At 71.2% G+C, this 226,713-nt stretch carries 214 protein-coding genes, 2 tRNA genes and 3 pseudogenes (2 of these 219 cut by a window edge); 106 read left to right on the top strand and 113 right to left on the bottom strand.

Features of this window, described 5'->3' with window-relative positions:
* Both AB0383_RS16050 and AB0383_RS16045 read left to right on the top strand, forming a co-directional pair.
* Positions 1–179: pseudogene (locus AB0383_RS16050) on the top strand (asparaginase); it begins 783 nt to the left of the window's first position.
* A 60-nt stretch (positions 180–239) separates the two neighbouring features.
* The gene (locus AB0383_RS16045; RefSeq protein WP_366187645.1) at positions 240–1,865 is read left to right on the top strand and encodes a CocE/NonD family hydrolase; all 1,626 of its coding nucleotides are present in this window, start codon (positions 240–242) and stop codon (positions 1,863–1,865) included.
* Here AB0383_RS16045 and AB0383_RS16040 read toward each other — a convergent pair.
* Both AB0383_RS16040 and AB0383_RS16035 read right to left on the bottom strand, forming a co-directional pair.
* A complete protein-coding gene (locus AB0383_RS16040) occupies positions 1,855–2,622 on the bottom strand; it encodes a metallophosphoesterase (RefSeq protein WP_364189214.1) in 768 nt (255 codons plus the stop codon). The two genes, AB0383_RS16045 and AB0383_RS16040, sit on opposite strands and share 11 nt — an antisense overlap.
* Positions 2,623–2,626: 4 nt before the next feature.
* Positions 2,627–3,244 (bottom strand): GntR family transcriptional regulator, encoded by a 618-nt coding sequence (locus AB0383_RS16035; RefSeq protein WP_364189213.1) that lies wholly within the window; start codon positions 3,242–3,244, stop codon positions 2,627–2,629.
* Positions 3,245–3,307: 63 nt separating this feature from the next.
* Between AB0383_RS16035 and AB0383_RS16030 the strand changes: the two genes are divergently transcribed.
* Positions 3,308–4,513: an aminotransferase class V-fold PLP-dependent enzyme gene (locus AB0383_RS16030; RefSeq protein WP_366187644.1), complete on the top strand. Its 1,206-nt coding sequence runs from the start codon at positions 3,308–3,310 to the stop codon at positions 4,511–4,513.
* 4 nt (positions 4,514–4,517) lie between these two features.
* Here AB0383_RS16030 and AB0383_RS16025 read toward each other — a convergent pair whose 3' ends face one another.
* Positions 4,518–4,979 carry a MarR family transcriptional regulator gene (locus AB0383_RS16025; protein ID WP_366187643.1) on the bottom strand — a complete coding sequence of 154 codons (462 nt, stop codon included), beginning with the start codon at positions 4,977–4,979 and terminating at the stop codon, positions 4,518–4,520.
* A gap of 80 nt (positions 4,980–5,059) precedes the next feature.
* Here AB0383_RS16025 and AB0383_RS16020 point away from each other — a divergent pair, with 80 nt between their 5' ends.
* Positions 5,060–5,611, top strand: coding sequence for a carboxymuconolactone decarboxylase family protein (locus tag AB0383_RS16020; RefSeq protein WP_366187642.1), 552 nt, complete (start codon positions 5,060–5,062; stop codon positions 5,609–5,611).
* A gap of 189 nt (positions 5,612–5,800) precedes the next feature.
* Here the strand turns inward: AB0383_RS16020 and AB0383_RS16015 are convergent, their stop codons facing one another.
* The 4 genes from AB0383_RS16015 to AB0383_RS16000 all read right to left on the bottom strand — a co-directional run bounded on the left by AB0383_RS16015 (position 5,801) and on the right by AB0383_RS16000 (position 8,431).
* On the bottom strand, positions 5,801–6,898 hold the full coding sequence (locus tag AB0383_RS16015; protein WP_366187641.1) for a hypothetical protein: 1,098 nt from the start codon (positions 6,896–6,898) through the stop codon (positions 5,801–5,803).
* A 441-nt stretch (positions 6,899–7,339) separates the two neighbouring features.
* Positions 7,340–7,411 (bottom strand) — tRNA-Val (locus AB0383_RS16010).
* A gap of 48 nt (positions 7,412–7,459) precedes the next feature.
* Entirely contained in the window at positions 7,460–7,921 is a 462-nt protein-coding gene (locus AB0383_RS16005; RefSeq protein WP_220237891.1) for a peroxiredoxin, read from the bottom strand.
* 75 nt (positions 7,922–7,996) lie between these two features.
* Positions 7,997–8,431: a DUF3052 domain-containing protein gene (locus tag AB0383_RS16000; protein ID WP_220237890.1), complete on the bottom strand. Its 435-nt coding sequence runs from the start codon at positions 8,429–8,431 to the stop codon at positions 7,997–7,999.
* A 430-nt stretch (positions 8,432–8,861) separates the two neighbouring features.
* On the opposite strand from AB0383_RS16000, the gene aceE reads away from it, so the two are divergent.
* The 3 genes from aceE to AB0383_RS15985 all read left to right on the top strand — a co-directional run bounded on the left by aceE (position 8,862) and on the right by AB0383_RS15985 (position 14,841).
* Positions 8,862–11,657, top strand: a complete 2,796-nt coding sequence (gene aceE / locus AB0383_RS15995; RefSeq protein WP_364189200.1) for a pyruvate dehydrogenase (acetyl-transferring), homodimeric type — start codon at positions 8,862–8,864, stop codon at positions 11,655–11,657.
* A 139-nt stretch (positions 11,658–11,796) separates the two neighbouring features.
* On the top strand, positions 11,797–13,008 hold the full coding sequence (locus AB0383_RS15990) for an alpha-hydroxy acid oxidase (RefSeq protein ID WP_366187640.1): 1,212 nt from the start codon (positions 11,797–11,799) through the stop codon (positions 13,006–13,008).
* A 219-nt stretch (positions 13,009–13,227) separates the two neighbouring features.
* Positions 13,228–14,841, top strand: a complete 1,614-nt coding sequence (locus AB0383_RS15985; RefSeq protein ID WP_366187639.1) for an L-lactate permease — start codon at positions 13,228–13,230, stop codon at positions 14,839–14,841.
* On the opposite strand, the gene AB0383_RS15980 is transcribed toward AB0383_RS15985, so the two are convergent.
* From AB0383_RS15980 to AB0383_RS15965, 4 genes and pseudogenes are all read right to left on the bottom strand, one after another.
* Complete coding sequence (locus tag AB0383_RS15980; RefSeq protein ID WP_366187638.1) at positions 14,822–15,460, bottom strand: nicotinamide mononucleotide transporter family protein; 639 nt, start codon at positions 15,458–15,460, stop codon at positions 14,822–14,824. The genes AB0383_RS15985 and AB0383_RS15980 overlap by 20 nt on opposite strands.
* 155 nt (positions 15,461–15,615) lie before the next feature.
* Positions 15,616–16,461 (bottom strand): annotated as a pseudogene (locus tag AB0383_RS15975) (hypothetical protein).
* A 375-nt stretch (positions 16,462–16,836) separates the two neighbouring features.
* Entirely contained in the window at positions 16,837–18,051 is a 1,215-nt protein-coding gene (locus tag AB0383_RS15970) for an ABC transporter permease (protein WP_364189186.1), read from the bottom strand.
* On the bottom strand, positions 18,048–18,974 hold the full coding sequence (locus tag AB0383_RS15965) for an ATP-binding cassette domain-containing protein (RefSeq protein ID WP_364189183.1): 927 nt from the start codon (positions 18,972–18,974) through the stop codon (positions 18,048–18,050). Before AB0383_RS15965 ends, AB0383_RS15970 begins: the two co-directional genes overlap by 4 nt.
* Before the next feature lie 160 nt (positions 18,975–19,134).
* Here AB0383_RS15965 and AB0383_RS15960 point away from each other — a divergent pair, with 160 nt between their 5' ends.
* The 5 genes from AB0383_RS15960 (at position 19,135) to AB0383_RS15940 (ending at position 24,102) form a co-directional block, all read left to right on the top strand.
* Complete coding sequence (locus AB0383_RS15960; RefSeq protein WP_364189180.1) at positions 19,135–20,346, top strand: helix-turn-helix domain-containing protein; 1,212 nt, start codon at positions 19,135–19,137, stop codon at positions 20,344–20,346.
* Positions 20,347–20,566: 220 nt separating this feature from the next.
* Positions 20,567–21,490 carry an ACP S-malonyltransferase gene (locus AB0383_RS15955; protein ID WP_354884121.1) on the top strand — a complete coding sequence of 308 codons (924 nt, stop codon included), beginning with the start codon at positions 20,567–20,569 and terminating at the stop codon, positions 21,488–21,490.
* Positions 21,487–22,470: a beta-ketoacyl-ACP synthase III gene (locus AB0383_RS15950; RefSeq protein WP_364189177.1), complete on the top strand. Its 984-nt coding sequence runs from the start codon at positions 21,487–21,489 to the stop codon at positions 22,468–22,470. Before AB0383_RS15955 ends, AB0383_RS15950 begins: the two co-directional genes overlap by 4 nt.
* Positions 22,471–22,541: 71 nt before the next feature.
* Positions 22,542–22,787, top strand: a complete 246-nt coding sequence (locus tag AB0383_RS15945) for an acyl carrier protein (protein ID WP_004559006.1) — start codon at positions 22,542–22,544, stop codon at positions 22,785–22,787.
* A 64-nt stretch (positions 22,788–22,851) separates the two neighbouring features.
* Positions 22,852–24,102, top strand: a complete 1,251-nt coding sequence (locus AB0383_RS15940; RefSeq protein ID WP_364189174.1) for a beta-ketoacyl-[acyl-carrier-protein] synthase family protein — start codon at positions 22,852–22,854, stop codon at positions 24,100–24,102.
* Between the two features lie 66 nt (positions 24,103–24,168).
* Here AB0383_RS15940 and AB0383_RS15935 read toward each other — a convergent pair whose 3' ends face one another.
* Both AB0383_RS15935 and AB0383_RS15930 read right to left on the bottom strand, forming a co-directional pair.
* Positions 24,169–24,762, bottom strand: coding sequence for a hypothetical protein (locus tag AB0383_RS15935; RefSeq protein ID WP_364189171.1), 594 nt, complete (start codon positions 24,760–24,762; stop codon positions 24,169–24,171).
* Between the two features lie 31 nt (positions 24,763–24,793).
* Positions 24,794–25,297, bottom strand: a complete 504-nt coding sequence (locus AB0383_RS15930; RefSeq protein ID WP_285969400.1) for a DUF3145 domain-containing protein — start codon at positions 25,295–25,297, stop codon at positions 24,794–24,796.
* Between the two features lie 266 nt (positions 25,298–25,563).
* Here AB0383_RS15930 and AB0383_RS15925 point away from each other — a divergent pair, with 266 nt between their 5' ends.
* Complete coding sequence (locus AB0383_RS15925; protein WP_366187637.1) at positions 25,564–27,891, top strand: hypothetical protein; 2,328 nt, start codon at positions 25,564–25,566, stop codon at positions 27,889–27,891.
* A gap of 323 nt (positions 27,892–28,214) precedes the next feature.
* On the opposite strand, the gene AB0383_RS15920 is transcribed toward AB0383_RS15925, so the two are convergent.
* Complete coding sequence (locus AB0383_RS15920) at positions 28,215–29,624, bottom strand: NAD(P)/FAD-dependent oxidoreductase (protein ID WP_366187636.1); 1,410 nt, start codon at positions 29,622–29,624, stop codon at positions 28,215–28,217.
* A gap of 146 nt (positions 29,625–29,770) precedes the next feature.
* Between AB0383_RS15920 and AB0383_RS15915 the strand changes: the two genes are divergently transcribed.
* A complete protein-coding gene (locus tag AB0383_RS15915; RefSeq protein WP_366187635.1) occupies positions 29,771–30,232 on the top strand; it encodes an Lsr2 family protein in 462 nt (153 codons plus the stop codon).
* Positions 30,233–30,235: 3 nt separating this feature from the next.
* Here AB0383_RS15915 and AB0383_RS15910 read toward each other — a convergent pair whose 3' ends face one another.
* Positions 30,236–30,964, bottom strand: coding sequence for a lipoate--protein ligase family protein (locus AB0383_RS15910; protein ID WP_366187634.1), 729 nt, complete (start codon positions 30,962–30,964; stop codon positions 30,236–30,238).
* 93 nt (positions 30,965–31,057) lie between these two features.
* Positions 31,058–31,687, bottom strand: coding sequence for a TetR family transcriptional regulator (locus tag AB0383_RS15905; protein WP_364189232.1), 630 nt, complete (start codon positions 31,685–31,687; stop codon positions 31,058–31,060).
* A gap of 143 nt (positions 31,688–31,830) precedes the next feature.
* On the opposite strand from AB0383_RS15905, the gene AB0383_RS15900 reads away from it, so the two are divergent.
* From AB0383_RS15900 to AB0383_RS15870, 7 genes are all read left to right on the top strand, one after another.
* Positions 31,831–32,916 carry a ferredoxin reductase gene (locus tag AB0383_RS15900; protein WP_366187633.1) on the top strand — a complete coding sequence of 362 codons (1,086 nt, stop codon included), beginning with the start codon at positions 31,831–31,833 and terminating at the stop codon, positions 32,914–32,916.
* A 10-nt stretch (positions 32,917–32,926) separates the two neighbouring features.
* The gene (locus AB0383_RS15895) at positions 32,927–34,042 is read left to right on the top strand and encodes an acyl-CoA desaturase (protein WP_366187632.1); all 1,116 of its coding nucleotides are present in this window, start codon (positions 32,927–32,929) and stop codon (positions 34,040–34,042) included.
* A 10-nt stretch (positions 34,043–34,052) separates the two neighbouring features.
* On the top strand, positions 34,053–34,319 hold the full coding sequence (locus AB0383_RS15890) for a hypothetical protein (protein WP_366187631.1): 267 nt from the start codon (positions 34,053–34,055) through the stop codon (positions 34,317–34,319).
* Between the two features lie 87 nt (positions 34,320–34,406).
* Entirely contained in the window at positions 34,407–35,678 is a 1,272-nt protein-coding gene (locus AB0383_RS15885; protein ID WP_366187630.1) for a sensor domain-containing protein, read from the top strand.
* Positions 35,679–35,698: 20 nt separating this feature from the next.
* On the top strand, positions 35,699–36,343 hold the full coding sequence (locus AB0383_RS15880) for a response regulator transcription factor (protein WP_364189149.1): 645 nt from the start codon (positions 35,699–35,701) through the stop codon (positions 36,341–36,343).
* A 20-nt stretch (positions 36,344–36,363) separates the two neighbouring features.
* On the top strand, positions 36,364–36,774 hold the full coding sequence (locus tag AB0383_RS15875) for a secondary thiamine-phosphate synthase enzyme YjbQ (protein ID WP_366187629.1): 411 nt from the start codon (positions 36,364–36,366) through the stop codon (positions 36,772–36,774).
* Between the two features lie 448 nt (positions 36,775–37,222).
* A complete protein-coding gene (locus AB0383_RS15870) occupies positions 37,223–38,428 on the top strand; it encodes an MFS transporter (RefSeq protein ID WP_366187628.1) in 1,206 nt (401 codons plus the stop codon).
* Between the two features lie 6 nt (positions 38,429–38,434).
* On the opposite strand, the gene AB0383_RS15865 is transcribed toward AB0383_RS15870, so the two are convergent.
* The 3 genes from AB0383_RS15865 to AB0383_RS15855 are packed head-to-tail and all read right to left on the bottom strand — an operon-like array spanning position 38,435 to position 41,051.
* The gene (locus AB0383_RS15865; RefSeq protein ID WP_364174970.1) at positions 38,435–38,926 is read right to left on the bottom strand and encodes a hypothetical protein; all 492 of its coding nucleotides are present in this window, start codon (positions 38,924–38,926) and stop codon (positions 38,435–38,437) included.
* Positions 38,923–40,359, bottom strand: a complete 1,437-nt coding sequence (locus AB0383_RS15860; protein WP_366187627.1) for a HAMP domain-containing sensor histidine kinase — start codon at positions 40,357–40,359, stop codon at positions 38,923–38,925. The genes AB0383_RS15865 and AB0383_RS15860 overlap by 4 nt, the downstream gene beginning before the upstream one ends.
* On the bottom strand, positions 40,356–41,051 hold the full coding sequence (locus tag AB0383_RS15855) for a response regulator transcription factor (RefSeq protein ID WP_366187626.1): 696 nt from the start codon (positions 41,049–41,051) through the stop codon (positions 40,356–40,358). The genes AB0383_RS15860 and AB0383_RS15855 overlap by 4 nt, the downstream gene beginning before the upstream one ends.
* 223 nt (positions 41,052–41,274) lie before the next feature.
* On the opposite strand from AB0383_RS15855, the gene AB0383_RS15850 reads away from it, so the two are divergent.
* Complete coding sequence (locus AB0383_RS15850; RefSeq protein WP_366187625.1) at positions 41,275–41,820, top strand: D-alanyl-D-alanine carboxypeptidase; 546 nt, start codon at positions 41,275–41,277, stop codon at positions 41,818–41,820.
* Here AB0383_RS15850 and AB0383_RS15845 read toward each other — a convergent pair.
* On the bottom strand, positions 41,804–42,295 hold the full coding sequence (locus AB0383_RS15845; RefSeq protein WP_366187624.1) for an emopamil-binding family protein: 492 nt from the start codon (positions 42,293–42,295) through the stop codon (positions 41,804–41,806). The two genes, AB0383_RS15850 and AB0383_RS15845, sit on opposite strands and share 17 nt — an antisense overlap.
* A 53-nt stretch (positions 42,296–42,348) precedes the next feature.
* Between AB0383_RS15845 and AB0383_RS15840 the strand changes: the two genes are divergently transcribed.
* Positions 42,349–43,161, top strand: a complete 813-nt coding sequence (locus AB0383_RS15840; RefSeq protein WP_366187623.1) for a DUF1295 domain-containing protein — start codon at positions 42,349–42,351, stop codon at positions 43,159–43,161.
* A gap of 25 nt (positions 43,162–43,186) precedes the next feature.
* On the opposite strand, the gene AB0383_RS15835 is transcribed toward AB0383_RS15840, so the two are convergent.
* The 5 genes from AB0383_RS15835 to AB0383_RS15815 all read right to left on the bottom strand — a co-directional run bounded on the left by AB0383_RS15835 (position 43,187) and on the right by AB0383_RS15815 (position 47,504).
* The gene (locus tag AB0383_RS15835) at positions 43,187–44,353 is read right to left on the bottom strand and encodes a pentapeptide repeat-containing protein (protein ID WP_366187622.1); all 1,167 of its coding nucleotides are present in this window, start codon (positions 44,351–44,353) and stop codon (positions 43,187–43,189) included.
* 206 nt (positions 44,354–44,559) lie between these two features.
* A complete protein-coding gene (locus tag AB0383_RS15830; RefSeq protein ID WP_366187621.1) occupies positions 44,560–45,042 on the bottom strand; it encodes a hypothetical protein in 483 nt (160 codons plus the stop codon).
* Positions 45,043–45,098: 56 nt separating this feature from the next.
* Positions 45,099–45,623 carry a DUF6069 family protein gene (locus AB0383_RS15825; RefSeq protein WP_364174994.1) on the bottom strand — a complete coding sequence of 175 codons (525 nt, stop codon included), beginning with the start codon at positions 45,621–45,623 and terminating at the stop codon, positions 45,099–45,101.
* A gap of 44 nt (positions 45,624–45,667) precedes the next feature.
* Positions 45,668–46,258, bottom strand: coding sequence for an HdeD family acid-resistance protein (locus AB0383_RS15820; protein ID WP_364174996.1), 591 nt, complete (start codon positions 46,256–46,258; stop codon positions 45,668–45,670).
* Between the two features lie 109 nt (positions 46,259–46,367).
* Positions 46,368–47,504, bottom strand: coding sequence for a cytochrome P450 (locus tag AB0383_RS15815; RefSeq protein WP_366187620.1), 1,137 nt, complete (start codon positions 47,502–47,504; stop codon positions 46,368–46,370).
* Positions 47,505–47,595: 91 nt separating this feature from the next.
* Between AB0383_RS15815 and AB0383_RS15810 the strand changes: the two genes are divergently transcribed.
* Positions 47,596–48,648, top strand: coding sequence for a helix-turn-helix domain-containing protein (locus tag AB0383_RS15810; RefSeq protein WP_364175000.1), 1,053 nt, complete (start codon positions 47,596–47,598; stop codon positions 48,646–48,648).
* Positions 48,649–48,707: 59 nt separating this feature from the next.
* Here AB0383_RS15810 and AB0383_RS15805 read toward each other — a convergent pair whose 3' ends face one another.
* The 4 genes from AB0383_RS15805 to AB0383_RS15790 form a co-directional block, all read right to left on the bottom strand.
* Positions 48,708–52,142: a S8 family serine peptidase gene (locus AB0383_RS15805; RefSeq protein ID WP_366187619.1), complete on the bottom strand. Its 3,435-nt coding sequence runs from the start codon at positions 52,140–52,142 to the stop codon at positions 48,708–48,710.
* 217 nt (positions 52,143–52,359) lie between these two features.
* Entirely contained in the window at positions 52,360–53,580 is a 1,221-nt protein-coding gene (locus AB0383_RS15800) for an MFS transporter (protein ID WP_366187618.1), read from the bottom strand.
* Entirely contained in the window at positions 53,577–54,221 is a 645-nt protein-coding gene (locus tag AB0383_RS15795) for a GntR family transcriptional regulator (protein ID WP_364175008.1), read from the bottom strand. The genes AB0383_RS15800 and AB0383_RS15795 overlap by 4 nt, the downstream gene beginning before the upstream one ends.
* A 55-nt stretch (positions 54,222–54,276) precedes the next feature.
* Positions 54,277–56,607, bottom strand: a complete 2,331-nt coding sequence (locus tag AB0383_RS15790) for a glycoside hydrolase family 2 protein (protein WP_366187617.1) — start codon at positions 56,605–56,607, stop codon at positions 54,277–54,279.
* 265 nt (positions 56,608–56,872) lie between these two features.
* On the opposite strand from AB0383_RS15790, the gene AB0383_RS15785 reads away from it, so the two are divergent.
* The 6 genes from AB0383_RS15785 (at position 56,873) to AB0383_RS15760 (ending at position 65,493) form a co-directional block, all read left to right on the top strand.
* Positions 56,873–60,928 (top strand): carboxypeptidase regulatory-like domain-containing protein, encoded by a 4,056-nt coding sequence (locus tag AB0383_RS15785; protein WP_366187616.1) that lies wholly within the window; start codon positions 56,873–56,875, stop codon positions 60,926–60,928.
* A 95-nt stretch (positions 60,929–61,023) separates the two neighbouring features.
* Positions 61,024–62,187 (top strand): FAD-dependent oxidoreductase, encoded by a 1,164-nt coding sequence (locus AB0383_RS15780; RefSeq protein WP_364175017.1) that lies wholly within the window; start codon positions 61,024–61,026, stop codon positions 62,185–62,187.
* Positions 62,184–62,462 carry a (2Fe-2S)-binding protein gene (locus tag AB0383_RS15775; RefSeq protein ID WP_364175020.1) on the top strand — a complete coding sequence of 93 codons (279 nt, stop codon included), beginning with the start codon at positions 62,184–62,186 and terminating at the stop codon, positions 62,460–62,462. The genes AB0383_RS15780 and AB0383_RS15775 overlap by 4 nt, the downstream gene beginning before the upstream one ends.
* On the top strand, positions 62,446–63,825 hold the full coding sequence (locus AB0383_RS15770; RefSeq protein ID WP_366187615.1) for an FAD/NAD(P)-binding oxidoreductase: 1,380 nt from the start codon (positions 62,446–62,448) through the stop codon (positions 63,823–63,825). Before AB0383_RS15775 ends, AB0383_RS15770 begins: the two co-directional genes overlap by 17 nt.
* Positions 63,818–65,083: an aconitase X catalytic domain-containing protein gene (locus AB0383_RS15765; protein WP_364175025.1), complete on the top strand. Its 1,266-nt coding sequence runs from the start codon at positions 63,818–63,820 to the stop codon at positions 65,081–65,083. The genes AB0383_RS15770 and AB0383_RS15765 overlap by 8 nt, the downstream gene beginning before the upstream one ends.
* Positions 65,071–65,493: a DUF126 domain-containing protein gene (locus AB0383_RS15760; protein WP_364175028.1), complete on the top strand. Its 423-nt coding sequence runs from the start codon at positions 65,071–65,073 to the stop codon at positions 65,491–65,493. The genes AB0383_RS15765 and AB0383_RS15760 overlap by 13 nt, the downstream gene beginning before the upstream one ends.
* A 93-nt stretch (positions 65,494–65,586) precedes the next feature.
* Here AB0383_RS15760 and AB0383_RS15755 read toward each other — a convergent pair whose 3' ends face one another.
* The 4 genes from AB0383_RS15755 to AB0383_RS15740 form a co-directional block, all read right to left on the bottom strand.
* Positions 65,587–66,432 carry a helix-turn-helix transcriptional regulator gene (locus tag AB0383_RS15755; RefSeq protein WP_364175032.1) on the bottom strand — a complete coding sequence of 282 codons (846 nt, stop codon included), beginning with the start codon at positions 66,430–66,432 and terminating at the stop codon, positions 65,587–65,589.
* 10 nt (positions 66,433–66,442) lie between these two features.
* Positions 66,443–67,423 (bottom strand): zinc-binding dehydrogenase, encoded by a 981-nt coding sequence (locus AB0383_RS15750; protein WP_366187614.1) that lies wholly within the window; start codon positions 67,421–67,423, stop codon positions 66,443–66,445.
* Positions 67,424–67,649: 226 nt separating this feature from the next.
* Positions 67,650–68,876, bottom strand: a complete 1,227-nt coding sequence (locus tag AB0383_RS15745) for an amidohydrolase family protein (protein WP_366187613.1) — start codon at positions 68,874–68,876, stop codon at positions 67,650–67,652.
* A 28-nt stretch (positions 68,877–68,904) separates the two neighbouring features.
* The gene (locus tag AB0383_RS15740) at positions 68,905–70,311 is read right to left on the bottom strand and encodes an MFS transporter (protein ID WP_364175040.1); all 1,407 of its coding nucleotides are present in this window, start codon (positions 70,309–70,311) and stop codon (positions 68,905–68,907) included.
* Between the two features lie 137 nt (positions 70,312–70,448).
* Between AB0383_RS15740 and AB0383_RS15735 the strand changes: the two genes are divergently transcribed.
* Genes AB0383_RS15735 through AB0383_RS15720 form a run of 4 tightly spaced genes read left to right on the top strand, consistent with a single transcriptional unit; the run spans position 70,449 to position 73,926 of the window.
* Complete coding sequence (locus AB0383_RS15735) at positions 70,449–71,357, top strand: dihydrodipicolinate synthase family protein (protein WP_364175042.1); 909 nt, start codon at positions 70,449–70,451, stop codon at positions 71,355–71,357.
* A 3-nt stretch (positions 71,358–71,360) separates the two neighbouring features.
* The gene (locus AB0383_RS15730; protein ID WP_366187612.1) at positions 71,361–72,362 is read left to right on the top strand and encodes a proline racemase family protein; all 1,002 of its coding nucleotides are present in this window, start codon (positions 71,361–71,363) and stop codon (positions 72,360–72,362) included.
* Complete coding sequence (locus AB0383_RS15725; RefSeq protein ID WP_364175048.1) at positions 72,359–73,255, top strand: ornithine cyclodeaminase family protein; 897 nt, start codon at positions 72,359–72,361, stop codon at positions 73,253–73,255. The genes AB0383_RS15730 and AB0383_RS15725 overlap by 4 nt, the downstream gene beginning before the upstream one ends.
* Positions 73,252–73,926, top strand: coding sequence for a GntR family transcriptional regulator (locus AB0383_RS15720; RefSeq protein ID WP_360592895.1), 675 nt, complete (start codon positions 73,252–73,254; stop codon positions 73,924–73,926). Before AB0383_RS15725 ends, AB0383_RS15720 begins: the two co-directional genes overlap by 4 nt.
* Before the next feature lie 177 nt (positions 73,927–74,103).
* Here the strand turns inward: AB0383_RS15720 and AB0383_RS15715 are convergent, their stop codons facing one another.
* Positions 74,104–75,000: an oxaloacetate decarboxylase gene (locus tag AB0383_RS15715; protein ID WP_366187611.1), complete on the bottom strand. Its 897-nt coding sequence runs from the start codon at positions 74,998–75,000 to the stop codon at positions 74,104–74,106.
* A gap of 103 nt (positions 75,001–75,103) precedes the next feature.
* Here AB0383_RS15715 and AB0383_RS15710 point away from each other — a divergent pair, with 103 nt between their 5' ends.
* The 4 genes from AB0383_RS15710 (at position 75,104) to AB0383_RS15695 (ending at position 80,504) form a co-directional block, all read left to right on the top strand.
* Positions 75,104–75,769: a GntR family transcriptional regulator gene (locus tag AB0383_RS15710; RefSeq protein WP_364175053.1), complete on the top strand. Its 666-nt coding sequence runs from the start codon at positions 75,104–75,106 to the stop codon at positions 75,767–75,769.
* 143 nt (positions 75,770–75,912) lie between these two features.
* Positions 75,913–78,012: a hydantoinase/oxoprolinase family protein gene (locus AB0383_RS15705; protein ID WP_366187651.1), complete on the top strand. Its 2,100-nt coding sequence runs from the start codon at positions 75,913–75,915 to the stop codon at positions 78,010–78,012.
* A gap of 3 nt (positions 78,013–78,015) precedes the next feature.
* Positions 78,016–79,893, top strand: a complete 1,878-nt coding sequence (locus tag AB0383_RS15700) for a hydantoinase B/oxoprolinase family protein (RefSeq protein ID WP_364175059.1) — start codon at positions 78,016–78,018, stop codon at positions 79,891–79,893.
* Positions 79,890–80,504, top strand: a complete 615-nt coding sequence (locus AB0383_RS15695; RefSeq protein WP_364175062.1) for an isochorismatase family protein — start codon at positions 79,890–79,892, stop codon at positions 80,502–80,504. The genes AB0383_RS15700 and AB0383_RS15695 overlap by 4 nt, the downstream gene beginning before the upstream one ends.
* Before the next feature lie 66 nt (positions 80,505–80,570).
* On the opposite strand, the gene AB0383_RS15690 is transcribed toward AB0383_RS15695, so the two are convergent.
* The 6 genes from AB0383_RS15690 to AB0383_RS15665 form a co-directional block, all read right to left on the bottom strand.
* Positions 80,571–80,765: an antitoxin gene (locus AB0383_RS15690; RefSeq protein WP_364175064.1), complete on the bottom strand. Its 195-nt coding sequence runs from the start codon at positions 80,763–80,765 to the stop codon at positions 80,571–80,573.
* A gap of 114 nt (positions 80,766–80,879) precedes the next feature.
* On the bottom strand, positions 80,880–81,179 hold the full coding sequence (locus AB0383_RS15685; RefSeq protein ID WP_364175067.1) for a putative quinol monooxygenase: 300 nt from the start codon (positions 81,177–81,179) through the stop codon (positions 80,880–80,882).
* Positions 81,180–81,228: 49 nt separating this feature from the next.
* Positions 81,229–81,495 carry a hypothetical protein gene (locus AB0383_RS15680; protein WP_354875167.1) on the bottom strand — a complete coding sequence of 89 codons (267 nt, stop codon included), beginning with the start codon at positions 81,493–81,495 and terminating at the stop codon, positions 81,229–81,231.
* 71 nt (positions 81,496–81,566) lie between these two features.
* Positions 81,567–81,824: a non-oxidative hydroxyarylic acid decarboxylases subunit D gene (locus AB0383_RS15675; RefSeq protein ID WP_366187610.1), complete on the bottom strand. Its 258-nt coding sequence runs from the start codon at positions 81,822–81,824 to the stop codon at positions 81,567–81,569.
* 23 nt (positions 81,825–81,847) lie between these two features.
* Entirely contained in the window at positions 81,848–83,269 is a 1,422-nt protein-coding gene (locus tag AB0383_RS15670) for a non-oxidative hydroxyarylic acid decarboxylases subunit C (RefSeq protein WP_364175073.1), read from the bottom strand.
* Positions 83,239–83,844, bottom strand: coding sequence for a non-oxidative hydroxyarylic acid decarboxylases subunit B (locus AB0383_RS15665; RefSeq protein WP_364175075.1), 606 nt, complete (start codon positions 83,842–83,844; stop codon positions 83,239–83,241). The genes AB0383_RS15670 and AB0383_RS15665 overlap by 31 nt, the downstream gene beginning before the upstream one ends.
* A 78-nt stretch (positions 83,845–83,922) precedes the next feature.
* Here AB0383_RS15665 and AB0383_RS15660 point away from each other — a divergent pair, with 78 nt between their 5' ends.
* Together AB0383_RS15660 and AB0383_RS15655 are read left to right on the top strand one after the other, a co-directional pair.
* Positions 83,923–84,330 carry a MarR family winged helix-turn-helix transcriptional regulator gene (locus AB0383_RS15660; protein WP_366187609.1) on the top strand — a complete coding sequence of 136 codons (408 nt, stop codon included), beginning with the start codon at positions 83,923–83,925 and terminating at the stop codon, positions 84,328–84,330.
* A 45-nt stretch (positions 84,331–84,375) separates the two neighbouring features.
* Positions 84,376–85,470 carry a CaiB/BaiF CoA-transferase family protein gene (locus AB0383_RS15655; RefSeq protein WP_366187608.1) on the top strand — a complete coding sequence of 365 codons (1,095 nt, stop codon included), beginning with the start codon at positions 84,376–84,378 and terminating at the stop codon, positions 85,468–85,470.
* Here AB0383_RS15655 and AB0383_RS15650 read toward each other — a convergent pair.
* Both AB0383_RS15650 and AB0383_RS15645 read right to left on the bottom strand, forming a co-directional pair.
* Positions 85,448–86,674, bottom strand: a complete 1,227-nt coding sequence (locus AB0383_RS15650; RefSeq protein ID WP_366187607.1) for an MFS transporter — start codon at positions 86,672–86,674, stop codon at positions 85,448–85,450. The genes AB0383_RS15655 and AB0383_RS15650 overlap by 23 nt on opposite strands.
* Before the next feature lie 1,097 nt (positions 86,675–87,771).
* Complete coding sequence (locus AB0383_RS15645; RefSeq protein WP_366187606.1) at positions 87,772–88,707, bottom strand: LysR family transcriptional regulator; 936 nt, start codon at positions 88,705–88,707, stop codon at positions 87,772–87,774.
* A 192-nt stretch (positions 88,708–88,899) separates the two neighbouring features.
* Between AB0383_RS15645 and AB0383_RS15640 the strand changes: the two genes are divergently transcribed.
* Together AB0383_RS15640 and AB0383_RS15635 are read left to right on the top strand one after the other, a co-directional pair.
* Positions 88,900–90,144 carry an MFS transporter gene (locus tag AB0383_RS15640; protein ID WP_364175089.1) on the top strand — a complete coding sequence of 415 codons (1,245 nt, stop codon included), beginning with the start codon at positions 88,900–88,902 and terminating at the stop codon, positions 90,142–90,144.
* Between the two features lie 10 nt (positions 90,145–90,154).
* Positions 90,155–90,547, top strand: a complete 393-nt coding sequence (locus tag AB0383_RS15635; RefSeq protein WP_364175092.1) for a PPOX class F420-dependent oxidoreductase — start codon at positions 90,155–90,157, stop codon at positions 90,545–90,547.
* A gap of 3 nt (positions 90,548–90,550) precedes the next feature.
* On the opposite strand, the gene AB0383_RS15630 is transcribed toward AB0383_RS15635, so the two are convergent.
* The 15 genes from AB0383_RS15630 to AB0383_RS15560 form a co-directional block, all read right to left on the bottom strand.
* Positions 90,551–90,970, bottom strand: coding sequence for a cytochrome P450 (locus AB0383_RS15630; RefSeq protein WP_366187605.1), 420 nt, complete (start codon positions 90,968–90,970; stop codon positions 90,551–90,553).
* The gene (locus AB0383_RS15625) at positions 90,937–91,767 is read right to left on the bottom strand and encodes a hypothetical protein (RefSeq protein WP_364175098.1); all 831 of its coding nucleotides are present in this window, start codon (positions 91,765–91,767) and stop codon (positions 90,937–90,939) included. Before AB0383_RS15625 ends, AB0383_RS15630 begins: the two co-directional genes overlap by 34 nt.
* 247 nt (positions 91,768–92,014) lie before the next feature.
* Entirely contained in the window at positions 92,015–93,574 is a 1,560-nt protein-coding gene (locus tag AB0383_RS15620; protein ID WP_364175101.1) for a metallophosphoesterase family protein, read from the bottom strand.
* 172 nt (positions 93,575–93,746) lie between these two features.
* Positions 93,747–94,283 (bottom strand): HD domain-containing protein, encoded by a 537-nt coding sequence (locus tag AB0383_RS15615; protein WP_366187604.1) that lies wholly within the window; start codon positions 94,281–94,283, stop codon positions 93,747–93,749.
* Entirely contained in the window at positions 94,280–95,101 is an 822-nt protein-coding gene (locus AB0383_RS15610; RefSeq protein ID WP_366187603.1) for an inositol monophosphatase family protein, read from the bottom strand. The genes AB0383_RS15615 and AB0383_RS15610 overlap by 4 nt, the downstream gene beginning before the upstream one ends.
* 76 nt (positions 95,102–95,177) lie before the next feature.
* Positions 95,178–96,383: an alpha-D-ribose 1-methylphosphonate 5-triphosphate diphosphatase gene (locus AB0383_RS15605; RefSeq protein WP_366187602.1), complete on the bottom strand. Its 1,206-nt coding sequence runs from the start codon at positions 96,381–96,383 to the stop codon at positions 95,178–95,180.
* A 34-nt stretch (positions 96,384–96,417) separates the two neighbouring features.
* Positions 96,418–97,155: an ATP-binding cassette domain-containing protein gene (locus AB0383_RS15600; RefSeq protein WP_366187601.1), complete on the bottom strand. Its 738-nt coding sequence runs from the start codon at positions 97,153–97,155 to the stop codon at positions 96,418–96,420.
* Positions 97,156–97,160: 5 nt separating this feature from the next.
* A complete protein-coding gene (locus AB0383_RS15595; protein WP_366187600.1) occupies positions 97,161–98,978 on the bottom strand; it encodes an alpha-D-ribose 1-methylphosphonate 5-phosphate C-P-lyase PhnJ in 1,818 nt (605 codons plus the stop codon).
* The gene (locus AB0383_RS15590; protein ID WP_366187599.1) at positions 98,978–100,093 is read right to left on the bottom strand and encodes a carbon-phosphorus lyase complex subunit PhnI; all 1,116 of its coding nucleotides are present in this window, start codon (positions 100,091–100,093) and stop codon (positions 98,978–98,980) included. Before AB0383_RS15590 ends, AB0383_RS15595 begins: the two co-directional genes overlap by 1 nt.
* A complete protein-coding gene (gene phnH / locus AB0383_RS15585; protein ID WP_366187650.1) occupies positions 100,093–100,674 on the bottom strand; it encodes a phosphonate C-P lyase system protein PhnH in 582 nt (193 codons plus the stop codon). Before phnH ends, AB0383_RS15590 begins: the two co-directional genes overlap by 1 nt.
* Positions 100,675–100,679: 5 nt before the next feature.
* Entirely contained in the window at positions 100,680–101,114 is a 435-nt protein-coding gene (phnG, locus tag AB0383_RS15580) for a phosphonate C-P lyase system protein PhnG (protein WP_366187598.1), read from the bottom strand.
* On the bottom strand, positions 101,107–101,856 hold the full coding sequence (locus tag AB0383_RS15575; RefSeq protein WP_255637778.1) for a GntR family transcriptional regulator: 750 nt from the start codon (positions 101,854–101,856) through the stop codon (positions 101,107–101,109). Before AB0383_RS15575 ends, phnG begins: the two co-directional genes overlap by 8 nt.
* A gap of 98 nt (positions 101,857–101,954) precedes the next feature.
* A complete protein-coding gene (gene phnE, locus AB0383_RS15570) occupies positions 101,955–103,601 on the bottom strand; it encodes a phosphonate ABC transporter, permease protein PhnE (protein ID WP_366187597.1) in 1,647 nt (548 codons plus the stop codon).
* Positions 103,598–104,386, bottom strand: a complete 789-nt coding sequence (gene phnC, locus AB0383_RS15565; RefSeq protein WP_366187596.1) for a phosphonate ABC transporter ATP-binding protein — start codon at positions 104,384–104,386, stop codon at positions 103,598–103,600. Before phnC ends, phnE begins: the two co-directional genes overlap by 4 nt.
* The gene (locus tag AB0383_RS15560) at positions 104,383–105,342 is read right to left on the bottom strand and encodes a phosphate/phosphite/phosphonate ABC transporter substrate-binding protein (protein ID WP_366187595.1); all 960 of its coding nucleotides are present in this window, start codon (positions 105,340–105,342) and stop codon (positions 104,383–104,385) included. The genes phnC and AB0383_RS15560 overlap by 4 nt, the downstream gene beginning before the upstream one ends.
* Before the next feature lie 450 nt (positions 105,343–105,792).
* On the opposite strand from AB0383_RS15560, the gene eno reads away from it, so the two are divergent.
* The 3 genes from eno to AB0383_RS15545 all read left to right on the top strand — a co-directional run bounded on the left by eno (position 105,793) and on the right by AB0383_RS15545 (position 108,655).
* Entirely contained in the window at positions 105,793–107,070 is a 1,278-nt protein-coding gene (gene eno, locus AB0383_RS15555) for a phosphopyruvate hydratase (RefSeq protein ID WP_366187594.1), read from the top strand.
* A gap of 97 nt (positions 107,071–107,167) precedes the next feature.
* On the top strand, positions 107,168–107,749 hold the full coding sequence (locus AB0383_RS15550; RefSeq protein ID WP_366187593.1) for a PadR family transcriptional regulator: 582 nt from the start codon (positions 107,168–107,170) through the stop codon (positions 107,747–107,749).
* Between the two features lie 6 nt (positions 107,750–107,755).
* Positions 107,756–108,655, top strand: coding sequence for a LysR family transcriptional regulator (locus tag AB0383_RS15545; protein ID WP_366187592.1), 900 nt, complete (start codon positions 107,756–107,758; stop codon positions 108,653–108,655).
* 15 nt (positions 108,656–108,670) lie between these two features.
* Here AB0383_RS15545 and AB0383_RS15540 read toward each other — a convergent pair whose 3' ends face one another.
* Together AB0383_RS15540 and AB0383_RS15535 are read right to left on the bottom strand one after the other, a co-directional pair.
* The gene (locus AB0383_RS15540) at positions 108,671–109,492 is read right to left on the bottom strand and encodes a serine protease (protein WP_364175140.1); all 822 of its coding nucleotides are present in this window, start codon (positions 109,490–109,492) and stop codon (positions 108,671–108,673) included.
* Positions 109,493–109,641: 149 nt separating this feature from the next.
* A complete protein-coding gene (locus AB0383_RS15535) occupies positions 109,642–110,892 on the bottom strand; it encodes a hypothetical protein (protein ID WP_364175143.1) in 1,251 nt (416 codons plus the stop codon).
* Between the two features lie 286 nt (positions 110,893–111,178).
* On the opposite strand from AB0383_RS15535, the gene AB0383_RS15530 reads away from it, so the two are divergent.
* The 4 genes from AB0383_RS15530 to AB0383_RS15515 are packed head-to-tail and all read left to right on the top strand — an operon-like array spanning position 111,179 to position 116,890.
* Entirely contained in the window at positions 111,179–112,123 is a 945-nt protein-coding gene (locus AB0383_RS15530; protein WP_364175146.1) for an ABC transporter permease, read from the top strand.
* On the top strand, positions 112,123–112,992 hold the full coding sequence (locus AB0383_RS15525) for an ABC transporter permease (RefSeq protein ID WP_364175149.1): 870 nt from the start codon (positions 112,123–112,125) through the stop codon (positions 112,990–112,992). The genes AB0383_RS15530 and AB0383_RS15525 overlap by 1 nt, the downstream gene beginning before the upstream one ends.
* A gap of 5 nt (positions 112,993–112,997) precedes the next feature.
* Positions 112,998–115,061, top strand: a complete 2,064-nt coding sequence (locus tag AB0383_RS15520) for an ABC transporter ATP-binding protein (protein ID WP_366187591.1) — start codon at positions 112,998–113,000, stop codon at positions 115,059–115,061.
* Positions 115,058–116,890 carry an ABC transporter substrate-binding protein gene (locus tag AB0383_RS15515; protein ID WP_366187590.1) on the top strand — a complete coding sequence of 611 codons (1,833 nt, stop codon included), beginning with the start codon at positions 115,058–115,060 and terminating at the stop codon, positions 116,888–116,890. Before AB0383_RS15520 ends, AB0383_RS15515 begins: the two co-directional genes overlap by 4 nt.
* A 79-nt stretch (positions 116,891–116,969) precedes the next feature.
* Here AB0383_RS15515 and AB0383_RS15510 read toward each other — a convergent pair whose 3' ends face one another.
* The gene (locus tag AB0383_RS15510; protein ID WP_364175158.1) at positions 116,970–117,170 is read right to left on the bottom strand and encodes a hypothetical protein; all 201 of its coding nucleotides are present in this window, start codon (positions 117,168–117,170) and stop codon (positions 116,970–116,972) included.
* A gap of 482 nt (positions 117,171–117,652) precedes the next feature.
* Here AB0383_RS15510 and AB0383_RS15505 point away from each other — a divergent pair, with 482 nt between their 5' ends.
* Positions 117,653–118,741 (top strand): MFS transporter, encoded by a 1,089-nt coding sequence (locus tag AB0383_RS15505; protein ID WP_366187589.1) that lies wholly within the window; start codon positions 117,653–117,655, stop codon positions 118,739–118,741.
* Positions 118,742–118,809: 68 nt separating this feature from the next.
* Positions 118,810–119,166 (top strand): YrdB family protein, encoded by a 357-nt coding sequence (locus AB0383_RS15500; protein ID WP_366187588.1) that lies wholly within the window; start codon positions 118,810–118,812, stop codon positions 119,164–119,166.
* Here the strand turns inward: AB0383_RS15500 and AB0383_RS15495 are convergent.
* The 4 genes from AB0383_RS15495 to AB0383_RS15480 form a co-directional block, all read right to left on the bottom strand.
* Positions 119,163–119,549, bottom strand: coding sequence for an Imm1 family immunity protein (locus AB0383_RS15495; RefSeq protein ID WP_366187587.1), 387 nt, complete (start codon positions 119,547–119,549; stop codon positions 119,163–119,165). The genes AB0383_RS15500 and AB0383_RS15495 overlap by 4 nt on opposite strands.
* A 97-nt stretch (positions 119,550–119,646) precedes the next feature.
* Positions 119,647–120,861, bottom strand: a complete 1,215-nt coding sequence (locus tag AB0383_RS15490; RefSeq protein WP_366187586.1) for a DUF6596 domain-containing protein — start codon at positions 120,859–120,861, stop codon at positions 119,647–119,649.
* The gene (locus AB0383_RS15485; protein WP_366187585.1) at positions 120,861–121,256 is read right to left on the bottom strand and encodes a YciI family protein; all 396 of its coding nucleotides are present in this window, start codon (positions 121,254–121,256) and stop codon (positions 120,861–120,863) included. The genes AB0383_RS15490 and AB0383_RS15485 overlap by 1 nt, the downstream gene beginning before the upstream one ends.
* Before the next feature lie 86 nt (positions 121,257–121,342).
* Positions 121,343–121,816 (bottom strand): DUF664 domain-containing protein, encoded by a 474-nt coding sequence (locus AB0383_RS15480; protein ID WP_366187584.1) that lies wholly within the window; start codon positions 121,814–121,816, stop codon positions 121,343–121,345.
* A gap of 653 nt (positions 121,817–122,469) precedes the next feature.
* Between AB0383_RS15480 and AB0383_RS15475 the strand changes: the two genes are divergently transcribed.
* Positions 122,470–122,913: a nuclear transport factor 2 family protein gene (locus tag AB0383_RS15475; RefSeq protein WP_364175177.1), complete on the top strand. Its 444-nt coding sequence runs from the start codon at positions 122,470–122,472 to the stop codon at positions 122,911–122,913.
* 2 nt (positions 122,914–122,915) lie between these two features.
* Here the strand turns inward: AB0383_RS15475 and AB0383_RS15470 are convergent, their stop codons facing one another.
* From AB0383_RS15470 to AB0383_RS15455, 4 genes are read right to left on the bottom strand one after another with little or no spacing between them, the layout of a single operon-like run.
* Positions 122,916–123,908, bottom strand: a complete 993-nt coding sequence (locus AB0383_RS15470) for an LLM class flavin-dependent oxidoreductase (protein WP_364175180.1) — start codon at positions 123,906–123,908, stop codon at positions 122,916–122,918.
* A 48-nt stretch (positions 123,909–123,956) separates the two neighbouring features.
* Positions 123,957–125,201: an MFS transporter gene (locus AB0383_RS15465; RefSeq protein WP_364175183.1), complete on the bottom strand. Its 1,245-nt coding sequence runs from the start codon at positions 125,199–125,201 to the stop codon at positions 123,957–123,959.
* Positions 125,202–125,204: 3 nt separating this feature from the next.
* Complete coding sequence (locus AB0383_RS15460) at positions 125,205–125,981, bottom strand: GntR family transcriptional regulator (RefSeq protein ID WP_366187583.1); 777 nt, start codon at positions 125,979–125,981, stop codon at positions 125,205–125,207.
* Positions 125,982–125,984: 3 nt separating this feature from the next.
* Entirely contained in the window at positions 125,985–126,806 is an 822-nt protein-coding gene (locus AB0383_RS15455; protein ID WP_285968457.1) for a creatininase family protein, read from the bottom strand.
* Positions 126,807–126,908: 102 nt separating this feature from the next.
* Between AB0383_RS15455 and AB0383_RS15450 the strand changes: the two genes are divergently transcribed.
* From AB0383_RS15450 to AB0383_RS15425, 6 genes and pseudogenes are all read left to right on the top strand, one after another.
* Positions 126,909–128,132, top strand: a complete 1,224-nt coding sequence (locus AB0383_RS15450) for an NRAMP family divalent metal transporter (RefSeq protein ID WP_364175190.1) — start codon at positions 126,909–126,911, stop codon at positions 128,130–128,132.
* A gap of 28 nt (positions 128,133–128,160) precedes the next feature.
* The gene (locus tag AB0383_RS15445; protein ID WP_364175717.1) at positions 128,161–128,925 is read left to right on the top strand and encodes a putative hydro-lyase; all 765 of its coding nucleotides are present in this window, start codon (positions 128,161–128,163) and stop codon (positions 128,923–128,925) included.
* 9 nt (positions 128,926–128,934) lie between these two features.
* Positions 128,935–130,134, top strand: a pseudogene (locus AB0383_RS15440) (amidase family protein); the annotation flags it as partial.
* A 304-nt stretch (positions 130,135–130,438) separates the two neighbouring features.
* On the top strand, positions 130,439–132,376 hold the full coding sequence (locus AB0383_RS15435; RefSeq protein ID WP_366187582.1) for a prolyl oligopeptidase family serine peptidase: 1,938 nt from the start codon (positions 130,439–130,441) through the stop codon (positions 132,374–132,376).
* 221 nt (positions 132,377–132,597) lie between these two features.
* Entirely contained in the window at positions 132,598–133,950 is a 1,353-nt protein-coding gene (locus tag AB0383_RS15430; protein WP_364175202.1) for an MFS transporter, read from the top strand.
* Positions 133,947–134,711, top strand: a complete 765-nt coding sequence (locus tag AB0383_RS15425) for an N-acyl homoserine lactonase family protein (protein ID WP_364175205.1) — start codon at positions 133,947–133,949, stop codon at positions 134,709–134,711. The genes AB0383_RS15430 and AB0383_RS15425 overlap by 4 nt, the downstream gene beginning before the upstream one ends.
* Before the next feature lie 5 nt (positions 134,712–134,716).
* Here AB0383_RS15425 and AB0383_RS15420 read toward each other — a convergent pair whose 3' ends face one another.
* Positions 134,717–135,373 (bottom strand): TetR/AcrR family transcriptional regulator, encoded by a 657-nt coding sequence (locus AB0383_RS15420; RefSeq protein WP_285968450.1) that lies wholly within the window; start codon positions 135,371–135,373, stop codon positions 134,717–134,719.
* A gap of 94 nt (positions 135,374–135,467) precedes the next feature.
* Between AB0383_RS15420 and AB0383_RS15415 the strand changes: the two genes are divergently transcribed.
* On the top strand, positions 135,468–136,400 hold the full coding sequence (locus AB0383_RS15415) for a shikimate dehydrogenase (protein ID WP_366187581.1): 933 nt from the start codon (positions 135,468–135,470) through the stop codon (positions 136,398–136,400).
* On the top strand, positions 136,387–138,231 hold the full coding sequence (locus AB0383_RS15410; RefSeq protein ID WP_366187580.1) for a TIM barrel protein: 1,845 nt from the start codon (positions 136,387–136,389) through the stop codon (positions 138,229–138,231). The genes AB0383_RS15415 and AB0383_RS15410 overlap by 14 nt, the downstream gene beginning before the upstream one ends.
* Before the next feature lie 7 nt (positions 138,232–138,238).
* On the opposite strand, the gene AB0383_RS15405 is transcribed toward AB0383_RS15410, so the two are convergent.
* On the bottom strand, positions 138,239–139,411 hold the full coding sequence (locus AB0383_RS15405) for a citrate/2-methylcitrate synthase (protein WP_364175214.1): 1,173 nt from the start codon (positions 139,409–139,411) through the stop codon (positions 138,239–138,241).
* Between the two features lie 194 nt (positions 139,412–139,605).
* Here AB0383_RS15405 and AB0383_RS15400 point away from each other — a divergent pair, with 194 nt between their 5' ends.
* The 7 genes from AB0383_RS15400 (at position 139,606) to AB0383_RS15370 (ending at position 145,985) form a co-directional block, all read left to right on the top strand.
* Complete coding sequence (locus AB0383_RS15400) at positions 139,606–140,676, top strand: isocitrate/isopropylmalate family dehydrogenase (protein WP_364175217.1); 1,071 nt, start codon at positions 139,606–139,608, stop codon at positions 140,674–140,676.
* A gap of 35 nt (positions 140,677–140,711) precedes the next feature.
* On the top strand, positions 140,712–142,043 hold the full coding sequence (locus AB0383_RS15395; protein ID WP_366187579.1) for an MFS transporter: 1,332 nt from the start codon (positions 140,712–140,714) through the stop codon (positions 142,041–142,043).
* Positions 142,040–142,783: an MBL fold metallo-hydrolase gene (locus AB0383_RS15390; protein WP_364175223.1), complete on the top strand. Its 744-nt coding sequence runs from the start codon at positions 142,040–142,042 to the stop codon at positions 142,781–142,783. Before AB0383_RS15395 ends, AB0383_RS15390 begins: the two co-directional genes overlap by 4 nt.
* On the top strand, positions 142,780–143,817 hold the full coding sequence (locus tag AB0383_RS15385; protein WP_366187578.1) for an Ldh family oxidoreductase: 1,038 nt from the start codon (positions 142,780–142,782) through the stop codon (positions 143,815–143,817). Before AB0383_RS15390 ends, AB0383_RS15385 begins: the two co-directional genes overlap by 4 nt.
* A 5-nt stretch (positions 143,818–143,822) precedes the next feature.
* Positions 143,823–144,656 carry an amidohydrolase family protein gene (locus tag AB0383_RS15380; RefSeq protein ID WP_364175228.1) on the top strand — a complete coding sequence of 278 codons (834 nt, stop codon included), beginning with the start codon at positions 143,823–143,825 and terminating at the stop codon, positions 144,654–144,656.
* 94 nt (positions 144,657–144,750) lie between these two features.
* Entirely contained in the window at positions 144,751–145,551 is an 801-nt protein-coding gene (locus AB0383_RS15375) for a thioesterase family protein (protein ID WP_366187577.1), read from the top strand.
* Between the two features lie 113 nt (positions 145,552–145,664).
* A complete protein-coding gene (locus AB0383_RS15370) occupies positions 145,665–145,985 on the top strand; it encodes a hypothetical protein (protein WP_366187576.1) in 321 nt (106 codons plus the stop codon).
* A 3-nt stretch (positions 145,986–145,988) separates the two neighbouring features.
* On the opposite strand, the gene AB0383_RS15365 is transcribed toward AB0383_RS15370, so the two are convergent.
* From AB0383_RS15365 to AB0383_RS15355, 3 genes are read right to left on the bottom strand one after another with little or no spacing between them, the layout of a single operon-like run.
* On the bottom strand, positions 145,989–147,176 hold the full coding sequence (locus AB0383_RS15365; RefSeq protein WP_364175236.1) for an NAD(P)/FAD-dependent oxidoreductase: 1,188 nt from the start codon (positions 147,174–147,176) through the stop codon (positions 145,989–145,991).
* 17 nt (positions 147,177–147,193) lie between these two features.
* Positions 147,194–148,129: an alpha/beta fold hydrolase gene (locus tag AB0383_RS15360; RefSeq protein WP_366187575.1), complete on the bottom strand. Its 936-nt coding sequence runs from the start codon at positions 148,127–148,129 to the stop codon at positions 147,194–147,196.
* Positions 148,130–148,143: 14 nt separating this feature from the next.
* Complete coding sequence (locus tag AB0383_RS15355) at positions 148,144–149,106, bottom strand: ABC transporter substrate-binding protein (RefSeq protein ID WP_364175241.1); 963 nt, start codon at positions 149,104–149,106, stop codon at positions 148,144–148,146.
* Positions 149,107–149,346: 240 nt separating this feature from the next.
* On the opposite strand from AB0383_RS15355, the gene AB0383_RS15350 reads away from it, so the two are divergent.
* From AB0383_RS15350 to AB0383_RS15340, 3 genes are read left to right on the top strand one after another with little or no spacing between them, the layout of a single operon-like run.
* A complete protein-coding gene (locus AB0383_RS15350; protein WP_364175243.1) occupies positions 149,347–150,174 on the top strand; it encodes an ABC transporter ATP-binding protein in 828 nt (275 codons plus the stop codon).
* On the top strand, positions 150,171–150,938 hold the full coding sequence (locus AB0383_RS15345) for an ABC transporter permease subunit (protein WP_366187574.1): 768 nt from the start codon (positions 150,171–150,173) through the stop codon (positions 150,936–150,938). Before AB0383_RS15350 ends, AB0383_RS15345 begins: the two co-directional genes overlap by 4 nt.
* Positions 150,928–151,692 carry an ABC transporter permease subunit gene (locus AB0383_RS15340; RefSeq protein WP_364175249.1) on the top strand — a complete coding sequence of 255 codons (765 nt, stop codon included), beginning with the start codon at positions 150,928–150,930 and terminating at the stop codon, positions 151,690–151,692. The genes AB0383_RS15345 and AB0383_RS15340 overlap by 11 nt, the downstream gene beginning before the upstream one ends.
* An 81-nt stretch (positions 151,693–151,773) precedes the next feature.
* On the opposite strand, the gene AB0383_RS15335 is transcribed toward AB0383_RS15340, so the two are convergent.
* Complete coding sequence (locus tag AB0383_RS15335; RefSeq protein ID WP_366187573.1) at positions 151,774–152,325, bottom strand: MarR family transcriptional regulator; 552 nt, start codon at positions 152,323–152,325, stop codon at positions 151,774–151,776.
* A 91-nt stretch (positions 152,326–152,416) separates the two neighbouring features.
* Entirely contained in the window at positions 152,417–152,953 is a 537-nt protein-coding gene (locus tag AB0383_RS15330) for a MarR family transcriptional regulator (RefSeq protein ID WP_364175252.1), read from the bottom strand.
* A 138-nt stretch (positions 152,954–153,091) separates the two neighbouring features.
* Between AB0383_RS15330 and AB0383_RS15325 the strand changes: the two genes are divergently transcribed.
* Complete coding sequence (locus tag AB0383_RS15325; protein WP_364175255.1) at positions 153,092–153,655, top strand: flavin reductase family protein; 564 nt, start codon at positions 153,092–153,094, stop codon at positions 153,653–153,655.
* Positions 153,652–155,130 (top strand): 4-hydroxyphenylacetate 3-hydroxylase N-terminal domain-containing protein, encoded by a 1,479-nt coding sequence (locus AB0383_RS15320; protein ID WP_366187572.1) that lies wholly within the window; start codon positions 153,652–153,654, stop codon positions 155,128–155,130. Before AB0383_RS15325 ends, AB0383_RS15320 begins: the two co-directional genes overlap by 4 nt.
* Positions 155,131–155,307: 177 nt before the next feature.
* On the opposite strand, the gene AB0383_RS15315 is transcribed toward AB0383_RS15320, so the two are convergent.
* The 5 genes from AB0383_RS15315 to AB0383_RS15295 are packed head-to-tail and all read right to left on the bottom strand — an operon-like array spanning position 155,308 to position 159,451.
* A complete protein-coding gene (locus AB0383_RS15315) occupies positions 155,308–155,655 on the bottom strand; it encodes a cupin domain-containing protein (protein WP_220239106.1) in 348 nt (115 codons plus the stop codon).
* Between the two features lie 28 nt (positions 155,656–155,683).
* Entirely contained in the window at positions 155,684–156,322 is a 639-nt protein-coding gene (locus tag AB0383_RS15310) for a DUF2848 family protein (RefSeq protein WP_364175261.1), read from the bottom strand.
* Positions 156,319–157,128 carry a carbon-nitrogen family hydrolase gene (locus AB0383_RS15305; protein WP_364175264.1) on the bottom strand — a complete coding sequence of 270 codons (810 nt, stop codon included), beginning with the start codon at positions 157,126–157,128 and terminating at the stop codon, positions 156,319–156,321. The genes AB0383_RS15310 and AB0383_RS15305 overlap by 4 nt, the downstream gene beginning before the upstream one ends.
* A complete protein-coding gene (locus tag AB0383_RS15300; RefSeq protein ID WP_364175267.1) occupies positions 157,125–158,060 on the bottom strand; it encodes an ABC transporter substrate-binding protein in 936 nt (311 codons plus the stop codon). Before AB0383_RS15300 ends, AB0383_RS15305 begins: the two co-directional genes overlap by 4 nt.
* A 32-nt stretch (positions 158,061–158,092) precedes the next feature.
* Positions 158,093–159,451, bottom strand: a complete 1,359-nt coding sequence (locus AB0383_RS15295) for an MFS transporter (protein ID WP_364175270.1) — start codon at positions 159,449–159,451, stop codon at positions 158,093–158,095.
* 352 nt (positions 159,452–159,803) lie between these two features.
* Here AB0383_RS15295 and AB0383_RS15290 point away from each other — a divergent pair, with 352 nt between their 5' ends.
* On the top strand, positions 159,804–161,345 hold the full coding sequence (locus AB0383_RS15290) for a UbiD family decarboxylase (protein ID WP_364175273.1): 1,542 nt from the start codon (positions 159,804–159,806) through the stop codon (positions 161,343–161,345).
* A gap of 39 nt (positions 161,346–161,384) precedes the next feature.
* Here the strand turns inward: AB0383_RS15290 and AB0383_RS15285 are convergent, their stop codons facing one another.
* Positions 161,385–161,678, bottom strand: a complete 294-nt coding sequence (locus AB0383_RS15285) for a putative quinol monooxygenase (protein WP_364175276.1) — start codon at positions 161,676–161,678, stop codon at positions 161,385–161,387.
* Here AB0383_RS15285 and AB0383_RS15280 point away from each other — a divergent pair.
* The gene (locus AB0383_RS15280; RefSeq protein ID WP_366187571.1) at positions 161,677–162,774 is read left to right on the top strand and encodes a DUF3037 domain-containing protein; all 1,098 of its coding nucleotides are present in this window, start codon (positions 161,677–161,679) and stop codon (positions 162,772–162,774) included. The genes AB0383_RS15285 and AB0383_RS15280 overlap by 2 nt on opposite strands.
* Positions 162,665–165,952, top strand: coding sequence for an error-prone DNA polymerase (locus AB0383_RS15275; RefSeq protein WP_366187570.1), 3,288 nt, complete (start codon positions 162,665–162,667; stop codon positions 165,950–165,952). Before AB0383_RS15280 ends, AB0383_RS15275 begins: the two co-directional genes overlap by 110 nt.
* Here the strand turns inward: AB0383_RS15275 and AB0383_RS15270 are convergent.
* The 4 genes from AB0383_RS15270 to AB0383_RS15255 all read right to left on the bottom strand — a co-directional run bounded on the left by AB0383_RS15270 (position 165,945) and on the right by AB0383_RS15255 (position 170,425).
* Positions 165,945–167,114: a pyridoxal-phosphate dependent enzyme gene (locus tag AB0383_RS15270; protein ID WP_366187569.1), complete on the bottom strand. Its 1,170-nt coding sequence runs from the start codon at positions 167,112–167,114 to the stop codon at positions 165,945–165,947. The genes AB0383_RS15275 and AB0383_RS15270 overlap by 8 nt on opposite strands.
* A gap of 251 nt (positions 167,115–167,365) precedes the next feature.
* Positions 167,366–168,412: a M20/M25/M40 family metallo-hydrolase gene (locus AB0383_RS15265; RefSeq protein WP_364175287.1), complete on the bottom strand. Its 1,047-nt coding sequence runs from the start codon at positions 168,410–168,412 to the stop codon at positions 167,366–167,368.
* Positions 168,413–168,537: 125 nt separating this feature from the next.
* Positions 168,538–169,203 (bottom strand): nitroreductase, encoded by a 666-nt coding sequence (locus tag AB0383_RS15260; RefSeq protein ID WP_366187568.1) that lies wholly within the window; start codon positions 169,201–169,203, stop codon positions 168,538–168,540.
* Between the two features lie 97 nt (positions 169,204–169,300).
* Positions 169,301–170,425: a cysteine desulfurase family protein gene (locus tag AB0383_RS15255; protein ID WP_366187567.1), complete on the bottom strand. Its 1,125-nt coding sequence runs from the start codon at positions 170,423–170,425 to the stop codon at positions 169,301–169,303.
* 77 nt (positions 170,426–170,502) lie between these two features.
* Here AB0383_RS15255 and AB0383_RS15250 point away from each other — a divergent pair, with 77 nt between their 5' ends.
* Entirely contained in the window at positions 170,503–170,748 is a 246-nt protein-coding gene (locus tag AB0383_RS15250) for a hypothetical protein (RefSeq protein WP_364175296.1), read from the top strand.
* Positions 170,749–170,754: 6 nt separating this feature from the next.
* On the opposite strand, the gene AB0383_RS15245 is transcribed toward AB0383_RS15250, so the two are convergent.
* Positions 170,755–172,146: an MmgE/PrpD family protein gene (locus AB0383_RS15245; protein WP_366187566.1), complete on the bottom strand. Its 1,392-nt coding sequence runs from the start codon at positions 172,144–172,146 to the stop codon at positions 170,755–170,757.
* A gap of 52 nt (positions 172,147–172,198) precedes the next feature.
* A complete protein-coding gene (locus AB0383_RS15240; protein ID WP_366187565.1) occupies positions 172,199–172,930 on the bottom strand; it encodes an FCD domain-containing protein in 732 nt (243 codons plus the stop codon).
* 170 nt (positions 172,931–173,100) lie between these two features.
* Here AB0383_RS15240 and AB0383_RS15235 point away from each other — a divergent pair, with 170 nt between their 5' ends.
* From AB0383_RS15235 to AB0383_RS15205, 7 genes are read left to right on the top strand one after another with little or no spacing between them, the layout of a single operon-like run.
* A complete protein-coding gene (locus tag AB0383_RS15235) occupies positions 173,101–173,625 on the top strand; it encodes a MaoC family dehydratase (protein ID WP_354872803.1) in 525 nt (174 codons plus the stop codon).
* Positions 173,622–174,854 (top strand): CoA transferase, encoded by a 1,233-nt coding sequence (locus AB0383_RS15230; RefSeq protein WP_364175305.1) that lies wholly within the window; start codon positions 173,622–173,624, stop codon positions 174,852–174,854. The genes AB0383_RS15235 and AB0383_RS15230 overlap by 4 nt, the downstream gene beginning before the upstream one ends.
* On the top strand, positions 174,839–176,005 hold the full coding sequence (locus AB0383_RS15225; protein WP_366187564.1) for an acyl-CoA dehydrogenase family protein: 1,167 nt from the start codon (positions 174,839–174,841) through the stop codon (positions 176,003–176,005). The genes AB0383_RS15230 and AB0383_RS15225 overlap by 16 nt, the downstream gene beginning before the upstream one ends.
* Positions 175,999–176,844, top strand: coding sequence for an aldolase/citrate lyase family protein (locus AB0383_RS15220; RefSeq protein WP_366187563.1), 846 nt, complete (start codon positions 175,999–176,001; stop codon positions 176,842–176,844). The genes AB0383_RS15225 and AB0383_RS15220 overlap by 7 nt, the downstream gene beginning before the upstream one ends.
* Entirely contained in the window at positions 176,841–178,952 is a 2,112-nt protein-coding gene (locus AB0383_RS15215) for a hydantoinase/oxoprolinase family protein (RefSeq protein WP_366187562.1), read from the top strand. Before AB0383_RS15220 ends, AB0383_RS15215 begins: the two co-directional genes overlap by 4 nt.
* A complete protein-coding gene (locus AB0383_RS15210) occupies positions 178,949–180,763 on the top strand; it encodes a hydantoinase B/oxoprolinase family protein (RefSeq protein ID WP_366187561.1) in 1,815 nt (604 codons plus the stop codon). Before AB0383_RS15215 ends, AB0383_RS15210 begins: the two co-directional genes overlap by 4 nt.
* Positions 180,764–180,765: 2 nt before the next feature.
* The gene (locus AB0383_RS15205; RefSeq protein WP_366187560.1) at positions 180,766–181,959 is read left to right on the top strand and encodes an amidase; all 1,194 of its coding nucleotides are present in this window, start codon (positions 180,766–180,768) and stop codon (positions 181,957–181,959) included.
* Between the two features lie 180 nt (positions 181,960–182,139).
* Here AB0383_RS15205 and AB0383_RS15200 read toward each other — a convergent pair whose 3' ends face one another.
* Positions 182,140–182,286, bottom strand: a complete 147-nt coding sequence (locus AB0383_RS15200) for a hypothetical protein (protein WP_366187559.1) — start codon at positions 182,284–182,286, stop codon at positions 182,140–182,142.
* A gap of 254 nt (positions 182,287–182,540) precedes the next feature.
* Between AB0383_RS15200 and AB0383_RS15195 the strand changes: the two genes are divergently transcribed.
* The gene (locus AB0383_RS15195; RefSeq protein ID WP_364175324.1) at positions 182,541–182,936 is read left to right on the top strand and encodes a hypothetical protein; all 396 of its coding nucleotides are present in this window, start codon (positions 182,541–182,543) and stop codon (positions 182,934–182,936) included.
* Positions 182,937–183,651: 715 nt separating this feature from the next.
* Here AB0383_RS15195 and AB0383_RS15190 read toward each other — a convergent pair.
* From AB0383_RS15190 to AB0383_RS15180, 3 genes are all read right to left on the bottom strand, one after another.
* On the bottom strand, positions 183,652–185,271 hold the full coding sequence (locus tag AB0383_RS15190; protein WP_366187556.1) for an ATP-binding cassette domain-containing protein: 1,620 nt from the start codon (positions 185,269–185,271) through the stop codon (positions 183,652–183,654).
* 87 nt (positions 185,272–185,358) lie between these two features.
* Positions 185,359–186,879 (bottom strand): catalase, encoded by a 1,521-nt coding sequence (locus AB0383_RS15185; protein WP_366187554.1) that lies wholly within the window; start codon positions 186,877–186,879, stop codon positions 185,359–185,361.
* Between the two features lie 92 nt (positions 186,880–186,971).
* Positions 186,972–187,667: an FCD domain-containing protein gene (locus tag AB0383_RS15180; protein WP_366187552.1), complete on the bottom strand. Its 696-nt coding sequence runs from the start codon at positions 187,665–187,667 to the stop codon at positions 186,972–186,974.
* A gap of 148 nt (positions 187,668–187,815) precedes the next feature.
* On the opposite strand from AB0383_RS15180, the gene AB0383_RS15175 reads away from it, so the two are divergent.
* The 3 genes from AB0383_RS15175 to AB0383_RS15165 are packed head-to-tail and all read left to right on the top strand — an operon-like array spanning position 187,816 to position 190,792.
* Entirely contained in the window at positions 187,816–188,736 is a 921-nt protein-coding gene (locus AB0383_RS15175) for a fumarylacetoacetate hydrolase family protein (RefSeq protein WP_364175333.1), read from the top strand.
* Between the two features lie 24 nt (positions 188,737–188,760).
* On the top strand, positions 188,761–189,522 hold the full coding sequence (locus tag AB0383_RS15170) for an alpha/beta hydrolase (RefSeq protein ID WP_364175336.1): 762 nt from the start codon (positions 188,761–188,763) through the stop codon (positions 189,520–189,522).
* 40 nt (positions 189,523–189,562) lie between these two features.
* Positions 189,563–190,792: an amidohydrolase family protein gene (locus AB0383_RS15165; RefSeq protein WP_364175339.1), complete on the top strand. Its 1,230-nt coding sequence runs from the start codon at positions 189,563–189,565 to the stop codon at positions 190,790–190,792.
* A 48-nt stretch (positions 190,793–190,840) separates the two neighbouring features.
* On the opposite strand, the gene AB0383_RS15160 is transcribed toward AB0383_RS15165, so the two are convergent.
* Both AB0383_RS15160 and AB0383_RS15155 read right to left on the bottom strand, forming a co-directional pair.
* A complete protein-coding gene (locus tag AB0383_RS15160) occupies positions 190,841–191,623 on the bottom strand; it encodes a phenylacetaldoxime dehydratase family protein (RefSeq protein WP_364175342.1) in 783 nt (260 codons plus the stop codon).
* Between the two features lie 373 nt (positions 191,624–191,996).
* Positions 191,997–192,704: an SDR family oxidoreductase gene (locus AB0383_RS15155; RefSeq protein WP_364175345.1), complete on the bottom strand. Its 708-nt coding sequence runs from the start codon at positions 192,702–192,704 to the stop codon at positions 191,997–191,999.
* Positions 192,705–192,786: 82 nt separating this feature from the next.
* Between AB0383_RS15155 and AB0383_RS15150 the strand changes: the two genes are divergently transcribed.
* A complete protein-coding gene (locus tag AB0383_RS15150; protein ID WP_364175348.1) occupies positions 192,787–193,248 on the top strand; it encodes a helix-turn-helix domain-containing protein in 462 nt (153 codons plus the stop codon).
* 4 nt (positions 193,249–193,252) lie between these two features.
* On the opposite strand, the gene AB0383_RS15145 is transcribed toward AB0383_RS15150, so the two are convergent.
* The 4 genes from AB0383_RS15145 to AB0383_RS15130 all read right to left on the bottom strand — a co-directional run bounded on the left by AB0383_RS15145 (position 193,253) and on the right by AB0383_RS15130 (position 196,631).
* Positions 193,253–194,131, bottom strand: coding sequence for an SDR family oxidoreductase (locus tag AB0383_RS15145; RefSeq protein WP_364175351.1), 879 nt, complete (start codon positions 194,129–194,131; stop codon positions 193,253–193,255).
* A 78-nt stretch (positions 194,132–194,209) separates the two neighbouring features.
* The gene (locus AB0383_RS15140) at positions 194,210–194,695 is read right to left on the bottom strand and encodes a hypothetical protein (protein ID WP_364175353.1); all 486 of its coding nucleotides are present in this window, start codon (positions 194,693–194,695) and stop codon (positions 194,210–194,212) included.
* 94 nt (positions 194,696–194,789) lie between these two features.
* Positions 194,790–196,004, bottom strand: coding sequence for an alginate lyase family protein (locus AB0383_RS15135; protein ID WP_364175356.1), 1,215 nt, complete (start codon positions 196,002–196,004; stop codon positions 194,790–194,792).
* Between the two features lie 138 nt (positions 196,005–196,142).
* Positions 196,143–196,631 carry a MarR family winged helix-turn-helix transcriptional regulator gene (locus tag AB0383_RS15130; RefSeq protein ID WP_364175359.1) on the bottom strand — a complete coding sequence of 163 codons (489 nt, stop codon included), beginning with the start codon at positions 196,629–196,631 and terminating at the stop codon, positions 196,143–196,145.
* Between the two features lie 120 nt (positions 196,632–196,751).
* On the opposite strand from AB0383_RS15130, the gene AB0383_RS15125 reads away from it, so the two are divergent.
* Together AB0383_RS15125 and AB0383_RS15120 are read left to right on the top strand one after the other, a co-directional pair.
* Entirely contained in the window at positions 196,752–197,492 is a 741-nt protein-coding gene (locus AB0383_RS15125) for an SDR family oxidoreductase (protein WP_364175362.1), read from the top strand.
* Positions 197,489–198,361: a TIGR03620 family F420-dependent LLM class oxidoreductase gene (locus AB0383_RS15120; RefSeq protein WP_364175365.1), complete on the top strand. Its 873-nt coding sequence runs from the start codon at positions 197,489–197,491 to the stop codon at positions 198,359–198,361. Before AB0383_RS15125 ends, AB0383_RS15120 begins: the two co-directional genes overlap by 4 nt.
* Here AB0383_RS15120 and AB0383_RS15115 read toward each other — a convergent pair.
* Positions 198,346–199,401: an alkene reductase gene (locus tag AB0383_RS15115; RefSeq protein ID WP_364175368.1), complete on the bottom strand. Its 1,056-nt coding sequence runs from the start codon at positions 199,399–199,401 to the stop codon at positions 198,346–198,348. The genes AB0383_RS15120 and AB0383_RS15115 overlap by 16 nt on opposite strands.
* Before the next feature lie 116 nt (positions 199,402–199,517).
* On the opposite strand from AB0383_RS15115, the gene AB0383_RS15110 reads away from it, so the two are divergent.
* The 4 genes from AB0383_RS15110 to AB0383_RS15095 all read left to right on the top strand — a co-directional run bounded on the left by AB0383_RS15110 (position 199,518) and on the right by AB0383_RS15095 (position 203,255).
* Entirely contained in the window at positions 199,518–200,147 is a 630-nt protein-coding gene (locus AB0383_RS15110) for a PAS domain-containing protein (RefSeq protein ID WP_220239138.1), read from the top strand.
* Entirely contained in the window at positions 200,131–201,264 is a 1,134-nt protein-coding gene (locus AB0383_RS15105) for an aminotransferase class I/II-fold pyridoxal phosphate-dependent enzyme (protein ID WP_366187545.1), read from the top strand. The genes AB0383_RS15110 and AB0383_RS15105 overlap by 17 nt, the downstream gene beginning before the upstream one ends.
* Entirely contained in the window at positions 201,261–202,193 is a 933-nt protein-coding gene (locus AB0383_RS15100) for a hypothetical protein (protein ID WP_364175375.1), read from the top strand. The genes AB0383_RS15105 and AB0383_RS15100 overlap by 4 nt, the downstream gene beginning before the upstream one ends.
* Positions 202,194–202,301: 108 nt before the next feature.
* Positions 202,302–203,255, top strand: a complete 954-nt coding sequence (locus AB0383_RS15095; protein WP_364175377.1) for an alpha/beta hydrolase — start codon at positions 202,302–202,304, stop codon at positions 203,253–203,255.
* A gap of 231 nt (positions 203,256–203,486) precedes the next feature.
* Here the strand turns inward: AB0383_RS15095 and AB0383_RS15090 are convergent, their stop codons facing one another.
* The 5 genes from AB0383_RS15090 to AB0383_RS15070 form a co-directional block, all read right to left on the bottom strand.
* Positions 203,487–204,539, bottom strand: coding sequence for a helix-turn-helix domain-containing protein (locus AB0383_RS15090; protein WP_364175380.1), 1,053 nt, complete (start codon positions 204,537–204,539; stop codon positions 203,487–203,489).
* A gap of 455 nt (positions 204,540–204,994) precedes the next feature.
* On the bottom strand, positions 204,995–205,450 hold the full coding sequence (locus tag AB0383_RS15085) for an HNH endonuclease (RefSeq protein ID WP_364175383.1): 456 nt from the start codon (positions 205,448–205,450) through the stop codon (positions 204,995–204,997).
* 35 nt (positions 205,451–205,485) lie between these two features.
* Positions 205,486–205,559 (bottom strand) — tRNA-Cys (locus AB0383_RS15080).
* 438 nt (positions 205,560–205,997) lie between these two features.
* Positions 205,998–206,363, bottom strand: a complete 366-nt coding sequence (locus AB0383_RS15075) for a hypothetical protein (protein WP_364175386.1) — start codon at positions 206,361–206,363, stop codon at positions 205,998–206,000.
* A 114-nt stretch (positions 206,364–206,477) separates the two neighbouring features.
* Positions 206,478–207,332 carry a LysR family transcriptional regulator gene (locus tag AB0383_RS15070; protein ID WP_366187541.1) on the bottom strand — a complete coding sequence of 285 codons (855 nt, stop codon included), beginning with the start codon at positions 207,330–207,332 and terminating at the stop codon, positions 206,478–206,480.
* 69 nt (positions 207,333–207,401) lie between these two features.
* Between AB0383_RS15070 and AB0383_RS15065 the strand changes: the two genes are divergently transcribed.
* Both AB0383_RS15065 and AB0383_RS15060 read left to right on the top strand, forming a co-directional pair.
* Positions 207,402–208,400 (top strand): EamA family transporter, encoded by a 999-nt coding sequence (locus AB0383_RS15065; RefSeq protein ID WP_366187539.1) that lies wholly within the window; start codon positions 207,402–207,404, stop codon positions 208,398–208,400.
* Positions 208,369–209,229: a hypothetical protein gene (locus AB0383_RS15060; protein WP_366187537.1), complete on the top strand. Its 861-nt coding sequence runs from the start codon at positions 208,369–208,371 to the stop codon at positions 209,227–209,229. Before AB0383_RS15065 ends, AB0383_RS15060 begins: the two co-directional genes overlap by 32 nt.
* A 47-nt stretch (positions 209,230–209,276) precedes the next feature.
* Here the strand turns inward: AB0383_RS15060 and AB0383_RS15055 are convergent, their stop codons facing one another.
* Together AB0383_RS15055 and AB0383_RS15050 are read right to left on the bottom strand one after the other, a co-directional pair.
* Positions 209,277–209,693: a Fur family transcriptional regulator gene (locus tag AB0383_RS15055; protein ID WP_366187535.1), complete on the bottom strand. Its 417-nt coding sequence runs from the start codon at positions 209,691–209,693 to the stop codon at positions 209,277–209,279.
* Positions 209,694–209,769: 76 nt separating this feature from the next.
* The gene (locus tag AB0383_RS15050) at positions 209,770–210,570 is read right to left on the bottom strand and encodes an IclR family transcriptional regulator C-terminal domain-containing protein (RefSeq protein WP_364175401.1); all 801 of its coding nucleotides are present in this window, start codon (positions 210,568–210,570) and stop codon (positions 209,770–209,772) included.
* Between the two features lie 392 nt (positions 210,571–210,962).
* Here AB0383_RS15050 and AB0383_RS15045 point away from each other — a divergent pair, with 392 nt between their 5' ends.
* Positions 210,963–211,337 carry a hypothetical protein gene (locus AB0383_RS15045; RefSeq protein ID WP_364175722.1) on the top strand — a complete coding sequence of 125 codons (375 nt, stop codon included), beginning with the start codon at positions 210,963–210,965 and terminating at the stop codon, positions 211,335–211,337.
* 214 nt (positions 211,338–211,551) lie between these two features.
* Here AB0383_RS15045 and AB0383_RS15040 read toward each other — a convergent pair whose 3' ends face one another.
* Positions 211,552–212,019 (bottom strand): hypothetical protein, encoded by a 468-nt coding sequence (locus AB0383_RS15040; RefSeq protein WP_364175404.1) that lies wholly within the window; start codon positions 212,017–212,019, stop codon positions 211,552–211,554.
* 109 nt (positions 212,020–212,128) lie between these two features.
* On the opposite strand from AB0383_RS15040, the gene AB0383_RS15035 reads away from it, so the two are divergent.
* Complete coding sequence (locus tag AB0383_RS15035; protein ID WP_364175406.1) at positions 212,129–212,857, top strand: TetR family transcriptional regulator; 729 nt, start codon at positions 212,129–212,131, stop codon at positions 212,855–212,857.
* Between the two features lie 22 nt (positions 212,858–212,879).
* Here the strand turns inward: AB0383_RS15035 and AB0383_RS15030 are convergent, their stop codons facing one another.
* Positions 212,880–213,494 (bottom strand): hypothetical protein, encoded by a 615-nt coding sequence (locus AB0383_RS15030; protein ID WP_364175408.1) that lies wholly within the window; start codon positions 213,492–213,494, stop codon positions 212,880–212,882.
* Positions 213,495–213,675: 181 nt separating this feature from the next.
* Between AB0383_RS15030 and AB0383_RS15025 the strand changes: the two genes are divergently transcribed.
* Positions 213,676–214,029 (top strand): DUF488 family protein, encoded by a 354-nt coding sequence (locus tag AB0383_RS15025; RefSeq protein WP_364175411.1) that lies wholly within the window; start codon positions 213,676–213,678, stop codon positions 214,027–214,029.
* A gap of 246 nt (positions 214,030–214,275) precedes the next feature.
* Here the strand turns inward: AB0383_RS15025 and AB0383_RS15020 are convergent, their stop codons facing one another.
* From AB0383_RS15020 to AB0383_RS15010, 3 genes are all read right to left on the bottom strand, one after another.
* Entirely contained in the window at positions 214,276–215,901 is a 1,626-nt protein-coding gene (locus AB0383_RS15020; protein WP_364175414.1) for a M4 family metallopeptidase, read from the bottom strand.
* A gap of 214 nt (positions 215,902–216,115) precedes the next feature.
* The gene (locus tag AB0383_RS15015) at positions 216,116–217,138 is read right to left on the bottom strand and encodes a serine hydrolase domain-containing protein (RefSeq protein ID WP_364175417.1); all 1,023 of its coding nucleotides are present in this window, start codon (positions 217,136–217,138) and stop codon (positions 216,116–216,118) included.
* Positions 217,128–217,931 (bottom strand): IclR family transcriptional regulator, encoded by an 804-nt coding sequence (locus AB0383_RS15010; protein WP_364175420.1) that lies wholly within the window; start codon positions 217,929–217,931, stop codon positions 217,128–217,130. Before AB0383_RS15010 ends, AB0383_RS15015 begins: the two co-directional genes overlap by 11 nt.
* Before the next feature lie 82 nt (positions 217,932–218,013).
* On the opposite strand from AB0383_RS15010, the gene AB0383_RS15005 reads away from it, so the two are divergent.
* The 5 genes from AB0383_RS15005 to AB0383_RS14985 are packed head-to-tail and all read left to right on the top strand — an operon-like array spanning position 218,014 to position 223,007.
* Complete coding sequence (locus AB0383_RS15005) at positions 218,014–219,561, top strand: ABC transporter substrate-binding protein (RefSeq protein WP_364175423.1); 1,548 nt, start codon at positions 218,014–218,016, stop codon at positions 219,559–219,561.
* Entirely contained in the window at positions 219,558–220,532 is a 975-nt protein-coding gene (locus AB0383_RS15000) for an ABC transporter permease (protein WP_364175425.1), read from the top strand. Before AB0383_RS15005 ends, AB0383_RS15000 begins: the two co-directional genes overlap by 4 nt.
* A complete protein-coding gene (locus tag AB0383_RS14995) occupies positions 220,529–221,422 on the top strand; it encodes an ABC transporter permease (protein WP_364175428.1) in 894 nt (297 codons plus the stop codon). The genes AB0383_RS15000 and AB0383_RS14995 overlap by 4 nt, the downstream gene beginning before the upstream one ends.
* Positions 221,419–222,210, top strand: coding sequence for an ABC transporter ATP-binding protein (locus AB0383_RS14990; protein WP_364175431.1), 792 nt, complete (start codon positions 221,419–221,421; stop codon positions 222,208–222,210). Before AB0383_RS14995 ends, AB0383_RS14990 begins: the two co-directional genes overlap by 4 nt.
* Entirely contained in the window at positions 222,207–223,007 is an 801-nt protein-coding gene (locus AB0383_RS14985; RefSeq protein WP_364175438.1) for an ATP-binding cassette domain-containing protein, read from the top strand. Before AB0383_RS14990 ends, AB0383_RS14985 begins: the two co-directional genes overlap by 4 nt.
* 16 nt (positions 223,008–223,023) lie before the next feature.
* Here AB0383_RS14985 and AB0383_RS14980 read toward each other — a convergent pair whose 3' ends face one another.
* Entirely contained in the window at positions 223,024–223,953 is a 930-nt protein-coding gene (locus AB0383_RS14980) for an ROK family protein (RefSeq protein WP_366187528.1), read from the bottom strand.
* A gap of 41 nt (positions 223,954–223,994) precedes the next feature.
* On the opposite strand from AB0383_RS14980, the gene AB0383_RS14975 reads away from it, so the two are divergent.
* Positions 223,995–224,744 carry a creatininase family protein gene (locus tag AB0383_RS14975; RefSeq protein WP_366187526.1) on the top strand — a complete coding sequence of 250 codons (750 nt, stop codon included), beginning with the start codon at positions 223,995–223,997 and terminating at the stop codon, positions 224,742–224,744.
* On the top strand, positions 224,741–225,868 hold the full coding sequence (locus tag AB0383_RS14970) for an enolase C-terminal domain-like protein (RefSeq protein WP_366187524.1): 1,128 nt from the start codon (positions 224,741–224,743) through the stop codon (positions 225,866–225,868). Before AB0383_RS14975 ends, AB0383_RS14970 begins: the two co-directional genes overlap by 4 nt.
* Here the strand turns inward: AB0383_RS14970 and AB0383_RS14965 are convergent.
* Positions 225,858–226,442 carry a TetR/AcrR family transcriptional regulator gene (locus AB0383_RS14965; RefSeq protein WP_364175450.1) on the bottom strand — a complete coding sequence of 195 codons (585 nt, stop codon included), beginning with the start codon at positions 226,440–226,442 and terminating at the stop codon, positions 225,858–225,860. The two genes, AB0383_RS14970 and AB0383_RS14965, sit on opposite strands and share 11 nt — an antisense overlap.
* Positions 226,443–226,713, bottom strand: the 3' portion of a protein-coding gene (locus tag AB0383_RS14960; RefSeq protein WP_364175453.1) for an antibiotic biosynthesis monooxygenase family protein. Its footprint extends 26 nt past the window's final position; 271 of the gene's 297 nt are visible here — the last part of the coding sequence; its start codon lies off the right edge, out of view; its stop codon occupies positions 226,443–226,445.

The following is a 226,713-nucleotide window of genomic DNA, read 5'->3' as shown; positions in this document are numbered from 1 at the left end:
CGCTGCCCGACGGCACGGCCGTGGCGCTGAAGATCGCCGACGGCGGCGACCGCGCGCGGCCCGCCGTGCTCGCGGCCGCGCTGGAGCTGTGCGGGGTCGACGCCGGCGTGCTCGAACCGTTCACGAGCCCGGCGCTGCGGGTCACGGGCGAATTCGAGGGCCGTCCGCGCGCTGCGTGACCCCGCTCACGCCAGACGGGTAGCTTCGAAAGCGTCCGGCTTGGTGAAAGGGGTAAACCTGTGCTGCAGCGCATCGCCGACTTCCTGCTCGGTCTCCCGAAGGCCGAGGGCCCGGCCCCCGTCGCCACCAAGGGCTTGCGGATACCCATGCCCGACGGGGTCCACCTCGTTGCCGACCGGTACACGCCGGCCGGCCAGCGCTCGGGACCGGTGGTGCTCGTGCGCACGCCGTACGGGCGCAGCGGGCCGATCGCCGCGCTCTTCGGCAGCGTCTTTGCACGACACGGCCTGCAGACGGTGGTGCAGAGCACGCGCGGCACGTTCGGCTCCGAGGGCGAGTTCCGCCCGTTCCACCTCGAACGCGAAGACGGCATCGCCACCGCCGAGTGGCTGCGGGCGCAGCCGTGGTGCGACGGGCGGCTGGCGACGGCGGGCCTGAGCTACCTCGGGCACACACAGTGGGCGATCGGGCCTTACCTCGACCCGCCGCTCGAGGCGATGGCGCTGGGTGTGACGGCTTCGGAGTTCGTGAGCACGTTCTACCCGGGCGGGGTGCTCGCGGCCGACAACATGGTGTCGTGGTCGGCCATGATCGGCCGGCAGGAGGAGCGGTTCGGAGGGCTGCCGAACCCGGTGCAGACGCGCAGGACGCGCCGCGCGATGACGCACCTGCCGCTGAACGCCGCCGATGTGGCCGCGATCGGCAAGCAGGTGCTGTTCCTGCGCGACGTGACCACCCACGCCGAACCGGACGACGGCTACTGGGCCATGTCCGACCACAGCGCGGAGGTCGCCGGGCTCACCGTGCCCGTCAGCATGGTCACCGGGTGGTACGACCTGTTCATCCAGGGGCAGCTCCGTGACTACCGGACCCTGCAGGACGCCGGGCGCGCGCCGCGGATCACGATCGGGCCGTGGGCCCACGGCGACCCGGCCAGCCTGCGGATCTCCGTGCAGGACCAGGTCGGGTTCCTGCGCGCGCACCTGCTCGACGACCGCGCGCAGCTGCAGCGCTCGCCCGTGCGGCTGTACCTGCAGCAGGCGGCGACCTGGCTCGACTTCGACGCGTGGCCGCCCGAGTCCACGGCCACCGACTCGCACCTGCGGCCGATCGGCGGCCTCGGCGAGGTGGTCGACGGCGAAGCCCGGCCCACCGCGTTCACCTACGACCCCGCCGACCCGACACCCGCGGTCGGCGGGCCGCTGCTGATGGGCGCCAACAAGCAACAGGACAACAACGTGGTCGAGGCCCGCGACGACGTGCTCGTGTTCACCGGCGAACCGCTGATCGCCGACCTCGACGTGATCGGCGAGGTGCGCGCGACCGTGTTCGTGCGCACCGAACTCGGCCACGCCGACGTGTACGTACGGATCTGCGACGTGGACCCCGACGGGCGCTCCCGCAACGTCACCGACGGCATCCTCCGGCTGCGGCCCGGCGCGCCCGAGCCGGACGCCGACGGGATCGTGACGGTGGGGGTTCAGCTCGACCCGACGGCCTATCGGTTCCGCCGCGGCCACCGGCTGCGCGTGCAGGTGGCGGGCGGCGCGTTCCCGCGGTTCGCCCGCAACCACGGCACGGGCGAACCGGTGGCGAGCGCCGTCGACGGCAAGGCGAACCGGTTCGAGATCTTCCACGACGCGGCGCACCCGTCGCGCGTCACGCTGCCCGTCTTCAGCCGCTGAACGGCACCACCCGCTGGTGGGTGGTGAGCCGGCCGTCGTCGTGCAGCACGTGCAGCAGCAGCGACGGCGGCCGCTCGAGGTCGATCGGGCCGCCCTCGGCCCAGGAGCGGTCGGCGCCGGGCTCGACGGGCAGCAGCCCACCGGAGACGACGCCCGGGGCGACGCGCACGGGCACGCCCGCGAACGTGGTGGCGGCGCCGGTGTGGACGTGGCCGCAGAGCAGCGCGAGCACCCGCGGGTGGCGCCGCAGGACCTCGGCGAGGCGGTCTTCGCCGGTCTGGCGGATGGCGTCCACGAGCGGAATGCCGACCTCGACCGGCGGGTGATGGAACGCGACGAACGCGGGACCGTCGTGGGCCGCGAGCGCTTCGTCGAGCCACGCGAGCGTCGCGTCTTCGAGATAACCCGCGCCCTCGCCGGGGATCGTCGAGTCGCACATGGCCACGAGGACGCCGTTCACGTCGGTGGCGACGTTCACCGGGGCGACGCTCGCCGGCTCGCCGAGCAGGACCTCGCGGAAGGCCTCGCGCACGTCGTGGTTGCCGGGGCACGTGAGCACGGGCGCGGGGTGCTTGAGCAGCTCGGTCGCGCGGCGGTATTCCTCGGGCAGGCCGTGGTCGGCGAGGTCGCCCGTCACGAACACGGCCTCGACCGGGCGCGCGAGGGCGCGCAGGTAGTCGAGGACCGCGGTGGTGCGTGCGTCGGCGCGATCGCCGCCGTCGAGGTGGATGTCCGACAGGTGCGCGAAGAACTTCATGCGTTCAGCTCCGTTCGAGGTACCCCAGTGCCTTGACCCAGTTGCGCACGAGCAGCGCCGTCGCGCCGGGCCCGTCGCCGGAACGCAGCGCGTCGGCGATCCCCCGGTGCTCGGCGATGCTCTCGGCGGCCCGCTCGGGGCCGCCGAAGTACACGGATTCGTAGCGTTTGAGCAGGGGTTTGGTCTGCTCGATCAAGCGCAGCAGGTGCGGGTTGCCGCAGCGGGAGAGCAACAGCTCGTGCCAGCGGTCGTCCACAGTGGACAGATCGGCGCCGGCAGGCAGGGCCGCCATCTCGTCGGCGATCGCGTCGAGCGCGTCCGGCAGGAGGGTCAGGTCCAGTGGCGAGGTCCAGCGCAGGGCGAGCGACTCCAGCTCGGCGACCAGCGGGTAGAGCCGCCGGGCCTCCTCCGGGTCGAGCGGCGCGACGAGGAACCCGCGGCCGGGCGCGGCGACGAGCAGCCCGCGGTCGGCGAGCCCGATCAGCGCTTCCCGCAGCGGCGTGCGGCTCACGCCGAGCTCGCGCGCGAGGTGCACCTCGTTGATCCGGGCGTCCAGCCGGCCGTCGAGCACGCGCGCGGTGATCTCCTCGATGAGCTCACCCCGCAGGAGTCTCCTGGTCATCCGCGCAGCATTACACACAAACCGGCATTGCATACACAAGAGCCCTACTGTATTCAGTTTCACATGGTCAGCATCCAGCCCGCCGACGTGGCCCGCGCCCGCGCCGAGACGCCCGGCTGCACCGGCGTCGTCCACTTCAACAACGCCGGTTCGGCGCTCCCCCCGGCCCGCGTCACCGACACGATGGTCGACTACCTGCGAGCCGAAGCGCTGGTCGGCGGCTACGAGGCCGCCGGGGCGGCGGCCGAGCGCACCGGAGCCGTGTACACGTCCGTGGCGAGGCTGATCAACGCCGCACCCGAGGACATCGCGATCACCGACAACGCGACCCGTTCGTGGCAGGCGGTCTTCTACGCGCTGCGCTTCGACCCGGGCGATCGGATCTTGACCTCCCGAGCCGAGTACGCGAGCAACGCGATCGCCTACCTCCAGGTGGCGCGCCGCACCGGGGCGCGCGTGGAGGTGGTCGCCGACGACGAGACCGGCCAGCTCGACGTGGCCGACCTTCGCCGCCTGATCGACGACGACGTGAAGCTCATCGCCGTGAGCCACGTGCCGACGCAGTGCGGCCTGGTGAACCCGGCCGAAGAGATCGGCAAGGTCGCGCGCGAGGCCGGGATCCCGTTCCTGCTCGACGCGTGCCAGTCGGCCGGGCAGCTCGACCTCGACGTCGAGCTCCTGCAGTGCGACGCGCTGTCGGCCACCGGCCGCAAGTACCTGCGCGGGCCGCGCGGCACCGGCTTCCTCTACGTGCACCCGCGCCTGCGCGATCGGCTCGAGCCGGCGACGCTCGACCTGCACTCGGCCAGCTGGGAGTCGCCGGACGAGTTCGTGGTGGACCCGACGGCGAAGCGCTTCGAGGTTTGGGAACGCGACTACGCGGCCGTGCTGGGGCTCGGTGCGGCGGTCGACTACGCGCTCGAATGGGGCCTGCCGGCGATCGAGCACCGCGTGGCCGAGCTGGGCGCGACGCTGCGCGGCCGCCTCGGCGAGCTCGACGGCGTGCGGGTGCACGACGTCGGCGCGCGCAAGTGCGGGCTCGTCGCGTTCAGCCTCGACGGCCTCGGCGCGGAGCAGGTGAAGGTGCGGCTTTCGGCCGCGAAGATCAACACGAGCGTGACCCACGCGACCTCGGCGCAGTTCGACTTCACCGCCCGCAACCTGCCCGACCTCGTCCGCGCGTCGGTGCACTACTACAACACCGAGGGCGAGATCGACCTGCTGACGAGCGAGGTGGCGAAACTGGCCCAGGAGTCGCGCAACGGCTGACTCGCTACCCGGCGAACCAACCTGCGACGTCGAGCCGGAAGCCGCCGCCGGTCACGGTGCGCAGGTCGGCTTCGAGGGCGCGGACGCGGTCGGCGCCGAGTTCGGCCACCCAGTTCGCACGCAAGGTTTCGAAGATGGCGGCGGAGCGGACGAGGGAGTCGATGCCGTGGGGGGTGAGCCGTACGAGTTTGCGGCGGGCGTCCTCGGGGTCTTCGGCGCGCTCGGCGTACCCGAGCTGCTCCAGGCGGTCGACGGTCTTGCCGGCGGCCTGCTTCGAGACGCCGAGCCGCTTGCCCAGCTCCGACGCGGTGGCCCCGCGCGGTCCGATGGCCTGCATCGCGAAGCCGAACGCCGGGCGCACGTCGGGGTGACCCTGGCGAGCGAGCTCGGCGTGCAGGTCGTCGATCAGCGTGCGGAAGCCCGAGAACAGCAGCAACGGCAGCTCGAAGCCGGGCGCGTCAGCCATGCCGCTTGCGAAATTCGACAACCAGGTTTACCTTCTGGAATTCGACAACCACGTTGACGACTTTACCTCAGGAGGGTTCCGTGCCGCACTTCCCCGAGCACACCGCCGAGACCGCGCCACCGGCCGCCCGCCGCGCACTGGCCGCGACCGAAGCCCAGTTCGGCTCACTGCCGGCCGCCGTCGCGCGGCTGGCGACGTCGCCGGAGCTACTGAACGGGTTCCTCAAGCTGAGCGCCCTGTTCGAGACCACCACGCTGTCGCCGCTGGAGCGCGAGACGATGATCCTGGTGGTGTCGACGCGCAACAGCTGCCACTTCTGCGTCGCGATGCACACCGCGAAGCTGGTGCAGCTCGACGCGCCGGCTTCGCTGATCGCGGCGCTTCGCGCGTCGGCGCCCTTGCCCGTGCCTCGGCTGGAGGCGCTGCGCCAGTTCGCTTTGACCACGTTCGCGACGACCGGCGACGTGCCCGCCGCCGACCTCGACGCGTTCCTCGCCGCCGGCTACACCCCGCGGCAGGCGCTCGAGGTGGTGCTGGGCATCGGCGCGTACACACTTTCGACGTTCGCCAACCGGCTCGTGGCCGCTCCCCTGCACCCGAGCCTGGCCGAGCACGCGTGGACCGCCGCCTGACAGCGCCGATCCTCGTCAGCTCTCGTCAGTCCTCATCGGGTCCTCCTCGGTCTCGGAAGATCACCCGTTTGCCGCAGTCTCCGACGTATCCACCGGAGCCCACCGAGCCTCCTACTCCACGTTCACCCGCGACGCGCACCACGCGGCCGGGCCTGTCGAGGGGGCAGGCCCGGCCCCGGTCCGCCGGCCTCAGAACGGCGGCGGCTCCACCGCGGTCCACTCCCGGTAGTGCTTGATCGCCTCGCGGATCGCGTAGGCCGCCGCCAGCACGGCGATGATCCAGCCGGTGACGCCCTGCGGGAGGACGTAGTCGCCGTTCGGGGCGGTGAGGTAGCCGTAGACGTAGTTGCCTGCGAGGTACAGCAGGCCCATCCACGGCTGGGCGCCGCGGGTCATGATGTTCAGGCAAGTGATCGACCCGAGGAGGATGCCGGCGACGCCGATGACGGCGCCGACGACCGAGAGACCGGCGCCGGCGTCGAGGGCGTAGCCGATCGCCACCAGGGCGAGGGCGCCGAGGGAAGCCGGGTGGGACAGGGCGCGCCAGGCGGATCGGCGGGTCGACCAGTTGACCATCATGAGCAGCAGGATCGAGAAGCTCACGACCGCCGGCCCGGCGAGGACGCCAAAGCCGCCGGTGAGGAGCTCGGCCCAGGTGGGGCGGTCGTCGTCGGACAGCAGCCGGGGCACGATCGCGCCTGCGAACAGCGCGGCGTCGACCAGTGTGCCGACCAGCCAGAGCCGGGTCGCTTGGATCGGCCGCGGCGGCTCAGGCTCGACCAGGACCGCGATCCCCGCCGCCTGCAGCGCAAGCAGCTCGTGCCGTTCCCGAAAACGCCACGAGTAGTACCCGGCGGCCGCCAGGAGCACGAGCCCGGCGAACAGCAGGAGAATCGGCCGCGGGAAGTCCACGAGTGCCTGCAGGCGCGCACGTGATTCGGCGTCCCTGAGTTCGCCGGCCACGACCGCGGTGCCGGCCACCGCCCCGAAACCCGCCGCGGCGAGCACCCAGGCGGCCAGCGTGAACGGGAACGCCGGCGAAAACCCCGCCCGGCGCCGCCGCCTGGAGGCTTCGACGTACCCCGCCGACGCGACCTTCCGCCCGGCCCGCAGCGCCACCGCTCCGACCACCGCGATTCCCGCCAGCACCAGCGCGGGCGTCCACTCCACCCTCGACCGGCTCAGTGCTCCGTCAGCGACGACCGCCGTGCCCACCGCGGTGCTGAACAGCAGCGCGAAGAATCCGAACGTCCCGCTGACCCGTCGATATGCACGCTGCGCGTCCACTCGTCCCCCCACCGCAGACCGGCGACCCCCCGATCACGCCGGTCCAGCGTAGGGCCACTCCGCCGCGCCGGTCTCGCCCCGTCCCCGACCGATCACCAACCGTTACTGATCAAACAAAGACGCCCACCGGCGGGGGCGGCTCCGGGAACTCCCCGCACGACCACCGCCGAAAAGTCCGGCACCGCCACGACCACCCCAGCCGACGACCGCCGGAACCCGGGAGACCACCCACCCAAGCCGACCACCGCAGGAATCCGGGGGCAACACCACCCAAGGCGACCACCGTGGGGGTCCGGGGGCGACGAAACGACCCAAGGCGACCACCGTGGGGGTCCGGGGGCGAAGCCCGCCGGGCGGGGTTTGGGGGTTGCACCCCCGAAAGACACCGCGGGACGAGCCGGTTCGCGCATTCCGCGAACACAGCTCACCGCGAGAACCGCGTGGGCGCAGCAGGGTTCGAACCTGCGACCGCTCGGGTGTAAACCGAGTGCTCTTCCGCTGAGCTATGCGCCCGCTGACGGGACCGGCCGGTGAGAAGCCGGGCCCGTCAATCAGGGGAACTCAGGCCAGTTCGGCCACGGCCTTCTTCCACGCCGACTGGTCGCGAGCCTCGCCGGGCTGGTTGACCTCGGCGAAGCGGACGATGCCGTCGGTGTCGATGAGGAACGTGCCGCGCAGGGCCATGCCGGCCTTGTCGTTGAAGACGCCGTAGGCCTGGGCGACCGCGCCGTGCGGCCAGAAGTCCGAGAGCAGCGGGAACTGGTAGTTCTGCTGCTCGGCCCACACCTTCAGCGAGAAGACCGCGTCGACGGAGACGCCCAGGATCTGCACGCCCTGGGTGTCGTAGTCGGCGAACTCGTCACGCAGCTGGCACAGCTCGCCGGTGCAGGTCCCGCTGAACGCGAACGGGAAGAAGACCAGCAGCACCGGCTTGTCGCCCTTGAACGACGACAGCGTGACGGGCTGCTTGTTGTAGTCGTTGAGCGTGAAGTCCGGGGCTGGCGTACCGACCTCGACGGCCATGCGGCGAATCCTCTCCGAAAGCGATCACGAAACCTGCGTCGACAAGCCTATCGTGTCAGCTGCGCAGGCCCCGGTTCACCGCTGTTTCGCCTTTGAGGACTTCGGCGACACCAGGCGGGTCCCGAGCCAGTCGGCTCCCACGCTGATGTTGGCGGTCTGCGACAGACCGACCTGGGGCACGGCTTCGGCGATCTCACTGGGCTCGACGTGCCCGGGCTGACCCGTCTTGGGCGTCAGGACCCAGATCACGCCGTTCTCGTCCAGCGGACCGCGGGCGTCGACCAAGGCGTCGCCCAGGTCGCCGTCGTCTTCGCGCCACCAGAGCAGCACGACGTCGATGACTTCGTCGGCGTCCTCGTCGAGGAGTTCGGCGCCGATCGCCTCCTCGATCGCCGCGCGGACGTCCTCGTCGACGTCCTCGTCCCAGCCGATCTCCTGGACCACCATGTCCGGCTTGATGCCAAGGCTCTCGGCGACGCCGGCAGTGCCTGCGTCTCCCGCGGCGACCACTGCTTCCACTCCTCCAACTACGACGGAGCGCGGTGGTCGGACACACGGGCGAAGCCGCGCCGGCCACCACACTCGGGTACACGGTTGTCGATAGCGAACACTGGCGCGGCGCTACGCGCAACCGTCCACACCGGATCTTTGACAAGTCGTGTCGCAGCGTGGAGGCCCCCGGGGTCTTCGGGAACCCCGGGACAGGTGTCTGTGGGCAGTGTCGCACGACCGCTCCGGCAACCCCCGGAAACCTCTCCTCTAGTGTTGGGGAGAAGAAAACGCGCGCGCGATACACCGCACGCGGGGAGTGGTGCACTCGGGGCGACCCTTGTTACCGGACAGTAAAGGTGACGGGAGCCGGGCCGGGGACGACGATGGGAATCGGCGTGCACTCCCGCCCAGCAGCTACAACGGCTACAACCAGCTACAAGGAGACCCCTTGGCCCCGCAGAACGACGGCGCCTCCGGCAAGGAGACCCCGGCACGCGTACGCGTCATCCGTGACGGACTCGCGGCGCACCTGCCCGACATCGACCCGGAGGAGACCGCCGAGTGGCTGGACTCCTTCGACGAGGCGCTGGCCAGGGGTGGCCAGCAGCGCGCGCGTTACCTGATGCTGCGCATCCTGGAGCGCGCCCGCGAGCGCAACGTCGGCGTGCCCGCGCTCACGTCCACGGACTACGTGAACACCATCCCCACGGAGAACGAGCCGTGGTTCCCCGGCGACGAGGAGATCGAGCGCCGCTACCGCCGCTACATCCGCTGGAACGCCGCGATCATGGTGCACCGCGCGCAGCGGCCGGGCGTCGGCGTCGGCGGCCACATCTCGACCTACGCCTCGTCCGCGGCGCTGTACGAGGTGGGCTTCAACCACTTCTTCCGCGGCAAGGACCACTCCGGCGGCGGTGACCAGGTCTTCTTCCAGGGCCACGCCTCCCCGGGCATGTACGCGCGGGCGTTCCTCGAGGGCCGCCTGTCCGAGCGGCAGCTCGACGGGTTCCGCCAGGAGTACAGCCACGCCGGTGAGGGTGGCGGCCTGCCGTCGTACCCGCACCCGCGGCTGATGCCGGACTTCTGGGAGAACCCCACGGTGTCGATGGGCCTCGGCCCGATGAACGCCATCTACCAGGCCCGGTTCAACCGCTACCTGCGCGACCGCGGCATCAAGGACACCAACGACCAGCACGTCTGGGCGTTCCTCGGCGACGGCGAGATGGACGAGCCGGAATCGCGCGGCCTCATCCACGTGGCCGCCGGCGAGGGCCTCGACAACCTGACCTTCGTGATCAACTGCAACCTGCAGCGGCTCGACGGCCCGGTGCGCGGCAACGGCAAGATCATCCAGGAGCTCGAGTCGTACTTCCGCGGCGCGGGCTGGAACGTGATCAAGGTCATCTGGGGCCGCGAGTGGGACTCGCTGCTGCACGCCGACCGCGACGGCGCGCTGGTCAACCTGATGAACGTGACGCCGGACGGCGACTACCAGACGTACAAGGCGAATGACGGCGCGTACGTGCGCGAGCACTTCTTCGGCCGCGACCCGCGGACGAAGGACCTGGTCAAGGACCTCTCCGACGGCGACATCTGGAACCTCAAGCGCGGTGGCCACGACTACCGCAAGGTGTACGCCGCGTACAAGGCCGCCATGGAGCACCACGGCCAGCCGACGGTGATCCTCGCCCACACCATCAAGGGCTACGGCCTCGGCCCGGCGTTCGAGGGCCGCAACGCCACGCACCAGATGAAGAAGCTCACGCTCGACGACCTCAAGCTGTTCCGCGACGCCCAGCGCATCCCGATCAGCGACGCCGAGCTCGAGCGTGACCCGAAGCTGCCGCCGTACTTCCACCCGGGTCCCGACTCGCCCGAGATCGAGTACATGATCGGCCGCCGCAAGGCGCTGGGCGGGTACCTGCCCGAGCGCCGGCCGAAGCACGCCAAGGCGCTCGTGCTGCCGGGCGACAAGGTCTACGAGGGCATCCGGAAGGGCTCGGGCAAGCAGGAGGTCGCCACCACGATGGCGTTCGTCCGGCTCGTGCGCGAGCTTGCGAAGGACTCGGAGATCGGTAAGCGCGTCGTCCCGATCATCCCGGACGAGGCCCGCACGTTCGGTCTCGACTCGATGTTCCCGACGGCCAAGATCTACAACCCGCACGGCCAGACGTACACGTCGGTCGACGCGAGCCTGATGCTGGCCTACAAGGAGTCCGAGAAGGGCCAGCTGCTGCACGAGGGCATCAACGAGGCCGGTTCCACCGCGTCGTTCACGGCCGTCGGCACCTCGTACGCCACGCACGGCGAGCCGATGATCCCGATCTACATCTTCTACTCGATGTTCGGGTTCCAGCGGACAGGCGACGGCCTGTACGCGGCGGCGGACCAGATGGCGCGCGGTTTCGTGCTCGGCGCCACGGCGGGCCGCACCACGCTGACCGGCGAGGGCCTGCAGCACGCCGACGGGCACTCGCTGCTGCTGTCGGCGACCAACCCGGCGGTCGTGGCCTACGACCCGGCTTACTCGTTCGAGATCGCGCACATCGTCCGCGACGGTCTGCGGCGCATGTACGGCGAGACCGGGCCGCACGGCAACGGCGAGAACGTCTTCTACTACCTGACGATCTACAACGAGCCCTACCAGCAGCCCGCCGAGCCGGAGAACCTCGACGTCGACGGCCTGCTCAAGGGTCTCTACAAGTACGCCGACGCCCCCGCGGGCGACGGCCCGGAGGCGCACATCCTGGTCTCCGGCGTCACGATGCCCGACGCGCTCAAGGCCCAGCAGCTGCTGGCCGAGGAGTGGGGCGTGCGCGCGGCGGTGTGGTCGGCCACGTCGTGGACCGAGCTGCGCCGCGAGGCCGTGGAGATCGACCACGACAACCTGCTCCACCCGGCCGACAGCCCCCGCGTGCCGTACGTGACGCAGGCGCTGTCGGGCGTCAACGGGCCGGTCGTGGCGGTGTCGGACTGGATGCGCGCGGTACCGGACCTGATCCGCCCGTGGGTGCCCACCGACATGCTCACGCTCGGTACCGACGGGTTCGGCTTCTCCGACACCCGCCCGGCCGCCCGGCGCAAGTTCCTCGTGGACGCGCAGTCGATCGTGGTCGGCGCCCTCACGGCGCTCGCCAAGCGCGGCGAGGTGGCGCAGGACAAGGTGACCGAAGCGGTGCGCCGCTACCGCCTCGACGACGTCTCGGCCGCCGGCCCGCAGACGTCGGACTCGGGCAACGCGTAAGCAGTGGTCGCGGCGAGACCCTCCGGGCGCACAATGGCCCGGAGGGTCTTGCTGTTTCGAGACCCCAGCCCACTAAGGTAGACATCGGATGTATCTATGCGTCTGAGAGCTCCCAGCGCTTGAGGAAGGGTGATCGCGCGTGACCCAGCGTCGTCTGCCGCGGCCGAGTGAACTGAAGCAGATCCTGCGGCCGAAGCCGATCGTGCTCAACCCGACCGAGCGGCGCTTGGCCGGCGCGCACACGATCGCCGACCTGCGGATGATCGGGCGCAAGCGCACGCCGCGCGCCGCGTTCGACTACACCGACGGGGCGGCCGAGCTCGAAGACAGCCTGCTGCGCGCCCGGCAGGCCTACCGCCGCGTGGAGTTCCACCCCAACGTGCTGCGCGGGGTGTCCGATGTGGACACCACGCGGACGGTGCTCGGCAAGACTTCGGCGCTGCCGTTCGGCTTCGCGCCCACCGGGTTCACGCGCATGATGCAGCACGAGGGCGAGCGCGCCGTGGGCCGCGTGGCGCAGCGCAACGGCATCCCGATGAGCTTGTCCACCATGGCGACCACCTCCATCGAGGACCTCGCCGCGGCGGCGCCCGACGCGCGCAAGTGGTTCCAGCTCTACGTGTGGCGCGACCACGGCGCGGGCGAAGATCTGATGAATCGCGCGTGGGAGAACGGCTACGACACGCTCCTGCTCACCGTCGACACCCCGGTGGCCGGCGCGCGCATGCGCGACGTGCGCAACGGCCTCACCATCCCGCCGGCGCTCACGCTCAAGACGTTCGCCGACGGCGCGATGCACCCGGCGTGGTGGTTCAACCTGCTCACCACCGAGCCGCTGAACTTCGCGTCGCTGAGCCACTTCGACGGCACCGTGGCCGAGCTACTGGCCCAGCTCTTCGACCCCACGCTCGACTTCGACGACCTCGACTGGGTGCGCCGCACCTGGCCCGGCAAGCTCGTGGTCAAGGGCGTGCAGAACGTGGCCGACGCGCGTGACGTGGTGAAACACGGCGCCGACGGCGTGGTCCTGTCCAACCACGGCGGCCGCCAGCTCGACCGCGCGCCGACGCCGCTGGAGCTGCTGCCCGCGGTCCTCGACGAGCTCCAGGGCACCGCCGAGGTCTGGGTCGACACCGGCATCCTCTCCGGCGGCGACATCGTGGCCGCGATCGCGCGTGGCGCCGACTTCGTGCTCGTCGGCCGCGCGTTCCTCTACGGCCTGATGGCGGGCGGCGAGCGCGGTGTGCAGCGCTGCGTCGACATCCTGCGCACGGAGATGATCCGGACCATGCAGCTGCTGGGCGTGCGCCGCGTCGAGGACCTGCGGCCTTCGCACGTGACCCTGCGCTGATCTTCCGCCGAGCCTGAATCGCCCGATGTGGCGTTCGTTGTGCGCGTTGCACCGAACGCCATATCCGGTGCGCCCAACACACCCAATGCCCCTTTGCGGCATTGGTCCAGACGTGCGACACCGGGTTGACGTACCAGTGGGTCTGTGACGAGTATCTCTGCCACCTCGTGAAAGGCTGTTTCCGCGATCCGGAAACGGCGGTCCCCCCGGGAGGTCGGCGTGTTCGTGCAGGACCTGGCTCCGCTCGGTGGTCTCGGGCTTTCGGCGCTCGTCGCGGTGGTGCCGCTGGCCGTGGTGCTGGTGCTGCTGGGCGTGGTCCGGACCAAGGCCCACCACGCCGCACTGATCGGGCTTGTCGTGGCGCTCGTCGTCGGCATCGCCGTGTACGGGATGCCTGTGGGACAAGCGATTTCCGGCGCACTGCAAGGGGCGGCGTTCGGGCTGTTCCCGATCCTGTGGATCGTGGTCAACGCGCTGTGGATCTACCGGATCACCGTGCACACGGGTCATTTCGACGTGCTGCGCCGCTCGTTCGGGCGGATCTCCGACGACCCGCGGCTGCAGGCGCTGATCATCGCCTTCTGCTTCGGCGCGCTGATGGAGGCGCTGGCCGGCTTCGGCGCGCCCGTGGCGATCAGCGCGGTGATGCTCGTGGCAGTCGGGTTCGGGCCGGGCAAGGCCGCCGTGGTGGCGCTCGTCGCGAACACCGCGCCGGTCGCGTTCGGCGCGATGGGCACGCCCGTGGTCACGCTCGCGCAGGTGACGGGGCTGCCACTGGAGCAGGTGTCGTCGATCGTCGGGCGGCAGACGCCGTTGCTGGCGCTGTTCGTGCCGCTGCTGCTGGTGATCATCGTCGACGGGAAACGCGGCCTGCGTGAGACGTGGATGCCGGCGCTGGTGTGCGGCGTCGCGTTCGGCGTGGTGCAGTTCCTGGCCTCCAACTTCGTTTCGCCACAGCTGGCCGACATCGGTGCGGCCCTGGCCGGCGCCGCCGCGCTCGTGGCGCTGCCGATGACGCGCCGCGCGGTGCCCGCCGAGGTCCGCGCGCAAGTGCTCACAGGCTCTCGCACCGCGACGCTCGACCGGCCGGACGAGCGCGGCGAGGTCGTGCGCGCCTACCTGCCCTACGCGTTGATCATCGTGATCTTCTCGCTCGCGCAGGTGCCGCCGATCAAGAAGCTGCTCGACGCGGCCACGTGGAAGTTCCACTGGCCCGGCCTCGACGTGCACGGCCCGGACGGCAAAGCCGTGTCCGGCAACACGTTCTCGCTGCCGTTCCTCAACACCGGCGGCACGCTCGTGCTCATCGCGGGGCTGCTCACGCTCGTGGTGCTCAAGGTCGCCGCGGGCACGGCCGGACGGGAGTGGCTGGCGACGGTGAAGGAGCTGCGGTTCGCGATCGTCACCGTGACCGGGGTGCTCGCGCTGGCCTATGTGATGAACCTGTCCGGCCAGACGACCACCATCGGCACGTTCATCGCCGCGGCCGGCGCCGGGCTCGCGTTCCTCTCCCCCGTGCTCGGCTGGTTCGGCGTCGCCGTCTCGGGTTCGGACACGTCAGCCAACGCGTTGTTCGGTGCCCTGCAGGTCACGGCCGCGCATCAGACCGGCCTGCGCGCGGACCTGCTGGCCGCGGCGAACAGCTCCGGCGGCGTGCTGGGCAAGATGATCTCGCCGCAGAACCTGACCATCGCGTGCGTCGCGGCCAACCTGCCGGGCGAAGAGGGCAAGCTCTTGCGCAAGGTGCTGCCGTGGAGCGTGGGGCTGCTGCTGGTGATGTGCCTGATCGTGTTCGGGCAGAGCACCCCGGTGCTCAGCTGGATGGTGCCGTGACCGCCCGGTGCGCGGCCACGCGCCTGGCCGAGCGGTTCCAGTTCCACCAGCCGTGCACGACCAGCACCGCGAAGACGAGGTAGATCGCGGCGGAGAAGTACAGGCCCGAGGAGATCTGCAGCGGTACGCCGATCGCGTCGACCACCAGCCACACACCCCAGAACTCGACCAGCCCCGCGCCCTGCGCGCCGAAGGCGACGAGCGTGCCGATGAAGATCGCGGCGTCCGGCCACGGCGCCCACGACGCGTTCAGCGCCTGCAGCACCAACGCCATCGCCACCGTGCCGGCCACGAACGCGCCGAGCATCACCCACCGCTCGGTCGCCCGCGCGGTGCGCACGACCACCCCGTTGACAGGGTCGGTGCGGCGCCGCCACGCCCACCAGCCGTAGAGCGAAATCGCGAGGATGGCGATCTGCCGGCTGGCCAGGCCGCCCAGGTGCGCGGAAACGTAGACGGAGAACAGCAGGATCGTCGCGCCGACCTGCACGGGCCAGGTCCACAGCGTCCGCCGGTCGGCGAGGAACACGACCGCGAGCGCGAGCACCTGCCCCGCGAGCTCCGCGATCGAGATCCACTGGCCGAACACCGTGACACCGTGCTGCAGCAGGAAGTCCACGTCCGCACCCTTTCTCGTCCCCCATATAACTCTGGCGGCAACACCCCGGGCGGGCGCGGGATTCCCCGAGGTGTGAGGCGGGCGACACCGTCCCAGCACGCGGACAGGCCCGGTGCCGTCGGCGATGCACCGGGCCTGTCCGAACCGCGCCGGGATCAGCGATCAACGCGGTTGAACCCGACCGGCGGGGTCGGGGTGTCGTTCCCGGCCTGGTGGCCGTTTCCCGGCTGAACGGGCTGCGTACGGGTCTGCGCGGTCTGCGTGGTCTGGGCCTGGGTCTGAGTGGTCTGGGCCTGCGGCCGGCTACCGACCTGGGGCCGGCCACCACCGTCGCCCGGGCTCAGCTGGCCCTGCAGGTTGGCGAGCCAGCCACCCCAGCGGTCCTGGGCGGGCTTGATGAGACCACCGCCGAAGCCGACCACGATCACGCCGCCGATGGTCGCCAGCACCGTGATGAGCACCGGGCCGGTGATGGCGGTGGCGATGTTGACCTGGCCCAGCGCGGCGATGATGCCGAACGCCATGATCAGCCATTAGGCGACGGTGCCGAGCAGCCGGCCCGCCGGCCGCGTGGACATCGCCGAGTTCACGACGTCGCGCACGACCTTCGCGATGGCGGCGGCCACGACGATGAGCACCAGCGCCACCACGATCCGCGGCAGGAAGGCGATGATGTCGTTGAGCAGCTGGCTGACCGGATTCGACTCACCGAACACGCCGAACGCCAGCTGGAGCGCGATCAGCAGAATGAAGTAGTAGACCAGTTTCACGAGGATGCCGGTGGCGTCGACATTCGCCTGCTTCATCATTCCGGTCAGCCCCGTCTTCTCGACGAGCCGGGAGAATCCGAGCTTTCCGAGCACCAGTGACAGCGCTTTGGACACCGCTTTCGCGATCAGCCAGCCGATCAGCAGGATGATCAGAAAACCGACGAGTTTCGGCACGAACGTGGCCACCAGATTCCAGGCCTGTCCGAGTCCGTCCTTGAGTTGCTCACCCACGCTGGGCTCCCTTCGTCATGGATTCCCGGCTGCGGGCTGTTGCAGCGGGTCGATGATCAGGTACCCAGCCAGCGGGAGTGCGTTGCACCACGATCGAGTGAGACGACTGGCGCGAGAAGATCAATGGCGGCCATACTTGTACTACCGGTGGGGACCGGGGAGACGAGGCCGTCCGGCGCAGCGTAAACCGCAAGCGCCGGGCGGCCTCGAGCATTTGCGGGTATTACCACCGGGCGTATTCAGCGGGTGTTCGCGTCGTCGCCCTGCGAATACGCTTCAGGTTTCGCCGGACCCTTCAGGGCTTTCAGCACCCTTCGAGGTTTCAGCGGCCTTCGGGTTTCACAGGGCGACGACGCACGTTCACCGAACGGACACTCAGGCCGCGCGCAGCGCGTCGCGCAGTTTCACCTTCGCGCCCGTACGCATCACCGCGTTGCGGTAGATCCGCGCGGCCAGCCAGACCAATCCCGGAATCAGCAGCACCACGAGCCCCACCGACACCACGGCTTCCCACACCGGCACCCCGCCCATCGCGAGCCGCATCGGCATGAGCGTCGGCGCGAACACCGGAATGACGGAAAGCACCTCGGCGAACTTGTTCGACGGGTCCGAGGGCAGCACCGAGATGCCCACCACGTAGCCGACGATCACGAGCATCAGCACCGGCGACACGGCACCGCTCACGTCCTCCTGCCGAGACACGAGCGCGCCGAGTGCTGCGAACACGATCGAATACATGAAGAACCCGAGCAGGTACCACACGACCAGCCAGACGACCGTGCCGATGGCCGCGGACACCGAGATGGTGAGCACCCCCGTCCCCAGACCCGCGGCGATGCCGACGACCCCGATCGCGAGCATCTGGATCAACCCGACCGTGCCGATGCCGAGCACCTTGCCCGCCATCAGCTGCCACGGCTTGATGGTGGACAGCAGCAGCTCGACCACGCGCGAGGTCTTCTCCTCGACCACGCCCTGCGCCACGGTCTGGCCGTTGAGCAGGAGTGACATGTAGATGAGAATGCCCGCGATGATGCCGAGCACGAGCTGCTGGCTGTCGTAGTCGTACGGTTTCTCCAGCGGCGGCAGCTCGTCGATGCTCGCGGTCGCGACCGCGGCGTCCACCTTCGCCGGGTCACCGTGCTGCGCGATGATCTCCGAGTTCTGCGCGACGCGGCCGGCGAGCACGGTGAGCACGTTCTTGAGGTTGCCGTCCAGGTCCTTCTCGACCTGCACGTGCACGCGGTCGGCGCCCTGCACCAGCAGCGCGTCGATCGAGCCGTCCTTCAGCTTCGCGATCCCGGCCCGGTCGTCGGCGACGGGCTGCGTGGCGATGTTCTGCCCCACCGACTTCCCGATCGCCGTCAGCGGTGCCGAGAGCGGTGCCGCGGCCGGCACGAAGCCGACGGTCGCGTCGGGCCCGCTGCTGCCGCCGAACAGCTTCAGCACCACGACGCCGACGACGATGAGGATCAGCAGCACGAGCGTGCTGATCCGGTAGGCCTTGGACTTGAGCCGCGTGCTGATCTCGCGCGAGGCCACCAGGCCCACCCCGGACAACGGGCTCATGCGGATGTCGGGCGCGCTCATGCCGCCACCTCCTCCTTGTGGTGGTGCTCGGTCACGACGGACCGGAACAGGTCGGTCAGCGACGGGAGCTTCCGCGTGAACTCGCGCACCGGCCCGGTCGCCAGCGCCGCGCGCAGCACGACCTGGTCGTCGGCACCGTCGGCCAGCTCGAGCTCGGTCACCGAACCGTCGCGGCCCAGCACCGTGACGCCGGGCAGGTTCACGGCCCAGCCGTCGGCCGCCTGCGGCGCGTCGACGAGCAGCCGCACGGCGCCGCCGGCCCGCAGCTGCGAGACTGTGCCCATCGCCTCCATCCGTCCACTCCGGACGATCCCGATGCGGTCGCAGAGGCGCTCCACCAGATCCAGCTGGTGGCTGGAGAACACGACGGGCACGCCGTCGGCCGCCTTCTCCTTGAGCACCTTGCTCATCACGTCGACCGCGACCGGGTCCAGGCCCGAGAACGGTTCGTCCAGCACGAGGATGCGCGGTTCGTGCACCAGCGCGGCCGCGAGCTGCACGCGCTGCTGGTTGCCGAGGCTGAGCTTCTCCACCTCGTCGTCGCGGCGCGAGGCCACGCCGAGCCGTTCGGTCCAGCGCTCGGTCGACGCCTTCGCGTCGGCCGCCGACATGCCGTGCAGCCGCGCGAGGTACGTCAGCTGCTCACCCACCTTCATCTTCGGGTACAAACCACGCTCTTCCGGCATGTACCCGACGTGCCGCCGGGTGTCGTGCGTGATGGGCGAACCAGCGAAGCGGACCTCGCCCGCGTCCGCGCTGAGCACCCCGAGCGCGATGCGCATCGTGGTGGTCTTGCCCGCGCCGTTGCTGCCGACGAAGCCGAACAGCTCACCCGGCCGCACGTCGAAAGTCATCTTCTCCAGTGCCACGACGGTGCCGTAGCGTTTGGAGATCGCGTCGATCTCCAGTCCGGGCTCTGGCATCGGCCCTTTCCCCCTTGTTGTCGGATTTCGGTGACGTACATCACTGGTTACGGATCGTAGAGTTCCCGCTGGACGGTGCCTAGCGCCCCCGGTTGCGTGTCCGCCACCGAAAGTTGCCGATCGAATGTCCAACTAGGATTCCAGCGGAGGATCGGAACGAATGGCAGAGACGACGGGGCGCCGGGTCCCCAAGCACCACGGGCTGTCGGCGAAGACGCTGCGCTCGCTCGACCACGCCTCGGGGCGGCTCGCGAGCGCGAGCGTCGCGGTGATGGAACGCCGGCTGGTGTGGTTCGGGCGGCTGCCCGCCGACCAGCGCGCCAGCGTGCTGCTGATCACGCAGGCGGGCGCGGCGGGATTCGTCGACTGGCTGCGCGACTCGAAGGAAGCACTCAAGCTCACCACCGAGGCGTTCCGCGACGCGCCGGCCGAGCTGTCGCGCTACATCAGCCTGCGCCAGGCCGTGAGCATGGTGCGGCTCGCGATCGAGCAGTTCGAGGAACAGCTGCCGGAGTTCGCCGCGAACGAGGCCGAGCGCGCGGCCCTGATCGAGGGAATCCTGCGCTACGGCAGGGAGATCGCGTTCGCCGCGGCCAACTCCTACGCGGCGGCGGCCGAGGCACGCGGCGCGTGGGACGCGCGGTTGGAAGCGCTGGTCGTCGACGGCATCGTGCGCGGCGACGCCGAGGAGGCGGTGCTCTCGCGCGCGGCCGCGCTCGGCTGGGATCCCGCGTCGGCCGCGACCGTGATCGTGGGCAACCCGCCTTCGGAGGACCCGCCGACGGTGGTGTTCGAGGTCCGCAGCCGCGCCGCCCGCGTCGGCCGGCCCGTGCTGCTGTCGGTGCAGGGCTCACGGCTGGTGATCGTGATCGGCGGCCCGACCGAAGGCGGCGTGAAGGAACGCGAAACGCTCTCGCGGATGTCCGCGGTGTTCGCCGACGGTCCCGTGGTCGCCGGCCCGACCGTGCCGTCGCTCGCCGAGGCGCACCACAGCGCGGCCGAAGCGCTTTCGGGCCTGCGCGCGGTGGTCGGCTGGCCGGGCGCGCCGCGGCCCGTCCGCTCCGACGACCTGCTGCCCGAGCGCGCGCTGTCGGGTGATCCCGAGGCCGAGCGCCTGCTGGTGGAGCTCGTGGCGCGGCCGCTCGAGGAAGCGGGCCCCGCGCTGCAGCGCACCGTGGAGACCTACCTCGAAAGCGGTGGTGTGCTCGAACGCTGCGCGCAGACGTTGTTCGTGCACCCCAACACCGTGCGGTACCGGCTGCGCAAGGCGGCCGAGCTCACCGGCCGCAACCCCACCGAGCCGCGTGACGCGTTCGTGCTCCGGGCCGCGCTCACGGTCGGCAGGCTGGCCCGCTTCCGCGGCCTCTGGTGACCCTTGCGGCGGCCCGGATGACGACTCGGCGTGACGGGCCGGCGCGCGGCACCGGTCCCGTGACAGACTTCACGGCAAGCGATGGTTGAATCCCACAAGGCATCTGGGTTAAGGGCAAGGTTCTATCGCGGGTCTTTGGAGGTTTCCTCCAATAACGCCCCGCGGACTTGGTGACCGGCCGCATCCGAGGGACGCGACCGAGCGTGGTGTCATAGACGGCGTGACAGCAGCAGTCCTCTCCCCCGGCCAGGGCTCACAGGCCCCCGGCATGCTCTCCCCGTGGCTCGAGACCGACGGCGCACGCGCGCGCGTCGAGGAGTGGTCCGCCCGCGCCGGGCTCGACCTCGTCCGCCTCGGCACGGAAGGCGACGCCGAGGAGATCCAGGACACCGCGGTCGCGCAGCCGCTGATCGTCGCGCTCTCGCTGCTCTCGTTCGAGCGCTTGCAGCAGGTGGCGCCGGTGGCCGACGACGCGCCGGTGGCCGGCCACTCCGTGGGCGAGCTCGCCGCCGCCGCGATCGCCGGGGTGCTGACCCCGGCCGACGCCGTGGCGCTGGCCGCGGTGCGCGGTGCCGAGATGGCCAAGGCCTGCGCGCTGGAACCGACGTCGATGGCGGCCGTGATGCTCGGTGATCCCGAGCAGGTCGTCGCGTGGCTCGAGGAGCGCGGGCTGGCCGCGGCCAACCGCAACGGCGCCGGCCAGATCGTCGCTTCGGGCGCGGCCGACGCCATCGAGCGGATCGTCGCCGAACCCCTGGAGGGCACGAAGATCCGTGCGCTCAAGGTCGCGGGAGCCTTCCACACGCCGTACATGGCGCCGGCGGAAGACGCCCTTCGCGAGCACGCCGCCGGCCTCACCCCGGCCGACCCCACGCGCCCGCTGCTGTCGAACGCCGACGGCACCGTGGTCACCAGCGGCACCGAGTACCTGGAGCGGCTTCTCGCGCAGGTCACCCGGCCCGTGCGCTGGGACCTCACGATGGACGGCCTCGTGTCGCTCGGCGTGAGCAGCACCGTCGAACTCGCGCCCGCGGGCACGCTGACCGGCCTGGTCAAGCGGCAGCTCAAGGGCGTCGTCACCACAACCACCGCGCTGAAGACGCCGGCCGAGCTGGCGAAGCTGCGCGAGGAGGACGCCCAGTGACCGACCGTCCCAGCCTGCGCCAGAGCACGGGCCCTGCCAGCACCCGCATCCTCGGCGTCGGCAGCCACCAGCCGGAGAGGGTCGTGACCAACGACGACCTCTCGCAGCTCATGGACACCAACGACCAGTGGATCCGCGAGCGCGTGGGCATCATCGAGCGCCGCTTCGGGAACAAGGACGAACTGCTGGTCGACTTCGCCGTCGCCGCCGGCGAAGCCGCGATGGCCGACGCGGGCGTCGACCCGTCCGAAGTGGACACGGTCATCCTGCCGAACTGCACGATGCCCTCGCAGATCCCCAACGCGGCCGGCCAGGTCGCCGCGCGGCTCGGCATCCCGAGCCCCGGCGCCTTCGACCTCAACGCCGCGTGCGCCGGCTTCTGCTACGGCCTCGGCGTGGCCTCGGACCTGATCCGCGCCGGCTCCGCGAAGAAGGTGCTCGTGATCGGCGCCGAGAAGCTCACCGACGTGGTGGACCCGACCGATCGCGCCAACGCGATCATCTTCGCCGACGGCGCGGGCGCCGCGGTGGTCGGCGGCTCCGACGAGCCGGGCATCGGCCCGGTCGTGTGGGGCAGCGCGGGCGACCTCGTGGACCTGATCTACATGCGCGACGAGAAGTGGATCTACCAGGAGGGCCAGTCGGTCTTCCGCTGGGCGACCACGCAGATCGCGCCGATCGCCCTGCGGGCGCTCGAGGCCGCGGGCCTGCAGCCGTCCGATGTGGACGTGCTGATCCCGCACCAGGCCAACCTGCGCATCGTCGAATCGATCGCGAAGAAGCTGCGCGCCGCCGGCGCGCGCGAGGACATGATCGTGGCCGACGACATCAAGTACTCCGGCAACACCTCGTCGGCGTCGGTCCCGTTGGCGCTGGACCACATGCGCAAGGCGGGCACCGCGAAGCCGGGCGACATCGTGCTGGCGATCGGTTTCGGCGCCGGGCTCTCGTATGCCGGACAGGCCTTCGTCTGCCCCTGATGGATACTTCCCTCGCGGGCGCTGTGCCCGCGAGGTGGACCTGTAGAAGAACCGAGAAGGGAACAACTCCAATGGCTGACAACGCTGAGATCCTCGCCGGCCTCGCCGAGATCGTCGAAGAGGTGGCCGGTGTGGCTCAGGACGACGTCACCGCCGAGAAGTCGTTCGTGGACGACCTGGACATCGACTCGCTGTCGATGGTCGAGATCGCCGTGCAGGCCGAGGACAAGTTCGGCGTCAAGATCCCGGACGACGAGCTCGCCAACCTGAAGACCGTGGGCGACGCCGTGAACTACGTGTCCGCCAACTCTAAGTAAGTCCTCTTCGTACCCGGGCCGGGGAAGCCCCCCGGTCCGGAGCCGAGACCTTGGGGAGACTCCCATGAGCAACATCGACGTCGTGATCACCGGTATGGGGGCGACCACGCCCCTCGGCGGGGACGTCGCGTCCACCTGGGACGGCCTGCTGTCCGGCCGCAGCGGCATCCGCCCGCTGACCGCGGACTGGGTCGAGGAACTCGGCCTGCCCGTGAAGATCGGGGCGACGCTGGCCGTCGATCCGTCCGAGGTCCTGCCGCGGGTCCAGGCCCGCCGGCTGGACCGGTGCGAGCAGGTGGCGATCATCGCCGCCCGCCAGGCCTGGGCCGACGCGGGGTTCGCCGAGCAGACCGACGAGCACACCGACGTCGAGCCGGAACGCCTCGGCGTGTCGATCGGCACCGGCGTCGGTGGCCCGATGACGCTGCTGAGCCAGAACGACCTGTTGCACCAGCAGGGGCTCCGCAAGGTGTCGCCGCTCACCGTGCCGATGCTGATGCCCAACGGGCCGGCGGCACACGTGAGCATCGACCTCAAGGCGCGGGCGGGGGTCCACTCCCCTGCTTCGGCTTGCGCCTCCGGCGCCGAGGGCATCGCCACCGGCTACGAAATGATCCGGTCCGGCCGGGCCGACGTCGTGGTCGCGGGCGGGGCCGAGGCGTGCATCCACCCGATCACCCTCGCGGGCTTCGCCCAGGCGCGCACGGTGTCGACCCGCAACGACGACCCGGCGGCCGCGTCCCGGCCGTTCGACGCCAGCCGCGACGGCTTCGTGCTCGGCGAAGGCTCCGGGGTGGTCGTGCTGGAACGGGCCGACCTCGCCAGGGAGCGCGGCGCGCGGATCTACGCGAAGCTCGCCGGCTACGGCATCACGTCCGACGCCTACCACATCACGGGCAACCACCCGGAAGGCATCGGGCAGATCGCGGCGATGCGGGCGGCCATGAGCATGGCCGGCCTGTCCCCGGCGGACATCGGTCACGTCAACGCGCACGCGACGTCCACTGTGGTCGGTGACATCGGCGAGGCGGCGGCGATCCGCAAGGCCGTGGGCGACCACGCCGTGGTCACCGCTCCGAAGGGCGCGCTCGGCCACCTCGTCGGCGGTGCCGGCGCGGTCGAGGGAATCGCCACGATCCTCGCGCTCTACGAAGGCGTGGTGCCCGCCACGCTGAACCTCACCGACCTCGACCCGAAGGTGCATCTCGACGTGGTGTCGGGCGAGAACCGCAAGGTCGAGCTCACCGCGGCGCTCAGCAACTCGTTCGGCTTCGGCGGCCACAACACCGCCCTGCTGTTCACGCCGGCCGCCTGATCGGTTCCACCGCAACGAATCAGGGCCCCTCCCGACGTGGGAGGGGCCCTGATTCGTTGTGCGGGTTCAGCACTTCTCCTGTTCGGGCAAGGTCCCGGGGGTGACGGTGTCGATCTTGTACCCGCCGCCTTCGAGGATCATCGGCAGCACCAGGCGCCAGCGGATGCAGCCTTCCTTGAGCGCCTCCGGTGCCTCGTTGGACGACTGCGTGCTGGTGAAGCCCACGAGCACCCGCAGCGACGCGCCGGCGCCGGGTTCGATGCGGTACAGCAGGATGCTGCCGTCCTTCGTGGACCTGTAGTCACTTGTCCACTTGGTGCGGGGGTTGTCGTCGATCCGGCCCTTGCTGACCGAGCGTGCCCATTGGTCGTAGTCGTGGTGGTTGATGCCGTCGAAGTAGTCCTGCAGCACGGCTTGCACGGCTTTGCCGTGCGGGTGCCGGGCGGCGTCCTCCGTGACCTTGACGTCACCGGGGCCGGGCAGATCGTCCTTGTCCACCGGCGTCGGCGTCGTGAGGGCGATGGGGTCGGCGGTGTCGACGACCGGGCGGCGGTACAGCTCGCGCGCGAGCAGGCCACCGCCGACGGTGATCGACAACACCACGACGAGGACGGGTACCAGCCACCGCTGGCGGGCGGGTGCGGGCGGACGGGCGGTCACCCCCGAGAGGGTACCCACCCGCCCGCGGGTGTCACCCGACCTGGTGCAGCCACGTGACGGGAGCGCCGTCTCCGGCGTGTCGGTAGGGCTCAAGCGCTTCGTCCCAGCTCGCCGCGAGCAGCTCGTCCAGCTTGTGCGCAAGCGACTCCCCGCCGCGAGTCATGCTCACGAGGGCGCGCAGCTGGTCCTCGCCCACCACGATGTCGCCGTTGGCACTGGTACGGCCGTGCCAGAGGCCCAGTCCGGGCGCGAAACAGAACCGTTCGCCGTCGACGCCGGCGCTGGGTTCCTCGGTGACCTCGAAGCGCAGCATCGGCCACGCCTTGAGCGCCGAGGCCAGCTTGCCCGCGGTTCCGGACGGCGCGCGCCAGCCGCACTCGGCGCGCAGCTGTCCGGGACTGGCGGGCTGCGCCGTCCACTTCAGCTCGACTCGGGCTCCGAGGGTGCCCGAAATAGCCCACTCGACGTGCGGACACACCGCAGACGGCGACGAGTGGACGTACACCACACCTCGGGTGTTGCCACGGGTGCTCACTGCTGACCTCCGCTTGCTCGACGAGGGACGTCTTCCCCTACGACCTCTCGAGCTTCGCTTCGGCTGGTGGGCCTTCCGTGCCGCTTCCCCGATCTGTGTAGCACATTCTGCACCCCAACCGTGCCATTTGGCCACACGAACACCACAAGTCGCACGGGAATCCCCCTTGAGGAGGGAGGCTCGCCGACGCGTCCGCGTGTAGCACGGATCTGCGGGGCAGGCACGCTAGCGTGGGCCGCGAAACGGTCGAGGTGAGGAGGGTTTCGGTGCGACTGGTCCGCCTCGGGCAGCAGCCGTCGCGCGTCGCCGAGGATGTGCGGGCGGCGCTGGCCTCCCTCGGCCGCGGCAGCACCGTGGTCGGTGGCGTGGCCCTGATCGGCGCCCGCCCGGCCGGCGGCGAGCGCGCCGTCGAGGCCGTGGTGGTGCTGCCGAAGGGCGTGCTCATCGTGATCGGCGTCGACCTCCCCGACCCCGCGCTGCGCCTCGAAGCGCCGCTCGGCGGCCCGTGGAAGGCCGACGGCTGGCCGCTGGTCCACGGTGACGACGCCGTCAACCCCGCCACGGAAGCCCTGGACCTCTCGGCCGAGTGCGAACGCCGCATCGCCGAGCTGGCGCCGGGTTCCGGCCCGGTGGGCACGATCGTGGCGGTCGGTCCGTATGTCGAGACGGTCGATCAGCCGCCCGCGGACCTCGCCGGGCCGGTGCGCGTGCTGCACCCGACGCCGACGACGATGCTGGCCGCGACGGTGTCGCTGGCCACGGCGCGGAGTCCGCGGTCGCTGGACCAGGCGCGAGCGTTGATCACGGCGCTGGCCCCGGATGCGCCGGCGATGTCGGACGAGGTGCTGCTGGGTGAGGGGTTCGTCCGGTACACCGATGATCCGCCGGTCCCGGTGCCTGCTCCTGTTCCGGCTGCGGCTCCTGTTACTGCTTCTGGTGTGCCGAAACCCGCACAGCGCATTCGCATCACGTCGGTGCCGCCGCCACCGCCGGTCATCCCGACCACCCGGCCGGTGCCGCACGTCGCCGCGCCTTCACTTCCGGGCGTCCCGGCCGAGGCGCCGGCTTTCCCGGGTGCGTCCACTTCGGTCACTTCCCCGGCCGCGGTTCCCGAACAGGCGGGTCACCTCGCCACCGCACCCACCGAGTCGACGGCGGCACCGGGTTCGTCCACTTCGGCCGCTCCCCCGGCCGCTTCGCCGCTCCCCGCGGAGTCTTCCTCGGTGGCCGTTCCCCCGGCCACCGGGGAAACCACCGGCACCGACCCGGCGATCCACCTCGCCGACGCCCCCACGGAGTCCATCGCCGCACCGACCTTCCCCGGTACGGCGAGTACGGCTGCTTCGGCGGCCGCTGCGGACCCGGCCACCGAGCCTGAGCAGGCGATTCCCCTCGCCGAAGCGCCAACCGAGTCGACTGCCGCGCCGAGGTTCCCCGGCGCGGAGGCGAACGGTCCGTCCACTTCGGGCGGTCGCCGGAGTGGTTCGCTGGAGTCGGCGGTGACGGAGAAGATGACGTCGCCGAAGCAGGGTGGGCCGAAGCAGAGCGGGCAGCGGCCGGCCGGGCCGCGAGCGGTGCCTGCGCCGAGGCCGGTCCCGCCGGGGAATGGCAACGGCAGGCCGACTGGCACGCCGCATGCCACGCCCGGCGGAAAGGCGCCGGTCCCTCCCGGCGGCAACCCGCCTGTCGCTCCGGTTGGTGGCAAATCTTCTGGCTCTGCCGGGGGTAAGGCTCCGGCTGGACAGCCTCCCGTCGCCGCTGGTGGAAAGCTCGGTCCTGCCGGCAAGCCCGCCGTGGTCGGCACCAATGCCGGACCGACTGGCAAGCCGCCGGCACCGGCGGCCCGGCAGGGTGCCGCAGCGACCGCGACGAACGCAGCGAGCCCGCCGAGGGCTGTGTCGTCCGCGCCGTCGGCTTCCGGGTCGGTGGAGGTGCCCGCGGGTGGCGGTGCGCCGCCGCGGGAGAAGGAGCAGTCGCGGACCGTGCGGTGGGTGCCGGTCGCCGCGATCGGGTTGCTGGCGATCCTGCTGGTCACGGCGATCGTCGTGGCGGCGACCGGCGGCGGTGGGGGTGGCGAGGCCGCTCCCGCACCGAGCTCGAGCGCGCGGCCGGTGCCGCCGCCCGCGGCCGTGAGCAGTGCGCCGGCCAGCAGCGCGGCGCCGAGCCTGTCGTTCGAGCCGCGGGCGAGCAGTTCGGACCAGCGGTGCGCGTCGCACGCGTTCGGCGACGTGCAGGCCAGCCTGCAGCAGACGAGCTGCTCCGCCGTCAGCCGCGCCAGCTACACGGCCCTGGTCGACGGGCGCGCCGCCGCGGTGACCATGGCTGTGGTCCGGTTCCCCGACGCCGCCCAGGCCACGCACTTCAAGCAGGTCGCCGACACCCCGGGCGGCGGCGGCATCCTCGACGTCGCCACCGAGACCGGCAAGTGGCCGGGTCCGCCCCCGCAGTTCGACAGCGCCGCCTACACCAGCAAACTCGACGGCACCGGCGTGCGACTGGTGCAGGTCGTGTGGCAGTCCGGTCCGTCCACTCCGGACGACCCCGGCCTCACCCGGGCGGCCCAGGGCGCCCTCGCGCTCGCCATGCCCGCCTGACCGCACTCGGCCCCGACGAGCAGCGCCCGGCACACCACCCCGCCCGAGTGCGGCTGGCCACCGAGATCCGCGGCGCCGTCGCGCCGGCCGTGCCCGCCGACCCGCCACCCGAACTCGCACGCAGCGCCGTCGCACAGCGAACCGCCAACAGACCTCGGCGCGGCCGGGCAGTCCCGTGCGCGACCGCCTGAGCACGGCCGACCGCGGAAACCTGCGCGCGCTCGAGCTCGCCCAGCCGCGGCGCACTGCCGAAACCCGCGGCAGCCTCGAAAACAGCCGGTCCCCAGCAAGAGCCGGGGACCCGCCGCCTCTCAAAGCCCTGCCTACAGGCCGTAAGCCTCCAGCAGCCGCAGCCAGACCTCGCTGATCGTGGGGAACGCGGGGACCGCGTGCCACAGGCGGTCGAGGGGGACTTCGCCCACGACGGCGATCGTGGCGGAGTGCAGCATTTCCGCGACGTCCGGGCCGGCGAAGGTGACGCCCAGGATCACGCCTCGGTCGGTGTCGACGACCATGCGGGCCTTGCCCGTGTAGCCGTCGGCGGAGAGGGCCGAGCCGGCGACCGCGATGTCGATGTCGACGACGCGATCGGCCGAGCCCTCGCGAGCCTCGCTGAGGCCGACGCACGCCACCTCCGGGTCGGTGAAGATGACCTGCGGCACGGCGTGGTGGTCGGCGGTCGCGCTGTAGCGGCTCCACGGCGCGGTGGAGATGTCCTCTCCGCGGCCGCGCGCGGCGATGCTGTCGCCGGCCACGCGGGCGCCGTACTTGCCCTGGTGGGTCAGCAGTGCGCGGCCGGTCACGTCGCCCGCGGCATAGAGCCAGCCACCGTCCACGGCGGACACGCGGCCGCTCTCGTCGACCTCGAGCGGGCCGTCGGTGGGCAGGCCGAGGACGTCGAGCCCGACGTTGCCGGTCGCCGGTACGCGGCCAGTGGCCACCAGCAGCTCGTCGACCACCAGGTCTTCGCCGCCGGTGAGCTTGAGCGACGCGCCGCCGCCGTCCACAGCGGACACCTCGTCGATGCCCGAGCCGGTGTGCGCGATCACGCCGTCGGCGCGCAGGCCCGCGAGAACCAGGTCGCCCGCGAACTCCGGCAGCCGCGGCAGCGGGCGCCTGCCCGTGATGATCAGGTGTACCTGCGCTCCCAGGCGCGCCCACGCCTGCGCCATCTCCACGCCGACGACGCCACCGCCCAGCACGCCGAGCCGCGCGGGCACGGCCGACGACGACGACGCTTCGCGCGAGCCCCAGGGCTTGATCGTGTCGAGGCCGGGGATCGGCGGGTTGCGCGGCACACTGCCGGTGCAGACGATCACGCCGTGGCGCGCGGTGAGCACCTGCCCGTCGGACAGCGTCACCTCCCGTTCACCGGAAATCCGCCCGTGGCCGCGGATCGGCTCGACGCCGACCCCTCGCGCCCAGTCCACCTGGCCGTGGTCCTGACCTTGCGGGTCACCGCGGCCGGTGAACGAGTCCCGGCGGGCGAGCACCTGCGCCGGGTCGAGCGCGTCGCCGACCACCACCCCCGGCATGCGCTTGGCCGCGGCGAGCAGGTTCCCCGGGCGCAGCAACGCCTTGCTGGGGACGCACGCCCAGTACGAGCACTCACCGCCGAACAACTCGTGCTCGATGAGCGCCACCTTGAACCCGCCCATGGCGGCGCGTTCCGCGGCGACTTCACCGACCGGGCCGGCCCCGATCACCACGACGTCGAAAGTCTGTCCTGACATGGGTTCAGCGCACACCACTGCGCGGCTTCACGCAAGCCAGCCGCTACTCTCTTCCGCGAGCTGCAAGAAATCGGCGACACCGGGTCACCGGGTCGTCGCCGTGCCGATTGCACGCACGTCCACGATCGAGCACGGAGGGCTTTCGCATGGCCAAGAACACCGCCGTCCGCGTGTTGGACGACCTCACCGGCGAACCCGCCGCCGAGACTGTGGGCTTCGGCCTCGACGGACTCGACTACGAGATCGACCTGTCCGCCCGCAACGCCGCGGCACTGCGGGAAATCTTCGACCCCTACGTGACGAACGGCCGTCGCACGGGTGGCCGCAAGCAGCGGCCGCGGATGGTGACGGGGGCGAAAGCCGTCGAACCACAGCAAGTTCCGGCGAAGGCCAAGCCCGTCAAGCGCACTGCGGCAGCGGCGAAGACGACGGCCCGCCCGGCCGAGCAGACCGAGCCGGCGCCGAAGACCACGCGGGCCAAGCAGCCGGTGAAAACCCCTGTCGCGGAACCGAAAACCGTGGTGAAGACCACTGAGCCGAAGCCGGTCAAGGCCGTCCGACGTCCGATGAAGAAGATCCCCGCCGTCACGTTCTCCGCCGGCGAGTAGCGCTCACCGGCGCTGGTTGCCGTCGGTGTGCCAGCCGTCGTAGTGGTAGCGCGTGTCCAGCAGCACGCGCTGCCGCTCGAGCTCCGCGTCTGTCGGCGGCCGCGGCACGAGCGGGCCGAGCAGCCCCGCGGCCGCGGCACGCACCACCGACTCCACCTCGCCTTCCGCCGGGTGCACGCCGTGGTCGGCCAGCGAGGCGACCTTGCTGCGGTGCGAGTCGAGCGGCTTCGGGTCCGGCGGCGGCCCGGTGAGGTAGGCACCGACGCGCGCGGCGTCGGTGTCGATCAGCAGCGTCGAGTGCGCCAGCAGCCCGTTTTTGGTCCGGAACACCGCGAACCCGCACAGCTTCGCGTCACCGATGAACAGGCCGCGCTCACCGAGGCGCGGCGGCAGGCCGAGCTTCTCGACGGCCGCCGACATCACCAACCCGAGCATCTCCAGCGGCCGGTCGGCCGGGCCGGGCAGCACGAGCGTGACGTTGAGGTTGCCCGGGTCGTGGAACACCGTGCCGCCACCGCTGGCCCGGCGCAGCACCGGCACGCCGTCGCGCTCGCACTCGGCCACACGCACTTCGCGCGCCACCTTCTGCCCGCGGCCGACGACCACGCTCACCTGGTTGCGCCACAGCCACAGCACCGACGTGGCCGGGCCTTCCCGCAGCAGCGCCTCGTCGAACGCCAGGTTCCCGGCCGGGTCGCTGAACTCCGCACGCACGTCCGACCCGGTTTCCACAGCGCTCCTCCACGACCTCGCCCGCCGAAGATCCGGCGTCCCCGAAGAACAGGCTGGTCGACGAAATCGTAGCTCTCGGGCGCCGGCCCGCGGCTAGGCGGACGGGCGCCAGTGGGGCACGCCCACGAGGATCATCCGCAGGCGCTTGCGGGCCAGCTCCAACGTGCGTTCGTCGGCCTCGCGGTCGCCGTGGCGGACGTCGAGCAGGTCGACGACCGTGGCGAGCATGGCCGTGACGATGAGGTCGGCCAGCGCGTGGAGGTCTTCGGTGGGCCACTCGCGCAGGTGGTCGAAGCGGGCGAGGTCGATGGCCAGATCGCTGGAGAACAGCCGCAGCTCCACGCCGATGGCGCGCGCGACCGGGCCGGTTCCGGCGTAGCGCTCGCGCGTGACGAAGCGGAAGTGGTCCTCGTTGGCTCGCACGTGTTCGTACAGCGTGCGCACGGACGCGTCGATCATGCCGCGGTGGCTCACGGGCTCGGTGCGCGCGGAGCGGATCATGCCGCGCAGCGTGCGCGTGGTCTCCTCGACCAGGGCGACGCCGAACTCGTCCATCGAGGCGAAGTGCCGGTAGAAAGCGGTCGGCACGATGCCCGCGCGCTTGGTGACCTCGCGCAGCGACAGGCTGCCGAACCCGCGGTCGGCCAGCAGCTCCAGTGCCGCGTCGAGCAGCGCCTGGCGGGTGCGCTGCTTGCGCTCCTGCCGGCTCACCGCGGCCGGCATCTCCGCTTCGGACACGTCCGGCAGCGTACTGACGCCTTCGGCATGGTCCACGTCACATCACCTCGCTCCCGCGTTGACAGCCACCCGGGCCGTGCCCCCACACTAGTGAGTGTACAGATGTGCACTCAAATCCGGAGGGCGTGATGACCGCACTGCTCCCGCAGCGCCTGCGCGGGCTCGCCTCGCTCGCCGAGGCCCTGCTCACCCCGCACGGCGCCGACCGCTACCTGGAACTGCTCGACCCGATGCTGGTCCGCCGCGAGATCCGCGGCCGCGTCGTCGACGTGCGGCACCAGACCCCGGACACGGTCACGTTCAGGGTGCGACCGAGCCGCGCGTGGCGGGGCTTCGAGGCCGGGCAGTACGTGCGCCTGACCGTGGAGATCGACGGCGTCCGGCGCACCCGTTGCTACTCGCCGTGCGGGCCGGGCGGCGGCGACCTCGAGTTCACCGTGAAGGCCGACCCGCAGGGCCTGGTGTCGCGCCACCTGCACGCCACCACCCGCGTCGGCACGGTCTTCGGGCTGTCCGCCGCGGACGGCGAGTTCACCCTGCCCTCACCGCGACCTGAGCGGATCGTGCTGGTCAGCGGCGGCAGCGGCATCACGCCGGTGCTCGCGATGGCACATCGGCTCGTCGCCGAGGGGCACCGCGGCGAGGTCGCGTTCCTGCACTACTCCGACACCGCCGACGACGTGCTCTACCGCACCGAGCTGGCCGGGCTCGCCGAGCGTCACCCCGGCTTCCGGGTGGTCCACGCGCACACCCACGGCCGGGGCGGCGACCTGCGCGGGTTCTTCTCGAAGCAGCACCTCGCCCACGCCGCGCCGTGGTTCCGCGACGCCGAGACGTTCCTCTGCGGTCCGAAACCGCTCATGGACTCGGCCCGCGAACTGTTCGAGGCGGAAGACCTCGGTGAACGACTGCACACCGAAGAGTTCACGGCACCGCCGCTGACGTTCGACACAGCGACCGCCGAAGGCACCGTGCGCTTCGCCCGCAGCGGCCGCGAATGCGCCAACTCGGGCAAGCCGCTGCTGGAGCAGGCCGAGGACGCGGGCCTGTCGCCGGAGCACGGGTGCCGCATGGGCATCTGCTTCTCCTGCACCCAGGTGAAGACCGCCGGGCGCGTGCGCAACGCCCGCACCGGCGAGGTCTCCGGCGAAGAGGACGAAGAGATCCAGCTCTGCATCAGCGTCCCGGTCGGGGACGTCGAGATCAACGCCTAGGAGGTACGCCATGACAGGACTTCAGGACCGCCTCACGCCCGAACAGATCGAGGAGTTCGGCCGCGAACTCGACGCGCTGCGCCGGCGCGTCGTCGACGACCTCGGCGAGGCCGACGTCGAGTACATCCGCACGATCATCAAGACCCAGCGCGGGCTGGAGGTCGCCGGGCGCGGGCTGCTGTTCGCCGGATTCCTGCCGCCCGCGTGGGTCGCCGGCGTCGCGGCGCTGTCGCTGGCCAAGATCCTGGACAACATGGAGATCGGCCACAACGTGATGCACGGCCAGTACGACTGGACGCGCATCCCGGAGCTGAGCTCGCAGCGCTTCGAGTGGGACAACGTCGCGCCCGCAGAGAACTGGCGGCATTCCCACAACTACCTGCACCACACGTTCACGAACATCCTCGACAAGGACCGTGACATCGGTTACGGCATCCTGCGGATGGACGCGGCGCAGAAGTGGCACCCGTACTACCTCGGCAACCCCGTGTACGCGACGCTGCTGGCCCTGCTGTTCCAGTGGGGCGTGATGCTGCACGACCTCGAAATCGAGCGGGTTTTCAAGGGCGAGCGCACATGGACCGAGAACGTGCCGGTGCTGCGCAAGATCGTGCGCAAGGCCGCGCGGCAGATCGGCAAGGACTACCTGCTCTTCCCGCTGCTGACCGGTCCCCTGGCGCCGCTGACGCTGGCGGGCAACGCGAGCGCGAACCTCGTGCGCAACCTATGGGCGTTCGCGATCATCTTCTGCGGCCACTTCCCCGCCGACGTGGAGAGCTTCACCCAGGAAGAGACCGACGACGAGTCGCGTGGCCAGTGGTACCTGCGCCAGATCCTGGGGTCGGCCAACATCACCGGCAGCCCCCTGTTCCACATCCTTTCGGGGAACCTTTCGCACCAGATCGAGCACCACCTGTTCCCGGACATCCCGGCGCGCCGCTACCCCCGGATCGCGGCCGAGGTGCGCGAGATCTGCGAGCGCTACGGCCTGCCCTACAACACCGGGCCGCTGCGCAAACAGCTGTGGTCGGTGGCCAAGAAGATCGTGAAGCTGGCGCTTCCCGGAACGCCTCCGGGCGGCCCGGAGGTTACGGTGGACCCCGACCGGCAACTCCGAGCAGCCTGAGGAACCTCACATGGTGGGTCAGTTCGAAAGCGGCAAGGACACGGTGCAGGAGCTCACGGAATCCGCGGCCACCCACATCGGGGCGATCGCGACGATCATCACCGGCGCCGTGCGCGACATCGCGCGCGAAACCGGCAGCTGGCTCACCGACGTGATCGAAATGCGCGAAGCGTCGCAGCGCGCTCGGGAGGACAGCGTCCGTGAGCACGGTGCCCGTGAGCACAGCGCTCCAGAGCACAGCGCTCGCGAAGACGAGCAGCGCCCCCAAGCAGACTGACGCCCTGGGCCGGGCGGGGGAAATCCCCCACCCGGTCCAGGGCGAACCCGGTGGTCGGCCGGCCGGGTGGCGGGCAGACTTCGGGGCATGACTTCTCGGGCCGCGGACGCACGCGCGCCGCGGCGCGGGTGGTGGCCGGGGCCGCTGCGGCAGACGCGGGCGGAAGCGGTGTGGCTGGTGGTGGCCGGGGTGCTGTCGCCGGTCGCACTCGTCGTGGTGCTCGTCGGGCTCGCGATCGGCGTCGCGTTGAGCCCGCTCGGGCTGGGGCTGCTGGTGCTCGCGGGGGTCGTGCGGGGGATGCGGCTGCTCGGGGGCCTGCACCGGCGGCTGGTGGGCGTGTTGCTCGACGCACCGCTGCGCGCGCCGGCGCCGGTGGCGCTGCGGCCCGGGTTGTGGCACTGGCTGGTCGCGCGGCTCGGCGACCGGCACGCGTGGCGCGCGGGCGCGTACCTCGTGCTCCGGGTCCCGATCTCCTTCGCCGGGTTCGCCGTGGCCGGGTCGCTCCTGGTGTTCGGCGTCGCGGGGGCGAGCTACCCGGTGTTGTGGTTCTTCACGCGCGACGTGCTGCCGGTCTACAACATCGTCAGCCGCACGTGGCCGGGCACAGTGCTGTGGGCGGTCGGCGGCGTGATCGCGCTGGCCGCCGTGCCGTGGGTCGTGCACGCGCTGGCGGTCCTCGACCGGCAGCTCGGGCGGCTGCTGCTGTCCGGGCCCGGGTTGCTGCAGCGCCTGCGGTTCCTGGAGGAGACGCGGGCGACGGCGCTCGAAGACGCGGCGCAGCAGTTGCGCCGCATCGAACGCGACCTGCACGACGGGGCTCAGGCTCAGCTCGTCGCGATGGCGATGAAACTGGGGCTGGCGAAGGAAGAGCTGGCCACGGACACCGTCGACCTGGACCAGGTGCGCACGCTCGTCGAGGCCGCGCACGGCAACGCCAAGCAGGCCCTGGTGGAGCTGCGCGACCTCGCCCGCGGCATCCACCCGGCCGCACTGGACAAGGGACTCGACGTGGCACTGTCCACTGTGGCCACTTCCGCCGGGATGGCGGCGACGGTGTCGGTGCGGCTGGGCCACCGGCCGCCGCCGTCACTGGAGGCCGTGGTGTACTTCGCCGCCGCGGAGCTGATGACGAACGTGGCGAAGCACTCCGGAAATCCTTGCACCGTCCGGATCGACAAGCACGACGCCGTGCTGCGGCTGACGGTCACCGACCCCGGCCCCGGCGGCGCGGCAATGGTGCCCGGCGGCGGGCTGGCCGGGATCGTGGAGCGGCTGCGGCCGGTGGACGGCGAGCTGACCGTGACGAGCCCGCCCGGCGGCCCGACCGTGGTCACGGCCGAAGTCCCGCTGCCTCGCTAGGCTGGCGACAAGGGGGACGCATGCGGATCGTGATCGCCGAGGACTCGACCATCCTGCGCCAGGGCCTGGTCGAGCTGTTGGGGCTGCGAGGCCACGACGTCGTCGCGGCGGTGAAGGACGCCGAGGAGCTGCGGGCGGCCGTGCGGGCACACCGGCCCGACGTGTCCGTGGTCGACATTCGCATGCCGCCTTCGCACACCGACGAGGGCCTGCGCGCGGCGATCAAGCTGCGCGAGGAGCTGGCGGGGTGCGCGATCCTGCTGTTCTCGCAGTACGTGGAGACGAAGTACGCCAAGCAACTGCTCGCCGACCAGGCCGGCGCGGTCGGCTACCTGCTCAAGGACCGCGTCGCCGAGGTCTCCGACTTCCTCGACGCGCTGCGCCGGGTCGCGGCCGGCGAGACCGTGCTGGATCCCGAAGTCGTGCGCCAGCTGTTCGCCGCAACCGGCCGGTCGGGGCCGCTGGGAGAACTGACCGCCCGCGAACGCGAGGTGCTCGACCTGATGGCGCAGGGCCGGTCCAACTCCGCCATCGCCGCGGACCTGTTCCTGTCGGCGGGATCGGTCGAGAAGTACGTGACGAGCATCTTCGCCAAGCTCGGCCTGCCGCCGTCGGAAGGCCACAATCGCCGGGTGCTCGCGGTGCTGCGGTACCTCGGCGTGTGAACACACCTACGCTCAACACCATGTACTCAACCGAGCTCGAGGTGTACACAGGAAACACCGCCGTCGTGCACGACCTGACCCACGAGGCCGAGAAGTTCCTGCGCGACGCCGACGCCACCGACGGCCTGCTGCACGTCTGGGTACCGCACGCCACGGCCGGTCTCGCAATCCTCGAGACCGGCGCCGGCAGCGACGACGACCTGCTCGCCGCACTGGAGGACATCCTTCCCCGCGACGCGCGCTGGCGGCACCGCCACGGCAGCCCTGGCCACGGCCGTGACCACGTGCTCCCGGCGCTGGTGCCGCCCTACGCGACGGTTCCGGTGCTGGGCGGGGTGCTCGCGCTGGGCACGTGGCAGTCGATCTGCCTGGTCGACACTAACGTCGACAACCCGGTGCGCAAGGTCCGCTTCAGTTTTGTGTGCGGCTGAGTTGTCTGCCCCGGCTCCGCTGTGTTGTCTGCCCCGGCTCCGCCGGGGCGTGCGAGATCGCCTTTGAGCCGGCTTCCGGATGGGGCGGTCGGATCGGCCGGGGGCCGATCGCACCGCCCCATCCGGAAGCCGGCGCGATCTCGCTGGTGGGTCGCCTCGGCAGGGTGAGTTGGGTGGGAATGTGCAGGTGTGTGTGGGCGAGCGAAGGTGAGTGGGCAGGAGGTCCGCGACCACGGGTGTGGGGGCCGGGGGTGAGCGAGCAGGCGGTGCGCGACCGGGGGCGGGAGGGCGGGGTGAGGGAGTAGGTGGAGCGCGAGCCGGGGTGAGTGGGGAGGGGCGAGTGAGGAGGTTCGATCGCTCGTCGTGATCGTTCGAACAAAAGGATTGTGCGTTGCCGAGGTTGCTGTGCGACCATGCGAGTGCCGAACCCGAGGAGGATGCGCCTGCGATGACCGAATCATCCCTGTCTGCAGGTTTGCCGCGCGCCGCGCGGTTTGCGACGTGGAGCTTCTTCGCGCTCAACGGGTTCGCCGTCGGCATGTGGGTGGTGCACATCCCCGTCGTCGAGCGGGCCACGGGGATTTCGCACACCACGCTCGGCGCGTTGCTGCTGGTTCTCGGCGGTGCGGCCTTCGTCGGGATGCAGGTGTCCGGCCCGCTCGCCGATCGGTTCGGCCATCGCCGCGTGGTGCCGGCGGCCGGTGTGCTGCTGGGCCTGGCGCTCTTCCTGCCCGGGCTGGCCACCAGTTGGTGGGCGCTCGGGCTCTCGCTGGTGGTCTTCGGGTTCTTCAACGGCTCTCTCGACGTGGCCATGAACGCCCAGGCCGTGGTCGTCGAACGCGCCTATCCGCGGCCGATCATGGCGGCGTTCCACGCGATGTGGTCGATCGGCGGCGCGCTCGCGGCCGTGGTCGGGGCGGCGGTGCTGGGCACCGGGATCCCGACGGCGGTCACGCTGAGCGCCACCGGCGCGTTGTGCGTGGTCGCTTCGCTGGCTGCTGGGCGGCTCCTGCTCGACTCCGGGCGCGGCGAGCCCGAAACCGAAACAGGAACCGGCCCCGCGCCGGTCACGCCGAGCCGGACGCCGTCGCGTGTGGTCTGGCTGCTCGGCGCGCTCGCGTTCGCGCTGATGCTCGCCGAGGGCGTCGCGAACGACTGGGCCGCGCTGCACCTGCAGGACGTGCTGGGTACGTCGGCGAGCACCGCCGCGCTCGCGTACGGCTCCTTCGCCGTGGCGATGACCGTCGGCCGCTTCGCCACCGACCGGGTCGCAGCGCTGGCCGGGCCGGTCGCCGTGGTGCGCTACGGCTCGGCGCTCGCCGCCGTCGGCCTCGCCACCGCGTCGCTGTCGCCCTGGGTGCCGCTCGCGCTCGTCGGCTGGGCGATCTTCGGCCTCGGTCTCGCAGGTGGCGTGCCGCAGCTGTTCACCGCGGCCGGCAACCTCGACACGCGGGCGTCGGGTGCGCTGATGGCGCGGGTCGTCGGACTCGGGTATGTCGGGCTGCTCGCCGGCCCCGCTCTCATCGGTGGGCTCACGCGGTGGATGCCGCTGAACGTCGCGTTCGCGGTGCCGTTCGGGCTCTGCGTGGCCGCGGTGGTGGCGGCGCCGGTGATCGCGCCGCGGCAGGTCCGCGAACCGGCCGAAGTCGGCTGACGGCGCTCAGCCGCAGCGTTCGCCGCTGCGGACGTTGCCCCCGCCGACGAGCGTGAACACGCTGTCATCCGGGGCGTCACGCAGGTGCAGTGTGCACACGATCTGCGACACGGCCAAGGAAGACAGCGCCTGCACGTCGGTGGCCAGCTGCACGGTGACCTCCGACGCGGAGATCATCACGGTGGCCGGCAGGGCGGACTGCGGGACCTCGGTGGTGAAGCCGGACGCCTTCTCTGCCGACGTCGGCCCTTGTACCAGCGCGTCGATCAGCGCGGAATCGGTCTGGTCCAGACCGGGGCGCTGGACCCGGGCGACCACGCCGTCGGCCACGAGGTAGATCGAGCTGACCGCCGGCGTGCCCGGCGCGGTGGACCGCGGGCCGCTCGGCGCGGCGTCGCCCGAGATCGCGCCGCTCGGCTGCACGCCGCACGCGGTGGCGGCCAGCGCGACCAGCACGAGCGCCACGTACCCGAACGACCTGGTGGCGCGCCGGATCACGCCTCACCGCCCGGGTTCAGCGGGAGGCGCAGCGTGAAGATCGCACCGCCTTGCGGACGGTTGGCGGCGGTGAGCTCGCCGCCGTGCAGCTTGGCGTTCTCCCACGCGATCGCGAGCCCGAGTCCGCTGCCCTCGGAGCGGCTGCGCGCGGTGTCAGCCTTGTAGAAGCGGTCGAACACGTGGGGGAGCACCTCCTCCTTCAGCCCCGGGCCCTCGTCGGTGACCTCGATCATGAGCGATTCCTCGGCCGCGCTCAACCTCAGCCGGACGGGCGGCGCTCCGTGGCGCAGCGCGTTGCCGACGAGGTTCGCGACGACCACATCGAGCCGGCGCGGGTCGAGCCGCGCGCGGACAGCCGGCGGCAGCTCCGTGGCGACGGCGTCGACCCAGCCGCGGGCGCGCAGGGTGGCGCCGATCGCGTCGGCGACGTCCACCTCGTCGAGCGCGAGCGACGCGGAACCGGAATCGAAGCGCGTGACCTCGATCAGGTCGTTGACCAGCCGGGTGAGATTGTGGGTCTCCTGGCTCACCAGCCGCACCGCGCGCCCGGCGATCTCGGGCAGGCCGGCGACCTCGGCCTCGAGCACCTCGGTGACCGCGGTCATCGCGGCGAGCGGGGTGCGCAGCTCGTGGGACACGTCGGCGACGAACCGCCGCGCGTCGGACTCCATCCGTTCCAGCTCACCGACGTGGTGCTGCAGCGACTCCGCGGTGGTGTTGAACGTCTTGCCGACCTCCGCGAGCTCGTCGGTGCCGTGGATGGTCAGGCGCGTGTCCAGGTCGCCCTCGCCGAGGCGGTGCGCTGCGCGACGCAGTTCGCGCACCGGCCCGAGCACGCTGCGGGCGGCCGCGAGCGCCAGCAGCAGCGCCAGGATCACCGCGCCGGTGCCGGTCAGCCACGCACTGCGGGCCAACGTGGCGATGCTCTCGCTCTCGGCGTCCAAGGGCTGCAGCACGAAGACCTCGATCCCGGACGGATCCGTCTCGTGTGACTTGCTGGTCGTGAGCCGCAGCTGGGTGCCGATCAGCAGCCGGGTTTCGCCGCCGACGGCCACGCGCTGCCAGCCGATCTCGCCCCGCCCGACGATCTCCTTGACCTCGTCCGTGATCACGGACGAGGGCAGATCACCGCCGGAGACGCCGCCTGCGGTCACGAGCGCGTTGCCGGTCCGTCCGGAGATCGCGCCGGCGACGTGGTCGAGCTGGTCCTGGGACGGCTGGTCCACGGGCAGCGGGTAGAGCAGCTGGATGCGGCTGGTCAGCTCCCGCACCGCGTTGTCCTGCGTGTTCGTCAGGATGGTGTTGCGCGCGGTCCGGTACCCGAACCCGGCGACGGCGATGGTCGTGAGCACGCTCAGCAGCACGAACGCGAGCAGCAGCCGCGTGCGCAGGCCCCAGCCGGGCCAGAGCTTGCGGAACGGGGCGCCGGTCACAGGGGCCCGAAGCGGTACCCGAACCCGCGCAGGGTCTGCACGTACACCGGGGCCGCGGCGTCGTCCTCGATCTTCGCGCGCAGCCGCTGCACGCACGCGTCGACGAGCCGCGAGTCACCCAGATAACCCTGGTCCCACACGGATTCCAGCAGCTGCTGGCGGCTGAGCACCCGGCCCGGCGACGCGGACAGCTCCAGCAGCAGCCGCATCTCCGTGGGCGCGAGGCTGACAGGGCGGCCGTGCTTGCTCACGACGAGCCCGTCTCGGTCGATGGTGAGGTCGCCGTGGCGCTCGACCTCGGGTTTCGACGTGCCCGCCTGGCGCTGCTCGCCGCCGGTGCGCCGCAGCACGGCCTTGATCCGGGCCTCGAGCACGCGCGGCTGGGCGGGCTTCACCACGTAGTCGTCGGCCCCGGCCTCGAGCCCGGCGACCACGTCGATGTCGTCGTTGCGCGCGGTGAGCATGATGATCGGCAGGTCACCGCTCGCGCGGATGCGCCGGCACACCTCGAACCCGTCCATCCCGGGCAGCATCAGGTCGAGCACGACTACATCGGCCGGGCCCGCGCTCAGCCGCTTGAGCCCTTCCTCGCCGCTTTCCACCGCGTCGACGGTGTGACCCTGGTAGGTCAGGGCGATCTGCAGGCCGTCTCGCACGGCCTGGTCGTCTTCGATCAACAGCACCCGGGGCATGTCTCCCACTATCGCAGCGCACTTCCGGGCCCGCCCGTCCGGATTCCCCGGACAGTCCACAGCGGACACCTCCCGAGAGGATCCGCGTCCGGTCTCATCGCGGGGTGCGCGGAATGTCATGGTTGCGTAACAGCCTCATCCGTGCGCAGCTGTTACAAAACTGTCGGGGTCCGCGTACACGACTTCGACCGTCGGCGCACACGGGGCCGCGACCGTGGACACCATGACCGAACTGCTCCGCTCCCGTGCCGCGGCCTACGCGACGGCCGCCCGGTTGCTGGCCGTGCTGCTGCTGCCGGTGGCCTTCGTGCGTTCGCCCCACCACGCCCGCCGGCTCGCCTGCCGGTGGGCGCTCGCGCTGCGCTACCCGGCGGAGGACCTGGCCGGCCTCACGGCCGCGGCGCGCGAGGCGTTCGTGGCGGCGCGTACCGACGCGTTCTGGCGCGACGGGCAGCTGATCGGCCTCACCTCCGGCCATCGCGACGCCGCCCGGCAGCACGCGATGTTCACCGCCGAGGTCCGGCGCACGGGTTCCGTGTGGGCGGCCCGCCGGCTCGTGCTGCCGCCCGAGGAGTCGGCCCACGTCGGCGGCTTCGCGCTCGACGTACGGCCCACGGAAGGCGCGCAGTGGCTGGAACGCCACGGCGCGGCCTACCACCTGCACCGCCGCTACGACAACGAGTGGTGGCACTTCGAGTACCACCCCGACACGCTGCCGATCCGCCTGCCGCACCCGGGCGCGGCCGTATTGGTCAGAACCGCCGGGTGAACGGCATCGGCTTGCGCATGCGGATCAGCAGGAGCAGGGGCACGAGCACGTACCAGATGTTGAAGGCCAGGAACTTGACCGGGTTGCCCGTGCGCATCGCCGGGTCGCCGAAGAACTCCACGCCGAACACGACGACGCCGGTGAGCGTCACGATCATCGTCGCGTAGATCACCGCGAAGAGCTGGATCCAGTTCTTGCCGGCGAGCAGGCATACGACGAGCACGACGTAGAACGGCATGTACACGAACGCCGAGAGCCCCGTGACGATCCGCATCCAGCCCGGCGGGTGCATGAAGAGGATGTCGGCGTCGTGGGCGTACCAGTAGTTGGAGTTCACGAAGAAGTTGTCCGACGGGCGCGAGAAATCGACGCCCACGGTCGGCAGCAGGTCGCTGATGAGCGAGGTGATCGTGAACGCGGCGAACACGATCGCGAAGAAGATGTCGATCCCGCGTCGGCGCAGCGGCAGGTTCATAGGATGATCCTAAGCGGGCGGCTCGGGCGGTACTCGGGCAGTAGAGTGCGGGCATGAACGCGTTCCAGGCCTGCCTCTGCGTCTTCGCGGGTGTCTGCGCCCTGTGCTGGGTGCTCTCGGTGATCACGCGCGAGTACTCGTGGGTGGACCGGATCTGGTCCCTGGTGCCCGTGGCGTACGTCGCGATCTTCGCCGCCTTCGCAGGCTTCGCCGACGCGCGCCTCGACGTGATGTTCGTCTTGGTGCTTCTCTGGGGCTTGCGCCTCACCTTCAACTTCGCCCGCAAGGGCGGCTACGCCCGCGGCGGCGAGGACTACCGCTGGGTGGTGCTGCGCGGGAAGATGGCGCCCTGGCAGTTCCAGGTCTTCAACTTCTTCTTCATCACGATCTACCAGAACGCCATTCTGCTGCTGATCACGCTGCCGGCGTGGACGGCCTTGGAGTATCGGTCGCCGTTCGGCGTGGGTGATGTGATCGTGGCGGTGATCTTCGTCGCGTGCCTGGTGGGGGAGACGGTCGCGGATCAGCAGCAGTGGAACTTCCACCAGTGGAAGAAGCGCGAGCAGGCCGCCGGGCGGGTGCCTTCGCCGCGGTTCCTGCAGAGTGGTCTGTTCCGCTTCTCGCGGCACCCGAACTTCTTCTTCGAGCAGGCGCAGTGGTGGCTGATCTTTGTCTTCGGGGCGGTGGCCTTCGGCGGGATCCCCTGGACGATCGCGGGCGCGGTCCTGCTGACACTGCTGTTCGTGGGCTCGACGATCTTCACCGAGACCATCACGCGGGGGCGGTACCCGGAGTACGCGGAATATCAGAAGCGGACTTCGGCTGTCGTGCCGTGGAATCCTCGGAGCCGGGTTCCGGTGGGCTGAGTTTCCTTTCGCTTCGCCGGGGGCGTCAGCTCTCGTCGGCGAACTCGATGTGATCCGCCTGCAACTGCGGCGGCCGGTAGCGCATCCCGTCAAGCTGGGCCCCTTCGAACCTGACGTCGCCGTCGAACGTGGCGTCGACGAACGTGGTGTAGCTGGCGAACGAGACCCCCTCGAACCACGCCCGCTCCCCGAACCTCGCGCGGTCGAAGTACGCGCTCTGCGCGGCCACGTCGTCGTCGAACACCGGCGCGACCAAGAACCCCGCTCGGTTGAAGTTCGCGCTGCGCGCGAAGATGGCGTCGCTGAACCGCACGATGCCGCGGAAGAGGGCTTTGTCGAACCGCGCGTTGTGGGCGAACTGCGCGCTGCGAAATGCCGTGGTGCCCACGAACTCGGTGTCTTCGAAACGAGCTTCGCCGTGGAATTCCGCGTTCTCGAGTCGGGTACTGCCCTTGAACGTGGCCCGGGTGAACCAGGCGTCGCCCGCGAAAGTGGCGCCGTCGAACCGGGTGGTGCCGGTGAAGCGCACCTCGTGGAACCAGGCGTCACCGGCGAACCGCGTGGCGGCGAAGCGGGCATTGTGGAGCTCGCAGCCATTCAGCGGGAAGTCGATGAGCACCGCGCCGGAGAGATCGAGCTCGATGCCGGCCCAGAACCGATCGCCCTCGTCGGCCGGCACGAGGTGCCGCACGAGCAGCCGTTGCGCGGTCAGCCGCACTTCACGTTCTTGCAACTGGTCGCGGTCGGCATCGAGACCGGCGCCGGACCCGGGCAGCTCGTACGGCATGCGCAGGTAGGCACTGATGACATCGGCGATCGTCTGGCGCAGCTGCGCGTTGTCCTGCGCCAGGCGGTCGAGCGCGTACAGCCCGGCGAGCCGGACCGGTGCCTTTTCCGAACCCAGCTGCTCCACGGCTTTCAGGTAGAGCTCGTTGATCCGGCGTTCGGTGGCGTCGTGCCGCGCGGCCCGGTCGGCCTGTTCCCGGAGCCGCAGTTCCGCGCGCTTGGTCGCCAGATCGTGCTCGGCAGTCTGCTGCCGCCTTGCCGCGAGCACCAGCGCCAGAGCGCCGCCGGTGCCGACCACGATCGTCCCGACGGTGCGGATACCGTCGAGCCGAGCGCGATCGGCGTCGGTGCCGTGGCCGTACAACGTGAGCAGGACCCAGCAGGCCACCGTTGCGATCGCCACCATCAGAACGCCGCACAGTGCGATCGTCCGGTTGGACAGCGTCCGGCCCGGGTGCGGTCGAATCCCTGCGCCGGCGAGCGGTTCCGCGGTGGTTGAAGGGATTTCGGCCACGACTTCCATGATCGCAGTTCCCGGAAGCGGGGAAAGGTGCAATCGGGTGGTGAATCCGAACCCCCGGGGGCGCTGTCGCGAGTGTCCTCAGTAGACGCTCACTCCGTGAACGAAACCGCCAAGCCGCCACCGCCCGTTTGCGGGGCGCCCGCCGGGCGGACCGACACCTGCGGCTGCTCCTGTTCAGGAACAGGCATCGTGGTCGGCCGAGGCTTGGAAGGCGACGAAGGCCGCGGCGTAACCGAAGAAGGCGGCGTCCCCGCAACAGTGAATGTCGCCGTCGCCACGCGGCCGTCTGTGCAGGGGAACGTGGCGGTGTACGTGCCGGGGCGGGTGGTGGCGGTGCCGGTGCCCCCGTGGTGGCCCCAGTTACCGCCGAGGGGCCAGGGGATTGGGGCGGCAAAGCCGGGTGAGGTGACGGGGCCGGCCGGGTTGCAGCCGTTGCCCTGGGCGGCATAGGTTTCCACGTGCATTTCCCCGCCCGGTGCCACTTCCGACGGCCACAGGGACCAGCCGACGTCACCTGGTGCCACAAGCGATGCGCTCAGCAGGGCCGCGCCCGTGAGAAATTCCGTGAACATGTCGTCCTCCCCGAGACTGTGTACCGAACACGTTCGGGGAGGACGGGTGGTTGCCGCTAGCGGTCGTAGAAGTTCGACGGTGGTTCGTTCCACTGCTGCGTCGGCGCGTCGGGCCGCGTGGAGCGCTTGCGGCGGTGCAGGGTGCGTGCGTTGGCCGCCATGCTGTTCACCACGATGGCGATCACCAAGCCGATCACGAGGTTGATCGCGGCCGTCGCGTATTTGGCGCTGGGTTCGACCGTCAACGTCAACGGCAGGACCACCGCGATCAGCGTCACGAGCACCATGATCCAGCCGAAGAACTGGCTGGGCGCGGGCGTCGCGACGCTCAGCAGGTGCATGAGGCCCGTGGCGAGCAGGGCGGCAAGAGCGGCGGCGAGCGCATACGCGGCGGTGCTGGCGCTGCCCCACGCGCCCTCGCCTTTGGGGGCGAGCACGGGGACGTCGAAGATGCCGCGGGCGATGAGCAGGCCGACGATGGCGACGAGTGCCGCCACCACCGCCGTGGCGACGCCGCCCGCCCACAGCCGCGCCGCGTCGATGCCGGGCCGGGCGTCCTGGTCGTACGGGTTCTGCGCCATCACGGATCCCTCCGTCAACGAAGCTGTTCCATTCGATTGTCGTCCTAAGCGGGCTCGTTCGCCTGCTCGAGTTTCGCGACGCGCCGCAGGCGGAAGGACAGGACGACGAGCATGATCCCGTACAGCAGCGCATAGATGCCCACGAGCAAGGCGATTCCGTACGCCCCCGCGATCGGGTGGATGAGCACCAGCACGCCCGCGATGACGGACACCGCGCCGGCCACGATGAGGAACGCCTCGCCCGTGATCTGCTTGCGCAGGCGGATCGCGGCGACGATCTCGGCGACGCCCGTGACCACCGCCCACGCCCCGACGAGCGTCGCCAGCACGAGGATGGTCGCGCCGGGCCACACCAGCGCGATCACCCCGGCGGCGAGCCCGAGCAGACCCAGCAACGCGTACGCGAACCGGTGCGCGCCGTCGCCGGGTCGGAACGCCTGCATGAACGCACCCACAGCGTCCACGAGAGCGTAGATACCGAAGACGAGCGCCAGCGCCAGCACGGTGACGCCCGGCCAGATCAGCGCGATCACGCCGAACACCACCGCCAGCACACCGCGCACGAGCACCAGCGGCCACGTCTGCCGCGGGTCCATCACGAGACCACCGACCCCAGCAGAGATGTGTGCGGACATGCTTGCCTCCCGAGCACGATGCTGACCTGGAAAAACGTTAGCAGCGCAGGAAGATCCAAGCACCGCTTCGTTGTTCACCCGATCGGTGACGAAGTGTCCGAAGAGGGCGTCAGAAGCTCACCGGCAGCCCGGCGAGCCGCCACGTGCCGGGGTCGGGCGCGCGCCGCACGTCGCCCAGGCGCAGCGCGGGAAAGCGCTCCAGCAACCCCCGCAACGCCACCTCCGCCTCCACGCGCGCGAGCGCCGCACCGAGGCAGAAGTGCGGGCCGTACGCGAACCCGACGTGCCCGCCCTCGGTGCGGCGCACGTCGAGGCGGTCGGGATCGGTGAACACGCGCGGGTCGCGGTTCGCCGACGCGATCGCGGCCGACACGGGCTCGCCCGCCCGGATCGCCACGCCGTGCAGGGAAAGGTCCTCGGTGGCCTGCCGGGGAATCGTTAGCAGCTGAGGTCCGCACCACCGCATCAGCTCCTCGATCGCCGTCGGCCACAGTCCGGGTTCCGCGCGCAGCACGGCGAGCTGGTCCGGATGGGTGAGCAGGGCCTCGACGGCGTTGGCGACGAAGTTCGCCGGCGTCTGCCCCGCGAGCACCAGCTGCCAGACGAGGGTCACGAGCTCGGGTTCGGTGAGGCCTTCGGTCCCGGCCAGCAGTTCGAGGAACTCGCTCGCCGGCGGCGTGGTCAGGCCGCGCGCGCCGTCGATGATGCCGGGCACCGCGGCGGCGAAGCTCTCGCCCGAGCCGGCGACCACGTTCTGGCCGTAGCTGTGCCAGCGCGGCCGATCCGCCTCGGGCACACCGACGAGCTCGCAGATCACCTCCATCGGCAACGGCTGTGCGAACCCGGTCAGCAGGTCGGCGCCCTCGGCGGGGAGGCCGTCGAGCAGCTCGCCGACGATCGGCTCGATCCGCGGCCGGAAGTCCGCCGCACGGCGCGCCGTGAACGCGGGGGAGACGAGGCCGCGCAGCCGCCGGTGCTCCGCGCCTTCCATCTCCTGCATCGTCCGCAGGTACGCCCGGCAGTGCTCGGGCACGTCGAGTGCCTGGTAGCTGCCCGGGCCGAGCGCGAAGCGCGGGTCGGTGAGCATCGCGCGCGCGTCGGCGAGGCGGGTGAGGACCCACAGCGGGCCAAAGCCGGGGCCGACGAGCTTGGCCACGGGGCCGTGCTCGCGCGCGGCGCCGTAGACGGCGAACGGGTCGCGGTGGACCGCGGGATCGGTCAGGTCGATCTCGGGGACGTCGCTCACGGGCGCTCCTCATTCTGGATGTCTGAATCAGATGGTCTCATCATATGTACCCGAGCGCTATCGTGACCAGCACGGGAGCACGAGGAGGATGATGGCCCGGCTGACCAGGGCGGAGGCACAGGAGCTCAACCGCGCGAAGGTGCTCGCCGCCGCGCGCGACGAGTTCACCGAGCGCGGCTTCCGCGAGACGAAGATCGACGTGATCGCCGAACGCGCCGAGCTCACCCGCGGCGCCGTCTACTCGAACTTCCCCGGCAAACGCGCGTTGTACTTCGCCGTGCTCGCGGAGGAGGCCGAGCGCGTCGCCGCCGAGCCCCCGGCTTCGGACCCCGGCCTCACGACCGCGGAGGCCCTGGGTGCCCTCGCCCGCGCCTGGGTCGCGCGCCTGCCGCTCGCCACCGACCCCGGCCCACGTCTCGGCGTGGACCTCGGGCCGGAGATTCTCGCCGACGAGCTCACCCACCGCCCGTACGCCCAGCTCTTGCGCTTCGAAGCCGTCGTCCTCGGCCTGGCCCTCGAACGGCTCGCACCGGCCGCCGGCCGTCTCGTCCGCGTCGCCGAACTCGCACTGACCACGTTGCACGGCGCCACCGGCCTGGCCGCGGCCGCGCCGGGCTTCGGCGAACCGTTCAACGTAGTGCGCGCGTGCGAAGCCCTGCCCTCCCTTGGGCTGGACGACATGTGGCCCGCGGTCCCACCGATCGTGGCGCACGCGCAGCCGGTGGACGAACCTTGGGTTCCGCCCGCGGCGTTCGACTCACTGCGGTCGCGGCCGGCCGAGCTGTCCGGTGACGGTGTCGTCGCGATCCTCGGCCTGCACCGGCTTTCCGCCGCGGAGGAGGCCGTCCGCGCCGCACCTGCGGACGCTGCCGTGACAGTCGCCGTGGTGACGGGTTCGGCGCCGGAGCTGGCGCCGTTGACGCACCTCGCGTTGGCGGAGCTGCGTGGTCACCTGCGCCGGGCTTTCCCGGCTTCGGCGTGGCCGCGCCTGCAGGTGCTGCGCGACGACGCCGGCGCGGTCGCGTCGGCGGCCGGGGTTTCGGCGGTGAGCGATGCGACCGAAACGGCGGTGCGGATCACTTCGAGCCGGATCGTGCGCCGCGCCGAGGGGTTCGGCGCCTGCCACGCCGCCGCGACGGGCTGAAAGAAAACCGGGCCGCCAGTCCGAAAAGGACTGACGGCCCGGTTGTCCGGAAACGACACTCAGCCGATCTTGTAGCTGTACGGCAGCGTCGCGATCACTTCACCGGTGCCGACCTGCGGCAGACCCGTCACGCCGGTCGGGAGGGTCGGCACGGTCACCAGGTTGAGGTGGCCGGTCACCGACGCGCCGCGCTTGCCCGAAGGCGTGATCGTCACGTTGACGGTCACCGTCTGGCCCGGCTGGACGAGCAGCGGCGTGCCGCCCGTGCCGTTGGGGTCGACGGACTGGTCGTACGGGTCGCCGGTGGACGAGGTCACCGCGGCGTCGAAGCCCGCCGTCTTGATCGACGCCGTGTAGGAGGCGTGGCCGGCCGGGGCGCCCGACGGGCCGAACGGGCCCATCTCCTGGACGCTGGCGAACCAGATGCCCTTCGTGACGTAGCCCTGCTTCTCGCCGATCGTCGCGACGGACACGGTGCTGCCGGCCTGCGCGGCCTTCAGGTCACCGAGCACGTCGATGCCCGCGGCCGAGCCCTGCAGCTCCACCTGAGCCGGCACCGAAGACGACGTCGCGACGGTGAACTTGCTCGTGTCCGGCGGGATCGAGTAGATCGGCGCGTTGGCGCCGACCTCGGGCAGGTCGACGTCGGTCGAGCCCTGGATGGGCTGCGGCTGCAGGGTCTGCTGCGCGTTGGTCCGCGCGTCCACGCCGATCGCGATCGGCTCGACACCCGTGTTGCGCACCGTCACCGGCACCGTGACAGCCTGGCCGGCGGCCAGCTTCTTCGAGGCCGAGTTCGGCAGCGCCGGAGCGCTCACCACGACCTGGTCGAAGCCCACCGTGCCGGTGAACGGCTGCTCGATCTGCTTGCCCGTCACCGGGTTCTGCACCACGACCACGAAGTGCCAGCGGCCCGGCAGCGGGTTCGCGTCCGTGAGCTGCAGCGTGGTGCCCTGCGACAGTTGGGTCGCGGAGCTGAGGAACACGTTGCTGTTCACGTCCGCGAGCTCACCGTTCGGGTCCACGAGCACCCCGTCGATGACGGTGCCCGGGTCCTGCAGCTTCACCGCGACGTCGAGGTCCTTCTTGCCCTTGGGCACGTCGAACTCGTAGCTGAACGTCTGCGCCGGCGAGACCGCCCGCGCGTTGCCGCCCGTGATCGTGCCGCCGAAGGAACCCTTGCCGTTCTTGGTCGGAACCAGCGCGCGCAGCACGGCGGACACGGTGGTCTGGTGGCCGTCGGAGCTGCCGAACGTGATCGAGTAGTCCGCGTCACCGCCCGTCGCCGGGGTCTGCAGCGAGACCTTGACCGGCTTGGTCTGGCCCGGCTTCAGCGTCAGCACGGCCGGGGAGACCTGGCCGTACGGGATCGCCCGCTGAGTGGAGGTGGCGAGCTGGATGTTGCCGGTGTAGCCGGTCGGGCCACCGGCGGAGTACAGCACCGCGGTCCACGTGCCCGCGACCGGGCGCGTGACGTCCACGTTGGCGTAGTTCGCCGTGGCCGCGCCACCCTGCGGGCGGCTGTTGGCCACGAACGTGCCGTCGGGCGCCAGCAGCGACACGCGCACGACCGGGGTCACCGACTGGCCGTTCACGGTCTTCGGGCTGCCCTGCCACGCCATCCGCGCGAGCAGGCGCTGCGCACCGGCCGGCACGGAGAAGGTGACCTTCTTGTACGCCCAGTCCGTGCCGTTGTAGTACGGGAACGTCGGCAGCTTCGTCGAGTCGAACGCGGTGGTCTGCGTCTGCGCCGAAAGCGGAGCGAACGAGCGCGTGCCCGCCGTGACCGTCAGCGGCTTGGCGCCGACGTTGGTCACGTTGACCGTGGCCTTCTGCGTGCTGCCCGGCGCGCCCTCCAGCGTGAGTTGGTCGGCCGACAGGGCGATGTTCGACGAGACACCCGCCGGGGCACCGGAAGTGCCGGGCGCGGTCAGTGCCGCCTCCACAGCCGCGCGCGCGTCGAGCAGACCGGAGCCCTGCTCGTCGGCGGGCAGGCCGAGGTCACGCGTGGTGCCGGTGATGAACTGCTTCACCTGCGCGGGCGTCGGCGACGCACCGTGGTGCGTGCCGCGGTAGGCCTGGATCACCAACGCGGCGACACCCGCGGTCAGCGGGGCCGATTCACTGGTGCCACCGAAGGACTCGAGGTCCGTCGGCTGCGGCACGGTCTTGAAGTCGCGGCATTCGGCATACGCGGGCGCGCAGTCGGCCCAGTTGCCCTCACCCGGGGCGACCAGGTCGATGGTGCGCCCGTTCTGTGTGATGCCCGACGAGGACAGCGCGGAGATGTTGTCGCTCGTCCACTTCCCGTTGGAGAACGGGAAGGCCGCGTAGGTGGTCTGCGCGTAGAGCCGGTTGTCCGAGGTCGCGCCGGCGGAGATCACCAGCGGGTCGGTGGCCGGGCTGCCGATGGTCGACGTGATGCCCGCGTCGCCGCTGGAGGCGGTGACGGTGACGCCCGCGGCCACGGCCTCGTCGTTGAACACCTGGAACAGGTTGCGCGAGCTCGCGTCCGGGTACTGGTTCAGACCCAGCGACTCGTTGATCACGTCGACGTGGTCCACGGTCACCGCGTAGTCGATCGCCTGCAGCACCGCGGAGTTCGTGGCGGTGGAGCCGAACACGTTGAGCCCCACCAGGCTCGCGCCCGGCGAAACACCCTTCACCACGATGTTGCAGCCCGCGGGCAGCGGGTGCTTCTCGTTCACGAACTTCGACAGGTCGTGCACCACCACGCCCTGCGCGGCGATGGACGACGCGTCGCCGAAGGCCTCGGCGCCGGATTCGGTCGTGGCGGGACCGTCGCCGGAGAAGTCCTGGTAGTCGGAGAAGACGTGGGAACCGTCGGGACGGATGAAGTCCGCGTAGTTCGGGTCCATGTTGTCCGCGAGGAACGCGACCTTCACGCCTGAGCCGTCGGCGAGGTCCGCAGCGGCCTTGGACCCGTCGGTGCTGTACGCGTGGATCGAGGTCAGCGCCTCGGGCTCCAGCAACGGCTTCGCCGGGTCGGTCGGGCAGATCGCGTTCGGGTCCTGGTTCTGCGCCGTGCCGCCGCCGGCCTTGGGCGCGCCGGCGTCCGCGTTCTTGCCCGCGGGGTTCGCGTCGGGCAGCGTGACTTTGCTGTCCGGCAGCACCTGCGCCACGGCCGGGTCGGCCGCCAGCTGCGCCGCCTGGTCCGGCGTCACCGTGGCGGAGAACGCGTTGCCCAGCGCGAAGTGCTTGACCTTGGCCGGCGCCGTGCCGGCCAGCTTGGCCAGCACCGACTCCTGCTGCTGGGTCGCCTTGGCCCGCCGGGTGCCCGAAGCCGCCTTGGTGGCGGGCGCGTCGGGCAGCTGGTCCTTGAGGACCACGATCACCGATTGCGGTGCGCTGCTCGCCTGAGCGGTGGGCGCGGCGACGGCGGCCTGACTGCCGAGCTGGGTGACCCCGGCCAGTGCCAGACCGCCTGTCGCGGCTATTACGAGCGCGCGAACGGATCGCGAGGAACGCCGCATGTGCAGCTCCCACTTCCTTCTCGAAGGGTTCGAAAGTTACCGGCCCCGACGAAATCGAGCACAGTCGTGCCGGCCCGATTTCCCATGCCGGAGAACTATTTCGCGCGCCTCGACGATCCACAAGCGACAATAGTGGTGAAGAAATCGACGCAAATGGGACACCATTTCCGGAATGCCCGGAATCGGTGTCCCATTTGTCGGTGAAGCGAATTCCCGTTCAGGTCACGGGAAGGTGACTACGGGAGTTTCGGGCAACGGTGAGTGTCCCCGCGAACGCCACCACGGCGAGGCAGCCGAGCAACATCGGGTAGCTCGCGAACCCGCTGAGCGCCGCGAGCAGCGACGGCAGGAGGAAGCCGATGTAGGCCAGCGCGTAGTAGACCCCGGTCAGCTGGGCGATTTCCTCAGGTCGCGCGAGCCGTTGCAGCTCCAGCAGTCCGGACACCACGACGATGCCGTACGCGGTCCCGAGCACCACGGCCGTGATCAGCGCGAGCCACGGCGAACGCAGATCCGCGGCGACGGCGGCGAGGACCAGACCAGTGCACATCACGGCCATTCCGGTGAGCACCGCGCGGGCGCTGGTGGTCCGGTCCACGCGTTTGGCGATCGGCTGGATCCCGACGCCCGCGCCGATCGCGCACACCGTCAGCAGCGTTGAGTAGGCGAGTGACCACGAACCGAGTTTGTCCTGCACCAGTTGCGGCATGATCGCGTACGCGACGCCGCACGAGCCGAAGATCCACGGCGCCATCGGCAGGATGATCCGGCGGAACCGCGGGTGCCGGGTCGTCACGGGCAGCCGGCTCAGCGCCGGCTTGCGGCTTTCGAGGCCGAGCGTTTCCGGGCTTCGCGGGATGAGCGGCAGGGCGAGCAGTGCCAGTCCGATGTGGACCGCGAAGGGCAGCACCATCGGCCACGGCTCCCACTGCGCGAGCACCCCGGCCGCGCCGGGCCCGATGCCGAGCCCGAGCGTGAGGCACAGGGCCGCTCGCCGGGTGCCGAGGTCGGCCGCCCCGCGCGGGTCGGCGTCGGCGAGTTCCTTGATCCACGTGGAGCCCACGGCCATCGCGGCCGCCACGGCCCCGCCGGTCAGGAACCGGCCCGCGGCGATCCAGCCGGCGCCTTCCGGGCCGAGCGCGATGAGCACGCTCGCGAGCAGCGACAGCACGGTGCCGGCGAGCATCACGGGCCGGCGACCGTAGCGATTGGACAGTCCACCCGAGAGCAGCAAGCCGGGCACCAGCCCGACCACGTACGCGCCCAGCAGCGCGTCGACGGTGAAGGTGGAGTAGCCGGCTTCCTTGTACATCACCAGGAGCGGTGTGAACTGGTTGCCGCCCCAGCCGACCACGAACACCGCCGCGGCGGCGCCGAACCAGGCCGGGCGCGCGGTGGCGGCCTGGGGGAGCGGGGTGCTTTCGGCGGTGGCGGTCATCGGCGGTGCACCAGGTCCAGGTGTGCGCGCAGCGCGGGGCCGAACGCGTCGCCGTCGGCGCGCTCGATGATGCCGAGCAGGTCCTCGTGTTCACGCAGCACCACCGGCAGCACATCCGGGATCGGGCGCAGGGCGTGCACGTTCATCCGGCGCTGCCGGTCGGCGAGCGTGGCGTAGAAGTCGAGCAGCAACGCGTTGCCGCCGGCCGCGACGATGGTGCGGTGGAACAGCTCGTCGGCTTCGGCGAACCCGTGCAGGTCACCGGAGTCCGCATGACCGCGCTGGGTGTCCAGCACCCCGCGCAGCTGCTCCAGCGCGTCCGGGATGAGGTCGGGCCGGCGCACGAGGCGGCGCACGGCCGCGCCCTCCACGGCCTCCCGCGCGTCGAGCACGTCCTCGGCCTCGCCCGGCGGCACGGGCACCACCACGGCACCGCGCTTCGGGATGAGGTTGAGGAACCCCTCGACCTGCAGGCGCAGGAACGCCTCGCGCACGGGCGTGCGGCTCACCCCGAGCCGCTCGGCGATCTCCCCTTCGCTGAACAGGTGCCCACCGGGGAGCTCGCCCGTGAGGACGAGCTCCTTCGTGAGCCGGTACGCGCGGTCGGCAGCGCCGGGCGCGGTGTACTTGGCAGGTGTCACGCCTGCGAAGCTAGCATGCGTCCAAGCTTGTATCTAAGGCCTTGTGACCTGCGGCTCACTCGATCCAGCGCAGCACGGGAGCCGACGTCAGCGCACCCGGCTGGAGCGTCGCCTCGGTCTCGACGGTGAACGTCGCCGACTCGCCGGGCAGCAGCGTCACGAGGGCGAAGTCCACGCTCGCGTCGGCGGCGAGGCGGTCGGGGAACAGGCAGACGTCGCGCATGAGCGTGTCGGCGATGACGGTGACCTCGTAGCCGCCGTCGAAGCCGGTGACGGACTGCGTGAACTCGGCCTGGGGGTAGGTGATGTCCTTGTCCTCGGCGAAGAACCAGAACGCGCGCTCGTCGCCGGCGTCGGCCACGAGGAACTCGCGCGTCGGGTCGCCGGCCGCGAACTCGGGGCCCAGCGCGGTGCCGGGTGCGACCGCGGCCGACGCCAGCTCCTCGCCGGTCACGGACATCCGCCGCACGTCGACCGTCTCCGGGGCGAAGCCGAGCGCGAAGACCGTGAGGCCTCCGGGGCGCGGCTGGATCGTGAGCAGTTCGTCGGCGTAGACCTCGCGCAGCGCGTACCACAGCGGCTTCGGCCGGCCCGCGCCGTCGACCGCGGCCCACGACGTGACGGGCCAGCAGTCGTTGAGCTGCCACACGATCGCGCCCATGCAGCGCGGCGCGTGCGAGCGGTAGTGCTCCACGGCCAGCCGGATCGCGCGGGCCTGGTTGACCTGGTTGAGGAAGTGCCAGTCGTCGAAACTCGTCGGCTCGGCGAAGTGCGGCTCGAGGCCGCGCGCGAGCTTTCCGTTGCCGTCGAAGGCTTTCTGGTGGTGCAGCACGCCGGGGGAGTCGGCAGCCAGTGGCTCGTCGTGCACGGCCTCGGTGAGCGTGCCGTACGTCGGCGGAGCCTGCCAGCCGAACTCGGACACGAACCGCGGCACGGTGTCGCGGTAGCCGAGGTAGTCGCGCTCGTTCCACATGTCCCACACGTGCTGGCAGCCGTAGTCGGGGTCCAGCGCGTCGCGCTCCGGCGAGAGCGCCCACGGGCTGCCCGGCACGTACGGCCGCGTCGGGTCCAGCTCGCCGACGACCGCCGGCAGCAGCTTCTCGTAGAACGTCGCGCCCCACGGCTGGCCGGCCAGGCGCTCCTGCCAGTCCCAGTGGAACCAGCCGAGGTAGTTTTCGTTGTTGCCGCACCACAGCGCCAGCGACGGGTGCGGCGCGAGGCGGGCCACGTTCTCACGCGCCTCGGCCTCGACCTCGTCGGCCAGCACGTCCTCGGGGTACGGCATGCAGGCGAACAGGAAGTCCTGCCACACGAGCACGCCTTCGCGGTCGCACTCGGCGTAGAACTCGTCGCTTTCGAAGATCCCGCCGCCCCACACGCGCAGCAGGTCGATGTTCACGTCCTTCGCCTGCTCGATGCGGCGGGCGTAGCGCTGCGCGTCGACGCGGTGGGGGAAGCAGTCGTCGGGGATCCAGTTGGCGCCGCGGACGAACAGCGGCGTGCCGTTGACCGACAGGGTGAACGCGCCGTCGGTGGTGTCGAGCGCGACCGTGCGGAAGCCGATCTCGCGGGTCCAGGTGTCGAGCACGGTTCCGTCGGCGGCCTCGAGCGTCACCTCCAGCGGGTACAGCGGCTGCTCGCCGAGTGTGCGCGGCCACCACAGTTCAGGCGACGGCACGCGCGCGGTGTCGCCGGCCGCCTCGACGCCGGCCACGCGGATGCGCACGGTGCCTTCGCCCTCGACCTCGGTGTGGACCGTGACCACACCGTCGGTGCCGTCGACCGTGATCACTGGCCGGACGGACGCGAGCCGGCCCGTGGTGACCTCAAGGCGCGCCGGGCGCCAGAGGCCGGCGGTGACGAGCGACGGGCCCCAGTCCCAGCCGAAGTTGCAGGCCATCTTGCGGATGAAGTTCGACGGCTCGCCGTCGTTGGTGCGCGGCAGCGGGTGGGCCTCGGCCCGCGCACGGGCGTAGCGCACGGCGGAGGCGAAGGTGACCGACAGCTCGTTGCCCTCGGGCCGCAGCTCACCGGCCGGGAAGCGGTAGGAGCGGTGCATGTTCTCGGTCTCGCCGAGCACGCGGCCGTTGAGCTCGATCTTGGCGACGGTGTCGAGGCCGTCGAACGCGAGCGCGGCCGCGCCAGGGGCGTCCGGACGGTCGAACCCGGTCTCGTAGCGCCAGTCCGTGAGCCCGATCCACTGCACGAGGTCCTCGTTGCGGTCGAGGTACGGGTCGGGGATCAGGCCGGCGGCGAGCAGGTCGGTGTGCACCGAGCCGGGCACGGTCGCCGGCAGCCCGGCCCGCAGCGTCTCCACGAGCTCGGCGGGCACCTCGCCCAGGTCGCCGGTCGCCCGCACCGTCCACCGCGTCAGGTCCATCCCCATGCCTCGCCGTCCTCTCTCCGGGCCTGTCCGCGCGATCATGCCTTGTCTCGTCGTTGTCCACCGCCACGAGGGACCGCGAACGCGCTGCTCCTTATGGTCTGAACCATTGCTCTCTTCGCCGCGCGGACGTTCCGGACACCGGGAAAACCCTGATCCTGTCTGGGCTTCTGTCCGTTCGGACGTGATCGTTCACGCCGGGAGCGCTGACAGAATCCGCGACGTCGGGTGAGCAGCCGACCGCGATTCGTCAGCGAAACGGACGCGCATGTCGTTCGCCAAAGCGGCACTGAAGATCCTCCTCACGTTCCTCCTGGCGGTGGTCGCGTTCACCGTGGTGCCCGCGCTCGCCCAGGCCGCGCCGGCCGCCGCTGTAGCCCCGGTGGCGCCGGTCGTCGGGCGCAAGGCGTGCCCGGAGCAGCCGAAACCCGGTGAGGTCACGTGCTTCGCGCTGTTCCGCGGCGACGCGCACGGGATGCAGCGCGCCGCGGCGCCGCAGGGCTACGGCCCGGCGGACCTCGCCGGCGCGTACGAGCTCCCGACGGCCACGGGCGGCGACGGGATGACGGTCGCGATCGTCGACGCCTACGACACCCCCGACGCGGAAGCCGAGATGGGCGTGTACCGCGCGCAGTTCGGCCTGCCCCCGTGCACGGTCGCGAACGGCTGCTTCACGCGCGTGGACCAGCGCGGCGGCCAGGACTTCCCGGCCGGGAACACGGGCTGGCAGCAGGAGACGATGCTCGACCTCGACATGGTCTCGGCCGTCTGCCCGCGCTGCCACATCCTGCTCGTCGAGGCCGGCGACTCGCTGGTGCCGAACATGGGCGCCGCGGTGAACCAGGCCGTCGCCATGGGCGCGAAGTTCGTGTCCAACAGCTACGGCGCCGACGAGGACCCGGCCGAGCTCGACCTGGACGAGGCCTACTACGACCACCCCGGCGTCGTGGTCACCGCGAGCTCGGGCGATTACGGCTACGGGCCGCAGTTCCCCGCAGCCTCGCCGCACGTGACGTCGGTCGGCGGCACCTCGCTCTACCGCGACGCGAACGCCCGCGGCTGGCGCGAGACGGTGTGGTCCGGCACCGGCAGCGGCTGTTCCGCGTACGAGCCGAAGCCCCCGGCGCAGACGGATTCCGGCTGTGCCAACCGGACCATCGCCGACGTCTCGGCGGTCGCGGACCTCGCCACCGGTGTCGCGGTCTTCGTGCACGGCGCGTGGGGTCTCGCGGGTGGCACGAGCGCGTCGTCGCCGATCGTCGCGGCGGCCTACGCGCTGGCCGGCACTCCCGCGGCGGGCACTTACCCGAACGCGCTGCCCTACCGCTCCGGCGCGACCTTCAACGACGTCACCGAAGGCGCCAACGGCACGTGCGCCCCGGCGTACCTCTGCACCGCCGGCGCCGGCTTCGACGGACCCACGGGCCTGGGTACGCCGCGCGGCATCTCGGCCTTCACGCCCGGCGCGACCGGCCTCGTCTCCGGCACGGTCCGCGACGCCGCCGGCGCGCCGCTGGCCGGTGCGCAGGTGAAGGCCGGTGACCTCGCCACGACGGTGGACGCCGAGGGCCACTACACGCTGGGCGTGCCCGTGGGCACCTACGCCGTGACCGCGGGCAAGTTCTCCTACCGCGACACCACTGTCGACGACGTGACCGTCGAGGCCGGCAAGACCGCGACCGCGAACTTCACGCTGGCGTCCGTGCCTTCCGTGCAGCTGAGCGGGACCGTGCGCGACGGCAGTGGCCACGGCTGGCCGGTGGCCGCGCATGTCCAGGTCGCCGGGCAGCCGACCACGGCCGTGCAGACGGATCCGCTCACCGGGCGGTACTCGATGACCGTGCCCGAGGACGCGACCTACTCCGTGCAGGTCGACCCGGACTACCCCGGATACCTGCCCGGCTCCGCGTCCGTGCCGGTCGGCGACACCGCCGCCACGCACGACGCCGTCGTGACCGTCGACCCCGTGACCTGCGGCGCGCCCGGCTACGCCAACCGCTTCACCGGCGACACGCAGGACTTCGAGGCGCCCTCGACGTGGCAGGTGGTGAACAACCTCGGTGACGGCGCGGCCACGTGGGCGTTCGACAACCCGGGCGGCCGCGACAACTACACCGGCGGCACCGGCGCGTTCGCCACCGTGGACAGCAACTCGATCGGCGGCGACCAGGACACGTCGCTGGTCAGCCCCGTCGTCGACCTGAGCGGCACGGCCAACCCGACCGTGCGGTTCGCGAGCGACTACCAGGGCACGCAGGGCCAGCAGGGCGCCGTGGACTTCACGACCGACGGCGGCGCCACCTGGACCACCGTTTGGCAGCACGGCAGCGACACCGTGTCCGGGCCGTCGACGCAGGTCGTGCCGCTGCCGGGTGCGGCGGGCAAGAAGACCGTGCAGGTGCGCTTCAACTACCGCGACCAGCTGTTCGGCTTCTGGTGGCAGGTCGACGACGTCCTCATCGGTGACCACGCGTGCGACGTCGTGCCCGGCGGGCTCGTCACCGGCTCGGTGCACGACCACGTGACCGGCGCCGCGCTCGGTGGGGCCTCGGTGGACAGCGTCGACCGGCCCGGCGAGGGCGCGACGACGCAGTCCGACGGCTCGTACTGGTTCTTCTCCAGCGTCACCGGCAGCCACCCGGTCACCGCGTCGGCCACGAACTTCGTGCCGGGCACGCAGAAGACCGTGGTGGCGCCCGACGCCGTGACCCCGGCCGACTTCCTGCTCGACGCCGGCCGGCTCGAGGTGACCAGCGCGGCCGTGAACAAAACGGTGGCGTGGCAAGGGAAGACAACTGCGAACGTCAAGGTGCGCAACACCGGCACGGCACCCGTGGACGTGCGGCTGAATCCGTCGTCCGGCGCGTTCACCCCGGCCGTGGCGCACTCGGCGCCGCTGCAGCGGATCAAGGGCGACTTCAGCACAGGACCGTTGCTGGGGCACGTGAAGCAGGCCGCCCCCGCCGAGACGCTGGCGGCCGGTGACGCGTGGCAGACCGTGGCCGACTATCCGACGAAGATCATGGACAACGGCGTCGCGACTGTGAACGGGAAGGTCTACTCCTTCACGGGCCTCAACGGCGCCGAGCTGACGACCAAGAACTTCGTCTACGACCCGGGCACGCTCGCGTGGACGCCGATCGCCGAGCTCGCGACTCCGCGGGAAACCCCCGCGGTGGTGGCGGTCGGCACGAAGATCTACGTGACCGGCGGCTGGGCCGACGGCAGCATCCCGGTGACGAACACCGACATCTACGACACCGTCACCGACACGTGGACCGCGGGTGCACCGATGCCCACGGCCACCTCCGCGATGGGCGTCGCCGTGGCCGGCGGGCGGATCTACGTGGTCGGCGGCTGCGACGGCGGCAACTGCGGTGTCACGCGGGTGCAGGTCTACGACCCGGCCGTGGACAAGTGGTCGGCCGGCCCGGCGCTGCCCGCGCCGATCGGCTGGACCAACTGCGGCACCATCGCCGGTTCGATCTACTGCGCCGGCGGCGTCAGCGGCCTGGACAACCTGAAGACCGCGTACAAGCTCGACGTCGAGAAGGGCGCGTGGTCGCGCGTCGCCGACCTGCCGGTGCAGATGTGGGGCTCGGCCTCGACCGTCGCGAATGGACAATTGCTGCTCTCGGGCGGCATCGCCGACGGTGAGCTCACCAACGCCGGCTACGCGTACGACCCGGCGTCCAACCAGTGGTCGGCGCTGCCGAACTCGAACGAGACGCTGTTCCGCGGCGGCAGCACCTGCGGCTTCTACCGCATCGGCGGCTCGGCGAACGCGAGCTTCAACCCGACCAGTCACGACCTGCTGCTGCCGGGCTACGGCGAATGCGGGGAGTACGTGTCGATCCCGTGGCTGTCGACCACGCCGTCGGTGACCACGATCGCGCCGGGCAAGACGGCGACGTTCACGGTGACGCTCGACGCGAGCGTCGCGGCGATCACGCAACCGGGCACGTACACGGCGCAGCTGGTCGTCGGGGCGCAGGTCCCGAAGGCGGTGGCCGCGATCCCCGTGTCGTTCACGGTGCAGCCGCCGGCCACGTGGAGCAAGCTGACCGGCACCGTCACCGGCGCGCGCTGCGGCGCGACGGCGGGTCCGCTGGCCGCGGTGACCGTGCAGGTCGACAGCTGGGCGGCGAGCTACACGCTCAAGACCGACGCCGCGGGCCACTACACGCTGTGGCTCGACCGCCGGAACAACCCGCTCACGCTCATCGCGGCCCGCGACGGCTGGCAGCCACAGACGCGCAGCGTCAAACTGGTCAAGGGGCAGGCGGTGACCGCGGACTTCGTCCTCAAGCCGGCCGGCTGCTGAGCTTCGGCGGCGGGGCCGGGGTGACGGCCGGTCCCGCCGCCGGGGTGTGGGGAACCGCACGTCCCGATGTTGTGCAATGTGACATACTACTGGCCATGGTGGCGACGGGAAGGTCCCCCGACGTGGTCGTCGTGGGCGCCGGAGTGGTCGGGGCGGCGTGCGCTTACTACTGCGCGGCCGCGGGCCTGCGCGTCGCGGTGCTCGACCGCGGCGGCGTCGCCGGCGGGACGACCAGCGGTGGCGAGGGCAACATCCTCGTGTCGGACAAGGAACTCGGGCCGGAGCTCGACCTGGCGCTGCTGTCGATCCGGCTGTGGGCCCGGCTGGGCGAGGAGTTCGGGCCCGCTTCCCTGGAGCTGGAACACAAGGGTGGCGTGGTCGTGGCGCAGTCCGCGGACGCCGCCCGGGGCTTGGCGGAGCTGGCGGCCGAGCAACGCGCGCGCGGCGTTTCGGTCGAAGATCTGACACCGGCCGAGGTCGCCGAGCTGGAGCCGAACCTGACGCCGGACGTCGCTTCCGGCGCGTATTACCCGCAGGACAAGCAGGTGCAGCCGATGCTCGCGGCCGCTGCGCTGCTGCGGCAGGCGGGCCGGCTCGGGGCCGAGTTGCACACGGGCGTCGAGGTGCGGTCGTTCCGGCGGCGGGCCGACGGTTCGGTCGGCGGGGTGCGCACGTCCGCGGGCGAGTTCTCCGCGCCGTGGGTGGTGAACGCCGCGGGCACGTGGGGCGGAGACGTCTCGAAGCTCGCGGGCGCCCCGATCCCGGTGCTGCCGCGGCGCGGTTTCGTGCTGGTCACCGAACCGCTGCCGCGCGTGATCCGGCACAAGGTCTACACGGCCGACTACGTCGCCAACGTCTCGAGTGGCGACGCCGGACTGGAAACGTCGGTGGTCGTCGAGGGCACGCAGGCCGGCACGGTGCTCATCGGCGCGAGCCGTGAACGCGTCGGCTTCGACCGGCGGTTCTCGCTGCCCGTGGTGCGCAGGCTGGCGGCCCAGGCGATCGGTGTTTTCCCGTTCCTCGCCGACGTTTCCCTGCTGCGTAGCTACCTCGGCTTCCGGCCCTACTGCCCGGACCACCTCCCGGTGATCGGCGAGGACCCGCGCTTGCCTGGATTGGTGCACGCGTGCGGTCACGAAGGGGCGGGCATCGGTTTGGCCGCGGCGACGGGACACCTGATCGCGCAGGTGGCCACGGGTGCGAAGCCGGAGCTGGACTTGACGCCGTTCCGGGCCGACCGGTTCGAGGAGGTCGCGTGAGCGAGCGCGTGAAGTTTTCCTTCCGGGGCCAGGAGATCGTCGCGGAAGCCGGGCAGAGCGTGGGCGCCGCGTTGATCGCCGCCGGCCACCGGTCCTGGCGGACGACGCGCCGCGAAGGCGCGCCCCGCGGGGTGTTCTGCGGGATCGGCGTGTGTTTCGACTGTCTGGTCGTGGTGAACGGCAAGCCGGGGCGGCGCGCGTGCCTGACCGAGGTGCTGCCGGGCGACGTCGTCGAACCGCAGGAAGGAGCGGGCCGTGGTGAGCTTTCCCGCTGAAGCGGCGGAAATCGCGGTCCTCGGGGCCGGCCCGGCCGGGCTCGCCGCCGCGGTGACGGCCGCGTCGGCCGGCGCGCGAGTGACGCTGGTCGACGCCGGCGCGCGCGTGGGCGGGCAGTTCTGGCGCCACCGCGAAGGCGACGACGGCGTGGGCCACCACGACTGGCCGACGCTCGTGCGGCTGCGCGCGGGACTGTCCCGAGTGGACGTTCGAGCGCGGCACGCGATCTGGCACGTCGAGCGCACGGACGGCGGCTTCACCGTGCACACCGACCGCGGCGAGATTTCCTGCCGCACGGTGATCGTGGCGACGGGCGCGTACGACCGGCAGGTGCCGTTTCCCGGCTGGACGCTGCCGGGCGTCTACACCGCCGGTGGCGTGCAGGCGCTGCTCAAGGGCCACGGCGTGCGCGCGGGGAGCCGGGTCGTGGTGGCGGGGACGGGTCCGTTCCTGCTGCCCGTCGCCGCCGGGCTGGTCGAGGCCGGCGCCGAGGTGGCGGGGGTGTTCGAGGCCGGTTCGCCCGCCGGGTTCGCGCGCTCGCCGCTGGCCGTGCTGGCCAACGCCGGCAAGCTCGCCGAAGGCGCCGGGTACCTGAAAACGTTGCTGCGCCAACGAGTTCCGTACCGCACGCGCACCGCGGTCGTCGCCGCGCGGGGCACGGACGGGGTCGAGAGCGTCACGGTCGCGTCGCTCGATCGGCAGTGGCGGATCGTGGCGGGCAGTGAGCGGACGGTCGGGTGCGACACCGTCGCCGTCGGCTACGGCTTCACGCCCCAGCTGGAGCTCCCGCTGCAGCTGGGCTGCGAAACCCGCCTCGGCGCGGACGGCAGTCTCGTTGCCGTCGCCGACGACCAGCAGCGCGCCACCACGCCCGGTGTCTACCTCGCCGGCGAGGTCTGCGGCGTCGGCGGCTCCGCGCTTGCGCTGGTGGAGGGCGAGCTGGCCGGCCTGCACGCGGCACTCACCACGGTCGGGGCCGAGCCGAACCGGGACACCGTCGCGCGCTTGCTGCGGCAGCGCAAGTCGTTGCGCGCCTTCGCGAACGCGATGCACGCGGCCCACCCCGTGCGGCCCGGGTGGCAGACGTGGCTCGACTCCGAGACGCAGGTCTGCCGGTGCGAAGAGGTGTCCGCCGGCACTGTTCGAAGTGCGGTCAAGGACTTGGGCGCCACGGACGCGCGGACGGTGAAGCTGCTCGCCCGGCCGGGAATGGGCCTGTGCCAGGGCCGCGTCTGCGGCTACGCCACGGCCTGCCTCGTCGCTGCCGAATGCGGCCGTGAACCGACGGCCGCCGACCTCGCCGGGATCGCGGCGCGGCCGATCGCGCAGCCCGTGACGCTCGGGGACCTCGCGCGTGGCTGACCTCGAACTGTCCGAAGAGGACAACGCGATGCTCGCCGGTGAGCACGGCGAGGCGGTGAAACTGTGCCTGCGCATGGTCATCGCGCTCGCGCAGGTCCGGGGCGCCGCGCGGCTGCTGGCGGTCGAGTCCGCCCACGTCGACGGCTGCCTCTACCACGGCCAGGCCGGCCTGGACTTCGTCGAACGGCTCGGAGAGCTCGGCGGCCGCGTCGCCGTGCCGACCACGCTCAACGTCGGCTCCCTCGACCTGCGCCACCCCGACCTCGTGCACGCCGATGCCGAAACGACCGCCAACGCGCGCCGCCTGATGGCGGGTTACACCGCGCTGGGCTGCGAGCCGACGTGGACCTGCGCCCCGTACCAGCTCACGCACCGCCCGGCGTTCGGCACGCACGTGGCGTGGGCGGAGTCCAACGCGATCGTGTTCGCCAACTCCGTGCTCGGCGCCCGCACCGACCGCTACGGCGATTTCCTCGACATCGGCGCCGCCATCACCGGCCGTGTGCCCGACGCGGGCCTGCATCGCGACGCCGACCGTCGCGCGACGATCCGGCTCGACTGCGCGGGCCTTTCCCGGCGGCTGCTCGACGAGGACGCGGCGTGGGGCGTGCTCGGCCACCTCGCGGGTCGCCTCGCGGGCAGTGGGGTGCCGGTGCTGACCGGCGTGCCCGCGACCGTGACGGAGGACCAGCTGAAGGCGTTCGGCGCCGCCGCCGCGTCGAGTGGGGGAGTGGGGCTGTTCCACGTCGTGGGTGTGACGCCGGAGGCGCCGGAGCTCGCGTCCGTCGCGTCGCCGGACCTCGTGACGCACGGGGTGGACGCGGACCAGGTGCGTGCCATCCGCGACGAGCTGACCACGGCCCACGGCACGGACCTCGACGCGTTGTGCCTGGGCACGCCGCACTTCTCGCTCACGGAGTTCGAGCGCCTGGCCGCTCTGCTCGCCGACGGCGGGCCGTTCCACCACGACGTGCGCGCCTACGTGACCACGAGCCGCGCCGTGCTCGCGGAGGCCGATCGGCTCGGTTACGCGGAAACCGTGCGCTCCGCCGGGGCGCGGATCGTCGTCGACACCTGCACCTACATCACGCCGATCCTCGACGCCGGCCTGCGCACGGCGATGACGAACTCCGGCAAATGGGCCTGGTACGCGCCCGGCAACATCGGCGTGGACGTGGCCCTCGGCTCGCTCGCCGAATGCGTCGCGTCGGCGCGGGCCGGCCGGATCGTGCGGGACGAGGCGCTGTGGGCGAGCTGACCGGACGCACCGTGTTCCCTGGCGAAGCCACCGGCAAGCCGCTCGTGCTCGACGCCCCGCTGTCGTTCTGGGGCGGCACCGACCTGGCCGGCCGGATCGTCGACGAACACCACCCCCAGCGCGGCGCCACCCTCACCGGCCGCGTCCTCGTGCTGCCGCGGGCACGTGGCTCCAGCTCTTCGTCGTCGGTCCTGGCCGAGCAGATCCGCAGCGGCACCGCGCCCGCCGCCCTCGTCCTCACCGAACCCGACGCCATCCTCATGCTCGGCGCCTGGGTCGCCGCCGAGCTGTACGACCTGCGGTTGCCGATCGTGGTTCTCACCCGGCCCGACTACGCGCGGCTCGCGGCCTGCCGTGGTGCGGTGGAAGTCAGCGCTGGCCCGGAAACCGCGACGATCCGGCTCGGCTGACAGCTGGGCCGAACGCGTTCACCGAGGGTGGACGCGGCTTGCGCCCGGGCGATCGCAGCGCTGTTCCCGAGGGCGATCACCGTCCGCTCCGGTTCAGGCATCCGCGATGGACGCCGTGCGGAGGTGACGAAGCGCCGCTTCCGACGCCGAGCCCGGGTCCGCTGTGTAGAGCGTGAGGAACTGGTCCGCGTCGTCCAGCACGCCGAGCAGCTCGTAGGCCAGGGTGAACCGGCCCGCCACCGGATGGTTGAAGCTCTTCGCTCCGTAGGTGTGCTGGTGCACGTCGTGGTCGGCCCAGAGGCCGCGGAAGTCCTCGCTCGCGGCCGACAGGTCGCTGACCAGGCCCGCCAGCAGCGGGTCGGCGGGGTGGCGGCCCTGGTAGAGGTGCAGGTGCGCGACCGCCTCGGTCGCGCTGCCCGCCCAGTCCACCAGCACGCTGCGCGCCGCCGGGTCGGTGAAGAGGAACCGCACCATGTTGCGTGACGGTCCGGGCAGGGCTTCCCAGTCCGTGTACAGCGCGCGGGCCGGCCGGTTCGCGGCGAGCACGTCCATCCGGCGGCCGAGGACCATCGCCGGGAGCGGCTCGTGGGCATCGAGGATCCGGTGCACCGACGGCCGCACCCGCTGAGGCGGAACCGAGCGCCGCGCCGGGCGGGTGCTCCCGGGGCGCACCAGCGCGAACAGGTGCGCCCGCTCCGTGGCGTTCAGCCGCAGCGCGCGGGCCACCGCGTCGAGCACCGAATCGGACGGGTTGATCCGGCGGCCGCGCTCCAGCCGCACGTAGTAGTCCACGTTCACCCCGGCCAGCCTCGCGACCTCCTCGCGCCGCAGGCCGGGGACGCGGCGAACGCCGGCACCCGGACCCAGCCCGGCCTCGGCCGGGGTGACCCGGGCGCGGCGCGAGCGCAGGAACTCGCTCAGCTCGTCGTCCCGCTCCATGCGCCCGAGCCTAGAGCGAAGCGAGAACCAGCCGCCCGCTCACCTCCCGGGCGTCGATCCGCCGGTGCGCTTCGCGGGCCTCGGCGAACGGCAGCGTCGTCACCGGCAGGCTGATCTTCCCGTCGGTGAACAGCGGCAGCACCGTCCGCACCGCAGGCACGGCCGGTGAGGTGTCGGCGGCCAGGTAGCCGCCCACGTTGAACCCGACGACGCCGATGTTGCCGCCCCACACCGCGTTCGAGTCGAGCGCTGCGCCGTGCTCGCCGCCCGCGTTGCCGACCGCGAGCAGCCGGCCCATCGGAGCGAGCACGCCGATCGAGGCCCGCCGCAGGTCGCCGCCCACCGGATCGACGATCACGGTGAACCGCTCGTCTCCCAGCGCCTCGGTGAACTCACCGGAGAGGACCACCCGGTCGAACCCGAGCGCGAGCGCCGCGTCGACGTGCTCGGCCCGGCGCACGGTGCCGACCACCTCGTTCGCCCCGAGCAGCCGCGCCACCTCGGGGTAGACCGACGACAGTGCGCCGAGGGCGCCGTGCACCAGCACCTTGCCGCCGACCGGCGGGCGCACCGCCTCGGTGAGGGACAGGTACGCCGTGACCGTGTTCGCGAACCCTGCGACGGCCTGTTCGCGGCTCACACCCGTGCCCGCCAGCGGCACCACCAGGTCGGCGGGCGCGACGGTGACCTCCGCGTATCCGCCCATCCGCGGCAGGGTCAGCGTCGCCACCTCGTCGCCGACGGCGAACCGGTCGACGCCCGGGCCCACGGCGCGCACGGTGCCCGCCACCTCCAGCCCGGGCACCACCGGCGGTCGTGGCGCGTAGTCGTAGTCGGCCAGTTCGCCGCGGCGGATGATCGCATCGACCAGCCCGACGGCCGAGTGGGACACGGTGACACTGAGTTCACCCGGCCCTGGGACGGGCTCGGGGACCTCGGCCGGCTCGAGGACGCCGGGGTCGCCGTACGCGGTGATGAACATGGCCTTCATGGGTGCGTTCCTCCTGGTGTGGCTGCGATCCACGACCGAGGCTAACGACGCGCGAGGCCCGGTCCGGCGTCCAGAGGGGACCTGTCAGGCCCCCTCTGGCCCGGAATTCCACCGCGCGCTCGGCCGGACCTGCTCCCGGCCGGGAGCACGACGATGCGGGACTGCTTCTGGCCCGGCGCGGTGCCGGTGTTCCGGCCCGGTCCGGACCAGACCGGAGCACCGTCGGTCAGCGCCGGACGCGCACCACCCCGTCCTGCACGACGGCCGCGAGCCCGGCCGACGGATTCGCCAGCACGTCGAGGTCCTCCAACGGGTTCGCCCGCGCGAGCAGGACGTCACCCCTGGCGCCGGGCGCGAGCGTGCCGACCGTGCCGACCTGGCGCAGCAGTTCGGCCGCGACCGTGGTGGCCGAGCGCAGCACCGCGGCCGGCTTCTGCACCTTGGCGCGCAACGAGAACTCCTCCGACTGCCGTGCCTGCATCGCGCCCAGCAGGTCGCTGCCGTAGGCGATGCGGACACCGGCGGAGTCGGCGAGCTGCAACGCCTGGTAGCCGTTTTCCGTCACCCGCACGACCTTTTCGTACTGCTCCGCCGTGAAACCGAGCTCCCGGCTCTGTTCCAGCAAGGCCTGGTAGGTGATCAGCGTGGGCACGTAGAACGCGTCGTGCGCAAGGAACAGGTCGATCGACGTCGCGTCGAGGAGGTTCCCGTGTTCGATCGTGCGGACGCCGAGGCGCAGCCCGCGGTTCACGGCGTCGGCAGTGTAGGCGTGGCCCGCCGTGTAGAGGTTCGCCGCGGCCGCCTCCTCGACGATCGCGGTCACCTCCTCGTCGGAGAACTGCAGGGAGTCCACGCGGTCGGTCGGGCTCGCGCAGCCGCCGGACAGCATGATTTTCAGGTGGTACGCGCCGCGGCGGATCTCGTCGCGCGCGGCGCGGCGCACCTCGTCGACGCCGTCGCACACCCGGCCGAGCACCGGGATCGCGTAGTGCTGGTCGTGAACGTCGCGCCCGGCCGGGCGCAGGTCGCCGTGCCCGCCGGTCTGGGAAAGGGCCTTGCCGCCGAAGAAGATCCGCGGACCGGTGAACAGGCCTTCGGCCACGGCGGCGGCGATCCCGAAGTCCGCGCCCCCGACGTCGCGGACGCTCGTGAAGCCGCGCGCCAGCATGTCCTTCAGCAGGTGCGATGCCTGCGCGGCCACGTACGCGGGCGACTCGTCGGCCACCGTGCCGAGCGCCGCGCTCACGGCGTTGACGTGCACGTGGCAGTCGATGAGCCCCGGCACGGCGAACAGCCCCGTGCCGTCCAGCTCGCCGGCCCCGACCGGACCGCCGGGATCGGCTTCGACGGCCGTGATCCGGCCGCAGGTGATCCGGACGACCTGCTCGCCGGTCACCTGCTCGGACTCGGGATCGACGACACTGACATGCCGGACGCTGAGGTCGGCGGACATGCGGGCACCTCCAGAGGTTTCGCGGGGTTCAGCCACGTCCGATCGTCTCCTGCCCGATCGTTTCGAGCGAGCGGCCGGTGGTGCGCTGGCCGAACACGGCCACCACCCCCGCGCCGATCACGAGCAGGATCAGCAGCATGGTGAACACGCCGCCGAACCCGACGTTGCTGTAGGAGAAGCCGATCACGATCGGCGCGATGATGCCGCCGATCCGCCCGACCGCCGACGCGACGCCGAGGCCGGTGGTGCGGATCATCGTCGGGTAGATCTCGGACGTGTAGGAGTACTCGAGCGCCGCGTTGCCGTTCATGAAGAACGACAGCACGATGCCCCAGATCAGGATCTGGGTGCTGTTGCCCGCGAAGGCCAGCCCCAGTGCGCCGAGCGCACCGCCCGCCAGGTAGATCACGATCGTCCACTTGCGCTCGATGCGCTCGCTCACGAACGCGGCCGAGTAGTAGCCGGGGATCTGCGCGAGGTAGATGACGATGGAGAAGAGGAAGCTCTTCGAGATGTCGAAGCCCTGCTTCACCAGCAGCGACGGGATCCAGGTGAAGAAGCCGTAGTAGGTGAAGATGGCGACGAACCAGTAGACCCACGACGTGATCGTGGTCTTGCGCAGCCCGGTCGAGACCAGCGCGCGCAGGTTCGACAGGATCGTGCCCGAGGACACCTGCACTTCTTCGTCCTGTGTGGATGGTTGCGGCGCCGGCAGCGGGCCGACGCGGGCGCTCACCTGTCGCTCGATGTCGGCGACCACGAGCTCGGCCTCGGCGACGCGGCCGTGGACGTGCAGGAACCGTGGTGACTCCGGCAGCGAGCGGCGCCACCACAGCAGCATCACGATCGGCACCGCCGTGAGCACCTGGACCCAGCGCCAGCCGTGGGGTACGTCGCTGACCACGAAGTAGCCGAGCAGGCTCGCGAACACATAGCCGAACGCGAAGAACCCGGCCAGGGAACCGATGTAGCGCCCGCGCACGCGCGAGGGCACGAACTCCGAGAGGTAGGGCGCGATGATCGCGCTCTCCGCGCCGGTGCCCATGCCCGCCACGACGCGCGCGACGAACAGCACCGCGAAGTTCGGCGCGACGGCCGCGACGAGGCTCGCGGCCGCGTAGAGGATGAGCGCGCTGACCATGACCGCGCGCCGGCCGATCTTGTCGCCGAGCACCCCGGCGCCGAACGCGCCGAAGAGGAACCCGATCAACAGGCTGCTGCCCAGGATGCCGGTGGCTCCGCTGGACAGGCCCCATTCGGCGGTGACGGAGGGGAGGATGAAGGCGACGATCGCGCCGTCCATCGCGTCGAAGGTGTAGCCGAGGCCGCCCGCGAAGAGCAGCTTGTAGTGGAACCGGGAGATCGGCAGGCGTTCGAGCCGGGCCGCCAGCACGTGCGACGTGAGCTTCGGGGGCGCGCCGGTCGTCTCTGACATGGATCCTCCCACGATGGGGGACGAGGTCAGGACACTGTACAATGTCACATGACACATGGCACGATGAATTTCCGACCGGTTTTCGGGCTCAGCTCCGGCTCACGGCGCTGAGTAACATCGACTTCGTGGAGGGCTTGATGACGGGGCGCGAAAAGCCGTGGCACGGCGTGCTGGTGGCGGCGGCACTCCCCTTGCGGGAGACCGAACCGGGTGCGCTGACGGTCGATTTCGACGCGTACGCCGAGCACGTCGCGTGGCTGGCCGAGAGCGGTTGTGACGGGGTCACGCCCAACGGTTCGCTGGGGGAGTACCAGACGCTGAGCGTCGAAGAGCGCACGCGCGTGGTCCACACGGCGGTCGAAGCGGCGCCCGAGGGTTTCACGGTGATGCCGGGTGTCGCGGCGTACGGCGCGACGGAAGCGCGGCGCTGGGCCGAGAGCGCGGCGGAGGCGGGCTGCCCCGCGGTGATGCTGCTGCCGCCCAACTCCTACCGGGCCGACGAGCGCGCGGTGGTCGAGCACTACCGCGAGGTCGCGAAGGCGGGCGTGCCGATCGTCGCGTACAACAACCCCTTCGACACCAAGGTCGACCTCGTGCCGGAGCTGCTGGCCGAGCTGCACGCCGAGGGCCTGATCGTGGGCGTGAAGGAGTTCTCGGGCGACGTGCGGCGGCCGTACCGGATCGCCGAGCTGGCACCGGAGCTCGACGTGCTGTGCGGCGCCGACGACGTGCTGCTGGAGCTGGCGATCGCCGGTGCGCCCGGGTGGGTCGCGGGTTACCCCAACGCGTTCCCGAAGGCCACCAGCGAGCTGTGGGCCGCGGCGTCGGCCGGCGACCTGGAGAAGGCCGTGCCGCTCTACCGGCTGCTGCACCCGTTGCTGCGCTGGGATTCGCTCACGGAGTTCGTGCAGGCGATCAAGCTGAGCATGGACATCGCGGGCCGCTACGGCGGGCCGTGCCGCCCGCCGCGGGTGCCGCTCACGCCCGAGCAGGAGAAGGCCGTCCGCCAGGCCACCGAACGAGCGCTCGAGGAAGGGCTTTCCTAGACCATGCGCGCCAAGCGGCTGTTCCACGCGGTCGACTCCCACACCGAGGGGATGCCGACCCGCGTGATCACGGGTGGAGTCGGCGTCGTGCCGGGTGCCACGATGTTCGAGCGACGGCAGTACTTCGTCGAGCACCTCGACCACATCCGGCAGCTGCTGATGAACGAGCCGCGCGGGCATTCGGCGATGAGCGGCGCGATCCTGCAGCCGCCGACGCGTCCGGACGCCGATTGGGGCGTGCTGTTCATCGAGGTGTCGGGCTGCCTGCCGATGTGCGGGCACGGCACCATCGGCGTCGCGACGGTGCTGGTCGAGACGGGCATGGTCGAGGTCGTCGAGCCGGTCACCACGATCCGGCTCGACACCCCGGCCGGGCTCGTCATCGCCGAGGTGGCGGTGCGCGACGGCGCGGCGCGGTCGGTGACGATCCGCAACGTGCCGTCGTTCTCGGTGGGTCTCGACCGCAAGGTGGCCGTGCCGGGGCTCGGTCAGGTGCGCTACGACCTGGCCTTCGGCGGCAACTTCTACGCGATCGTCGAGCTCGAGGAGCTCGGGCTTCCCTTCGATCGCGCGGAAAAGCAGAAGCTGCTCGACGCGGGACTGTCCATCATGGACGCGATCAACTCCCAGGATCTGCCCGTGCACCCGGAGAACCCCGAGATTTCCGGGTGCCACCACGTGTACCTGGCCGCGCCGGGTTCCGACGCGCGGGTTTCGCGCCACGCCATGGCCATCCACCCGGGCTGGTTCGACCGGTCACCGTGCGGCACCGGCACGAGCGCGCGGATGGCGCAGCTGCACGCGCGCGGCGAGCTGGCGCTGCACACCGACTTCCGCAACGAGTCGTTCATCGGCACGCACTTCATCGGCCGGCTGGTGGAGGAGACGATGGTGGGCACGGTGGGCGCCGTCGTCCCGACCATCACCGGTCGCGCGTGGCTGACCGGCACGGCGCAGTATTTCCTCGACCCCGACGACCCGTTCCCGGCAGGGTTCGAACTGTGATCGAGGTGCTGGCCGCGCGGCCGTCGATGTCCGCGGCGATCGCGGCGTTGCGTGCCGCGTTGGCCGACGGTCTCGACCCTTCGGCGGACCCGGCGCGGGCCGTCGTTCCGGTGCCGAGCGGGCAGTTCCTGCTGATGCCGGCGTTCTGGGGTGCGTTCGCCGGGGTGAAGGTGGCGACGGTCGCGCCCGGAAATCCCGCCCGTGACCTGCCGCGGATCCAGGGCGAGTACCTGCTGCTGGACGGGGCGACGTTGACCCCGCTGGCCTTGCTCGACGGGGTCGCGGTGACGTCGGTGCGGACGGCGGCGGTGTCGGCGCTGGCCGTGGACTGCCTGGCGGCGCCGGACGCGTCGCGGCTGGTGGTGTTCGGGACCGGACCGCAGGCGGCGAGCCACCTCGAGGCGCTGCGGGAGGTCCGGCCGGTGCGCGACGTCGTGGTGGTGGGTCGTTCCGCTTCGCGGACCGAGGCTTTCGCGTCGGCCTGGGGCGCCCGGGTCGGCACCGCGGCGGACGTGGCTTCGGCGGACCTGGTGGCGTGCTGCACCACTTCGCCGACGCCGTTGTTCGACGGCGCCCTGGTTCGAGACGGGGCGACGGTGGTGGCGGTCGGTTCGCACGAACCGCACGTGCGTGAGGTCGACTCCTCGTTGGTGGGCCGCGCCACGGTGGTCGTCGAAGCGGTGGACACCGCCCTGCGCGAGGCCGGCGACGTCGTCCTGGCGGTGCAGGAGGGCGCATTGGCGCCGGACGCGCTGGTGCCGCTGTCCGATGTGGTCCGCGGGGCGGCGCTGCCCTGGTCGGGGCCCCGGCTGTTCAAGAGCGTGGGAATGGCGTGGGAGGATCTGGTGGTCGCCGCCACCACCTACGAGGCCGCCCGGGGAGAGTCACGTTGACCAGCCAGGAGCACCTCACGCTGACGCTGCCCACCTTCGGCGTCCAGCGGAACCTGCGCGACCAGATCACGCAGACCCTTCGCGCCGCCGTCATCTCCGGCGAGCTGCGCCCCGGCGTGGTGTACTCGGCGCCCAGCCTCGCCACGCAGTTCGGCGTCTCCGCGACGCCCGTGCGCGAGGCGATGCTCGACCTCGTCAAAGAGGGCTTGATCGACACGGTGCGCAACAAGGGTTTCCGCGTCACCGAACCGTCCGAAAAGGACCTCGACGACCTCAGCGAGCTGCGTGCCCTCATCGAGGTGCCCACCGTCCGCCGCCTCGCCGAGACCGGCGTCGATCCCGCCGTGATCGCCGAGCTGCGCCCGCTGGCCACCGGCATCGAACACGCGGCCGCCGCGCACGACCTCATCGCCCACGTCGCCACGGACATGCAGTTCCACCTGCGCCTGCTCGAACAGGCGGGTAACCCGCACCTCGTCGAGACCGTCCGCTCCCTGCGCTCCCGCTCCCGAATCTACGGCCTTCGCGGCCTCGCCGACCGCGACGAGCTCGTCCCCTCCTCCCACGAACACGCGGAACTCCTGGACCTCATCGAAGCCCGCGACGCGGACGGCGCGGAAGCCTTGATGCGAAGCCACATCCGTCATGTGCGGGGGATCTGGGCCGAGTAGCGCCGGGCTCAGTACCGCCAGGTGATGGCGGCGCCGCAGTTCGGGTAGCCGTGTGGCTCACGGGTTTCGCGCCCGTCGACCGCGAAAACCGGGCCCGGGTCGCCGGGCTCGAGGTGACCGGTACCCACCTGGACACGTTCGACCCCGGCAAGCCTGTTCACCGCACGGAAACCCTGATCACTCTCCGGAAAACCGCTGCTCCAGCTCGTTCACCTCAGGCAGCCCGATCAGCGTCGTGAACTCGTCGAACGTCGGCACGCCCGGCAAGGCGGCCGTGGGGGTGCCGTCGCGGCGGATGACGTCGAGCAGGGAGCGGATGCCGGCCGTCGCGGCGAGCAAAGTGCCGATCGGGTACAGCACCAGGGAAAAGCCGAGGTCCGCGATGCGCGACAGCGGTAGCGGCGGCGTCCGGCCGCCTTCGGCCCAGTTGAACACCAGGGGTGCGACGCCGCGCAGCTCCGTGGCCACGCGCTCGATGCTCTCCTCGCTGGTCGGCGCCTCCACGAACAGCACGTCGGCGCCCGCGTCGGCGTAGGCCTTGGCGCGGCCGACGGCGTCGTCGAGACCGTGGACGGCGGCGGCGTCCGTGCGGGCGATGAGGACGAAGTCCGGGTCGCACCGGGCGGCGGCGGCCGCGGCGATCTTGCCGACCATCTCCTCGCGCGAGATCACGGCCTTGCCCGACATGTGGCCGCACTTCTTCGGCATCACCTGGTCTTCGAGGTGGATCGCCGCGACGCCGGCCTGTTCGTACGCCCGGACGGTGCGCACCACGTTGATCGCGTTGCCGTAGCCGGTGTCGGCGTCCGCGATCACGGGCACGTCGACCGCCGAGACGATGCGCGTCGCGTTGTCGATCATCTCCGCGGCGGAGAGCAGGCCCACGTCCGGGCGCCCGATGAGCGACGCGGTGGTGCCGAAGCCCGTCATGTACACGACGTCGAACCCGGCCTGCTCCACCAGCCGGGCCGAAAGCGCGTCGTACGCCCCGGGCGCGACCAGCGGCGGGCCCGCGGTCAGCAGCTCGCGCAGGCGCTTGCGCGGGGTTCCGGCGGTACCGAGCAGATTTCCCACGGAATTCCTCCTTGTATACATCCACTGCGAAAATACTCCCCATGCCTTGCGGACGACAAGGCGTCGGCCTAGATTGCACACAATCTGAGAGACGGGGTGACGGGTGACACAGGCGGCGACTTCATCGGGACGCGCGGTAGACGCATTGCGCGAGCTGATCCTGAAGGGCGAGTTCCCGGCGGGCGCCCGGCTCGGCGAGGTCGAGCTGGCCGTCCGGCTCGGCGTGAGCCGGACCCCGGTCCGCGAGGCGCTGACCCGCCTCGCGGCCGAAGGACTCGTGGAGCTGGTTCCCAACCGGGGGGCCCGCGTGAGTCAGTGGAGCGTCGAAGAGCTGGAAGGGATCTTCGACCTGCGCACGCAGCTGGAACCCCAGCTCACCGCACTCGCCGCCCCGAACGCGAGCGACGCGGACCTCACGGCGCTCGACGAGCTCGCCGCGCACATGGTCGAGGTCGGTCACCCTGGACCCGGGCAGGACCTCGACGCGCTGGTGCCCCTCAACCGCGAGTTCCACGCCCGGCTCGTGGAGCTCGCCGGGCACCCGGCGCTCGCGGGAGCGCTCGCGACCGCCGTTCACGCGCCGGTCGTGCTGCGCAACTTCCACACCTACGACGAACAGTCCCTGCGGCGCAGCCTCGCGCACCACGTCGAGATCGTCGCCGCCCTGCGCGCCGGCGACCCCGAGTGGGCGCGGGCCGTGATGACCGCCCACATCCGCAACGCGCGCGCGGTCATGATCCGCGCAGCTGAAGATCAGGAGAACCCGTGACTCATCTCCTCAGCCACACCATCACGGCCGGCTCGTCCCGCCAACAGCAACCACAGCGCGAGATCGCGCCGGCGTCTCGATCAGGCGGTGCGATCGGCCCCCGGCCGATCCGACCGCGTGATCGAGACTCCGGCTCAAAAGCGATCTCGCACGCCCCGGCGGAGCCGAGGCCAACAGCACAGACTTACCGGCTGGGTGTCGATGTCGGTGGCACGTTCACCGACGTGCTGCTGGTCGAGGAGACGACCGGCGGCACCTGGCGGGCGAAGACCCCGTCCACCCCCGCCGACCAGTCGGTCGGCGTCCGCAACGGCATCGCGAAGGTGTGCGCCGACGCCGGCATCGCGCTGAGCGAAGTCGCGCAGGTGCTGCACGGCACGACCGTGGCCACCAACGCCATCCTCGAAGGCAAGGGTGCCCGCGTGGGGCTCGTGACCACGCGCGGGTTCCGCCAGGTGCTGCAGATCGCGCGCTCCTACGTCCCGGGCGGGCTCGCCGGCTGGATCATCTGGCCGAAGCCGGAACCGTTGGCGGCGCTGGAGAACACCGTCGAGGTCGACGAGCGCATCGCCAGCGACGGCGCGGTGATCCGCGAGCTCGACGATGCCGACGTCCGGGCCCAGCTGGAGAAGCTGCGCGGCCGCGGCATCCAGGCGCTCGCCGTGTCGCTGATCAACTCCTTCGCTGACTCCGCGCACGAGCGCCGCGTGGCCCGGATCGCCGCAGACGTGCTGCCCGGCGTGCCGGTGTCGCTGTCGTCGGACGTGCTGCCCGAGCTGCGCGAGTACGAGCGCACGGTCACCACCGTCGCCAACGGCTACGTGCAGCCGCAGGTGAAGAAGTACGTCGAGACGCTGGCGAGTGAGCTCGCCGGCAGCGGCGTGGCCGGTGAGCTGGCCATCCTGCGCAGCGACGGTGGCCTCTCGGGGGCCGATGCCGCAGTCGCCGCCCCGGTGACGATGCTGCTGTCCGGCCCCGCCGGCGGCGTGACGGGCGCGGTGTGGGTGGCCGAGCAGTGCGGCCACCGCGACCTCATCACGTTCGACATGGGCGGCACGTCCACCGACGTCGCGCTCGTGCAGGACCTCAACCCGCGCATCGGCCGCGAGACGCATGTCGGTGACCTCACCGTACGGGCGTCCAGTGTGGACGTTCGCACGGTCGGCGCCGGCGGCGGTTCCATCGCCCACGTACCGGAACTGACGAGGGCGCTGCGCGTCGGCCCGCAGTCCGCGGGTGCCGACCCCGGCCCCGCCGCGTACGGCAAGGGCGGCACGGAGCCGACGGTGACCGACGCCAACGTCGTCCTCGGTTACCTGCCCGCACAGCTGGCCGGCGGCGAGATCACGCTCGACGTCGAAGCCGCCCGCACCGCCGTCGCGAAGGTGGCCGACGCGATGGGCCTGCCGAGCGTCGAGGCCGCGGCGGCCGGGATCATCGACATCGTCAACGAGAACATGCTCGGTGGCCTGCGGCTCGTCTCGGTGCAGCAGGGCTTCGACCCGCGCGACTTCGCGCTCGTCGCGTTCGGCGGCGCGGGTCCCTTGCACGCCAACGCCCTCGGCAAGCTGACCGGCGCGTGGCCTGTGATCGTGCCGCCGTCCCCCGGCGTGCTGTGCGCGCTGGGCGACGCGACCACGAGCCTGCGGGATGTGTCGGCCCGCACCGTGCTGCGCCGCTTCGCCGACCTCACCGGCGCCGAGCTCGTGCAGATCCTGCGCGAACTGGGTGACGAGGCCGGTGGCCGGCTCGTGGAGCAGGGGCTCGACCGCGCCGATCAGACGCTCGGTTTCCAGGTCGACGTGCGCTACCACGGCCAGGGCTTCGAGATCCCGGTCGAGGTCGACCCGGCGTCGCTGGACACCCCCGACACCGCGCTCGAACTGCTGGCCAAGCACTTCGACGCCGAGCACGACCGGTTGTTCTCCTTCCTGCTCAACGTGGACCACGAGCTGGTCAACGCCCGCGCCACCGTCACCGGCCCGCGCCCGTCGGTGGCGGCCGTGACGCTGGCCGAGGGCACCGGCGACCCGGCCGCCGCGCTGGTGGACACGCACCCGATCCACGTGTCGGGCAAACAGCTCGACGCGAAGGTCTATGACCGCGCGAAGCTCCTGGCCGGTGACGTCGTCGCCGGGCCCGCGATCGTGACCGAAATGGACTCCACGACCCTCGTGCTGCCCGAGCACGCCGCCACCGTGCACGCGTCGGGCAGCCTGCTGATCACCCCGCTGGAGGGCTGAACCTTGGCTGAGATCATCGAGACCGCCACCGGCGCGATCACCAGGTCCGAAGTGGACCCGGTCACCCTCGACCTCATCGAGAACGGACTGCGCAACGCCCGGTACGAGATGGACGAGGTGCTCTTCCGCACCGCGCTGTCACCCGGCATCCGCGAGCAGCACGACGAGTTCCCGCTCATCGGCGACCCGAGCGGCAAGATGGTGGTCGGCCAGTTCGGACTGTCCATCCCGGACTTCCTCGCCTTCTTCGACGACACCATCGAAGAAGGCGACGTGCTCATGACGTCGGACCCGTACGCGTGCGGCGCGGCGATCAGCCACGCCAACGACTGGCTGATCGTGATGCCGATCTACCACGAGGGCCGGCTCGTCGGCTGGGCGTCGATGTTCGGGCACATGTCCGACGTCGGCGGCAAGACGCCGTCCTCGATGCCCACCGACGCGCGCACGATCTACGAAGAGGGCGTGGTCGTCCCGCCGTTCAAGCTCTACAGCAAGGGAAAGCTGAACGAGGACGCCCTGCGCATCATCCTCAACCAGGTCCGCATGCCGGACTGGAACCGCGCCGACCTCAACGGGCTCGTCGCCGCCTGCCGCACGGCTTCGCGCCGCGTGGTGGAGATGTGCGACCGGTTCGGCACGGCGACCTACCTGTCCGCTTTGGACGCTCTGCTGCAGCGCAACTACGACGCGATGAAGATCCTGCTGCAGACGGTGTTCGAAGACGGCAAGACGATCAGCTTCACCGACTACATCTGCGACGACGGCGTGGGTTTCGGCCCCTACGAACTGAAACTTTCGCTCACCCGCACCGGCGAGAAGGTGCACCTGGACTTCACGGGCAGCTCGCCGCAGGCCGCGGGGCCGATCAACTACTACATCAACGAGAACCTCACCCGGATGTTCTTCGGGATCTACATGATCACCGTGGCCGACCCGCAGATCCTGTGGAACGACGGGTTCTACCCGCTGGTCGACGTGACCATTCCGGACGGATCCTACTGGAAGCCGAAGCACCCGGCTTCGCTCAACGGCCGCAACCACGGCATCGGCCGCGTGTTCGACCTCTTCGGCGGCCTGCTCGGCCAGACGAACCCGGCCCTGCTCAACGCGGCCGGCTTCTCGTCCAGCCCGCACTTCATGTACTCCGGTAACTACTCGAGCGGCGAGCGAAAGGGCGAGTGGTTCCAACTGTACTCGATCGGTTTCGGCGGCATCCCCGGCCGGCCGCTGGGCGACGGGCCCGACGGGCACTCGCTGTGGCCGAGCTTCGTCAACATCCCGTGTGAGTACCTGGAGTCCTACTACCCGCTGCGCATCGAACGCTGGGAGACCGTCGCCGACACCGGTGGCGCGGGCCTGCACCGCGGCGGCAACGGCGTGGACGTGACCTACGTCTTCGAAGAGCCGGGCACGATCGCGATCCACGACGACCGCTGGCTCACCTACCCGTGGGGCGTCAACGGCGGCGCGCCCGGCGCCCGCGGGACCAAGTGGATCGACCGCGCGGATGGCACCAGGGAAGTGCTGCCCAGCAAGTGCCACGACGTCCCGGTGCACACCGGCGACGTGCTTCACTTCGTCACGTGGGGTGGCGGCGGCTGGGGCGACCCGCTGGAGCGCGACCCCGCGCTGGTGGGCCTGGAGGTCGAACGCGGTCTCGTGACGCCGGACGGCGCCCGCGGCTACGGCGTGGTCGTGGCGGCGGACGGCACTGTCGACACCGACGCGACGAACACGTTGCGCGATCAGCTGCGCGCGTCGCGGCCGGCGGAGCTGCCCGTGTTCGACATGGGTCCGCCGATCGAGGAGCTGCTGGCCAACTGCGAGGCGGAGACCGGCCTGCCGGCGCCGCAGCGTCCGGTCTGGTCGGCGTCGTGAGCGGGCCGCACGGGTCCGCGTTCTCCGGCCGGCTCGGCTGGGGAGCGCGGCCCGCGCTGCTCGTGATCGACCTCGTGCGCGCGTACACCGAGGCCGGCGGGCCGTTCGAGCTGCCCAGCCCGGGGCCCGCGATCGAGGCGACCCGCGCGTTGCTCGAAGCCGCGCGCACGGCCGGACACCCGGTCGTGTGGACGTCGGTGGTCTACACGCGCGGCCTCGCCGACGGCGGGTTGTTCGTGCAGAAAGTCCCGGCGCTCAAAGCGTTCGAGGAAGGCGCCGAAGGTGGCTGGGGTGAGATCGGCCCGCTGAAGCCCGAGCCGGGGGAAGTCGTGGTGACCAAGCAGTACGCGTCGGCGTTCTTCGGCACTTCGCTGGCGTCCACTTTGCACGCGTCCGGTGTGGACACTCTGGTCGTCACCGGGGTCTCGACGTCCGGGTGCGTGCGAGCGTCCGCAATGGACGCGCTGAACCACGGGTTCCGGCCCCAAATCGTGCGGCAGGCCTGCGCGGACCGCACGGAAGCCGTGCACGGCAACAACCTGGTGGACCTCGACGCGAAGTACGCCGACGTCGTGGACCTCGACGAAGCGTTGGAAAACCTCAGGAACTAACCACGAGGGGCCTCCCCGGCCGGCTCGGGATACCGGCGGGGAGACCCCTCTTTGGTGCGGCCGCGACTACTTCTGCTGCTCGTCGCCGCCGAAGCGTTCCTTCAGCTTGTCGGCACCCTGGTGGATCTGATCGCCGTGCTTGCCGCCGGTCTTTTCGTCGGCGACGTCGGCGGCCTTGTCGACGCCCTGGTCGACCTTGTCCGGGTGCTGGCCCGCGAACTCCTGCAGCTTCTCCTTGGCCTTGTCGAACATGCCGGCCATCTCTCGCTCCCTTCCGTCGTGCCGAATTCCGGTGGACGTTTCGAGGAGTACCCAGCAGTTCACCGGGTCAGCCTCATTGTCCCCTCATCGGGTGAGGTGGGAACGCGAGGTTTTTCAGTTGAAGCGGCCGGCTCCGTCGATGTAGGACACCTTGTCGACGGTGATCCCGCCCTCGAGCAGCTCGTCGGCCCGCGCGACCAGGCCGCGCAGCGCGTCGTTGCCACTGTGGACCTTCAACGCGTCGAGGTCGGCGAACATCTCGTAGAAGACGAACTCGCCCTCACGCTTGTTCAGCAGGTAGAGCAGGGTGCCCTCTTCCTGCCGAGCCGCGTCGACGAGCCCTCGCAGCAGCTGCTCCACCTCCGCCTCTTTGCCCGCTTTGGGACGGATGTAGGCGATCTGCGCGACTGTCATTCCTGACCTCCAAGACGAGGGTGTTCCCGGCTTCCCCAACTTACTGGGTTCAGGGTGTGACGGTGCTGTGGTGTTGGAAGGGCCATTGCGCCACCGGACGCGCGAGCAGCTCCTCCGGCGGGTCGGGCAGGCGCGGGGGAACGGCGTTCCAGCGCGCGATGACCACGACGCGGTCCTGGCCGCCCAGGTAGACGTCGGCACCGGCGAAGTGCTCCGTGGCCGTGAGTTCCGGCACGGCGGTGGCCTCGACCCACGACAGCAGGTCCTGCTGGCGCCCCGGTGCGGCGCGGACTTCCCACATCAGTGTGTCGCTCATGGCCGAAACTCTACTGTGCCGATCGTTGCCAATCCGACCACAGTCACGGCCGAATGGCTTCGTAGAAGCGGTTACGTGCCGCGTGGGGGTCGGCCTGCTTTTGGCCGGATCAGTAACGGCGGCACCGTGGGCACGTCAGTGGCGGAGGCGATGTCCTGCGCGGTCAGGCGGAACGCTTCGGGGTAGTGCGCACGCTGGGTGCGGCGGGCCGGTTCCGTGCTGCGCCAGGTGTAGCGGCAGCGCGCGCACTGGTGGACGGTCCACACGCCGGCAACGGGGGAGCCGGCGAGCTTCGCGATGTCGGGGTGGTCACAACGGGGGCAGGTCACGGTCGGGGCTCCTTCCAGGGCGGTCATCGTGCGGCCAGCTTGCGCAGTTTGTCCACCCACGCGGCGGTTTCCGGCAGGTCCTTCACCGGCTGGCTGAAGTGGCCGCGCTCGTCCGGGGCGACGGGAGTGGTCGCGTCGATGATCATCTTGTGGGTGATGCCCGCGGGGTCTGCCGCCGGATCGAGGGCCACCACGGGCAGGTTCGGCAGCACCATCACGTCGCCGGCCGGGTTGACCTTCGTGGACACCGCCCACATCACGCGGGGCAGGTCGAACGGGTCCACGTCCTCGTCGACCACGATCACCGTCTTCAGGTACCCGAGGCCGTGCGGGGTGGTCATGGCGCGCATGCCGACGGTTTTCGCGAAGCCGCCGTAGCGCGACTTCGCGGAGATGATCGCCAGCAGGCCGTGGGTGTACATGGCGTTCACCGCCTGCACCTCGGGGAACTCCGCCGTGAGCTGCTGGTGGACCGGCACGCAGGTGTTGGCGGCCATGAGGAAGTCGATCTCGGTCCACGGCATGCCGAGGTAGAGAGACTCGAACACGGGGTGCGTGCGGTAGGAGATCCGGTCGATGCGGATCACGGGCATGCTGCGCCCGCCGGAGTAGTGGCCGGTGAACTCGCCGAACGGGCCCTCCAGCTCGCGGCGCCGGCCGACGATCACGCCCTCCAGTACCACTTCCGCGCCCCACGGCACGTCGAGGCCGGTCAGCGGCGCGGCCGTGACGGGGGCGGGGGCACCACGCAGGGCGCCGGCCAGCTCGTACTCGTTCTGGTCGTAGGCCAGGGGAGTGGCGGCGACGATGGGGATCACCGGGTCGTTGCCCAGCGCGATCGCCACCGGCAGATCCTCGCCCGCGCGCTCGGCCTTGGCCAGCTGCAACGCGATGTCGTGCATCGGCACGGGCTGGATGCCCAGCTCGGCGCGGCCTTTCACCTGCAGGCGGTAGATGCCGACATTCTGCTTGCCGTCGTTGCCGGGGTCCTCGGGATCGCGCGAGACGACGGCGGCCTTGTCCAGGTAGAAGCCGCCGTCGCCGTCGTTGAGGCGGAACAGGGGCAGCACGGAGAACAGATCGACGTCGTCGCCTTCGAGCACGTTTTCCGCCCACGGCGGGTCTTCGCGGCGCTCCACGGGCACCGGGAAGGTCTCCCAGCGGCGGATGAACTCCGCGACCTGGTCCTTCACGCCCGTGGCGGCGGGCAGCCCCAGCGCGAGCGCGTGGTTGGCCCAGGAACCGTGGACGTTGAGGGCGACGCGGGCGTCGGTGAAACCTTCGAGGTTGTCGAAATACAACGCGGGGGCGGCGTCGCCGAGCTTCGGCGCGGCGTTCGCGGCCGCCGCGAGGTCGGGCTCGGGGGAGACCTGCTCGGTCACCCGGACCAGCTGGCCTTCTTTGTCGAGCGTGGTCAGGAACGACCTGAGGTCGTCGTGGGGCATGGGTCCTCCTGCGGGTTCAGCCCGGTCCAGCGGCGGGCCGCGGGCGCGGACAGGCCGAACTGGTCGAGCACGCGCGCGACGACGTGGTCGAGCACGTCGTCGAGCGACTGCGGGTGGTTGTAGAAGGCGGGCATCGGCGGCACCATGACCGCGCCCATGCGGGTGAGCGCGAGCATGTTCTCCAGGTGGATCTCCGAAAGCGGTGTCTCGCGCGGCACCAGCACGAGCTTGCGCCGCTCCTTGAGCACCACGTCGGCGGCGCGGCCCAGCAGGCCGTCGGCGTAGCCGGTGCGGATGCCGGCGAGGGTTTTCATGCTGCACGGCACCACGATCATGCCGTCGGTGCGGAACGAGCCCGACGAGATCGCGGCCGCCTGGTCCTCGGGCGAGTGCACGACGTCGGCCAGTTCGCCGACTTCGCGCGCGGACAGCGAGGTCTCCAGGTGGATGGTGGTGCGGGCCCAGCGGCTCAGCACCAGGTGCGTCTCCACGTCCGGCATCGCGCGCAGCACCTCGAGCAGCCGGATGCCGAACGGGGCACCGGTCGCGCCCGTCATGCCGACGATCAGCCGCACGGCGGCACCTCCTCCTGCGTGTCGTTCACCGAACAAGTTCGTATACGAACCGTTCGCATTCATACTAACATGGCGATCATGACAAGCCGGATGGACGAGTCGGTCTTCCACGCGCTGCGGCGCGCGATGCAGGAGCACGGCGCCCGTTGGCAGGCGACGCTGCCGGGGCTCACGAAGCCGCAGTACGCCGTGCTGGTGGCGATCTCGGAGACGCCGGGGCTCGATCAGGGCGCGGCGGGGCAGCGGGCCGCGACGGACAAGGCGACGCTCGCGAACCTGCTGCTGCGCCTGGAAGAACGCGGGTTGATCACCCGCACGGTGGGCACCGACCGGCGCCGCCGCGAGCTGCGGCTCACGCAGGCGGGGGAGGAGCTGCTCGCCACGGCGACGCCCGTCGTCGATCGGGTGAACGAGTCGATGCTCGCGCCGCTCGACGACGACGAACGGCGCCGGCTCGTGGCGCTGCTCACCAAATTGGCGCTCTGAGGCCCGGTAGGGTCGGGCGATCGGCATCGGAGCTGAGGAGGGCACGTGGCGGGACCGCTGAGCGGACTGAAGGTCGTGGAGCTGGCCGGGATCGGCCCGGGCCCGCACGCGTGCATGGTGCTCGCCGACCTGGGGGCCGACGTCGTGCGCGTGGAGCGTCCCTCGGGCTCGCTCGACCTCACCGGCGGCAAGGCGGACCCGCTGCTGCGCGGCCGGCGTTCCGTGGCGGCCGACCTGAAGACGCCCGAAGGCCGCGACCTCGTGCTGCGGCTGGCCGCGAAGGCCGACGTGCTCGTGGAGGGCCTGCGTCCCGGCGTGACCGAACGCCTCGGCGTCGGCCCGGCCGACTGCCACGCGCTCAACCCGCGGCTGGTCTACGGCCGGATGACCGGCTGGGGCCAGGAGGGCCCGCTGGCGCAGCGCGCCGGGCACGACATCAACTACATCGGGCTCGTCGGCGTGCTCAACGCGATCGGCCGCGCGGGCGAGCGGCCAGTGCCGCCGCTCAACCTCGTGGGCGACTTCGGCGGCGGGTCGATGTTCCTGCTCGTCGGCGTGCTTTCCGCGCTGTGGGAACGGGAGCGCACGGGCCTGGGCCAGGTCGTGGACGCCGCGATGGTCGACGGCACGGGCGTGCTCGCGCTGATGGTGTGGTCGTTGCGCGGCCTCGGCGTGTGGTCCGACGAGCGCGGCGTGAACTTGCTCGACGGCGGCGCGCCCTTCTACGACACCTACGTGTGCGCGGACGGCCGCTACGTCGCCGTCGGCGCGCTGGAGCCGCAGTTCTACGCGGCGCTGCTCGCCGGGCTCGGCCTGGAGTCCGCGGATTTGCCGCCGCAGATGGAGAAAACGAGCTGGCCGACGCTGCGGGCCGAGTTCACCAAGGCGTTCCTCTCGCGCACGCGCGACGAGTGGGCCGAGGTGTTCGGTGGCGTCGACGCGTGTGTCACCCCGGTGCTGGAGCCGGACGAGGTCGCGGCGCACCCGCACATCGCGGCGCGCGCCGGCCTGGTCGAGCTCGACGGGGTGCTGCAGCCCGCTCCCGCGCCGCGGTTTTCGCGGACGGCACCGGATCTGCCGTCTGCGCCGCCGAAGCCGGGCGCCGACACGGAAGCGGTCATCGCCGACTGGGGCGTGTGACGGGCACCGGTTCCTCGCTACGTGGGGCGAGCGTCAGCACGGCCACCGCGACCACCGCGCCGCACGCGCCGACGAAGACGAACACCGCCGGGTAGCCCAGCGACAGGGAGATCTGGCCGACCAGCAGCGGACCGAACGCGTTGGCGAGGCGCCCGGCGCCGTAGCAGAGGCCGGTGGCCGTGGCGCGGATCTCCGCGGGGAACAGCCGCGGCGTGTGGGAGTAGAGGAGCGCGACGAGCGTCTGGTTCAGCGCGGCCACTAGGAAGCCGAAGATCACGATCGCGGCGGGGGTGAACGTCAGTCCATACGCGACACCCGCGCCGGCGAAGAGCAGGCTGAACACCGTGACGGGGCCGCGCAGGCCGAAGCGGTCGGCGACGGGCCAGGCCAGCAGCGCGCCGGGGACCGCGCCGAGGGTGGTCAGCGCGGTGTAGCCGACGCTGTGGGTGAGGGTGAAACCGTGCTCCTGCAACAGGGTCGGCGCGAACGAGGCGAACCCGTAGTAGCTGATGGTGAGGAAGATCCAGACGGTCGCCGGCATGGTGGTGCGGCGGGCGAAGCTGCCGCGGAAGAGCTGGAGTGGTGTCCCTGCTTCGGGAGTGCGCCGCCAGGCCGGTGATTCCGGTAGCCATCCGCTGATCACCAACGGGAAGACGCCGAGCGCGCCGAAGACGAAAACGAGCCGCCAGCTCTGCGGACCCAGCCCGATCACGGCTCTCGCGAAGAACGCCATGGCCGGAATGCCGAGCAGTCCGACGGCGAGCGTGCCGGCCTGGACTCGGCCGCGCTGGTTCGCGGGGATGAGCTCCGCCAGGTAGGTGACCGCGACGACGGTCATCGCGCCGAGCCCGCAGCCGGTGAGGAAGCGGGTGGCCAGCAGGCTGATCGTGTCGAAGGCGCCCGCGGTGGCCAGGGAGCAGACGGAGAACCACAGCACGGAGCCGCGCAGCGCGCGCTTGCGTCCGGTTCGTTCGGCCACCCGGCCGCCGGCCGTGGCGCCGGCGAACATGCCGAGGAACCCCGCCGCCGTCACGACGGAGATCTCGCGCAGCCCGAGGTGCAACGTGTGGTGGACGGCCGGGGCGACGTAGGCGAAGGAGTTGATGTCGGCCAGCTCGAAGGCGAAGCACAGCGCGAGAGTGCCGGCCACTTTCCGGTGGTGGCGCGTCCAGGGGAGGCAGCCGGGCCGGGCGGGCAGCGTCACGCCAGTCCCTTTCGGACATCAGTGCGAAGCGGCCGCGGGTGGTGCCGCTTCGGTTACAGCGGTACCGCCCCGCCGAGGGTGGTGGCGGGGCGGTACCTGATCGGGCGCGGTGGGGTCACCAATCGGCGCCGGAGACCACCTCGGCGGGCGGCGCGGTCTCGGCACCGAGCGCGCACGCCAGGGCGGCGAGCTCGGCGGTCTGGACGGCCGGCGGGTTCACCAGTCGGCCTTGCGGGCGAGGGAAACAGAGTTCGTCACGGGACAGGCTCCTTTGCTCGATCGTCGGAAGGGGCACGAGCGGGGAGAGGGGAAGTCTCGAGGCGGCAGGGTCGGAGGCTCGGATGGGGAGGGCTCGGAGCGGGAGGTGTCGCGAGGCGCGGTTTCGGCGTGGGAGGGCTCGGAGCCGGAGTTCTCGCCGGGCACGGTTTCGCAGCGGCAGGTTCCGGAGCCGGAATCTCCCCAGGGAGATTCCGCATCCGGGAATCCCGGAGCGGGAGGTGGAGACAGCGGAACGGCCACGGCACACGCCCCTGGTGCTGCCCGCGGTCACCGGTCGGCCCCCTCGGCCGGCCGGGTCCGCCACGAGCAGCACCCCGGGCTCGGGCACCGCGCCCAGGCCCCCCACGGCGGCGCTCCGCCACCGTGCCGCCCCGAGACCGAGAACGAGGACGTCGCGAACTCCCTTGCGGAGCCCGCCGTCGGAACGCGGCCCGCCCAGTCTGCGGCCGGGGTGCGCCATTCGTTCTGGCGTCGCGGCCGCATGCGGGTGGCCGATTTCCCGGCGGCGCGGGCCCACCTTCCGAGCTGCCGGCGCGCCCTGGCTGTTGCCGCTGCTTTCGTGCGCGGCGGCCGATGGCGAGTTGTTCGGCGTGCCCGGGCGGGTTGGCAAGCTGCCCCGGAGGTCCGCCCTGCGGCCGGACCGCACAGCCGGCGCCGTCGGACCCGGCAGCCCGCCCAGGCTGCGCAGGGTTGCCGCGGAAGGGGTCGCGCACACCCACGCGGAGGACTCGGGAGTCCTCGGGTGAACGAAGGTGGCGGCCATGATCACGAAGCGTAGGGAGCCGGGTGGTGGTGAACAACTCCATCGCGCGGCGAGATCATTGCGCGCGACGCAACGGTCGGGACATGCGTTTGCCGTGGGCGCGGGCGATGCGCGCGAGGGTTTGCACGCTGTCGGCGACGGTGGAGCTGCGGTGCCATGCCAGGAAGATCGTGCGGCCCGAGAACGACGGGTCGTCGATCGGGATGCGGGTGATGCGGGGGTGCTGGTGATCGTTCATGCCCTCCGGCACCACCGACACCCCGATCCCCGCGCCGACCATGGACTCGACGACGAACAGGTCGTTGCCCTCCACCGTGATCCGCGGGACGAAGCCGGCCCGCGCGCACGCGTTGACCATGTGCGTGCGGCTGCTCGACCCCGGTTCCATGGCGACGAACGGCCGCTCGCTGACCTCTCGCAGCGACACGCGTTCGCGCCCGGCGAGGTCGTCGCCGACGGGGACGGCCAGCAGCAGCGACTCGGTGAACAGCGGCTCCACCACGAGGTCCGACTCGGTCGGCGCCACCGACGAGAAGGCGGCGTCGGCGTCGCCGCGCAGCAGCGTCTCGACGACGCCGGTGGCCGGGCTTTGCGTGCAGCGCAGGCGCAGCTCCGGCCGTTCGGCGAGCAGGTCGGCCAGCACGCAGGGCACGAACCCCAGCCCCAGCGAGTACGTGTGCGCGATCCGCAGGAGCCGTTGCGGCTCGCCGGCGTCGGCGAGCGCCGCGCCGACCGCGTCGGATCGCGCGCGCAGCACGGCGTGCGCCTCGCGCACCAGCACGTGCCCCGCCGGCAGCATCCGCACGCGGCGGCCGTCCTGCTCCACGAGCCGGATCTCCAGCTTCCGCTCCAGCGCGCGGATTCCGCGCTGGACCGTCGCCACGCTCACGCCGAGCTCCGCGGCGGTCTGCCCGAAGTGCTCGGTGTCGGCGAAGCTCAGGAGCAGCTCCAGGTCCGCGAAAGTGACCTTGCCGGCGCGTCCGTCGTCCACCCGTCCGATTATCCGCCCAGGGCCGAGGTGGCGGATGTCGCTGCGAATGTCACCTTTCCGGCCTGGTCGTGCGGGATGTCGTTCCACCAGCCGCGATGGAAGTGCCGGGCGGCGTGAGAGAGGGGTCCGAAAGTACCGCTGCGGCTGCCCCGATGGTCATTTCGGCGGCCCTGCCCCGTTATCGTCATCCGGATGCGGGGGCTGGGGGCGGATTTCCGGAGGCTGTGGTGGGCGTTCACCGCGAGCGAGACGGGCTCGGCCATCGGCTACGGCGCGATCCCCCTCGTGGCGGTGCTGATCCTGCACGCGTCCGCCGCCGAGGTGTCCCTGCTCGCCGCGATCCCCGGCCTCGCCGGCGCGCTGATCTCCCTGCCGATCGGCGGGTTCGTGGAGTTCCGGCGCAAACGGCCGGTGATGATCACCGCCGACGTCGTGCGGTTCGTCGCCCTCGCGAGCGTGCCGGTGGCGATCGGGCTGGGCGTGGTGTCGCTGGCTCAGCTGTACGTGGTCGGTGCCGTGCAGACGGTCGCGCTCGTCGCCTTCACCGCCGCCAGCGGAGCGCACCTTCGGGCACTGGTCACCGCGCGCCAGCGTGCCGAAGCCGCCAGCCGCTTCGAAGCCGCGAGCTGGACGGTGAACTCCGCCGGGCCACCCGTCGGCGGAGTGCTGGTCTCGCTGACCGGCCCGGCCGTGACGATGCTGGTCGACGCCGTCTCCTACCTCGCGTCCGCCCTCGGCGTGCGCTCGCTCCGCAGCCCGGAGCCACCGCCACCCGCGCGCACCACGCCGGCGCACGTCGGCCGTGACCTGCTCGAAGGCTGGCGCTACCTGCTGCACAGGCGCGAACTCGCGCTGCTGTTCGCCAACGCGCTGCTCTTCGGCTCCGCCGTGCTCGCCATCTCGCCGCTGGAGACCGTGTTCATGCTCGACGACCTGGGTTTCCGCCCGTGGCAGTACGGCCTGGTCATCGGCCTGCCCTGCCTGGGCGGCGTCCTGGGCGCCCGTCTCGCACCCCGCCTGGCGGCGCGCTTCGGCACGCGCCGGGTGCTGATCTGGGCCGGAATCGCCCGCACGCCATGGGTGCTGGCCATTCCGTTCGTGGGGCCCGGCCTCGGGGGCGTGCTCGCGTTCCTGGCGATCGACACCCTGCTGCTGCTCGCCGCCGGGGTGTTCAACCCGCTGTTCAGCGCCCACCGCATGACGTTGACGCGCGAGGACATGATGGCGCGAGTCCTCGCCGGCTGGTCCGCCGGCAGCCGCCTGGTCCGGCCGCTGTTCATCGTCGCCGCGGGCCTCCTCGCGAGCGCCACGGACGTCCGGGTCGCGATCGCCGCCGCGGGTGTCCTTTGTGTCCTCAGTGTCCCGTTGCTCCTGGTCCCCGGAACCCGGGAATCCAGCCCGGAACCTGACTCGATTACCCCCGCATCCGGTGGCTAGCGTGAGACCCATGGATCTCCCCGACGGTCTTCTCGCTCTGCTGGAACAGCCGAGCCTCTGCTTCATCGCCACGACCATGCCCGACGGCTCGCCGCAGCTGACGCAGACGTGGGTGGACACCGACGGCAAGCACATCCTCGTCAACACGGTCGAGGGTTTCCGCAAGGTGCGCAACATCGAGCGCGACCCGCGAGTGGCGCTGAACATCGCGGACGCGACGCATCCGTTCCGCTACTTCACCGTCCGCGGGCGCGTGCTGGAGGCGACCACCGAGGGCGCCGCCGAGCACATCGACAAGCTCGCCCTCCGCTACACCGGGCAGCCCTACGCGTGGTACGGCGGGCGCGACCAGGTGCGGCTGATGCTGCGCATCGAGGCCGAGCACATCGGGTCGATGGGCTGAAGCTCACAACAGCCGCACCGGCAAAGACTCGTGCCCGTTGGTGATGAACGACGCCAGCGGGCGCAAGTCCTCGGCGGGAACGGCCAGTGCCAGCTGCGGGAACCGGGCGAACAGCGCAAGCAGCGCGATCTCGGCCTCCATCCGGGCCAGCGGCGCGCCCAGGCAGTAGTGCGCGCCGTGGCCGAAGGCCAGTGACGACTTGTTCGCCCGCGTCACGTCGAAAACCCCGGCGTCGGGCCCGTGGCACGCCTCGTCGCGCCCGGACGGGCCGAACGAGGCCAGGATCGGGTCCCCGGCGTGGATCGTGGTGCCGGCGACGTCGATGTCGGCCAGGGCGTAGCGCAGGGGCAGGTGGGAGACGGGCGACTGCCAGCGCAGGCTTTTGTCGATCACGTCGGACCAGCCGCGGTCGCCGTCGAGCACGAGGGCAGCTGCGCGGGGTGCGTGAGCAGCGCGGCCACGGATTGGTCGAGGAGATTGACCGTGGTTTCGTGCCCGGCCGTGATCACCAGCATCAGCGAATCGAGCAGTTCCGCGTCCGTCAGGGCGGAGCCGTCGTCGTCGCGCGCGGCGATGAGCACGGTGGCCAGGTCGTCGCCGGGCTCGGCGCGGCGGGTCTCGGCGAGGCCGCCCAGCAGTTCGTACAGCCGCGCGACGTTGGCGGTCGCCTCCTCCGCCGTGGCCGACGTCGCGAACAGTCCCGCCACGCCCTCGCGCAACCCCGGCCGTGACTCCTCCGGCACGCCCACGAGCCGGCAGATCACCTCGATCGGCAGCGAGTAGCAGTAGTTCTCGCGCAGGTCGGTGTGCGCGGGCCCGGCGGCGAGACCGTCGAGCAGGTCCGCGGTGAGCTCCTCGACCCGCGGCCGCATGCCCTCGATGCGCCGGGGAGTGAACGCCTGCGACACCAGCGAACGCAGCCGGCGGTGCTCGCTGCCGTAGGCGGTGAACATGTTCTGCACGGAAACCCAGATGTGCAGCGGCCAGTCTTCGGGGATCTCGCCGGCGCGGTAGGCGGGCCAGTGCCGTCGCGGATCCCTTCGACACGGCGGGTCGGTGAGCAGCTGCTTCAACGCCGCGGGGCTCGTGACCACCCACGCCGGCACACCACCCGGCAGCTCGACCGGCGTCAGCGGCCCCCGTTCGCGCAGCCGCGCGCCTTCGCCGTGCACGTCGCGCGCGGCGGGGTCGAGCACGAAGGGGGTCGCGGTGTGGTCCATCGGCGGGTGCTCCTCGCTGGCCGGTGTGTCCACAGAGGACGGTTGTCCTCGCCGGGCACCGGTGCTGGGAACCGTAGCGCGCGACCGACCCGAACCGTCCCCCCGAAAGGGGTCCGATGATCATTCGGGGTGAAGGCCGTCAAGAGGGGTTGACGAGCGCCGAACGCGCGCCCCGAACAGTCCCCGAACGCGGAAAAGGGCGCCATCCCGGCCCACCCGGATGGCGCCCCGCCCTCGGAGATTCCGCTCAGCCGTCGGAGCGGCGGCGGTGCAGCGAGAACTTCTCGAACACCGAAAGCTCGCCGTGCGGCTTGTTCACGTTGTAGTAGGTCACGTGCATGGTCGTCGTGTCGCCGCGGTGGCGGCCCGGGTCCACGGTGAAGGACGCGAAGCCGTAGGGGTGCTCCTCGTCGCGGACCGCGCTCCACACGGCCTGCTCCTCGACGTAGGTCGACACGCGCTTGCCCGTGCCCGGGTCTGCTTTGGCGGAGACGGCGGTGATGACCTTGCCCGTGCCGTCCTTGAAGAAGCTGCCGTTGGTCGTGCCGGAGACCCCGCCGCCGCCGAGGATCATGTGCACGGTGCCGTGCGAGGCGTCGATGTTGTCGGTCGCCGTCGAGACCGGGTTCGGCGTGAGCGTCTCGCTGCCGGAGACGACCCCGTGCACGGCCAGCGAACGCTCGTAGTCGTGCTCGTGCCCGCACAGCACCAGGTCCACGCCGTACTGGTCGAACAGCGGCCCGTACTTCTCGCGCAGGCCGAGGTCGGCACCGTTGGCGTCCGACGTGCTGATCATGACCTGGTGCATCGCGACGACGATCCAGTCGATGTCGTTCGACGCGCGGGCCGCGGCCAGCTCCTTCTTCAGCCACGCGAGCTGGCGGCCGCCGGAGTAGCCGTTGATGTAGACGTCGCCGCCGTCCTGCAGGGCGTTGTCGTCGTTCTGCAGCACGATCACGCGCACCGAGCCGACGGTGAAGCCGTACCACAGGCCGGCCAGCTCGCGGTCGGTCTCGGTGGAGGGCAGCTGGAAGTAGGCCTGGTATGCGCCGAGGCCGATCTCGCCGTTGAGCTTCTCGATCTCGTGGTTGCCCGCGGCGGGCATCCACGGCCGGTAGCGCGCGGAGCGGGTGTTGTTGGTGAAGAAGTTGTTCCACGTGCGCACGCGGTCGACGTCGAGGTTCGCGTAGCAGAGGTCGCCGTTGAGCAGGTGGAACAGCGGCGCGACCGTCTCGATGCCGGTGACGATGTCCTTGGTCGCCGGCGTGGAGTTCGCGTCGAGGCCCACGGCGCCCGCGGCGTTCCAGGTGACCTGCGGCGCCGACTGGTCGCCGAAGCTGGTGAACGTGAAGGCCGAGCGGCCGCTCGGGGCGGTGCGGAAGGTGGCCGCGTCGGGCGTCGCGCCGTCGTGCTGCGCGGCGTAGATGTACTCGGTGCCGGGACGCAGCCGGTCGAGCATCGCGTGGTGCACCCACACGGTGCGGCCGGACGTGCCGTCGACGTACGTGCGCGTGTCGGCCTGCGCCACCGCGCCGAAGCCGCCGTCGAGCGTCCCGTACAGCACGCGCGGCTTGCGCACGGAGGCTTCGGTGATCCACGAGACCACCATCTGGCGCGCAGGGTCACGGCCGAAGGTGAGGTGCAGGCCCTGCACCGGTGTGGTGCCGGAGCCGACCTGCGGCACGAACGCGGCGCTCTGCGGCGCGGCGGCGGCCACTCCGGTGCCCAGCAGGGGCACTGCGGCGCCCGCGCCCAGCAGGCCCAGAGCCCCCCGGCGGCTTACGGTGTGTTTGCTGGTCTCGGACATGACCCTCCTCGGCTTCGGCCAGGAGAACCTAGGCGCGCAGGCCGACGCGGTGATGAACGAGACCTGTCAGCCGCGTGAAGTGTCTCCGAGCGCGGGTGTCCGCTTTGGGCCGGACGGTCCAATCAGGACACCCGCGCACCGGAACTTTTCGGGCATAGGCGGCGAAACCGCGTCAGCGGCTCGCGAGGAACCGGTCGTACGCGGCGACCACGTCGGCGGTCGCCAGCACCGGGCCGTTCGGGTCCTTGGCGTCGTCGTCCCAGCGGCGGACGAGCACGGCCTCCTCGGCGTTCGGGTGGGACGCGAACTCGGCGACCTCCGGGGCCGTCATCGGGCCGCCCTGGACCTTCAGCGACGCGACGGACGCGGGGCTGAGGTGGTCGTGGTACTCGGCGTCGGTGGCGACGAGGTAGCGCTTGGCCGGCACGTGCTGCGCGATGATCCACGCGGCGCGCTCGCCGAGGTGGCGGCGCGCGAACTCGGCGCCGGACAGCTCGTGCGGCAGGCCCGGCCACTCCTCGCGGACGGCCCGGGCGCGGCCGATGTCGTGCAGCGTCGCGGCCAGGACGAGCTCGTCGTCGCCGCCGTGCCGCGCGGCGAACCAGCCGGCCTGCAGCGCGTGGGTGCGCTGGTCCACGGCCTCGCCGCCGTAGGGCAGTCCGGCAAGACCGTCGACGAGCTCGGCCAGCGCTTCTCGGGTGAGGGTCACGGCTTCTCCTTCAGCGTGCTGACGAGCTCTTCCGCGAGCTCGCGGGTGGCGGCGACGACACCGGACCAGCGGCGCGTCAGGTCGGGGTCGATCTCCAGCGGACGGCCGTTCACGTCGAGCACGGCGCCGCCGGCGGCGGGGACCATCACCATCGCCGCGGCGAGGTCCATGATCCGGTGGGTGTCGGAGCCCGCGTCGGCGAACGCGTCGGTGGAGCCCTCGGCGACCAGGGCCGCCTCGAGGCAGCTGGTGGACAGGATCCGCACGCGCGAGGCGCGCTTGGCCACGCGCCACCACGCGTCGTCGTCAGAGCCGTGCGGGCGCAGCAGGCTCACGGCCGCGCCGTCGAGCTCACGCCGGCCCGTGGTGCGATACGGCGTCGGCCGGCCGGCGACGGCGTGCCAGCAGCGGCCGGTGTCGAGCCAGCAGGTCAGGGCCTCGGTCGCGACCCCGTCCACGGCCACGACCCCGGCGAACGCCGAGAGCGGCACGCCGGCCGCCGCGTTGGCGGTGCCGTCGACCGGGTCGACCACGAGCGTCACCGACGAACCGTGGTCGATCACGCCGATCTCTTCGCTCAGCAGGTTCACGCGGTGGGAGTCCACGACCTCGGCGACGGCGGTGTCGACGAGGATGTCCAGCCGCATCGTCGGCGTCCCGTCGGCGCCGATCTGCACCTTCTCCGCCAGTTCCGCGCGGGTGTGCTTCGCCCGGGCCGCGGCGAACGCGGCGACGGCCGCGCGGGTGGCGTCGGCGAGGGCGGGGTGCGTGCCCTCGGGGATCACGGGCTCGGGCACGGGCCATCCGATGAAACTCATGCGCGCACCTCGCTGCGCTCGGCGCCGCGGCTGAGCCGCGAAGCGCTGTGTCGATTCGATTCCCTCGCGAGCCCGGTCATGCCTTGCTCACCAGGGTGGTGTGGACGACCGGCCACCGCGGGCCCGCCGCGATGAGGGCGAGGTCGGCGCGCCGGCCGGCTTCGAGCCGGCCGCGGTCGTCGAGCCCCGCGACGGCCGCGGGACCGCTCGTGACGAGCGCGATGGCTTCGGGCAGGGTCACGAGGCCGTCGTCGACGAGCGCGAACGCCGCCGCGAGCAAGCCCGAGGGCAGGTAGTCCGACGCGAGCGCCGTCACCAGGCCCAGAGCGACGAGGTCCCGGCCCGACGCGTTGCCGTTGTGGGAACCGCCGCGCAGCACGTTCGGCGCGCCCATCACCACGGGCAGGCCGTGTTCGCGAGCCTCTCGCGCCGCCTCGACGGTGGTCGGGAACTCGGCGACGGAACCGCCGCGTTCCACCAGCTCGCCGATTTCCTGCGCCGACGCCGGATCGTGGCCCAGCAGGCGGATCCGGCCCGCGCGGGCCTGCTCGCCGAGCCACCCCATCGCGTCCTCGCGCACGCCGAGCCGGCCGTCGCGCTCGGAGATCAGCTTGGTCACGTGGTCCGCCGCTTCCTGCTCCGACAGCCCGCGCACGCCCATGAGGTAGCGCTCGTAATAGCTGCGGTCGGCGTACTGGCCCTGACCGGGCGTGTGGTCCTCGTGCGACACGAGCGGCGCGACACCGGTGTCCGGCGCCTCGGCGATCCGGCTCTGCAGCGCCTGAAGGCCTTCGGGGGAGCGGACGTCGAGCCGGTAGAGGATCCGGTGGTCCACCAGGTTCGCCGAGCGCTCGTCCACCGCGTGGCACACGTCGTGGGCGCGCTCGACCGTGCGGGCCAGCCCGCGGCCGTGGCTCTGCTCGAACCCGGCGCCGTGGAACGCGGTCGTCACCGCCGCCGCGCGCAGCTTGCCCTCGAACGACAGCAGCGCGAACTCCATCGGCAGCTCGGCGCCGGGCCGGGGCAGCCGCTCCTTCTCCAGCCCGTCGCTGTGCACGTCGACGAGACCGGGGATGCACAACAGGCCCTGACCGTCCACATCGGCCTCGACGCCGGGCGCGTGCGGCTCAACGGTGGCGACCACGCCGTCGCGCACCGCCACCAGCGCGTCGTCGAGCACGCGGTCCGGCAGCACCGCGCGCACGTGCCCGAGCACGTAGTCCGCGGGCGGCGCGCCGAGCGTCCACTGATCGGTTCGGGACTCGAACACTTCGGCAGTCATGCCGCCTCCGCGGTGGTGAGAACGTCGGCAGTCGTCATGCCACTTCCTCCAGGATTTCTTCAGGCGCGCCGTCGCGAGCGATGCGGCCGTCGCTCATCAGCACGACGCGGGAAGCCAGGCGCCGCATGGCGTCGAGGTCGTGGAACACAGCCAGCACGGCCACGCCCCGCGCGGTGAGCGAGGCGATGAGCTCCAGGGCGGACTCGCGGTTGGCCGGGTCCAGAGCGGACACCGGCTCGTCGAGCAGCAGCAGCCGCGGCGGCCGGACGGTGCCCGCGGCGAGGTTCACGCGCTGGCGCTCGCCACCCGAGAGCACCGAGCAGTCGACGTCCCACAGCGCCTCGTCGAGGTTGAGCCGCTTCAGCGCTTCGGCGGCGGCTTCCCGCGCCTCGGCACGATCCACGCCCCGCCGCCGGGCCGTCGCGGCCACGACTTCGAGCGGTCCGGTACGCGGGGGAGCGGCCAGGAACTGGGACACGTAACCGAATTCGCGGCCGCGCACCCGGGCCATCGCACGGTCGGGCAGCTCCGTCAGCTCGAGCTCGGTGCCGTCGGCGGTGCGCAGCCCGATCGAACCGGAGTCGGGCAGGTAGGTGCGGTTCACGCAGCGCAGCAGCGACGACTTGCCGGCACCGCTGGGCCCGGCGAGCGCCACGTGCTCGCCGGCGCGCACGTCGAGGTCGACGCCGAGCAGCGAGTGCACCGTGCGGCCGTCGATCGTGTGCAGCGTGAACGACTTGCGCAGGCCGCGCAAGGACAGGACGGGGGACACGGGGGTCACCTCCGGGCCGCGGCGACGAGCCGCTGGGTGTAGGGGTGGTGGGGGTCGTGGAAGAGCTGGTCGGTCAGGCCGCGCTCGACCACGCGGCCGAGCTGCATCACGATCGTGCGGTCGGTGAGCGCGTCGATCACGGAGAAGTCGTGGCTCACGACCACGGCCGCGATGTCGCGTTCGGACAGCAGGCCGCGCAGCAGGTCGAGCACGCCGGCGGCCACCGACGCGTCGAGCCCGGTGGTCGGCTCGTCGAGCAGCACCACCGGCGGCTCGGTGGCCAGGGCCTTGGCGATCTGCACGCGCTGGCGCATGCCGCCCGAGAACGTCCCCACGGGATCGTCCATCCGCGACAGCGGCACCTCCACGCGGTCGAGCAGCTCGGCCGCGCGCCGGCGGATGTCGTGGTAGCCGCGCCAGCCCGCCGCCGTGAGGCGCTCGGCGATGTTGCCGCCCGCGCTGACCCGCAGGTCCAGCCCGTCGGCGGGGTTCTGGTGCACCACGGCCATCGAGTCCACGCGCAGGCCGCGCCGCTGCGCGTCCGGCAGCGTCATCAGGTCCGTGCGGCCACCGTCCACAGTGGCCAGCCGGACCTCGCCGGCGGTGGCGCGCTCGTCGCCGATCACGCACGCCAGCACGGTCGACTTGCCCGAGCCCGACTCGCCGATCACGCCCAGCGCCTCGCCCGGCGCGACGTCGAAGGACACGTCCCAGGCCGCCACGATCGCGCCCGTCGCGGGGCTGACCGCCGTGCCGTGCTCGGGTCCGGTGCCGGACACCGCGTCCGCGCCGCCCGCGCCGTGCACCTTGCCGATGCCGGTGACCTTCAGCGCCCACTCCGGGGCGTCCGCGGCGATCTCGCGCCGCGGCATCTCCCGGTGCTCCGCAGTCACGGTGGCGCGGGCCCGCCGGTTCGGATCGGGCAGCAGGTTCAGCGGCGCGCGGTGGTAGTGGGCGTCGGCGTCGGCGTCGCCCGCGCGCACCCGGGCGCACCACTCCGTGTCGCTGCAGGCGTAGGCGCCGCTCGTGCCGGCGGCGACGAGGAACGTGTCGTCGCGTCCGCACAGCTTGCACACCGCGCCCGGCGTGTACTCGACCTCGAACGGCACATCGTCGAAGGTCAGGGGCCTCACGTCGGTGTTCGGCGGCACGGCGTAGATGCGCTTCTCGCGGCCCGCGCCGAAGAGGTTCAGTTGCGGCGACTGGTGCAGCCTCGGCACGTCCCACCGCGGGATCGGCGTCGTGGCCATCACGTACCGGCCGCCGACGAGCACGGGGTAGCCGGTGGTACGGGTGATCATGCCGTTGCGGACGATGTCCTCGTACAGGCTCACCCACATCGCCGAGTAGTCGCCCTCGGCGTGCATCCGGCCGCATTCGGCCATGGACTTCTCGACGCCGCGCAACGGTTCCGGCACCGGCACCTGGTACACGAGCACGTCGCCTTCCGACAACGCCTCCTCGGGCACGCGGTGTCGCGTTTGGACGATCGTCGCCTCGCGTGTGTCGGCCGTCTCGGTCGCCCCGGTGGTGGCGGCGATCATCCGGCGCAGGTTGGTGGCGTTCACGCCGGCGTCGTCACCCTGGTCGATCACCTTCACGGTGTCGGCCGTGCTGACGACGGCGAGCGTCACCTGCAGGCCGCCCGAGCCCCAGCCGCGGGCCACCGGCATCTCGCGGGAGCCGAAGGGCACCTGGTAGCCGGGCACGCACACCGCGGTGAGTGCCGCGCGGCGCACCTCGCGTTTGCCGCCCTCGTCGAGGATGCCCGCCGGTTCGGCGACGGCTTCCAGTTCGGTGAGCAGTTGTTCGGTCGTGCTCATCAGCATTCCCCTCCGAAAGGCTCGGTCTGCCGGGGCGCCGGCCCTTCACCGGTGCCCGCCGCGGCCTGCAGAGCCCGCTTGCGTTCCACCATCGAGCGGAACGTGACGTAGTGCGGGAGCTTGAGGTGCTCCAGGAAACCGCCGGAGTCGAGCCCGTCGGTGGTCAGCAGCAGCAGCTGCTCGAGCGGGCCGGACTTGCCGAAGCGGCGGTTGGCGATGTCGAGGTTCGCCATCGCGATGGCCTTGCGCTCGTTGTGGCCGAAGCACAGTCCGTAGCCCACGTCGAAGCGGCTGCGGTCCTCTTCGGCGCCGTTGAGATCCTCGATGGCCTCGGCCTCGGTCACCCGGAAGTCGCCGACGGACACGGGGTTCCCGGTGTGCGGGTGCTTCACGCGCAGCGGCAGCCGGCCGTGGCGGACCTCGCCGAGCGTGACCTCGTGGAGGTTGCCGTCGGGTCCCAGGATCGAGCGGTACCACAACGACACCAGCGCGCCTGTCTCCGCGCGCGCCATGGCGGCCAGCGCGGCCGAGCGCGGGGCCGGCGGCCGGGCGGGCTTGCGGGTGAGGTCGAACGGCTCGGCGTCCTCGGCCTCGCCGCGGTGATCCACGGCCAGGTCGAGCTCGCGCAGCAGGTCGAGGAACCGCCGCGGCCGGCGCTGCTCGTCGGTGCGCGGCTTCGGAGTGCCCGCCACGTGCTCGTCGGCTTCCGGTGCATCGACCGGCTTTTCGAGCAGCCGCCCGGTGTAGTCGGTGGTGCGGCCCAGCAGCTGCGGGCCGTCCGGCTCGCGGAACGCCGGCACGATCCGGCGCAGGATCAGCATTTCGTCCGGGTCCACCGGCTCGCCCACGGCCAGGCGCGGCAGGGTGGAGCGGTAGGCGCGCAGCAGGTGCGACGCCTCCAGCGGGTCGCCTTCGGCCTGGCGGAACGCCGCGGCGGCGGTGTCCTCGTCGAACAGGCCGGCCTCGCCCATCACACGGTCGACCGCGAGCCGGAACCGCGCGACGATCTGCCCGGTGTCGGCCCACGCCACCGGCGCGTGGTCGCGGGCGCGGCGCACCAGGTCTTCGGCCGCGAGGATGGCTTCGAGCCCGCCCCGGGCGCCCGAGTACCCCATCAGTCCTCCTCGACAATCGTGGTGGTGCGCGGCAGGCCGACGACGCGGCCGTCGTCCGTCACCAGCAGCACGTCGATCCCCGCCGGGTAGCCCGCCACGGCTTCGGCGCGCGCGGCGGCGAAGCCCTCCGGCAGGCCGCGCGGGGCCAGGGTCAGTTCGCCGGGCACACCCGGGCCGGAGATTCGCCAGCGGCGCTCGCCGCCGTCCACATCGGACACTGCGAGGGCGGCCAGCGCGGCGTCCTCCGGGGCCGGCGCGGTGCCGCGGCACAAGCGCGTGATCTCGTCGGCGGTCACCGGGCGCACGGCCGCGACGAGGCGGGCCAGCTCGAGCGGCCGGATCGGCGCGGACGTCGCCAGCGCGACGGCGTCGGCCCACTTCGTGCTCTCTTCCAGCACGCAGACGCCGGTGCCGAGGTCGGCGAGCGCGAGCACCGGCAGCACCGCGGGATCCGTGCTGCGCACCAGATCCTGGGGAAGGTCCTGCGGTGCACCCGGACGGGAAAGCGCTTCCAGAACGGCGCGGAACACCTGCTGCGACCCCGCGGGGCGCAGGACGGCGGTGGGCGTGGTGGCGGTCATGGCGATCACGTCAGCTCCTCGAACTCGACCACGGTCGGGGCCAGCTCGGCCCATTCGCGTTCTTCCCGCTCGACGAGGCGGCGCGCGACCTCCCGGCACAGCTCGTCCACTTCGGCCGCGTGCGCGCGGCCGGCCTCGACCTCGGCGTCGAGCACCGCGGCGGCGAGCACAGCCGCGCGGTCGTCGCCCAGGCGCATCGCCCAGCCGCGATGCCCGGCGAGCTCCACCTCGGCGCGGCACGCGAGCACGTCGCCGAGCAGGAACCGTTCACCGGCAACGGGTTCACGCACCTGGGTCTGCACGCAGCCGACCTCCGGCGCGAGCAGCACCCGCACGTCGGCGTCGTCGGCGAGACAGGCGTCGGCAAGCGCCCGCAGTTCGCCGGGTTCGGCTTCGGCCAGCAGGCCGCAGCGCTCCTCCCGGCTCAAGGGATCAGTCACCCTGTTCTCCTTCACGTTTCGCGGGGAAAGCCGGGTCTTCCAGCTCCACCACCACGCGGACGGCGTCCATGCGCGTCCACGCGCTGCTGGTCATGAGGACCCGGCCGGATTCGGCGTCCCGGTTGACGCTTTCGATGCACCACACCGGGACCCTGGCCTCGATCTGCAGGCCGCGCAGCACCTCGGCCGGCGGGATGTCCACACTCGCCCGGAACCACGCGCGCACCGGCTGCACGCCGCCCAGCTGCCGCAGCACCAGGTCCACCGACTCCACGCTGTGCAGCGCGAGGTCGAGGTTCGGGGCCACGTCGACCGGGATCAGCTCCTCGGTCCAGGAGGCGAGCAGGTCGTCGATGTAGAAGTGGCGGATCACCCGGTGCACGGGTGAGCCCACCGGCCGCTCGAGCTGCCGGGCGGCCGCCTCGCAGGCCTCGACGCGTTCCACACCCTTGATCTGCGACCGCGGCGTCGCCCCGGCCGCCGCCACCGTGGCGTGCCAGGACGGCGGCCGGCTGTGCGAGATCACGTAGTCGATGCGCCGGCTCACGAACGTGCCGGCGCCCTGCACGCGGCGCACGAGCAGCCGGCGCTCCAGCTCCTGCAGCGCCGAACGGGCGGCCGCCCGGCCGACCCCGAAGCGGGTGGCGAGCTCCGGCTCGCTCGCCACCCGCGTCCCGGGTGCGTAGGCCACCAGCTCGGTGGCCAGCTGGTCGGCGATGTCGAGGTACCTCGTCGAGGTCATGTCACCCACAGTGCTCGCCGGGCTTGTCCGGACAACTGCGCCGTGGCCAACGCCCGCACGCCCGAAGGTGAACATCAGCGACACTTGTTGCCGGCGGCTCAGCGCACGACGTGCCGGAGCCAGACCGCGAGCAGTTCCACGAGCAGCACCGTGGCGAACACCAGCAGCAGGACGGTCGTGACCACGCCGAACTCGATCACCCGGGAAGCGCTGAGCAGGTCGAAGCCGATCCCGCCCGCCCCCACGATGCCCAGCAGCGTCGCCGAGCGGATGTTCGTGTCGAGCTGGTAGAGCACGTGGGCCACGAACGCGGGGGCCGCCTGCGGCAGCGTGCCCGTGAAGAACACCTGCCACGGCCCCGCCCCGGTCGCCCGGATCGCCTGCTCGACGCCCGGGTCGACCTCCTCGAGCGAGTCGGCCACGAGCTTGCCCAGCAGCCCGACCGCGCCCACGGCGAGCGCCAGCGTGCCTGCCACCGCGCCGAGCCCGGTGATCACCACGAACACGATCGCCAGCACCAGCTCCGGGATGCCGCGGATCAGCACCACGATCAGCCGGAACGTGCGCGCGACCCATGCGGCCGGCGCGACGTTGCGCGCGGCCAGCGACCCGATCGGCACCGCCAGCACCGCCCCGAGCACCGTGGCGCCCAGCGCGATCTGCACGGTGACCCACAGGTCGTCGAGCAGCTGCCCGAAGATCCCGGCCGTCTCGGGCGGCCAGAACAGCCCGGCCGTCTGCCCGAGATTGCCCAGCGCGCCGAAGAACTGCGCGGGGTCGAGGTCGGCACCCCACGCGGACGCCGCGATCACCAGCACGGTCACCAGCGCGTAGGCGGCCTGGCGGACCCGGCGGAACGTCCACCCGGGACTGACCTGGTTCCCCCGTTGCACGGGGATCGCCACGATCTTGCGGTTGTCCTGCCCGCGCAGCAGCGCGCGGCGGATGGCGCCCGAGAGCAGCTCCACCGCCACGCACAGCAGCAGCACCACCAGGGCGAGAGCCATTCCGCGCGGGTAGTCGAGCTGCTGGAACGCCGTGGCGATCGCGTACCCGAGCCCGTCGACGCCGACGAACCCGAGCACCACCGAGACCCGCAGGTTGATGTCCAGCCGGTGCAATGCGGTCGCCACGAACGCCGGCAGCACTTGCGGGAGCACGCCGGTCACGAGCTCCTGGAACGTCCCGGCGCCGCCCGCCCGTACGGCTGAGCGGGCGCCTTCGTCGATCTGCTCGACCGCGTCGGCGTACAACTTGGCGACCATGCCGACCGAGTGCAGGCCCATGGCCAGCACCCCGGTCATGGCGCCGAGGCCGAAGATGCGGAAGAACACGATGGCGAGCACCACGTCGGGCACGGCCCGGGCCAGCACGATGAGCGTGCGGGCCCCGACGCGCACCGTGCGGTGCGGCGTCGTGTTGACGGCCGCGAGGATCGCCAGCGGCACGCTGATGATCACCGACAGCAACGTCGCGGACACCACGATCGCCAGCGTTTTCCCGCACAGCTCCAGCAGCTCGCCCACGGGCGGGAAGTCGAGCGGGAACATCCGGCCGGCGAAGTCGACGGCATTGTCGGCGCTGTCGACGAACGTGGCGACGTTGATCTTCAGGTCGGCCACCGCCCACACGCCGACGGCGACGATCGCGGCGAGGACCAGCCACGCCGCCGTGCCACCGGCGCGGGGCCGGGCGAGGGTCCGCTGCGCCACGCGGGCGGTGGACAGCGGCGGCGCGGCGGTCATCCGACGGCCGCGGGCACGGGCAGCGGGGCCGCGGCCACCTTGGCGTACAGGCCCATGGCCGCGTCGCGATCCAGCCCGGCCACCGGGGTGTCGAGCACCGCCTGGCCGCCGCGCAGGCCGACCACCCGGTCGCCCCAGCTCAGCGCCAGATCGACCTGGTGCAGGCTGCACAGCACCGTGAGCTTCTGCTCGGCCCCGATCTCCCGGATCAGGGCCATGACCTGAGCCGACGACTCAGGGTCGAGCGAGGCCACCGGCTCGTCCGCGAGCAGGATCTCCGGCCGCTGCATCAGCGCCCGCGCCACGGCGACGCGCTGCTGCTGGCCTCCGGAAAGCGTGTCGGCCCGCTGGAACGCGCGGTCGAGCAGCCCCACGCGCTCGAGGTGGCCGAGTGCCTCGATCCGGACGGACTTCGGGTAGGTGAACAGGCCCAGCCGCGGCCCGCGCAGGCGTCCGAGGGCGCCCGCGCAGATGTTCTCCAGCACCGTGAGGCTGCCGATGAGGTGGAACTGCTGGAACACGAACCCGATCCGCCGGCGCAAGCGCCGCAGCTCACTGCCGCGGGCCTTGCCGACATCGGTGCCGAGCACCGTGACCGAGCCGCCGGTGGGCCGCTGCAACCCGTCGACGTGGCGCAGCAGCGTGGACTTGCCGGAGCCCGAGAGCCCGAGCAGCACCACGACCTCACCCGGGTGGACCTTCAGCGACACCTCGTCCAGCGCCCGGACTTCAGGCCCGAAGTGCTTGCTGACGCTGTCGAAGACGATGACCGGTTCGTCGGTCACGACGCGGTGCACTGCTTGTCCTTGGTGGTCGCGCAGACCTTGCGGACACCGGCGTAGAACGCGTCGTCGACCTTCGCGTACCCCCAGTCGCCGGCGTCGTCGACCGCCTTGCAGGCGGTGGAGCAGAAGCCGTTGGCGTTGAGGTAGTCGACGTTGGCCTTGTTCTGGAACACGTCGGTGATCTTCGCCTTGAGGTCGGCGGAGAGGTCGTCGTCCACCGCGACCGGCGAGCCGGCGATGATGTCGGACTTCCAGACGGTGTTGATGTCGCCCTGCTTCAGCTGGCCCTTGTCGATCAGGATCTTGTCGACCATGACGTCCTCGGCGAAGCCGGCATCGCACTGGCCGCTGTTGACGGCGAGCACGGACGCGTCGTGGCCGCCGGTCATCACCGGGGTGATGTCCTTGACCGGGTCGATGCCGGCCTGCAGCAGCGCGGCCTTCGGGTACAGGTAGCCCGAGGTCGAAGCCGGGTCGACGAAGCAGATCTTCTTGCCCTTGAAGTCGGCGATGCTCTTGATCGGCGAGCCCGCCTTGGTGATGCCGTAGGACTTGTAGCCGGGCGTTTCACCCTTGGTCGTGATCCCGGCGGCGATCGGGCTGGCCTTCACGCCGCTGTTCTTGGCGAGCACGTAGGAGAGCGGGCCGTAGTTGGCGATGTCGACCTTGCCGCTGCGCTGCGCCTCGATCACCGCGGCGTAGTCGGTGGCCGGCTGGAACTTGATCTTCTTGCCGGTCTCCTTCTCGAGGAGGTTGATGACCGGCTGGAAGGACTGCTGCAGGCTCTGCGCGTTTTCGGACGGAACCGCCGAGAAGACGAGCTCATCGGGGTTGCGACCGCCACCATCGGCTGCGTTGCCGGTGTTCGTCGCCGCGCTCTGGCCGCACGCGGCCAGGAGGAAGGCGGCGGCCACGCCGAGGACGGCCGCGGCCGTGCGTCGGGGGAGACGGGACATCGGGGACTCTCCTTTTTTTCGCCCGGGTAGGGCGGCAGGTGTTGACGTCCCGAGAGTCGTTCGGGCCGATGCAGGTGAGGAGAAGCCGTGGTTACGCTTCGCAGAACTCCGCACGTCCCTTGTCACAACCCGGGCGGAGGAGTGCCGTACCGGTGACCGGGATCGCCAACCGTGTGCGATCGCCTGCGATGGGTCATGGCGCTCGGGCCGCGGTTCGTGATTCGATCGTGATCCTGAATCCGGGGAACGAGCGGTACGCGGCCGGGATCGTCGCGCAGCCGGCGGTTCGCGCGGGACGTGACCGGCGCGATCGTCCCCGGGAACTCCGGATCGATTCAGTGGATTTCTGCTAGCCTCGCCGTGATTCGCGGCTCACCGTGGTGCCGCCTGCCGCCGCAGTGCCCACGGTCTCGTCGACGAGCGCTCCGGCTTGAACCTCCGAGGAGCGACATGACAAGCATCGTCCGGGTCAAGGGCCGCGAGGTGCTGGACAGCCGCGGGAACCCGACGGTCGAGGTCGATGTGGAGCTGGCCGACGGGTCGCGCGGGCGCGCGGCCGTGCCGTCGGGGGCGTCCACGGGCACGCGCGAGGCCGTGGAGCTGCGTGACGGCGACAAGTCCCGCTACCACGGCAAGGGCGTGCGCAAGGCCGTCGACGCGGTGAACGGCGAGATCGCCGAGGCCGTGACCGGGCTCGACGCCGAGGCGCAGGCCGACGTCGACCGCGCGCTGATCGCGCTCGACGGCACCGCGAACAAGGCCCGTCTCGGCGCCAACGCGACGCTCGGGGTGTCGCTGGCCGTGGTGAAGGCCGCCGCGGCCGCCAGCCACCTGCCGCTCTACCGCTACGTCGGCGGGGTCTACGCGCACCTGCTGCCGATGCCGATGATGAACATCATCAACGGCGGCGCCCACGCCGACAACCCGATCGACTTCCAGGAGTTCATGATCGGCCCGGTCGGCGCCGAGACGTTCGCCGACGCCGTGCGCATGGGCTCCGAGGTGTTCCACACGCTGCGCAAGTCGCTGCACGAGGCCGGCCACAACACCAACGTCGGCGACGAAGGCGGCTTCGCGCCGCAGCTCGGCTCGGCCGACGAGGCGCTCGAGTTCGTGGTGCGCGCGATCGAGCAGACCGGCTACACGCCGGGCGAGGACATCGCGCTGCTGCTCGACCCGGCCGCGTCGGAGTTCTACACCGGCGAGGTCTACGACTACACCGGGGAGGGCCGCAAGCGCAGTATCGAAGAACACGTGGCCTACCTCGAAGACCTCACGCGGCGCTTCCCCATCGTGTCCATCGAGGACGGTCTGGCGCAGGACGACTACACCGGCTGGAAGCAGCTCACCGACACGATCGGCGACCGCGTGCAGCTCGTGGGCGACGACCTGTTCTGCACCAACGTGGAGATCCTTAAGGACGGCATCGAGCGCGGCATCGCGAACTCGATCCTCATCAAGGTCAACCAGATCGGCACGCTCACCGAGACGCTCGCCGCCGTCGAGACCGCGCACAAGGCCGGCTACTCCGCGGTCATGTCGCACCGCTCGGGCGAGACCGAGGACACCACGATCGCCGACCTCGCCGTGGCCACCAACTGCGGCCAGATCAAGACCGGCTCGCTCTCGCGCTCCGACCGCACCGCGAAGTACAACCAGCTCCTGCGCATCGAGGAGGAGCTCGGCACCGAGGCCCGGTACGCGGGGCGCGCCACGCTGCGGGGCTGAGCGCGGCCCGGCAGCGCTCGACGACGACGAGCGGCGGCCCGGCCCGATCTTCCACGACTAGTATCACCGAGACTACTCACGGGCTACAGTGTCGGACGTGGGAAAGTCGGACGGGGAAGACGGAGCCGGGTTGTCCGCTGGGTTGTCACTGAGCGAGTGGATTGTGCTCTGCCTGGTGGTGGAGTCCCCGACGCACGGTTTCGCGCTCGTGCGGCTCACGTCGGAGGCCGGCGAGGTCGGCCGTGTCTGGCGGCTGCCGAAACCCGTCGTCTACCGCGCTGTGGACCGCTTGCTGGCCCGCGGGTTCGTGGTGGGCGCGGGCACCGAACCCGGCGACTCCGGCCCGCCGCGCGCGCTCGTGCAGGCCACACCCGAAGGCCACGCGGCCGTGGCGGAGTGGCTCGCCCGGCCGGCCCGGCACGTGCGTGACGTGCGCTCGGAGCTGCTGGTGAAGCTCGCGTTGCTGGAACGGCGCGGGGCCGATCCGGCGCCGTTGCTCGGCGAGCAGCGGCGGGTGCTGGATCGGATCGTCGACGGGCTCGAGAAGCAGCAGAGCTCCTCCGACGGGTTCGACACCGTGCTGCTCACCTTCCGGTTCGAGAACGCGCGAGCCGCCGTCGCGTTCGTGGACGCGACCCTCGGCGGGCGGGCACCGCAGTACGCCGTCACGGGCGAGTAGGCGCCTGTGCTGGACGTCAGGCGCCTGCGGATCCTCGTCGCGGTGGTCGAAGGGGGTTCGTTCACCGCGGCCGCGCACCGGCTGCAGCTCACGCAGTCGGCGGTCTCGCAGCAGATGTCGGTGATCGAGCGCGAGGTCGGCATGTCGCTGCTCAAACGACTGCCGCGCGGGGTCGAGCTGACCCCGGCGGGCGAGGTGCTCGCCGCGCACGCGAAGAGCCTGTTCGGCGAGCTCTCGGCCATCGAGCAGGAGGTGCGCTCGTTCGGCACCGACCCGGCGGAGCTGCGGATCGAGGCGTTCGCGACCGCCGGGGTCGAGCTGCTGCCGCCGGTGGTGAAGGCGTTCCGCGAACAGCACCCCGGCGTGCGCCTGCGCCTGTCGGCCACTCACGGCGACGACGCGTTCAGCCGGCTGCGCGAGGGCGCCGCGCACGTGGTCCTCGTGTGGGGCTACGACTTCGCGCCGCAGCCCGTGGACCGCGCGTTGCACCACGTGGCCCTGCCAGACGACCCGCTGCACGTCGTGCTGCCGCTGGACCACCCGCTCGTCGACGCGGAAGAGGTGGCGCTGGCCGACCTGCCCGGGGAGCAGTGGGTGACGCGCACGCACCGCGCGCCGTACGAGCAGGCGTACGAGACGATCTGCCGCATCGCCGGGTTCGAACCCCAGATCACCTTCCGCGCGGCGGATTACCAGTCGCTGCAAGGGCTCGTGGCCGCGGGCATGGGTGTGAGCCTCGTGCCGCGGCTGTCGCTGGCGGCGCACCGCAAGGATCTCGCCGACCGTCCGCCGGCGGGTCGCGGGTTCGCCCGGCGCGTCACCGCGGTCACGCTGCCCGAGGCGCCGCGGTCGAAGCCGGTCGCGGATTTCCTCGAGGTGCTGCGCTCGTCGGTCGGCGCCGAGTAAGTCTAGTGTGGACCGTCAGTGGCCGCGGGTCTGCTGGGCGATCGCGCCGGCGAACGTGGTCACGCGCGTGTAGACGCCGGGCTTGCCGGGTTTCGCACAGCCGTCGCCGAAGGACACGATCCCGACGAGTGTGTCGCCGATGACGAGCGGGCCGCCGGAGTCGCCCTTGCACGCGTCGATGCCGCCCTGCCGGTACCCCGCGCACACCATGCTCGCCGGATCGTAGGAGTCGTAGGCCTGCTCGCACGTCGAGTCGCCGACCATCGGCACCACGGCGCTGCGCAGGTAGTCGGAGCGTTCGCCGCCGTCGGCGACGCGGCCCCAGCCGAGCACGGTGGCCTTCGTGCCCGGGGCGTAGCCGTCGGTGTCGCGGGCCACCGACGCCGCGCGGCCCGGCAGGAGGCCGCGCACGGTCAGCACCGCGATGTCGTCGCCCTCTTCGGCCTTCTCGAAGTCCGGGTGCACCCAGGCCTTCGTGACGGCGAACGTGCTGCCCTCGTTCGTTCGCTTGTCCTCCCGGCCGACGACGACGCGGATGTCCTTCGTGGCCACCGCTTCGGCGCAGTGGGCCGCGGTCGCGACCGCCGAGCTGCCCACGATCACGCCGCCGCAGAACTGCGTGCCCGCATCGTCCACGAGGTACACCGCGTACGGGTAGTCGGCCAGCGATGCCTTTTCCCCGCCCACGATCGCGCCTTGCGCGGCCGCTTCCGGGCCGGCGACCACAGTGGTCACCGCCGCCGCACCGAACACCGCGGCACTGAACAGTGAAGTATTGAGCACGGCCGCGGCCAGCACCGCGTTCGGACCTCTTCCGAACAGTCGTGTCCACGGCATGAAAACCCCCTCGGCGCAAAGAAAACGATGGCAGAAACGATAGCCGGGCCGAGGGGAAACCGGTGTCGCTGAACCGGGTGGAAAAAAGCGTTGCGGGTCAAGGTGAACGGTCCGGCGGAGTGTCCCCGCCGGACCGGTCACCGCCGAACTCAGGAGCAGAGCGGGGCGACGGGGAGGTCGGACCCGGTCTTCACGTAGGCATCGGAGATGAAGTTGTCCGCGCCGATGCGGTCCCAGATCGTGCTGGTGCCGAACGTTCCGGTCACCGAAGAACCGTTGACGTAGCATTCGATGCTGACCTTGGCGTAGTTCGCCGCGAGACCCTTGACGGCGGCCGTGGTGCTGGCGCTGGCGCGCACGTTCATCGGGTCGCCGGCGGTGCTCACGACGCCGGTGGCGGCGGCCGAACCGGTCCACAGGTAGGTCACCTTCACGTTGCCGTTGTCGGCGAGCCCGAGCCCGGAGTTGAACACGCCGTCGGCGAGGTCGATGCCGGCCGGGTTGCCCACGGTGTAGCCGAGGTCGTCCTTACCGCCGTTGTAGTGGTTGTGGTAGGCGGCATACGCCTCCGGCTGGCCCTGCGGCAGGTCCTTGTACTCCGAGCGGATCGAGGCCGGGTTCCAGTAGTCGTCCTTGGTGTTCCACGGGCCGACGTCCCATACCGGCGCGTACTCGCAGCGGCTGCCGTCGGTGCGGCACACCTTCACCGTGTAGTTCCCGGTGCCCTTGGGCGAGGTCGCCTTCCCCGAGGGCAGCGCGACGAAGTGGTCGTTGGCCGTGATCACGTGGCCGTTGGCGGTGGTGTGGCCGGTGAGGCCCTCCCGCGTGGCGTAGATCGTGTAGGTCAGCGGGGTCGTGACCGCGAGCGCGTTGGCCTGCGGGGCGAGCGTGCCGTCGAGGTCGACCTCGCGCACGGTCGGGCGCACGCCGTCGGTGGTGCTCGACAGCGAGATCCGCGCCTGCACCACGCTCACCGCGCGGCCGAAGGTCGCGGCCTGCCCGCCGGCCGGCGTCCACTCGGTCCAGTCGTCGGCGCCGGTGCGGCCGCGCACGTCGATCTGCACGTCGGTGCCCTTCGGCAGGTCCGCGGCGACCTTCGTCGTCACGCGGTTCACCGGCGAGGCGAGCTGCCGCGCGGCGGAGACCAGGTAACCCTGGCTGCCGGCGGTGAGCAGATCCGTTCTGTGCCAGGCGGAATCCTTCAGCGTCAGCGCTCCGTCCGCCGCCTCGACGTTGACGTCGTCACCGTCGACGTGGGACAGATCGGCGCGCCACGACCTGGCCGGCGCGGCATTCGCGGGCGCTGCCAGCGCCACCCCGCTCGTGGTGACCGCGCCCGCGGCCAGCACTGCCGCGACCACGCGGCGGGCAGTTGTCTTCCCGACTGTCTTCCCCAGCACGACACTCAGCTCCTTCACTCGTCCGTCGCGAACGGTGAGGAGTCTGTGCGCGTTCCGTACACGATCCGTACAACGCGGGGCAGGGTCGTGTATCACGGTGTGCCCCGGATTGTCCGGTTTGCCGATCATCTACATCGGACACTTCGGGAGCGCTAGCGCCGAAAGTAGGAAGATCACCAGGTGGGACAACAGCACGTCAGTTTCCGTGGACGCCGTGGACAGGTGAGCCGTTGCCGGTGTAGGTGTATGCACCAGGCAAGTACTGGAACGATCACGGGGACGGTTGATGGCGGGGTACCTGGGGCGCCGCGTCCTGCAGTCGGTCGTGGTGGTCGTGCTGGTCGCGGTGCTCACCTTCGTGCTGCTGCAGCTGCTGCCCGGTGGGCCCGCCCGGGCGATCCTGGGGCCGAAGGCCACGCAGCTGCAGATCCGGACCTTCCTCCACGACAACGGATACGACCGTCCGTTGGTCGCGCAGTTCCTCACCTGGGCCGGGCGCGTGCTGCACGGTGACCTCGGCTACTCGTACAAGCTCAACCAGCCGGTGACCGACGTGATCGCCGATCACCTGCCCAAGACGATCCTGCTCATGACACTGTCCACTTTGGTCGCTCTTGTGGTGGCGGTGCCGCTGGGCGTGTACCAGGCGCGCAAGCGCAACACGTTGGGCGACTACGTGGCCACGGGCCTGTCGTTCGCGTTCTACTCGATGCCGAGCTTCTTCCTCGGCGAGATCCTCGTGCTGTTGTTCGCGGTGCAGTTGCAGTGGTTCTCCCCGCTCGGGCCGAGCGGGGACTCACTGGGCGAGATCCTGTCGCAGGCGCCCGCGCTCGTGCTGCCCGTGGTCACACTGGCGCTGATCACCATCGCGTCGTTCAGCCGGTACGCGCGCTCGTCGGTGATGGAGAACCTGAGCCAGGACTACGTGCGCACCGCGCTCGCGGGCGGGGCGAGCGAGGGCAAGGTGCTCACGCGGCACGTGCTGCGCAACTCCCTCATCCCGATCGTCACGCTGCTGGGGCTGTCGCTGCCGCAGCTGTTCGCGGGCGCGCTCATCACCGAGCAGGTGTTCAACTACCCGGGCATGGGCTTCACGTTCATCCAGGGTGCCCAGGTGCACGACTACCCGGTGCTGCTGGGGATCGGGCTCGTCGTCGCGCTCGCGACGGTGGCCGGCTCCCTGCTCGCGGACATCGGCTACGCCGTGCTCGACCCGAGGGTGAACTACTGATGACCCACCAAGCGGCACCCCCGAGATCGGCGGCGCGGGCGACCCTGCGAGCCTTCCTGGAGAACCGCCTGGCGGTCGCGGGGCTCGTGCTGATCGTTCTGTTCGTGCTGTTCTGCTTCTTCGGCCCGCTCGTGTACCACACCGAGCAGATCGCGACGAACCTCGCGGGCGCCAACCAGCCGCCCGGCGCGGGCCACCCGCTGGGCACCGACGACGTGGGCTATGACGAGCTCGGCCGGCTCATGGTCGGCGGCCGGTCGTCGCTCGAGATCGGCGTCGCGGCCGCGGTGCTCGCAACCCTGTTCGGCACGTTCTGGGGCGCCATCGCGGGTTACGTCGGCGGGTTCGTCGACGCGGTGATGATGCGGATCGTCGACACGCTGCTGGCCATCCCCACGCTGTTCCTGCTGCTGATCCTCGCCGCGATCTTCACGCCGACGCTGGGGCTGCTGATCCTGGTGGTGTCGTTCGGCGCGTGGCTCAGTCCTGCCCGGCTCGTGCGCGGCGAGACACTTTCCCTGCGCACCCGCGAGTATGTGCAGGCAGTGCGGATGATGGGCGGCGGCGGGAAACGCGTGGTGCTGCGCCACATCATGCCCAACGCGATCGGCACCATCGTGGTCAACGCGACCTTCCAGGTGGCCGACGCGATCCTGCTCGTGGCGGCGCTGAGCTACCTCGGCCTCGGCATCGCGCCGCCGCACGCCGACTGGGGCAACATGCTGTCCAACGGCACCGAATTCGTGCAGAACGGCTACTGGTGGATGATCGTGGGCCCCGGCATCGCGATCATGCTCGTGGTCGTGGCGTTCAACCTGCTCGGCGACGCCCTGCGCGACGCGCTCGAAGTGCGGCTGCGGAGGCGCTGAACCCCATGAACCCCGTCTTGCGCCTGGAAGACCTGCACACCACCATCGACGTCCGCGACGGCGTCGTCCACCCGGTCGACGGCGTGACGCTCGAAGTCGGGCGCGGCGAGCTGCTCGGGCTCGTCGGCGAGTCCGGCTGCGGCAAGACGATGACGGCCCTGTCGATCCTGCGGCTGCTCCCGTCCGGCGGGCACATCGCGTCGGGGCGGATCCTGCTCGGCGGCGACGACGTCGCGGCCATGACCCCCGCCGAGCTGCGGGAGGTCCGCGGCAAGCGCATCGGCACGGTGTTCCAGGACCCGATGACCTCGCTCAACCCGTCGCTGCCCATCGGGCGCCAGGTGAGCGAACCGCTGGAGCTGCACTCGACGCTCTCTCGACGGGAACTGCACGAGCGCGCCGTCGCGATGCTGGAGCTGGTCGGGCTGCCGGACGCGCGCAAGCGGGCCGAGGACTACCCGCACCAGCTCTCCGGCGGCATGCGCCAGCGCGTGATGATCGCCCGCGCGCTGGTGTGCGAGCCGGAGCTGCTCATCGCCGACGAGCCGACCACCGCGCTCGACGTGACCGTGCAGCACCAGATCCTGGAGCTGATCGACGACCTGCGCCGGCGCCTCGGCATGGCCGTGATCCTGGTGACGCACGACCTCGGTGTGGTCGCGGGCCGCGCCGATCGCGTCGCCGTGATGTACGCGGGGAAGATCGCGGAGCTCACCGACACGCGCCGGCTGTTCGGCAATCCGCGTCACCCGTACACCGAGGCGTTGTTCGAGGCGCTGCCGGAGAATTCGGCGGAGTCGGGGGAGAAGCTCTACAGCATCCCCGGCCTGCCGCCGGATCTGCGCGAGCCGCCGGCCGGGTGCCGCTTCGCGCCGCGCTGCCGCTACGCGACCGATGAGTGCGTCGAGAAGGAGCCGGAGCTGCGCGCCGACGTGGCCGGGCACGAGTACGCGTGTTTCCACCCGGTCGGTTCGGCCGGCGTCGAGGAGCCGTCGGCCGTGGTCCGCGTGCACGAACGGGCGGGCGCGCCGGCCTCGGAGCCGACAGCGGGCGCGCCGCTCCTGGAAGTCGAGAACCTGGTGAAGGACTTCCCCGTCACCAAGGGCGCGGTGCTGCGGCGGCGCACGGGCACGGTGTCCGCGGTGGCCGGCGTGAGCTTCTCCGTGGCGGCGGGGGAGATCTTCGGCCTGGTCGGGGAATCGGGCTGCGGCAAGACGACCGTCGGCCGGGCCGTGGTCGGGCTCGACGAACCGACGGCGGGCCACATCCGGATCGGCGGCACGGAGCTGACTTCCTTGCGCGGGGCCGAGTTGCGACAGCGCCACCGCGACACACACCTGGTGTTCCAGGACCCGTACGCCTCGCTCGACCCGCGCATGCGCGTCGGCGCGATCCTGGCCGAACCGCTGGAGATCCACGGCGCCGGCACGCGGGCGCAGCGCAGCCGGCGCGTCCGCGAGCTGCTGGGCGAGGTGGGCCTGCCCGCCGACGCCGCGCAGCGGTACCCGCACGAGTTCTCCGGCGGGCAGCGTCAGCGCGTCGGGCTCGCGCGGGCACTGGCGCTGGAGCCGAAGCTGATCGTGGCCGACGAGCCGGTGTCGGCGCTGGACGTGTCCGTGCAGGCGCAGATCCTGAACCTGATGAACGACCTGCGCGAGCGCCACGGGCTCACGTATGTGTTCATCTCGCACGACCTGTCCGTGGTGCGGTACCTGGCGCAGCGCATCGGCGTGATGTATCTCGGCAAGCTCGTGGAGACCGGCCCGGCCGCCGAGGTGCACGGTAACCCGCGGCACCCGTACACCCGCGGGCTGATCGACACGGTCCCGGTCGCGGACCCGTGGGCCGCGCGCCACGGCGCCGGGGTGTCGGGGGAGCTGCCGTCGGCCATGTCGCCGCCGTCGGGCTGCCGGTTCCGCACCCGCTGCCCGTTCGCGCAGGAGATCTGCGCCGCCGAGGAGCCCGTGCTGCGGCCGTTCGGCGCCGGGCACGAGGCGGCCTGTCACTTCCCGCTCGACGCCGCTCGTGAGCACGACGCGACGAAGGTCTACCAAGGAGAGAACGGATGAGACTGCGCAAGGCACTCGTGGCGCCGGTGGTGGTGCTGGCCGCGGCCGCGCTCGCCACCGCGTGCAGCGGCGGGAGCTCGTCTTCCGGCGGCGGTACCCCGACCGAAGGCGGCACGGCCGTGTTCGCCGAACCGCCGGGCACTCAGCCGAACTGGATCTTCCCGTTCGTGGACTCGGCCCACAACAGCGGTTACGCCACCGGTGACCTGCAGCAGCTGATGTACCGCGAGCTGTACTGGTTCGGCGACGCCAACGGCAGCACCGGGGTCAACACGCGCAAGAGCCTCGCCGACCCGCCCGTGTTCAGCGACAACAACACGAAGGTGGTGATCAACGTCAAGCCGTACAAGTGGTCCAACGGCGAGACGGTGAACGCTCGCGACGTGGTGTTCTGGATGAACATGATGTTCGCGGAGAAGGCCAACTGGTACGGCTACGTGCCGGGCCAGTTCCCCGACAACGTGAAGTCGGCGACGGCGACCGGGCCGCAGCAGGTGACGCTGCAGCTCACGGACTCGTACTCGCCGACGTGGTTCACCGGCCAGGAGCTCGCGCAGATCGCGCCGCTGCCGATGGCGTGGGACAAAACCTCCGACTCCGCGGCGGCGGGCAGCGGCGGCTGCGCGGACGACCGCGCGAAGTGCGACGCGGTGTACAAGTACTTGTTCACCAAGAGCAAGGACCTCTCGACCTACGCGACGGATCCGTTGTGGCAGGTCGTGGACGGCCCGTGGCACCTCACGTCGTTCGATGCCGAGGGGAACATCAGCTACGACCCGAACCCGAAGTACAGCGGGCCGGACAAGCCGCACCTCGCGCACTACAAGATGCAGCCGTTCACGAGCACCAGCGCGGAGTTCAACACCCTGCGCAGCGGCCGGACCATCTCCGTCGGCGGCGTGCAGGGCGCGGACCTGCCGCAGAAGAAGGCGAACGAGAAGCTGCCGGCGACGAACCCGTTGCAGGCCAACTACAACCTCGTGCCCGCCGCGGCGTGGGGCTGGAGCTCGACGATCCTGAACATGGACAACCCGAAGTTCGGGGCCGTGTTCAAGCAGCTCTATGTGCGGCAGGCGTTCCAGCAGACCCTGGACCAGGTAACGGACGTGAACGTCGCCTACCGCGGCTACGCCACCGTGACCACCGGCCCGGTGCCGATCAACCCGGACAATTCCTACGTGACCGCCGCCGAACGGGGCGCGGGCCCGTACCCGTTCGACAAGGCGAAGGCGAAAGCCTTGCTGACGTCGCACGGCTGGACCCTGCAGAACGGCGCCATGACGTGCACCGCGCCCGGCACCGCTCCGAACCAGTGCGGCGCCGGCGTCGCGGCCGGCACGCGGTTGCAGCTCACTTTGCAGTACTCCACCGGCAATCCGGCGTACGGGCGGATCATGCAGCAGTGGAAGTCGGACGCCGCCGAGGCGGGCATCGTGTTCGACCTGAAGGGCCAGGAGTTCAACGCGGTGCTGAACGATCTCAGCGACTGTCACGGCTCCGGCCCCGCGTGCGACTGGCAGATGGGCTACTTCGGGTACCAGCAGTACAACGCCGTGCCCACCGGTGACCAGCTGCTGCTCCCCGGCTCCACCGGCAACATCGGCAACTACGACGACCCGCAGCTGGACAAGCTCATCGAGGCCACGCTGCACAGCGACGACAAGAACGCCTTCGCCGCCTACGAGGACTACGCGACGAAGACCCTGCCGGGCCAGATCAACATGCCCCTGCGCGGCGCGACGGAGGTCGTCGCGAAAGACCTCGGCGGCGTCTCGTTCCCGGCCGTGCAGACGGCGCGCAGCCCTGAGGATTGGTACTTCACGAAGTAGGGCCTTCTTTTCCGGGGCCGCCCTTTTCCCTGGGGCGGCCCCGTTCTTGTGCCGTTGGGCCCTGGTTGCCCGGGATGGTTCAGTCGTCGTCTCTTCGCCCCAGCCGCAGCAGCTCGAACACGAAGATCCACGTCAGCAGCCCCACCAGCAAGCTCCCGCCCAGCCAGCTCCACCACGTGGCCGCCGACCACCACAGGCTCGCCACCAGGAACCCCAGCCCGGCGACGATGCCCAGGCCCGCCATCTGGACCGTGCGAATCCCGGTCCTTCGGTCGTTCATGGCGGAGAAGATTACTGAGACCCACGGTAGAGCGACGCCGCCGAACGAAGGACACGATCCCGGCTCGCTGCTCCGTTCGAGCGCTACCCATCGTGACCACTGCCCGGAACTACCACCGAGGGTGGCCCTTGGCCTCTTGGCAGGTGATTTTTGCGGCCCATGGCCCGTTTCGGCGCCGCGAATCCCGGCGCAGGCCCGCGTGGTCGGGCGGCCCCGGTGGAAAACCGTTCGGCACCACCACGCGGCGCTGCTACCGTGCGCGCCGTGGGGAGTCCTGAGGCCAACAGAGTGGCGCCACCGGTCGAGCGGTGGCGTTGCGGGGTCTGTGTTCTTTCGCGGCCGTGTTCTTTAGCGGCTGTGTTCCCTGGTGGCCGTGTTCCCCGGGGCTGTGTTCCCTAGGGCTGACGCCACGCGCTCCGATCGATCGTGCCTTTTTCCACCGTCCGAACAGGACGGTCACGTCGATCTCAGGAGTGTCTGTCTTGCGTGTTTTGCCGTATCTGCTCGCCCTGGCCGTGTTCGCCCAGGGGACGTCGGAGTTCATGGTGTCGGGCCTGGTGCCCGAGGTCGCGCGGGACCTGGGGGTTTCCGTGGCCGCGGCGGGGTCGCTGACTGCCGTGTTCGCCGTGGGGATGGTGATCGGGGCGCCGGTGCTGGCGGTCGCGGGCCGGGGGTGGCCGCGGCGGGTGGCGTTGCTGGGATACCTCGGGGTGTTCGTCGCGGTGCACGTGGCGGGGGCGCTGGCGCCCGGGTTCGGGGTCCTGCTCGTCACGCGGCTGGTGGCCGCGCTGGCGACGGCCGGGTTTCTCGCCGTCGCGCTGACGGTGGCGGCCGATACCACGCCCGGAGCCGAGGGGAGGGCGACCGCCGTGGTCCTGACCGGGACCACGCTGGCGTGCATCGCCGGGGTGCCGGCGGGCGCCGTGCTCGGGCAGGCGTGGGGGTGGCGCTCGGCGTTCTGGGCGGTCGCGCTGGTGTCCGTGCCCGCGTTCGCCGCCATTGCGCGGTGGGCGCCCGAGACGGAGATCGCGAGTGTGCCCGTCAAAGTCGAGTTCGCGGTGGTGAAGCGGCCGCGGGTGCTGGCCGCGCTCGGCAGGGGCGCGCTCGTGAACGGCGCCACCTTCGCCGTCTTCACCTACCTCGCCCCGCTTGCGACCTCGCAAGGCGAAGGCCGGCTGCCCGTCCTCCTCGCGTTGTTCGGCATCGGCGCCGCCGCCGGGGTCGCGCTCGCCGGTCGGCGTCCGGCTACGCGAAAAGCGCAGGTGGCGCTCGCCGTCGGCTGGCTCGCCCTCGCGCTCGGCGTGGGGAATACGACAGTGCTGTTCGTCCTGGTCCCGCTGCAAGCGCTGCTGTCTTTCGCCGTCGGGTCCACCGCCGTCGCGCAGGTGCTCCGCGCCGCCCCGGACGCGCCGGCGCTCAGGGGCGCGTTCGCCACTGCCGCGCTCAACGTCGGCGCTGCCGCCGGGCCGTGGCTCGCCGCCGCTCTCATCGGCACCGGTTACCGCGCGCCGGTGTGGCTCGCTGCCGTCCTCGCGGCCGCCGCCCTGGCCATCCGAGAGCAGTGCTCTTGACAACGCCAACCCGACGGGTGAACACTGCTCCCAACAGAGAGCACTGCTCTCACGTCAAGGAGGCGACCGTGATCGAGTCCGTGTGGTGCTGGGGAAACCTGGGCCTGGCTTTCCTGCTGGAGCTGGCCGCGATCGTCGCGCTGGGGTACTGGGGCTTCCACGCGGGGGAGTCCACCGCGGGCAAGCTGCTGCTCGGCCTGGGCGCGCCCGCCGTGGGCATCGGCCTGTGGGCCCTGTTCGCCGCGCCGACCGCGAAACTGAACACGCCGCTGCTCTACGCGCTCACCGTCGTGGTGGTGGTCGGCGGCGCCGGCGTGGGCCTGTGGTTCTCGGGACTGCGGACGCTCGGGCTCCTGCTGCCCGCCCTGTTCGTCGCGAACCTCGCCGTGGTGAAGCTGATGCACCTCGACGTGGCGACGGCCTAGGGCAGCTTCCAGGCGACGCACTCCGGCCGGACCCGGGTCTGGGCGAACTCCCGCACCGCGCGGATCACGAGCTCGGCCGGCACCTCGCTGCCCGCGGGCTGCGGGAAGTGGCCGCCCTGCAGGCTGTAGTAGTCGGCGGACGCGGCGCCGGCGCCGTCGGCGGGCAGGTGCGCGGCGCCGTTCTCCTGCCACACCAGGGCGCCGCGCTCGCCGCGCAGGCCGACGACGAGGTGGGGCGTGCCAGGGCCCTGACCGGCGTAGATCCACCAGACGACCCCCGCCGTGGCCGACGGCGGCACGGCAGCCTGCAGCGCGGCGAGCACCGTCTCGGCGGGCACGCTCGAGATGTCGTACCCCGTCCGCCGATCACCCGTGGTGGCCATGGTCCGCTCCGCTTCCAGTGAGGATCGGTACTGATCCTAACGGGCCACAGTGTGAGAGCGAAGTGTGGAACATCAATTGACTGTCCGAAGAGGACAGTCAGGGGTGGTCCGCCCGCAGCCGCGCGGCGCGAACCGTGAGGTAGCGGCGTTCCGGGGCGTTGGTGGTGCGCGCCGCGGCGGCCTCGTAGCAACCGATCGCGGCCGCGGTTTCGCCCGCGCGTTCCAGCAGGTGAGCGCGTACGGCGTCGAGGCGGTAGTGGCCGGCGAGCTGCTCGTCGAGCGTCGCGAGCAGGTCCAGACCGGTGGTGGGCCCGTGGACCATCGCGGTCGCGATCGCGCGGTTCAGCGTGACCATCGGGTTGTCCCCCAGTGTTTCAAGCCGCAGGTAGAGCGCCAGGATCCGCGGCCAGTCCGTGTCCTGCGCGCGCAACGCGATGTCGTAGCTCGCCGCGATCGCCGCCTGCAGCCCGTACTCACCGGCTGGCCCGTCGGAAAGCGCGGCAGTGGCAAGCGAGACGCCTTCCCTGATCAACGACCGGTCCCACAACGAACGGTCCTGGTCCTCCAGCGGCACCAGGTCACCGTCGGGCCCGGTCCGCGCGGGGCGCCGCGCGTCGGTGAGCAACATGAGGGCCAGCAGACCTGTGACCTCGCCGTCCTCGGGCAGCACCCGGTGCAACAGGCGCGCGAGCCGGATCGCCTCGCCCGAGAGCTCCGCGCGGTGCAGGCTGGCCCCGGCGCTGCTGGTGTAGCCCTCGTTGAACACCAGGTAGAGCACGTGCAGCACCGATTTCAGTCGCGTCGCGCGTTCGTCGCCGGCCGGCAGCCGGAACGGCACACCCGACGTCTTGATCTTCCCCTTTGCCCGGCTGATCCGCTGCGCCATCGTCGCCTCGGGCACGAGGAACGCGCCCGCGATCTCCGCCGTCGTCAGGCCGCCGACGGCCCGGAGCGTGAGCGCGATGGCCGAAGCCGACGTCAAAGACGGGTGACAGCACAGGAACAGCAGCGTGAGCGTGTCGTCCTCGTCCGGCACCTCGGCGCCCGCCGGCTCGGCGAACACCGCCAGCTCACGCCGCGCGCGGGCTTCGTCACTGCGGTACGCGTCGGTCAGCCGCCGCGCCGCCGCCTGGATCAACCAGCCGCGCGGGTTGTCCGGCACGCCGTCGTCGGGCCAGTGCAGCGCCGCGGCGAGCAGCGCCTCCTGCACGGCGTCCTCGGCGGCGTCGAAGTCGCCGAACCGCCGGGCCAGCACGCCGAGGACCTGCGGCGCGAGCGTGCGCAGCAGGTCCTCGATGCGGTCGGCCGTCATCAGGCCGGCGCGCTCATCACCTGGCGGACCTCGATCGGCTGGCGGATCGGCGTGCCCCCGAGCCCGGGGGCCGCCGAGAGCCGCGCCGCGATCTCGAGCGCCCGCTCTTCCGAGTCGACGTCGATGATCCGGTACCCCGCGAGCATCTCCTTGCTCTCGGTGAACGGCCCGTCGGTCACCACGGTCCCGCCCGCACCGCCAGACACGACCTTCTTCGCCGCCTCCGGCCCGGCCAGCCCCTGCGCGTCCACCAGCTCGCCCTTGTCGGCGAGCTCCTCGTTGAGCGCCCGCTGGAACGCGACGTGCGCGCGGATGTCGTCGGGGGACCACTCGGTCATCGGCACGTCGCAGGCCTCGCCGCCCGAGTACGTCTGCATCACCATGTACTTCGTCATCGTGGCTCCTCCGCCCTTCCGGCGTGCCGCGCGTCGGCACGCTCACTGTAAGGACGGAGCCGCCCCCGTGTCCTCTACACAGCCTTCTACACAGTTTTCTCCACGCGTCCGAGCAGCACGTCGCGGGTGAGGTCGAGATGGCCGCGGTGCTGGGCCAGCTCCTCGTACACGTGCAGCAGCGCCACGCCCTGAGCCGCGCCGATCGGGGTGTCGCGGTACTTCGGCGGGACCTCGCCCTTCGGCGGCGCCTCCGGGGCGCACCCGGCGACATCGGCGCCGAATCGCTCCCGGACGGCCCGCATCCGCTCCACCAGCGGCGCGACGGGTCCCGCCGCCTCGAACTCCGCCGCCCGGTCGCGCGTCACGTCGCGGCCCGCCACGACCTGGCCACCCCAGAACGCCATCACCCCGAGGCAGTGCGTGACGATCGCGTACGGCGAGTTCGTCCCGGCCGCCCCGGGGCGCGCGTTCGCGAGCTCGTCGCCGAGTTCGGTGAGCGTGGCCGCCATCCCGTCGAGTGCGCGGTCGACGAGGTACAGGTATCCGTCCGTGGTGATCACGCCGGTGAGCGTAGCCCCGCGATCGCGGCTGGGTCCACTGTGGACCGTCGCTCGTCGCCGTCCTGAAGAACGGCAGCGCGGGCAGCTTCACCCTGACCGCCCTCGGTGAGGTCATCACCGCGGAAAACGTAGCGCACCTCAGCAAGGTCGACTTCTGGACATGGAGCTGTTCGCGACCGCCATGAGGGAACGCAACGCCCCGGCGGACGTGGTGACGGCCCGGGCGGTTGCGGGAGCCGGCGGGTTGGTGGAGTTGATGAGGACGCTCACGAAGTAGCGGTCAGCGTCTCCCGCAGCAGCCCGGCGTCACGTACCTCGACCGGCGGCTCGACGCGCAACGGCCCGGAGGCCGAGGGCACCAGGGGTTGGCGAATCGGCGCGGAAGGCGCGCCGATTCACACGAGCCACAGTGTGAGCTTCACAGCGCCCACCTCGGCCGTCTCCGCATCGAGCGTCCGGGCCGTCGCGGGCGCCAGAGGGAACCGAACCCCGAAGCCAAGATGTCGAGCAGGGCCGGGCAAGGTCCGCCGAGGCGCGCGAAAACTGCGGACCGTTCACCGGATCGAGGGAAGCCGCGGCGGCCGGAACTGTCGGTGCCGGGTCCTACCGTTCTCGGCTACGGGACCCACCCGGATCGAGAACAGGACAGCCCCATGACCGTGGAACACCTCGAAGACTTCGCCGCCCTCGACCCGTTTTTCGGTGTCGTCCAACGAGGCCTCGCCGGCCTCGCTGAGGGCGAGCACTTCTTCGACCTGCTCGCCGAAGATCTCGTCACCGAGTTCGTCGTCACCGTCCCCGGCTACCCGAAAAGAGTCGAAGGCCGCGCGGCGCTGGCCGAGCTCTACCGTGGCTACGGCGACGCCATCGTGCTCGACGGGGCCGGCGACCTGGCCGTGCACCACGACCGCGAGAAGTCCGTGATCACCCTCGAGTACTCGGTGCGCGGCCGGATCGTCAAAACCGGCCGGCCGTACGAGAACCGCTTCGTCTCCATCGTCACCGTCGCGAACAGCAAGGTCGTGCACTGGCGCGACTACCTCGACTCGCTGGCCGTGGTGCAGGCGTTGGGCGAAGCGGTTCCCGTGCGGGACTGAAACTAGCCCGCGGCCAGGCGGGGGCCGATGACGTCGGCGAACGCGGCGACGTCGGCCTCCGGCAGGTCGTAGCCGCTCTCGGCCGTGTGCGACGGGAAGAAGAACACGTGCTCCACGCCCGATTCCTCGCGCGCCTGCAGGAGCCGCTCCGCGCAGTACTCGGCGGGCCCGAAGAGCCCGAACGCGTCACTGATCTCCTTGGCCTGCGCGGAGGTGAACGCGGTGGGATCGTGGTCCTCGGGGATGTCGAGGCCGGCCGCGCGCAGCCAGCGCAGGTTCGCCGTGCTCGGGTAGTTGAGGAACGGCTTGTCCGGCCGGAAGTAGCGCCGCACCCACTCGCGCGCGGTGTCGAACGGCTCGATCGCCGTCGGCACGATGAGGATCTCCTGCACGGACTCCGGCGCGCGACCGGCCCGCTGGGCACCCGCGCGCACGTGCGAGCGCGCCGCCTCGATGCTGTCCGGGTGCAGGCCCGCGAGCATCACCACGCCGTCCGCGACCTCGCCGGCCAGCTCCAGCATCTTCGGCCCGGCGGCGAGCACGAAGATCCCGGGCGCGGGCTTGGCGACGTTGTTCATCTTGATCTCGTGACCGTCCACAGTGGCCGTTTCGCCGGCCACGAGCTTGCGGATGGCCGTGACCGCCTCGCCGAGCTGCTCGCGCCGCCCCTGCGGGCGGCCCGCCTTCTCGACGGAGAGGAACCCCGGTGCGAGCGTGAGCAGCACACGGCCCGGGCCGATCTCGGCGAGCGAGTTCGCGATCGCCGCGAGCACGAGCGGGTGGCGCGTCACCGTGTTGGTGGTGGCCGGGTACAGCTGCAGCTTCGACGTCGCCGCCGCGGCCAGCGTCAGGGCGGAGTAGACGTCGCGGCCCGAGTGGTGGTGGTCGTGCACGCCGACGCCGTTGAACCCGGCCTCTTCACACGACACGATGAACTTCGTCAGCTCGGGCAGCGGGCGGCCGACGGGAACCCGGATGTCGACCTTCACGGTCATGGGTGGTCCTTTCTTCCAGCGAGAAGCACTCAGTCCGGCGAGAAACACTCAGTCCGGCAAGGGTTTGCCCTTGGTCTCGGGCAGGAACAGCACGGCGAGCATGCCGAGCAGGTAGATCGGGGCGAAGATCGCGGCGGCGTGGCCGAACCCGCCCACGGCCGAGGCCAGCGGGCCGATCAGCACGGCGCCGGCCATGGCCAGGTACCGCGAACCGCTGAACACCACGCTGATCGCCGTCGCGCGGATCGACGTGGAGAACAGCTCCGGCGTGTGCACGGTGTACCAGCTGTACACGCCGCCGGTGAGGAACCCGGCGACGAGCTGCAGCCACGTGGCGGTCGCCGCGTCGTGCACCAGCAGGAACACGATGGGCACGATCGCCACGCACCCGGCGAAGTACACCTGGATCGAGAGCTTTCGGCCCCAGCTCTCGGCGAGGAACCCGAGCAGGACGCAGCCCGCGATCTCGCCGAGGTTGTACAGCGCCCCGGCCCAGCCCGTGTAGAACGCGACGCGCTTCGGATCGTCGACGAGCCCGCCGACGAAGCTGGGCAGGAACGAGCTCACCGCCCACCAGCCGCCGGTGATCGCGATCGAAACCGCCAGCGCGCCCAGGAAATTGCGTCGCACGCCGGGCGCCAGCAGCTCGCCCAGCCCGACTTTTCGCTTGCGTTGCGCCGCCCAGCGCGGGGATTCGGGGATGCTGCGGCGCACCAGCAGCACCACCACGAGCGGAATCACCCCGAACAGGTACATCCAGCGCCACGACAGCCCGAGCGTCGAGCCGAGCAGCACCCACAGGCCCGACACGAGCACGCCGCCGACGGAGAACCCAGCCTGCAGCAGGCCGGCGCCGCGGGCGCGCCACCGCTCCGGCCACACCTCCTGCAGCAGCGAAGTGCCCACACCCCACTCGGCGCCGATCCCGAGCCCGGTGAGGAACCGCGTGAGCCCGAAGATCCACCAGTTCCCGGACAACGCCGAGCACGCCGTGAAGACGCTGTACACGGCGACGGCCACGATCATGGTCCGCCGCCGGCCCAGCCGGTCGCCGAGCACGCCGCCGACGATCCCGCCCGTGGCCCAGCCCGCGAGCGTGATGGCGACCAGGTAACCCTGGTACGTCGTGAGGTGCGGCAGCTGGTCGTGCGGCAGCAGCTCGGTGAGCGTCGGCCGCGCGGTGATCAGCAGCACGAACGTGTCGTAGCCGTCGGCGACCCAGAACACCAGGGTCAGCGCCAGCACGCCCCACGCCTTGCGGTCGAGCCGCGATGGGTTGGCCAGTGTGGTCATCTCTCACTCATCGAGGTAGGTCCGGATCACGGAGAACCGCAAGTACTCGTCGTTGACGTGCGCGACCGTGACGGCCACGGGCTGCTCGTCGGCCCGGATGTGGGTGTGGCGCAACCGAAGCAACGGCTGCGTCGCCGGGATCTTCAGCGCCGTGGCCACGTCCGGCGGTGGCAGGACCGGCCGGACCTCGGCCACGGAGTAGCACACCGGCGGGCCGAGGTGGCGCTCCACGAACTCGAACGTCGACTGAGCGGGTTCCAGCGCCCGCGGGTCCTCGCCGAGCAGCCGCACCGGGAAGTGGTCGACGCTGTGCACCGCGGGCTCACCCGAGGCGGCGAAGACGCGCTCGATCCGCAGCGCCTGCTCGCCGGCCGGGATCTCCAGCGACGCGGCCATGTCCGCCTCGAGCGCCGCCACCCGCTGGTCGGCTGTGCTCACCGATGCCTCGTGACCGGCCTTGGCGAGCAGGTCCAGGAACGCGCCCGCCTCGGCCAGGTTGGCGCCGAGGCCCAGCGCGTGGCGGTTGATGAACGTGCCGTGGCCGTGCAGCCGGCGGATCCGCCCCTCTTTCTGCAGCGACTGCAGCGCCGAACGCAGCGTCGCCCGGCTCACGCCGAGCGCGGAGGAGAGCTCCGCCTCCGACGGCAGCCGCAGCCGGCCCGCCTCGCCGAGGCGGATGATCACCTCGCGCAGCCGGTCCTTGACCTGCCGGTACGCGTCGGAAGTGATCGCCGTGAGGTCGGCCGGCAGAGCGGGTTCGGGGTGGATCCGCGTGACCACGGGTCAGTCCTCGCGGCGGCCGATGGGGCCGTCGTACGTGCGCAGCCAGTCGACCAGCTCGCCCAGGCGCCCGACGATGTGGTCGTGGTAGCGCTTGCCCTTGTCCTCCGAGAGGCCCTTCGACGAGCTGAAGGAGCCGGTCGGGGTGAACGCGCGCTGCTCGTCGCCGGACCAGATGATCTCGACGCCGTCGGGCGCCGGGCCGAACAGGTCGTTGCCGACGAAGCCGCCGAAGACCTTGTCGAAGTCGACGGAAGCGTCGGTGAGCCGGTCGGTGCGGATCTTGCCCGGGTAGCGGTAGTGCACGTGGGAGAGTTCGAGCTCACCGGCGTGGTGCTCGTTGGTCTCCTTGATCGTCGGCGACGCCGACCGCGCGAGGTGCAGCGGGTCCGCGACGGCGAAGAGCACCTCGGGCAGCTCCTCGTCGTGCAGCACGCGCACGGCGCTGTTGAGCGCGGGCAGGTTCGAGCCCTTGTGCCCGTTGAGCAGGATGATGCGGGTGAAGCCGTGGCGCGCGAGGCTGCGGGCGACGTCGCGGATCAGCAGCGTCAGCGTGTCCGGGCGCACCGTGATGGTGCCGGGGAACGCGCCGTGGTGCGACGAGTCGCCGTACCAGATGGGGGGCGCGACCAGCACGCCCTTGCGCTCGGCCACGTCCTCGGCCAACGTGATGGCCACGTACGAGTCGACTCCCAGCACACCGGCCGGGCCGTGCTGCTCGGTGCTGCCGATCGGCACGATCACAATCCGCTCGTGCTCCAGGTACGAGCTCACTTCTTCCCAGGTCAGGTCCTGGATCCAGACCGAAGGCAGGGTGTCCGCCACGGGTACCTCCCAGATGGTGAAACAGGTCGTAAGACGTCAGACGTCTAACTTAAGCTGCGCGGCAACCCCCGCCAATCGGGACCAAGGAGTGGGATGGAAAGCGTGACCAGGACCGACGGCCGGCCTGCCCGGCCGGGCAGGCTGCGCGTGCCGCCGTTGTTCGGCGCGGCGCTGCTGATGGCCATGAGCGCGGCGGGACCGGGGTTCATCACCCAGACCGCCTCGTTCACCGTGCTCTACGGGGCCTCGTTCGCGTGCGCGGTGGTGGTCTCGATGATCATCGACGTCGCCGTGCAGCTCAACGTCTGGCGCATCCTCGGCATCTCGGGGCAGCGCGCGCAGGACATCGCGAGCAAGGTGTTCCCGGGCGCCGGCCAGGTGCTCACGGTGTTCGTGGTGCTGGGCGCGGTCGTGTTCAACATCGGCAACATCGCCGGCACCGGCCTCGGCCTGCACAACCTGCTGGGCATCGACCCGCGGATCGGCGCGGCCATCAGCGGCATCCTCACCATCGCGATCTTCCTGGTCCGCTCGGTGCTCACGGCCGTGGACCGCGTGATGGTGGTGCTCGGGTTCGTGAAGATCGCGCTGATCATCGCGCTGGTCGTGGCCACGGCGCCGCCGGTGGGCCAGGCCGCCGTGGGCACCGTCGACCCGAAGGGCCTGCCGTTCCTGCCCATCCTCACGCTGATCGGCGGCACCGTCGGCGGGTTCATCACCTACTCCGGCGCGCACCGGCTGATCGACGCCGGCATCACCGGGGTGGCGAACCTCAAGCGCATCAACCGCGGCGCGTGGACCGGCATCCTCGTGGCCTGCGTGCTGCGGATCGTGCTGTTCCTCGGCTTCTTCGGGGTGGTCGCGACCGGCGCGACGCTGGCGAACAAGAACGACGCCGCGGGCTCGGCGTTCCTCTCCGCGTTCGGCACGGTGGGGCTGCACCTGTTCGGCCTGGTGTTCTGGGCCGCCGGGATGACGAGCGTGATCGGCAACTCCTACACCACCGCCACGTTCCTGCAGTCCTACGTCAAGCCCGTGCGGACGCACTTCAACCGCGCCGTGATCGTGCTGATCGGCCTCGCGACGATCATCTTCATCGCCGCTGGACAGACGCCGCAGTCGATGCTGGTGTTCGCGGGCGCGATCAACGGGCTGGTGCTGCCCATCGGCCTGGCCATCATCCTGTGGGTGGCGCTGCGCCGCCGCGACCTGATCGCGGGCTACCGCTACCCGAAGGTGCTGCTCGGCGTCGGCATCGCCGCCTGGCTGTTCACCGCGTACGCCGCCGTGGAATCCCTGACCTCACTCGGTTCGATCTTCTCCTGAGGAGTTGCTGATGACTGTCACCCCCGCTCTGAGCCCGGCCGAATCCCGCGAAGCCTTCCGCGGCGGCCTGCGCGTGCCGACCGCCGGCTGGGCGCCGGGCTACGCCCAGGCCAACATGATCATCGTGCCGCGCGAGTACGCCTACGACGCGCTCCTGTTCGGCCAGCGCAACCCCAAGCCGTGCCCGATCATCGGCGTCACCGACACCGGCAGCCCCCACACCGACCTCGCGCCCGGCGCCGACCTGCGCACCGACCTCGGCGCCTACCGCGTCTGGCGCGACGGCGAGCTGGTCGACGAGCCGGACGACGTGCTGGAGTACTGGAACGACGACCTCGTCACGTTCCTCATCGGCTGCAGCTACACGTTCGAGACGCCCATGGTCGCCGCGGGCATCGAGGTTCGCCACATCAGCAAGGGCCAGAACGTCTCGATGTACAAGACTTCCCGCGAGTGCGCCCCCGCGGGCCGCCTGAGCGGCCCCATGGTCGTCTCGATGCGCCCGATCGCCGCCGACCGCGTCGCCGACGCCGTGCGCATCTCCGGCCAGTTCCCGTCCGTACACGGCGCGCCGGTCCACATCGGAGCACCCGAAGCCCTCGGTATCGAGGACCTGTCGAAGCCGGACTTCGGTGACCCGGTGGAGATCCGCGAGGGTGAGGTGCCGGTGTTCTGGGCGTGCGGCGTGACCCCGCAGGCCGCGATCATGCGGTCGAAGCCGCCGTTCGCAATCACGCACGCGCCGGGGTACATGTTCGTCACCGACGTGCCGGACTACACGTACGCCGTGTGAGACTTCGCCGTGCTCGACCTCGAGACGGTGACCGTCGCGCAGCTGACGGAGTTGCTCCACACCCGGCAGCTGTCCGCCGTGGCCCTCGCCCGCGCGTGCCTCGACCGCATCGCGGCACTCGACGAGCGGGGCCCGGCGCTGCACGCGCTGCGCGCGCTGAACCCCGGCGCGCTGGCCGACGCGCAGGCGGCCGACCAGCGGTTGCTCGCGGGTGAGGGCGGCCGCTTGACCGGGATCCCGGTGCTGCTGAAGGACAACATCGACGTCCTCGGGATGCCGACCACCGCGGGCTCCCTCGCGCTGGAGCACTCGTACCCGGCGGCCGACGCGCCGCTGGTGACCGCGCTGCGCCGGGCGGGCGCCGTGGTCCTCGGCAAGGTCAACCTGACCGAGCTGGCGAACTTCCTCACCGTCGGCATGCCCGGCGGCTACAGCTCGCTCGGCGGCCAGGTACTCAACCCGTACGACGTGACGCAGACGCCGAGCGGGTCGAGTTCCGGGTCGGCCGTCGCGGTGGCGGCGGGGTTCGCACCGCTGAGCGTCGGATCGGAGACGTCGGGCTCGATCCTCGGGCCGGCCTGCGCGAACTCCGTGGTGGGGCTCAAGCCGACGGTCGGGCTGGTGCCGCGCACGGGGCTCGTGCCGATCGCCGCCAGCCAGGACACCGCGGGCCCGCTCGCCCGCACGGTCGCCGACGTGGCCGCGCTGCTGACCGTCCTCGCCACGCGCGACGAGCGCGACCCCGCGACGGCCGCGAACCCCTTGGTGGACCACGACTTCACCGTCGACCTCGACCCCCAGGCCCTGCGGGGCCGGCGGATCGGCGTCGTGCTGGGCAGTGCTCCCGCGGGCGACAATCGGACCCTCTGGGACAACGCCACGCAGGCGATGCGCGACCTGGGTGCGACCCTGGTGCACGTCGAGCTCGACACGCGAAGCGGCATCGAGGGCGGCTCATCGGTGCTGACCTACGAGTTCCGGCGCGACCTCGACACCTATCTGTCCGGTTTGCCCGACGACGCGCCGTGCCGCTCGCTCGCCGACCTGATCGGCTTCAACGAAGCGCACTCCCCGGCCACCCTCAAGTTCGGCCAGACCCGCGCACTCGCCGCGCAGGCCAAGGACCACGCACCCGGCAGCGCCGACACCCGCAAGTACCTCGCCGACCGCGCGCAGGACCTCGCCGAGAGCAAGGACCGCCTCGATTCGCTGCTGCAGTCGGAAACCCTCGCGGCCCTGCTTGTTCGCCGGCTACCCGGGCGCGAGCCTCGGCGCCCGGGCGGGATACCCCTCACTGGCCCTGCCCGCCGGCTACCGCCCGGCCGACCGCCGGCCCTTCGGGATCACCCTGCTCGGCCCGGCGTGGAGCGAACCGCTGCTCCTCGCCCTCGGCTACGCGTTCGAACAGGCCACCCGGCTGCGGCGTGCGCCGTCGGTGGTCAATCCGGCATTGTCGCGCGGCCGTCGGTGCAGTACGGCCGACGAGACACGCGAGATCGGCTAGCGTGGCGCCGTGCAGATCTCCGAGTTCGGTTCCTGGGCCACGCCGTTCACCGCCGACCTGATCACGCAGAGCGCCGTGCGCGTCACGGATGCGCGCGCCGACGGGCGGGCCGTGGTGTGGTCGGAGGCGAGGCCGGCGGAGGGTGGGTGGGTGCAGCTCGTGCGGCGGGAAGCCGACGGGAGCACCGCCGACCTGCTGCCGGAGGGGTTCGGGGCGCGGACGTCGGTGCACGAGTACGGCGGGGCCGACTGGTGGGTGCGCGACGGCGTGGTGTGGTTCGCCAACTGGGCCGATCAGCGGCTGTACCGCCTCGGCCGCGACGGTGAGCCGGAAGCCGTCACCCCCGAGCCCGAGGTCCCGCGCGGCGATCGGTACGCCGACGGCGACCTGACCGCCGACGGGACGCGCCTGGCCGTGGTGCGTGAGCACCACCCGAAAACGAGCCGGGGCGCGGCCGACGTGCGCAACGAGATCGTGCTGCTGACCGGGAACACGGAGCCCGAGGTGCTCGTGTCCGGCCCGGACTTCGTCGCGAGCCCGCGCTTCTCGCCCGACGCGGGGAAGCTCGCGTGGGTCGCGTGGGACCACCCGAACATGCCGTGGGACTCGACCGACCTGCGCGTGCGCGATCTGGCCACCGGCGAGGAGACCGTGGTCGCGGGCGGGCCGGGGGAGTCGGTGTCCGAGCCGCGCTGGCACGCCGACGGCACGCTGTACTTCCTGTCCGACCGCACCGGCTGGTGGAACCTCTACCGGCTCGGCGAGAGCGGCACCGTCGAGCCGGTGGTCGTGCTCGACGCCGAGATCGGCGTGCCGGCCTGGGGCCTGGGCACGGGCCGGTACGTGGTGCTGGCCGACCACCGGGTGGTGTTCGCCCGCTGGTCCGGCGGCATCGACGGGCTCGCCCTCGCGAGCCCGGACGGCACCGTGACCGACCTCGACACCCCGTTCACCGCGATCAGCGCGCTGCGCCCGGCCGGCGGCGACGATCTGCTCCTCATCGCCGGCTCGCCCACCGCCGAGCCGAGCGTGTACACGCTGACCGCCGAGGGCAAGGTCGCCACCGTGCGCGAACCCCGCGACACCGGGATCGGCGCCGAGTACGTGTCCGCGCCCGAGGCGATCGACTTCCCGTCGGGCGAGCGCGTGTCCCACGCGTTGTTCTACCCGCCCGTGAACCCGGACTTCGAGGGTCCCGCGGGGTCGAAGCCGCCGGTCGTCGTGGTCGTCCACGGTGGACCGACGTCGCACGCGGTTCCCGTGCTGTCGGCGGGTATCCAGTACTGGACCAGCCGCGGTTTCGGTGTCGTGGACGTGAACTACGCGGGCTCCACCGGCTTCGGCCGCGCCTACCGCGAGGAACTCCACGGCACGTGGGGAATCCTCGACGTCGCCGACTGCATCGCGGCCGTCCGCTGGCTCGCCGCCGAAGGCCGCGTCGACGGCGACAAGCTCCTCATCCGGGGCGGCTCGGCCGGCGGGTACACGGTGCTGGCTGCCCTTTCGCGTGCTGACACGCCCTTCGCCGCCGGCACCGATCTCTTCGGCGTCGCCGACCTCCAGGCGTTGGCTGCCGACACGCACAAGTTCGAGAGCCGCTACCTCGACCGCCTGATCGGCCCGTACCCCGAGCTGCGCGATGTCTACCTCGACCGCTCGCCGATCCAGCACGTCGACGCCTTCACGCGGCCTCTGCTCGTGCTGCAGGGCGCCGACGACCCCGTCGTGCCGCCCAACCAGTCGGAGCTCATCGTCGACGCCCTGCGCTCGCGCAAGGTGCCCGTCGCCTACCTCCTCTTCGAAGGCGAGCAGCACGGCTTCCGCCGCGCCGAGAACATCCGCCGGGCCCTCGACGCGGAGCTGAGCTTCTACAGCCAGATCCTCGGCTTCGACCTCCCCGAAGGTGAGGCCATCGAGCTGGTCGAGGTGGAGAACCTCCGGCCGTAGCGCTCCCGGCCCGCCGGAAACCACTGGCCATCACGGGTTTCCGGTGCGTTTCGCGCACCCTCCACAAAGGATCACTCCGCGGTCCGTCGCGCCTGGACGGAGTCGATCTTGTGTCGAAACTCGTCCTTGACAACCTCGGGTGCGCCCTTCACTCTCTCTAATTAACCGCACGGTACATTAGCCGTCGGGCGAGGCAACGGTGCACCGCAGAGGAGACAAACGTGAACGGTCGAGCAGATCGAGCGGCGCCCGCCGCGGGCCGGCCCGCGAAAGCGGCGCTCGCCGCCTGGATCGGCAGCGCGCTCGAGTACTACGACTTCTTCATCTACGGCACCGCGGCCGCACTGGTCTTCGGCAAGATCTTCTTCCCGGCGTCCTCACCGGCCGCGGGCACGCTGCTCGCACTCTCCACGTTCGGCGTCGGCTACGTCACGCGTCCCCTCGGCGCGCTGCTGCTCGGCCACCTCGGCGACCGGTTCGGCCGCAAACGCGTGCTCATCGCGACATTGCTGCTCATGGGCCTGTCCACTGTGCTCGTCGGCTGCCTGCCCAGCTACGAGGCGATCGGTGTCGCGTCGCCGGTGCTGCTCGTCGTTCTGCGGCTGCTGCAAGGGCTTTCCGCCGGCGGCGAGCAGGCCAGCGCCAACTCGATGAGCCTCGAACACGCGCCGGAACACCGCCGCGCGTACTACACGAGCTTCACCCTCAGCGGCACCCAGGCCGGCCAGATCGTGGCCACGGCGGTGTTCCTGCCCGTCGCCGCGCTGCCGCAGGACGCGCTGCTGTCGTGGGGCTGGCGCGTGCCGTTCTGGCTCAGCGCCGTGATGGTCGCGGTCGGGTACTTCATCCGTCGCTCGGTGGAGGAGACGCCGGTGTTCCGCGAGGAGGTCGCGGCCGGCGAGGTCGTCCGGCTGCCGCTCGCCGTGCTGCTGCGCGACCACTGGGCCGACGTTTTGCGCGTGATCGTTGCCGCGCTCATCGCGTCGGTCAGCACGATCTTCACCGTCTACGCGTTGAGCTACGCAGTCAACACGGTGGGGCTGAGCAAAACGCCGATGCTGTGGGTCGGCGTGCTCGCCAACGTCGCGGCGGTGATCTCGATCCCGCTGTGGGCCAAGCTGTCCGACCGCAAGGGCCGCAAGAAGATCTTCATCGCGGGCTCGCTGGGTTGCGCGGTACTCATCTTCGGCTACCTCGGCGCGATCGCCGCCGGCAGCTACTTGTGGATCTTCGTCCTCGGCATCGGCATGTTCGGCATCGTCTACACCGCGACGAGCGCCATCTGGCCCTCGTTCTACGGCGAGATGTTCCCGGCCCGCGTGCGCCTGTCGGGTACCGCGATCGGCACGCAGATCGGCTTTGCCATCAGCGGTTTCCTGCCGAGCGTGGCGGCGGCCGTCGCCGGTGACGGGCGGGGCGCGTGGCTCGGCGTCGCGATCTTCACCGCGGGCCTGTGCGTGGTCAACGCGATCGCCGTGGCCACCGGCCGCGAGACCTACCGCGTCCCGACCGCGTTGCTCGGCCTGAAGAACGCGCCGGCGCGGCAGGCGAGTGAGGTCGGCGTCCAGCAGTGAGCACGTTCGAGGTTCACGCTCTGTGCTACGCCCGGCGCGACGGCGTCCGCGGAGACCACTTCCTGGGCTACCGCACCGATTCCACCGAGCCGCACCCGACGGCGTACTACGTGTGGCTCGCCGTCTCACCGGAGCACACGGTGCTCGTCGACGCCGGGATGCGCCCGCAGCGCGCGGCGCGAGTGCCCGGACTGGAGTACACCGACCCGGTGGAGTTGCTCGCGGAGTTCGGCGTCGAGCCCGAAGGCGTGGACCACGTGGTGCTCACCCACCTGCACTACGACCACGCCGGCCGGGCGAGCGCCTTCCCGGACGCGGCCCACGTCGTGCAGCAGTCCGAAATGGACTACTGGACCGGGCCGTGGGCCAAGCGCATCACGCGGGAACACTGGCTGCTGGACGAGGTCGAGCTGCACCGGCTCCGGGCCCACGACCGGCTGCGGCTCGTCGACGGTGACGCCGACGTCGTGCCCGGCCTCAGCGTCCACCTCGTCGGCGGGCACACCGCCGGCACGCAGGTGGTGCGGATCGCCACCGCGGCCGGCCCGGTCGTGGTCGCTTCCGATGCCAGCCACTTCTACGAGAACCTCGAGGCCGACCTCCCCGCGCCGTTGCTGCATTCGACCACCGGGGTGTACAGCGGCTTCGACCGCATCCGGGAGCTGGCCGGGCCTTCGGGGATCTTCCTGCCGGGCCACGACCCCCGCGTGCTCGACCGCTACCCGACACACCCGTCGGGCCGGATCGCGAGGATCGCGTGAAGGCCTCAGCTCGCGGTCAGGTAGCTCACGAGCAGGTCGCCGAGCATGCGCCGGTGGTGCTCGCGCGTGGCCGGGTCGAGCAGGTCGCGGCCGAAGATCGCGTTGAACGTGTAGCGGTTCGCGGTGCGGAACACGCAGAACGCGCTGATGGCCATGTGCACGTCGAGCGCGTCCACGTCCTCGCGGAAGAGCCCGGCCGCGCGGCCGCGTTCGAGGATGCGGGTGAGTACGTCGAGCGCCGGGTTGGCGAGCGTCGACAACGTGGTGGAACGCGCGATGTGCTCGGCGCGGTGGATGTTCTCGATGCTCACCAGCCGCACGAAGCCGGGGTGGGACTCGTGGTGGTCGAAGGTGAGCTCGGCGAGCTGGCGGATCGCGTCGACCGGGTCGAGGTGGTCGACGTCGAGCTCCTGCTCCAGCGACCGGATCACCGTGTAGGCCCGCTCCAGCACGGTGACGAAGAGCTGGTCCTTGCTGGTGAAGTAGTAGTAGATCATCCGCTTGGTGGTGCGGGTCTTCGCCGCGATCTCCTCCACGCGGGCGCCGTCGTAGCCCTTCTCGGCGAACTCCGCGGCGGCGACGTCGAGGATCTCGGCCTTGGTCCGCTCGGCGTCGCGGGTGCGGTCTTTCCCGGCGGCGTCTTCCGGCGACGGTGCGGCCACGGACGTCCCTTCTCCCTCCCGACGGATCTCGTCCCACTGTAGGCCGCTTCACCGCGAACCCGCCCGGCACCACCGGCCTGTCGAAAGGAAACCTGTGTACCCAGCCACGGTCGTGGACGCGGTCCGCGAGCACGCCCGCCGCTCCGGCCCGGGCACCGTGCTCGCCGGGCTCGTCGGTTCGGGCATCGGCCCGTCGCTGAGCCCGCCGCTGCACGAGGCCGAGGCGCGCCGGCTCGGCGTGCGCCTGGCCTACGGCCGCTTCGACCTCGACGACTGGGGCCTGCCCGCGAGCGCTGCGGGCGACGTGGTGGCGGCCGCGCGCGCCGCGGGCTACGCCGGCCTCAACGTGACGCACCCGTGCAAGCAGGTCGTGCTGGACCACCTCGACGAGCTGTCGGCCGACGCCGCCGCGCTCGCCGCCGTGAACACCGTGGTGTTCCGGGAAGGCACGGCGGCCGGGCACAACACCGACTGGTCCGGTTTCGCGCGCGGCCTCGAAACGGGACTGCCGGGCGTGCCGCTGGGCTCCGTCGTGCTGCTGGGCGCAGGCGGCGCCGGCGCGGCCGTGGCCCACGGCCTGCTGACACTCGGCGCGGGCCGCGTGCGGGTGCTCGACCTGGACCCCACGCGGGCCGAGGCGCTCGCCGTGGCACTGCAAGCGCGCTTCGGTACTGAGCGGGCTTCGGCCGGCGGCTCGGTGGCGTCGGCGCTGGCCACCGCCGACGGTCTGGTCCACGCCACTCCCGTCGGCATGGCCGCGCACCCGGGCCTGCCGCTGCCCGCCGAGCTGCTGGACCCGCGGCTGTGGGTCGCCGAGGTCGTGTACCGGCCGCTGGAGACGGAGCTCGTGCGCGTCGCCTCCGACCGCGGCTGCCGCGTGCTCGACGGCGGCCGGATGGCCGTGTTCCAAGCCGCCGACGCGCTCGCGTTGTTCACCGGCGCCGAACCCGACGCCGCCCGCATGCGACGGCACTTCGACCGCCTCGCCGCCCCAGGGGAAAGGGAACCTGCCGATGTCCTCGACTGAAGCGCGGACTGAGTTCCGTCGCGCGATCGCCACCGTCTGCCTGTCCGGCACGCTGGAGGACAAGCTGACCGCAACCGCGGCCGCCGGGTTCGACGGCGTGGAGATCTTCGAGAACGACCTCCTCGCCTCGCCGTGGTCGCCGAAGCAGGTGCGTGAGCACTGCGCGGACCTCGGCCTGTCGGTGGACCTCTACCAGCCGTTCCGTGACTTCGAGGCCGTGGCTCCCGCCGTCCTCGCGGCGAACCTGCGCCGCGCGGAGCTCAAGTTCAACGTGATGGAGCAGCTCGGCGCGGACACGATGCTCGTGTGCTCCTCGGTGTCCCCGGACGCGGTCGACGACGACGATCTCGCCGCCGAACAGCTGCACACGCTGGCCGAGCGCGCCGCCGCGCGCGGGTTGCGGATCGCGTACGAAGCCCTGGCGTGGGGCCGGTTCGTGAACACCTACGAGCACTCGTGGCGGATCGTGCGCCGCGCCGCGCACCCCGCGCTCGGGCTGTGCCTCGACAGCTTCCACATCCTGTCCAGGGGCAGTGATCCCGCCGCGATCCGGACGATCCCGGGGGAGAAGCTGTTCTTCCTCCAGCTGGCCGACGCGCCGCGGCTGGAGATGGACGTGCTGCAGTGGAGCCGCCACCACCGGCTCTTCCCGGGCCAGGGCGCGTTCGACCTCACGGCCTTCACCGGCCATGTGCTTGCGGCCGGTTACGACGGGCCGCTGTCGCTGGAGGTGTTCAACGACGTGTTCCGCCAGGCCGACCCCGGCCCGGCGGCCGTCGACGCCATGCGATCGCTGCTGGCGCTGGAGGAATCGCTCGGCGCGACGACGTTGCCGGCCGCACCGGCGCTGAGCGGGCACGCGTTCACGGAGATCGCCACTGCCGGTGCCGAGGTCGGGCAGGCGTTGGCGGCACTCGGTTTCGCGCACGTCGGGCAGCACCGGACGAAACCCGTGGCATTGTGGCAGCAGGGCGAAGCGCGGATTCTCGTGAACTCCGCTTCGCCCGTTACAGTTTCCGACACTGCCTCGGGCAAAGCGGCCGGCGAAAGCGCCTCGGTGGCCGCGCTGGGAGTGGAGAGCGCGGACCCGGTGACCTCGGCGGACCGTGCGCAGCGGCTGCTCGCGCCGGTGCTGCCGCGCACGCACAGCGTGGGGGAGGCCGACCTGTCCGCGGTCGCCGCGCCCGACGGCACCTCGGTGTTTTTCTGCCGCACCGGTCCCGGCGACAGCTGGCTCGACGATTTCGCCGCCGTGGCGGGAAAAACCGTCGATGCCGGAGTGACGGGTGTGGACCACGTGTCGCTGACGCAGCCGTTCGACCACTTCGACGAGGCCGCGCTGTTCTACCGCGCGGTGCTCGGCCTCGAACCGGATCCGGTCACGGAGTTCGCCGCGCCGTTCGGCCTGGTGCGCAGCCGCACGGTCAGCGGCGGCACCGTGCGCATTGCCCTGGACTCCGCCCTGCTGCGCCGCGGCGACTGGGCCCCGGGCGTGCGCGAACCGCAGCACATCGCCTTCACCACGGCCGACGCGCTCGCCAGCGCCCGCGCGATGCGCGACCTCGGCGCCCCGCTCCTGCCGATCCCCGGTAACTACTACGACGACCTCGACGCCCGCTTGGCCCCGCCGCCGGACCTGCTCGAAGCCCTGCGTGCCCACTCGATCCTCTACGACCGCGACGAACACGGCGTCCTGCTGCACTTCTTCACCGAGATCCTGGGCGGGCGCGTGTTCTTCGAGGTCCTGCAACGCCTCGACGGCTATGCCGGCTACGGCGCCGTCAACGCGCCCGTCCGCATGGCCGCCCACCGCCGCAGCCGGCTCGCCTGAGGCGTCCTCACCGGACGGTGTAGGTCTCCAGCGAGTGCGCGATCCACCCCGCCGTGCGCGCGATCACGAACACTGCCTCACCGGCGCCCTCGGCCATGCCGTGCACGAAACACAACGCGCCCAACGCGAACTCGACGTTCGGCTCGAGATCGCGCCGGCGGCGGACGAGGTCTATGGCGGCCCCGACGATCGCGAGCCGTTCGGGGTCCGCGGGCGCTTGGGCGAGCAGGCGCAGCAGCTCCGACGCGCGTGGATCGGCACTGCGGTACCTAGGCTGCCCGAACCCGGACAGCCGGTCGCCGCGCAGGAGGCGTTGTTCGAGCACCCGCGAAACGGAGGCGGGCGAGGCGATATCACCCAGCCACGCCTGCACAGCGAGTGAGGAACCACCGCCCAACAACAGTCCACTCGCGACACTCATGCCCGCGAGCACGGCCGAATACGGGTCCGCCGCCTTGGCCGCGGCCTCGCGCACGGCACGCGTCGACGGGCCGAGGCCGTGGTCGGCCAGCAGGACCAGCGCGGCCGAGAGCACCGCGATCCGTTCCGGCGTCGCGGGTTCCGCCGTCAGCCGGCCCCACAGCCGCTCCGCGATGGGCCGGCCGCGCTCGCACACCGCGCCCGGCTGCGGCAGCGACTCCACGAACGCGGGCGCCATCGTGCGCGCCGCCGAGAGCACCGACGGCACGGACAGGTCGTAGCGGAACGAGTCGCGCGCGCCGAGCAGCGTCGCGGTGACTTTGAGCCGGTCGAGCGGCAGGCTGTCGGCCGGCATCGTGTCCTGCAGCCGGCGGATGGCGGAGACGAGCTCCGGTTCGAGGTCCCGCGCGGGCGCCACGTCGGGCTGCTCCCACAGCAGCTCGGCCACCTCTTCGTACGACGCCGTTCGTGCGAGCTCCACGGCGTCACGCTCGCGGTAGAGCAGCGTGTCACCGTCGAGGCGCGCGACCTGGCTGGTGTCGGACGAGACCGCCGGCTCGTCGTCGTGCAGGAGCGTGCGCGTGCCCTTGCGCTGCCCGAAGCCCTCGACCTCGCTGCGCGAGAGCCAGCTGCGCCGGTCGCGGGGGAGCCGGTGGCGCTTCAGCAGGCCACGGCTGATGTAGGCGTACACCGTGCTCTGCTTGACCCCGAGGACGTCGGCTGCCTCGGCGATCGACAGCACCTCAGTGTCGGTGCTCACGACTGATGACCCCTCCTCTTCCGGCGATCTCGTGTCGCGTTGACGATTCGCGGCGAGTCTAGTGACCACTGATGCTTGTCACGGAACAGAAACATCGGGTTGACAACGGATTCCGGACAGGCCTACGGTCTCGTCGTTCTCGTCAATGTTGACTCTCAATGTTGATTGTATTGATTTTCCGAGGTGGAGCGCCAGTGCAGGTTCACGACATTGCCGTCATCCGCGGGGACGGGATCGGTCCCGAGCTGGTCGACGCCGCGCTCACCGTGCTGGGTACGGTCACGGCCAAGAGCGGCTTCGAACTGCGCTACACCGACGTCGACGCCGGCGCCGACACCTACCGCCGCACCGGCGTGGCCTGCTCACCCGAAGACCTCGACTACCTGCGCACGGCCGTCGCGGCCACGCTCAAGGGCCCGGTCGGCCTGCCCGACGTGCGGTTCCCGGACGGCACCGAGGCCGGCCTGCTCGGCGGCATCCTGCGGATCGGGCTCGACGCGTACGCCAACGTCCGCCCCGCGCTGCTGCTGCCCGGCGTCACGTCGGCGCTGGGCGGAGTGAAGGCCGGCGGCATCGACTACGTCATCGTCCGCGAGAACACCGAAGGCCTCTACGCCTCACGCGGCAAGGGCGTCGGCAACCGCTGGGCCGTGTCCGACACGCTCATGACCACCCGCGAGGGCACGCTGCGAATCTGCCGTCGCGCGTTCGAGCTCGCGGCGGCCCGCGGCGGCGCGCCCAGCGATGGCAAACACCGCGTGACCTGCGTGGACAAGAGCAATGTGCTGCGCAGCCACGCGCTGTTCCGGGAGATCTTCTTCGAGGTCGCCGCCGGCTTCCCGGACATCGAGACCGAGGTCCTCTACGCCGACGCCGCGGCCCAGGCCCTGGTGCTGCGCCCCGGCGACTTCGACGTGCTGGTGATGGAGAACTTCCTCGGCGACGTGCTCAGCGACCTCGGTGGCGCGACCGTCGGCGGTATCTCGCTGTGCGGCTCCGGCAACATCGGCGACGTCAGCGCGTACTTCGAGCCCATCCACGGCAGCGCGCCCTCGATCGCCGGCAAGGGTCTCGCGAACCCGATCGGGCAGATCCTCGCCGCCGCGATGATGCTCGACCACCTGCACCACGCCGCCGAGGGGGACCTCGTGCGCGCGGCCGTCGCCGGCGCGCTCGAGGCCGGCGACATCGGCATCCGCCCCGACGGCTCGGCGACGGGCGGTCCCGAGGCCGTCGCGGAAGCCGTCGCGGCGCGACTCACCTGACTCCTTTCCCGATGAAGAGAACGGAAACACCCGTCATGAACACGGAGCTCGAGTTCACCGGCGCCCGCCGGCGCCGCATCATCATCGCGGCGTCGGCAGGCAACTTCGCCGAGTGGTACGACTGGGGCGTCTACGGCGTGGTCGCCACGATCATCGCCGCGAAGTTCTTCCCCGGCAACGATCCCGCCGTGGCGCTGCTCAACACCTACGCCGTGTTCGCGCTCGGCTACATCGCCCGCCCCATCGGCGGCATCTTCTTCGGCTGGATCGGCGACAAGTACGGCCGCCGCCGCGCGCTGTCGATCTCGATCCTGTTCACGTGCTTCGGCACCGCGCTCATGGGTGTGCTGCCCACCTACGCGCAGATCGGCCTCCTGGCACCCGTGCTGCTGCTCGTCTGCCGCCTCGCGCAGTCGATGGGTGCGGGCGGCGAGTACGCGAGTGCGATCAGCTTCGTGTTCGAGCACAGCCCGGCCGCGAGGCGCGCCCGCAACGTGAGCACGCTGATCGCCACCACGTTCATCGGGATCCTCTGTGGATCGCTGCTCGCGCGGGTGTTCTCGAGCATCCTCACGAAGGACGAGTACCAGACGTTCGGCTGGCGCATCCTGTTCCTCGTCGGCCTGCCGCTGGCCGCGTTCGGCGTGTACCTGCGCTCGAAGGTCGAGGAGAGCCCGGAGTTCGAGCTGCTGGTCAAGGCGCGCGAGAAGGCGAAGGCCGCCGCCACTCCGCTGCGCGACGCCCTGCGGCTGCACTGGGTGCCGATCGTCATCTTCATCGTCTGCACCGCGAGCTACGCGCTGCTGAGCACCACGATCACGTCGTTCCTCACCACGTTCCTCATCAACGTCGGCAAGCTCGACAGCACCGAGGCCTACAACGCGACGATCGTGAGCAACGTGCTCGTCATCGCCGGCACGCTCGTGATGGGCCCGGTGGCGGACAAGATCGGGCTGCGCAAGGCGCTGAGCCTGACCGGGCTCGTGGTCGCGATCCTCGCGGTGCCGTCGCTGGCGCTCGCCGCGGGTGGCGGGGGCGGCGCGTTCACCGGCGGCGCGCTCATCGGTGCCTGCAAGGGTCTGCTCGCGCTGCCGGCGCTGCTCGCGATCAGCCAGATCTTCCCGACGGCCGTGCGCGTCACGGCGGGGGCGCTCGCCTACAACGTGGCGCAGGCCGTGTTCGGCGGCACGGGCCCGATCATCGGCGTGTGGCTCAACGACGTGACCGGCGGCCCGTACGGCCTCGGTGTGTACCTGGCCGTGCTCGGCCTGGTGACGGCGATCGTCGCGTTCCGCGCGCGGCGTACGTTCGACCACGACGAGGTTGTCGTCCCCGCCACCGACACGGTGTCCCCGGAGGCGCGGTGAACATCCTTCCGTTGACCCAGGGTTATCCCGGCAAGAGCACCCAGCACGGCGGGCTCGGCTGGAGCAGCGTCACGCTCGTGCGCCACGGCGAGCGGCTGATCCTGGCCGACACGGGCTCGTTCGGAATGCGCTCTCTGCTCGCGCAGCGGCTGGCCGGCCACGGCGTGGATCCGCGCGAGGTCACCGACATCCTGCTCACGCACGCGCACTACGACCACGCCGCGAACTACCTGCTCTTCCCCTCGGCCACCGTGTGGGTGGGCGCGGCGGAGCTGGAGTGGGCGGCGGGGCGCGAGCCGGGGTTCGACCCGTTGCCCGAGCTGTACGCCGCCGATCTGGCGAGCAACCCGCGGACGCGGCGGGTGAGCGAAGACGGTGAGCTCTTCCCCGGCGTCGAGGCGTTCGCCGCGGCCGGGCACACGCCGGGCTCGCTCGTGTTCCGGGTGGCAGGTTCCGTGCTGTTCAGTGGCGATGCCGCGAAGAACCGCGCGGAGCTGCTGGGCGGCGATGTCGACATGACGCTCGACCGCGACGCGAGCCGCGCGTCTTTGCGCAAGATCCTCACCCTGTGGCGGGAACACCCGGACACGCTGCTCGTGCCGGGCCACGACGTGCCGATGCTGTGGCACGACCGTCCTGTTTACACGGACACCCGGCGAGCCGGGATCCGTTCGTGGTTCGGCGAAGACCTCGTCGCGACCACCGAGTTTGACCTCACCGAAGGAGAAGAGCACCGATGACCGGCGACACCCAGATCACCGCCGAGGACCTGCGCGGGCTGGCGGCCCGCGCGCTGGCGGGGAACGGGATGTCCGAAGAGGACTCCGCGCGCGTCGCCGACGTGCTGGTGCTCGCCGACCTCTTCGGCATCCGCACGCACGGCGTCGCGCGGATCCCGCAGTACCTCGACCGCGCGCGCCTCGGCGGCGTCGACCTGCACGCGAAGGTGGCGGTGGACCAGGTCGCGCCGGCGTTGTCCCGAGTGGACGGTGCCAACGGCATCGGGCCGCTGGTCGGCTCGCGCGCGCTGGACGCGGCGCTGGATTCGGCCCGGGCAACCGGCCTTGGGGCGGCTTTTGTGCGTGGCAGCAACCACTTCGGGCCCGTGATGCCGTACCTGTTCCGCGCGGCGGAGCAGGGGTTCGCGGCGATCATCGCGAGCAACGCGACCACCACGATCGCCCCGTGGGGCGGCCGTGAGGCGCGGCTGGGCAACAACCCGCTCGGCATCGGCGTGCCCACGCCCGGCGGTGACCCGGTGCTGCTGGACATCGCGATGAGCGTGGCGGCGCGCGCGAAGATCCGCGCGGCCGCGGCGGCGGGGGAGTCCATTCCGGACACCTGGGCCACCGACCGCGACGGCAAACCGACGACGGATCCGGCGGCCGCGTTGGACGGGTTCCTGCAGCCGCTGGGTGGGCACAAGGGTTACGGCCTGTCGGTGATGGTCGACCTGTTCGCCGGCGTACTCTCCGGTGCCGGGTACCTCACGCGCATCAGCTCGTGGAGCGTCGACCCGGAGCGGCCGCAGAATCTGGGCCACATGTTCTTCCTGATCGACGCGTCGAAGCTCGTGCCCGGCGCCGAGCTGGCGTCCCGGATGGACGATTTCGCCGGGATCCTGCGCACCACGCCGCCCGCGGACCCGGCGCAGCCCGTGCGGCTGCCGGGTGAGTTCGAGCTCGCGCGCTACCACCGGCAGCTGCGCGACGGTGTGCCGGTCGAGGACGGCGTGCTGGCCCGGCTGTCCGAGTTCGCGGGCGCCGTGCGGTGACGGTGGTGCCCTCCGGTTCGTGCGACTGTCACGTGCACGTCTTCGACCCGCGGTTCCCCTACGCCGGGGACCGGGCCTACACGCCCGGCCCGGCGAGCGGCGAGCAGCTGGACGAGCTGCACTGGCGGCTCGGCGTGAGCCGGGCGGTGCTCGTGCAGCCGAGCCCGTACGGCACGGACAATTCGTGCCTGCTCGCGCAGCTGCGCGTCCGGGGCGACCGGGCGCGGGGTGTGGTGGTGTTCGACCCCGCCGCTCCGGCGCCGCTGGGGGAGTGGCATGCCCTTGGGGTGCGCGGGGCGCGGGTGAACCTGGCGACGTTCGCGGTCGACGACCCGGCCGTGGCCCTGGCGCCGCTGCGCGCGACCGCGGCGGCCATCGCGGACCTCGGCTGGCACCTGCAGGTGTTCACGGAGCTGTCCGTGGTCGCGGCGCTCGCCGATGACCTCGCGCGGCTGCCGGTGCCGGTCGTCCTCGACCACTTCGCGCTCGCTTCTCCCGACCTCGGTCAGCCCGAGTTGCCCGAGCTGACCGACCTCCTGCGATCCGGTGCGGCGTACGTCAAGCTCTCTGCGCCGCACCGGATTTCCACTGCTTTCGACCACGCGGACGTCGCGCCGCTGGTTCGCGCGTTGGCGGCCGCCGCCCCGGACCGGTTGTTGTGGGGCACCGACTGGCCCCACACCGGGGGCCGGCCGCGCACTTCGGGCAACCGCCTGAGCGTCGAGCCGTTCGAGCCGATCGACGACGCACGGGCCCTGGCCCGCCTGCTCGAATGGACCGGCCCGGACGTGGGCCGGCGGATCCTGGTCGACAACCCGGTCGGGTTGTACGGGTTCTGACCGGGGTGGTTTCCGTCTCACTCGACGGGCACGCAGGAGCCGGGCGAGCTAAGTTGCGCGGAACAACCCTCTGCCCGGCGAGGAGGCGGTCCCGGTGAGCACGACGACCTTCGCCGCGGTGTCCGCCGTCAAACGGCGGTCGCCCGGTGGTTTCGACGCGGACATCAGCCCGCAGTGGACGATCGGCGGCAAGCCCAACGGCGGCTACCTGCTGTCGCTGCTCGCGCGCGCCGCCGTCGTCGAGCGCGAGCACTCCGACGTGCTCGCCGCCAGCGCCCACTACCTGCGCTCACCCGACCCGGGCCCGGCCGAGGTCGAGATCGAGACGCTGCGCACCGGCCGCGGCTCCAGCCAGGTGCGTGGCCGCCTCGTCCAGAACGGCAAGACGGCCGTCGAGGCCCTGTTCACCGTCGGCACCCTCACCGAAGGCGAGGTGTACTGGCAGGACGGCCGGCCCGACCCGCGCCCGGACATCGAATCGACGTTCCGCGTCCCGGGCACCACGCCGCTCGGCCTGCCGGTGGCCATCATGGACGAGATCGAGGTCCGCCTCGACCCCGACAGCGCCCGCGTCTTCACCGACGGACCGTCCGGCCGCGGCGAACTCCTGGGCCGCCTCGCCCTCCCCGGCGGCGAACCCTTCGACCCGATCAGCCTCCTGTTCGCCGTCGACGCCTTCCCGCCCGCGACGTTCGACATCTCGGCCAGCGGCTGGGTGCCGACCCTCGAGCTCACCGCCTACGTCCGTGCCCGCCCGGCCCCCGGCCCGCTCCGCGTGCTGCACCGCGCCCACCTGATCACCGACGGCCGCGTCGACGAGTCCTGCCACGTCTGGGACAGCACCGGCACATTGGTCGCCCAGGGCACCCAGCTCGCCGGTATCCGCCTCGGCTGACGCTCGTTTCACCTCACGCTGGGACGTTCGGCCGCCGAAGTGCTGCCGTCCGGACCACCGGCAGACGCCTTCCCCTGTGATCGGATGAAAGGTCTGGACCAGGGGAGGGCGCGGTGCACATCAGAGCGAGACGCCGTTCGATCGACTTCGACGGCCGGAAGATCACGCTGAAGATCGCGGTCAAGTACGGCGTGTCGGGCTCGGATCGCAAGTACGAGTTCCCGGTGCGCAGTCTCACCGGGTTCCATCACCAGCAGGCCACGGCGTGGAAGCGCGGCCGGCTGGAGTTCACGGCACCGGCCCTTTCCTCCGCGATCGTCACGGACGTGCCGCTGTTCGCGGACAAGTTGCCTGGCAATGTCTTCGAATACGGCTACGGCGACGAAAAGCGCGTGAGCGCATTCGTCGCCGCAGTGAACAAAGCCCGAGGTTGAGCCTCAGCCGAGCGACTCGGCCCGTGCCACGCTGTTGAGCAACGACGAGTTCATCAGGAACTTCAACTCCAACTCGGCATCGTCGCCCAGCGCCGCGAGTTCCGCCAGCCGTTCCTTCCGCCGCACCGGGTCCTTCTCCTCCAGTCGGCGCTTGTTCGTCACCGTCTGCTGCTGCACGAACTCGATGTTCACCGTGCGGCGGCGCAGGTCGTAGCGATCGAGCACGGATTCGTCGCCCGAGGAGGCGAACGCGTGCAGCGAGGAGGCCAGCTCGACGGCGTCGTGGATGCCGCAGTTGAGGCCGAGGCCGCCGATCGGATTGTTGACGTGGGCGGCGTCGCCGGCCAGGAAGACGCGGCCGGAGCGGAAGCTGGCCGCCACGCGCTGGTGGACGTTGTACAGCTTGCGGTGCACGAGCTGGTCCGCCGGGTTCGCTGAGAGGGCCAGGCCCGAAAGCCGGGCTCGCGCGCCCTCGTCACCGACGGCTTCCTCGTCGGTTTCGCCCACGGTGGTGGGGAAGACGGCGCGCCAGCGGCCCTTGCCATCGTCGCCGGCGACCTTGAAGAGGTTGACCCACTCGCGCGGGTCGGCCCAGTAGTTGCGGTAGCTGCAGTCCAGTTCGGACTGGAAGTCGAACAGCGTGGTGAGCACCAGGAACCGCTCGGGCCACGTGTAGCCCTCGAACTCGATCCCCAGCGCCTTGCGCACGGTGCTGCGCCCGCCGTCGGCGCCGATCACGTAGTCGGCGGTCACCGGGCCCTCGGACGTGTGCACGGTGGCGGAATCCCCGTCCTGCGTCACGCCCGTCACCGCGGCGCCGAAGCGGACGTCCACTCCGGACAGTCGCTCCAGCACCATGTTCACGATCTTGTGCTGTTCGATCTGGACCACGAACGGGTAAGGCGTCACGTCGCGCAGCACATCGTGGTCGAGCCGAGCGATGAGCGAGCGCTCCGGCCGGTCCCAGAAATCGAAGTACCGCGCGACGAGCCCGCGGGCGACCACGTCGTCCATCAGGCCCAGCTCGCCGAGCATCGCCAGGGTGGAGGGGTGCACTGTTGCGGCTCGCGGGGCGTCCTCGACGGCCTGCTCCGCTTCCAGCAGCGTCACGTCGAACCCCCGCCGGGCGGCCGCGAGCGCGAACACCGCGCCCACCGGACCCGCGCCCACGACCACCACGCTCTGTCCCATGTCTTCGTCAGTTCCTTTCAGCCGAGTTTCGCGAGCCAGCCGGCCACGGTGTCCACCAGCGACTCGCCCGAGCCGTCGAAGCGGTGCCCTTCCGTGCCTTCCGGCGAGGGCAGCGACACCGATGTGACCGACGGCGAGATGCCCTGCTCCAGGGCCGCCTCCAGCCAGCCGGGCTCGAAGTCGTGGATCACGGTGTCGTGCTGGTCGCGCACCATGAGGATCGGGTTCGGCACGCGGGCGATCCACTCGATGCTGCGCGCGCCCGCGGTGCCCGTGCGCCGGTAGGTGAGGAAGTGCTGCGCCGTCACGGACATCGACCGCCCGCCGAGCCACGACATCTTCGTCGCCAGCGTGCGGCCGAAGTCGCCGGCCTGCACGGCCGCCACGGCTTCCTCGGTGAGCGCGCGGTAGGTGGCCTCGTCGTTGATCAGCAAGTGCCGCGACTTCCACGGCAGATCGGCGAACATGCCGGTCAGCGCGATGCCCGCGATCTCGCGGTGGAAGTGCGTGGCAGCGAAGTACGTGACCTGCGAGGTGCCCAGGCTGTGGCCGTGCAGCACGATCTTCGAGTATCCGAGCGAGCGCGCTGTCCAGAACGCCGCCTCGATGTCGCGCACCGTCGCGTAGAAGCTGTCGGTGTTCACGGCGTCGCCCGACTGGCGGGTGTTGATCGCGAGCACCGGCACGCCGCGGCCGCTGAGGCCCAGCGCGAGCGTGCGCACCGGCAGGCTGCCGATGCTGCCGCCGCTGCCGTGCACGCTCAGCACGAGCGGCGCGTCGGGCAGCGGCTCGGCCGGCACGAGGTGCGCGGCCGGGCCGGAGCGGTCGTCGAGCGAGGTGATCTCGTAGTACTGCAGCGACACGCCGTCGGGAGCGTGGAAGTCGAGCAGGGACTCCGGGGTCTCCGCGGGGCGGTACGTGACCGCCGCCGCTGTTCTGTCCTCAGTGGACACTTGTGGTGCTCCCGTCACTTCGAGCCGGTGTAGACGAGCTTGCTGTAGTCGACCGTGCCGCCGAAGCCGCCGAACTGCTTCATGGCGTCGCCCCAGATCTTCAGGTCGTCCTGCGAGACCTCGGTGGTGAACTCGCCCAGCGGCGACTTCTTCGCCTGCTCGGCCGTGACCTTCGTGTAGGCGGCCAGCGCGGTGTAGGCCTTGTCGTTGTTGGCCTTGATCCACTGCGCCGCGTCCTGCAGCGCCGCCTTGAACCCGTCGGCGAGCTTAGGGTTCGCCGAGGTCCAGTCCTTCGATGCGATCCAGTACGTGCCGCCGAGGTAGTTCGGGCTCAGCGCCCGCTCCGGGTCGCCGAGGCTGCGCATCCCGGCTTGCTTGCCGACGGTGATGAAGGGGTTGATCACCTCGACGGCGTCGACCTGGCCGGCCTTCAGCTCGTCGATCATGTTCGGCGTGGGTACCTGCACGAACTGCTCGGCCGCGGGGTCCACGCCGTTCTTCGACAGCCACGCCTTCGTGGCGATGTTGATGTTGCCGGTGAGCGTCGGCGAGCCGATGCGCTTGCCCTGCAACTGTTTGACGTCCGTGATGTCCGGGCGCACGAAGATCTGCACGCTCTGGTCCTCGGGCGAGTCGCCGTTGTTGCCCGACACGGCCACGAGCGGGACGCCGGACGAAGACGCGCGCAGCATGATCGGCGCGACGCTGAACCCGAGGTCGTACTGCTTGTTCAGCAGTGAGGGCACCAGCGTGATGTCGTTGAGGGTCGTCGTCTTGACGTCCTTGATGCCGTGCTTGGTGAAGAAGCCCTGTTGCTGGGCGACGACGACCGCGAGCGAGTCGTTGGTGTTGTTCAGTGCCACGCGGATCGTGCCGTCGCTCGACGAGGTGGAGCCGCTCGAACCGCTGCAGCCGGACACGGCGAGCGCGCCCGCGAGCAGTGCGGTGGCCAGGGCGGTGATGCGGGTGCCCCTCATGACGCCTCCGTGGGAGTTTGGGGGAACGGGTGGGGGATCGGGGAGAAGTTCACTATCCGAAGTAGTTGAGCAGAGACAGTAACTCAGGTTAGCTAATCTCTCAACTGTCCAGCTCAGGACACTGGTAACAGACTTGTTAAGGCTGGATCGCAGACCGAAAAGCACTACTCAAGTCATTGACGTGTGGAAGGTTAGGCGCCCATCATGGCCAACGCCAGCCCTGAAGGAGGTCCCGATCCCGTGACCGTAGAAGCCACCGCGCCGGCCACCGAGACGGCGGATGCGTTTTCCTGTTCGAAGCTTTTCGTCGAGTACCGCACGCGCAACAAGGTGCTGCGAGTGCTCGAGGATGTCGGTTTTTCCTGTGCCCAAGGGGAGTTCCTCAGCATTCTCGGGCCGTCCGGCACCGGGAAGACGACCCTGCTGCGGATCCTCGCCGGGCTCCTCGTCCCGGGCGAGGGCTCGTCCGTGCGGTTCCGCGGGAAGGAGATCACCGGTCCGCCCGCCGGCGTCGGCATCGTGTTCCAGAACTACGCCGCGTCGCTTCTGCAGTGGCGCACGGTGGAGCGCAACGTCGCGCTGGGCCTGGAAGGCCGCACGAGCAAGTCCGAACGCGACGAACGCGTCCGCGAGGCGCTCGAGCTGGTCGGCCTCGCCGACCGCGGCAAGGACTACCCGTGGCAGCTCTCGGGCGGCATGCAGCAGCGCGTGCAGATCGCGCGCTCGCTCGTGATGCGCCCCGAGGTGCTGCTGATGGACGAGCCCTTCGGCGCGCTCGACGCGATGACCAAAGCACAGCTGCAGGACGAGCTGCTCAAGGTCGCCGAGGTCACCGGCGCGACGGTCGTGTTCGTGACCCACGACATCGACGAGGCCGTGTACCTGTCCGACCGCGTGCTCGTGCTCGCGGGCCGTCCGGCCACGGTCGGGCGCGAGCTGCGCATCGACCTGCCGCGCCCGCGTGACCAGGTGGCCACGAAGGAGCTCCCGGCCTACCTCGCCGCTCGGCACCGCGTGTACGAGGCGCTCAAAGCCGAGTCCGAGGCGCATGATGCGGGGGTCGAATGAGGCGCCTGATCGGGTTCGCGGTGCCGGTGGCCGTGATCCTGCTGTGGCAGCTGGTGAAGTCGGCCGGGCTGCTGCCGTACGACAACGTCCCGGCACCGTCGGACATCTGGTCGTCCACAGTGGATCTCGCGTCGTCCGGTGAGCTGATGACGAACACCGGGCACACGCTCGCCGCCTGCCTCGGCGGCTGGGCGCTGGGCTCCGTGCTGGGTCTGTTGCTGGGGTTGCTGCTCGGGCTCGTCCGTCCCGCGTGGACCTACGGCATGGCCTCGGTGGAGGTGCTGCGCGCGCTGCCCGCGATCTCGTTCGTGCCGATCGTGGTGATCCTGCTGGCGCAGACCGTGGAGATGGAGATCGTGATCGCCGCGTGGGTCGCGATCTGGCCCGTGGCGATCAGCACGATCGACGGCGTGCGCGGTGTGAACCCGGTGCACCAGGACCTCGCGCGCACCCTCGGTCTTTCGCCGGTGGCGAAGGTGGTCAAGTTCGCGCTGCCCACGGCGTTGCCGAAGATCATCGTGGCCCTGCGGCTGAGCCTCTCGGCCGCGCTGGTGCTGGCCATCGTCGCCGAGATCGTCGGCGACCCCGAGGGCATCGGCTACGCGCTCGTGCAATCGCAGCAGTCGCTGCGCCCGGAGGCGATGTTCTCCTACATCCTGCTCACCGGCGTGCTCGGCATCGTGCTCAACTTCATTCTCGTGTGGACACTCCGGTTCGTGCCGGGTGCCCGTCAAGCCGCCGGGGGAGCCGACGATGCCGCGTAAAACCCGCAAGTCCGGGGTCGCGCCCCTGCGGGGCCTGTTGCCGCTGGCGCTGCTGCTCGTGCTGTGGCAGGTGATCGGGGACAGCACGAGCACGTTCTTCCCGCCTCCGGCGAAGTGGTTCAGTCAGACGTGGGAGCTCACCTCCGGCGGCGCGCTGCTGGGCGGGCTGCTCGCCACGCTCGAGACGTTCGTGATCTCGTTGCTGGCCGCGACCGTGCTCGGCACGGTCCTCGGCCTGCTCATCGGCCACGTCCCGCTCGCGGAACGGCTGCTCGGCCCGATCCTCGAGTACTTCCGGTTCCTGCCGGGGGTCGCGCTCGTGCCGCTCGCCGTGCTGCTCGTGGGCTACACCGAGTCGATGAAGCTCTACGTGGTGGTCTTCGGTGCTCTGTGGCCCGTGCTCCTGCAGGTGCGCCAGTCGGCGAAGGCGGCCGACGTGATCCTCTCCGACGTGGCCTCGACGCTGCGGCTCGGGAAGTTCGCGGCCTTCCGCAAGATCCACCTGCCCGCGATCGTGCCGGGACTGCTGCTGGGCGTGAAGATCGCGGCGCCGCTCACGCTGGTGCTGGTGCTCGTGGTCGAGATCAGCACGCAGGTATCCGGGCTGGGCAAGCTCATGGAGACCGCGCAGCAGAACTTCCAGTCGGCCCAGGTCTACGGGCTCGTGGTCGTGGTCGGGCTGGTGGCGCTCGTGATCAACATGCTCGTGTCGGGAATCGAGGGGTTCCTGCTGCGGTATCGCCCGCAGAACTGATCGAGACCGGGAGGCTCCGGTCCGGTGTGGACGCACCCGGGCCGGAGCCTCTCTCCATGCCCGGGTTGTCCGGCAGGTGCCTCAGTGGTGGTGCGCGTGCGCGTGGTGCCCGGCCGCGGTGAGCAGCAGCGCCAGCCGGGGGTCCGAGTCCAGCCCCAGGTAGAACGAGAACGTGGCCAGCGCGCCGAACTTGCCCTCGTCGGTGAGCTGGCGCTGGAAGTGGTTCACGTGGTGGTGCACGGCGTTGTCGATGGTGCGCAGCACCTCGATGCCGGCTTCCGACGCGTGCGCGGCGATGACCCGGCGGTCGTCGGGGATGCGGGCGCGGTGCACGAGCCCCTTCTCCTCGAGTTGGCGGATCAGGCGCGACGCGAGCGCGGGCGCGATGTCGAGGCGGTCGGCGACCTTGTTCACCGGCAGCGGGTCCTCGGCGCCGAAGATCTGCAGCAGCGCCTGGTGCTGCAGCGGCTGGAGGCCGCCGGCGATCGCCTGCTCGTCGAGAAGCCGGAGGATCTTGCGCAGCACGAAGCGCGCGTGGGCGATCGCCTTGACGTGGTTGGCGAAGTCGAGGTCGCTCGACGCGACCGCGCCCTTGCCCCACAGGGCGAGTAGCTCAGCGGTCCCGTCCTCCACCGTGATCCCCCTCCGCGCAGTGTCCTCGACGACGGCATCCGTCGATTACATCTCCAGGTCAATAACCTGAGGACACTATATCAGGGAAGGCTCAGGAATCAGCGGCCGCGCGGATGGCTTCCGCGATGGCCGAGTCCGGGTCGAGGCCCACGTAGAAGGCGAAGATCGACAGCGCCGACAGGCGTTCGTCCTCGTTGAGCTGGTGCTGCAGGAAAGCGATGCTGTGGTGCACCTCGTCGTCGATCTCGGCGAGCTTCTCGGCTCCCGCGGTGGTGGCCACGACGTTGGTCGCGCGGCGGTCGCTCTCCGACGCCTCGCGGGTCACCAGGCCCAACTCTTCGAGCCGGCGCACCATGCGCGAGGCGAACGCGGCCGCCACGTCGAGCCTGGCGGCCAGGGTGCTCACGGTGATGCCGTGGGCCTCGCCGGTTCCGTAGACCTGCAGGAGTGCTTGGTGCAGCAGCGGTTCCAGGCCGTGGGTCTTCGCCTGCTCGTCGACTATCCGTAGCACGCGGCGGGTCACGTAGCGCGCGTCGGCGATGTTCTTCACGTACGCCTGGAACTCACGGCTGCGCTTGGCGTCGCCGATGTCGGCCCACTTCGTGTAGGCGCGCATTGCGTCGTTCATGCGGCTGGCTTCCCTTCGGACGAGCACGGCCTCTCGGACGAGCGCGGCGGCGAGTGAACCCGGCGATCATACGTCGCACCATTTTAGTTGACTAAAGTAAGGTATTCTTGTTAGCCTTCTGGCCCAGGAGGTCACCCCATGGCTCTGCACCCCGCGGACAGTGATCCCAGCGGATTCAAAGCGGCGCTCGGCTCTTTCGCGGCCAGCGTCAACGTCATCACCCTCTGGGACGCGGCCGGTCGCCCACTCGGCATGACCGCCACCGCGTTCTCGTCGGTGTCCGTCGATCCGCTCATGATCCTGGTCTGTGTCAACCGTTCCACCCGCACCTACGAGCGTATCGCCGAAACCCGCCGGTTCGGCGTGAACATCCTCGGCTCGCCCGCCCGCGAGATCTCGGACCACTGTGCCCGCCCGGGTGCCGACAAGTCCTTGCCCGAGGAATGGCTCACCGACCACGAGGGCTGGCGCAGCCCGGCGCTGGCGGGCGCTCTCGCGTTCCTGGACTGCGAAATCGACCAGGACGTGCAAGCGGGCACGCACGCCGTGCTCATCGCCAAAGTCGGCGGCATCGGGCTCAGCTCGGCGCTGCCGCACCACGAACCGCTCCTGCACTTCCGCGGCCGCTACCGGCAGCTGCAGGCAGGAGTCCACCACCCGCGGCCCCGGCCGCTACCGATCGCACTGGAGGAATCGGCGTGACGCGTTCCGGCAAGGACTACGTCGAAGGACTGCGCGACAACCGGCGAGTGTTCGTCGACGGCGAATACGTCTCCGACGTCGCCGCACACCCCGCGTTCAAGGGGGCCGTCGAGTCCATCGCGCGCGTGTACGACGTCGCGCACGACCCGGCCAACGCCGCGGAGATGACGTTCCCGTCCCCGACCACCGGCGCCCCGGTGAACCTGTCGTACCTCATCCCGCGCGGCGAGGACGACCTGCGCCGCCGCCGTGTCGCGCTGCGCAAGACGGCCGAGGCGACCTTCGGCCTCATGGGCCGCGGGCCCGAGCACGTCGCGGGCTTCCTGGCCGGCTGGGCGGGCCGGTCCGACGTCTTCGCGGCGGGCGAGCAGCGTTTCGCCGACAACGTCACGAAGTTCTACGAATACGTGCGCGACAACGACCTCTACTGCTCGTACGCGATCGTGCCGCCGCAGATCGACCGCAGCAAGCCCGCGCACCAGCAGGCCGACCCGCACCTGTACGCGGGCGTCAAGGAGGAGCGCGAGGACGGCATCGTCATCGCCGGCGCGCAGATGCTCGGCACGGGCGCGGCGATCTCCGACTACCTCATCCTCAGCTGCATCGTGCCGCTGCAGCCGGGTGACGAGGACCAGGCGATCTCCGTCGCCGTCCCGATCGGCGCCGAAGGCCTGAAGATCTACTCGCGCCGCAGCTACGCCGAAGCCGCCACGAGCGTGTACGACTACCCGCTCGCCACGCGCTTCGACGAGACCGACTCGCTCATCGTGTTCGACGACGTCTTCGTGCCGTGGGACAAGGTGTTCGTGTTCCGCGACCGCCAGATCACCAGCGACCAGTGGAGCCGCACGCCGGCGCACCTGCTGGGCAACAACCAGGCCCAGATCCGCTTCTCCGTGAAGCTGGACCTGCTGGCGGGCCTGGCGTTGCGAGTGGCGCGCATGAACGGCTCGGACAAGTTCCCGCCGGTGCGCGGGGTGCTCGGCGAGCTGGCCGCCCACGCGGCCATGGTGTCCGGTCTCGTCTACGCGCAGGAGCAGAACTGCGAGCTCGACGAGAAGGGCGTGGCCTGGCCCGGCCGCGAAGAGTGCTACGCGACCATGACGCTGCAGTCGGACTTCTACCCGAAGCTGCTGCACCTGGTGCGTGACCTCGTCGGCGGCGGCGTGATCCAGCTGCCGTCCTCGGCCGCCGACTTCGAGAACCCCGAGGCGCGCGCCGACTTCGAGCGGTACGTGCAGTCCCCGGGCCACCCGACCGTTGAGCGCGTGAAGCTGCTCAAGCTCGTGTGGGATCTCGTCGGCTCGGAGTTCGCGAGCCGCCACCAGCAGTACGAGATGTTCTACGCGGGCGCGCCCTTCCTCGTGAAGTCGCGCATGAGCCAGATCTACGACTTCGCCCGCGCGGAGGCCCTCGTGGACGGTGCGCTGGCCGGCTACGACCTCGGTGGCCGCACGGAGACCGTGCAGGCCTGAGCGAGGCAGACATACCGCGGGGCGCCCGGCGAACGCCGGGCGCCCCGTTTCCATGCCCGCACAACGATGACGCTTGCCGGCCCGCGAAGACGTGGACCGGGAAGAGGTGGACCGCGAAGACGAGAAAGGGCGCCCGGCCGAAGCCGGGCGCCCTTCTCAGTGTCCGCCGTGGACGGTTCAGCTCGCGCGGTAGCGCACCTCGAACGTGAGGCAGCCTTCCTCGCTCGTCCACGGGCCGTGCTCCATGCCCGGCGGGCGGCAGGCGTAGTCGCCGGCCGAGAAGGTCTTGCCGAGGCGCGTGTCGTGGAACGAGCCTTCGAGGATGTAGACCTCTTCCCAGAAGTCGTGCACCTGCACGCCGTTCGGGGTGGTGTCCGTGCCGGGCTCGAAGCGCAGGATGCGCGTCGCGACGCCACTGTCGCCGTCTGCGGCGAGGATGCGTTCGGTCAGCTGCGGCACGACGCCCGCGCAGGGCGTGAACTCCACCGTCTTGGCGGGGAAGAACTCGTGTTCAGGTTTGGCCATGGGGGTTTCTCTCTCCAGGTACGAGGGGTCAGGACACGGAGTAGGCGTGGGTGAGCTCGGGACCGCCGGGCAGGGCCAGCGACAGCGTCCAGGCCTTCCCGGGCACGAACTTGCCGTCGAGCAGCGTCAGGGTGCCGCAGAACATCACCAGGTCGCGCTCGGCCGAGCCGCCGCGCAGCTCCAGCACGTCGGTGGGGATGCGCAGGGCGCTGAGCGGGCCGTGCTGGTAGCGCACGCCGTCCACAGTGGATTCGGCGACGATCGCGTCCCAGTCGGGGTTCTCGACCGGGACCACGGTGGTGCCCAGCGGCTTGGGGCAGGCCGCCTTCGAGTCCTTGACACTGGAGGTCTCGATGTCGCGGTCGGTGTGGTCGGAGCCCACGGTGAGGTAGAGCTTGCCGCCCGCGCGCACGAGCACCGGCTCGACCTCGCCGGAGGTGTTGGTGCCGTCGACGGAGATGGTCGCGGCCTGCGTCGCCAGCGCCGCGTCGAGTTCGTAGAACGCCGGGACGGAGTCGGGCGGCGGCACGCCGATGGCGGCGAGCTCGTCGATGTGGTGCTTCACGGCGGCCTCGTCGCGGCCGGTGTAGCCCGCGACCACGAGGTCGAAGTCGGCGACCGCGACGGTTTCGCCCGTCCCGGCCACGGTGAAGGTGAGTGCGGTCATGCGTGCGCTCCTCGGATGGTCAGTTCGCGGTAGCTGGGGAGCCGGTCGTCGAGCACGGGGAACTGCTCGCGCGTGGCGGGGACGACGCCGGGATCGACGTCGCACCAGGTGATCCCCTCTTCGGTGCCGGCTTCGGCGAGCACGGTGCCCCACGGGTCGACGACGCGGCTGTGCCCGCCGAGCTCGACCCCGCCCTGCGTGCCGGTGGCGTTGCACGCCACCACGAGCACCTGGTCCTCCACGGCTCGCGCGGTGGTGAACAGGCGCCAGTGCGCGAGCCGCGCCGCGGGCCAGGCGGCCGGCACGATCACGATCTCCGCACCGGCGTCGACGAGGCAGCGCCACAGCTCGGGGAAGCGCAGGTCGTAACACGTGGTGCCGGCGACCGCGCCGAACGGTGTCGCCACCGCGGACACGTGGTCACCGGGCTTGAGCAGCTGCGCTTCCTTCGACTCGTAGCCGAACACGTGCACCTTGCTGTAGCTGTGCACGAGCTCGCCGTTCGGGTCGAACAGCACGGCGGTGTTGCGCAGCGCGCCGTCGGGCAGCCGCTCGACGAAACTGCCGCCGTGCAGGTAGGAACCGGTTTCGCGGGCGAGCTCACCGAGCCGCGCGAGCGACGGGCCGTCGGCCGGCTCGGCGTCGCGGGCGTAGTCGTCGAAGGCGAAGTACCCGGTGGCCCACAGCTCGGGCAGCACGATCAGATCGGCCGAGGCCGCCGAGCGGACGAGCCCGGCCACCCGGTCGAACCGGGCGGCGACGGGCTCGTCCTCGGGGCTGCCGATCTGGACGAGGGCGATCTTCACGAGGCCTGCCACAGCTCGCGGGCGCTCGCGGCGACGATGTCGTCGTACGAAAGCTCGCGGTCGGTGAGCCCGGTCGCGCGGGCGAACCCGGCGAGCCCGGCCACGGCCTCGGGGGAGATCGCCGGCTCGTAGAACGGCCCGTCCCGCTCGATCAGGCCGGCGATGAGACCGGCCTCCATCTCCGGGAACAGCGCGGTGCCCACCTTCGTGGCCAGCGAGGGGTCCCGGACCAGCTCGCGCTGGGCCCGCAGCACACCGCGGGTGACGGCCGCCGCCTCCTCGGGGCGGTCGGCTGCCGTGCGGTCCGTGGTCATCAGGGCGGGGAAGGTGTACAGCGAGTGGGCGGAGCCGTCGCGGCGGGCGTCCACCACGACCTTGCCGACACCGCGCTGCACGGCGACCTCGGTGCCCATCCCGTTGGCCCAGAAGGCGTCGATCTTGCCTTCGGCCAGGGCCTTGGCGGCGGTGACGCCGAACGAGACGTCACCGGCCACCCCCGCGACGGGGGCGATGGTCACGTTCGCCCCCTTCAGGTCCACGCCCTCGGCGTCGAGCAGGCGGTGCAGGCCGAGGTCGGGGCCGGGTGCGGCACCGATGCGGACGTCGTGGAGCTTGGCGAGCGTCTCGCGGGTGATGTCGAGGTCGGGCCGTACCACGAGGAACCAGTACATGTTCTGCGCAAGCGCGGCCAGCAGCTTCTGCCCGCCCCAGGTGGAGTCGGCGTAGAGCGGGGCGTGGGCGCACCCGGCGAGGTAGTCGATCCGCCCCTCGCGAAGGGCGATTGCTGCGTCGGTGACGGGGAACAGGAGTTCCAGCTCCACGTCGAGACCCTCGTCGCGAAGGTATCCGAGCTCCACGGCCGCGATGGCGGGGAAGTAGGAGTTCGAGACGAGATCGGGCACGGCAAGGCGCATGGTTGCCTTCCTGATCAAGAAATTAACAGTACTCAAGTAATGTACTTAGCTTAGTATTTCGGGTCAAGCTGGCGTGCCACGGGCGCCGGTTCCGGCTTTTTGACGGCCCGCAGTACCACCACGGTGATCGAACACAGCACCGCCGGCACCGCGAAGGCCAGGAAGTACACCGGGAAGGGCAGTGAAGCGGCGAGCAGGTAACCGCCGATCAGCGGGCCCAGTAGCCCGCCGAGGCGGCCGATGCCCAGCGCCCAGCCGAGGCCTGTCGCGCGGGCCTCCGGCCCGTAGGTGCCCATCACGAGCGTGTGCACCACGTTCTGGCCGCCGATGATGAACGCGCCGGCCAGGGCGTTGAGGATGTAGAGCGCGACCACCGAGCTCGCGAAGCCGAACAGCACCAGGCACACCCCGCCGGCCGCGAACGCGATGGCGAGTGCCACGTACTGGTTCATGCGGTCGAGCACCCAGCCGAGGATGAACCCGCCGATCGTGGCCGCGGCGGCCTGCTCGATCGCGTAGGAGTAGCTGCTGACCAGCGACAGGCCGTGCTTCACGAGCAGCGACACCATCCAGAAGTCGAGTGCGTAGACCACGAACTGCAGGAACAGATACAGCAGCGAGATCGTGAGCGTGGAGTTGCGGTAGCGCGGCGTCCACAGCGTGCGCAGCTGGATCTTGCCGTTCTCGGTGCGCGGGCCCGTGAAGAACGTGGCCGGGTCGGCGGCCTGCGCGGTGGGCCAGATCGTCGGGTAGACCTTCTTGACGGTCGCGAGGGCTTCCTCGTACCGGCTGCGCGTGGCGAGGAACTGCGGCGTTTCGGGCACGAACCACGCGATCAGGGCGGCGACGATCAGGGCCGCGTAGGAGATGTGGAACAGCGGGCGCCAGCCGAAGCTCGGCACCAGCAGTGTCGCGGCCACGGCCGCGAGCACGAAGCCGAACGTGAAGCAGCCGGCCGACGCGGCGATCATCCGGCCGCGCTTGCGCACGGGCACGTATTCGCCGAGCATCGCGATCGTCGCGGGCAGCACGCCGCCCATGCCGATGGCGGCGCAGAACCGCAGGATCGCGAACTGTGTGTAGTCGCCGGCGAACCCGGCCGTGCCCATGAAAACCGCGAACACGGACACGCCCAGCACGAGCATGCGTTTGCGGCCGAAGCGGTCGCCGAGCGCGCCGAGTCCGACGGCGCCGATGAACAGGCCGACGAACGTGAACGACGCGAGCAGCCCCGCCTGGACGGGGGAGATGTGCCACTCGGCGACGATCTTGGGCAGCCCGTAGGCCAGGGCCTGCAGGTCGTAGCCGTCGAAGATCACCGCGGCGCCGCCGATGGCGGCGATCGCGAGGACTTTGGGGGACAATGGGGTCTCGGTGAGACAGTGGTCGAACGTGGCAGCGGGTCGCATCCGCGCTCCTCGGCCCGGGCGGCACCCAGCACCACGACACTCGTCGACGAGTGCGGGCGGGGGACGGGCGCCGCGGGTTGATGGGATTTATTTAACTTTAGTACCTGACTTGACAGCCATAAATGATGCGGGAGACGATAGGTCGCGCCCGGTGCTGTGTCAACGCCGGACCGCGAGGGCGGTCAGGATGATGTGGACTCGGACCGGGCCGGAGACCCTTGCTGGCAAGGAGAATCGTGATCGTGCCGTGTCCGGGCCCGTGCGGTTTCGTGGTGCGGCACGCGTTTGTTAACGGCCTCTGTAACAAGGAGTCCGTGAGTTCTTCCCGTCGACGAAAGAGGAACCGACAGCCGTGAACGACTACCCCTACGGTGACCTCCGGGAGTACCTGGCCGAGCTGGACCGCCGCGGGCTGCTGGTGCGCGTGAGCCGGCCCGTCGACAAGGACACCGAGCTGGTTCCGTTGGTGCGCCTGCAGTTCCGCGGACTGCCGGAGGCCGAGCGCAAGGCGTTCCTCTTCGAGAACGTGACCGACGGGTCCGGGCGGCGTTACGACGGCACCGTGGTGATGGGGGCGTTCGCGTCCTCGCGCGCGGTGTACACCACGGCGCTGGCTGCGAAGCCCGACGAGGTGGCCGGGCGCTGGGCCGCGGCGCTCGCGAACCCCGTCGAGCCGGTGGTGGTCGAGACCGGACCGTGCAAGGAGAACGTCCTCACGGGACAGTCCCTCCTGGACGCCGGCGGCGTCGACGGGTTCCCGCACCCGATCTCGACGCCCGGCTTCGACCCGGCGCCGTTCCTCACCGCGCCGTACTGGATCACGAAGGACCCGGAGGACGGCACGTACAACGTCGGCATCTACCGCGGCATGGTGAAGGGCCCGGACCGCATCGGGCTGCAGATGGACACGCCCACGCAGCACATCGCGATCCACCTCGCCAAGGCGCGGCGCCTCGGCAAGAAGCTCGAGGCCGCGATCGTGCTCGGGGCGGTGCCCGCGGTCGGGTTCGCCGGCGCGCAGAAGATCCCGTTCGGCGTCAGCGAGTACGCCGTGGCCGGCGGCCTGATGGGCCGCCCGCTCGAGGTGGTGCGCTGCGAGACCGTGGACCTCGAGGTGCCCGCGCACGCGGAGATCGTGCTGGAGGGCGAGATCGACCCGGAGCACCTGGAGCCGGAGGGTCCCTTCGGCGAGGCGAGCGGCTACATGGGCCCGCAGACGACGTCGCCGGTGTTCCGCGTCCGCTGCATCACCCACCGCACGGCGCCGGTGGTGCAGGCGTTCATCAGCGAGTTCCCGCCCAGCGAGTCGACGTTGATGCGCAAGATCGCGTTCGAGAACGTGTACCTGCGGTTCCTCAAGCAGGCGTGCAACATCAACGCGGTGCAGCGCTTCGTCACGCACGAGAGCGGCACGTGCAACATGTTCTTCGTGATCCAGCTGAAGAACCCGACGCCCGGCCAGGCGCGCCAAGCGCTGTACGCCGCGTCCGGGTACGAGGCGTCGATGGGCAAGACGATCATCGCCGTGGACGACGACGTCGACCCCGAGGATCTCAGCGCCGTGGTTTGGGCGATGAGCTTCCGCATGCAGCCCGCGCGCGACGTCACGATCCTGCCGGGCAAGCTGCCGCGCCTCGACCCGTCGGCCGCCGAGGACGGCAGCCTGTCCTCGGCGCTGCTCATCGACGCCACGCGCAAGCGCCCGTACCCGCCGACCTCGTTGCCGGCCAAGGAGTTCATGGACCGAGCGCAGGACCTGTGGCAGGAGCTCGGCCTGCCGGAGCTGTCACTGGCCGAACCGTGGCACGGTTACGAGCTCGGCGAATGGTCCGACGCCGACCGGCACCGGGCGGCAGAAGCGGTGCAGGGTCGCTACGCCTCGACCGAGGAGTGAAGCTGTGTCCACAGTGGGCCTTAGTGGTCCACTGTGGACTTACTCGGCGACGTCGAAGAGCTCCACGGCCCGGTCGTCCAGCAGCGGCACGATGCCGCCGAGGACGAGCCGCTTGAAGTGCTCCGTCTCGCGGTGCTCGGCGAACGCCTCCCGCGAGACGTAGCGCTCCAGCAGGACCACCGATCGCGGGTCGTCGAACGAGCGGTAGACGTCGAACGCCAGGTTGCCCGGCTCGGTCCGCGCCGCCTTCGCCAGCTGCGGCACCAGCGCGGCGACCTCGTCCTCCTTGCCGGCGGACACGATGTAGCGGGCGATCACCTGGAGCTGGGGCATGCTCGGTCTCCTCGCGGTCTGGTGTAGTGATGGCTTCAGTTCCGGGGCGGACTGTAGTCGAGGTGCGGGCCGGGCGACCCGGTTCTGTGGCCTGCCTCGCGTCCTCGATTATGAGCGCAAGAAGCAGCAGACCGCGCGGCTGGTCTCCGACGTCGCGATCGGGCTGTTCGTCGAGCGCGGCTTCGGCGAGGTGACGATCGCCGAGGTGGCCGAGGCGGCGGACGTCTCGGAAGGCACCGTCTACAACTACTTCCGCACCAAGGAAGACCTGGTGCTGCCGCCCGGCGACGCGTCGCCGAAGCGGCTGGCCGGCATCGTCGCCGAGCGCGCCGTCGGCCGGTCCGCCGCCCGCGCAGTGCTCGCGCGCCTGCGGGAAGTGATCCGCGGCCGGGAGCGGACCGTCGGGCTCACGCCCGGGTTCGGGCGCGTACTGGCGCTGATGCCGGCGACGCCGTCGCGAGCGGGTGCGGCTCACGCGCTGCATCTCGCCGTTTCGCGAGTTCCGGCCACCGCCGTCGACCTCGGCTCGCAGCGCCTGCGCGCACACGACCCCACTGCCGACGCGGACACCGTGCGCGCCCTACTCACCGCCATCGCGGCCGGCTGCGCCGACGCCCCCGACGAGGGACGCCACTTCCGCTGGCTCACTGCGCCCCGCAGCACGGTCGTCAGCGCGGGCTTCGCTCACCGGGCAGCAGCGCGCGGTCCTCTTGGAAGCCTCGAACCGCCGACTGGCACGCGAGGCGCTTCGCTCCCACGACGCGGCTTCGAGCACGGTCAGGAAATCCGGCACCACGAACCTGGCACCGGACCCGGGGTACTGGTCCCGCCGCAGCGTCGAGGTATGGTGCTAATCGAACACCTGTTCCCATCCTGGGTTCGGGTCCGGACACGCTGTCTCCCCGCGGCGGTTTCACGCGAGCGAGGGCAGTGCGGTGGACCAGCAGGATCAGCAACACCGGCGAGGCGGCTTCAACAACCCCCTCATGCGGTGGTCGGAGCTGGAGCGGATCGCGGCGGGGCGGGCGCCCGTGCGGGGCGACGGCGGGGACTCGCCGGCGTGGTCGCGCAAGCGGGAGGGGTACCGGGCGCCTGAGCGGTTGCGGCCGTGGGCGGACGTGGAAGCCGACGGGCGGCGGGTGCCGTACGCGGAGCTGCACCTGCATTCGTACTTCTCGTTCCTCGACGGCGTCGCCTCACCGGAGGCGCTCGTCGAGGAAGCCGTGCGGCTGGGGCTCGACGCGCTGGTGCTCACCGACCGCGACGGGATGTACGGCGCCGTCCGGTTCGCCGAGGCCGCGCGCGAGATCGGGGTGCGCACGGGCTACGGCGCGGAGCTGTCGCTCGGGCTGCCGGCGCCGCAGGGTGGCGTGGCCGACCCCGTCGGGACGCACCTGCAGGTGATCGCACGCGACATCAAGGGGTACGGGCACCTGTGCTCGGTCATCTCGCGTGGGCAGCTGGCGGGGGAGAAGGGCCGCCCGGTGCTCGCGCTCGATGACGTGGCCGACGAGCTGCGCGGCCACGTCCTCGTGCTCAGCGGTTGCCGCAAGGGCGCGGTCCGCAGCGCGCTCGCGCGGGGCGACGACGCCGGGGCGGCCGCGGCGCTGCGGACGCTGGCCGAGCGGTTCGGCCGGGAGAACGTGGCCGTCGAGCTGCTGGAGGAAGGCTTGCCGCTCGATGCCGTGCACAACGATCGCCTCGCCGAGCTGGCGCGGGAGCTGCGGCTGCCGACGGTGGCGTCGAACAACGTCCACTACGCGCGGCCTGAGCAAGCCCGCCACGCCGCGGCCGTCGCGGCGATCCGGGCGCGGCGGTCCGTCGACGAGCTGGAGGGCTGGCTACCCCCCGACGGCACGGCGTTCCTTCGCAGCGGCGCGGAACAAGCCGGCCGCTTCGCGCGGTACCCGGGCGCGGTGCAGCGGGCCGCGCTGCTGGGGGTGGAGTGCGCGTTCGACCTCGCTTTGGTGGCTCCGAAACTGCCGCCGTTCGCCGTGCCCAAGGGGTTCGCCGACGAGGACGACTACCTGCGCCACCTGACGTTCGAGGGCGCCGCCGCGCGCTACGGCGGCCGCGCGGACAACCCCAAGGCCTACGCCCAGCTCGACCACGAGCTCGCGGTGATCCGGCAGCTCGGGTTCCCCGGCTACTTCCTCGTGGTGTGGGACATTGTCAGGTTCTGTCGGGAAACGAACATCCTCGCGCAGGGCCGGGGTTCGGCCGCGAACTCCGCGGTGTGCTTCGCGTTGCGAATCAGCCACGCCGACCCCGTGAAGTGGGGGTTGTTGTTCGAACGTTTTCTCGCCCCCGAACGCGACGGCCCGCCGGACATCGACGTCGACATCGAGTCCGACCGGCGCGAGGAGGTGATCCAGTATGTCTACGCCAAACATGGTCGTTTTCACGCGGCGCAGGTTGCGAATGTCATCACTTATCGTTCGCGTTCCGCCATCCGCGACGCCGCCAAGGCGCTCGGGTACTCCACTGGCCAGCAGGACGCGTTCGGCAAGCGGGTGGACCGTTGGTCGTCCGTGGCCAGCGGCTCGACGCCGGGGGAGCAGGGCCACGAGATCCCCGACGACGTGCTGGAGTGCGCCGCCTGGCTGGAGGACACGCCACGGCACCTGGGCGTGCATTCGGGTGGCATGGTGATCGCGAAGACACCGGTGTCGGAGATCGTGCCGGTGGAGTGGGCGACGGCGGCCGACCGCAGCGTGCTGCAGTGGGACAAGGACGACTGCGCCGCGATCGGGCTCACGAAGTTCGACCTGCTGGGCCTGGGCATGCTGTCTGCGCTGCACTACATGATCGACCTCGTCGCCGAGCACCACGACGTCCACATCGGACTGCACGACCTCGACCTCGCCGACCCGGCCGTGTACGACATGCTGTGCGAGGCCGACGCGGTCGGGGTGTTCCAGGTGGAGTCCCGCGCGCAGCTCGGCACCCTACCTCGCCTGCGGCCGCGCAGGTTCTACGACCTCGTGGTGGAGGTCGCGCTCATCCGGCCGGGGCCCATCCAGGGCGGTTCGGTGCACCCCTACATCCGGCGCCGGCGGGGCGAGGAGGAGTGGTCGCACGCGCATCCGCTGCTGGCGCCGGCTTTGGAGCGGACCCTGGGCGTGCCCCTGTTCCAGGAACAGGTGATGCAGATGGCGCGCGACGTCGCGTCGTTCACCGCGGCCGAGGCCGACCAGCTGCGCCGGGCCATGGGCGCCAAGCGCTCCAGCGAGAAGATGCGGCGGCTGGCGGGTCGCTTTTTCGAGGGCACCGCGGCCAACGGCCTGCCGGTCGACCTCGCCGCCCGGATCTTCGAGCAGATCCACGCCTTTTCCGGCTACGGTTTCCCCGAGGCGCACTCGATGTCGTTCGCGCTGCTCGTGTACGCGTCGGCGTGGTTCAAGCGCTACTACCCGGCCGCCTTCTGCGCCGGTCTGCTGCGCGCGCAGCCCATGGGTTTCTACAGTCCGCAGTCGCTCGTCGCCGACGCGCGCCACCACGGCGTCGTCACGCACTCGCCGGACCTCAATCTCTCCCAGCCGCACGCGACGCTGGAGTCCTGTTCGGACAGTACCGGCGGCGTCGCGATCCGCCTGGGGCTCGCCGGCATCCGCTCGGTGGGCCAGGACGTCGCCGACCGCATCGTCGCCGAGCGCGACGCCGGCGGCCCGTTCACTTCGATCGGCGACCTCGCCGAACGCGTCCAGCTCGCCCGCCCGGTCGTCGAATCCCTCGCCACGGCAGGCGTTTTCGGCGACCGCCGCTCGGCGCTGTGGGCCGCCGGCCCCGCCTCCGCCACACGGCCCGACCACCTGCCCGGCCTCTCACTCGGCCACCACGCGCCCCCGCTGCCCGGCATGACGACGTTCGAACTGGCCACCGCCGACCTGTGGGCCACGGGCATCACGCCGGACCGCCACCCCGTCTCGTTCCTGCGCACCCACCTCGACACCCTGGGCGCCCTTCCGGCCGCCTCACTCCTGTCGGTCCCCGACGGCACCCGCATCCGCGTCGGCGGCGCCGTCACCCACAAACAACGCCCCGCCACCGCCGGGGGCATCACGTTCCTCAACCTGGAGGACGAAACGGGCATGATCAACGTCATCGTGTCCGTCGGCGTATGGCGCCGCAACCGCCGCCTGCTGCAGAACCACTCGGTGATCCTGGTGCGCGGCATCGCCCAGGTGGGCCAGGGCACGGTCTCGGTGGTGGCGGACCACCTGGCGGCCCTGGACTTGACGGGCCTGGCCTTGAAGTCCAGGGACTTCAGGTGAGGCTCTTCGCCTCGGCGATATGGCCGACGACCTGGGGGATCTCGAACAGGTTGCCGGTGTCGCCGGTGTGCAGGAAGGCCACGTTGCTGCCGGCGGGGATCCGGCCGGTGCGGGCGTGATCGAGCAGCCCCGCCAGGCCTTTGCCGGTGTAGACAGGGCCGACGAAGATGCCTTCGGCCCGTGCCAGTTCGCGGATGGCGGCCGTGCTTTCCGGGGAGGGGACGGCGTAGTCCTCGCCGATGAACCGCTGGTCGACGTCGATCTCGGCGCGGATGGTCGCGTCGTCGGGCACCGGCGCACCCAGCGTGGCCAGGACCGCTTTGGTCCGCTCGACGATGACGCCGGGGTTCATCCGGTCGCCGTCGTCGTACGGCAGGATCGAGATCGAGCGGAACCTCACCGGATGCCGCATGGCCAGCTTGGCCGCGAGCAGTCCCGGTAGTGCGGTTCCGGTGCCGATCGTGTGGTAGACGAAGTCGAGTTGGACGCCCGCGGCGTCGGACTGTTCGAGCAGCTCCCGGAACGTCACGGCGTGCGCGACGAACGCGTCGGGGTGGGTACCGCCGGGACCGACGATAAAGACCTTGTGGCCCTGGGCCTCGAGTTCGGTCTTGCGGCCCTCGATCGCGTCGGCGACGCGCGCGGCCGGTTCGGGGTCGTTCCAGACGTCGCCGGTGAGGTTGATGACGTGCGTCTCGACGCCCATCGTCTGGTTGAGCAGGTAGTTGCCGCGAGACTCGGCCAGCTGCCCGTGCCGGGGAACATTGCGGGTCAGGAACAGGATCGGCGTGATCCGTGCGTTCAGGCACGCCGCCGCGAACTGCAGACCCGAGTTGGTCAGGTATGCGCCCTGGGTGATCAGATGCGTCACCCCGGCATCGACGGCCCGGCCCAGGACGAACTCGGCCAGCCGCATCTTGCTCCCGCTGATCGCACTGGGGCCCGCCAGATCCTCGCGCTTCATGAACAGGTTGACCCCGTACGCCGCCGACAGGTTCGGCAGGGCGTGGAACGGCGTCGGATAGAACCCGATCCGACGCCGGGGCAGCTTGCTGATGGCAGAGTCGAGGTACGTGAAGTCCATGCAGTCCAGCGTCGGGCACCTGCAACATAAGAGCAAACGATCGTTTCTGCTCGATCCATTAGCTGCACTGAAGTCCATGGGCTGGACCTTCGACCCGCGTCATCTGCGGACCCTCGAGGCCGTCGTACGGCTCGGCTCCTTCACTGCCGCGGCCGACCATCTCGGCGCACTCAACCTCGTCGCGTCCGGTCTGGGCGTCGCGCTCTTGCCCCGGCTGCTCCTCCTGGACGCGCCTGCCGGTGCCGTGGTCCGCCCCATGAGACAGCACAAACTCCTCCGCCGCCTCTACACGTGCCGCCTCGACACCAGCGGCGTGACTCGGCGCGAACCTACCGGAGGAGTGACGCGTCCGTGGTCGCGAAGTGGGCGACCGTCCCGGCAAGGGCGGCGAGGTAGTGGCTCAGGACCACGCGGTTGACGTTGTCGAGACGGTCGCAGGCCTGGTGGTAGCAGGGGTCGTACCGTTCGTCGGCCGCCCCGCCCCAGGACTGGGCCTGTGCCTCGGATTTTTCCTTGTGGTCGCCGTTTTCCGCGCCGCCGGAAGGAATGCCGGCCTCGATGAACGGCGATTCGTCGTCGCCGACGAACTCGATGATCTCCGGCCGCACCCCCGTCTTCGCCAGTTGGCCGGCGAGGGCGGCGGCGACGGTGGCCGAGCCGGGCGGGCCGGTGGCGGACTCGTCGTCGCCCACCCCGCCCTGGGCGAAGTAGCCTCCGTTGGGCGAGGCCACCATGTCCACGTTCAGGTACAGCACGATCTTGTCGCGATCGTCGGCGGAAAGGCCTCGAACGTAGGCTTTCGAACCTTGGGAACCACTCTCTTCAGAGCCGAAGAACGCGAACCGGACCGCGTTGCGCAGCGGCGCCGAGGGCCCCAGGCGGCTCGCGATCTCCAGCAGCGTCGCGACGCCGGAGCCGTTGTCGACGATGCCCGGGCCGTCCTCCACCGAATCCAGGTGCGCCCCGATCACCACCACGTGGCCCGGGTCGCCGGTGCGGGTCTGCGTGACGACGTTCCGCACCGTGGTCCCCTCGCGACCGCGCCGCCCGGACGCCTCGTAGGTCGGCGTGCTGACGTCGTAACCGGAGGCGCGGAGGGTGCCGGCGACGTAGTCGACGCTCGCGTCGTAACCGGGCCCCGGCGAAGCCCGGTTGCCCCCGTTCTCATCGGCGATCTTTTGCAACGCCGCGAGATGGACGACGGCTCCGGCATCGGTGACCGAGCTCTTCAGCTGCTGAGCCACCGGGCCGTCCACTGCCGAGACGTCCGGTTCCGGCGGCGCCTGGGCGGGGGAGGAACAGCCGGCGGCCACGACACCCGCGATCAGTGCGAGGGTAAGTCTTCTACGGTGCCGGGCTCGTTTCAGTGACCGCATCACCGTCGCTCCTCGTCCGGCTCGCACCCCGAGCCTGTCTTCAGGACGTGCCTCTTCCGAGCTCCATCGTCGCGAACCCGCGCGGCCGGGGCACCGCACGGCGAAGGTGAGATTGTCGCGGCGCGTCAGCCTTCGACGAACGTCACCGTCTCCTCGAGCGGCGCCCGCCCCGTGCGGCCGAGGTCAAGCGACGTGTCTTCGTGGCCTATGGACATCCCGCAGAACAGGATGAGGTCCTCCGGCGGCGACACGATCTCGGCCACGGTCTTGGGGAACTTCGCCCACGCCATCTGCGGGCAGCTGTGCAAGCCTTCGGCGCGCAGCAGCAGCATGACGGTCTGCAGATACATCCCGGCATCGGACCACTGGGGCCGCCCCATGGTGGGGTCGAGGTAACAGAACAGGGCGGCCGGGGCGCCGAAGCAGTCCCAGTTCGCCGCGGCGGCGCGCTGGCTCGCCTCGACGTCCTCGCGGGAGATGCCGAGCGCGCCGTAGCGCTGCTTGCCGAACGCGGCGCGACGGTCGGCATACGGCGACTTCAGCGTGGCCGGGTACTGCTCGTACTGGGCCTCGTCCCACGCGTCCCCGCCCGCGATCCGCTCGCCGGCGCGCTTCTTCAGCTCCGCCAGCGGCGCCCCCGTCACCACGTACACGTGCCACGGCTGCAGGTTCGACCCGGACGGCGCAGCCGCGGCCGCCGCCAGCACCCGCCGAAGCACCTCCGGCGCGACCGGCTCGTCGGTGAACCCGCGCACGGCCCGCCGGCTCGTGACTGCCTCGTAGACGTCCATGGGCCTCCCTCCCGGTCCCCGATTGGTGTCTAGTGAGATAGTATCATTCAACACTATATCGGAGGCAGTCTCTGACCGTGTGCGGACGCTTACACGATTACGCGGCGCGGACGAGCGCCTTCACTGCGACGTCGACGTCACTCGGTCCAGTGAGGCGGCCCAGGGAAAGCCGGATCGCCGAGAGCGCGCGCTCCGGCGCGACGCCCATCGCGGTGAGTACGGGCGAAGGGGAGTGGACCCCGCTGTGGCAGGCCGACCCGGTTGACGCGGCGAGCTCCGGGCAGGCGGCCAGCAGCTCGTGCCCCCGGACGCCGTCGATGCTCACGTTGAGCGTGTTCGGAAGCCGCCGCGCGGGACCGTTCACGTGCACGCGACCGGGCAACGCGGCGGCCAGTCGGTCGTGGAGCGAATCCCGCAGGCCGGCCAGACGGGCGCCTTCCGCCGTGACGTCGGCCGCCAGCTGCGCGGCGGTGCCGAGCGCCACTGCGAGGGCGACGTTCTCGGTGCCGGCTCGCAGACCACGCTCCTGACCCCCGCCGTAGACGACGGGTTCCAGCTCGACGCCGCGGCGCACGTACAGTGCCGCTGCCCCGCGCGGCGCATACATCTTGTGCCCGACGATCGTGAGCAGGTCGACCCCCAGTCGCGACACGTCGACCGGGATCTTCGCGCACGCCTGCGCCGCGTCGCAGTGCACGAGGGCGCCGTGCTCGTGCGCGATCGCCGCGAGCTCGGGGATCGGTTGCAGGGCACCGGTCTCGTTATTGGCCGCCATGATCGACACCACGATCTTGGCCGAGGGAATGCGCACAGCGGCTTCGAGGGAGACCAGTTCGACGAGTCCTTTGTGGTCGACCGGCAACACGGTGACACGCGTGCCGTGCAGCCGCGCCATCGCGCGCGCCGTCTCCAGTACGGACGGGTGTTCGGTCGCCTGGACGACCAGGTGCGCGTCCGAGCCGGCCACCGCGCCTCGCAACGCCAGCAGGTTCGCCTCGGACCCCGACGCGGTGAACACCACCTCGTCCGCCTGCGCCCCGGCGAACTCCGCCACCTGCTCGCGCGCCTCCTCCAGCGCCCGCCGCGGCACGGTGGCGTAGGCGTGGTCGCTGGAGGGATTGCCGAACCACTCGGCCCAGAACGGCAGCGCTGCCTCCACGACCCGCGGGTCGACGGGCGTGGTCGCGTTGTAGTCCAGGTACACCGGCGCGGGCTGATTCACCGAGTCCTCCACGGATCAAAGGAGGAGCCTAGCCCCGGTAGTCCCGGTAGGTTGGGCCGCGGCGAAGGGGGATTCCGATGGCGACGTACTCGATTTCGGTCCGGTTGCAGCGCACGACGGTCGAGGAGGCCTACGTGTCGGTGCCGGTCAGTGAGGCGGTCCTGCGGGACGGGCCGGAAGCCGACGGCTCCATGCGCCTCGACCCGGAGAAGGTGATGGCCGCGGCCGTCGAGCTGGGCCGCGCGGCGGAGTGGTCGGCGGAAGACCTGCGGGTCACGCCGCACCCGATCCAGAAGCCACGGCCCGGCGCCGGGCAAAGCTGACCGCTCTCACTCCGCCCGCGAGCAAGCCTCCCCGAACTCCAGTGCCGGGGTCGTGTCGTCGGCGCCCAGTGTCAAAACGGCGGAGCGAACCCGCGCGGCAGTGGCGTCGTCGGTGACCAGGGCCATGTTCGCCGCGTACTTGGCCGAGATGTCCTCGACGGACAGTGGCCGCTCGGCATGACCGCGGTTCACCTGCTCGCGCCGGAACAACCGGCGGCCGTCCCGCAGTGTTACCTCCACCGCGGCCGAATAGGCCTCCGGAAACCGCGATTCCGGGTCATCCGCGAAGTCCACCCGGTCGGCGACCGCGTGGATGGCGGGGTCGGCGAGCGAGTCCTCCGTGAACTCCGCCAAGGTGAGACGGCCGCGGGTCAGGCAGGCGCCCGCGATGTACGGCACGCTGAACTTCGCGTCGTACAGGTCGCGTGGGCGGCGTTTGCGTTCCGCGGGCTCGAAGACGGCCGCCGCGGCGGTGGGGTGGATGAGGCAGCGGATGTGTTCGACGTCGTCGGCCGTGAAACCCTCGTCCGCGCGCAGGGTCAGCAATGCGTCGGCGAAGCCGTGGCTGAAGTGGCAGCTCGGGTACGGCTTCACACCCGTCGTGAGCAGTTCCCAGCGGGAGCCGAGGTCGGCGGTCAGCGCGTCGGGGTCCCAGGAGCGACCACCCAGGTGGGTGGCATAGAGCCCGTACCGGCCCTCGTAGACCCGGCCCGGCCCCGGCCAGCCCGCTCGGGCGAACGCCGCCGCCGTCAGGCCCGAAGCGGCGGCCCAGCCCGGGTGGAGGCGTTTCGTCCACGCGCCGTCCTCCAGGAACTCCAGGATCCCCGACGCCATCGAGCCCACGATCTCCTGCGCGCCCGCGATCCCGGCGGCGTCGAGGCCGCCGAGTTTCGCCGCGGCCACCGCGGAGCCGAACGCGCCGGCGACGCCGGTCGGGTGGAAGCCTGCGTCGTGGAAGCCGCCGTGCGCCGCCAGCCCGACGCGGGCGCTCACCTCGATCGCCAGCACGTAGGCCACCAGCAGTTCCCGCGTCGTCCGCCCGGCCGCGATCGCGGCGGCCAGCGAAGCGGGCAACGCCGACGCGGACACGTGCACGATCGAGCCGATGTGCGTGTCGTCGAAGTCGTGGCCGTGCACGAGGATCCCGCCCAGCATCGCGGCGTCGCGCGCCGGCAGGCGGTCGCCGACGGCGAGTACGGGCTGGTCACCGGAGCCGAGCAGGGCGAAGGCCTCGCGGGCGCGACGCGCGAACGGCTCGTCCGCCGCGCAGAACGCGAGCCCCACCGCGTCGAGCGCGAGGTGGCGCGCCTGCTCGACGACGGCAGTGGGCAGGTCTTCGAACCGGACGCCGGCGGCGAACTCCCCGAGCCGGCCGGCGAGCGTGGTGGTCGGGTGCATGCCCAGCAGTGTGCAGGGCTCGATCAAAAGCCGCAAGGCATATGTCGGACGTTTAGTCTTCCATCTTTTCGTACAACGGCCGCAGGCTGTGCAGGTGCTCGCGCGTGAGCCGCTCGGCCGCGTCGGCGTCGCCGTCGGCCACGGCGCGGTGGATGTCGACGTGGTCGGCGTCGACCTGGTCCCACACGTCGCGCGGGACGCGGTCGCGGTGCAGCCGGCCGCGCAGCACGTCGTTGATCGGGCGGCACATCAGGTGCAGCAGCGGGTTGCCGGTGATGGCGACCAGCGTCGTGTGGAAGTCCCAGTGCACGACGAACCCGCTCGACGGGGCCAGCGCCGACGTGCTCGCCGTTGCCCCCGCCAATGCCTCCAGTCCTGCGGCATCGGCTCGCGAAGCCGCCAGCCGCGCGGCCAGCGGCTCGAGGATCAGCCGTGCCTCGAGCAGGTTCTCCACGCTCATGCCCTGCGCGTTCACCAGCAGCCCCAGCGCGCCGCCCAGGTTCTCGGCGACGCTCAGCGCGTCCGGGCTCGACACGAACGTCCCGCCGGTCGCGCCGCGCGTGGTGTCCACCAGGTTCTGGCTCGCGAGCAGCCGCAGGGCCTCGCGCACGGTGCTGCGACTGACCCCGAACAGCCGGGCCAGGTCGGCCTCGTTGGGCAGCCGGGTGCCGGCGGTCAGCTCCCCGGTGAGGATCTGGTCCTTGAGCTGGTCGGCCACCTGGCGGTACGCGGCCTGAACCCGGCGCACCCGCAGGCCGGCCTGCGTGCCGGCGGTCTCGCTCATCGGTTTCCCCTCGGTTCGAAAAGCTTGGTCCCCGAAGCGTAGGACATCGGGAACGAGTGCGGCACCAGCTGCGCGATTTAAATGTCTGAGGTATTGCCAACCGCAGGTCCGATGCGCATACTTCAGCGCAGATTCCCACCCGCCGACTCCCCGGAGGTGCCGTTTTGACGGTGCACGACGGCCGGCAAGGGCGCTACTACGAGGACTTCGCCGTGGGCGACGTCTACCGCCACCCGCTGGGTCGCACGATCAGCGAAGCGGACAACACGTGGTTCACCTTGCTCACCATGAACACCCACCCCGCGCACTTCGACGCGCACTACGCCGAGCGCACGCCGTTCGGCCGGATCCTGGTCAACTCGGGGCTCACGATCGCGATGCTGCTGGGCCAGAGCGTCTCCGACATCAGCCAGCGGGCGATCGCGAACCTCGCGATGACGGACGTGCGGCTGACGCACCCGGTCTTCATCGGCGACACGCTCTATGGCGAGTCGATCTGCACCGCGAAGCGCGAGTCGGCCTCGAAACCGTACGCAGGGCTCGTGTCCGTGCACACCCGCGGCCTCAACGGCGACGGCGACGAATGCCTGTCGTTCGACCGCACTGTGCTGGTGTACAAGCGGTCCGAGGCGGGTGCCATCGACTCGTTCCCCGCCGCGAAGACCGGCCCGCTGACGCTGGGGGACCGCGCATGACCCGCTCCCTGCCCCTGGCCGACGTCCGGGTGCTCGCCGTGGAGCAGTACGGCGCGGGCCCGTTCGGCTCCGTGCACCTGGCCGACCTCGGCGCCGAGATCGTGAAGATCGAGGACCCCGGCACCGGCGGCGACGTCGGTCGCCACACCCCGCCCTACGCCGAGGACGGTGATTCGCTCTTCTTCGAGGCCTTCAACCGCAACAAGCGGTCCGTGGTCCTCGACCTCACCGACCCCGCGGGCCGCGAGGTCTTCGAGGAGCTCGTGAAGGTCAGCGACGCCGTGTACTCCAACCTGCGCGGCGACGTGCCGGCCAAGATGCGCATCCGCTACGAGGACCTCAAGCACCTCAACCCGAAGATCGTGTGCTGCTCACTCTCGGGCTACGGCATGACCGGTCCGCGCAGCGCCCAGCCCGGGTACGACTACCTGCTGCAGGGCCTCGCCGGCTGGATGTCCGTGACGGGTGAGCCGGACGGCCCGCCCACCAAATCGGGACTGTCCATGGTGGACTACACCGGCGGCATCGTCGCCGCGCTCTCGATGGTCACGGCCGTCCACGCGGCCCGCCGCGACGGTGTCGGCACCGACTGCGACGTGAGCCTCTACGACACCGCGGTCGGCATGCTCACCTACCTCGCGACCTGGCACCTCAACCGCGGCTTCGAACCCGGGCGCGCGCACCACTCCGCGCACCCGAGCCTGGTGCCGTTCCAGAACTTCGAGACGGCCGACTCGTGGGTCGTCATCGGCTGTGCGAAGCAGAAGTTCTGGGACCGCCTGGTGACGGCCATCGGCTCCCCGGTCTGGGCCGCCGACGAACGGTTCTCGACTCCCGCGGGCCGCTACGCGAACTCGGCAGAATGCCTGGGGCACCTGGAAAAGGAGCTCCTCACGCGGACGACGGCCGAGTGGCTGTCCGTGCTCGAACCCGCCGGCGTGCCGTGTGCGCCGATCAACACCATCCCGCAGGCGTTGGTGGAAGAACACACCGCGGCCCGGGGTCTTTTGGTGACAACCGAACATCCCAGGTTCGGTTCCGTACAGCAGGTCGCCTCGCCGGTGCGGGTCGGGGAACCGCGACAAGACCACCACCGCGCCCCGTTGCTGGGCGAACACACCGCCGCGGTCCTCGGCGAGCTGCTCGGCACGTCCGAAGCGGACTACCAGGCGCTCGCCGACCGGGGTGCTTTTGGAACGGACAGGAGCGCGCCGTGGATTTCACGCTGAGCCCCGACCAGGAGCAGTTCCGCGCGATCCTGCGCGACTTCGTCGACGCGGAGATCGTGCCCGTCGCCCGCGACTGGGAACACGAAGGCCGCTACCCGGCCGAGATCGTGGCGAAGATGGCCGACCTCGGCCTGTTCGGGCTGATGATCCCCGACGAGTACGGCGGCGGCGAGGCCGACTTCGTCTCGTTCACCCTGATGTTCGAGGAGATCTCGCGCGGCTGGATGGGCATCGCGGGCATCCTGGGCAGCCACTCACTCGCGTGCTGGATGCTCGCCCACCACGGCACCGCCGAGCAGAAGCAGCGCTACCTGCCCGAACTCGCCACGGGGCAACGCCGCACCGGCATCGCGCTCACCGAGCCCGACGCCGGCACCGACCTGCAGGGCATCCGCACCACCGCGACCCGCGACGGCGACAGCTACGTGGTCAGCGGCACCAAGATGTGGATCACCAACGCCCGCCACGCCGACCCGTTGCCTGTGTTGGTGAAAACCGACCGCACGACGACACCGGCGCACAAGGGCATGAGCATGCTGCTCGTCGACGCGGACTCACCGGGTTTCCAGGTCACGCGCGACATCCCCAAGCTCGGCTACAAGGGCACCGAATCGTGTGAGGTCGTGCTCGACGAGGTCCGGGTGCCGGCGGCGAACCTGCTCGGCGGCGTGGAAGGACGCGGGTTGCAGCAGGTGCTCTCGGCGCTGGAGGTCGGCCGCCTCAACATCGCCGGCCGCAGCCTCGGCATCGCCCAGCGCGCCTACGACGAGGCCCTCGCGTACTCCTCGCAGCGCAAGGCGTTCGGCAAGCCGATCGCCGAGTTCCAGGCCACGCAGATCCGCCTCGCCGAGATGGCGACGCAGCTGCAGGCCGCACGGCTGCTCACCTACTGGTCGGCGTCTTCTTTGGACCGCGGCCAACGCTCCGACCTGCAGACGGGCATGGCCAAACTGTTCGCTTCGGAGGTCGCCCTGCAGGCCGCGCAGGACTCCATGCGCGTGCACGGTGGTTATTCCTACTCCACGGAGTTCGAAATCGAACGCCTCTACCGCGACTCGATCCTCATGACGATCGGCGAGGGCACCAGCGACGTGATGCGCACCGTCATCGCGAAGTCGCTCATCGCGGGGAAGGGCCGGGTCGGATGGTGACCCGCAGCGGGCTCTTCTGCCCCGGCGATCGCCCCGACCGTCTCACGAAGGCGGCCGCGGTGGCCGACGTGGTGGTCGCCGACCTGGAGGACGCCGTTGCGCCGCAAGCGAAAGCCGTCGCCCGGAAGGCGGTCGCCGCGTGGCTGCGGGAACGGCCGGACCTCGCACCGCGGACGTGGGTGCGGATCAACAACGACCGGCACCTCGAAGCCGACCTCGACGCCGTCACCACGCTGGGCATCGCCGGTGTCGTCCTGCCGAAAGCCGAGCTCGCGGGCGTCGCCGAAGTCACCGCCCGCACCGAAGCCGCCGTCTTCGCCCTGGTGGAGACGGCGAACGGACTGCAAGAGCTGCCCGCCCTCGCCCGCCACCCGGCCGTGACCCGGCTCGGGCTGGGCGAGTACGACCTCGCAGCGGAGCTCGGCACCGCCGCGCCGACACTCGCCGAGAACACCGGACCGCTCGCCTGGGCGCGGGCCCAGGTCGTGGTGGCCTCCGCGGCGGCCGGCCTCGCCCCACCACCCGCCGCCGTCAGCGCGGAACTCGACGACCCCGCCGGGTTCCGCGCCGACACTCTGGCGCAGCAGCGCGCCGGGTTCTTCGGCCGCTTGTGCGTCCACCCCGCCCAGGTCGCCGTCACCCACCAAGTCCTCATCCCCACCACCGAGGAAGTCACGCACGCGCAGGAAGTCCTGCGTGCTCTGGAAAACACCGAGAACACCGGGGTCGCCGTGGTCGCGGGACGGATGGTCGATGCGGCCGTCGTCCGCCGCGCCCGCCGCGTGCTCGCCCTGGCCGAAGCAGCCGTCGATCAGCTGATCAAGGAGGACCAGCAGTGAAACGCATCGGAGTCGACGTCGGTGGCACGTTCACCGACCTGATGTACTGGGACGAGGACGGCGCCGTCGCGGTGCACAAGGTCCCGTCCACCCCGCACGATCCGGCACTGGCCACCATGGACGGTGTCCGGCAGCTGAGCGAGCGCCTCGGCATCGCGGTGTCGGATCTGGACCAGTTCCTGCACGGCACCACCGTCGCCACCAACATCGTGCTGGAGCACAACGGCGCGGACGTCGGCCTCATCACCACCGAGGGCTTCCGCGACATCCTGCACATCGCCCGCAAGAAGCGGCCGCTGAACTACTCGTCCTACCAGGATCTGCCGTGGCAGAAGTGGCAGCTCGTCCGCCGCCGCAACCGCCGCGTGGTACCCGAGCGCGTCGACTCCTCCGGCGCGGTCCTCGTGCCGCTCGACGAGGACGCCGTGCGCGAGCAGGTCCGTGTGTTGCGCGACAACGGCGTGCAGGCGATCGCCGTGTGCTTCCTGCACTCCTACCGCAACCCCGCCCACGAGCAGGCGGTGAAGCGGATCATCGAGCAGGAGTACCCCGACGTGTTCATCTCGCTCTCCAGCGAGGTCGCGCCGCAGTACCGCGAGTACGAGCGCTTCTCCACCACCGCGCTCAACGCGTTCGTCGGCCCCAAGGTCTCGCGCTACGTCGACAACCTGGCCAACACGACCCGCGCGGCCGGCGTGCGCGGCGAGGTCGGCCTGATGACGTCGGCCGGCGGCCTGATCACCGCGCGCGGTGCCGTGGACAACCCGGTGCTGCTGCTCACCAGCGGTGTCGTCGCCGGGCTGCTCGGCGGCTGCGCGATCGGCGAGGCGTCCGGCTTCCCGAGCGTGATCACGCTCGACGTCGGCGGCACCTCGGCCGACATCGGCGTGGCCCCCGACGGCAAGCTGCGCATGAAACATCTGCTCGACACGCGGATCGGCGATTACCACGCCATGGTCCCGATGGCCGAGGTCGACACCATCGGCGCGGGCGGCGGCTCCATCGCGTTCATCGACGAGGGTGGCATGTTCCGCGTCGGCCCGCGCAGCGCCGGCGCGACACCCGGCCCCGCGTGTTACGGCCGCGGCGGCACCGAGCCCACTAGCACCGATGCCATGGTCGCGCTCGGCTGGCTGCGCGCGGACAGCTTCCTGTCCGGCACCATGGAGGTCGAGCCGCAGCTCGCGGTGAAGGCGATCGACGAGCACATCGCCGAGAAGCTCGGCACGTCCGTGAGCCACGCCGCCATCGGCATCTTCCAGATCGCGGCCCACGCGATGACCGAGGCGATCAGCCTGCACTCGGTGCGCAAGGGCTACGACCCGCGCGACTTCTCACTCGTCGCCGAGGGCGGCGCCGGACCGCTGTACGCCTGGCACATCGCCGAGCAACTCGGCATCCCACGCGTGATCGTGCCGCACCACCCCGGCATCGCGTCGGCGATGGGCCTGCTGGCCACCGACATCCGCAGCGAGACCCCGGCGACGGTGTGGACCTCCTCGGCCGACCCGGATCTGGAGCGCATCACCGCCGAGTTCGACCGGCTCACCGCGCACGCCGTGGAGCAGCTCGGCGCCGACGGCCTCGCGCCCGAGGACGTGGTGATCGAGCGCAGCCTCGACTGCCGCTACATCGGCCAGGGTTACGAGCTGCGCGTGCCCGCGCCGTCCGGCGAGATCGACGCGGATTGGGTGGCCAGGGCGGCGGCCGCGTTCCACGATGTTCACGAACGAACATATCTGCAGCGGTTCGACGACAAACCTGTCCACCTGGTGAACGTGCGCGTGACCGCGGTGGGCAAGGTCGGGCACGTGCCGCTGGCCGACGTCGAGGCGGGTGGCACCGACCCGTCGGCCGCCGTGAAGACCACCACCGACGCGGTGTTCTGGTCCGGCACCGGGGAGGCCACACCGTTTCCCACCAAGATCTACAACCGCGCGCTGCTCAAAGCCGGCAACGTGCTCGAAGGTCCCGCGATCGTCGAACAGTTCGACTCCACGACCATCATCGGCCCCGGTCAGCGCGCCACCGTCGACCGCGTGGGCCACCTCGTCATCGACACCGCCGTGGCCCAGCCCGGCCGAGCCATCGAAGGAGGCCAGCGGTGACCGCTCTGGACCCCGCCGGCGTTTCGCTCGCCGGAGTCGCCCCCGGCGACTTCACGACCGTCGACGTCGACCCGATCACCCTGCGCGTGATCGGCGGCGCGCTCAACTCCATCGCCAAGGAGATGGCCCAGATCCTCTACCGGATGGCGTACTCCAGCCTCATCCGCGAATCGGAGGACCTCGGCGCCGGCATCTTCGACGCCAATGGGCGCGAGCTGTGCGAATCGGACTCCACACCGATGCACTGCGGCTCGATCCCCGCCTACATCCGCGGGATCAACCGCAAGCTCGCCGGCACCTACCGGCCCGGTGACGTGGTGCTGCACAACCACCCGTACCACGGCGCGGCGCACTCGCCGGACTACGGGATCATGATCCCGATCTTCTTCGGCGGCAAGCACATCGGCTTCGCCGGTTGCACCGGGCACGTGTCCGACATCGGCGGCAACTTCCCCGGCCTGTGCATGGACGTGGTCGACGTCTGGGCCGAGGGCAAGCTCATGGACGCCGTGAAGATCTACGACGGCGGCGTGTGCAACGAAGCCCTCATCCAGCACATCCTCGACAACGTGCGCACCCCGGAGCAGAACGCCGGTGACCTCGAGGCGCTCATCGCGTGCGCGCGGCTGGGCGAACGGCGGTTCGTCGACCTGCTGGAGCGCTACGGCCTCGACGTGGTGATGTCCGCGGCCGACAAGTGGATGGACTACTCCGAGGACATGCTGCGCCGCCGGATCCAGGAGATCCCGGACGGCAGCTACGAGGCTCCGCTGTCCTTTTTGGACGACGACGGCAAGAACCGCGACGTCCCGCTCAAGGTCGCGGTAACGGTGAAGGTCGAGGGCAGCGACATCGTCGTCGACCTCACCGGCTCCCACGAGCAGGTGCCGACCGCGTTCAACGTGCCGTTCGAGGGTTCGGTGCTGCCGACCGTCGCCTCCGCCGTGCGCACGCTGCTGCTCGACGAGGCGCTCACCGAGGAGTTCGTGCCGCAGAACGACGGCTGTTTCCGCCCCGCCAAGGCGTACGCGCCGGAAGGCACGCTGTTCAACCCGGACTTCCCGGCGTCGTGCTTCGCGCGGTTCTCGCAGATCAACCGGATCTTCGACTCGATCAACCTGGCGCTGGCCGACGTGCTGCCGGACCGGGCCGTCGCGGGTTCGTCGGCGGCGCTGTGCGCGATCGCGTACTCGGGCCTGGCTGCGGACGGGCAGTCGTACTGGGTCTACATCGAGATCAACGAGGGCTCCTACGGTGCGCGCAACGGCAAGGACGGCCTCGACTGCGTCGACGCGCTGATGGCCAACACCCGCAACAACCCCATCGAGGAGCTCGAGCTCAACCACGCGATGCTCGCCGAGCGTTACGAGCTGCGCGACGAGCCGCCCGCGCCCGGCCGCTACCGCGGGGGCATCGGCAGCATCCGCAAGTGGAAGATGCTCACCGACACGTTCATCGGCTCGGAGGCGGACAACCGCACCGACCCGCCGCGGGGTCTGGCGGGCGGGCACGACGGCGTGGCGGGGTCGTTCGTGCGCAACGCGGGCACCGAGCGTGAGGAGCTGCTGTACTCCAAGGTGACGCAGGAGAAGTGCGCCGCGGGCGACACGTTGGAGATCAAGCTGCCCTCCGGCGGCGGCTACGGCGACCCGTTCGAGCGGGACGCGCGGGACGTGCGCGAGGACGTGCTCGACGACTACCTCTCGGCCGCCGACGCCCGCGAGCACTACGGCGTGGTGCTCGACGCGCGCACACTGGCGCTGGACGAGGAGGCGACGGCCCGCGTGCGTGGGCAGCGGACGGGAGGCTGACGGTGGAGACCCGGCTCGAGCTCGGGCGGCGGCTGCGCGCCCTCATCACCGTGCTCCCGGGCCCGGCCGGCGGCACGACCGCGACGGTGAAGGACAACATCGACGTCGCGGGCGTGCCGACCACCGCCGGCTCCGCGTCCTTCGCCACCGGCCCGGCCGAGGCCGACGCCGACGTCGTGCGGTCGCTGCGCGAAGCCGGGTACGCCTTGGTGGGCAAGAACAACCTGGCGGAGTTCGCGATGGGTGCGACCGGCCGCAACGCCGCGTTCGGCGACTGCCTCAACGCGTGGGACCCGGCGCGCATCGCCGGCGGGTCCAGCAGCGGTTCGGCCGTGGCCGTCGCGGCGGGGCTGTCGGACGTGTCGCTGGGCACCGACACCGGCGGTTCGGGCCGGATCCCCGCGTCGGTGAACGGGGTCGTGGGCGTGCGGCCGACGCTCGGCCGGGTCTCCAACCGCGGCGTGCTGCCGGTGAGCCCGTCGTTCGACACGGTGACGCCGATGGCGCGCGACGTCCGCACGGCCGCGGCGGTGCTGGCGGCGCTCGACCGAGGGGGCTCGGGGCCGGTCGACGCGCTGCTCGGGTCGGGTGTCCTGCCGCGGATCGGCGTGGCGGGCGGGTTCTTCGCCGTCGGCGTCGATCCCGGCGTGGCGGCGGTGGTGCGGGCGGCCGTCGAGGTGTTCCGCGGGCTCGGCGCGCAGGTGGTGTCGGTGGAGGTGCCGTCGGCAGCGCAGGCGCAGGCGCGGATGCTCGACGTGATGTACCCGGAGGCCGCGGCCGTGCACGCGGCTCGGCTGCGGGACGCGCCCGACAGCATCGACCCTGACGTCCGGCGGCGGCTCCTGCTCGGGCTCGAGGTGCCTCCGACGCGGACGGCGGCGGCGCGGGAGTGGCTCACCGGGTTCCGCGCGCGGGTGGACGCGGTGTTCACCGAGGTCGACGTGGTCCTGACCCCGACGATCCCCGTGGACGTGCCGCTGCGCGAGGGCGTGGACCTCGCGGCGTCGACGCGGGAGATCGCCCGGTTCACCTACGCGTGGTCGGCGTACGGCGGACCGTCGCTGAGCATGCCGGGCGGGCTGCATCCGACGTCGGGCATGCCGGTCGGCGTGCAGCTGAGCGCGGCGCCGTGGCGGGAAGACGTGCTGCTGGGAGCGGCCGCGGCCTTCGAGGGGGCGCGCGGCCCGCTGCGGTGACGCAGGCGTCCACTGTGGCCGGTGGTGGACTTTTCGCGGACCCGATGTTTACGGGGTGGTAATCGTGTCTATCCGCTTTCCATGGCATCGGCGGCAGGGCCCGGCTGCCGAGGCCCTAGGTCTCGCCGGTTGAGTGTTACAGCCGGCGGGGCCGCGCCTCCTGCGTCCGCGCGGTTCGATTCAGCGCACGCGAGTCCGCCGCTTGTGCCTGCGGTGGGCGGCGAGCGCGGCGAGCACCCGCGTCAGTCCGCGCCTGCGCACGACGAAGATCACGGACTCGGCCTGCCTGGCTGGTTTGTCCAGCGGTTTGCCCAGCGCTTTGTCCACCTGGTGGAACCGCGCCAGCCCTCCCTGAACGCCTCCGCGTCGCCACCCGCGTCGGGGTGGTGGGTGCGCACGAACTCCCGGTAAGCGGCCTTTTCCGCGGCTGACCAGGTGCTTCGTGGCTTGTCGGGCACCTGCTCACCTCCGGTCGTCCGTTCCAGCATATGGCCGCGTCTTAACTCGGACGGTTGAACCCTGCAGGCTCTGGGTACCTGCACTGCGCTCGATCATCGCCCGACAGGGGAGGGGCCACCACCATGACGGAGGATTCGCGGCCGCCCGGCGCCGCCACGGCCGTGTTCAACGGCCCGGACACCGCGGAGGCCGCACGGGTCACGCTGAGGGCCATGCTGGCCCACGTGCCCGCCCCCGTGGTCGGCGACGCCGTGCAGCTCATGGACGAGCTCGTCACCGACGCCACCCGCGACGGCGCCTCCTTCCGCGCCCTGCGCCTCGGCCTGGCCGCCCACCCGCCCCGCCTGCGCATCGACGTCGAACGCGACGAGCCCGACGAACCCCGCGTCACCGCGATGTCCCCGGAACGCGTCGAAGGCCGCTTCCTCCTGGAGGAACTCGCGTCGACCTGGTGGTCCCACACCCTGGGCTCGATCTCGGTGACGCGCGCGGAGCTGGCTCTGCCGTTGCCGCGCTGATCAGCAGGCGTGTTCGTCCGGCGAGCCGGCTGAAGGGCCTCGGTCTCGTAAACCGCGCAACTGGCTCCGCCTCCGCCGGCGGTCGCGTTCGCCCCGCGGTTCGGCGGGGCGGGTTCCACGGGTCGCGTGGCCTGATAGCCTCGGCGCCGGACCCGCGCCGTCCTTGCCGCGCTGATCAGCGGGCCCGCTCCACCCGCCGTTCGCCGGGTCCGGCGAGCTGGCTGTCGGGCCGGGCCCGCCGATTCGGTCTCGTGACTCGCGTGGCTGACTTCGTCCCGCGGTTCGGCGCGCCGCGGGCCGCTGCCGCGTCGGCCGCTTGGCCTCCTCGCCGGACCGGCGCCGTCCTTGCCGCGCTGATCAGCGGGCCCGCTCCACCCGCCGTTCGTCGGGTCCGGCGAGCCGGCTGCCGGGCCGCGCCCGCCGACTCGGTCTCGTGACTCGCGTGGCTGACTTCTCCCCGCGGTTCGGCGCGCCCGGGCCGCTGCCGCGTCGGCCGCTCAGCCTCAGCGCCGGACCAGTGTCGCCGCCGCTCTGATCAGCGGGCCCGCTCGACCGGCCGTTCGTCGGGTCCGGCGAGCTGGCTGTCGTGCCGGGCCCGCTGACTCGGGTCTCGTGACTCGCGTGGCTGACTTCTCTCCGCGGTTCGGCGCGCCGCGGGCCGCTGCCGCGTCGGCCGCTCAGCCTCAGCGCTGGGCCAGTGTCGCCGCCGCGCTGATCAGCGGGCCCGCTCCACCCGCCGTTCGTCCCACACCGGTTCCGCGGTTTCGCGCACCACGCCGTCGGAGCCGAAGACCAGGTAGCGGTCGAAGCTGCGCGCGAACCAGCGGTCGTGGGTGACCGCGAGGACGGTGCCTTCGTAGGCCTCCAAGCCCGCCTGCAGGGCTTCGGCCGATTCGAGGTCGAGGTTGTCCGTCGGCTCGTCCAGGAGCAGGGCGGTGGCGCCGCCGAGTTCCAGGAGCAGGATCTGGAAGCGGGCCTGCTGGCCGCCCGACAGGCGGTCGAACGGCTGGTCACCCTGGCGTTCGAGCTCGTAGCGCCGCAGCACCGCCATGGCGCCGCCGCGGTCCTTGGCGTGGGTGGTCCACAGGATGTCGACCAGGGTGCGGCCGGTGAGCTCCGGGTGGGCGTGCGTCTGGGCGAAGTGGCCGGGCACCACGCGGGCGCCGGTCTTCCACAGGCCCGTGTGCGCGACGTCGCCGCCCGCGAGCAGGCGCAGGAAGTGTGACTTGCCGGACCCGTTGGAACCCAGCACGGCCACGCGTTCGCCGAAAAAGATCTCCAGCGAGAACGGCTTCATCAGGCCCGTGAGCTCCAGATTTTCGCACGTCACGGCGCGCAGGCCGGTACGTCCCCCGCGCAGCCGCATGCGGATGTCCTGCCGACGTGGTGGCTCCGGAGGCGGGCCGGCCTCCTCGAACTTGCGCAGGCGCGTCTTCGCGGCCTTGTAGCGGGACGCCATCTCGTCGCTGCGGGCGGCGTACTGCAGCATGTCGAGCACGAGCTTCTTGAGCTGCGCGTACTTCTCGGCCCAGCGCCGCTTCAGCTCTTCGTAGCGGGCGAAGCGATCGTCGCGCGCCTCGTGGTAGGTCGCGAACCCGCCGCCGTGCACCCACGCGTCGCTGCCCGCCGGCCCGGGCTCCACGCTCACGATCTTCTTCGCCGCCCGCGCGAGCAGCTCCCGGTCGTGCGAGACGAACAGCACCGTCTTGCGCGTCTCCGCCAAGCGGGCCTCGAGCCAGCGTTTGCCGGGCACGTCGAGGTAGTTGTCGGGCTCGTCGAGCAGCAGCACCTCGTCCGGGCCGCGCAGCAGCGCCTCGAGCACGAGCCGCTTCTGCTCGCCCCCGCTCAACGTGCGCACGAGCCGCCACTGCGCCTTCTCGTACGGCACGCCGAGCGCGGCCGTGGTGCACACGTCCCAGGTCGTCTCCGACTCGTAGCCGCGCACCTCCGCCCAGTCGCTCAACGCCTGGGCGTACTTCATCTGCGCGGCCTCGTCGTCGACGGTCAGCAGCCGCTCCTCGGCCGCGTCCACGGCCGCCGCGGCGGTGCGGATGCGCTCGGGCGACACCGACACGAGCAGGTCTCGCACCGTGCGCTCGTCGCGGACCGAGCCGACGAACTGGCCCATCACGCCCAGCCCGCCGGACACCGTCACCGTGCCGCCGTGCGGCTTCAGCTCACCGGAGAGCAGGCACAGCAGCGTCGTCTTTCCGGCGCCGTTGGGGCCGACCAGCGCGACGACGGCACCGTCGGAGACCCGGAACGACACATCACCGAGCAGGGGCCGCCCGTCGGGCAGCGAGTAGTCGAGGTGCGCGATCTCCAGGTGACCCATGGACGCGCACTCTACCGGCGGGCCCGGCGGACGCCGTCCGATTTTCCGCCGGGCCCCGCGACTGTGTCCAGTCCGAAGTGGACGGACTCACGCCTTCCGCTGCATGTCGCTGCGCGCCGGGTTGCCCTGCTCCGCCGCCTTGGGGTCCTTCTCGTCGGCCTTCGCGCGGACACCGGACTCGATGCGGTCGCCGAGGTCCTTGTCCACGTTGTGCCAGTATTCGAACGCCCGCTGCAACACCGGCTCACTCACCCCGTTCAGCAAGTGACCGACGATGTTGGAAACCAAACGTTCCCGCGCCGCGTCGTCGAGGACCTCGCGCACCATCGTGCCCGCCTGGCCCCAGTCGTCGTCCTCGGAGTGGTCGACGTAGGCCGAGCGCGTGATCTCGCCGTCGGCGTGCCAGCCGGCCGGGGTGCCGTAGCGCTCGACGTCGGCGCTCGGGCCACCCTTCGAGTTCGGCGCGTACACCGGGTCGGACACCTTGGTGTAGCGCATCGCGCCGTCCTTGCTGTAGCTGTGCACCGGCGACTTCGACGCGTTCACCGGCAGCTGCTTGTAGTTCGGCCCGATGCGGTAGCGGTGCGCGTCGGCGTAGGCGAACAGCCGGCCCAGCAGCATCCGGTCCGGGCTCGGCCCGATGCCGGGCACGAGGTTGTTGGGCTCGAACGCCGCCTGTTCGATCTCCGCGTGGTGGTCGGTGGGGTTGCGGTCGAGCGTCATGCGGCCGACCTCGATCAGCGGGTAGTCGCCGTGCGGCCACACCTTGGTGAGGTCGAACGGGTTGAACCGGTAGCCCGAAGCGTCGTCGTACGGCATCACCTGCACGGACAGCGTCCAGCTCGGGTGGTCGCCGCGCGCGATCGCCTCGAACAGGTCGCGGGTGTGGTAGTCGGTGTCCGCCGACGCCATCTGGTCGGCCTCGTCCTGTGTGAAGAACTCCATGCCCTGATCGGTTTTGAAGTGGTATTTCACCCAGAACCGTTCGCCTTGTGCGTTCACCCACAGATAAGTGTGCGAACTGTAACCGTTCATGTGCCGCCACGTGCGCGGAATACCGCGGTCGCCCATCAGCCACGTCACTTGGTGCGCCGACTCGGGGGACAGCGTCCAGAAGTCCCACTGCATGTCGTGGTCGCGCAGGTTGTTGTCCGCCCGGCGTTTCTGCGAACGGATGAAGTGCTGGAACTTCAACGGGTCTTTCACGAAGAACACCGGCGTGTTGTTGCCGACCATGTCGTACACGCCTTCGCTCGTGTAGAACTTCAGTGCGAACCCACGCGGATCGCGCCACGTGTCGGGGCTGCCCCGCTCGCCGGCCACCGTGGAAAACCGCGCCACCATCTCCGTTTTTGTGCCCGGCTGGAACACCGCGGCCTTGGTGTACGGGCTGACGTCGGCCGTCACCTCGAACCGGCCGAACGCGCCGCTGCCCTTGGCGTGCGGCTGGCGCTCGGGCACGCGTTCGCGGTTGAACTGCGCCATCTGCTCGATGAGGTAGTGGTCCTGCAGCAGGATCGGCCCGCCCGGCCCCACGGTGAGCGAATGTTCGTCGCTTTCCACCGGGATACCGGCGTCGGTGGTGGTGGTCCGTTCCGTCTGCGTCATTTCGCCATCTCCTCGTGGTGGGATTCGAACACGGGTACCCGGCGAACACGGGCTCACACGTGGGAACTCACTCACGTAGGAACCACGGGACCTCAGTCAGGTGGAAGCTCAATCGGGAGGAAGCTCAGTCGCGCCCCCAGCAGGGTGTCGGCCACGTGTTGGAGATGGCGCCGCATGTGTTCGCCGGCGCTCACGGGGTCCCGGTCGCACAGTGCTTCGACGATCAACGTGTGTTCGTCGTGGTAACACGAACGCAGCTCCGGCGTGGACGTGCGCCGCTTGAGGCTGCCCCACACCGGCATTGAACGCGCGGTGTTCATGACGTCGAACATGTTCATCAGCAACCCGTTGTGGGCCGCGACGGCGATCGCGCGGTGCAGCCCGGCGTCGGCGCGCTCGAAGCCTTCGAAGTCGCCGGCCGCGGCCCCCGCGCCGAGCGCGGCCCCGATTCGGTCGAGGTCCGCCTGCGTGGCCACCCGCGCGGCCAGCGTCGCGACCTGTGGTTCCAGCAGCTGGCGCACCTGCATGATTTCCGCCGGGCTCGTGTCGGCAGGAGCGGGCTCCACGTGCTGCGCCGCCACATCGGTGAGAAACGTGCCGCGCCCGACGTGCCGGATCACGAGCCCGTCGCGTTCCAGCGAATCCAGTGCGCGCCGCACGGCACTGCGCGGCGCGGAAAGCCGCTGCACGAGGTCGCGTTCGGTGGGCAGCTTGGCGCCCGGGCCGAGGCTGCCGTCGGCCGCGCCTTCGTCGAGCAGTGCGCGCAGGGCGTGTTCCACCGTGGTCATGGGCGCACTCTACCGAACGACTTGAGACCAATCGAGACCAATAGGCGAAGCGGTGACCAGAACAAGTCCTGCATATCGACAACAGATGCCGAGACGCGTACGGTCGATCATGTCCGCATTGGTTCATATTGGTTCAGATTGGTCTCACATGAAGCTGGTGACCTTCTCCGCCGGGAACTCCACCGGGGACGCCGACCGCGTCGGGGTCGTGACCGGCGAAAGCGAGGTCCGGGACGTCACCGATCTCGTGCCGGGCGGAACGCTCCTCGGCGCCGTCGAACGCTGGGGCGAGGTCGGGACCATCCTCACCGACCAGGCCGCGGACCGCACGCCGGTACCCCTCGCTGACGTGCGGCTCCGCGCGCCGTTCCCCACTCCGCGGCGCAACATCTACTGCGTCGGCAAGAACTACCGCGAGCACGCCGCGGAGTTCGGCCGCAGCGGCTACGACAGCCCGGACCGCTCGGAAGACCTGCCGGCCCGGCCGATCCTGTTCTCCAAGGCCACCACGGCCGTGATCGGCCCCGGCGACAACATCGACCCGCACGCCGGCCTCACCTCCGAGCTCGACTACGAAGGTGAGCTCGCCGTGATCATCGGCCGCGGCGGCCGCGGGATCACCCGCGAAGCCGCGCCGGCGCACGTCTGGGGTTACACGATTCTCGACGACGTCACGGCCCGCGACCTGCAGCGCGACCACCGCCAGTGGCTGCTCGGCAAGTCGCTCGACACGCATTGCCCGATGGGTCCGTACGCGGTGACCGCCGACGAGATCCCCGACGTGACCGCGCTGGAGCTCGAAACCACCGTCAACGGCGAACGCCGCCAGCACGCCCGGGTCAAGGACCTCATCTTCGACATCCCCGAGCTGATCGCCACCCTCTCGGCCGGCATCACGCTGCTGCCCGGCGACGTGATCGCCACCGGCACGCCCGCGGGCGTCGGCATCGGCTTCGACCCGCCGAAGTTCCTGGCGAGCGGCGACGTCGTGGAGGTGACCATTACCGGTCTCGGCGTGCTGCGCAACCGTGTCGCCTCAACCCCTGTCGCGTCAACCCCTCGCGTCTGAACCCCCGTACCGAAAGGAGCCCGCATGAAGATCAACGGAACGGACCTCGCGGTCGAGGTCGAGGGCAGCGGTCCCGCTGTGCTGCTGGTGCACGGCCTTGGCGGCACCGGCAACTTCTACCAGGTCCAGGCCGACGCGCTGGCCTCGAGCCGCCAGGTGATCCGCGTCGACTCCGCGGGTGCCGGGCGCTCCGGCCTGCGTGAGGGCATCGGCATCGAGTCGCACGCCGACGACCTGGCCGCGGTGCTCGACCAGGTCGGCGTCGCGTCGGCGGCCGTGGTCGGGCACTCGATGGGCACGCTCGTCGCCCGCAGCTTCGCGGCCCGCCACCGGGACAAGGTGACTGCGCTGGCGCTGCTCGGCGCCGTCGCGGAGCCGCCCGAGGCCGGGCGCCAGGCCCAGCACGACCGCGCGGCCCTGCTCCGCGCGGAAGGCACCGCGGCCGTGGCGCCGGGCGTCGTCGCCAACGCGCTGTCGGAAGCCACCCGCCGCGACAAGCCCGAGGTGGCGGCGTTCGTGCGGGAGCTCGTGATGCGCCAGGACGCCGAGGGCTACGCGCGCAACTGCGAGGCGCTCGCCGCCGCGACCGACCCCGGGCCTGTCGATCCCGCGTTGCCGCTGCTGCTGATCACCGGTGCCGACGACAAGGTCGGCCCGCCCGCCGTGAGCGAGGCGCTCGCCGCCGCCCACGGCAGCGCGAACCTGGAGGTGCTGCCGGGCGTCGGTCACTGGACCGCGCTCGAAGCCGCCGCCGACGTCACCTCGATGCTGCTGAAGTTCCTTTAACCACAACGTTTTCGCGCCTCAACGACGAGGAGGAACCACCGTGCCGCTCACCGCCGACAGGACCCTGTTCCGCGAAGTGTCCATTCTGGACTCCACGGGCGCGCTGCCCTACCGGGGCGACGTGCTCGTGGACCACGACCGCATCACCGCCGTCGGCACCGTCGACCCGGCCGCCGCCCAGGGCTCGCGGGTGGTCGAGGGCCGCGGCCGCACGCTGATGTCCGGGCTGTGCGACGCCCACACCCACTTCACCTGGAACAACAGCGCCGACCTCGACGGGCTGGCCGCCCTGCCGGTGGAGGAGCACCTGCTGTTCGCCGTGGAGTCGGCCAAGTCCTATCTGGACTCCGGCTACACGATGTGCCTGGGTGCCGCGTCGGCGAAGGATCGGCTCGACGTCGTGTGCCGCGACGCGATCAACGCCGGGCGGATCCCCGGCCCGCGTTACCTCGCCAACGGACCCGAGATCGCCGTGACGGGCGGGGAGCTCGTGAAGGGCATCACCTGGTTCGCTGACGGCCCCGACGAGATGCGCAAAGCCGTGCGCCGTCTCGTCGAGATCGGCGTCGACCAGATCAAGCTGTCGATGACCGGCGAGGAGATCACCGGCACGCAGCGCGCCGAGGACACCTACATGTCCGACGAGGAGGTGGCGATGGCCGTCGCCGAGGCACACCGGCGGGGCAAGCGGGTGTGCGCCCACGCGCGCAGCGCCGAGAGCGTGAAGATGTGCGTGCGCCACGGCGTCGACATCGTCTACCACGCCAGCTTCACCGACCCCGAGGGCATGGATCTGCTCGAGCAGGCCAGAGACTGGGTGTTCGTGGCGCCGGGTGTCAACTGGCTCGTCGCGACGCTCTACGAAGCCGCCGACTTCGGGTTCCCGCAGGAGGCGGCCGAAGCTGTCGGCTACAAGCGCGAGCTGGAAAAGGCGACGGCGGCGATGATCGAGATGCACCGGCGCGGCATCCGCGTGCTGCCCGGCGGTGACTACGGCTTCGCCTGGACCCCGCACGGCACCTACGCGCGCGACCTGCAACATTTCGTCGAGCGCTTCGAGTTCACGCCGATGGAGGCCATCCTCGCCGCCACCGCGCAGGGCGGCGAGATCATGCTGCGCGGCGACGAGCTCGGCAAGGTCCAGCCCGGGTACCTCGCCGACCTGCTGCTCGTGGACGGCGACCCGCTCGCCGACATCACCGTGTTGCAGGACAAGGAAAAGCTCCACGCGATCATGAAGGACGGCCAGTTCCACAAAGACCCGGCCTGAGCCCGTCCGCGGTGCGCCGCCCGGCCGGGGGCGGCGCACCGGGAGCTCTCACCGGACCGCGCTCAGCAGGCCCGTGCGGTCGTGGCAGCCGAGGTAGCGGAATTCCTGCTCGCCGGCGTCGGTCACGGTGACCTCGTGGTAGAGCCGCAGCCGCGCCGCCGGCGCCTGCGTGGACAGGTACTTCATGGCAGCGCGGAAGATCGCGACGTGCGTCGGGTGCGATTCGGCCCACGCCTCGAGGTCGGCGAGGCTGTGCCACCAGCTCATCCCGTAGCTCTTGTCCGTCTCGGCACCGGTGTCGTCGGTGACGCGTACGTAGCGGTTGGCGTAGCAGCCGATGCCGAGTCCGTCGTCGCGCAGGAACTCCATGCCGGCGCGCAGCACGGGTTCCACGTCGCCGAGGTACATCCCGCGTTCGTCGCCCTCGGTCTCGGTCCACTCCTGGCCGGAGCGGATGAGGCACAGGTTTCCCCGCGGCGACACGGTGACGACGCCCGTCTCCGGATCGGTCTCCGCGGTCGGCCGACTGCCGGGTTCGAGCCGGTCGGTCTGCGCGATCGGCAGCCGGTCGCGGGCGCCGCCCCAGTAGTCGTGTTCGTGCTGCGGGCCGGTCCACGCTTCGCGGGCCTTCGCCCAGCGGTCGTACTCGGCGGGATCGGTCCAGTAGAACGTGGTGAGCACGGTCGCGTAGCCGGCCTCGTCGACGAACCGCGCCCGGTCGTGGTGGTCGGGCGCGTGCTCGCCTGAGTGTGCGGAATCGAGCGCCGCGAGTGCGGCGACCACCATCGGCGGTGGCTGCGGTGTCCGGTACTGAACACCGAGGTACGCCATCACCACCTGGTCGACGGCGGGGTCGAAGCGCGCGGAGAACGACGGGTAGGGCGGGTGAAAGCTGTCCGGCTTGCGGCGCGGTGGACCCGGTCGACGCGCATGTGCTCGCGATCGAGGATTCCACGGCGTCACCCCGCCGTTTCGTGGTGGGTCATGGTGGCCTCCGGGGAACGTGGTGCCGGTTGTTGCCGACCGAACGTAGACACGGGGGCCACCTGTGACTTGCTTCACAGCGCACCGGGAGTTGCTGCACAGCGCATGTGCGATTCCGAACGTCCGATTTCGAACACCTCGAACATCACACGATCCACAGTGGACTCGAGGCGCGGACTCGCAGCACGGGCTCACCACCACGGGCTCGCGTCCGGCCGGCTCACACCGTCGCGGTCAGCTCCGGGTACAGCGCCTCCACCGGACCGGACAGGTTTTCCTTGATGTCTCGCGACGTCTTGTCCGCCAGTACCTCGAGCGCGCCCGCTTCCAGTCCGTCGTAGATCGCCGTCACGATGTCGCGCGGGTCTTCCTTCTCGACGGTCAGCGCCCGGGTCATCGGGGTGTCGGTGTAGCCGAGGTGCGCACCCAGCACGTGCGTCTTCTGGCCGGCGAGGTCGAGCCGCAGTGAGTTGGTGATCTGCCACAGTGCGGCTTTGCTCGACGAGTACGCGCCCGACTTGGCCAGCCAGCTCAGTGCCGAGTGGATGTCGACGAGGGCACCGCCGCCGTTGGCCGCCAGCACGGGCGCGAACGCCTGCGCGACGGCGAGCGCGCCGAAGACGTTCGTCTCGTACATCGCGCGCACCTCGGCCAGCGGCACGGTGAGCAGGCTCTGCCGTCCGCTGACTCCCGCGTTGTTCACCACCACCGTGGTGTCCGGGGCAGCCGCGGCCGCGGCTGCGACCGAGGCCTCGTCGGTGACGTCGAGCGCGAGCGGCACCACGCGCTCGTCGTCCCACTGGCGCGGCGTGCGCGCCGTGGCGTACACACGCCGCGCCCCGCGCTCCAGTGCCTGGTTGACGAACTCGATGCCGAGCCCGCCGTTCGCCCCGGTGACCAGGACAACCGCACCCTGCAGATCGGTCATGACTTCCTCCGGTTCTCTTGCTTGTCAATTCCAAGTTAGCAAGCTGACTCCGAAATGCCAAGTGTGATGTACGATGGGGGTCATGAAGGCCATGGCGATCCCGACCAACAGCCGCTGCTCGATCGCGCGCAGCCTGGAGGTGCTGGGGCAGAAGTGGAGTCTGCTGATCGTCCGCGAGGCGTTTCGCGGGCGGACCCGCTTCGCCGAGTTCCAGAAGATCGGCGTGCCGACGGATCTCCTCGCGTCCCGGCTGGAATCCCTGGTCGAGGCGGGAATCCTCGCTCGGCGGCCCTATCAGGAGCCGGGGCAACGGGCCCGCGTCGAGTACGTGCTCACCCCGGTCGGCGAGGACCTGCTGCCGGTGCTGGCCGCGCTGTCGGAGTGGGGCGACGAGTACCTCCCGACCGGCCACGGCCCGGCGACGGTCTACGTCGACACGACCGACGACCGGCCCGTGCACCTGGCCTTCGTCGACGAAGACGGCCACGTCGTCGACCCCGCGAAGGTCGCCTACCGCCGCGGGCCGGGGGCGCTCGAAGACTGACGCGTCAGGCGCGGTCTGCGAGCACGTCGTCGGCGTCGGTGCTCAGCGCCAGGTCGCGCTGGGCGGTGAGCGCTTCGAGGCGCTGCTGCCACGCGGTGGTGATGGCCTCGTAGGCCGCGGCGCCGAACACGAGCCGCCGGGGCGCGGGCGTGGTGCTCGCGGAGGTGATGATCGCGCGGGCGATCTTCGCCGGATCGCCCGCGACGGCGTGGCGCAGCGTGGTTTCGTCCATCCCGCCCGCGAGCGCGCCGCGCACCTGGCCGAGCACGCCGTCCTCGTAGGCGGGCAGCGGTTCGGCCTGCGCGATGTTGGCGTTGAACGCCGTGCGCGTGCCGCCCGGGGCGATCAACGTCACCGAAATCCCGAACGCCGCCAGCTCCACCGCCGCCGACTCGAAGAAGCCCTCGACGCCGAACTTCGACGCGTTGTACACGCTCATGCCCGGGTCCGGCACGTGGCCGCCGGAGCTGGACATCTGGATGATCCGCCCACCGGCCTGCGCCCGCAGCCACGGCGTGACCGCGCGCGTGAGGTGAATCGGTCCGAGCAGGTTCACGGCGAGCTGCCGGTTCAGCAGCTCGTCCGACAGCTCCTCGGCGGCGCCCAGCGCACCGAAGCCGGCGCTGGAGAACACGACGTCGATCCGGTCGAGCTCGGTGAAGGCCTGCTCGACCGTCGCGTGGACGGTCTTGGGATCGGTGACGTCCAGCTCCGCGGTCCACAGCCGATCGCCGTGCCGGCGCGCGAGCTCCTTCAGTGCCGGGCTCAGATCGCGGCTCGTGGCGGCGACGCGGTGGCCGCCGGCCAGCAGCTGGGCGGTGACCTCGAGCCCGAAGCCGGAGCCGGCGCCGGTGATGAGCCAGGTCTGGGTGGGAGCAGGCACGACGGAGTCCTTTCGGTAGGCGTCCGCCAATGTAGTCGCCGGCAACAATCTAGTCAACGACTACATAGCCCGACGAGCTCAGTCGAAGCGGGAGTCGTCACCCCAGATCTTGTCCTGGGACGATTCACTCGACGGCGACACGCGGATCACAGCCCCGGTGGCGTCGATGTCCAGCACGGTGACGGTGATCCGGTTGGCCAGGCTCACGTAGCCCTCGCCGCGGAAATGGCCCTTGATGTCGGGCAGTTCGGTGCGGTCGATGGCGAAGTCCAGCCGGTCGGGCGCCGACTGCGTGAGCGTCAGCCGGCGCGTGGCGAACCGCGCGTCGAGCGGCACGGTCACGGAACCGTGGATGAGCACGTCGCACGAACCGTCGCGGCACGCGGTGAGGTCGGACCCGTCTTTCGCGATCAAGGTGCGCGACGTCGGCGTGGTGGGCTGGGCCGGCACCGTCGAGACGGACGGTGGCGCCACGATCGGCTCGGGCGGCGGCGGAGGTGGCTGGGGCGGCGTCGAACAGCCCGCCGCGAGCAGCAAGAACGAGCAGGCGAGCGCTTTTCTCATGCGCTCTTGGTAGCACCTCGCCGGGCCGGCGGGCGGGGCTTCGCGGATTCCGGGGCCGCCGCGCTCGGCACGGTGGCCCCGGAACCGAATCCGGTCAGGCCGGATTGTCGCCGTGGGTCAGGGTCTCCCACGAGACAAACAAGTCGTTGCTGCCCTGGGGACGGTGGCTCGTGGTGTAGGCCTGAGTGTTGGTCATGGCGATGCCGAGGCGGTTGTGCAGCGCGTTGTACCCGACCTCGGTCACCGGGCCGAGGCCGCGCTTGACCGTGCCGCCGCAGAGCCACGACGGTGCGGCGGTGAGCTCGTACTTGGTCTGGAAGCCCAGCGCCTGGCGCAGCCGCTCGCCGATGTCGGTGCCGTAGAGGTCCTGGCCCTGGATGCGCGAGGTCTCGGCCACCTCCGCGATCGCGGCGATGCCGTAGCCGGTGTGGACGAAGTCGCGGCAGGTCTCCTGGGTGAGACCGTCGACGAAGGTGGACTGGCCCTGCCAGTAGCCGACGATCTGGTCGCGGGTGTTCAGGCCGCTGCCGGGCACGGTCTTCGGGAGCGCGCCGTCGGAGCTGAGGTAGATGAACGCGGGCACGCGGTTGCGGTAAATCGACATGCCGCGGTCGTAGATCGTCTTGTCCTCGAGGAACACGCCGATGCCGACGATGGCCTCGGCGATGCTGAGCTCCCAGTTGCCGGTGCGCCCGTCGCTGCCCTGGATCTCGTTGTAGTAGACGTTGCGCAGCATCGTGGCGAACCGGCCGGAGTTGGGCCACGTCCCGTAGGCGTACTTGATGATCTCCGCCGCGCGCGGCCACGTCGAGGCCGACCAGGCGGTCTGCAGGTGCGCGTTGTCGCTGGTGTGGTCCTTGATGGTGGCCGACCACGCGTCCATGATCTGGATGGCCTTGTTCGCGTAGCGCGCGTCGCGGGTCACGTACCAGGCCAGGGACTGCGTGTACGCGGCGATCGCGTCCTCACGCTCGTCGGTGCAGCCGTTGTTGGGCATCGAGCTGGGCCCGCAGTCGACCACGGCGCGCGGGTGCGGCGTGTAAGACAGCGACGCGTACTTCGAGCCCATCATCGAGTCGTACGCTTGTTTCTGTGGCTGCGTGCCGGCCTGCACGCGCTGGCGCATGGTGTCCAGCTGAGCCTGGCTGACCAGCACGCCCGGGTGTGTGAAGGTGGCCGGCGCGGGCGGTGCCGCGGGTGCGGCCGGCTGGGCCGACGCCGCCGGACCGGTGGCGATCACCACGGCGGTGGCGGCCGCGGCCGCCAGGCAACGAACGAACTTCCGGTGCATGAGCTGCCCTTCGTCCACGACTTTGAGAACAGGGCGCAGGCTGGCGGACCGTGCGTGAAAGGTGAATTTACTTCACTCCCATTGGTCTGGTCCACCGAGTGCGAAAACCCGTGGTCCACTGGCAGGGACGGCTTTTTCCTTGCGGCAGTGGCAGTCTCACGGTGGGGGCAGCGTGCCGCGCTCCAGGATGTTGGCGTAGATGTTCTCCATCGCCTCGGTCAGCGGGGTGAGCAGCTCGGCGGGCAGGCCGTCGAAGAAGAGGCCGCGCACCAGCTCGACGTGGCCCGGCGCCGCCTTCTCCAGCAGCTCGCGGCCCTGCGCGGTCAAGGTGACCTCGGTGGCGCGCCGGTCGGTGCTCGAGGTGCGCGCGTCGACGAGCCCGCGCGTCGCCATGCGGCGCACGTGGTGGCCGGTGCGGCTGCGTTCCCAGCCGATCTGGTTGGCCAGCGCGGTCATCTGCATCCGCTCGCCGGGGGCGTTCGCGAGTGCGGTGAGCACGTCGTAGTCCGGCATGGACAGGTCGCTGTCGGTCTGCAGCTGCCGGTTGATCTCGTAGCTCAGCCGCAGCTGGACGCGGATGTAGGCGAGCCAGGCGCGCTGCTGGCGTGCGTCGAGCCAGGGGTCGTTTTTGCCTTTAGGTGACATGTCCCGTAATCTGTCGTAGTGGTCGGCGGTGGAGCGAAGGGGCCCCATTGTCCCGCGCAGACCGGCCGAGCGGAACGACCACGCCTGGGCCGGGCGAGTACAGGGACGGGAAACACGGTAATGAACGCACTACAGGGGAAGACCGCCGTCGTCACAGGCGGCTCGAGCGGCATCGGGCTCGCGACGGCCCGGCGGTTCGCGGACGAGGGCGCGCGCGTCTTCGTGACGGGACGGCGCAAGGACGTGCTGGACGCGGCCGTCGCGGACATCGGCGGCGACGTGACCGGGGTCCAGGTGGACAGCTCCGACCCGGCCGACCTCGACCGGCTCTACGAAACCGTCGGCGGGCCGATCGACGTGCTCTTCGCCAACGCGGGCGGCGGCGAGTTCTCGACGTTGGCCCAGGTCACCGAGCAGCACTTCGACGAGACCTTCGGAACCAACGTGAAAGGCACGCTGTTCACGGTCCAGAAAGCGCTTCCTCTGCTGACGGACGGTGCTTCGGTGATCCTGACCGGTTCGACCGCGGGCACGAAGGGCACCGATGCTTTCGGCGTGTACGCCGCGTCGAAGGCGGCTGTCCGCTCGTTCGCGCGGACGTGGGCGAAAGAGCTGAGCGGCCGCGGGATTCGGGTCAACTCGGTGAGCCCGGGACCGGTCGACACACCGGGGATCAGCGGGCTCGCGAGCGCCGATTTCGGCGAGGAGCAGCTGAAGGCGGCGCTGGTGAGCTCTGTCCCCTTGGGACGGATGGGCCGGCCGGAGGAGATCGCGTCGGTGGCGCTGTTCCTCGCGACGGACGCCAGCAGCTTCGTCACCGGGGTGGAGCTCTTCGCCGACGGCGGGGCGAACCAGGTATGACCCTCGACATCGGCCGCGTCGGAATCTGGAGCGTCGAGCTGCGCACGGCCGCGCCGGACGAGATCGCCGACGCGGCGGCCGAACTCGACGAGCTGAGCTTCGGCGCGCTCTGGATCCCCGGTTTGGGTGGCGGCGACATAGTGGGAGACCTCGAGCGGCTGCTCGAGGTGACCCGAGGGCTCACGGTCGCGCCGGCGGTGTCGAGCATCTGGCGCCACCCGGCGAAGGAACTGGCCGCGGGCCACGCGCGGCTCACGGGGACCTACGGCGACCGGGTGCTACTCGGTCTCGGCGTGAGCGACCCGGGCACCGCCGCCGAGCACGGCCACGAGTATCGGCCGCTGCACGACATGGCCGCGTACCTCGACGAGCTCGACGCCGAGCCGGACCCGGTGGCGGCGGAACGGCTGATCCTCGCGGCGATGGGGCCGAAGATGGTCGGTCTGGCGCGGCGGCGGGCCGGCGGGACGCACCCGTTCCTCGTCACAGCGGACTACTCGGCGACGGCGCGCGAACTGCTCGGTACCGGGCCATTGCTCGCGCCGTACCTGGCCGTGACCCTGGAGCGGGACCCGGCGAAGGCGCGGGCAGCCGGCCGGGGTTTCCTCGCCTGGTTCTTCGGGGCGCCTGCCTACCGCAAGAGCCTGCTGGCGCAGGGGTTCACGGAAGCCGATCTTGCCGAGGGCGGCAGCGACCGGCTCGTGGACAGCGTCCTCGCCTGGGGCGACATCGACGCGATCGGCAAGCGCGTGGAGGAACACCTCCAGGCGGGCGCGGACCACGTGGCCCTTCACGTAGTAGGCGGCGGTGACGGTATGCCGATGCCGCAGTGGCGTGAGCTCGCCGGGCTGGCTCAGAGCGCCGGATAGTCCGTGTAGCCCTCGGCGCCGCCGCCGTAGAAGGTGGCGGGGTCGGGGGAGTTGAGGGCCGCGCCGGTCCGCAGGCGGGCGACGACGTCGGGGTTGGCCAGCGCCAGGCGGCCGAGGGTGACGAGGTCGGCGAGGCCGCTTTCGACGTCGGCGGCGCGTTCTCGGACGGTGGCGCCCGGGCGGGTCAGCAGCAGCGGGCCGGGGAACGCGGTGCGCAATTCGGCCAGGAGCGCGTCATCGCCGTGGTGGGTGACATGGAGGAAGGCGAGGTCGAGGCGGGCGAGGGCGCGGACCAGGTGGGCGTAGGTCGCCGGCCCGGTCTCGCCTTCGTCGATGCCGAAGCCGCGCAGGCCGGGGGAGAGGCGCACGGCCGTGCGGTCGGCGCCGATCTCCGCGGCGACGGCCTCGGTCACCTCGAGCGCGAACCGGGTGCGGCCGGCGATGGAGCCGCCGTACGCGTCGGTGCGGTGGTTGGCGTTGGCCGAGAGGAACTGCTGCACGAGGAAACCGTTGGCGCCGTGGACTTCCACACCGTCGGCGCCGGCCTCGATCGCGGCGGCGGCCGCGCGGCGGAAGTCGTCGACGGTCGCGCGGACCTCTTTCGTGGACAGCTCCCGCGGTGGCGGGACCTGCTGGTTGCCGCTCGGGGTGTGGATGCCGACGCCCGCCGCGACGGCCGACGGCGCGACCGGCACCCGGCCGTGCGGCGTGTTGTCGGGGTGCGCAACGCGGCCGGCGTGCATGAGCTGCACGAACAGGTGCCCGCCCGCGTCGTGCACCGCCTTGGTGACCTGCTGCCAGCCGGCGATGTGCGCGTCGGTGCGGCAGCCGTGGCTGAGCAGGAACCCCTGCCCGTCGGCCGAGGGCTGCGTGCCGCCGGTGATCAGCAACCCGAGCGACGCTCGTTGCGCGAAGTACTCGGCGTCGAGCGGGGTGGGTGATCCGTCGGGCAGCGCGCGGTTGCGCATCATCGGCGACAGCGCCAGCCGGTGGCGCAAACGCATGCGGCCGACGTCGACGGGACTCCAGAGACCGGGCACGCGGGTTCCTTCCCTCGGCTGGCTGACTGTCTGTACTGGATCGTACAGAACGAAGTGTACGGTTCGGTCCAGTGGGGGTTGGACTCTTCGTCCATGCTGGATGTAGTGTCCAGATCATGGACGGGAGGACGGCGCGCTGGGCGCCGGTGTGCGAGGCGATCGTGCGCCTGCTTTCGCCGCACGCGGAGGTGGTGCTGCACGACCCGCGCACGGACTGCGTGCTCGGCATCTGGAACGCGTTCTCCGGGCGTGAACCCGGGGACCCGTCGCTGCTCGGCGAGCTCGACGGCCTGCGGCCCGCGGGGAAGGACGTCTACGGCCCGTACCCGAAGTCACTGCCCGACGGACGGCGGCTGTCGAGTGTGAGCGCCGTGGTGAGAGACGAACACGGCAATGCCGAAGTGGTGTTGTGCGTGAACGTCGACCGCACCGCGTTCGACCAGGCCGCGCAGTTGCTGTCCGGGTTCGCGGCTCCGGTGACCGGACAGCCCCAGGCGTTGTTCGAACGCGACTGGACCGAGACGCTCAACGACGTGGTGGGCGAGTTCGTTCGCGATCACGCCACCCCGGTCGAGGTGTTGACCCGCGAACAGCGCCTGGTGCTTCTCGCACGTCTGGACGCCGCCGGCGTGTTCGCGCAGCGACGATCCGTGCCCGTGGTCGCACGCGCGTTGCGCATCTCCCGTTCGGCCACCTACCAACTGCTCGCCGAGATGCGCAAGGAGCCCGATGCCGACGCTTCCTGACTTCCGCCTGGAGACGTACTTCTCCCGCTGGGAGTTCACCGCCCGCCACCACCTCACGGCGTCCGACGTGCAGACCATGACCGTCGCCGAACTGCTGGCGCTGGCCGACGACGACGGCCGCGAACGCTGGGGAACTCTCGCGCTCGGCTACACCGAGACCTACGGCCTGCCCGCGCTGCGGGAGGAGATCGCCGCGACCTACACCGACGTCGGCCCCGAGGACGTGCTGTGCTTCGCCGGCGCCGAAGAAGGCCTCTACCTGGCGATGCGGACGTTGCTCGAACCCGGCGACCACGCCGTGGTGATCACGCCGAACTATCAGGCCGCCGAGACGATCCCGCTCTCGATCGGCGAGGTGTCCGGCGTCGCGCTGCGGCCCGAGGACGGCTGGGCCCTCGACGTCGACGAGATCGAGCGGCAGCTGCGGCCCACCACGCGCCTGGTGTCGGTGAACTTCCCCAACAACCCGACCGGCGCCGTGCCGGACCTCGAGACCTGGACGCGGCTCGTGCGCCTGTGCGAGGAGCGCGGCGTGCTGCTGTTCAGCGACGAGGTCTACCGCGGGCTGGAGCTCGATCCGCCGGCGACGCTGCCGCAGGCCGCCGACCTGTCCACGTCGGCGCTTTCGCTCAACGTGATGTCCAAGGCCTACGGGCTCCCTGGCCTGCGCGTGGGCTGGATCGCCTGCCGCGACCCGCAAATCCTGCGGCGGCTCGAGCGGGCCAAGCACTACACGTCGATCTGCAACTCGGCGCCGAGCGAGGTGCTCGCGCTGATCGGGCTGCGCGCGCGGGACGCGATCCTGGCGCGCAACCGCGCGGTGATCGCGGAGAACGTGCCGAAGTTCGACGCGTTTTTCGAGAATTACCAAGATCTGTTCGATTGGGCACCGCCACAGGGCGGCTGCGTGTGCTTCCCGCGCTACCTCGGCGCGGACGGCGTCGAGGCGATGTGCACCGAGCTCGTCGAGCAGCGCGGCGTGCTGCTGCTGCCGGCGAGCATCTACCGATCCGACCTCACGGCGACGCCCGAGGACCGGTTCCGCGTCGGCGTGGGCCGTCGTGGTCCGGACGAAGGGCTGGCCGCGTGGGCGGAGTTCCTGGAGGAGCGGCGATGACCCTGGACGTGGTGGGACTGCCCGAGATCGAGGCCGTGGCGACGCGGGGGCTGGTGTTCGACGCCGTACGCGGCGCGTTGATCGCGCACGCCGAGGGCCGCGCGCAGATGCCCGCCCCGATCGCGATGTGGTTCCCCGAGGCCGAGGGCGATTGCCACGTGAAGGCCGGCTACCTCGAAGGCGCCTCGCACTTCGGCGTGAAGGTGGCGTCGGGCTTCTACCGCAACGCCGAGCGCGGCCTGCCGACCAACAGCGGCCTCATGCTGGTCTTCGACGCCTCGACCGGCGTGCCCGCCGCGGTGCTGGCCGACGAGGGCTGGCTCACGGCGTGGCGGACGGCCGCCGCCGGCGCCCTGATCACCCACGCGCTGACCCCGCCGGACGTCGACGAGGTGGCCGTGTTCGGCACGGGACTGCAGGCGCGGCTGCAGGTCGAGTGGCTCGCGGACTTGCGGCCGCTGACCCGGGTGCGGGTGTGCGGGCGGCGGCCCGAGGCCGTTCGGAAGCTGTGTGCCGAGCTGGGCGAAGCCGGGCTGACGGCCGCGCCCGCGACCGCGGAGGAAGCGGCGGCCACGCCGTGCGTGATCACGGCGACGGCGTCGACCAGCCCGGTGGCGCCGGCGGAAGCGTTCGCCGCGGTGCACGTGACCGGGATCGGCACCGACCTGCCGGGCAAGGCGGAGCTGCCGGCCGGGCTGTTCGCCCGCGCCACGGCGATCGCGACCGACGACCACGCGCAGTGCCTCGCGCACGGCGACTTCGGCAACGCTGTACGGGCCGGGACCGTCGCCGACGACGCGGACGTTGCCGTCGGGCTGGTCCTGCGCGACGGGGTGCGGGATCGCTCCGGCCTGACGATCGCCGATCTCACCGGCGTCGGCGTGGCCGACGCCGCGGTGGCGACGGCCGTGTTCCGGCACCTGGGCTGAACTCCGCCGCGTGGCGGGCCCGGCGCCGCGGGTCGGCGACGCTTGGCGGATGAACGCGGCGGGTGCCGGCCGGGAGGATGGACGGCACCCGCACTCCTGGAGGCCCGCATGGACTACGCGTTCGATCCCGAGATCGCCGCCGCTCTCCCGATGATCCCCGACACCGGCGATCTGAGGGACCTGGTGTCGGCGCGGGAAAAGATGAAGGAGATGACGGCCGAGCTGGTCGGCGACGTCGACGAGACCGGCGTGACCGTGCGCGACACGACCGTGCCCGGCCCCGAGGGCGCGCCCGACGCGGCTGTTCGGATTTACACACCGGACAACATCGCGTCGCCCGCGCTGCTGTTCAACGTTCACGGCGGCGGCTTCATCGTCGGTGACGTCGACACCGATCACGCGGTCGTGGTCGAGCTCGCGCGGGACCTCGGGGTGGTCGTGGTGTCGGTGGACTACCGGCTCGCGCCCGAGGCGCCGTACCCGGCGGGCCTGGAGGACTGCTACGCGGCGCTCGTGTGGTCGGTCAAGCACGCCGACGAGCTCGGCATCGACCCCGAGCGCGTGGTCATCCACGGCGTCAGCGCGGGCGGCGGCCTGTGCGCCGCGCTCGCGCTGCTGGCGCGCGACCGCGGCGGGCCGGCCATCGCGTTCCAGTTCCTCGGCATCCCGGAGATCGACGATCGCCTGCAGACGCCCAGCATGCGCCGCTTCGACGACACTCCACTGTGGAACCTCCCCAACGCCGAGCTCAGCTGGGACTGCTACCTCGGCCCGGGCGTCCGCGGCACCGACGGCGTGCCCGTCTACGCCGCGCCCTCCCGCGCGACCGACTTGGCGGACCTCCCGCCCGCGTATATCTCGGTGATGGAGTTCGACCCGCTGCGCGACGAGGGCATCGCCTACGCGCAGGCGCTGCTGGCCGCCGGCGTGACCACCGAGCTGCACCTGTTCCCCGGTACCTTCCACGGCTCCGCCATGGTCCGCCACGCGACCATTACCCACCGCGAGGCCGCGGAGTCCCGCGCTGTGCTGGCGCGGGCGCTGGGTGTGGAGCTGGGCTGACGTTTTGAGACGACGCGGTGTGGCGACGCGGCGTGGCGTGGCGACGTGGCGTCGTGACGTGGCGTGGCGTGGTGACGCGGTGTGGTGACGCAGCGTGGTGCCGTCGCGTGATGCCGTCGCGTGCGACGCGGTGTGGCGTGGTGACGTGGCGTGGCGACGCGGCGCCCGGGTGGCCGCCCGGACGCCGCGTCTTCGTTGTGTGGCTTGGTTTCGGGCTCCGGCCGCGGCTGGTCAGGTGCGGTGGGCCGGTCGGTGAGCCAGCAGGGCGAGCCGGGTGCGGAAGCGGCCGGCGGGGTCGTCCAGCGGCCAGCCGAGCGCGTCTTCCACGTGGGCGAGCCGGGTGGCGACGGAGCTGTGGTGGCGGTGCAGCGCGACGGCCGCCTGGCGCAGGGAACCGTTGCGGCAGAAGGCTTCGAGCGCTTCGAGGTCGGGCGCGTCGAGGGCTCGGACGTCGGGCTGCGTCCGCAGGCGGTCGGCGGGGATCTGCGCCAGGAGGGTCAGCGACCCGAGGTTCTCGTGGACCACAAGCGGCTCCGTCGCGGGCACGGCGAAGCGCTCGGCGAGGCGAGCCTGTAGCCAGGACCGCCGCGCCTGGAGCCCGGCGACGGCATCGCCCACCCCCACCCGCACACTCCCGGACGACCCACGTTCGCGAGCGTGCAGGGAAAGTGCGTTTTCCAACACCCCCACCACCGTGGCCGGCCCCTCTCTGGGCTGCACCAGCACCGCCGCGACCTCCCCGACCACCGCGACCCGCGCACCCAGCGCCGTACCCCCGCGAGCAACCAGGGCGACAGCGGCGGCGCCCGGGTCGCGCCCGTCCTCGGCCCCGACCGCGACGACCCGCAACGGCCGCCCCACGTCCAGCCCGAGCAACACGAGCGCCCGCGACCGGTCCTCCTCCGCCGCGCGCTCACCCAGCGCCAACTCCACCAGCGCCGGGTCCGCCAAATGCGGCTGCGCGCCCTGTGGCGCCGGCCCCAGCACCCGCGCGGCGATCGCGAAGCGCTCCAGCACGAGATCGTCGAGCGGCCCGGGCTCGCCGTCCCGCTCGAGCCACACCCGCCCCGCGGCCTCACCCCCGAGCTCGGTCGCCACAACGCGTGGTGCTGCCAGCGCCTCGCCGCCGCGCTCGCTCTCCTGGGTGGGGGTCTTGTCGTCGTGTGTGTCGGTGAGGTCGGTTGGGACGGCGCGTGGTGCTGCCAGCGCCTCGCCGCGCAGGTCGCTCGCCGGGGTGCGTGCCTCGGCGGGGGTCTCGCGCCCGTCGTCGAAGCCGGTCGCCACCAGACAGGGGTGAGCCGGGGCCGCGTCGTCAGGCGTGAGTCCACCGGGGTCGGCCGCGGCTGTGTGAGCTTCCCTGCCGGTCTCGCGCCCGCCGCCGAGGTCGGTTGCCCCGGGCCGAGGTTCGCCCGGTGTCCTGCCGTCGCGCGTGGGGCTGCCCGGCTGAGTCGCCACCGTGCGCGCGCTTCCGTCCCGACCGCACGGGTGCCGTCGGGACGGAAGCGCAAGGGTGGTTCGCCGCCGCGTTGGAGGCCGGCGACGCATTCGGCGAGGGAGGCCGTGGCGCGGACCAGGTCGGCGATCGTGGCGCGGTGGGCCACGAGCTCGTCGAAGTACGCGATCACCCGCACCGCGGCCTCGGCGTCGGAGTCGACGGCCGAGAGGCGCAACAGCAGCCCGTTCATGGGAGCCAACCTAGCGCCGCCCGGTCGTCGCGCACAGGTGTCGCATGTGGACGGTCAGCGCAGCAGGTGCAGCTGGTCCCACGTGGGCACGTGCGGCGTGATCCGCAGCGTCAGCCCGGTCTCGGCGAGGGTCCGGTCGGCCTTGCGGGCGTTGCAGCTGCGCGCGGTGCCACCGCACGCGGCGACGGTGTTGAGCCAGCTGGTGCGCTCACCGCCGCGGGACGTCGGGATGATGTGGTCGACCGTCGTCGCGTGGCGGCCGCAGTACGCGCACGTGTAGCCGTCGCGCTGGAGCACGCCGCGGCGCGACCACCGGGGCGGGCCGGTATAGCGCCACTTCATCACCACGTAGCGCAGCAGCCGCACGACCTTCGGGCGCGGGAAGATGCCCAGGTCGGCGCCGTCGCTCTCGTGGACGACGGCGACGTGGCGCACGAGCATCCGGATCGCGTGGGGGACGGAGACGGTGTGCAGGGGCTCGTAGCCGGCGTTGAGGACCAGGACACCCATGGCGGCGGGCACCTCCTTTTCGGTTTTCGCTCGGGTGGAGACCGCGACCGGAGTCGAACCGGTTTGACCCGCTTTGCAGGCGGTTCCCTGGCCGTTCGGGCACGTGGTCGGAAAGGGGATCGGAAATCGGGGTCGGAAAATGGCGCCGGAAATGTCACGAAAAAGTCACGGAGAACGAAAAAGCCGCCCTGATCGGTCTCCCGACGGGCGGCTCCGTGCTGCGACGCGTTCTGGGCGTGTCACGGCGTGGAGCCTGGTGCCTCGGCGGCGTAAGGCAGGCGCCGAGCGTCGCCCGCGATGCCGAAGCACCCCGGACAAGCCTTGCGCTCTTCGCCGCCGAACATTCTCGTCACTCCTCGGTTGGTGGTGTACCACCACATCATGACCGACTTCGCGCGACGGCGTCAACGGTGATAATTCGCCCGGCGAACGACCTCGCCGGCCCCCGGAAATGTATCGCGGAGCCGTCCACGCGTCCACAGTGGACGGGACGGCCCCGCACCTCCCCGGCCGGCGGGTGCTCGTGACCCCGACGGCCGGAGGGAACCTACTTGCAGCGCTTGCCACCCTCGACCGACGGCCACCACGTGCCCAGGGGCGGCGCCGGCGTCTTGGTCCAGGTGATCTTCGCGCACTTGCCCTCGCTGCGGGCCTTCTTCGCGGTCACGACCAGCGCCGCGATGGCGACGCCGCAAGCGAGATTGCCCGGCGTCGGGATGTTCTTGCAGACGCGGATCGCAGGCGCGCCTTCGGAGATCAGCTTCGTGGTGTTCTTGCTGAACACCCAGCTGCACGCGAAGAACCCGCAGTCGAGATCGGTGACGGCGGGCACCGCGGACGCCGGAGCCGGCGCGACGAACAGGCTCGCGGCCACCAGTGGTGCCGCCAGCAGGGCAGCCCGGAGATTCCCCATGAAACGCCCCTCCTGTTCGCGTTTGTCCGAAATGGAGCATCCCGCGTGAAGTCGCCGATGTCTGCCCCCGCACGGTTCTTACGCCCGAAGGGGTGACCGTCCACTGTGGCGGTTTCAGCGCGCCCGGTAGAGCTCGCTCAGCAGCGCCACCGCGGCGTGCGTGGCCGGATGGGGGTCGTGGCCGTGCCAGATCAGCCGCACCGGAACGGGGGCCGCGTCACGCACGCGGCGGAAGGCGATGCCGTCGCGGCGGTACTGGGTCACCGTGGAATGCGGTGTGACGCCGACGCAGCGACCGGTGGCGATTGCGGCCAGCCAGTCGTCGATCTCGTGGGTGGGCTCCACGCGCGGGCGCTCCGCCGGCGGCCACAGGTCGGTGGTCGTGGTGCCGGTGCGGCGGTCGATCACCAGGACGCGCGGGCTGAGATCGGCGAGCGTGACGGTGCGGCGGCGCGCCAGGGGGTCGTCGGTGGCCATGGCGCAGTAGCGGGCCTCGTGGCCGACGGTCGCGTGCGCGTACTTGCGGTTGTCCACGGCGGTGCGGATCACGGCGAGGTCGCACAGCCCTTCGGCCAGCCCACCCGTAGCGGTGTTGGTGCGGACCAGCAGCAGCTCGATGTCGGGGTGGCGATCGGCCCAGCGGCGCTGGAACTCGGCCGTGTGGCGGCCCATCGCGGACCACGCGTGGCCGACGCGCAGCCGGGTGTGCCCCGTGGTGGCCTCGCGCACGAGTTCTTCGGCGTCGGCCAGCAGGTGCCGGGCGCGGGCGAGTACCTGCACGCCGGCCGTCGTCGGGGTGACGCTGCGGCTCGTGCGGTGGAGAAGTCGCACCCCGAGTGCGGATTCCAACGAAAGAAGTGTGCGCGACACCGCCGCTTGGGAGACTCCGAGCTCGATCGCCGCGTCCGTGAACGTTCCTGTGTCCACGATCGCCACCAGGCACCGCAGGTGCCGCAGCTCCAGATCCATGACTCCAGCGTATGCGTGCCGCGATGAATGCATTTTGCGCATGCACGGCCGTGCCGCAGGCTCGCCGGCATGACCCAGGACAACCGCACCGGCGTGGCGTTGATGTTCGGCGGCGCGACCGCGAACCAGCTCGGCGCGGCCACCGCGGCGCTGGCGTTCCCGGTGCTCGGGCCCGCCGGCGTGGTGGCCGTGCGCCAGTGGGTGGCCGCCGTGCTGCTGCTCGCCGTGGGACGCCCGCGGCTGCGGTCGTTCACCGCTCGCCAGTGGCGCCCGGTGCTCGGGCTCGCGGCGGTGTTCGCGACGATGAATCTCTCGCTCTACTCCGCCATCGACCGGATCGGCCTCGGGCTGGCCGTGACGCTGGAGTTCCTCGGCCCGCTGGCCGTCGCGCTGGCCGGCTCGCGTCGCCGAACGGACCTGGCCTGTGCGATGGCCGCCGCCGCGGCTGTCGGAATTCTCACGCGGCCCCGGCCCAGCACCGACTACCTCGGCGTCGCACTCGCGCTGGTCGCCGCCGCGTGCTGGGCCTGCTACATCCTGCTCAACCGCACCGTCGGCCGCCGGCTGCCCGGCGTGCAGGGCTCCGCCGCGGCGGCGGGCGTGTCCGGCCTGCTGTACCTTCCCGTCGGGATCGTGGTGTTTTTCCACCACCGCCCCACGCCGGCGGCACTCGGCGCCGCGCTCGCGGCCGGAGTGCTGTCGTCTGCGCTGCCGTTCCTCGCCGACCTGCTGGCGCTGCGCCGGGTCCCGACGCGGTTCTTCGGGGTCTTCATGAGCGTGAACCCGGTACTGGCCGCGCTGGTGGGCGAAGTGGTCCTCCACCAGCGGCTCGACGCCCCGGCATGGGCGGCGATCACGGTGATCGTGACGGCCAACACGGTGGCGGCGTGTCGGGTGAAGGGCGCGAACGCGGGCGCCGTACCGTCGGTGCAGGAGGTGGCGGATGGTGCGGATGTCGGACCGCGCGTGGCCGTCGACGGTGATCCCGAGCGACGAGCACGAACGCGCGCAGGCGACCGGTGTCCTGTTCCGGCGCATGGGCTGGGTGACGGAGACGCTGACGCGTGACGAGCGCGAGGACGTCGAGCGCCAGCTCGAGTTCTGGTACAGCAGCGGCTACTGCCCCGACGCGCTGCTGATCGCGCTCAGCACGCTGCCCGACGGCACGCGCCAGCGCCCCCGCCAGTCCGGCGAACGTCCGGGTGGCTTCCTGCGCTCGCGGCTGGAGGGCTGGTTCAACGACGCGGCTCAGGCCGCGATGACCGAGGTCCACGAGCCGCCGCGGCGCGGGCAGTCGTTCGAGGCGTGGTTCGAGAACAACCGCCGCCAGGCGGCGGCCGAGGGCACGGGCCGGCAACGCCCGCGCGTCACCGAGGCGGGGCAGCGCGCGCGTGATGAAGCTCGAACATTCGCGGCGTCCCGGCGTAAAGATCCGCTCGCGCGCCTGCGCGAAAGTGAACAACGCCGGGCCGCGGCGCTCGACAGCCTGCGCGTGGAGGGTGCCGCCGCACCCGTGATCCCGGCTTCCTCGCAGGAGACGCGCTCGACCCCGCGGATGGTGGCGTCGTTCGCGGCCCGCCAGTCCGTGGCGGCGAGGTCACCTCAGGTGGTGCGAATCGTCCAACGGTTGCGCGAAGAGAAACGCGGACCGTCGCCGGCAGAACTCGCCGTGCTGCGCAACGCCGTCCGCGACGCCCACCACAACGCCGGCCTCGGTACCCTCGAAGCGGCGAGCGCGCAGATCGGCGACGACACCTCGGCGCTCACCCCGGAGGGGCTGCGCGTGTTGTCGTTTCTCGACCACGCGGACGAGAGCAAGCTGCCGGTGGAGGCGATGATCCGCCTGCTCACCCTGACCGTCGACGAGACGGCGACTCCCGAGACCGCAACCCGCTAGGCGGCCACCCCGGAGACCGCCACTCCTGAGCCGAACCCGGAGCAGGACTAAGCCTGTGCCGCACATTCGGCGCACTGGCCCCACCACGTGACCTCGGCCTCGTCGATCGTGAATCCGGGCGCCGACGACGGGTGCAGGCACGGCGCCGAGCCGACGGCGCACGGCACGTCCTCGATCCGGCCACAACCGCGGCACACCAGGTGGTGGTGGTTGTCGTGCTTGTCGAGCTCGAAGCGCGCGGGCGAGCCGGCCGGTTCGAGCGTGCGCAGCAGACCGACGTCGACGAGGTCGTCCAGCACGTTGTAGAGCCCTTGCCGCGACAGCCCGCCTGTGCCGGCCTCGACGGCCGCCGCGATCTCGGCGGCCGTGGTGTGCGGGTGGTCGCGCACGGCACCGAGCACCGCCCGGCGCTGGGCCGTGTTCCGCAGTCCCCTCCGCTTCAGCTGGACCGCGAAGTCATCCATGACCCGATGGTAACTTCGCACCACTCTGTGACACCGATCGAGGGACCCGGGTCACATCAGACCCGGAACGGCCTGCTCAGGCCCCGTCCTCGTCGCCGACGCCGAACGACTGGCGCCGCCGCGCGATGGCCCGCAGGTCCGCCTCGATCTCGCCCGCGGTGCGGCGCAGCGGTTCGAGCAGCTGCCCGCGCATCTCTTCTTTCGAACGCCGGGTCGAGTGCATAGAGACGTTCAGCGACGTGTACACCTGCCCGTCCTCGTGCCGCAGCGGCACGGCGATCGAGCGCAGCCCCAGGTCGAGTTCCTGGTCGACGAGCGCGAAGTCGTCGGCGCGCACGCGGTCGAGGATCGCGCCCAGCTTCGCCGGGTCCTTCACCGTGCGCGGCGTGAATGGCTGCAGTTCGACGCGCTTCAGGTACTCCGCGCGCCACTCTTCGGGCTGGAACGCGAGCAGCACGCGACCCATCGACGACGGGTGCGCCGGGATCCGGCTGCCGATCGTCACGTTGAGCGCCATGATCCGCCGTGCGGGCGTGTGGACCAGTCCGACGTAGACGATCTCGTCGTCCTCGAGCACACACAGTGCAGCCGAGTCGTCGACCTCCGCCACCAGCTTGTCCAGGTGCGGGCGCGCGACCTGCGCGAGGCCCTGGCTCGACAGGAACGCGTTCCCGAGCTCGAGAATCCGCGGCCGCAGCCAAAACCGCTTGCCGTCGGTGTGCACGTAGCCGACCTCGGCGAGCGTGAGCAGGAAGCGGCGGGCGGCCGCGCGCGTGAACCGCCGCAGTCCGCCTCGATTCTTGACAGCCCGACGACGGCGAGGCTGGTTTGTGCGAGCTACGGAAACTTGTTCGACCTCCGCACAAACCCTGCGCATGGCCCGTTGGTACATTCGACTCCCAGCGCCCGGACGGCAGTTGCGGCCCCAGCGGCTTCCTCGTCGCCGAGCCGAACGACAGCCGCGCCATCGAGAAGACCGCCGAGCACACGCTGTGGGTGCACATGATGCTCACGAGCCTCGCGGCGGCTGCGAACCGCGGACCCGTGGCCGCCGGCCGGTAGAGTCCACAAAGGACGACGGCGGGGAAGTCTGCCTCGCGGACGAGCCGGCATCGCCGCCCCGAACTCGGGCAGGGGTGGTGCCGAATGCGGCGAAACCGGTGATCGGCAAGGAAACCCCGGCGGCGTTCACCCGATCCGGTGGCCTTCGCGTGTCGAACGGCTGAGCGGGCCCGCCACCCCCGCGTCTGGGCCGAGACTCGCCCGGTGATGAACACCTCCCTCGACGACGCCGGCCGCTGCCTCCTCTCGGTGGCTTGGAACATCCGCACCGGCGTCCCGCGGGCGGGGGCCCGCAAGGAGGAGATCCGGGCCAGGCTGCAGGCCGTGTGCCGCTCGATGGGGCACGCCGCGTGCGCCCGCGCGGCGGCCGGTTCGCCGCCGGACCACGTGCCGTTCCTGAAGCTCGCGGACCTCGCCTACGAGATCGACACGCTCCTGCTGCTCGTCGACACCGCGCTGGCGCCCGACGTCGACCGCGACCGCCGCCGGTGGGCCGAGATCGAGTCGCTCGTCGCCGGCGTGGACGACCTCGTGGACCAGGCTGCGACCATCCTCGGAGGACAGCTCGCGGCCAGCCGCTGACGCTTTCCCCGCGAGGGGTGTTCGAATCCTGACAGGACTTGTGCGTTGCCCACTCGCCGTTTGACAGGGCGCGCACATTTTCCGGGGCCGAGGTGACCGGCGACGACCATGGACCTCGCCCGAGGGCATCACGGTCGGGCGCGGCCGGACGTGAACCTCGGCCGGCTGGACAAACGGTGGGTCGGGGCAGCGACGATGGCGCGCCCGACCGTCGTCAGTGGCGGACGCGGACCCCGGCCAGCACCGCGCTGAGGCTCGGCAGCCAGCGCTGCCGCGGGTCGGGGGCGGCGAGCCACTCCGTCGAGACGCCGGGGACCTGCGGGCCGATCGGCAGGGGGACGAGGGCGCCGCAGTCGAGGAGTTCGACGTCGGCGGGCAGGGTGGTGCGGGGCGGGACCAGGCCGTCGGTCTCAGCGAGGATGGCGACGCGCGGGCCGTGCTGCGTCGGCAGGACGAGGACGGGGCCCTGGCAGCCGGTGTCGGCGAGGTGGCGCAGCACCGGGCCGGCGGCGAGCTTCGGCAGGGTCACGGCGCACAGGCCGTTTTCGAGCGCGAGGAACAGCCGGCTGCCCTGCCAGCGCACCGACCAGCCGAAGAGCCGGCCGTAGTAGGCGTCGAATCGCTCGTGCGCGCGCTCAGCCGGCGCGAGCTCGGTCGGCTGGAGCTGCTGGTCGAGGCTCATCGTCGACGCCTTCCGGTCGTGGGGGAGTGGCCACAGGGGTCCGAGGTCCGACCACGAGTCTAACGGCACTCAGTGCCACTAGCAAGGCGGCCTGCTACCGTCTTCGGGCATGACGGAATCGCAGCGCCGCGCGCCGGCCACCCGGGTCGGGGCGACGCCCGCCGGCCGACGGCAGCTGCGCCGCGCGCTGTCCTCGGCGGCCGTGGACCTGTTCGTGGCCAACGGGTACGAGGCGACGACCGTCGACGAGATCGCCGCCGCGGCGGGGGTCGGGCGCCGCACGTTCTTCCGGTATTTCGACACCAAGGACGACGTGCTCTTCGCCAATCACGACGAGATCGTCACGGAGATGGAGCAGGCCTTCGAACGCGCGGATCCGTCGCGCGATCCGGTCGAGGTGGCTTGTTCGACGGTGAGCCTGGTGCTCGACTACTACGCCGCGGACCTCGACGTGTCGCTGAAGCGGTTCACGCTCACGCGGACGGTGGCTTCGTTGCGGGACAAGGAAGTCGCGACCGTCGACCGGTACCAGCGCGTGCTCGCGCGGTACCTGCAGACGCGGTTCGCCGAGCAGGGTGACGGCACGGCGAGCCTGCGAGCGGCCGTGGCCGCGGCGGCGATCGCGGCGGCGAACAACCATGTGCTGCGGCGATGGCTGCGCAGTGGCGGCAAGGACGACATCGCGGCGAGTGCGGCGCGGGCGTTTGCGCTGGTGGGGGACGCTTTTCGGCCGGTGAACGCCGAGACGACGGTGGTCGCGGTGTTGAGTACCGCGACGCCGCTGCCGGAGGTCATGGCGCGGCTCGGCGCGGCCTTCCAGGACTCGGAACAGGACTGATAACTGCACTCAGTGCCATTGCTCAGCGTGCCGTCGCGGCGATCTCGACCGGGTAGCCGCCGCGGAGGACGGCGATGGTCGCGGGTGGCGTGATGACCTGGGCCGTTCCGCGGCGGGGCAGGGCGTGGCGCGGGCCGTAGCCGGAGGTCGTCCAGTCGGTCAGGCCGCCGTCCACGACCAGTGCCGGGCCGTCTTCGCGCAGGACGAACACGCCATCCGGCAGCTCCGTCCACGGCAGCTCGTGCAGCCGGCGTCGGCGACCGGCGAGGCGTTCGGCGTGCAGCTGCTGGTTCATGGCCCGCGCGGACGGCGGCGCGACGTCCAGCGCCTCGGCCCAGCCGTCGCGGTACCTCACGTAGTCCGCGCGACGGCATTCCCCGCACGGGCGGTGCCCGGCGGCGAACGAGACGGCCTCGTCGTGGAAGTACAGGTGCGTGTAGCGGTGCGGCAGCCACTGCTCGCGCCACCGGCCGCGGAACTCGAGCCGGCAGGTGAGCCACAGGTCGCTCGCGTGGGTGCGCACGATCTCGTGTCCGGAGTGGAGAATGCCGCGGTTGCCCGTCCACGCGCCGCGCAGCGGAATCGCGACGATCTCGCCCAGCGGCGTCGCCCGGTTGCGCTCGGGCTCGCTAGCCACGGCCGGCTCCACTGTGCCTGGCGACGCTGTGCCGGACGACGCTGTGCCTGGCGACGCTGTGCCTGGCGACGCTGTGCCGGATAACGCTGTGCCTGGCGACGCCGTGCCGGACGACGCCGTGCCTGACGACACAGTGCCGGATAACGCTGTGCCTGACGATCGGATGGACGACAATGACCCGATGGTCCGCATCGCACGCGTCTACGACCCGGCCGGCCCCGACGACGGCACCCGCGTCCTCGTGGATCGCGTGTGGCCGCGCGGCCTGGCCAAGGCGAAGGCCGCCCTCGACGACTGGTGCAAGGCCGTCGCGCCCACCACCGAGCTGCGCAAGTGGTACGCGCACGACCCCGACCGGTTCGCCGAGTTCACCCGCCGCTACCGCGCGGAGCTCACCGCGCCCGGCCCGGCCGCCGAGGCCCTGGCCGCCCTGCGCGACCGCGCCGCACAGGGTCCGCTCACGCTGCTCACCGCGAGCCGCGCCCTGGACATCAGCCAGGCCGCCGTCCTGGCGCAGCTGCTTTCGGAAGACTGACACAGCCCCATCGTCCCCGCTCGCGGCACCGAGCGCTGGCAGGTTCGCGACACGCACGCGAAAGCTGCCGGCAGCCGAAGAACGGGCGCCGACGGCAACCGGGTTGCGCGGCTGCCACGGCGAGTGGCCTGGGCGGTTCTCGCATCCCCGCGGCGTCGGATACTGCCGGGTTCGCGACGCACACGTGAAAAAGCCGCTGCCGGCACCCGCGGAAGCGAGCGCCGGCAGCGGCCAAGGAGAAAAGCCTTACGGAGCCAGGTTCAGCTGCGTGGCATTCACCGCGTTGGCGACCTGGGTGCAGTCGGCCGTGGTGGTGCCGGCGACGCCGGTGCGGGCGTTGGTGATGCAGGCGGAGTTCAGCGCCGTGCCGAGGTCCTTGAAGGTGGACGTGGGGCGCAGCAGGTTCTCGACCTTCCACCACAGCGCGATGGCCTTGTCCTCGCCGATGCTGCGGACGGTCTGGCCGTTGAAGGTGTCGCCGTCGGTGATGAGGTAGTCCGTCTTGTCGACGACGCCGGCGTCGATGTGCGGGTCGCCGTTGGCGCCGACCCAGAACTGGCCGTTGACGCGGTCGGGGCTGGGGCCCTCGCCCGAGTTGGGCGGGTTCTTCATGTCCCGGACCTGCCCGATGGACGAGCCCGCGCCCATCAGCCAGCGGTTCGCGCCCTGCACGTTGGCGTCGCCGGACTTGATGGCGATGAACTGGCCCATCACGTCGGACATGCCCTCGTTGAGCGCGCCCGCGTAGCCGTTGCCGAGCTGCGAGGTGTGCTGGGTGACGCCGTGGGTGAGCTCGTGACCGGTGATGTCCATAGTGGTCACGCCCTCGCCGAAGGCCATTTGCTCGCCTTCCCAGAACGCGTTGGCCCACGGGCACTGCGTGTGGCGGCGACCGTCCGATTCGGTCTCGACCTCGCACATGCGCACAGTGGCGCGCAGGGCCTTGCCCTTGCCGTCGTGGTAGTCGGCGCCGATGTTGGCCGTCAGGTCGTACGAGGCGAACTGGGAGTAGAAGTTCTGTGCGTCGCCGAAGAAGTCGTAGACACTGTTGACGTCCGCCGTCGCGACCGCGGCCTGGCCCTCACCGCGGGTCACGCCGAACGCGGTGCCCACGCCGCAGCGCAGGTCGGCCAGCGTCGCGATGTCGAGGTCCACGACCTTGCGCTTCGCGTCGCACACCACGCGGTTGGTGGCAGCCTCCGACTCGCCCCACACCTGCAGGACCTTGCCGGTGTCGGCGCCAACGACGACCGTCCACTTGTCCTCGGGGTCCACGCCGTTGACGGGCACGAAGTAGGTCGGCACGGCGGTGGCGCTCGCGCCGTCGCCGCCGAGGCTGGCGTCGTACCAGTACGCGGTTTCCGCGCCGGTCTTCAGCACGCCGGCGTCCTTCTGTGCCACGGCGGTGTGCGCGGCCTTGGCCGCTCGGTCCTGCGCGCTCTTCGCGTCGGCCGGGAACGAGCCCTGCGTGCGCTGCGTGGTCTTGCCGAGCGCGGCCATGAGCGCGCCGCTGCCGTCGAGGTCCTGCACGATCTGCGCGCCGTACACCGGCACCCCGCCGACGTTCTGCTGCAGCCGCGCGACGCTGCCGCCCGGAAGGGACTGCACGCTGGTGAGCGTGAGATCGCCGACGGCGAGACCGAACTGCCGGGCCAGGTCCGCGGTGTGCGACTGCGCGGCCGCGGCGGCATTCCCGGCGAGGCCGCGTGCGGCGGCGACGGGGGCCGCGGGCTGGACGGCGATGACGCGGCCGAGGGAGTCGGTGCTCACCTGGGTCTGCTGGGGCGACGCGCTCGCGGCGCCACCGGCGGCCACGAGGATCGACGAAGCCGTAACTGCTGTAGCCAGCACGGCCAGTCGTTTCGAAGACATTCGGTCTACCTTCCGCACGGAGGGCCAACCCGAGTGGCCCGTGGAAGAAGTTTCGGATTCCGGTCCGAAACTCAGAAGCGCCGAAAGTAGGGAGTGGATCGTGGTCCAGCCATTGGATGGAAAATACCCAAAACGGACACGTTGGAGCGGATTTCGTTCTCCGCCAACGACTTCGGGCCTGGCGGCGAAAACGGCCGATGTCCAGGATGTGGGATCAGAGAACCGCGGCTTGCGCGTGGAATTCGCGCCGCACCTTTTCGATCCCGGGCGTGGACCGCGAAGGGTGCACGCGGTTCGTCAGCAGCACGTAGAAACGGCCACGCTCCGGCTCGACCCACAGACTGGTCCCGGTGAAGCCGGTGTGGCCGTAAGCGGTGGGTTCCAAGGCGGTGCCGACGGGGGAGCCCGGCACGTCGAGGCCCTGCCAGGCGAGTCCGCGGCGCAGCGCGAGACCTTCGGTGTGGCAGGCGATCATCTCCGCGTGTGACGCGGGTTTGAGCAGCTCCTGCGCGCCGCCGGCCAGCGCCCGCCCGAGCCGCTCGACGTCGCCGAGCGTGGCGAACAAGCCGGCGTGCCCGCAGATCCCGCCCAGCACCACGGCGTTCTCGTCGTGCACCTGTCCACACACGACCCGGCCGCGCCACGGACAGTCCTCAGTGGCCACCGCGTCGGCCAGAAACCCCTCGGCAGGTCCGAAACCGGTGGCCGTGAGCCCCAATGGCTGCGTGACGAGCTCCGCCACGAGCCGGTCGAGCGGCGCACCGGCCGCGGCCTCGGCGATCAGCCCGAGCAGGATGAACCCCTGCGACGAATACTCGACCCGCGTGCCGGGCGAAGAACGCAACGGCCCCGTCCGGATCGCCTCCAGCAGTGCGTGTCGCGTCGGATGTTCGCGGTAGAGCGGAGTGCCGCCGGGCAGCCCGGACGTGTGCGCGAGCAGCTGCCGCACGGTGATCCCGGCCTTGTCGCCGCCCGCATACGCCGGCAGGTGCCGGGGGAGTGGCTCGTCGAGGTCGAGCAGCCCCCGTTCGGCCAGCGCCACCACCACGATCCCGACGACCGGCTTCGTCACCGACGCGAGGTCCCACCGGCTGTCCTCAGTCGCCTCCGGGCCGCCGTGCCAACGCGTACCGAGCACCCCGCGGTCGAGTACCTCGTCGGCAGTGCCGACAGACCACGCCGCGGCCGAGAACAAACCCGACGCAGACGCAAGAAGATCGAGCAGCTCAGTCCTCATCGGACACCGCCTGCAAACCGGCCGGCCCCAGCTTCGCCGAGATCCGGTTCGCCGCCTCGGCCACCAGTGGGCCGAGCGCCGCAAACGCCTCCGGCTGCAGAGTGAACGTCAGCCCCGACACGCTGACCGCTCCGGCGACCACCCCGTCGGCATCCACCACCGGCGCCGCCACACACCGCACGTGCGCCTCGTACTGCTCGTCGTCGACCACGTACCCGAGACTGTCCACAGTGGCCAGCGAAGCGCGGATGGCGGCCGGATCCGTCGAAGTCTTCGCCGTCCACGCCTTCAACGGCCCGGAGAGCACCGCGTCGACCTCGGTCTCCGGCAACCGCGACAGGATCGCCCGCCCGACGCCCGTGCAGTACAGCGGCACCTCGCCGCCCGGCCGCGTGTTCAGCCGGTACGCCTGCTGCGGCTCGAGCTTCTCCACGTACACCGCCCGGTCGGCGTGGCGCACCGCGTAGTGCACCGTGTGCCCGGTCCGCCGCCGCAGGTCGGCGAGTACGGGGCGGGTGGACCGGGTGGTGCGGCTGCCGGCGAGCACGGCGGCCGAGAGTCCGAGCAGTCGCGGCCCGACGTCGTACTGGCCACCGCCCGTCGCGGCGGCGAAACCGGCGTCCGCGAACGTCTGCAGCATGCGGTGCGCGGTGGGTTTCGGCAGGTCGCAGGCCCTCGCGACGTCGGCGAGCCGGTGCGGCCCACCCGGGAGCGCGAGTGTCGCCAGCACTTCGAGCGCCTTGTCCACCGCGCCGCGGGGACTGTTCGCCGAGTCGTTGACAGCCTTGGTCACGGCGCCTACCTTAGCGCAATCGCATTCCATCTGACGGAACGGTCTTTCACTTCACGAAACGATCGAAAGGAGTAGGCGCCCCGTGGCCCCTCCGCGTCCCCGCCTGTCCCGCCGCGACGCCCTCCGGCTCGGTGGCCTCGCGCTGCCCGCGCTCGCTGTGGGCGGCCTGCTCACCGCGTGCGGCAGCGCCGCCGGCACTCCCGGCACCGTGCTGCGCGTGGCCCAGACCTCGGACCCGAAAACCCTGGATCCCCAGAAACAGGGCGACCTGACCTCCATGAACGTGCTGATCAACATGTTCGACACGCTCACCACCCGAGGTCCGGACAACCAGCTCAAACCCGGGCTGGCCCTGTCGTGGTCCTCGCCCGACCCGCTGACCTGGCGCTTCAAACTCCGGCCCGGCGTGAAGTTCCACAACGGCGAGCCGTGTGACGCCGAGGCCGTGGCCTTCAGCATCAACCGGTTGCTCGACCCCGCCACGAAGTCACCGATCGTCGAGCTGCGCTACGTGAAGCAGGCCGTCGTCGTCGACCCACTGACGGTGGACCTGCGCTGCAGCGCTGCCGACCCGATCATCCCCGCGAAGGTCTCGCTGTTCGGCGGCGTCGCCGTGCCACCGAAGTACCTCAAGCAGGTCGGTTCGGCCGGCTTCGCGAAGCATCCGGTAGGCACCGGGCCGTTCACCTTCGAGAAGTTCGAGCGCGACCACCAGCTGCGGATGCGCGCGAACCCCGCCTACTGGGGCGGCAAACCGGCCTACGACGAGCTCGTGTTCCTGCCGATGGCCGACCCGTCGTCCTCGCTCGCGTCGCTGCAGAGCGACGAGGTCGACATCGTCGCGGGCCTGACGCCCGATGCCGCGCTGCAGATCCAGGGGTACCCGGGCGTCGAGATCCGCCACTTCCCGGGCATCCGCACCTCGTACCTCTCGCTCGACACCACGCAGGGCCCGTTGCGCGACGTGCGGGTGCGCCAGGCGCTCAACCACGCCGTCGACGTGCCGCTGCTGATCAAGGCGGTGCTCGACGGCAAGGCCCGCGAGGTGCCGACGATGTTCCCGCGCGAGTCGTTCGGCTTCGACCCGTCGATCGCGCCGTACACCCGCGACCTCGGCGAAGCCAAGCGGTTGCTCACCGAAGCCGGTTTCCCGAACGGCTTCGACACCTCGATCACCGCGCTGACGGCCGACTCCAACGTCGCCGAAGCGATCTCCGGGCTGCTGGCGAAGGTCGGCGTGCGGGCGCGCGTCGACCTGATGGACTCCGGCACCTACACCAGCCGCCTCACCTCGAACAACCGCAGCGCGCTCGGCCCGATCTACCTCGCCGCCAGCACCGGCTGGACGCTCGACGCCGAGAGCCTCGTGCAGTCCAACGTCCGCCACGACCGGCGGCAGAGCCGCTGGCACAACGCCGACGCCGACCGGCTCATCGACGCCGAGGAGCTCTCCCTCGCACCCGCCGCCCGGCAGCAGGCGTTCACGTCGCTGCAGAAACTTCTGAAGCAGGAGGCGCCGTTCGTGTTCCTCTACCAGATCGACAACACCTACGCGGTCAACACGAGGCCGACGTGGCAGCCCGGTGTCGTCGGCGTGCTCGCCATGGCCTCGGCGAAGGTGACCCCGTGACGGCGCCGGTCACCACCGCCACCCGGCCGGTCGCGCGAGCCGGGGCGGGCGTGCTGCGGGTGGTCGTGACGAAGGTGCTCACCGCGATCGTCGTGCTGTTCTTCGTGGCCACGGCGGCGTTCCTGCTCGTGCGGCTCTCGGGCGACCCCGTGAAGCTGATCCTGCCGCCCGACGCCACCGCGGCCCAGGAGGCGACGCTGCGCGCGAGCCTCGGGCTCGACCGGCCGCTGATCACGCAGTACCTCGACTACCTCGCCGGCCTGCCGCGGCTTCAGCTCGGCAATTCGCTCGTCTACGACCAGCCGGTGACCGACGTGCTGTTCTCCCGCGTCCCGGCGACGCTGGAGCTGGCCGGTTCCGCGCTGCTCGTGGCGCTGGCACTGGCCGTGCCGGCGGGCACGTTCGCCGCGATGCGCCGCGGCCGCGCCGGTGACTCCGGCGTGATGGCCGGTGTCCTGGTCGGACAGTCCACTCCGGCCTTCTGGGTCGGGATCCTGCTCATCCTGATCTTCGCCGTGCAGCTGAAGATCCTGCCGGCTTCGGGCTACGGCGGCATCGAGCACCTGATCCTGCCCGCCGTGACGCTGGCCGTGTACTCGGTGGCGGTGATCGCGCGGCTGCTGCGCTCGTCGCTGATCGACGTGCTCGGCTCGGACTTCATCCGCACCGCGAAAGCCAAGGGCCTCGGCACCGGCGGGATCGTGCTGGGCCACGGCATGCGCAACGCCGCGCTGCCCGTGGTCACGGTCATCGGCCTCGAGGTCGGCTCGCTCCTGGGCGGCGCGATCCTCACGGAGCAGGTGTTCTCGTGGCCCGGTCTCGGCCGGCTCACGGTCGAGGCGATCCAGAACCGCGACTTCCCGCTCGTGCAGGCGGCGGTGCTGTTCTTCGCAGCCACGTTCGTGATCGTGAACCTGCTGGTGGACCTGTCCTACACAATTCTCGACCCGAGGGTGCGGGTGACCTCATGACCGCCATCACCGCTGTCGCCGCCGCCGCGCGGTCGGCCCGGCCGAGCGCCGTGCGCGCGATGTTGCGCAACCGGCTGGGTGCCGTCGCCGTGACCGTGCTCGTGCTGATGGTGCTCATCGCGCTGTTCGCGCCGCTGATCGCGCCGTACGACCCGGGCGCGCAGGACCTGCTCGTGCGCCTGCACCCGCCGGCGTGGCAGTCGGGTGGCGACGCGAGCCATCTGCTCGGCACCGACCAGCTCGGCCGCGACATCCTGTCGAGGCTCTTCTACGGCGCCCGGATCTCGCTGCTCGTCGGCGCCTGCGCCGCTCTGCTGGCGGGGATCGTCGGCGCCGCGATCGGGCTTGTGGCCGGGTTCCTCGGCGGCTGGTTCGACCGGATCCTCATGCGCCTGGCCGACATCCAGCTCGCGTTCCCGCCGATCCTGCTGGCGCTCGCGATCGTCGGGTTCCTCGGCTCGGGCCTGTGGTACGTGGTGCTCGTGCTCGGCTTCACCGGCTGGGTCTCCTACGCCCGCGTGATCCGCTCCGAGGTGCTTTCCTTGCGCACCAGGGAGTTCGTCACGGAGGCGCGGGCGATCGGCGTCACCGACCTCGCGATCATGCGCCGCCACCTGCTGCCCAACGTGATGGCGCCGCTCGCCACCATCGGCACGCTGCACGTGGCCGCCGCGATCGTGGCCGAGGCGTCGCTGAGCTACCTCGGCCTCGGCGTGCCGAAACAGACCGTGACGTGGGGCGGCATGCTCAGCGACGGCCAGCTGTACCTGGGCACGTCGTGGTGGGTGGCCGTGTTCCCCGGCATCGCGCTGATGCTCACCGCGCTGTCCGTCAACATCACCGGAGACGTCCTGCGCGACGTCGCGGACCCGAAGGCGTACCGCTCATGAGCCTCGTGGAGATCAAGGACCTGCGGGTCGAGTTCCGGCTCGACACCGGCACGGTCACGGCCGTCGACGGCGTGAGCTTCGCCGTGGACGAGGGTGAGACGCTGGCGGTCGTGGGAGAGTCGGGCAGCGGCAAAACGGCCACAGCGCTGTCGCTGCTGCGGCTCAACCCCGAACCGCCGTGCGTCTACGAGGGCGAGGTGCTGCTCGACGGGCGCGACGTGCTGCGACTGTCCGAAAAGGACCTCCGGCAAGTGCGCGGCAACGACGTCGCCATGGTCTTCCAGGACCCGATGACGAGCCTCAACCCCGTCAAACGGGTTGGTGCGCAGGTCGCGGAAGTCGTCCGCCGGCACGCACGTGCTTCGCGGGCCGACGCGGCCAAAGCCGCGGTCGAAGCGCTGGCCGAGGCCGGGATCCCGGACGCGGGGCGGCGGGCGGCCCAGTACCCGCACCAGCTTTCCGGTGGGCTGCGCCAGCGCGTGATGATCGCGATGGCGCTGGTCGGCCGGCCGCGGGTGCTCGTGGCCGACGAGCCGACGACCGCGCTCGACGTGACCGTGCAGGCGCAGATCCTGGAGCTGCTGGTGGAGCTGCAGCGCCGCCACGGCATGGCGATCGTGCTCATCACCCACGACCTGGGTGTGGTGGCCGAGGTCGCGGACCGGGTCGTGGTGATGCGCTCGGGCCGCGTGGTCGAGACCGGCGGCGTGCTGCCGGTGTTCGAGACACCGCAAGAGGAGTACACGCGCGAGCTGCTGCGCGCCACACCGAAGCTGGAGCGGGTATGACGAACCTGGTCGAGATCCGGGGCCTGCGCAAGGACTACGGCGCGGTGGCCGCCGTGGACGACGTCGACCTCGACGTGGTCTCCGGCGAGACGCTCGCCGTCGTCGGCGAATCGGGGTCGGGCAAGACGACGCTGACGCGGCTGTTGCTGCGACTGGCGGAACCGACGGCGGGCAGTGTCCGCTTCGACGGCGCCGACCTGGCGACGCTGCCCGCGGCCCGCCTGCGCAAGGTGCGCCGCGAGATGCAGGTGGTGCTGCAGGATCCGTACTCCAGCATGAACCCGCGCCTGCGCGTCACCGAGATCGTGGGCGAACCGCTGGTCACGCACGAGCGTGGCCTGCGCGGTCGGCGTGGCCGCACGCGGTTGCGCGCGCGGGTCGGCGAGCTGCTCGACGCCGTCGGCCTCGCGCCGGAGGTGCAGGACCGCTACCCGCACGAGTTCTCCGGAGGGCAGCGCCAGCGCATCTCCATCGCCCGCGCGCTCGCCCTCGAACCGCGGCTGGTCGTGCTGGACGAGCCGACGAGCGCCCTCGACGTCTCCGTGCAGGCGCAGGTGCTCGACTTGCTCGCCGAACTGCAGTCGCGGCTACAGCTGACGTACGTATTCGTGTCGCACAACCTCGCGGTCGTGCAGCAGATCGCCGACCGGGTGGCGGTGATGCGCGCGGGCCGGATCGTGGAGCTCGCGTCGAAACAGCGGCTCTTCTCGGCGCCGGAGCACGACTACACGCGGACGTTGCTCGACGCGGTGCCGGACCCGGATCCGCGGCGGGCCCGGCGATGGGCCGCGTCGTGAGGTGGCCGACGTGAGCTCAGTGCCGCGACAGCACCAGGCCCGCGCCGCCGAGCAGCACGATGTCGTCGGCCGGGCCGGTGTTGACCAGCACCCGCGGGGGTTCCGCGCCGGTGGCCCACGACGAGTCCTCGCGCAGCCGGTGCTCGATGCGGGCGCGGAACGCTTCGCCGCCATCGGAGGCTTCGCCGTGCAGGATGAAGAGGCCGGGGGCGAACAGCTGCTGGATGTTGACCAGGCCCAGGGCGATGTTGCCCGCGTAGTCGTCGAGCAGCGGGTCGCCGGCCAGCTCGCGGACACCGCGGGCGGCCAGGCCGCGCCGTTCGGCCTCGGCGCGCAGCCACGACGTGGTCGCGACGGTTTTCCAGCAGCCGCGCGCGCCGCAGGTGCAGGGCAGGCCGCTGGCGGCCACCGTCATGTGCGCGCCGCTGCGCCCGCCCGGAGGGGCGAGCACCTCGCCGTCGTAGAGGATGCCGACGCCGAGGACCTCGCCGGTGGACACCGACGCGAACGTCGTGCGGCCGCGGCCCGGGCCGAACCAGCGGTCGCCGAGGACCTGCACGCGGGCGAGGTGCTCCACGTGCACAGGGACACCCACGAGCCGGGTCACCACTTCGGCCACGGGGTAGCCGTGCAGCGCGGGCACCTCGTGGACCTCGATGATCACGCCTGCCGACGCGTCGACCAGGCCCGCGGCGGCGATCCCGACACCGGCCGGCGGACTGGGGAAGCGCACCGCCGAGGTGAGCGCGGCGTCGATCTCGCCGGGGTCGGCCGTGCCGTGCGGGTACGTCGCCTCGGCCTGCCAGCGCACCGTGCCCGACAGGTCGAGCAACGCGGCGCGCACACGCCCGGGCACCAGCTCGACAGCGCCGAGCAGTGGTGCGTCCGGCGTGCGCGGCTCGGCAGCCGGGACCAGCCGCAGTACTGGCCGTTCGCCGGAACTCATGCGGTCACGATGCCACGCCCGGCCCGACGAGGGGAGCCCACATGCCCGAACTGACGCGGATGACCTGGCGGGAGGTGCGCGCGGCCGCGCCGTCGGCCATCGCGGTGCTGCCGATCGGCTCGCAGGAGCAGCACGCGGGCCACCTGCCGATGGGCACCGACACGATGCTCGCCGAGGCCGTGGTCGACGGCGCGCTCACCCGCCTCGGCGGCGATCCGGAGGTCGTGCGGCTGCCCGCGCTGCCGTTCGGCCACAGCCCGCACCACCTGTTCGCCGCGGCTGTGTCGCTCTCGGCCGCCACGCTGCAGGCCGTGCTCGCCGACGTGCTCGATTCGCTCGTGCGCAGCGGCTTCCGGCGCGTGTTCGTGGTCAACGGCCACGGCGGCAACGACGAGATCATGCGCCTGGCGGTGAAGCAGTACGCGCTGCAGGCCGACGTCGCGCTCGCCGCGTGCTCGTACTGGTCGCTCGGCGAAGCCGCTTCGCCCGGCCACGCAGGGCTGTTCGAGACGTCGTTGATGCTCGCCGCGAAGCCGGACCTGGTGCGCGAACCCGCGCCGCGGCCGGACGTGACCCCGCCGCCGCTGTTCGACCGGCCGCCCTATCCCGGGCTGACGGTCGAGCGCCACGGCGAGTGGGCCCGTGTCGGCGGCTCCACCGACGACGCCACGGCGGCGACCGCCGACCGCGGTGCCGACCTGCTCGACCGGCGGGTGGCGGCCCTCGCGGCCGCGATCCGCGCCTTCGCCGGCGCCACCCGCGAACACGCTCAAACCGAAGGGGAGGCATGAAGATCACCGACGCCGACGTGCAGGTCGTGAACCTGCCGTTGACCAACCCGTTCACCAGCTCGTTCGAGACCAAGACGGGGGAGACCCGCACGGTCGTGCGCCTGCGCACCGACACCGGTGTGGAGGGCTGGGGCGAGACGATGTGGGGCCGCCCGGTCGCGGAGCTCACGCGCCAGCTCGGCGCGGAGCTGGTGGGCAAGAGCCCGTTCGCGCTGGAGGCGTTCCACCAGCGGCATCACATGGTGCCCTTCTTCCACGGCTACCTGGGCTACGCGGCGCTGGCGGCGCTGGACGTCGCGTGCTGGGACGTGATGGGCAAGGCCACCGGCCAGCGCGTGACCGACCTGCTCGGTGGCCCGGTGCGCGAGGAGGTGCCGATCACCGCGCTGGTGACCCGCGCCGACGCGCCGGGCGCGCAGGGCCGTGAGCTGGCGCAGGGGATCGCTGAGCACGCGGCGAAGGTCGTGGCCGAAGGCGGCTTCACGGCCGTGAAGCTCAAGGGCACCACGGATGTCTTCGGTGACGTCAAGATCATGCGGGAGCTGCGGCGGGCGCTGCCGGACGTCCAGCTGCGCGTGGACCCGAACGCCGCGTGGTCCGTGCCCGACTCGATCCGCGCGGGGCTGGCGATGGAGGAACTCGACCTGGAGTATCTCGAAGACCCGTGCGTGGGCATCGAGGGCATGAGCCAGGTCCGCGCGAAGGTGCGGATTCCCTTGTGCACCAACATGTGCGTGGTGCGGTTCGAGGAGTTCGCCCCGGCGATGCGGCTCGGCGCGGTGGACGTGATCCACGGCGACGTCTACAAGTGGGGCGGCATCGCGGCGACGAAGGCGCTCGCCGCGCACTGCGAGACGTTCGGTCTCGGCATGAACCTGCACAGCGGCGGCGAGCTCGGCATCGCGACGGCCGCGCATCTCGCCGTGGTCGCCAGCACGCCGGTGCTCTCGCGCGCGATCGACAGCATGTACTACCTGCACGTGGACGACATCGTCCAGCCGCTGCACCTGGAGGACGGCCGTCTGCGCGTGCCGACCGGTCCCGGCCTGGGCGTGGAGGTCGACGAGGACAAGCTGGCCTTCTACGCGGCGAAGAACGCCGCCGAAGGCGACCTCACCGGCTGACGCGCGCGAGCACGTCGTCGAGGGAGCACGCCAGCGCTTCGGGCGAGCCGTGCAGGTGGGACAGCGCGGTGCCGCCCTGCTGGGCGGTGAGCAGCGTCAGGGCGAGGTGCTCCGGGGAGACGTCCTCGGAGATCTCGCCCGCAGCCTGGGCGCGGCGAACGAGCGTGGTGATCGCGTCCTGCCAGCGGTCGAAGAGGCGCGCGAGGGTGGTGCGCAGCTCGGCGTCGTCGTCGACCTGGCCGACGAAGGCGCCGAGCGGGCAGTTGCCGTAGTCGCTCTCGTCGGCCGCGGCGAGTACCTCGTCGCGCCAGCGGCGCAGGTCGGTGCACTCCTCGTCCTGCAGCGACGGCTGCGCGGCCAGCACGCGCGCCAGCTGGTGCTCCAGCACGGCGACGGCGAGGTCCTGCTTGCCGCCGAAGTAGTGGTACAGCTGGGATTTGCCGGTGCCGCTCTCGGCGAGCACCTCCTCCAGCGGCGTGCCGCCGATGCCGCGCTCGTGCATCAGCCGCGCGGCCGTGGTCACGATCTTCTCGCGCGTGCGGCGGCCGCGGCTCGTGGTCGGTTCGGGGCGCATCTACGCGGGATAGGTCTCGTAGTGGCGGGTGTCGAGCGTCGCGGGGTCGAACTTGCCCGCGATCGAGCCGATCCACTGCTTGAACAGCGGGCTCGACCGGAAGCCCTGCTCGTGCGCCTCGACCGACGTCCAGTCCACCGACACCGTGAAGCGGCCGGGCTCCTCGACGCAGCGACTGACCGTGGCCGACAGGCAGTCCGGGTGCTCGCGCAGGTAGGGCACGCCCGAGGCGATGGCCCGGCCCAGCTCGTCCTCGCCGCCGGTCAGCGCG

This window comes from Amycolatopsis sp. NPDC051373 (genome assembly GCF_040689465.1).
Classification (GTDB): Bacteria; Actinomycetota; Actinomycetes; order Mycobacteriales; family Pseudonocardiaceae; genus Amycolatopsis.
Note: the sequence above shows the minus strand (reverse complement) of the source record. Positions and strands in the feature narration are given on the sequence as shown.

What these genes read in the sequence shown, in the direction of transcription:
- AB0383_RS16040 (WP_364189214.1), bottom strand. Translation starts at nt 2,622, where the DNA reads ATGAAGTTCTTCGCGCACCTGTCGGACATCCACCTCGACGGCGGCGAT.
- AB0383_RS16035 (WP_364189213.1), bottom strand. Translation starts at nt 3,244, where the DNA reads ATGACCAGGAGACTCCTGCGGGGTGAGCTCATCGAGGAGATCACCGCG.
- AB0383_RS16030 (WP_366187644.1), top strand. Translation starts at nt 3,308, where the DNA reads ATGGTCAGCATCCAGCCCGCCGACGTGGCCCGCGCCCGCGCCGAGACG.
- AB0383_RS16025 (WP_366187643.1), bottom strand. Translation starts at nt 4,979, where the DNA reads ATGGCTGACGCGCCCGGCTTCGAGCTGCCGTTGCTGCTGTTCTCGGGC.
- AB0383_RS16005 (WP_220237891.1), bottom strand. Translation starts at nt 7,921, where the DNA reads ATGGCCGTCGAGGTCGGTACGCCAGCCCCGGACTTCACGCTCAACGAC.
- AB0383_RS15970 (WP_364189186.1), bottom strand. Translation starts at nt 18,051, where the DNA reads ATGAGCGCGCCCGACATCCGCATGAGCCCGTTGTCCGGGGTGGGCCTG.
- AB0383_RS15965 (WP_364189183.1), bottom strand. Translation starts at nt 18,974, where the DNA reads ATGCCAGAGCCCGGACTGGAGATCGACGCGATCTCCAAACGCTACGGC.
- AB0383_RS15960 (WP_364189180.1), top strand. Translation starts at nt 19,135, where the DNA reads ATGGCAGAGACGACGGGGCGCCGGGTCCCCAAGCACCACGGGCTGTCG.
- AB0383_RS15945 (WP_004559006.1), top strand. Translation starts at nt 22,542, where the DNA reads ATGGCTGACAACGCTGAGATCCTCGCCGGCCTCGCCGAGATCGTCGAA.
- AB0383_RS15940 (WP_364189174.1), top strand. Translation starts at nt 22,852, where the DNA reads ATGAGCAACATCGACGTCGTGATCACCGGTATGGGGGCGACCACGCCC.
- AB0383_RS15920 (WP_366187636.1), bottom strand. Translation starts at nt 29,624, where the DNA reads ATGTCAGGACAGACTTTCGACGTCGTGGTGATCGGGGCCGGCCCGGTC.
- AB0383_RS15915 (WP_366187635.1), top strand. Translation starts at nt 29,771, where the DNA reads ATGGCCAAGAACACCGCCGTCCGCGTGTTGGACGACCTCACCGGCGAA.
- AB0383_RS15905 (WP_364189232.1), bottom strand. Translation starts at nt 31,687, where the DNA reads ATGCCGGCCGCGGTGAGCCGGCAGGAGCGCAAGCAGCGCACCCGCCAG.
- AB0383_RS15900 (WP_366187633.1), top strand. Translation starts at nt 31,831, where the DNA reads ATGACCGCACTGCTCCCGCAGCGCCTGCGCGGGCTCGCCTCGCTCGCC.
- AB0383_RS15895 (WP_366187632.1), top strand. Translation starts at nt 32,927, where the DNA reads ATGACAGGACTTCAGGACCGCCTCACGCCCGAACAGATCGAGGAGTTC.
- AB0383_RS15890 (WP_366187631.1), top strand. Translation starts at nt 34,053, where the DNA reads ATGGTGGGTCAGTTCGAAAGCGGCAAGGACACGGTGCAGGAGCTCACG.
- AB0383_RS15885 (WP_366187630.1), top strand. Translation starts at nt 34,407, where the DNA reads ATGACTTCTCGGGCCGCGGACGCACGCGCGCCGCGGCGCGGGTGGTGG.
- AB0383_RS15880 (WP_364189149.1), top strand. Translation starts at nt 35,699, where the DNA reads ATGCGGATCGTGATCGCCGAGGACTCGACCATCCTGCGCCAGGGCCTG.
- AB0383_RS15875 (WP_366187629.1), top strand. Translation starts at nt 36,364, where the DNA reads ATGTACTCAACCGAGCTCGAGGTGTACACAGGAAACACCGCCGTCGTG.
- AB0383_RS15870 (WP_366187628.1), top strand. Translation starts at nt 37,223, where the DNA reads ATGACCGAATCATCCCTGTCTGCAGGTTTGCCGCGCGCCGCGCGGTTT.
- AB0383_RS15855 (WP_366187626.1), bottom strand. Translation starts at nt 41,051, where the DNA reads ATGCCCCGGGTGCTGTTGATCGAAGACGACCAGGCCGTGCGAGACGGC.
- AB0383_RS15850 (WP_366187625.1), top strand. Translation starts at nt 41,275, where the DNA reads ATGACCGAACTGCTCCGCTCCCGTGCCGCGGCCTACGCGACGGCCGCC.
- AB0383_RS15845 (WP_366187624.1), bottom strand. Translation starts at nt 42,295, where the DNA reads ATGAACCTGCCGCTGCGCCGACGCGGGATCGACATCTTCTTCGCGATC.
- AB0383_RS15840 (WP_366187623.1), top strand. Translation starts at nt 42,349, where the DNA reads ATGAACGCGTTCCAGGCCTGCCTCTGCGTCTTCGCGGGTGTCTGCGCC.
- AB0383_RS15835 (WP_366187622.1), bottom strand. Translation starts at nt 44,353, where the DNA reads ATGGTGGCGATCGCAACGGTGGCCTGCTGGGTCCTGCTCACGTTGTAC.
- AB0383_RS15830 (WP_366187621.1), bottom strand. Translation starts at nt 45,042, where the DNA reads ATGTTCACGGAATTTCTCACGGGCGCGGCCCTGCTGAGCGCATCGCTT.
- AB0383_RS15825 (WP_364174994.1), bottom strand. Translation starts at nt 45,623, where the DNA reads ATGGCGCAGAACCCGTACGACCAGGACGCCCGGCCCGGCATCGACGCG.
- AB0383_RS15820 (WP_364174996.1), bottom strand. Translation starts at nt 46,258, where the DNA reads ATGTCCGCACACATCTCTGCTGGGGTCGGTGGTCTCGTGATGGACCCG.
- AB0383_RS15810 (WP_364175000.1), top strand. Translation starts at nt 47,596, where the DNA reads ATGGCCCGGCTGACCAGGGCGGAGGCACAGGAGCTCAACCGCGCGAAG.
- AB0383_RS15805 (WP_366187619.1), bottom strand. Translation starts at nt 52,142, where the DNA reads ATGCGGCGTTCCTCGCGATCCGTTCGCGCGCTCGTAATAGCCGCGACA.
- AB0383_RS15800 (WP_366187618.1), bottom strand. Translation starts at nt 53,580, where the DNA reads ATGACCGCCACCGCCGAAAGCACCCCGCTCCCCCAGGCCGCCACCGCG.
- AB0383_RS15790 (WP_366187617.1), bottom strand. Translation starts at nt 56,607, where the DNA reads ATGGGGATGGACCTGACGCGGTGGACGGTGCGGGCGACCGGCGACCTG.
- AB0383_RS15785 (WP_366187616.1), top strand. Translation starts at nt 56,873, where the DNA reads ATGTCGTTCGCCAAAGCGGCACTGAAGATCCTCCTCACGTTCCTCCTG.
- AB0383_RS15780 (WP_364175017.1), top strand. Translation starts at nt 61,024, where the DNA reads ATGGTGGCGACGGGAAGGTCCCCCGACGTGGTCGTCGTGGGCGCCGGA.
- AB0383_RS15755 (WP_364175032.1), bottom strand. Translation starts at nt 66,432, where the DNA reads ATGGAGCGGGACGACGAGCTGAGCGAGTTCCTGCGCTCGCGCCGCGCC.
- AB0383_RS15750 (WP_366187614.1), bottom strand. Translation starts at nt 67,423, where the DNA reads ATGAAGGCCATGTTCATCACCGCGTACGGCGACCCCGGCGTCCTCGAG.
- AB0383_RS15745 (WP_366187613.1), bottom strand. Translation starts at nt 68,876, where the DNA reads ATGTCCGCCGACCTCAGCGTCCGGCATGTCAGTGTCGTCGATCCCGAG.
- AB0383_RS15740 (WP_364175040.1), bottom strand. Translation starts at nt 70,311, where the DNA reads ATGTCAGAGACGACCGGCGCGCCCCCGAAGCTCACGTCGCACGTGCTG.
- AB0383_RS15735 (WP_364175042.1), top strand. Translation starts at nt 70,449, where the DNA reads ATGACGGGGCGCGAAAAGCCGTGGCACGGCGTGCTGGTGGCGGCGGCA.
- AB0383_RS15730 (WP_366187612.1), top strand. Translation starts at nt 71,361, where the DNA reads ATGCGCGCCAAGCGGCTGTTCCACGCGGTCGACTCCCACACCGAGGGG.
- AB0383_RS15690 (WP_364175064.1), bottom strand. Translation starts at nt 80,765, where the DNA reads ATGGCCGGCATGTTCGACAAGGCCAAGGAGAAGCTGCAGGAGTTCGCG.
- AB0383_RS15685 (WP_364175067.1), bottom strand. Translation starts at nt 81,179, where the DNA reads ATGACAGTCGCGCAGATCGCCTACATCCGTCCCAAAGCGGGCAAAGAG.
- AB0383_RS15680 (WP_354875167.1), bottom strand. Translation starts at nt 81,495, where the DNA reads ATGAGCGACACACTGATGTGGGAAGTCCGCGCCGCACCGGGGCGCCAG.
- AB0383_RS15670 (WP_364175073.1), bottom strand. Translation starts at nt 83,269, where the DNA reads ATGCCCCACGACGACCTCAGGTCGTTCCTGACCACGCTCGACAAAGAA.
- AB0383_RS15660 (WP_366187609.1), top strand. Translation starts at nt 83,923, where the DNA reads ATGACAAGCCGGATGGACGAGTCGGTCTTCCACGCGCTGCGGCGCGCG.
- AB0383_RS15640 (WP_364175089.1), top strand. Translation starts at nt 88,900, where the DNA reads ATGCGGGGGCTGGGGGCGGATTTCCGGAGGCTGTGGTGGGCGTTCACC.
- AB0383_RS15635 (WP_364175092.1), top strand. Translation starts at nt 90,155, where the DNA reads ATGGATCTCCCCGACGGTCTTCTCGCTCTGCTGGAACAGCCGAGCCTC.
- AB0383_RS15625 (WP_364175098.1), bottom strand. Translation starts at nt 91,767, where the DNA reads ATGGACCACACCGCGACCCCCTTCGTGCTCGACCCCGCCGCGCGCGAC.
- AB0383_RS15620 (WP_364175101.1), bottom strand. Translation starts at nt 93,574, where the DNA reads ATGTCCGAGACCAGCAAACACACCGTAAGCCGCCGGGGGGCTCTGGGC.
- AB0383_RS15610 (WP_366187603.1), bottom strand. Translation starts at nt 95,101, where the DNA reads ATGAGTTTCATCGGATGGCCCGTGCCCGAGCCCGTGATCCCCGAGGGC.
- AB0383_RS15605 (WP_366187602.1), bottom strand. Translation starts at nt 96,383, where the DNA reads ATGACTGCCGAAGTGTTCGAGTCCCGAACCGATCAGTGGACGCTCGGC.
- AB0383_RS15595 (WP_366187600.1), bottom strand. Translation starts at nt 98,978, where the DNA reads ATGAGCACGACCGAACAACTGCTCACCGAACTGGAAGCCGTCGCCGAA.
- AB0383_RS15590 (WP_366187599.1), bottom strand. Translation starts at nt 100,093, where the DNA reads ATGGGGTACTCGGGCGCCCGGGGCGGGCTCGAAGCCATCCTCGCGGCC.
- phnH (WP_366187650.1), bottom strand. Translation starts at nt 100,674, where the DNA reads ATGACCGCCACCACGCCCACCGCCGTCCTGCGCCCCGCGGGGTCGCAG.
- AB0383_RS15575 (WP_255637778.1), bottom strand. Translation starts at nt 101,856, where the DNA reads ATGACCTCGACGAGGTACCTCGACATCGCCGACCAGCTGGCCACCGAG.
- phnE (WP_366187597.1), bottom strand. Translation starts at nt 103,601, where the DNA reads ATGACCGCCGCGCCGCCGCTGTCCACCGCCCGCGTGGCGCAGCGGACC.
- AB0383_RS15560 (WP_366187595.1), bottom strand. Translation starts at nt 105,342, where the DNA reads ATGTCCCGTCTCCCCCGACGCACGGCCGCGGCCGTCCTCGGCGTGGCC.
- eno (WP_366187594.1), top strand. Translation starts at nt 105,793, where the DNA reads ATGACAAGCATCGTCCGGGTCAAGGGCCGCGAGGTGCTGGACAGCCGC.
- AB0383_RS15540 (WP_364175140.1), bottom strand. Translation starts at nt 109,492, where the DNA reads ATGCCGTGGACACGACTGTTCGGAAGAGGTCCGAACGCGGTGCTGGCC.
- AB0383_RS15530 (WP_364175146.1), top strand. Translation starts at nt 111,179, where the DNA reads ATGGCGGGGTACCTGGGGCGCCGCGTCCTGCAGTCGGTCGTGGTGGTC.
- AB0383_RS15525 (WP_364175149.1), top strand. Translation starts at nt 112,123, where the DNA reads ATGACCCACCAAGCGGCACCCCCGAGATCGGCGGCGCGGGCGACCCTG.
- AB0383_RS15520 (WP_366187591.1), top strand. Translation starts at nt 112,998, where the DNA reads ATGAACCCCGTCTTGCGCCTGGAAGACCTGCACACCACCATCGACGTC.
- AB0383_RS15515 (WP_366187590.1), top strand. Translation starts at nt 115,058, where the DNA reads ATGAGACTGCGCAAGGCACTCGTGGCGCCGGTGGTGGTGCTGGCCGCG.
- AB0383_RS15510 (WP_364175158.1), bottom strand. Translation starts at nt 117,170, where the DNA reads ATGAACGACCGAAGGACCGGGATTCGCACGGTCCAGATGGCGGGCCTG.
- AB0383_RS15495 (WP_366187587.1), bottom strand. Translation starts at nt 119,549, where the DNA reads ATGGCCACCACGGGTGATCGGCGGACGGGGTACGACATCTCGAGCGTG.
- AB0383_RS15490 (WP_366187586.1), bottom strand. Translation starts at nt 120,861, where the DNA reads ATGACGGCCGACCGCATCGAGGACCTGCTGCGCACGCTCGCGCCGCAG.
- AB0383_RS15485 (WP_366187585.1), bottom strand. Translation starts at nt 121,256, where the DNA reads ATGACGAAGTACATGGTGATGCAGACGTACTCGGGCGGCGAGGCCTGC.
- AB0383_RS15475 (WP_364175177.1), top strand. Translation starts at nt 122,470, where the DNA reads ATGACCGTGGAACACCTCGAAGACTTCGCCGCCCTCGACCCGTTTTTC.
- AB0383_RS15470 (WP_364175180.1), bottom strand. Translation starts at nt 123,908, where the DNA reads ATGACCGTGAAGGTCGACATCCGGGTTCCCGTCGGCCGCCCGCTGCCC.
- AB0383_RS15465 (WP_364175183.1), bottom strand. Translation starts at nt 125,201, where the DNA reads ATGACCACACTGGCCAACCCATCGCGGCTCGACCGCAAGGCGTGGGGC.
- AB0383_RS15410 (WP_366187580.1), top strand. Translation starts at nt 136,387, where the DNA reads ATGTCCTCGACTGAAGCGCGGACTGAGTTCCGTCGCGCGATCGCCACC.
- AB0383_RS15395 (WP_366187579.1), top strand. Translation starts at nt 140,712, where the DNA reads ATGAACACGGAGCTCGAGTTCACCGGCGCCCGCCGGCGCCGCATCATC.
- AB0383_RS15385 (WP_366187578.1), top strand. Translation starts at nt 142,780, where the DNA reads ATGACCGGCGACACCCAGATCACCGCCGAGGACCTGCGCGGGCTGGCG.
- AB0383_RS15365 (WP_364175236.1), bottom strand. Translation starts at nt 147,176, where the DNA reads ATGGGACAGAGCGTGGTGGTCGTGGGCGCGGGTCCGGTGGGCGCGGTG.
- AB0383_RS15355 (WP_364175241.1), bottom strand. Translation starts at nt 149,106, where the DNA reads ATGAGGGGCACCCGCATCACCGCCCTGGCCACCGCACTGCTCGCGGGC.
- AB0383_RS15345 (WP_366187574.1), top strand. Translation starts at nt 150,171, where the DNA reads ATGAGGCGCCTGATCGGGTTCGCGGTGCCGGTGGCCGTGATCCTGCTG.
- AB0383_RS15340 (WP_364175249.1), top strand. Translation starts at nt 150,928, where the DNA reads ATGCCGCGTAAAACCCGCAAGTCCGGGGTCGCGCCCCTGCGGGGCCTG.
- AB0383_RS15330 (WP_364175252.1), bottom strand. Translation starts at nt 152,953, where the DNA reads ATGAACGACGCAATGCGCGCCTACACGAAGTGGGCCGACATCGGCGAC.
- AB0383_RS15325 (WP_364175255.1), top strand. Translation starts at nt 153,092, where the DNA reads ATGGCTCTGCACCCCGCGGACAGTGATCCCAGCGGATTCAAAGCGGCG.
- AB0383_RS15315 (WP_220239106.1), bottom strand. Translation starts at nt 155,655, where the DNA reads ATGGCCAAACCTGAACACGAGTTCTTCCCCGCCAAGACGGTGGAGTTC.
- AB0383_RS15310 (WP_364175261.1), bottom strand. Translation starts at nt 156,322, where the DNA reads ATGACCGCACTCACCTTCACCGTGGCCGGGACGGGCGAAACCGTCGCG.
- AB0383_RS15295 (WP_364175270.1), bottom strand. Translation starts at nt 159,451, where the DNA reads ATGCGACCCGCTGCCACGTTCGACCACTGTCTCACCGAGACCCCATTG.
- AB0383_RS15280 (WP_366187571.1), top strand. Translation starts at nt 161,677, where the DNA reads ATGCTCGGTCTCCTCGCGGTCTGGTGTAGTGATGGCTTCAGTTCCGGG.
- AB0383_RS15285 (WP_364175276.1), bottom strand. Translation starts at nt 161,678, where the DNA reads ATGCCCCAGCTCCAGGTGATCGCCCGCTACATCGTGTCCGCCGGCAAG.
- AB0383_RS15275 (WP_366187570.1), top strand. Translation starts at nt 162,665, where the DNA reads ATGCGGTGGTCGGAGCTGGAGCGGATCGCGGCGGGGCGGGCGCCCGTG.
- AB0383_RS15270 (WP_366187569.1), bottom strand. Translation starts at nt 167,114, where the DNA reads ATGGACTTCAGTGCAGCTAATGGATCGAGCAGAAACGATCGTTTGCTC.
- AB0383_RS15265 (WP_364175287.1), bottom strand. Translation starts at nt 168,412, where the DNA reads ATGCGGTCACTGAAACGAGCCCGGCACCGTAGAAGACTTACCCTCGCA.
- AB0383_RS15260 (WP_366187568.1), bottom strand. Translation starts at nt 169,203, where the DNA reads ATGGACGTCTACGAGGCAGTCACGAGCCGGCGGGCCGTGCGCGGGTTC.
- AB0383_RS15250 (WP_364175296.1), top strand. Translation starts at nt 170,503, where the DNA reads ATGGCGACGTACTCGATTTCGGTCCGGTTGCAGCGCACGACGGTCGAG.
- AB0383_RS15245 (WP_366187566.1), bottom strand. Translation starts at nt 172,146, where the DNA reads ATGCACCCGACCACCACGCTCGCCGGCCGGCTCGGGGAGTTCGCCGCC.
- AB0383_RS15240 (WP_366187565.1), bottom strand. Translation starts at nt 172,930, where the DNA reads ATGAGCGAGACCGCCGGCACGCAGGCCGGCCTGCGGGTGCGCCGGGTT.
- AB0383_RS15230 (WP_364175305.1), top strand. Translation starts at nt 173,622, where the DNA reads ATGACCCGCTCCCTGCCCCTGGCCGACGTCCGGGTGCTCGCCGTGGAG.
- AB0383_RS15220 (WP_366187563.1), top strand. Translation starts at nt 175,999, where the DNA reads ATGGTGACCCGCAGCGGGCTCTTCTGCCCCGGCGATCGCCCCGACCGT.
- AB0383_RS15195 (WP_364175324.1), top strand. Translation starts at nt 182,541, where the DNA reads ATGACGGAGGATTCGCGGCCGCCCGGCGCCGCCACGGCCGTGTTCAAC.
- AB0383_RS15190 (WP_366187556.1), bottom strand. Translation starts at nt 185,271, where the DNA reads ATGGGTCACCTGGAGATCGCGCACCTCGACTACTCGCTGCCCGACGGG.
- AB0383_RS15185 (WP_366187554.1), bottom strand. Translation starts at nt 186,879, where the DNA reads ATGACGCAGACGGAACGGACCACCACCACCGACGCCGGTATCCCGGTG.
- AB0383_RS15180 (WP_366187552.1), bottom strand. Translation starts at nt 187,667, where the DNA reads ATGACCACGGTGGAACACGCCCTGCGCGCACTGCTCGACGAAGGCGCG.
- AB0383_RS15175 (WP_364175333.1), top strand. Translation starts at nt 187,816, where the DNA reads ATGAAGCTGGTGACCTTCTCCGCCGGGAACTCCACCGGGGACGCCGAC.
- AB0383_RS15170 (WP_364175336.1), top strand. Translation starts at nt 188,761, where the DNA reads ATGAAGATCAACGGAACGGACCTCGCGGTCGAGGTCGAGGGCAGCGGT.
- AB0383_RS15160 (WP_364175342.1), bottom strand. Translation starts at nt 191,623, where the DNA reads ATGGCGTACCTCGGTGTTCAGTACCGGACACCGCAGCCACCGCCGATG.
- AB0383_RS15155 (WP_364175345.1), bottom strand. Translation starts at nt 192,704, where the DNA reads ATGACCGATCTGCAGGGTGCGGTTGTCCTGGTCACCGGGGCGAACGGC.
- AB0383_RS15150 (WP_364175348.1), top strand. Translation starts at nt 192,787, where the DNA reads ATGAAGGCCATGGCGATCCCGACCAACAGCCGCTGCTCGATCGCGCGC.
- AB0383_RS15140 (WP_364175353.1), bottom strand. Translation starts at nt 194,695, where the DNA reads ATGAGAAAAGCGCTCGCCTGCTCGTTCTTGCTGCTCGCGGCGGGCTGT.
- AB0383_RS15130 (WP_364175359.1), bottom strand. Translation starts at nt 196,631, where the DNA reads ATGTCACCTAAAGGCAAAAACGACCCCTGGCTCGACGCACGCCAGCAG.
- AB0383_RS15125 (WP_364175362.1), top strand. Translation starts at nt 196,752, where the DNA reads ATGAACGCACTACAGGGGAAGACCGCCGTCGTCACAGGCGGCTCGAGC.
- AB0383_RS15120 (WP_364175365.1), top strand. Translation starts at nt 197,489, where the DNA reads ATGACCCTCGACATCGGCCGCGTCGGAATCTGGAGCGTCGAGCTGCGC.
- AB0383_RS15110 (WP_220239138.1), top strand. Translation starts at nt 199,518, where the DNA reads ATGGACGGGAGGACGGCGCGCTGGGCGCCGGTGTGCGAGGCGATCGTG.
- AB0383_RS15105 (WP_366187545.1), top strand. Translation starts at nt 200,131, where the DNA reads ATGCCGACGCTTCCTGACTTCCGCCTGGAGACGTACTTCTCCCGCTGG.
- AB0383_RS15100 (WP_364175375.1), top strand. Translation starts at nt 201,261, where the DNA reads ATGACCCTGGACGTGGTGGGACTGCCCGAGATCGAGGCCGTGGCGACG.
- AB0383_RS15095 (WP_364175377.1), top strand. Translation starts at nt 202,302, where the DNA reads ATGGACTACGCGTTCGATCCCGAGATCGCCGCCGCTCTCCCGATGATC.
- AB0383_RS15085 (WP_364175383.1), bottom strand. Translation starts at nt 205,450, where the DNA reads ATGGGTGTCCTGGTCCTCAACGCCGGCTACGAGCCCCTGCACACCGTC.
- AB0383_RS15075 (WP_364175386.1), bottom strand. Translation starts at nt 206,363, where the DNA reads ATGGGGAATCTCCGGGCTGCCCTGCTGGCGGCACCACTGGTGGCCGCG.
- AB0383_RS15070 (WP_366187541.1), bottom strand. Translation starts at nt 207,332, where the DNA reads ATGGATCTGGAGCTGCGGCACCTGCGGTGCCTGGTGGCGATCGTGGAC.
- AB0383_RS15065 (WP_366187539.1), top strand. Translation starts at nt 207,402, where the DNA reads ATGACCCAGGACAACCGCACCGGCGTGGCGTTGATGTTCGGCGGCGCG.
- AB0383_RS15060 (WP_366187537.1), top strand. Translation starts at nt 208,369, where the DNA reads ATGGGCTGGGTGACGGAGACGCTGACGCGTGACGAGCGCGAGGACGTC.
- AB0383_RS15055 (WP_366187535.1), bottom strand. Translation starts at nt 209,693, where the DNA reads ATGGATGACTTCGCGGTCCAGCTGAAGCGGAGGGGACTGCGGAACACG.
- AB0383_RS15050 (WP_364175401.1), bottom strand. Translation starts at nt 210,570, where the DNA reads ATGCGCAGGGTTTGTGCGGAGGTCGAACAAGTTTCCGTAGCTCGCACA.
- AB0383_RS15045 (WP_364175722.1), top strand. Translation starts at nt 210,963, where the DNA reads ATGAACACCTCCCTCGACGACGCCGGCCGCTGCCTCCTCTCGGTGGCT.
- AB0383_RS15040 (WP_364175404.1), bottom strand. Translation starts at nt 212,019, where the DNA reads ATGAGCCTCGACCAGCAGCTCCAGCCGACCGAGCTCGCGCCGGCTGAG.
- AB0383_RS15035 (WP_364175406.1), top strand. Translation starts at nt 212,129, where the DNA reads ATGACGGAATCGCAGCGCCGCGCGCCGGCCACCCGGGTCGGGGCGACG.
- AB0383_RS15025 (WP_364175411.1), top strand. Translation starts at nt 213,676, where the DNA reads ATGGTCCGCATCGCACGCGTCTACGACCCGGCCGGCCCCGACGACGGC.
- AB0383_RS15020 (WP_364175414.1), bottom strand. Translation starts at nt 215,901, where the DNA reads ATGTCTTCGAAACGACTGGCCGTGCTGGCTACAGCAGTTACGGCTTCG.
- AB0383_RS15015 (WP_364175417.1), bottom strand. Translation starts at nt 217,138, where the DNA reads ATGAGGACTGAGCTGCTCGATCTTCTTGCGTCTGCGTCGGGTTTGTTC.
- AB0383_RS14995 (WP_364175428.1), top strand. Translation starts at nt 220,529, where the DNA reads ATGACCGCCATCACCGCTGTCGCCGCCGCCGCGCGGTCGGCCCGGCCG.
- AB0383_RS14990 (WP_364175431.1), top strand. Translation starts at nt 221,419, where the DNA reads ATGAGCCTCGTGGAGATCAAGGACCTGCGGGTCGAGTTCCGGCTCGAC.
- AB0383_RS14985 (WP_364175438.1), top strand. Translation starts at nt 222,207, where the DNA reads ATGACGAACCTGGTCGAGATCCGGGGCCTGCGCAAGGACTACGGCGCG.
- AB0383_RS14980 (WP_366187528.1), bottom strand. Translation starts at nt 223,953, where the DNA reads ATGAGTTCCGGCGAACGGCCAGTACTGCGGCTGGTCCCGGCTGCCGAG.
- AB0383_RS14975 (WP_366187526.1), top strand. Translation starts at nt 223,995, where the DNA reads ATGCCCGAACTGACGCGGATGACCTGGCGGGAGGTGCGCGCGGCCGCG.
- AB0383_RS14970 (WP_366187524.1), top strand. Translation starts at nt 224,741, where the DNA reads ATGAAGATCACCGACGCCGACGTGCAGGTCGTGAACCTGCCGTTGACC.
- AB0383_RS14965 (WP_364175450.1), bottom strand. Translation starts at nt 226,442, where the DNA reads ATGCGCCCCGAACCGACCACGAGCCGCGGCCGCCGCACGCGCGAGAAG.